Here is a 230,686-nt window from a genome sequence, read left to right on the forward strand (position 1 = left end):
TAGCCTCACGATTGGCAAGCAATGGGGTGCTTGGTATGACGTGGTATATGGCACAAATTATGGTTTTGTTTGGGACGGTAACACTGCTGGTGTATACACTTATAACAAAGATGACGGCGCAGTAAACGGTGTGGGTCGCGGTGACAAAACCGTGCAATACCGTAACAGTGTTGGCGATGTAAGCTTTGCCGTACAAGTGCAGTTAAAAAACAGCGAGTTTTATACTTGCGACTATGAAGATATTACCCAAGATGATTGTGAAGCGTTATGGGAGTCAGGTTCAGCAGAAGCACAGCAGGTTGAATATAACTACACTTACGGTGGCTCGGTGACTTACCAAGCAACTGACAAGCTTGCGTTAGCCGCAGGTGTTAACTATGGCGAGTTTGATGTTGAATTTGGTAACGGCACTAACTCTACCGCAGAAGACATCATTTATGGTGTAGGGGTGACCTGGGGTAACTTCGATCAGTATGGATTTTATGGTTCGGCAAACATCAACAAAAACGAAAACCACGACACTGACAACATTGGTCGCTTAATTGATGAAGCCGTTGGTGTTGAGTCGTTATTCTCGTACATGTTTGAAAACAACATTCGTACCTTTGTGTCTTACAACATCTTAGATGCTGGCGATGATTATGTGATTCAACCTAACTACAACGCAGATCCTGATGACGTATTTAAACGCCAGTTTGTGGTTGTAGGTTTACACTATGTGTTTAACCCTGAAACGGTTGTTTATCTAGAAGCTCGCCGTGATTACAGTGACTTCACTAGCAACGACAAAGACCAACAAGCTAGAATGGAACTGTCTGAAGACGACGGCGTAGCCATTGGTATTCGTTACACTCTTTAATGTGACGCAAACTGAATGATATGACTTAGGTTTTATCGTTTAACTGCAAATTAAAAAAGGTTCGACAGCGATGTCGAACCTTTTTTATTGGGATGAGTCTTGCGAAAGGCTCATCCCAGATAACTCAAGCAAAGCCAGTTAAGCAACCGTTGGCTCATCAACAATAGTGACTTTTTCAACCACGATTGGCTCGCGCGGCACATCTTCATGGCCAGCAATAGTGGTGGTTTTTACCCGCTCAATTTGCTGAATCACATCCATCCCGGCGGTCACTTTGGCAAATACCGCATAACCCCAACCGGCATTGGTTGTGCCTGTATGGTCTAAAAAGTCATTATTGGCCACGTTAATAAAAAACTGCCCAGTTGCTGAATGTGGCGCATCTGTACGCGCCATCGCTAAAGTGCCGATAAGATTCTTTAAGCCTTTATTCGCTTCATTGGCAATCGGGTCGCGGGTTGGCTTTTCTTTCATTTTGGCGGTTAAGCCACCGCCCTGCACCATAAAGCCTTTAATCACCCGATGAAAAATCGTGCCTTCATAAAAGCCATCCTGACAATATTTTAAAAAGTTTTTTGAGGTAACCGGTGCACGCTCCATGTCCAGTTCTACAGTAAAATCGCCAAGGTTGGTGCTAAAAATAATCATAAAATGCCCACAAGGTTAAAACAATAATAGCGACCATTATAGTCGCTATTTTATCTGCCTAGTTTTAGTTTATTGGCTAGCTTGGTTAAATAAATCCATTGCAGTACGTGTCATTGCACGTACACCCGTACGAATAGTTAAGGGGTAATCTGGCGCAAACTGGCTTGAATGCAAAGATGGCAGTGCATCACCCGAGTCAATACTGGCTTGATACTGCTTAGGATCAACGCCGCCAAGCCAAAACAATGTAATGGGGCGTTTTTCTGGGGTGAGGCCATACAAACCAAAGTCTTCACCCGCCATCACAGGTGGAGCAATAAGCACATTGTCACTGCCAAGCTCAGCCTCAATACTGGCTTTAACCTTAGCGGCTAATATTGGATCATTGTACGTTGATGGAATAGTTTCATCGTCATGCACATACACCACTGGCGCTAACTCGTCAGGCAAGCCAGCACTCATAGCAATACCGGCGGTGATGCGTTTAATCGCCTCGATTTGCTGCTCGCGCACTTCAGGGTTATATGAGCGCAAGGTAAGCTGTAGCTTTACTTCGTCTGAAATAATATTGTGTTTTGAACCACCATGAATCGACCCCACCGTGATCACATTGGGCTCTAACGGCGACACTTCGCGGCTCACTATGGTTTGTAATGCCAGTACTGTGCGCGCAGCAAGCACAACAGGGTCAACCGTGGCATGCGGATAAGCCCCATGGCCGCCTTTACCTTTAATGCTAATATCAACCGAGTCGACATTCGCTAATGCATAACCGCTTACAGTACCAACCTTGCCTGCTGAAATTGACGCACTCACATGCAACCCAATGATGCTGTCGGGCGTGGGGAACTGGCTAAACAAACCTTGTTTAAGCATGGCTTTAGCGCCACCGCCCACCTCTTCAGCCGGTTGGGCAACCATCATTAACGTGCCCTGCCAATCAGCTTTGTGCTTAACCAATTGTTCTGCGGTGCCAATAAGGTTTGTCATATGAATATCGTGACCACAGCCATGCATAATGCCCACGGTATTATTGTTAGCATCGACTGTGGTGACTTTTGAGGCATAGTCTTTTCCGGTTTGTTCAATAATGGGTAAACCGTCAATGTCGGCGCGGATCATCACCACTGGCCCCTCGCCATTTTGCAATATGCCTACCACACCATAACCGCCAAAATTAGCCGTCACCTCAAAGCCAAGTTGCTTAAGCTCTGCGGCCATACGTTCGCTGGTGGCTTTTTCTTGATACGACAGTTCAGGATGTTGGTGTAAATGCAGGTAAAGCTTTTCAAGCTTAGGTAAGGCTTGAGTTACTGACTGATCTAGCTTGGTATCAGCCACAGCATTCAATGACAGTGTCGAAGCAGTAAGCGCAAGCGCCAATAAGGGATAAGCAAGACGTAGGCGGGTCATATTATTATTCTTAAATGTCGGGAATTGAATATGTTAACCTAGCGTTTTAACGACATCATTGCCAATACATAAGAAAAATAAGGGAAACCAATGAAGGTGATTACCGAAACACCAAGATTGATTATTCGAGAATTTACCCTTGAAGATGCCCCCGCAGTATTGCACTTTAATACCCCGGAGCAAGTGAATCGATATACTGGCGATGCAGGCGTGTGTAACACGTTAACCGATGCCGAAAACATCATCCGCAATATTTGGCTGGTAGAATACAAGCAATACGGTTTTGGCCGCTGGGCAGTCGTCGTAAAAGACACCAATACTGTGATTGGTTTTTGCGGCTTTAAGAATGAAACCCGCATTAATGCGGTCGATATAGGCTATCGTTTACACCCCGATTATTGGGGGATTGGTTTGGCTACCGAAGCCAACCAAGCTTGTATTGATTATGCCAAAAAGCACATGGATTTAGACATTGTTTATGCTGATGTGGTTGACGCCAATAGTGGTTCAATTAATGTGGTAACTAAGTTGGGTATGGTTTATCACTCACAGTATCAAGAAGGCGAATTTAATGTTAATCGGTATGCTATTTCACTCAAAACTGGCGGATCAGTAGATAACCCTTAGTCGAAATACTCTGCGACGATTAAGCCATTAAAATCGTATATATTCTTTAATAAAAAATCCCTTAACAACCTGGTTATTAAGGGTTTTTAGCATTGACTATGCACTAAAGTTACATTTTGAGCTGCACATCCGAGGTAATTTTAGTTGAACAGGCCAACACAAAACCGGCGGCAATTTCGTCTTCGGTCAAGTTCATTGTACTTGTCGACTGAGTCGTCCCCGATACAACCTGACATTTACACGCACCACATACGCCAGAGCGACACGCGGCAATAATCGGTAACTTTTCAGACTCAATACCATCCAATAAGGTTTGATCGCCCGTTAATGGAATGTCTTTATCGCCAATGCTCAACATAAATTGTTCAGTTGATGGATTACTTTCCAGCGCCGCTTTCACGCCCATTGCACTGCTGTCACCAAAGCTTTCTTGATTAAACTGACTCATATCGAAATCAGCCGCTTGTAACAGTAGTTTTACGTCGGCCATATACGATTCTGGGCCACACACAAATACCGTGCGTTGTTGATAATCCGGGACTAATTTAATTAAGCTTTCTAAGTTTAAGCGCCCAATGCCAAACCCCGTACCAGCATGCTTATCAGTGAGCATTTGGCTGTTGTCATCTGACTTAAGCATATAATTAAGATTGAACTTTTGGCTGCGTGATGCCATTGACGCCATTGAATCGGCAAACATAACGTCATTAACCGTTTTTGCACTGTGTACAAAGGCAATATCACTGTTTGTGGTAGTATCGCAAAGCCAGCGCGACATAGAATGCATTGGTGTAACACCGCAACCTGCACTTAAAAACAAATACTTGTCGGCAACAATGTCGACGAGGTTAAACACCCCATCAGGTGCCGTCACCGTGACCTCATCACCCACGTTTAAGGTATCGGCTAAATAATTAGACACTACACCATTGGTGATTCTTTTAACCGTAACAACCAAAGAGAAAGGTCGCGAAGGAGAAGATGAGATAGTGTAACTGCGGTAAACTTTGTCGCCATTAATGTCGAGTTTAAAGGTAATAAACTGACCTGGTTTAAAATTAAATTTAACCGGTGTTAACCCCTGAAACCGAAAACTCACCACATTGTGGGTTTCATTCCATTTTTCAACACAGCGCAGTTGTACTTCACCACGTTGCCAGCTGTCGGCAGCTAAAAGAGCCTCTGGGCTTGTCTGAGCAACGGGTTCAACTTTTGGCGGTGCCTCACTGACAGGAGTAAGTGATTTAGCCGCTTGGGCAGAAAGTGCTTGAGAAAAAGAAAAACCAACAGAGGGAGTTGTACTCATTTTGATACCTTTATTGCAGTAAACAAGAGAGGTGGCGATAAGGGCAATGCCATATCGCCTTTAATCATTATCGTGCATATACGCTTAACGTAAATGCACGATTTTTATGGCTGATTATGCCACTTTCATCATTGCTTTTAAGTCTGACTCAACATCAGTTGTGCCGCGCAAACCAAATTGTTGCTCTAAAATGCTCATTAGGTTGTCAGATAAAAACGCAGGAGCTGTAGGCTCTGTACGAATGTTTTTCACCCCAAGAGAAAGCAAGGTTAACAACACCACAATCGCTTTTTGCTCAAACCATGACAACACTAGGCTCAACGGTAAATCGTTAAGGTCACACTCAAAAATATCTTTTAACGCTAACGCTAACTGAATCGCTGAGTAAGCATCGTTACATTGACCTACATCTAATAAACGTGGCACACCATTGATGTCGCCAAATTCCAATTTATTGAATTTGTACTTGCCACAGCCTAAGGTCAAAATAATTGAATCATCAGGCACAGACTTAGCTAAATCGGTAAAGTAGCTACGCTCAGCTTTGTCGCCGTCACAACCACCAATTAAGAAAAAATGCTTAATTGAACCGTTTTTAACGTTTTCAACTACCGTTGGTGCTGCTGCCATTAAGGCATTGCGCGCAAAACCAATGGTGATCATGTGTGGAATTTCATCATAAGCAAAGCCTTCAAGTTCAAGTGCTTTGTTAATCACTTCGCTAAAGTCTTCACCTTCAATATGAGTCACACCAGGCCAGCCCACAATGCTACGAGTGAAGATACGGTCAGAGTATTCGCCTACATTTGGATCAATAATACAGTTTGATGTCATCACCACGGCACCAGGGAAGGTACCAAATTCTTTTTGCTGGTTTTGCCAAGCGCTACCGTAGTTACCCACTAAATGCGGGTACTTTTTAAAGGCTGGATACGCCAATGCAGGTAACATTTCGCCATGGGTAAATACATTAATGCCCTTACCTGCGGTTTGCTCAAGAATAAGCTCTAAGTCTTTCATGTCATGGCCAGACACTAAAATTGCCTTACCTTTAACAGACTTGGTATTGACTTGTGTTGGTTCTGGGTGACCAAATGCAGTGGTTTCGCCTAAATCTAACATCGCCATAATGCGATAGTTTAATTGGCCAATTTGCATTGCAGTAGCAAATAACTTGTCGGCATCTACTGAGTCTTCACCTAAAAATGCCATAATTTGATGGAACTCAGCCGCAACATCAACATCAGTTTGGTCAAGTACGCGTGCATGCTCCATATAAGCTGCTGCGCCTTTTAAGCCATACAAACATAATAGGCGTAAACCTAAAATATCTTCATGCACTTCACCGCGATTAAGTAAGGCCACTGGCGCTTGAGCTAAAATTTCAGGCTTAGAAGTGGCAAGTAATAATTCGCCTTGAGCGCTCACCATTTCAGGTTCAACACCCTTGCCTTTGCATGCTGCAATGTAAGCCGCTTTTAATTGGTCACGATAAGTTTGCGCCTGATAGGCGTAATCAATTAAGCGTTCATCATCGAAGTTTACGTTAGTTAACGTGGCAAAAAAGGCTTTCGGGACAAATGCATCAATCTCGCTATCTACAATATCAAACTCACGCGCTTTAATTGCATATGCTGATACGCCTTGCAGCATATAGATTAATAAATCTTGAATATCAGACGTTGACGCCAACTTGCCACACATACCTTGCGAGTAACTACAGCCGTTGCCTGCTGGTGTTCTAATGGTTTGCTCACATTGCACACAAAACATAACTCTACTCCTCAAAATTAAATCATGTATAAATTTTACATGTTATGAGACAGTTTACTCTTTACTCCGTAAATCAAAACCGCTTTTTAATATCAATGTTGCGTTTTATGAGCTAAATCACCTTAAGAGATTGCTAATGTAAATAACCATATTAACCCATATAAAACCGTTCAAATACCCATCAATACGGCGCTTTTACCGACTAACTAAACGATTAAATTGCCCCTAAAATAGTTTCCTTTTATTGATTAAAAGCACGTAGAATTATCAAATTACAGACTTTAGATCAGGATGAATAGATGAAAACCAAACTCAACGCGATAGCATCTGCTCTATTTTTATTACTGGCTCCAGCTGCAATGGCAGCCGATGTTGCAGTGATAACCTTAGAAAATGGCGCCAATGTTCGCTTAAAAGATGACTTCACCTGGGAATACATCATCACCGAAACTGTCGCGCAGCCGGCAACAAATCAAGTTCCAGCAGTCGCAACCGAGGTTGTCGATGCATCGATGCCAAACGTTAGCGCAACCGCAACCCAACAAAGCAGTGCAGAAACGACTGCTGTGACTACTGTATTGGCCACCACGGCAGCAGACACCACAACTCGACTAACCGCAACCGCATTGGCACAACCAGGGTTATTGCGCAGCACAGCAAAAGATGGCATTAAAATCACCCTAGCTGACACCCAATGGAAAGACAATGAATTGGGGCTTATCTTTGATTTTGACAGCACCAGTGACGAGCATGTCACGGTGGTAAATGTTGAAGCCAGTTTCTTTAATGACCAAGGCAGCTTAATCAAAACCGAAACCATAGAAGCATGGGAAGCCATTTTCCGTATGCCTGAAACCTATTTGCGTAAAGGCCAGCACCGCCAATCGCCAGTATTGTGGGTAGAAGGTATTAACAAACAGCAATGGCAACAACAGCTCATCAGCTTAAAAATTGTTGAGATTGAATCACGCTAAATTTGTGTTAATCAAAAGCCCAGATGAAATAGTATTTCACCTGGGCTTTTTTAAACATCATCAAGTCATGCTAATTCAATAATTCATGATCTTTAGGTAACTGCTTACTTATCCACAATATCAATTTATGTTTACGGTTAGAGCCGTCGTCTTTGTCTTCTGCTAATGGTTGTATTAGCTTATCTTGCACTAACAAACGGTAAATACATTCCACTTTATCTTTAGGAGAAATCCCCTTACCAAAATCGGCAAAACCACGTTTTTGCGCATAGCCAACTCCAATTTCCATTGCGAGCTTGAGCAATTGGTTATCATGCTTACCAGCTTTCATCTGTTGCCCTCATCATACTTTCTATCCCTTTTAAACTACGTGAATATCTGTAAATAGCCACAATAAACCGTAAAAATTGAACAAACATCACCATTGGTAAGTTTGGTTACAAAAAATCCCTTGAGTTAATCGCATTAATCTATGACAAAACCCATAGGCTTGATAGAGTAGTATGGTGTTTACTTTTGTTTTTATTGTCACTATTTCACGGTAACTACCACATTTGAAATAGGCTTAAAAACGTTTCAAACGGGCTAACCCCAAGGATAATTCAATGCGTAAAACTCTTATTACTACTGCCGTTAGCGCGGCATTGATGCTGAGTGCATGCTCTGAGCAAGCAACAGACACAACAAAGGCAAGCCAACCCACCGCAGAGGCACCAACAACAATGACCAAAGCACCTGCAACTGCCGACAACGCGCTATTAGTCCCAAGCCCATTACAATACATGGCACCGCAATTTGACAAGTTTAAAGCCGGTGACTTTTTACCCGCCTTTGAACAAGGCATGCAAGAGCACAAAGCTGAAATCGCGGCAATTACCAATAATACTGACGCACCAACGTTCGAAAACACCGTTGTCGCCCTTGAAAAAACCGGTGCCATTTTAGATCGTACTCAACGTGTGTTCTTCAACCTTTCGGGGTTAATTTCAGACGACAACTTCATCAGTGTTGAAGAACAGGTTGTACCTAAATTAACCGCGCACATGGACAACATCTATTTAGATGAAAAGCTGTTTGCTCGTATTCAAGCCATTTACAAAAACAAAGCGGCATTAAAAGGTGAAGACTTACGCTTAATTGAAGTCTATTACGATCGTTTTGTGCGTGCAGGCGCTGAATTATCAGCAGAAGACAAAGCGCAAATGCGTGAGCTAAACGGCGAGCTTGCTAAGCTTGAAACCAGCTTTTCACAAAACGTATTAAAATCATTTAAAGATGACGTGATTGTGGTTGAAGACAAAGCCATGCTCGACGGTTTATCAGACAATGACATCGCATCATTAGCCGCAGCAGCAAAAGCGGCAGGCAAAACCGGTTACATGATTACCCTCGTTAACACCACCACCCAACCGCTTCTGTCTAGCCTTAAAAACCGCGACCTACGTCAAAAGCTATGGGAAACCTCAGCTTACCGCGCTATGGACACAAACAGCCCAATTAACATCAAAATCGCTCAACTACGTGCCGAAAAAGCCAAACTATTGGGTTACCCAACATGGGCAGCTTATTCACTTGGCGATCAAATGGCTCAAAATCCAGAAGCGGTTTATGGCATTTTGGATGACTTAGCCCCTAAAGCTCTGGAAAAAGCCAAAGTCGAAGCGGCAGATATTCAAGCTGAAATCGTCAAAGACGGCAAAGACTTTACTGTAGAGCCATGGGACTCGAGCCTACTACGCAGAAAAAGTACGCGCAGCAAAATATGACCTAGACGACAGCCAAGTTAAACCCTACTTTGAAATGAACACCGTACTCACTGACGGCCTGTTTTTTGCCATGGAAAAACTCTACGGCATTACCTTCAAGTCACGCACCGATTTACCGGTATGGCACAAAGACGTGACTGCTTATGAAATCTTTAATAAAGACGGCAGTTCACTAGGCTTGTTCTACCTTGATATGTACGCCCGTCCAGGCAAACGTGGTGGCGCATGGATGGACGAATATGTCAGCCAGTCGTTCTTACAAAATACTAAACCAGTCGTGTATAACGCGCTTAACGTACCAAAACCTGCGCAAGGTCAACCTACCCTGTTAACCTTTGACGAAGTGAGCACTCTATTCCATGAGTTTGGCCACGCCATTCACGGTTTATACTCACAAGTTAACTACCCAAGCTTAGCCGGAACAAAAACGGCACGTGATTTTGTTGAGTTTCCATCACAAGCCAACGAAGACTGGAGTATCGACCCTGCCGTGCTAGCAAACTACGCTAAGCACTACCAAACTGGCGAGCCGATTCCTGCTGAGTTACTGGCGAAAGTATTAAAAGCTCACACCTTTAACCAAGGGTTTGGCACCGTTGAATACCTCGCTGCTGCACTGCTTGATATGGAATGGCACTCAATTCCTGCTGGCACTGAAATTACCGATGTTGCCGCCTTTGAAAAACAAGCATTGGCAAAGCACGGTTTAGACTACGACTCAATCGCACCGCGTTATAAAACCACCTACTTTAGCCACAGCTTCGGCGGCGGTTATGCTGCTGGTTACTACGCCTACCTTTGGACCGAAGTGTTTGCAGCAGATGCGTTTGCACACATGATGGCGCACGGTGGATTAACTCAAGAGAACGGCCAAAAATACCGCGACACCGTATTGTCAAAAGGTAACAGTCAGGATCTTATGCAAAGCTACATCGACTTTGCCGGTAAAAAACCCTCAACTGACGCATTATTAAAACGTCGTGGTTTAGTGCACTAAGCACGATTTGTTTCGCAACCTCTGCAGCTGAATCCATTTGGCAGTAGAGGTTGCTCACAAACACAACAGAACGCAGCAAAGCAAAACAGCGATAGAAACATCACGCTAAAACGCATAGAAAGAATAAAAAGAGTAAAAATCACCCAAACGCAGCCCTTTTTGAGCGATATTGCACATTTGTTGCGCCATCGCACGCTTCAAGGCTTTACATTTTTGTGAATACCCTTATTATTCACCGCGTTCGGAGGGATGGCAGAGTGGTCGAATGCACCGGTCTTGAAAACCGGCAACGGTTTATCCCGTTCTAGGGTTCAAATCCCTATCCCTCCGCCACATTCAACAAAAAAGCCTCATCAGAAATGATGGGGCTTCTTTGTATTTGTAACATTTGAACCTAAGGGTTCCTGTTTATCAAAGATCGCTATCCCTCCACAAGATACAAGACCAAATGCAAAATCGACAAATTTAAGGCCTTTTGTCTGCCGAAATTATGGGTGTTTTGATTAATTATTAATTATGGGTGTCTTAATGAATCTCATTAGGGTTCCTGTTTATCAAAGATCGCTATCCCTCCACAAGATACAAGACCAAATGCAAAATCGACAAATTTAAGGCCTTTTGTCTGCCGAAATTATGGGTGTTTTGATTAATTATTAATTATGGGTGTCTTAATGAATCTCATTATGGGTGTCTTAATGAATCTCTTAATGAATCTCATCTTGATGAATCTCAATATTCGATTCATCATAAAAAATGCCAACAAAATAAAGCGGTTGGCATAATCGTTTCACTGAACATTTTTTACACCGAAAAGTAACCAAGTACTTGTTTTTGATTTTCCGAAAGTTGGGATAGCTCCGAAGAAGCTTGCAACGACTGATTGACAGCCGATACATTCTGTTGTACTAAATCAAATGCTTCAGTTGTACTTCGTAAAATATCATCGGTTACGCTATGCTGTTCTTGAGATGCGGTTGCGACTAAAGCATTAATTTCTGATATTGTCTCAACGGCAACAGATATATCCTCAAAAGCAGATTTTATATCGTCAGCTAAAACTACAGATTGCTCAATCAAGTCGACATTTTGCTCCATATTTGTACTGGCTTTTTCAGATTGTTTTTGCAGCCTTTCTATAATTTCTTGAATGCTTACTGTCGATTTTTGTGTCTTAGAGGCTAGATTACGCACTTCGTCTGCTACAACCGCAAAGCCTCGGCCATGCTCCCCCGCTCTCGCTGCTTCAATGGCCGCGTTTAAAGCAAGGAGATTAGTCTGTTCTGAGATAGTATTAATAACCTCCGTTACGCTACCTATTTCTACCGCAAAGTCGTGTAACTGCCGCACCAAACTAGCAGCTTCACTAACGGAAGTATTAATATTATTGGACAATAAGATATTTTTCTCTAATGTCATCATACCTTTTGCAATATTAGTTTGTGCTTCTCTTGTCATCTCTTCCGCTTGTATTGCTTGTTGACTGACCTCCATCGATGTAGATGACAATTCATTTATTGCTGTTGATATTTGCTCAACTTGATCTTTTTCGTGTTCAACATTATTTAATGTTTCTCCCATAACGGCTGTCAATTCTTGAGATGCAGACGCTACATTTTCTGCGATATTATGTGAGTTTTGAACCATTTCACATAATTGTTTTGACAATACAATTAATGATGAATAAATCCCAGTCTCTTTACCATCTAACTCAATTTTTTTAGTGAGATCACCATTAGCAATACTTTTTATTATGGCAGCTATTTCTTCTGGGGCTCCCCCAACAGGAGTTAATACTAATCGATTCAATGTTACAGTTAACACGCCACCCGCGATGATGAGACTAAAAAGTCCTATTAACAGTGAATATTTTAATTGTTTATTAGCATCAGCTTCTATTACATCATCTTTAATAAAAGTTACATAATTCCAACCAACATTCTCTAAGTTATCCCAAAATGCCGTAAAATCAACATTCGAACCATCTACTTTAGCAGTATATGATAACTCACGATTATTAGCATTGAAGTTTTTATACAGCGGGCGTTTCTCAATAATACTCTTACCTATATCATCTGAATAAGGAGAAAATATAATTGTGTTTTCTAATGAGTAAATAATAATATCTTTCCTATCTAAAATTGAATCTAACACAGATTCCATGTAAACACTTGAAAGGATAGCAATGTCACTATTGACTTTATGAATAACACCAATAACTTGTTTACCGGTTGTCTTTGAAAGATATGGTTCTGATACAAAAAAAGTCTTCCCTTGATTAAAAACTGCATCGTAATATGAACGATTAAGGTCTTTTACATTAAACCCTAATTTAGCTCCTTCTTTAAATATACTACCGTCTTTTTTTATAGCATAAACACCTGTACTTATACTATCTAACATATTAGAAAGCACTTTTAATTGGTTAGTAACATCATGAGAGAGTTCACCTCCATTAAAATCTGATGCAGTAATATCAACTGAAGAAAGTATTTTTTCATAACTATTGAATTTTTCAACAAGTCTCGCTTCAACCGTAGCATTACGTTCTCGGAGTGTATCTTTTGTTAAACTCACGCTTTCCGCGCTAAATGATATATAGCTTAATGAAGTAAGCGTTAAGATAATTAAAATAATTATGGAACTTAATACGCCTACAACTTGAAGTTTGAATTTATTCATATACAACACCAACTATAAAGGTTTGACAGAAATATTAAGAGATGAGCCATGTTACATTGAAAAGCAACATTTTATCAACAAGATAGAATTAACACCAACAACATAAAGTTATATTAATTAAAATGGGATTTCTGTGAGCTATGTTACTTATTCCAATTTTTTATATTTATAAAACTACTCGTCATACTAAAAAATACACATGCTGTTACTTAATTATTTTAAAACTGTTGTTTAAGGGTGTTTGTAAAAAGATAGTAAACATTAACTCCCAAGCCTATCTCAATATCAGTTAAATTAACAGGCAAACAATACGGCAACTTCATTAACAGCAGAGGTATAATTATCTTTAATGAATACAATTCTATTTTTATCTATTCACCTAGCACTATTCATTGATAATAACTATAGCTATCATTATTTATATTAGAAATATTTTAATTAATAATAGGGTTTACAGTTTTCAAATAATGGATGGCTAGGTTTAATTAACATGGCCATATATGGACGCTCCCGGTGAGTCAAGATAATACTCTGCTCACCCAGGGCGAGATCGCGAACGTTTTTCGAACAAATTAAGACACCCACGAGACGTAATTAAGACATCCAAGATTGTTGGCTAAATATTGAGCGTTGAGCTACGCTTTATTTACCCTTTCCAAACGGTAATCTAAGATTGCCAGACCAAGACTGGCAATCGTTAGCCTAGAAGATACGCCTGCTCCTGTAAATAGAAAGTTGTCACTGCTGTTCTCGTGTGGTGCGTAAGGCATTCTTGTGTGGAATTGATAATTCAACAGGTGAGAACTTTGAGCATCGGCGTGAGTGCGTTGATTCACGCATTCTAGAGTTAACGACCATCTTTGCCATTGATATCTGTGCTTATGCATTCTTTGTAATGAACAGGGAGTGTAACCATCTGCATGTGGTGTTAAAAGTTGATGCTGATAAAGCAAAACAATGGTCAGATAAAGAAGTGCTTATACAGTGGCACAAGTGCTTTAAGGGCACGTTGCTCAAAAATAATTAAGACATCCATAATTATTTCATCGTAACTACGACTATGATGCGGCAGGTAATATCCTTGTTAAAGGCGATTACGTCAGTCAGTATCTATACGGTAGTGTAGGAAAAGGAAAATAATTAAGACGCCTATAATTATTTCGTCGTAACTACGACTATGATGCCGCAGGTAATATCTTTGTTAAAGGCGATTATGGCAGTCAATATCTCTACCGTAGTGTAGGAAAAGGGGCTGGCGGTAATGCAGGCTCTAACGCCATTAGGCAGTTTATCCGTGGTGGTACAAAAACCTTCACCTATGACAATAACGGTAATCCCTGTGCAAGACCCAATGAAAAGGCTCATCGGAATTGATGAGCCTTTTGGTTACTATTGAGCTGTGGTTTAACTCTAATCAATAGAGTTAAACTACATTGATTAAAACTTATTGCTATAACTTAACGAAATAGTGCGTCCTCTGCCTGAAAAGTACCTATCGTCTAGGTTTTGAGTTTGTGAGTAGAGGGTCTCGTAATCTTCATTTAGAAGATTTTCTATACCTATTCCAAATAATCCAAAGTCAGCTTGATAATGTAAACTCAGGTCAACAATGGTGTAGCCTTCAAACTCTTGTCTGTTATCAGTGTAGGCCGCAATACCATGCTGAGTTCTATCAAACAGATGTGAAACCTGTAGCTTGCCTTTAATATTATTAAGCTCACCTACAGCAAAAGCATTCAACCTTGCAGGTGCTTGGCTGGCATTATTGAGATCAGTATCAACCTCTCCATCGCCATCAGAGTCGTACTCGCCGTTAATTTTTGAGTAGTTAGCGCCTAAGGTCCAATTACTATTTAAATAGTAATTAATGACCACATCGTAACCCCAAGATTCTTGCTTTTCACGAAGTACTTCATATACACCAGACTCATCTGCGGCGAGCCGAGAGCCTAGATCAGTTTGTGATTGATAGAGAGATACCTGACCGCCCCAGTTACCCATTTCAAAGTTCATACCGACTTCGGTGTTGTCTGTGATCACAGGCTCAACATCAACTAATGTATCGACATCTAATCCCGGTGAGTCGAGCGCTCGAAGTACACGTCCAACATCGGGCATGTCAAAACCTTCAGAATAAGAAGCGTAAAGCGTAATCGCATCGTTAAGCTCATATACCAGACCTACATTGACCAGTGTCTCAGTATATGATGGCTTTCCTCCTGCGACCTGGGTGTTGTTGTATGTGGGTAGAGTGACAAAGTCATCTACGTCTAGATCTGCTGATTCATATCTGGCGCCAGCTGAAATTAGCCAAGAATTAAAAAACTCATATTCAAGTTGCATAAAAGGTGAAGAGGTTATCAAGCTCATCTCTGGCACCCATACTCGGTTGGTTTGAGCCAGCGTTTGCGAAGTGTTGTCAACAGAATAGTCATAACCCAACAATGCTCTTGAGCCCTCAAAACCAGCGACGTTACTCATTTCATAGCTCAACTTAATGCCGTATTTATCTGATTCGATTTCAGACTGATCCATCACACCATCGCCACCCGGTGTTAATGCCCAACGCGAAGAAACAGAACCTTCATACAACGCAGAGTAATCTTGGTAATAGATTTGGCTGACTAATTTGCCGCCATAGAAAGCTTTGTGGCTGTAATCAAGGGAGGCGGTTGTCACCTCATTTTTAGCCGGTTCACCAACTGATTCACTTGAATCACCATCCACTGTCGTGGCGTATATACCTTGTTCTCTATCACCTGTTACCGGAATAAGACTGCCATTGTTTTCCAATTCATAGGTATTCACCATAAGCTGTAAACGCTGCTTGTCGTCAATGTTGTAGCCGGTTTTGATGAATAAATCTGTGGAACCTGAGTCTTGTAATTCTCCTTGCGCGGTACGGAAACCCACTCGATCGCCATTTGCATCATAAAAAATGCCACGCTCGTGAACCGCTACACCACCTACAAAATCGAACGTTTCAAGTTTGATGTCGCCTATATAAGTCACTTTATAGCCAAAAGAGTCACTTTCAAGCTCGTCACTTGTGGTGAATCTGGTTTTTATTTCATTATTCCAGTCGCCATTGCCCGATGCTTGTTTAGTGACTAGGTTTACCACACCACCTGTTGCACCAATGCCTTGGATAGCGTTTGCCCCTTGTACGACTTCAATATGATCTAAAAAATCGCTATCGATGGTAAAGCCATCACGAAGCCCATCACGCAGTGAGTTGTGTTGTGAAATTCCATCAATCATGTACAGAGGATTTTTGCCTCGCAGTGTTTCGGCTGAGCCAGTCATTTTCTGGGAGCTTGGAGAAAACCCCGGAACGGTTTTTTCTAAGATCCCGGCTAATGAATCGTCAATTGCGACCTGGAAACCCAGTAACTCAGAATCAATAATCGTGACCGTATTTGGGATTGAGTTAGCCGGTTTTTCCATTCGGCTGGCTGTCACTATAATGTGCTCAACCTCTTTATTTTCCTGCACTATTTCCTGCGAAATGCTCTGATTTTTTTCTTGAATTGTGCCCTGAACAGTGTCCTGAGCGTTAGCATATTGAGGTGCTATTGCACCCAATAATAAGAAGATTGTGGTGTGCCTTGTCCGTAATGCCATGTGTTTATTTCTCTACTGGAGGGGAAATGTGAAGCTAATCAGTTAACAATGGTAATGATTGCGATTATCAATTGCAACATAGAGATATCATCAGCACCAACATGTCAACACTCAACAACGTCAAAAACCAGCATAATAAACCTATTTAAAATGACAGTGTTTGATAAATATTTAATGTAAAAGTGCTTAATTTACAAATTGATATTAAACTTTACTCTTGAGTTTTATAACGATGAGCAGCGCTTAGAAAGGAGGGTCAAGGCATGATTGTAAAGATGAAACTTATTGTATAACGCATTCGCGTTACATAACCTAAGCGAGGAACAATAAACACCTTTTAACTGCCATAAATAATGGTTGGCACCGTTTTTTTCTTTGTCGATAAGCCCTTGCCATTGGTTAGAGGTTAACGTTTAATAACAGGATAAAATTTAATTGGTAAGCTTACAAAATGGGCTTTAACTAACCTCAACTTATGCCCTGCTGTTCACTCATACTGACGTAACATTAATTTCCACTTTGCCTGTCATTAAGATGATCCGCTGAAGGAATATGTAATGAGCAAATTTTTAAAAGCCCTAACGGGAATAGCTGCAGCCCTTTTTTTGATTGGCTTCGCTTTTTTCCTGTTCAACTCTTTCAGTAATGATGCATCCCAAAGCCTCACTGTCAATTCAGCAAAAGAGCATAAGCTCACTATCTTCACCAGTATCCTTCCGCAAGAGTACTTTGTTGACCGAATTGGCGGAGATCGGGTGCAAGTTCAGGCGTTAGTGACACCGGGAAGCAGCCCTGCGACTTATGAGCCTACACCACGTCAAATGGCCGCCTTATCGGAGGCTGAACTTTTCTTTCGTATTGGTGTGCCGTTCGAAAATGCATTTATTCCAAAAATCGATTCAATGACCAAACAGCTTCACATTGTTGATACGCGCAAAGGGATCACGATTAAAGGTAACGATCCACACATTTGGCTCAGTCCGCGACTTGTTAAACTGCAGGCTCGCACCATTGCTGAGGCAATCATCGAAAAAGACCCCGCGGGCAAAGCTGACTATGAGAAAAATCTAGCCGAGTTATTGAAGGATTTAGATGCACTCGATGCGCTGCTTACCAAGGCATTGGCCCCAGTAAAGGGTAAAACCTTTATGGTATTTCATCCATCTTGGGGATATTTTGCTGATGCCTATGGTCTCGAGCAACAATCTATCGAAGTGGAAGGAAAAGAACCCAGCGGCAGACAATTGATCAGAATGGTAGAACTGTCGCAAAATGAAGATGTACGCGTCATCTTTGTTCAACCGCAATTTAACATGGCTTCGGCCAACCGCATCGCTAAGGCAATCAATGGCGTAGTTGTGCCAATTGACCCTCTTGCACGAGATTACATTGGTAATTTACAACAAGTCGCCACTACCGTTCTGGAGGCGTTGCAACAGCAGGATTAACAAAGGCTTTGAAGATGGACAATGTCGTAATACAGTTCAGCGATGTTTGCTTTGCATATGATCAACAAGAAGTTTTACACAACATCGACCTGTCAATACCCAACAAGAGTTTGGTGGGCGTAGTTGGGCCCAATGGCGGCGGTAAAACCACACTGGTAAAACTCACCTTAGGGCTTCTCAAACCAAGTCGCGGGACGGTAAAGGTCTTCGGCGAAGCGCCTGAGCGCCGTAGACACAGTATAGGATATGTACCGCAGCATCTGAGTTTCGATCCGGAGTTTCCGGTGAGTGCACTTGATGTTGTGCTTATGGGGCGAGCAGATCGACATTGGTTTGAGCCTTACCGGCGGCGCGATCGCATTAAAGCCGTTGAAGCGCTTGAGCGGGTAAATCTTGCCCACTTGAGCCATCGCTCTTTAGCACATTTATCGGGAGGTGAGCGCCAACGTGCACTCATCGCACAGGCGTTAGTGTCAAACCCCGAACTGCTGATACTCGACGAACCTACCGCCAACGTTGATACCAATGTTGAACACCAAATTTATGAGTTGTTGCACGAACTGAATAAGCAAATGACCATTGTGGTGGTATCGCACAACCTTAACGTGGTAACTCGCCATGCTTCACATTTAGCCTGCGTAAACCGCTCGGCATCGCTTGTTTGCGTTGACGAAATTACTGAAGGACAACTTAGCGCATTTCATCGCGGTGATATGACCGTGATTCAGCATGCGCAAGACTGTCATGTCCATGACGCTAGCAATGTGATGTGTGAACCTCACCACGGCAAGGAGACTCATTTATGAGCTTGTTCTGGGAACACCTTGTTAATCATACGTTTCTTCAATATGCCATTGTAGGCGGTTTATTGGCGTCACTGGCCTGCGGGGTAGTCGGCAGCTTTGTGGTGGCACGCCGAGCAACTTATGTTGCAGGGGCAATTGCACACTGCGTATTAGGAGGCATGGGAGCGGCGCGTTATTTGCAACGCGTACACGACATAGAATGGATGACTCCGCTGCTGGGTGCTACGGTGGCAGCAGTCATTGCAGCACTGATTGTCGCGGCGGTCACGGCTTCTGGACGACAACGTGAAGACACTGTCCTATCTGCCATATGAGCCATAGGAATGGCTGTCGGGATCAGCTTTATTACAGCCACGCCCGGATACTACGAAGACTTGATGAGCTATCTTTTTGGCAATATTTTGATGATAGGTACAGCCGATCTGCAACATATGGCGGTGTTGGATGCGGTGATTGTCATTCTGATGCTGCTGTTTTATGACAAGTTTTTGGTAATAAGTTTTCAACCCGAACTCGCAAAACTGCGTGGGATCCGCGTACGCGCTTATCACACCTTACTGCTTGTACTCATTTCGCTAACGGTAGTCTTGCTAACCCAAGTGGTTGGCCTGGTGATGGTGATTGCCCTTCTGACTCTACCCGCAGCGACTGCACTGCATTTTTCCCAGCGACTGTGGATAGCCATGCTTATCGCAACGTCATTGTGCTTCTTGTTTACGGTAAGTGGCATCGCTTTAAGCTATGGATCAGAACTTCCTGCTGGAGCAACAGTTATTCAAGTAGCCGGAGGGACTTACCTATTCGCCATAGCCAGCAAATGGTTGTGGAAAAAGCGTAATAAAATCGATCAACGGCATTAGAGCCACACACTGACACAACCAAGACTGCGACATGCGGGCACAACACTCGAAGTCTATAACAATCCTTTGGTGGCTTTTAATCCCACTAAATTATTTATTACTATCTTCCATAGGTCATTATCATGCATATAAAAAGAAGCGGTGAATAGCGCATTGTTAAGCGCAACTTATTGTTTTACTGTAGACAACATAAGATAAATTACGCAGTTGATACCGATAACGGCAAATACATGACGCTTTACACATAAAGGGAAATAAAATGTATAAACACACTTCAATACTGGCACTTGTTATGGTGCTGCTAATGGGTTGCTCTGGCACTGTACCCACCTTAGGGGTCACCGCCGGAAAATTAACGCCATGCCCAGATTCGCCCAACTGCGTGAATAGTCAGCAAGCAACTACAGATGAAGAGCATTATATTGAGCCGATTGCGTTTAGCGGCTCAACTCAACAAGCTCAAGTCGGCCTATTGCATGTATTAAAAGCGGCAGAGCGAGCGAGTATTGTGGTGGTAGAAGATAATTATATTCGGGTTGAATTTACGTCGCAGATTATGCGCTTTGTTGACGATGTTGAGTTTTACTTTCCGTCAGCTGAGTCAGGTAACATCATGATTCAGGTAAGGTCAGCCTCACGTGTGGGTCACTCAGACTTTGGGGTTAACCGTGAACGAATTGAACAGATTAGAGCCGAGTTTAACGCGTTACCACAATAATAGACTGCAACATTAAAAAGTCGCAGTAGCAAGCCGCTTAAGCAAACTGGCTTTGTAATGCCGTAGTTCTCTGCGATTTAGGGTTAATGGCTATGCCGACGTGATAAACGTCAGCATAGCCATTTGTTTTTTATTAGCGTTAAACCACTATTCCGCTAATTTGTCGGCCAACAGCTCAAGTCTATCCTGACTCCCAAAATGGCTCGTTTTGGTAAATATAGCTAGGTACACCTAGCAAACCTTTTTCAATCGCAGCTGTAGTATTGGCTTCGTAAATCGCGTCAATTTCACTCGATGATGCCTGTGCAATAACCTTATCTGAATCAAGCTGCAATGATGTGAGGATCTGCTGTATCAATGCAACATCTGCAATGTTTTGATCTTTTGCCCAACAAGCCGCCAGCATTTGCGCGACAAACTCAGCAGGGTTTTGTCCCATTTGTTGTAGCGCAATAGTACATTTGTCGGCCAAGCTTGGGTCTGCTGGGAAAAAAGCCGGATGAAGCGTAAGGGGTAATTGGCGTTTTTTAGACCAGCGCGCTAATTCAATTAAACGATAATCTTGTCTCGCTTGCGGACGTTGCTTTACCGGTAACACGCCTCGCTCGGCAAACAGTTTGCCAAGTTTTATCGGCTTATAGTCAATGGCGGTGTGATGCTCTGCCGCAATGGCGGTAAACGTATGGTGACCTAAATAGGCATATGGAGAAAGGCTAGTAAAGTAATACTCAATGGCAGTTTTCATGTTTCGCGTTACCGATTAAAAAGTGATAAATGTAATGGTTTAATAGCGCTTTAAAAACCATAGATTAACCTTATCCTGCAACGTTTGATACTGTCTAGCAATGATTTATGAACAAATGTTCTAGTTTATTCATAAAGTCAGTATCATTCCTAGAATCCGCTCCTTGAAGCTCTTCAAATAAAGTATTGCTGCGGTTGAGTAAGCTTAGTTTTACTCAGCCAACAAAGGTGCTAAAACAGTTAACTCACCATCAATAGGCTCGTTAATGGTTAACCCTAAAATATCCGCAATGAGTGGATATAGGTGAATATTATCGGCGTGGTCAATATGTTGTTGATTAAATGCAGACTCTTGAGCATATAACACTGTGTTCATGTCGCTGATAACATTAGCATCGTAGCCATGTTTACCTGTTACTCCTGCGCGCGCATCGGTACTGGTAATGTAATGTTGGTTGCTGATGAGTACTGCATCACCAATCGATAGATTATCGCTAAAGTGTAAATTGGCAGGCACATCGTCACGGCGATAAAACTGCAAGCCTGGCACTTTATTAGCTAATAAGGCTAATGCGTCTAAATCTTGTTGCTTGTTATCGCCAATGGCAGTGACTAACGAAAAAGCGGCGTCGTTATTAAAGCTAAATTTATCTTTTAATGCTGGAGCTTCATCAAACAGTTTGTCGGTATACATTCGTGGAAATTGCGCCACATTGGTCATGCCATGATCAGAAGTAATAATCACGTTCACTGAAAATGGTAATGCCTTAATGCCTGCAAGTAGCTGCCCTATGGCCTGATCAACTTGGTTAACCGCTTGGCGCGTTTGGCTAGAATCTGGGCCGTGAATATGCCCTGCAGTGTCAACATCTGAAAAGTATAATGTCACAAATTGGGGGCGCTGATCTTGCGGTAAATTAAGCCATTGTAATATCTGTTCAACCCGCTGATTATTTGGGGTATCGTCATTATAGGGTAACCAATAATCTGGGCGCTGACCGGCAATTTCCGCTTCTGATCCTGGCCAAAAATACGTTGCACTTTTCATACCTTGTTGGCCTGCCAATGACCATAAGGGTACGCCTTGATAAAAACGTCCGTCGGTAACGGCTTGCTTTATATTCATTGCATAGGTTTGCTGCAATTGTTGATGATAAAAACGATTGGCAACAATACCGTGATGCGCAGGATAAAGACCTGTGACTAAAGTGATATGGTTAGGAAATGTCACCGTTGGAAACGATGGTTTAAATTGAGTCACCTGAGCGGCATTGCGCGCAAATTCAGTTATAAACGTTGGCTTATGCAGTTGGGTGTAATCATGACGGTATCCATCAATAGACACCAGCACAACATAAGGTTTGTCAGCTTGCATCATATTAATTGTGGGAGATGTACATCCCAAATTTAAACATAGACCGCTAAATAGCAACCCGATAATTAGCTTTACCTTCATAACAATATCTCAATGATTTTAGTGATTATAATAACAATAAAATATGACAGCTTTATTGATATCGATAAGCTCTTGATACAACAAATTTACCCTATAGTATGTCTAAATTTGAGGTAAGCGGCAGTTACCGCACTCGCATCTTCTACTTGAGGGTAATGCCCGAGTGTCGGCAGGGTGGTAACATTGGCATTGGGGATCAATTGACTGTAGCGATCGATCATATGCTGACCCGAGATCGGATCTAATGCACCCGCAATCAATTTAACGGGTACAGGGCTGTTCACTAGCGCCCCAACCCAACGTTGACGGTGTTGTTTACGTTGGGTCATATAGGTGATGATTTTGTGCATCACTGCAATACCATCATTATGGATTAACAATTGCCAAAGCGTATCGACTACCTCTGGCGTTGGCGGGGTTGCTGAGCCAAATATATGGTGTAAGTTGGCAGCAAATTTTGGCTTAGTGATCTTTTTTGCCACAAAGGCCCTATGGGCGATAACAATAACTTTTGAATCAATACCGGTTTGTGGGTTTCAGGAAATAAGCCGCCATTTAATAAACACACGCTGTTAATGTGAATGTTGCTATCACCATCAACTTGTCTTGCAAGTAGCTCTTGTGCAACAGTATCACCGTAATCATGGGCTAAAATATGATATTCATTCACGCCTAACTTAGCTAAAAATGCCTGATAAATATCGGCTTGCTGGCTGATTAAATACTCGCTATTTTTAGGTTTGTCAGACAAGCCAAAACCCAGCATATCAAGGGTTATCACATAATAATGTTCAATGAGTTGTGGCCACATGCCTTCCCAATCCCAGCTGGCGCTAGGAAAACCATGAATAAGCAATAATGCTGGTGCAGAGGGATTTCCCCCTGTACGCGTAAAAATTTGCTGGTCATTAAGTTGTTCAAACTGCCCATGTTGTTGCCATTCATCCAATGAAATCATTATGCTTATCCCTTTAATTATTGTTTTATCAGGGCTTTGGAATTTGCTCGTCTGCACAACATTCATCTTGCAAAAAACCAATGACTGACTGCAAGGTATCATATTCTGTAATACAAAATAACGTTCTCCCTTCGCGGCGCTGCTTAATTAACCCCGCCGACACTAAGCTAGACACATGGTGAGACAGTGTAGAGCCTGGGATGTCTAGTTTTTGCTGTAAACCACCGACAGCAATCCCTTGATAACCCGCGCGCACAACCGCACGGTAAATCATCAATCTTGTAGGGTGACCTAATTCTTTCAATGCTTTAGCAATAAAATCGATATCCATAACGACACCTTAAAGAAATTTATATTTCGATAATACTAGAAACAACTTGCCCTCGCTATCATTGAACTATATATTTCGATCCTTCTAGAAATACAGTTTAATTGTATGGGTCACTATCATGTTGCAAGAAACCGTAAATATGTTTGTATTTTTAACCGTAGAATTAACCACGTTATTCTTATTGATTAGCTATTTAGTTGGAGTACTACAAACTTATGTGCCACCGCATAAAATCCAAGCCATTTTGAGTGACAAACACGGAAAAGGTTATATTATTGCTGGTTTTTTAGGGGCTATAACCCCTTTTTGTTCTTGTTCAACAATCCCCTTTTTAAAAGGTTTATTAAGAGCCAAAGCCGGGTTTGGCACCATGATGGTATTTTTGTTTGCCAGCCCTTTGCTTAACCCCATCATTATTGGTCTATTTACCGTAACCTTTGGACTTAAGGTGACCTTATTTTATTTTGTCATCGCCATGGGGGTATCGGTTATTGCAGGCTTCAGCTTAGAAAAACTCGGCTTTGAAAAGCACATCAAGCCAGAAGCCTACTTAGCCCCTGCCGCAAAAGGATGTAAATCAGCATGTGAGGGTAAATCTGCCCCCGAAAATAAATGGAAAACCATTTGGCTAAGCACTTGGAGCGACTTTAAGAAAGTCTTGCCGTATTTAATTGGCGGTATTGCGATTGGTTCACTAATTTATGGTTTTATGCCAACTGAGTTAGTGGCTAAATATGCCAGTGACAACAATCCGTTTGCTATCCCGATTGCAGCCGTTATTGGTATTCCGCTATACATACGCGCAGAAGCGGTTATTCCATTAAGTGCAGCACTTGCGGCCAAAGGCATGGGGCTGGGTGCAGTAATGGCACTGATTATTGGCAGCGCGGGCGCCAGTTTAACGGAGGTCATTTTACTTAAAGCCATTTTTAAAAATGCTTTAGTGATAGTATTTCTGGCAGTTATTTTGTCTATGGCTGTATTGGCCGGCTACCTATACCAATTTTTGTTCTAATTTCTAACCCAGCACTCAAAACTAATATAAGTAACACCTGTAAAACCCTTGAGTGTAGTATTTTTTAATCTGAACATTATACTGACAATTATTCAATCATGCTTACGGTATACATGTTCATGCACGAACAAGAAGACCCACAAATATTAAATGATCAAATAAATTTACTATATCGTAGCGCGATACCAGGTATTGCCGCTACCGTAATAGCTTCTGCAGGTCTGGCTTTTGGGTTTAAAAACCAATCTATATCAGATGATAAATTACTGTGGTGGTTGTGCTTATCAGTATTAATGGTCTTGCGCTCATTCGACACTTTTTTGTGGTTGAAACGCAGCATCAAAGGCATCGTTGGTTCAAAAAATGACTTATACCGCTATAGTAGCGGGGCTATCTTAACGGCATTTTTTGGATCTTTTTTTGCCTGTTTTTTTATAATAGTTTAGGAATTAATGAATTATTTTCCGCTTTAGTTATTGTGTCAGCCATGGCTGGAGGAGCTTCAACGATACTATCTGGCCATAAACTGGTATCACAAACATACATGTTATTATTGTTAGTTCCCTTTTCAATTCAAATGATTATAGGTGGTAATCCAGCCCATCAAATGTTGGGATATTTAGGGTTAGCTTACGCTTTTGTTATGTTCTCTATCGCCAAAACTGCCGCCGACTTTACTAAGCATTCTATTATGTTACGTAATGAACACAGTTCACTTTTAAAAAATATGGAACAACAGGTCGAAAAGAGAACGCAAGAAGTCATCGAGTTAAGCCAGCATGATCCCCTCACCCACCTATTGAATCGCCGCGCATTTATCACTACAGCTAATCAACAGCTTTCACTTATGAAGCAGAAAGTTAGCTATGCTATTTTTTTCATAGATTTAGATAAATTTAAACTAGCCAATGATAATTTTGGCCATAAAGTGGGCGACGAGGTGCTCTGCGAGGTAGCCAAACGAATTAAACAAGCCTGTAAATATAATGAAATTATCTGTCGATGGGGCGGTGATGAATTTATTATATTGGCGCATCAAACATCGCACTATCGCTTTACTGAATTAGCTATCACGCTAAAGAGATATATCAACCTGCCAATTGTAACCTCGCAACACGTTATTAATATGGACTGTTCGATCGGAATAGCGACATATCCCGAACACGGCCAATCTCTTTCTGATTTAATTAGCTTGGCCGACTTGTCTATGTACAGCCGCAAAGGTGGCGAAAATAGTGATTATGTAATGTTTAGTGGTGAGTTAAAGCAAAAAATTAAATATGACATGCATTTAAGCAAAGGGATTGCCCGTGCCGTATCTGAAAAGCAATTATATCTTGTTTATCAACCCATAATAGAATCAACAACAGGTGAGATTGCGACGGTAGAAGCATTATTAAGATGGGATTTTGAAGGAGAATTGATTTCACCCGAAGTCTTTATCCCACTGGCAGAAAAAAATGGTGCGATTAAAGAAATTGGCTATTGGGTAATAGAAGAATCGATGCGGCGATTAACAGCATTACAAAAAATAAATCCAACATTGCAAATAGCCATTAATGTGTCGGTTATTCAATTTGAAGACGCCAACTTTGTTAATAAAGTGTATCATATTGTACGGTCACATAATGTTGCACCGAACAATGTACATATTGAAATCACGGAATCCGTATTTTCAAGTGATAAACTGTATCTAATTAATATGGTAAGAGATTTGCAAGCTTTAGGCTTTCAGATTTCGATTGATGATTTTGGTACTGGTTACTCTTCATTGTCGGTAATCCAAGATCTAGATATAAATTTTGTCAAAATTGATCGTTCCTTCATCACTAATTTGCATCTCAATGGCATTGATATTGTTAAAGCCGTTATGGTGATGTCTCATGGGCTTCGTTACCGTGTTATTGCTGAAGGTGTAGAAGATCTGCAACAAGCTAATGCCTTAACCGCATTGGGGATCCATTACTTACAAGGTTATTTATTTGATAAGCCATTAGAGTTTGAAATTTTAGAAATAAAGTTACAACGTCACTCAGGTGATCAACTCACTTCTGTTTATTTAACCCCTTGAGATGTAATGGAGAAAATCTGTGTTAACCGACCCAATCTTTTGGCTTGTCGCAATACCAGCCGTACTCATTACTGGCATCTCTAAATCAGGCTTTGCTGGCGGCGCAGGTGGATTAACGGTTCCATTATTAGCTCTCGCCATCAGTCCTGCTGCAGCTGCTGCGGTAATGTTACCGCTACTGGTTTACATGGACTTTTTAAGTGTCCGCTCCTGGTGGAATAAACAAAGCAATCAACAATTACACATTTTACTGCCCGCGGCCATTGTCGGTATTGTGCTGGCGTATTTATTGTTTGATCAACTTAATGAGCAGTATCTTCGCGGTATTTTAGGTGTTATTTCTTTAGGCTTTGGGATTTATGGGTTAACGTTTGGTGAGTGGTCGCAGCGTAAACCGTCTACTTTAATTGGCCGAATATGCGGCACGATTGCGGGGTTTACCAGCTTTGTTGCCCATGCCGGTGATTCACCACTCAATGCGTATTTAATCCCGCAGCGCTTACCCAAAACTCAATACCTTGGCACTGCAGTGATGTTTTTTGCCGTAGTCAATGCTGTCAAGCTCATCCCTTATGCCATGTTAGGACAAATCAACCTGAGCAATTTAATGGTGTCGGCAATACTTGCTCCCATTGCTTGGGTTGGAGTAAAACTGGGGTTGCGGATCCAAGATAAATTTAATGAAAAACACTTTAAACAAGTGATATTAAGTTTGATGATAGTTGTTGGTCTGCGCTTATTATGGAGCGCATTGTTGCCATCGTAATGCACAAGGACATGTCATGAACACGAATGAACGATTTTTTTATGAACCTCGCAAAGGCCATGGTTTACCACATAATCCATTAAATGCGATTATTGGCTCACGCCCTATTGGCTGGATTTCAACGCGTAATGCCCAGGGGCAGCGAAACTTAGCCCCTTATAGCTTTTTTAACTGCTTTAACTATGACCCACCGCTCATTGGTTTTGCCAGTACCGCCTGGAAAGACAGTGTGGCCAATATTGTTGAAACAGGCGAGTTTGTGTGGAACTTAACGACTCGCACGTTAGCCGAGCAAATGAACCTAACTTCAGCGGCTTTACCTCGTGGCACTGACGAGTTTGAATTTGCAGGGTTAACCCCAGTAGCAGGCAATATTGTCGCGGCAGATAGGGTCGCCGAAAGCCCTGTCAACTTTGAATGTAAATTAACGCAATGTATTCAACTCACTGCTGCGAATGGTGACAAAATTGATACCTGGTTAGTGCTGGGAGAAGTGGTCGCTGTACACATTGAAAAGCACTTACTCAGTGCAGAAGGCATTTACCAAACAGCATTAGCAGAGCCAGTGTTACGCGCTGGCGGCTCTCGGCTTATTACGGTATTTCAGACGAACATCGTTTCGACTTGCATCGCCCTAGCCTTTAATACCAATTCCACTAATTATCTGGTCATTCAGCGGGAATTCTGTACCTTCTAGGCAAGTAATAGGATTGTAGGCATAGTTGCTCTCGGCAACTGCTCCTGCGTTGCTCTACCTCCTGCATCCATGCAGTCGTCGGCAACTGCTCCTGCGTTGCTCTACCTCCTGCATCCATGCAGTCGTCGGCAACTGCTCCTGCGTTGCTCTACCTCCTGCATCCATGCAGTCGTACGTCAAAATACTATTAAGCAGCATAGAAGGCACAGAAACCCGCCTTGCAGGAGGCGCTCAGACTGTCCATTTCTTTGTTGCATTGCCTTAGAAGGGAATAACCATTATTTCAACAATGCGCCTCAAACTGAACAGCCTGAGCGACTCTGATTGGTCACATAATTAATGGAAATGGTATAATACCAATTCCATTATAATGGAATAATTAAGGCTACCATTGGTAGCCTTAATTTTTAAGATTTATCGAATTGATAATTAAAATTGATAATGTAAACCTAATGCAAGTTGCTCGATTTCAGCATCAATATCATCCACATAGCCATATTCATCAATATCAAGATCACCTTTGCTCATATCATAACTTACACGAAGATTGAGGTTTTCAGTTAATGCGGCGTTTAAGCCTATACCATAAGTAAAGCCAAATCCCGAAGCGGTAAAGTCATCATAGTAACTATCAACAACCACCGCCATTGATGCGATACCCACTTTAGCAAATAGCGAAAATGTGTCATTAACACGTGCAGTAAATGTTGGGGTAAAGGTGAGTGCGCCAGCTACCACATCAAAACCGTCTTCACCGACATCTGCGGCAAAAAAGTTACTTTCTAAACCAAACCAATCGTTAAACTGATAACCACCGTATATCCCAAAACCTGTCGCATCGGCTGAGCCACTGGCATCACCAGAACCGAGCTCTGTTTTATTGATTGCACCACCAATATAAAAACCGCTGTTATCTGATGTTGATGAGTGTGTATCCGTACTGGCAAAGGCTGGAGAGACTAAAACAGCGCACAAGGTTGTGGCTAAAAGAGAGATTTTGTACATCATTGTTCCTTAATGATATTGATAAAAAGCGCGAGCATCATACTACAAATAGCATAAACGTAAATAGCTAATATCATTAATTTTTCACTGTGAGATATCGCGCTAATACATCGATTTACCCACCATTTAAAATCAGTTGAACTCACAAAATACAGACAGAAAAAAGCCCAAGTGGTCGCCTAAATCAGGCTGCCACTTGGGCTGTTTTATTTAATAAAAGCTAACTTAAAGGCTAACGCCTAATGCTTTTACTGTTTCGATATTGATGTACTTATCGGTTGGTAAATCATTATCTTTTTGGAACGCGTTTACCGCTTTAATGGTATCAACACCCACTACGCCATCAATCTTGCCAGGGTTATAGCCTTTAGTGACTAATGCCTGTTGTAGATCGGTAATGGTTGAGCGTGTCATGTTGGTTTCACATAAAATTGGACGCCATTCCATGAAGCCATCTTTATCAATACGACTCAGTGACACGGTTTCAAATTCAGCTGGGATTTCTGTGCGCAGCTCTTTGGTTTCAGAAACCAGCTTAGTCACGTTCATCGTTTCATACTTAGCTGCAATGTCGACACGCTGAGTCGTCGCAGGGCTAACCACAACACGGCGGCTGACGGTTTCATATTCAGCTGGCGTGGCAGTTAAACAAATCTTATTACCAGTACGCGTCGCTTTTGGATGCTCGTCGTTATGCACTTCATGCCATACAAATTCAACGTCAGCGACTTTTTGGGTCACTTGTACATCTTTGTACTTAGCCGGTACTTGAGTGCGAACTTCTTTGGCTTCGCTCACTAACTCTTGTACACGTACTGTTTCGTATTCTTCTGGAATATCTACAGTGCGAGTGGTAGCCGGTGACACTAATACACGCTTAGTGAGCGTTTTATAAGTGGCAGGGACTTCAACTAAACACATGATTTCGCCTGTGGCTTCATCAATCTTTTGAATTGGATCTACGCCCTTTTTCCAAATGGTGTGAGCCGGTACGTCGACAACTTCTTCAGTAACCGTTTCATATTGCGCAGCAACTTGCTCCATGCGGGTGCTGGCTTCTTTAACCAAAATACGCTTTTCTACCCAGCGAAATTCAGCAGGAATAGTTTCAACAACTTCATAAGCTTCAGCAACTAATACAGACTCACCCTTTTGCTCGTAACGTGCTGGCATGTAATGTTCGTGGAAACACATACCGGCTGTAGCACTATTAAGGTTAATACCATGATCGCTAGCGGCTTTTAATAACTCTGCACTGGCTGGCGCACTGCCCTTACGTAAGTCAACTAACCACTGCTCACCTGCTGCACGAACTAATTTTTGCTCGGTAACTACGTCATACGTTGCAGGTACTGCAACCATTTTGTAGCTAGCAGGTTGCACCTCAATGGTCTCAGTAACTTGTTGATATTGTGCAGGCACAATATCAACTTTTTCACTGGCTTCTTTTACCATCACGGTTTCGGTGTAGTTTTGGTAAGTGGGCTCAACCCATACTCGTGCATAACATTCACCAGGTGTCGCATTAGGTGGTAACAACTCACCCTCAGGGCTCGTTTTAACAGTTAATGCATCTTGTGCCTGCGCTTCACGCTTTGCGACGGCTTTCTCTCTTTCTAGCAAGGCAGTGTTTCGTTGCTCTAACTCTTCTGCGTTATATACAGATACATTGGCTGGTTGAGATAAATTACTACATGCAGTCAATAATAATGCAGCAGAAAGTGTGCTCAGTTTGAAAATGGTTGTCCTTGCAGTGGCCATGATTACTCCTGGATTAATTAGGCAAGCCTGAAAATGAAATGTAACAATATGTAAACATTTGTTACATTTTGCGCACAGGATAGCGTCAAATTACTGACTATACAAGCTTGCTCACAAAAACAGCCAAGATTAACATAAACAATAACTTGCAATAGCATGAAGCTTTTAGGGTCATTTTTTTGTCATTATTTACAAACAATTGTTTATAAATTAAAACAAAACGGTGTTAACAAAATGTTTTAAAACAAACATTAGGCTGATTATTAAAACATCATGGTTTAATTTGGATTTAGATTATTTTTAAGCGTTTTTTGATTCACCAAACCCCGTACAGAAAGAATTATTAAATTTTTATAATGTGAGAGAATTAGCCTCTCGAAAGCCTCTTAGCAGTAGCGTTTATGAGTAAGGAATGATTTTGAAAATTGCAGACAAGGTTTTACAGCGCATAAGCTTGGCTATTGGTGCCAGCCATATAAGTCATATTGAACTGATACAGCCTCTTTGGGGGGATTACGGTTATTTATTTCGGGCTTATGTCTGTGGTCTGCCTTTTCCATCTGTGATTGTTAAATACATTCATTTACCGCAACCTTCATCTCACCCTCGCGGTTGGAATACCTTGCTGTCGCATCAACGTAAATTGCACTCTTACCTCGTTGAAGTAAATTGGTATCAACACTATGCCAATCAGCATACGCAGCCATTAAACCCTTTGCCCAAGTGTTTATATGTAGAACAACACAGCGACGAAACCTTATTAGTACTGCAAGATTTGCACACTGTTGGCTTTACCCAAGTCAAAACAACAGCCACCCCATCCCAAATAAAAGCCTGCTTATCTTGGTTAGCACATTTTCATGCTCAATACATGCAGGTTGCTCCTGAAGGGCTTTGGCCAGTTGGAACCTATTGGCATTTAGACACAAGACCAGACGAATTCGCGGCGTTAACTGATGATCCACTAAAATCGGCAGCCAAACTGATTGACCAAACGTTAACGCAATGCCCATTTCAAACCCTGGTACATGGGGATGCTAAGTTAGCCAATTTTTGTTTCAGTGCAGACGATCGTGTTGCAGCGGTCGATTTTCAATATGTTGGCCAGGGGTGCGGCATGAAAGATGTGATTATGTTGCTCAGCAGTACATTGAACTTTAATGAAACAGAAAACGTCATAAATAATTATCTCAAGCATTATTTTACCGAGTTAACGCAAGGGCTTACCAAATTTAACCCACACATAAGTTCGCAAGCGGTTGAGCAAGCCTGGCGTCCTTTATATTGTGTTGCTTGGGCTGATTTTCAGCGGTTTGTTAAAGGCTGGAGTGCTGAACACGTTAAAATCAATGCTTATACCGAATCACTGACGACATTAGCCTTAAAACAACTCACAATAATTTCTTAATGTAAGCTTGCGAACCGAATGCGTTTACATGTGTTGAATTATTAACCACCTAAACACCAATTCCCACTTACCATTGGCGGAGCCCAATATTGCCGTCTACAGTTTATTAACACGTCATTTTTAACATCCAACTCGTTACTTCGCTCGCGCTTGTTAGGCTATGTATTGCCTATACCAACTCAAATAAGAAGACGGCATATGGAAAGTCCATTTACCTACATTTTGATCACCTTGTTTTTTTCGAGTATTTTGCTGTCGATTATCTTTTTTATGACCTGGCAAACCATGGGAAAACAAAAGTACGCCTTGATGTTTTCGTTGTCTTTTTTGGCCTCAACCGTTCTTTGGGCCAACGCCTTATTTAAAAGTTTATTTTTGTCGCATCATTTGTATTGGATGATTGGTTGCACCCTGTCGATGCTATCTGTTTTATTGGGGACTTGGGGGCATTGCTTGCGCACTCAAACCCGAATTCGTCCTGCAACCCTATTAGTTCTTGGCATTATAGGCATGGCATTAACCTACTTTTTTACCTTTATTAGTCCACATTTGGGACTACGAATGTCATTGTATTTATACATTGATGTAGTGCTATTAATGATTACAAGTGTCGTCATTATTCGGCACCGTAAACAGCCACGCCCAGCAGAAATTGGCGCGGCGATCATGCATTTTCTTTTTGCTGGCTGTCTGTTTATTGCGGCAAGTATTGCGCTATCTCAGGGCAACGTTTTCGATGCTGAGCTGATCAAACTGTATTCTATTGTTAACTTTACAGCCCTCCCTGCTGCGTATGTGGGCATGTCAGTATTTGTTATCTATATGCTGGCGTCTGATTTAGCCGAAGAAATGAAATTGCTCGCTATGACAGATGTACTCACCAACTGCTTAAACCGCCGAGGTTTTTATCTTCAGGCAAAGCAAAAAATGCTCGAACTGCAAAATCAACACCAGCATATGTGTTTAATTTATTGGGACATTGATAAGTTTAAAACCATTAATGATCAATTTGGCCATGCCGGTGGCGATCAGGTATTAATCAGCATCAGTGAGTTAATTAAACAACATATTAAGCAAGACGATTTAATGGGTCGAATGGGAGGAGAAGAGTTTGTTATTTTAATCGGCCGCACTTGTTACGACGACGCCACACATGTGGCTGAACGATTACGCGCCATGATCCAAAACACCCCCATAAGTTTCGGTGAACATCGCATTCAGATCTCGGCGAGTTTTGGTGTGGTTGAGTTAGGCGAAAAAGACATCTCAATTGAACAGGCGATTAACCTTGCCGACAACGCCCTTTATAAAGCCAAAAGCAGTGGCAGAAATAAAGTGGTGTTTAGCTAAGCTAAGTTAACTCACCTGTATTAGAACTCACTCATTTTAGTACAAAAGGCTATTTTTCAACGTCTATCCTGACGTTATCACTTAATGATTCTAACTGCGATAATAACAACTCCATGGTGACATTTTCAGGTAATCGCAATGTCAACTTGGCGCTATAAACTGTTTTACCTAAACTGGTCACTTGCACCCGGTAGCATTCTTGATGATCAACGCTAATTTCAAGGTCATTTAAAATAGCATTCATATCGTGGGTCAACCCTGAGCGGTCGTTGCAGTCTAATGTAAGCTTACACTCTGTCGAAAAGTGAATGGCTTGCTGCTCATACTCTGCATACACAAAAGTCAGCGCGGCAAATTGTTGCTCTAAGGCTTGCTTTAATGCTTGTTCTTTATCTCGATCGATCATCACACGCATCATAGCCACAAATTGGCCATCGAGCTTAATCACTTTACTGGTTTCCCAACTGGCTCCCATTTCGCGACTCACCTGGGCTAATGATTGCAGTAAATTAGGTTTTAGGGTGCCCAAAACTGTCGTAATAAATTTATGTTGCATATAACCTCCGATGATCAAAGTCCCCGTATAACGCAGGTGTATTCCATTTTTAGCTCATTGTAAAACCAGACTAACTGTACTCGATAAAATACGTCTGTGCCCTAGAACACAAATGAATGAAATACATACAGCACAAAGCGTAAATCATGATGGAATATTTAAATAAGGCAGTAAGTTTGATGACAAAATAAAACAGCTTAAATGTATGTTGTTTACCGTAAAGCGATTAAATAACACAAAAATACACTAATGACGCATTTTGCAAGCAGCTGCAAATTTACCCTCTTAATGCCACTCGTGTCACAAATTGCCCATCATACAGCTAAGTATAGTCTCGCTAGCTGAGGATGACGTGCAGGGGTTTATGAAAAAGATCACATCAATGCATGCTAGTTGAGCTATGTCACATACTCATGATTAGTCTTTGTATCTATATGAATTTTAATAACTTATTAACATTGATATTCACCCCAAAATCAGCATCTACAAAAATAAAAATCTAAACTGTTGTTTTTAAATAAAAATATTTAGTTTTCATTTTTTATTCATATACCCACTACGGCTTATTGCTACCCGGGTGGGGTTTCTCTAAAATGCGCGCCTTACCCAACAAGGGTACCGATTAACTTTTAATTGTTGAACTTTTCCATAAGGGATCACGATGTCTACAAAATTTGCGAATCCAGCTCCGTTAGGGCTAATGGGCTTTGGTATGACCACCATACTGCTTAATATCCACAATGCTGGCTACTTTCCAATTGATTCGATGATCCTTGCAATGGGGATTTTTTACGGTGGTATTGGCCAGGTTATCGTGGGCATGATGTGCTTTATGCGCGGTGATACTTTTGGTACGACTGCATTTACCTCATATGGCTTATTTTGGTTAACCCTTGTTGGGCTAATTTTAATGCCAAACATGGGCGTAGCAGCAAGCCCGGCACATTTTATGGGCTGGTATTTAACATTATGGGGCACATTTACTGCCTTTATGTTTGTGGGTTCATTACGTTACCCACGCGCTAAGCAATTTGTATTTGCCTCACTAACCGTATTATTTTTCTTATTGGCTGTACGCGATTTTACTGGCAACGAATTAATCGGCACGATTGCCGGTTTTGAAGGCATTATTTGTGGTGCTAGTGCAATTTACTTTGCCATGGCGCAAGTGCTTAACGCTGAATATGGCCGCACTATTTTACCTGTAGGTGAATTAACTCAAGTTAAAGCCGATGTTGCGCCACTAAAGGTTGAAGCTGAGCCAGCGACACTTCGCTCAGTAAACGCATAAGCATTGGCAACATGAATCATCACTTTGTCATAAGCTAAATTTAAGTTACAAAAAGGCCGATGCATAAATTGCATCGGCCTTTTTTGTTCTATTATTGATTGACTAAACGGCAGCCACAAACTGTATTACTGGGCTGAAATAATACTACTGCATAGTCTTTGGTTTCATCACGCTCAAGCACTTGGACACTTAACGAGTGCATACCACTTTGATTAAGATTAAGCCCACTAATATAAGATAAATATTCATAGTGTGCTGGTGTACTTTGGCCATTTTCACCAGTGTATTCTTGTTTTGTAGTCACTGAAACATCAAACATTTGTCGCTCTGTATCGACTTTATTAACCTTACCCGTCATCGCTAAAGTACCCACCGAGTTGCCCTCTAGGTCATAATACCGATAATTAATTTGGGCTAAACCATCTTTAGAGACAAGATCGACCAGCAGATAGTGATCACTTTCAGAGCCGGTCGCACCATGATTAAACAATTCAGAACTGCAACTTAACATAAAGTTAGTTGGCTTAGAGGTAAGCGAGTAAATCGTACCCACACTGCCTAACAGGCATAAAAGAATCACAATATTGATGACCCATAACCCTTTTCTCGTCATGCTTAGCCTCCTTGCAACTGATTAGATGGCGCGACACGACCATTTGAGGTACTACAAATATTCAATTCAGCTAACCACTGTGAGGTCACAAATTGCTTGGGTTGACGTAAATCGCTTATTTTTAAATTACGAATAAGAGACTGACCAAAATGATCGCCCCTAAGGGTAATATTAAGCACTTGCTTGTCATGCGATAACGATAAAAAAACTCTGCTCCATATTGTGACAGGACACTGTTGCAAGCTTTTCACTAGCTGCTGCGCTTGATCTATGAGCAATTCATTATTGGTGTTTGAAAGAGAGTATAAAATCACATCCACTTGCTGTTCAGATTTAAGGGTAACCGTCTCCACACTCAATGGAAGTGCAGGGTTAACAGTATGGCGTTGTTGGTTAAACCACCATAGTACTCGCTAACAGTAATGCTACCAATACAATGACCATCAGTAATACCTGTTGCGGCCGTATAAACGGTGTCAGCCATGTACTAGCGGTTTCTTTACGGGCGCGATGAGCCCTGAGCATATAGCCCTGACTCTTAACGGTTTCAATTAGGCTTTCATATTGTGCAGCTTCAAGAAATGAGCGCAAGGTAAAAATAGCTCTTGCTACAGAAGCAGAGCTTAAATGAGAATCGTCTTCATGACCTGACTCTAGCAAGGACTTAACAACAACTTTACCTTGATACTCCACCAGCAAACTTAGCACGTGCAACTCTGCCCGAGGTAAATGCCACACAACACCTGTGTCCTGGTTAATCAAATCTCCCTTGCCGATATCGAACCTACAATGGCTACAATTGCATTTTTGACCGCCTCAATATATGACTCAAATTACGACGGTTTAAGTGTATGCAAAAAATCTGATGAATTCTGTGATCCTGTTATCTAAGCGCTTTATTCCTTAACAAAAGTAAGTGTTTAATTTTACATTGTTATAAATGCGTGAAGATGATCACACCATTTCATGATATTAAAGTTGCTGCACTCGCCAATAAATAAGCATAAATGTCATAAATAAGGTGATTTACATCACATTTTGTCACCATTTTAAGCAAGTTAGCCACCAATAAATCAATTCCATTAAGTCTAAAACAGCGATTTTTAATCGAACATTTTTATCTGCTTTGAATCACATCATTAATAACTCCATCGCTTATCGTTATTACCAACAAGTTGCCAAGCATAGTTTGCTAACAACACTTTGCTAACAACACCAAACTCCCAGATTGGGATTGATAATAAAACGATAAGTAAAAGGGTGATTATTATGAGCATAAACAGACGTCAAGCTTTGACACAAATTATTGGTATAAGCACCGCCGCTGCTGGGGCGACTTTAATGGGTACGTCGGCTTTTGCAGCGACAGACACTGACGGGAATTACCGTTTAGAGTTAGGGGAAAAACTAAAATACGCACCACTCGATGCCATGGCAACCGCCAAACTCGCTTATGAAACAGGTGGTGGCTGTATGCACCAGGTATTCCACGCCATTATTACTATGCTTGCGGCATCTGACAGTGCTGACGCGTCTAAATTTGCCACTATCCCTACTGCATTAGCAGGTTATGGTTGGGCAGGTGTTGTGGGTCAAGGTACTCTTTGCGGTAACTTAAATGCTTCTGGTATGTTGATTAATATTCTTGATGATATTAACGGTCAAAACAGTTCAATTATTGGCGCATCGTTCCGTTACTATGAAACGACGGATCTTCCATTATCTTCAGATGAATTTATTGCAGGTATTGGCTCTACTGCAGAAAAATCACTTGAAGTAGGCGCAACCTCAATTGCCAATAGTCCATTGTGTCACTCTTCTATCAGTAACTGGTCAGCCGCATCAGGCAAAGAGTTTGCGTTGAAAGGTGAACGCTGCAAACGTCTGTCAGCTAGTATGGCTTACTACATTGTTGAGTTACTTAACCGCGCATATGCTGGTGAAGATATTTCACTATTAGAAATCGCAACACCATCAACTGAAGCACAAGCTTGTCAGTCTTGCCATGGCGTAAGTTCAACTATGGGCTCTGCTGCCAGCGTTAAAACCGATATGGAATGTACCACTTGCCATACAGGACATTTCAATTAAGGAGCGCATTATGAAGATCAAATATCTTAGCGCCATTTTAGCCAGTAGTTTGCTAATTTTTGGTTGTGGTAGTGACAACGATGATGAAGATATTATTGTTGATGATACGCCGGTTGTGGTTGTGCCACCTGTGGTAGTCGATCCTGTGAGTGAAGCCATTGATGTTAATGAAGCAACTGATATCTCAATGCAACTTGACTCATTTGATGCGGCAACAGGGGCATTAACATTCACTTTAAGCAATGCTGATGGTAAAGCCATTACCAATGCTAACGAGTATGACATTGTGTATTTTGGGTTTCCTGACCCAGCGTCTCCGTCAACCAAGGCAAAAGCATGGAAACGTTGGCATGTATCTCAAAGCTTTGGCTGTGATCAAACCGATGCTGAAAATTGTGCGGGCTTATTAGAAGAAACCGATACCGAAGGTCAATATTCCTTTAATGCTATCGATTTAGACCTAGAAAGCAAAGCCGCTGCAGGCGCTGTTGAAGTGTTCAAAGTGGCAGTACAAATTCATGGTTCAAATGTCAGTAATGAAATCACCCTGATTGCTGCCGATGAATGATGACTTCCCCCATCCTAGTTAGGGTTACCGCCAGTTCCCCTTTTACTAGGTAATGGCCTCAAGCCGTAGGATCGATGCTGCGGCTTTTTTTTAAATATAATACTAATCCCAAAAAAAGGGTCTCATCATTGAGACCCTTTTCTATCGACAAACCAAGAAACTAACGTAATTGCTGCATTAAATAGGCGTATACCATTGAGATAAGCTCTGCGGCTTGGGTATTGTCAGCAGCACCGGCATGGCCTCCTTCAATGTTTTCGTAGTACAACACATCAATGCCCATGTCTTCCATTTTAGCAACCATTTTACGTGCGTGAGCAGGGTGAACACGGTCGTCACGGGTTGAAGTAGTAAAAAACACTTTAGGGTATTTAACACCTTGTTTTAAATTATGATATGGCGAGTAAGTTTTAATGTATTGCCACTCCTCAGCAATATCAGGATTACCGTATTCGCCCATCCAACTGGCACCTGCCAACAGCTTGTTATAACGCTTCATGTCGAGCAATGGCACCTGACATACCACTGCATTATATAAATCAGGACGACGCGTAAACGCAGCCCCCATTAACAAACCACCGTTACTGCCACCTTGAATACCTAAATGCTGGCTTGTGGTAATTTTGCGGGCAATTAAGTCTTCGGCAATGGCTTCAAAATCTTCAAACGCTTTATGACGATTCTCTTTTAACGCCGCCTGATGCCAAGCTGGGCCGTACTCGCCACCACCACGAATATTTGCCAACACATATACGCCGCCCTGTTCGAGCCAGTTTTTACCCACTGTAGCCGAATATGACGGTAGACGAGAGACTTCAAAACCACCATAGGCATAAAGTAGCGTAGGGTTACTGCCGTCTAACTTAATATCTTTGGCCATGACCACAAAGTAAGGCACTTTGGTGCCGTCTTTAGACTGAGCAAAAAATTGTTTGGTTGTAAACTTATCAGCGGCAAACTGTTGTGGCATACCTTTGACTTTGTCGGCTTTTAGCGTGGCACCATTAACACGATACAAGGATGATGGTTCTAAAAAGCTAGTGTAATCAACAAAAAACTCATCACTGTCGCGCTGAACATCAAACACACTTAAGGTGCCATTGGCGTCAAATGGGGCAGTGTCGCTTTGCCACTCACCTTTGTTATTTTGGGTATACCGTACGAGTTTACTTTTAACATCGTCTAACCAGGTGACAAATACCGCATTTTTACTGAAGTTAATTTGCGAAATAAAAGCCGTGGCGGTGGGCGATACAAATTCATTAAACTCAGGCTTTTGCGCGATCAGTTTGTCTACCGGGGTAAACACAACTGCACCTTGCTTAAAGGTTGCTTTATCGGTGACTAACTCGCTTTTCAGCTCAATGTATAGCTGGCCTTTAAAGTAGCCTTTAATGTCTGCATCGGCTGGTAAAGGCAACGCCACCAGCTTATCGTTTTGATACACGTAATGCTTAGCCGTATAAAAAGTTAAGCTTTCGGTAATAATATTCAGTGGCTTTTTATCATCAAAAATAACGTAACCCGCTGAGGCTACAGATGTTTTATCGCCTGTAAAGATGGTCTTCGCTTCAGATAACGGTGTGCCGCGTTTCCATAGTTTTACTAAGCTTGGGTAACCCGAATCAGTCATGCTATTACCGTCGCCAAAATCGGTGCCAATAAAGACCGTATCTTTATCAATCCAACTCACTATCGATTTAGCCTCATCGACCATAAATGGCTTTTGTGCCTTATCAACAAAGCTTTTAGTGGTGAGGTCAAACTCACGCACCTCAGCAGCATCGGCGCCGCCACGAGATAACGACACTAAGCAGCGTTCATTTTGTGGGTATTGGCAGTTCATACCTTTATACACCCAGTTAACGCCTTCGGCTTTACCCAGGGCGTCAATGTCGAGCACGGTTTCCCATTTAGGATCAGCTTTTGCGTATTCTTCTAGCGTGGTTCGACGATAAATACCGCGAGTATGAGTTTCGTCTTTCCAAAAATTGTAAAAATAGTCGCCCGTGCGTCTCGCATAAGGGATCCGCGCTTCGTTGTTAAGAATCTCAAGGCTATTGGCAACTAAGGTATCAAAGCCTTTATAGCCTTTAATGTGGGTGGCAGACACATCATTTTGCTGCTTTACCCAGGTCATCGGCTTGGCACCTTCAACCTCTTCTAACCAAATAAACTTGTCTTCTTCTGCTTGGATTTGTGTGGCCATTGTCATTGCACTCGCTACGCATAAAGGTATGATTCTTTTAAGCATTAAAATGTCCTTTTTGTTGTTTGCTTAGGTGTATTTATTATTGTGTAGTTACTTTATATCAATTAAGCAGATGTTCAATCGCTAAGCTGCTACAAACTGTTACGAGCAGCCCGTTGATTCAAGGTTACAAAGCCCTTTATCTTCCTTCTTTTAATCATTTACGGCATAGTGATGCATTGCCAATCGGAGCCACCAATGCCAATAACAACAGAAACGACCACCAGCATTGACACCACTAAACGGCCTTTTTGGTTAAATCCGCAATACGGTTTTTATTTACCTGTTACCCTGATCGCCGGTTTATTATTACTTTTCCCCACAACCACATTGGCACTATTAAGCCAATTTACTCAGTTTTTTCTCGACTATTTTGACTCACAATTTATTCAATTTTCGAGCCTATTACTGCTCTCCGCAACGGTAATATGCTTTAGCCCCATAGGACGAATTCGCTTGGGCGGCAATGAGGCACAAACAGAGTTCAGTTTTATGAGCTGGATGGCAATGCTATTTACAGCAGGCATGGGATCTGGGCTGATATTTTGGGGCGTGGCAGAACCGGTTTATCACTATGTGAATCCACCAGAGTTTTTACAACAATCTTTTTCATCTGTGCCGGGTGCGCTAGCCATTACCCATTTTCACTGGGGGCTTCATGCTTGGGCTATTTACGCCATGGCAGGGTTGGTTATGGCCTGGTTTGCCTATAATAAACAACGCAGTTTACGGGTGAGTGCCAGCTTTAGTGCAGACAAACCTAAGTGGTTAAATTTGATTGATTTATTGGCAGTTGTAGCCATTATTTTTGGTATCGCCGGCACATTTGCCAATACCATTGCCTTAATCCAAACAGGGGTAGAACAAGCACTTGGATTAGATATTGGCTCGTTGGCGTTTAGAATTGGGATGATATTGATCATTGCCGCATTGTTTACCTTATCGTCTCTTGCAGGATTAAATAATGGTATTAAACGCTTAAGCCAATTTAACAGCTTATTTATGGTCGCAATGTTAGTTCTGGTTATCGCGCTAGTTAATCCATTAAACACCTTACAGTTAACTTTTGAGTCGACCTTAAACTACATCAAGTTATTACCCAAAATGTCTTTTGGGGTTGGTCAGCCAGAACAGTGGAGCCAAGGTTGGACGGTCATTTATTTAGTATGGTGGATAGCTTGGGCACCTTTTGTGGGGCCGTTTATCGCCAGAATAAGTAAAGGCCGAAGTATTAGGCAATTTTTAAGTTGCACCATCTTATTGCCAACCATAACGTCTATTATTTGGTTTTCAGCGTTTGGTGGTAGCGTATTAACTCAGCCTTATGCCAGCGCCATTATGGATGCGGTTAACCAACAATACACATTGGGACTGTTTAGTTTTTTTGAGCAAATGCCGTTGGGCGCGTTATTGTCTGCCGCTGCACTATTGTTGTTGGTGACCTTTTTAATTACCAGTGCTGACTCATCAATTTATATCGCCAGCTTATTAACGGATAACGACACGCGCGACGCCAAAATATTGTGGAGCATAATTTTAATCGCCATAACCATTGCGCTGGTGAGTATTAACGATGTCGACCTTAACAAACAAGTCGCGATTGTGGGGGCGATTCCCTTTACCTTAGTGCTCAGCTTACAAGTGATATTTTGGGTGCGAGATGTATTAAAACGTTAGTCTTTACCTATTTTACTGACGAAACAGGTATAATACTCACTCAGTATTAAACTGACCCATTCAAACCAATATAGATAGGCAGTAACATGGCTAAAACGGCAGCGGCACTTCACATTTTAGTAAAACACCAAACTCAAGCTGAAGACATTATTAAACAGCTGAATAAAGGCGCTAAGTTTGATGTGTTAGCCAAAAAGCATTCGAGTTGCCCGTCGGCCAAAAGTGGCGGTAATTTAGGAGAGTTTAAGAAGGGTCAAATGGTGCCACAGTTCGATAAAGTGTGTTTTCACGGCGAGCTAATTACCCCGCATTTAGTGAAAACAAAATTTGGCTGGCACGTAGTAAAAGTGCTTTATCGAACATAGGTTAATATTTAAGCCCCTTAGATGACAGTGAACGGTGATACATGCCCACTGTCATAGGCATTGATTAACAGTCTTTATTGACGCAGTTTGATGTACAGCTCACCATCACGAATTTGAATATCATCGACACCATCGGCAAAGGTATTCCAAAAGCCTTTATCGCCAAACTCACTCACCAAATTAACGTTTTTCATATTGCCCAGCCACGCATTGGGAATAGGCACGCCCATTAAACTCACGCCCACGAGTGCCACAACAGGGCGACGATTAGCATCTAAACGGATATCCAGTCCTGTGTTGACCCGTAAAATTTCACCTGCCATCACCGGAAAGTCATTCGGTATCGGGATAAGCATGGTCGCACTGGCCAGGTTATTTGAGAAATCAATGGCCACGCGCTTGGCAAAATCAGGGTTGCGGCCAATCATCGCATTCACTTCTTTTTCACTAAAGGTCACTTGTCGGTCTGTGTCGTATTCACGATAAGCTTGAGGAGTGAGCTCGCCCTGGTCGTTGAGGGGCTTGTCATTAACCGAGCTGTCATTGATAGAATTGCGATTATTAGGCGCATTGCTAGTATGAGTTGCATTTCTTGACGCGCTTGAGTCAACCTGCCAACCAAGCTGGGTTAGCTTTTGATCCAGCTGTTGCTCCTCTTTGGCATTTAAGGTCACAGGTGTCATTGGAGAGGGAAAAATATAAGTGCGAATAACAAAAAATGTCAGGCCTGCAGTGACTAACATGGTTGCCAAAATGATCAGCAATAACTTAACCCCAGAGGCACCCGTTTGTTGTTTGTAAGGCGCTGTTAAATTGATATTCGAAGCTCGCATAGCCTGCTCTTTAATGATTTATTTTGTTCATGGTAATGCGCGCTAAGGCTAAACAGCAAATAAAAACCTTGCGCCTACATGATTATTGATGTCTATCCTAGTTAACATTTACTTAAAACTTGAGTTACAAATGAGCCAAATTGTAATAAAGTTATAAGTCGAAAGTACGTAAATCAACCAAATGGGTTTGAGATAAATAAAGGATTATTTTAATGCAGTTACTCTCTCGCGGTACCTTTACACCATTAATGATTGGCACCAGCCTTTTACTCGCAGCTTGTGGCGGCGGAGGTTCCTCTGGTGGCGATGATATCGATACAGGTTCAACCTCACCGCAATGGGTTGAGGGGCAATTTGCTAGCTACTCAAGCTTGGCAAATCAATGCACAGCCTCTCTGACTCAAAAATTATGGTTACGCTCATGGAGCAACGATACTTACCTTTGGTATGACGAAATCATCGATCGCGATCCTGCACCATACAGTGTTGCGGAGTATTTTGATCTACTCAAAACAGAAGAATTATCAGACACAGGCAACCTAAAAGATAACTTCCACTTTTCGATGTCGACTGAAGAATGGGACTTACTCAATGGCTCTGGCGCTTCAGTGGGTTATGGTATGACCTTGAGCTTACGCCAAGCGTCGACCGGTGTAAGCAGACAGGTCACCGTTGCTTATAATGAGCCCGATACACCCGCCAGTGACGCGGGTGTCAGCCGAGGAGCAATCATTGTCTCGGTAGATGGTGTTGATGTAGCAACCGCCAATGACAGTGACAGTATTGATACCCTTAATGCCGGTTTATTCCCTAGCGACAGCGGTAAGCAAACTGAGTTTGTCGTGCGTGATTTAAATGCCGAAACCGACCGTAGTGTCACCTTAACTGCCGGTACCGTAGTATCATCCCCTGTACAAAATACTAAAACCATTACGACCGACAGTGGCAAGGTAGGCTATTTACTGTTTAACTCGCATATCGCCACCGCTGAAAAAGGCTTGTATGATGCCATGACAACGTTGAGTAATGCACAAGTTGATGATTTAGTAGTGGATATTCGTTATAACGGTGGTGGATTATTAGCTATTGCCAGCCAATTAGCGTACATGGTAGCTGGTGACACTGCGACCAATAACCGTGTATTTGAGCGCACCAGCTTTAACGACAAATACCCAACGATTGACCCAGTAACAGGACAAACATTAACACCAATGCCGTTTTACTCTGAATCTCTTGGGTTTAACACTTCATTACTTAGAAGCGGCGTATCACTACCCACATTAAACCTTAATCGTGTATTTGTGCTAACGACACCAGACACTTGTTCGGCAAGTGAAGCGTTAATGAATGCCCTGCGTGGTATTGACATTGAGGTCATTCAACTCGGTGATACCACTTGTGGTAAACCTTACGGTTTTTACCCCACAGACAATTGCGACACGACCTACTTTACCATTCAATTTAAAGGGGTGAATGACAAAGGCTTTGGTGAGTATTCAGATGGGTTTGTCCCATCAACAAACCCAACCTTAGACAGTGAAGTACCTGGCTGTATGCTAGATGATGACCTTACTCATGCTTTAGGTGATAGCGATGAAACACTGTTAAGTGCGGCGCTGTATTACCGTGACAACAACACCTGTCCGGTAACCGCAACGGCCATAGCCCGTGCCCCCGCCAAAAACACCTTTATTGACCCAGGCTTTATGTTACAAGACACCCGCAATCAAAATGTGCTGCTTAATAACCGCATTTTAACGCCGCAGGCTTCGGAGTAATAATGCGTAAACCACTCATAGGGCTCATTGGCATGGTACTCATAACGGGTTGTGTCGCGACAGCAAGCGAGGAGCCGTCTTTGCCACAAGCTGCAACGCTAACTAATCCAAGTGTGCAGACCCACGCCGAGTTACAACAAGCAATAGCAAGCTTGTTGGGTGCCAGTAGTGTAGTGATTAGCGACAATGCCTTTACGCAATACAGCCAGGAAGTCATTGAGCGCGCACCGCACAAAGATGCCAACGGGTTATTGATAATGGGGCGCAGTACTGACATTCCTGACGCGGTTCAGTTATTAAAACAAGGTGATACCTGCCTATTGCAACATGTGCAAAGCGGTAAAACGGCAACATTGTCGCAAGTACGTTGTAAGCTTGAAGACACGCAATAGCAGTACATTGAGCGTTTGATATAAGCTAATACACAATAAGGTCAGAACATATTAACCATATGCTCTGGCCTTTTTATTATGCGTTAATTCATTTCACTGAACTGTACTTCACTAAACTGTTCACTCACGACAGTGTAATACTATTCCATCGTTCACTCGCCACCGAACACAACAATGAAACCACTTCGCCGGATTCTTTAACCAAACCGATAGAGCGCTTGCCCTCAACAGGTTAAAACGTGATAAAATCTCGCCCTACTCACTTTTAACCGAACAAGGTCATGCAATGAATCCGATTATTGCCATCTTAAAAGAACACCAGGTCACTGACGCTCAAATTAATGAGTTGTTTCAAACATTGACTGAAAATCCATTTGCTGCAATGGCAACCATTGGCCAATTAGGTATTCCACCAGAAAAGCTGCAACAGTTGATGGCTCTTGTGATGCAAAACCCAGCATTAATCAAAGAAGCCGTGGTTGAGCTGGGCTTAGATTTCTCGAAAGTTGAAGCAGCAAAAGCGCAATTGCAGCAGTAAGTGTTACGAAAGCAAATAGTTTATTTCAGTTAAAAAAACGACCTGTGTATTACGACACTGGTCGTTTTTTCGCATTTTCCCTAAACAATCTTGCCTCTCAAACCAAAAGCTTAACTAATACTTACAAGTGGGTTACAATAATTTTACATTAAAATACTGTACATGGATGTTTTAAAATGGATTTGTTTCGCACTATAACCTTATTAAGTTTAACTTTTATATTTCTCGTCCCAACAAAAGCGTCAGAGTTAGTGAATGACCCTTTGTATCCGGATCAATGGTATTTAAATGGAAGTGAAGGTCCTAATGGCGGTTCCTTTGGCATTGGATTTAATCATTATTTAGAGTCAAGAATAACTGCTACTGACGAAAATATTACCTTCATTATTGGTCAAGGAATAAAGTCTGATCACGAAGATATTAAAAGCTCTATGTGGATTAATCCTGATGAAATTATAAATAACAATATAGATGATGATTTAAATGGTTATATTGATGATATCCATGGTGTGAATATCACAAAAAAATGGTGACATTTCTGACTATTATGGCTTAGGTACAGAAATGGCTTCACTTATATCTGCAGAGTATGATAATTATACAGGAATAGCTGGAATAAGTAATGTTGCCAAAGTTGCTTCTTGTATATTTGCTGATGAAAATGGCGGTACTATAGAAAACTTTGATAAATGTGTAGATTACATCATATACCTTAAAGAGGTAAAACAACAAAAGATATCCTCTGTTGTATTAACTTTTGGGATAAACTTATTTGAACAGTACGATGCAATAGCAAAAGTAAAACCTGTATTTGAAAAATTAAATGATGCTGAAATATTAGTAATATCACCAATGAGAGGTGAGATTGATCAATATTTTTTTGCGGCAAACCTGGATCTAGGTTTGGACTTCCCGGGAGCCTATTTATTACCAAATGTAATTACCATTTCAGGAAGAGGAACAAACGGTAATTATTATGGGTACGGGGCTAACAGTATTAGTACAACTGCACCAGCTAATTATTTATTAACAGCGAGTATTAATAACAAACACGAAAAAAGTGAACAATTTGATTTTTTATTTGAACAAAATGATATACCAACATCGCAATTAAACAATGTATCTATATCTACTGAAAAATACTATACAGGAAATAGCTCTTGGGAAGTTTATTCTGGAGATATCGATTCCTTCATTGAGCTTCCACCTATAAACCTAGAACAATATCAAGGTAAAGAAATTTTATTCTCATTTTACACACTTAATTTATCAGAACGTTGGATAAATTTAGACTATTATGATGAGTCAATTTCAAGTTGGTTACCAATGGGGTCATTTTTTATGCCAAGTAAGCAGTGGCAATCAATAAGTAGTATTGTTTCAGTACATGAAGACATAGGTGAGAAACTTAAAACGCTAAAGTTAAGGTTAGGTTATCCGGCTGGAATTGTTAATGATACTTATCATGCTACTACTGCTTATATTGATGAAATAACAATTTCAGATCCAAATTTAAGCACAGAAAGTGATGGATATCGTTATGCTTCAGGAACTGCGTTAGCTGCGGCTCAAGTTGCGGGAGCAGTATCACTCTTAAACTCAATAAATGATTTAGCCCCTTGGGAAGTGAGAAATTTAATCATTTCTTCTGGTGAACTAGTCAACGAAGATCTATCTATCCCAAGTCACCAAAGAACAATATCAAATAAAATATTGCAAATTTACGGAAGTAACGAAAATGGCTTACTTAACTGTAAAGATCAGTATATACATAAACGTATATACCCTACTACAGAACGATGGATAGCTAGAGCTATTGGTGATGAACTAATAATAAAAGGTATTCATATAAATTGTAATAAAAGTAATGGACCTTTGACTATAATAGATGAGTTTAATAATAAATCATATAAATCTGTAGATAATGGAGTTTATCCGGATCTTATTAGCGATGATGGATATAACATTACTACGTTAAGCTTTGACGAGGTTGGAGTCCATAATTTAAAAATTGACACTGATAACGATATCAAAGTACTTGCTTTACAAAAGTACCAAAACCCCAAAAAGGTTCCACTTATCACTAAGGATGATAGGTACTCAACAAGAATAGATAAAACACCATTTCATATTAATATAGGAGGTGTAAAAACATCAACTTGCTTATTAAATAACATGGAAGTTGGTAACCTAATGCTATCCAGTCAGTACTATGAAGATGAATTCATTTTTGATAGCCCAAAATGTGCCCCAGAATTTGATAGCCAACTAATAAATGATATTAACAATAGACCTTCTCAAGTTTTTCAGAAGCCTAAATCACATCAAAACATGAAAACAACAGTATTTACTGAGAGTAGTGATGACATAAAAAACTCAACCAATGAGGTTGAGAGTAAAACATACTTCAATAATATATCGGATATATCTGAAGATAATATTTATATATATACTCACCAAAAGAACACAACCTATAGTGAAGAATTATTACTATTTAGCTCTGAATATAGAATACTTGGTGAAGAAGGTGAACGAACATACATTGTTAAAATAAAAAATAATGAAACCACATTAGAAGAATTTACTGCCGACATTCAATCTATATTTTTCGAAAAGAACTCTACTATAGTTCTTAGCTATTCAAATGTTTCAAAAAACCTTTATTCTTTAATAGAAAACCGCGGAATAAGAATAGGAAAAGACTATAACCAGTTCATATCAGGAGACTTTGAAAATGAAGTTTCTTACATCTTCAAAGTAAACGATGGTGTTAATAGTCCTCCTGAGCAAGTACAGTTTGACGTTGACATTGCAGATGAAAAAATAGAATTGAATAATTTATTTAATGACATTGACAATGACACTCTATTTTTTATAGACAATACTAATAATGATAATTTTAAAATTGATCGCCTTGGTACAATGTCACTAACCAACAATGCATGGTCAGAAAGCAGTTACATTATCAATGTTGAGGTGTCAGATGGTGAAGAGTCAATTAATGCTTATATAACCATCAATAACAAGTCAAAAACAAACATACCACCAAAATTAAAAACTAATACTTTTGAAATTTATACTAGCGAACAATTCAACATAAATCTATATGACTATATAGAGAACGTTGAAGATGAAGTAGTAGTCATAAATCCTATCAACCTACCCCCAAATATTACAATTTCATCTGGAGTGTTATCAGGTACATTATTTAAGGATAACAAACCATTAGATAACATTGTAACAATATCTATTACAGATGAAGTAAATATAGTTACGGAGTTATTATACTTTAACTTAATATACAAAAACCATTTACCACAAGTGAAAAGTGATATAAGCAATATAACCTTAGTAGAAAACACTTCATTAACACTATACTTATCAAGCTACTTTGATGATATAGATAATGACGAACTCCAATTTACGACTTCATCATCAGCCGCCTCTATCATAACAAGTTCTTCGGGGGAGGTAGTAATGAATATTAAATCAAATATTATCGGGAATCATAACATTGATATTAGTATAGATGATTCCAATGGAGGGGTTATACAATACAGTATTTCATTAACAATAATAGAAAATTCTACTACTCCAACGGAACCTGTAGAAGTTGATAGTGATAAAAAAAGTGGTGGTGGAAGTTTGAGCCACTACTTATTAATGTTATTACTAATTATATCTATTGTTAGAAATAAAAAAACATTCAGCTTTATTATTAAATAACATATCAATAATTAAATAAAACTAACAATATCAAGAGGTATTGTTAGTTTTAGCTAAAGTAACCTATAACGCTAGAATCACTCGCCTTCAAAAGCCGTTAGCCAAGTTTTGAGTAATTGGTTTAATGCTGGCACCTCGTTGGCGGATAAACTGGCAACGAGTTTGTGCTGCACTAATACATGTTGCTCTAGCATCGCATCAATCACTGTAAGGCCTTTGCTGGTTAACCCTACAGATACGCTACGGCGATCTTCAGTGCTATGGGTGCGTACAATTAACTGCTTAGCTTCAAGCTTATCTAAGCGATGGGTCATGGCGCCCGAGGTGAGCATCATTGACGACAGTAATATCGAAGGCGTTAAGATATATGGCTCTCCATTTCGTCTCAACGTGGCTAATACATCAAACTCGCCCATGGTTAAGCCAAATTGCTTATGGCATGCCGATATCTCTGCTTCAAGGTGCTTGTGTAAACGTAAAAAACGTCCCAGTAATGCCATAGGCACGGTATCTAAATGGGGTTTTTCCGTCGCCCATTGCACAACCACTTTATCGACATCTTCCATGCTCAGTCTCACTATCTTCACTCAAAAATCTTAATATTAAGATACTTGATACAAAGCGACTTTACAAAAACAATCTATCAGTCCACACTGCCAACTATCTTTACGTGAAGATAAATTAATACCAAGGTAATTGATGAACATTTTACTTGCCATGATCCCCGCCTTTTTTTGGGGGACAACATACGCTGTAGCCCAATATACATTGGCAGACTGGCCACCATTATTGCTCAGTGCACTGCGCGCATTGCCTGCGGGGTTAATACTATTAGCAATAAAACCCAGTCGCCCAACATCTGCAGACTGGCCAATTTTATTTAAGCTTGGTGCGATTAATATTGCGGTATTTTTCTGTTTAATTTTTGTGATGGCATTGACGCTTCCTTCGGCAATATCTGGAGTGGGTATGATATCAGTGCCCGTTTTTGCGATGTTATTTCATTGGGTTATGAGTAAAAAACGCCCCAATGCCTTACAAGCATCTTGTGGTGTAGTGTTAGTCATACTTGCATGGATGTTGTTTGACCCTAATTCAATAACCCTAAACTCGGTCGGCCTTATCGCCATGCTTGCCGCCATAAGTTGCATTATTGTTGGCAGCACCATGACCAAAGCGCTTGGCTCACGGATTCATTGGTGGACCATTTTAACCTGGCAACTGATTATTGGCGGCGTGTTACTGACTCTAGTGTCTGGCGTGCAAGCACTCATAGCACCAGACCCCTATATCAATGTAATTAACCAATTTAGCTGGAGCAACGCGTCAGGAATAATATGGATATTACTGCTCAATACTGTACTGGGTTACAGCATGTATGTGTGGTTATTGCAGCGGATGTCGGTGGTTGATTTTACCTTTGGTGGTATCGCGAATCCCATCGCTGGTATCGCCTGTGGCGCAATATTATTAAGCGAGACTTACACAACGCCGCAATACTTGTTGATGGCAGGAATGATATTGGCCTCTATCGCACCGACATTACTCAATGTATTACGGATAAAGTTACGTCATTCGGCATTGATAAAATAATCATACACACTGAAATTCAAAGGATAAGTAAAGGCTTATCCTTTGTATTGACGCACATTCGACTTAAATTAATGGCACTTTATAAGGAATTGCACCTAGATAGTCTTTTTTACCGACATCAACACCGTTGTGACGCAATATTGCGTAGGCCGTAGTGATGTGAAAATAGAAATTCGGGATCGCATGTTCAATGGCAAATTCATACCCTGTGAGGTACTTACTTCCCCAGCGCGGTTGTGACACGTGTACTTTTTCGGCATGGCCAAAGTCTGCCTCACTAAACCCCTCAAGATAGTTCAGCACAGATGTAATCCGTTGGCGAAGTTCTTCTAGTGTGGTTTCGTTATCATCATGCGTTGGCACTGAATCCATATGCCCTGTTAAACGCGCCACCCCGATTTTGGCCGTGTCACAAGCTATTTGCACCTGGCGAATAAGATTAAATTGATCGGGTGCTAGGCGGAAATTTAGCAGTACTGCCATGTCGATTTTTTTCAGTGCGGCAAAGGCTTCTGCCTTATCAAGAATATGGTTTAAATTATTCAGCATCTTGCTGAATTGCACGACAGTCAGATCGTATAGCATGACAAATCCCTCCATTGGGGCTGCAAGCTGTAACGCGTTAGCAATACCACATTAGATTGCAACCAAATCAAATACATTTTTAGCCTGTATTAACCACAATAATCCCAGTCATCATCCAACACAATAACCGATTCAAATAACTCATCAATACAGTTATTATATTACTGACAGAACAACATAATTAGGAACAGTATCGCCATGGAAAGAGGCACATTAGTTCGTTGGAACGATGAAAAAGGCTTTGGGTTTATCAAACCTGAAGCTGGCAATGATCAAGATGTATTTATTCATATCTCAGCGTTAAAGCACATGGCTAGAAAGCCCAAGGTTAGCGATGAAATTGTATTTCATCGTGAAAACCAACCCGATGGAAAAGTCAAAGCCATAAAAGCCAGCATTGAAGGCGTTGCCGTTATTGCGAGCAGTCAACACTCATCAAAAAATAACACCACAAACTCGCCGCATAGACCCAGCCAAAGATATAATAATAGCGCCAGCAGCCCAATTCTTGGCCGTTTACTCATGTTGATAATCTTGCTTGGGGTTGGGATTTTCGGCTATAAGCAATATGAAAAAATGACAACTGTCCCGATGTTAACCAATGCAGATATTGACCAAATGCAATGGCAACCCTCAGCGCCAAATCCAAGCGCTAAAAACCTGCAACCACAATTTAGATGTGAAACCGGTAAAATACACTGCAGCCAAATGCGCTCATGTGCCGAAGCGACGTTTTATATCAATAACTGCCCAGGCACAAAAATGGATGGTGATCGTGATGGCATTCCATGCGAAAGCCAATTTTGTAATTAGCGCTTAACCAAGCTTCTTTGTTTGCTTACGATACTGGCTTGGGGTCATATTTTTACAGCGTTTAAAACTGTGGCTAAAATTGGCCCCATTGCTGTAACCGAGCCTTTCGGCGATTTCATCCAGGTGCATTGGCGTTAATAATAATGCCTCTGCAATGCCGACGCGCACATCGTCTCGTACCTGGCGCCAGCTGGTTTGTTCCTGCTTGAGTTGTCGATGTAAAGTACGCGTGGTGCGGGCTAAATGGGCAGCAATATCTTCCATTGATGCAGTTAAACCTAAATGCACTAAGGTGTCTTTTACCAATTTGGCGACGGGTTTCCAGTTTTGTTTTTGCTGTAATAATTGGCTGCATTGCGCTTCGCACAGTCTGGCTGTGGCTTCATTGGCTTTGGTTAACGGCAAATCGAGCAGAGGTGCTAAATGAGCAAAGCCATTGTAATCAGCATTAAATCGAATATTAACCCCGAGTTTTTGTTCAATATCCGCTATTGGTAAGTTCGTGGGTGGAGCGGAGGTAAACTGCATAGTGATGGGTAAATCGTTTTGTTCAAATACTTCGCGCTGGATCATCGCCGCACCAACCATGTCTCTTACCAACACCAGTTCGCCTAACTCGCCCGGCACGTCACATAAAAACGTCAGCGCAATATCATCATTTAGCTGGCTTAAGGTGATTTGGGCAAACACATAGGTTAAATCTAAATAACGTAAGCCCAGTTCAATGGCTTTTCTGGCGGTACTGCTGGCTAAAAGAGCGTAACCCATGATGCCATAACTGGTTAAATGGTAACGACTGCCTAATGCCATCCCAACAGAAAAGGGAGACGATGTGTGCTGTATCAGGTTATTTAACACCTGTAACTCTTGTGTATCTTGAATCAGTTTTTCGTGATCGCTTAAGTGCGCACCCGTCAGCCCAGAGCCCTTAAGTAACAGGCCTCTTCAATACCCTGCTCAATGCCATAGGCCACAATAATTTGCACACTGGTAATGCTGCGAAATGTCATTAGTTACGATCACGATGTCTCAAAATCACAAATATACGTCCATTTAAACCGTAGATCAATTCAGTGCAATTTCCTATGCTGAATAAACAGAAACAATTTATTAACAATGTTTGCATGCACATCCAGAGATATGAGCATGAAAAGCAATAATAAAAAACGCGATAATGATAATAATTGAGGCTCTATGACTCAAACAAAACGCAACCCTTCGGTAGTGATTATTGGCGCAGGTATGACAGGCATCTTAATGACCATTAAACTGCGCCTGGCAGGCATTACCGACATTGTTGTCCTAGAGAAAAAAGAGTCTGTCGGCGGTACCTGGCGAGAAAACATCTACCCAGGCGCGGCTTGCGATGTACCCGCGCACATGTATACCTATTCGTTTGAACCTAACCCAAACTGGAGCCGTTTTTTTGCCCGCGCACCAGAGATAAAACAATACTTTGAGCATGTGGTCGATAAGTACGACGTCGCGCGTGACATACGCTTTAATGAAGCGGTAACCGACGCTCAATATGCCGATGGCAAATGCACCGTCAAAACAAACAAAGGGCAAACCTACATTGCCGATTTTGTTGTGTGTGCCACTGGCATTTTACATCATCCTCAATTTCCCAATATTGCAGGGCTAGACGATTTTAAAGGCGTTAAGTTTCATACCGCACAATGGGATCATAGCGTCGAGATATCAGCCAATACTCGTGTTGGAGTCATTGGTACAGGCTCTACCGCAGCGCAAGCGATACCTGAACTCATTAATACAGGCGCGACCGTGTCGGTATTTCAACGTACACCACAATGGTTAATGCATTTGCCCGATTTTGCGTTTTCAACCACCATGCGAAAACTCATGACGCGTTATCCCATTATCACCAAAATGCATCGCAATACCGGCAAATTCTTTTTAGAACATTTTTTTACCAAAGCCGTGACAGGCCAGTTTATCCAAAAACATCTGTTGAGCTTTTTATGTAAAGCAAACTTACGATTAAGTATTAAAGACAAAACCTTACGAGAAAAGCTCCGCCCTCATTATCAAGTCGGCTGTAAGCGTGTCATTATCAACAGCACATTCTATAAAGGCATTCAAAAGCCCAACGCACATTTGATCACCGAAGGCATTGAGCGCATTACCGAAACCGGCATTATCACCAAAGATGGCAACCACCACGAACTGGACGTGTTAGTGTTATCGACCGGATTTAATGCGTTTAACTTTATGCGCCCAATGAACTTAGTCGGCCGCAATAATGTACATATCGATAAAGCCTGGGCACATAAAATCAAAGCGTACCGCTCAATGCTACTTAGCGACTATCCAAACTTCTTTTTAATGCTTGGCACTTAATACTCCCATTGGTAACTTTTCGGTTATCGCCATGAGCGAAGTGCAAACGGATTACGTGATCAAATTAATTGATAAATGGCGTGCACATGAATTTGATGAGTTTGAAGCCAAACCACAAGCCATTGACGACTTTACGGCTTATGTCAAAGAGGGCTTAAAAGGTACCAGCTGGGTGGGTGGCTGCCAAAGTTGGTATTTAGACGTCGATGGCGACCCTATTTTATGGCCATACACCTGGCAGCGTTGGGTTGATGAAATGAAAGAGCCGCAAATGGAGCACATTAATACATGCTCATTTAAACCAATGGTTAATTGAGCAATGAAATGGATTTTAGAATGAATAACAACACCATATTTATTAGTGGCGCGGCTTCAGGTATTGGCCTAGCCACCGCTCAACACTTCTATAAAAAGGGCTATTGGGTCGCCATGGCTGACATCAATATGCTGCAACTAACACAAGCCACCGAAATATGGGATAGAACGCGTATACGCCTGTTTCAACTTGATGTCTGTGATATTTCACAAGTACAACACGCTATGGCTAAATTTTGCGCTGAGCATAATGATTGCTTGGCGATCTTACTCAATAACGCTGGCATCCTAGAGATTGGCTCGTTTGAAGCCGTTTCGATTGAGCAACATCAACGCACTCTTAATATTAATGTTAACGGGGTGATGAATTTATGCCATGCGGCCTGGCTCTATTTAAAAAACCATGGCAACAGCACTGTGATTAATATGTCCTCAGCCAGTAGTGATTACGGCGTGCCAGAACTGGCAAGTTATTCCGCCAGTAAGTTTGCAGTAAAAGCACTGACTGAAGCGCTCGAGCTAGAGTGGAAAAAGTACGGTATTAGCGTATGCGACGTCATGCCGCCCTTTGTGGCAACCAATATGCTTTCATCACAACAAAAAAGCGCTAAAGTGCTAACTCGCCTTGGGGTGAATATCACCGCACAAGATGTGGTCGCAGTTATAGACAAACAAGTTAGGCGCCCAAAAACTCACAGAACCGTCAGCGTATTTTATGGTGTATTACACAGGTTAAGTAACATATCACCTGCGTTTATTAATCGGTTAGTGATGAAATGGTTAAGCCGATAACCCCTTTTAAGCGGATACAATGCATATCAAAAAGGCGATAAAAATGGACAACAATAATAAGCCTCAACCGTCACCTGACAACACAAAACCACATGCAACTAAACTCGAATCATCGCAGTTAAGCGCCGCAAAAATGTTGTCATTACTGCCTTTATATAAATTACCCGTTGCCCTGTTTAGGGTTATCTATGCCGCAATGGATAAGCTGGTTGGGCTCAATAAAATTGTCATGGATAAAGTGATAGATTTATCGATTCCAATCAGCACAGATCTTGGCGGCACAAATACTATTAAACTGCGGCTCTATCACCCCTGCCGTAGTATTCCTAAAAAGACCTTAGTGTATTTTCATGGTGGCGGTTGCGTGATTGGCAGCATTAACACTCATGACCGTTTTTGCCGGTTTTTGGCTAAGCACGGCAACATGAATATCATCTCGGTAGGTTATCGTTTAGCTCCTGAGCATAAATTCCCTAGCGCCATTTGTGATGCTATCGAAGCCTGGAATTACATTAACGACAATCATCAGCAGCTCAATATTAATCCAGATTATATTGGTGTTGGCGGCGACAGTGCGGGGGCATATTTGGCCTGCATTATTGGCTTGCCGTCATTACAAACAACGCTACCTGTGCAAGTCAAAGCACAGCCGGCATTTCAATTTCTCATTTATCCCATGGTCGATTTGCAAGGGCTCACCGAGTCTTACCGTTGTTTCAATAAGCAGTTATTGCTGACACGCGATTTAATGGATTTTTTTAGAGGCCATTATGTCAATTCACTCGACGAAATCACCCTCTCCTTAGTCAGCCCACTTCAAGCCGCTGATATAAGCCAATCGCCTAGCACTTACTTATTAACACTTGGGTTTGACCCTTTAAGAGATGATGGTATTGCCTATGCTAATCGATTAAAACATGCCGGCGTTAACATCCACCACGAGCACTATGAAGATTGCATGCACGGATTTATCTCCATCACCACACTCAGCAAGCGCGCCAAACAGGCTTGTCACAGTATTGCCGCAGCATTGAAGCGCTTTAATGATTAAAATTAAATAGTGTGCTCGTTTATTCCTGTATTCTAATGAGTGAGTAGAGCAACTTATGCTAAAATACGCCCTCAGCTTGATGAATGTGCAACTCATTTATTTGACTGAAAGATTACCCCAAACAGTCATAAAAATGAGGATACAACATGAGTAAGCTCAATGCCGAAGAGCGCAAAGCGCGCGATAACGATCGTTTTTCAAAACGTGTCGATGAACGCAGAGTAAAAGGCGAAGATGTCGTTGCGTATGCACTTGCCAACGAAAAAGCGTTTAAATTTTTGACCAAGACTGAAAAGCACAGTTTTAAAGAACGACAAGCCACGCTTGCAGAAGAAGCCAAACTGAAAAAGCAGCAACACTTTGAGCTTAAAACACAGCAAGAATTAGAAAAGGCTGAAGCCGAATTTACTGATACTGAGCAGTAAACGAAGTGTAAATACCAGCCATTTCAAGCTAAATGGCTGGCTTGATTTAAATAAAAAAACAGCCCAAACGACCACTCAAGCTTTACCTTTACACTTCGCGTTTTGTACACACAAACAAGGCATTGCCTGAGGCTAAATCCCACGGGATAATCCTGTCGTAATCATGTTCAAATATTTGCACGTCAAAATACGGGCTTAACAATGTTTGCAGCTCAGTAAAGCTTGTGGCGACCATAGTATGAGAGTCTTGCCATAGCTGTGTGGCGTCAAATTGGGTTTTGGCAATGCTCAAATTAAGTGTCTGCATGTCGCCTGCACCGCTGTAGTGCCAACCAGACTCAAAAATAAATCGGCTGTCTTCAAAATCAGCACTATGACGCACCAACGCCTTATTATTAATCTTGTGCTTGTCGACAGAATTAAAACAAAATAAACCGCCAGAATTTAACGCCTTATGTACGCTTGCAATACAGGCCTTAAGTGCTTCGGTACCTTGTGAGTAATGGATGGAATACAAAAAACAGGTAATTAAATCGAGCTTCTCTTCAACATAAAACTCAGTCATATTTTGCAAACTAAACTGCGCTTCAGGGCAACGACGCATCGCAATATCAAGCATCGGTTGATTAATATCCAAGCCGCTACTATCAAAACCCAAATCAATAAAATGCCTAACATGCGTCCCAGTGCCACAAGCTAGATCTAAATGTTGTTTACCTTGATTGCCCAAAATCTGATGCAAGCGGGCTACGCTATTGCTTTGTTGTTGGTAGTTAATATCGCAGCACATTAAATCGTAATAACCGGACAAGTCGGTATAAAGGGCATTGGTAGACATAAAATGAAATTGAAGACAGACTAAATTTAGGGTGGCGCATCATATATCAAATAGCCTGATTGAGAAATCATTAATATCAGCCAAAGCATCAACAATATTTACCCGACAAAAAAGGCTTAATAATGGTTTGATATCAAATAAAATGGTGAAGACGGCAAGCCCTTAATTATACACAAATAACGACACTCACCCTCAACTGAACAATGCACTCACGCCCAGTAAACGTTACCCACCAAAAAGTTTATTTGTAATACAATAACACTGTAGTATTCTAGGTAACCTCAGCTCTGGATAACAAACGCCTTTCAAGCAGTCCTTTGCCTTCCTCACTGCGTTGAATTAACTTGTAATAGGTTAGGTAGTTATTTCATCATGATTTTTAGGGGGTATTCAATGAAACACATTCACTTGAGTTTGTTATTCGCCAGTATAGTTTCGAGCAGCGCCGTTGCTTCGGTAGCGCTTGATACCGCTAAACGGTTTAACCTTGACCCAAACAAAGCCCCGTCACAAAATTTTGACTTGTCTAATTGGAAACTCACCTTACCGGAGCTTGGTAGCGAACAATCAGCCAAGGCGTTAGAAATTACCAAGCAACAACTCAGCGACACTCAACAGTTTTTTGTGCATCCGCAATGGTTTTATAGCGATAAAAACACTGGCGCATTAGTGTTTGTTGCGCCCAATGAAGCACCAACCACGCCAAATAGCAAAAATACCCGCAGCGAATTACGCGCCATGCTGGCCGATAAATACGATGAGCCTAAAAACAATTTCGTCGTGGCATCGCACCCCAATGCTAGTGAATATGGCGCTATTGGCGGGCAATTAAAAGCGACCTTGTCTGTGCATCAAGTCAGCAGTAGCGGTAATGACAAAAGGAATGGCGCATTTGCTGTGGTCATAGGCCAAATTCATGGCTCTGACAACGAACCGCTTAAAATTGTTTATCGTAAACTGCCGGAGCATGAATATGGCTCTTTATCTTGGAGCTACGAGCTGAGCCCTGAGCCCAAACTACAAGATGCTGTCGACAGTAATGGCAAAAAACTTCGTCAAGATATTCGTCACAATGTGTTTGGCAAATACAACCTTCACCATGGCGATATTGATCCAAAAGATGGCATTAAATTAGGCGAAATCTTTGCTTATGTAGTGAATGTTGAAGGCGATACTATGAAGCTGACATTTACCAAAAACCCAGGCAGCGACAAACCAATAGTCAAGACCTTCGACGTTAACCTAGCACAAGGGAATTACCAAGGTCACAAGGTTGATCTAGGCTATCAAAATGATTGGATGTACTACAAAGCAGGCGTTTATAACCAATGCAACACCAATAAAAGCAGCTCAGATTGCCAATGGCGTGGCATGGAAGCTGGCGACTACGCCCAAGCCAGTTTTTATCAACTTGAGTTAAAGCAATAATTACTAGGTTGTTGCTACTGAGTGATTTTTTAGACGATTTTTAAAGCCGAGATACACTTTTTGAACTCAAAGCAGTAAATAGACCTTAAAATCTAGCCTCACATACAATTCAACTGTTCAGATAACAAACCAGCTCCAATCCAATAAGGATTGGAGCGTTTAAAAGTGCTGAAACAATGAAAAATCACTACATTACTTAGATAAAGAGTTTACTCTTCCAGCTGTTCTGGTTAAGTTATATACATGATTTACATTAGGGAAAAATGGACTCTCCTTAATTGAATCAAATATACCTTCAATATGGCACATTGCTAATTGGATACAATGAGTCCATATTATTTTTTATAAGCATATGAACATAAAGTACTTAATAGCTCTATTGTTGTTACTTTCCGCTTGCGCCTCAAATACTTCCAACCACAAAGAGTTAGGTATTTGCTCTAATCTAAAAGGTAGCGAAAATGACTGCTCAAAAACACTAAGTAAACTATCCGCAGCTAATCAAGATGGCGCTATATTGATCGGTTTCATTTTACGAAAAATGAATAATAAAGATAAACTCACTAAATATCTGGATCGTATTATATCGATTAATTTGAAAAATATCGAAAGTGGCAGAAGTTATGTTATTAATTTCAATGGTAAAAACTTTGGATTAAAATCTGTAGAACCTGGAGTTTATTGTTTAGATAAAGTAACAACTTATGTGAACTTATCAATTAACCTTTGTGATATGAATGCCACGATTCCAGTCAATCCTGGAGAGATTAAAAATGCAGGTTATTGGCTTGCTGGCATAAATTATGATACGGGTGAAGTCAAATTAAAAGTATTTGATAGAAACACAAAACATATAAATTTGTATGAAAATGCTATGCCATATTATGCTGATTTTGCTGAAAAATTAGTAACAAGTCCGTATTCTTCAACTATAGATTCAATTGAAGGATATTGGTATACCGCAGAAGAAACCATAATCACATATTTATTTGATGAAAATGGAAGTTATTACAAAGCTAATGACTTGTATAATCAAAGCAATTTAAACTTGGAAGGAAATTGGTCTTGGGAAGATGGACTTGGTAACGCTAGGTTAAAAAATAAGTATGGCTCTTTTAAAATGATGACGAAAAAGGATCAGCTAGTTGCAGTTTATGAGAACATAAATGGACTTGGAACTCGTTGGGTCGCTTATAGGAACCCAATTAGATTATGGGATCTGGAAAATAATGATGAATCATCGGTTATTGAGTATGACCGAAGTGTTTTAGACAGAATTGCAGCACAAACAAAGAAAAGTATCTTTATCGAAATAGAGTACAACTCATCGGAGCCGACACATATACCTAGAGTTGGCAAAATAGTCTTTATGAGACCTCATGAGCAGCAAGTCGTAAAATCAAATATAACTTTAGAACAAGAAAATGAAATATTGAAGACGTTCTACAAATGGCGCTTTACAACTGAAGCCAAAAATCAAAAATTAACGATATGTATGATAACAGATGGATACCCAGCAGAATGTTCGTCGCCTGATAACCAATCTATTATTTTTCAGTTAGGAAAAAAATACCCAATACATGGAATGGGATTTAAATAAATTCCCTAAACAAGAGAACAAGATGCTTTACCACGATGTTTAATTCTCTTAAACGAGTGGTAAAGCTACAGAGTTATCGCCAGTGCAGACTATTATGTCAACTCAGCATTGGTCGTAATAACCTCCAAACACCTACCGCACCAAACGCATCAGTTCATTAGCATCTAACACCGCGGGCTTTCTTGTAATGAGTACACCTTTAGAGTCAAACAGAAAGACTTCAGTCGATCCGGCATTATGCTTAGCAATAAACGCCTCGCCCTCTGGCGTTGCCGTTCTGGCAAGTAAAAAGAACACATTATCGCCAAGATGATCACGGGCTTCATTCATTTGCTCGGTTTGGGTGATACTCGACACAAGGTTAGGATCGTAAACAAACACAATTGCAGGTTTACCCGAACCTATTTGCTCGAGATCGGATGTAAATCCCTTAGGCATTTGCGTAACGAGTAGGCTAAACAGCAACACGATTAAGGCAATGATACCAATTGCAATCCAGGGCATTTTTCGCTTCGTGTTTGAATTCGCTTTATCCATAATGGTCGATCCCTCTTTTTAACTAATGAATATATTAAATATAAAAGCCATAGTCTAAGCGGCTAACCTGAGAACTAGATTAAAATAGATTAAATAAACATCTTAACAGGTTATCGTTTAGCCTGCCCTAGTAAATCTTTTTATCCTATTGACTTGCAAAGGTATTAACAAGTCTTTAGCGCTATTTGCATGAATAATTTCACCCACTAACACTACGCAGTAGTTAATATTTTACAGCCGATAACTGGTTTATTGACTGCGACTAAATCTTATACCAAGCTTGCCATAATATGTCGGCACAGTTACAGTTCACTATCACATTGTTTTGCCGTAAATGGCTCGATTGATTTTTAGCGTATTTATTTGAAGGGTTAGTATTTTTATGGAACAAATATTTGAAAAGTTGATGTATGCATCGCGCTGGATCATGGCACCGATTTATTTGGGATTAAGCTTAGTCTTACTCGCATTGGGCATAAAATTCTTTCAAGAGATCTTTCATATCATTCCGATTATTTTCACCATTGCAGAAGTCGACTTAGTGCTCATTACCCTGTCACTCATCGACATCACCCTGGTTGGTGGCCTGCTGATTATGGTGATGTTTTCAGGTTATGAAAACTTCGTGTCACAACTTGATGTGGGCGAAAACAGTGAAAAACTCAGCTGGCTAGGCAAGATGGATTCAGGCTCACTAAAAAACAAAGTGGCCGCATCGATTGTGGCCATTTCATCAATTCATTTACTCAAAGTCTTTATGAATGCCGAAAACATCGAAAACGACAAAATCATGTGGTATCTGCTCATCCACATCACCTTCGTGTTATCGGCCTTCGCCATGGGGTATTTGGATAAGATTACGCGAAAGTAACCATCCATCTCCAAATAAAAAGCCCTGATACATAACAGCATCAGGGCTTTTTATTTACTATCGATTAGTACCACACTTTAGGATCAGCGTTATGATTCTGCGCGACATCAATACTAATTCCCAAACCATTAAGAATTTTGAACACTGTCGAAATATAAACATCATTGCCTTTCTCAACACGAATTAACGTCTTTTTGGTCACACCACACAACATCGCTGCCACATCTTGAGTCAGTGCCGCGCTGTTTCTGGTTTCTTTAATGAGTAAGCCTAAAGATTGTTGATTAAGTGCTTGATTGAGTGAAAGTGCCATAACGTTAGTCCAAAGTGTACATTGCTACACTATACGATTGTTGAGACATTGGGCGGTTAAATGTAACCACTACAAACAGTGACATTGCCCCCCAGTAGATTCATGAGCATCAATACCGAAAATATCGAAAACGACAAAATCATGTGGTATTTACTCATCCACATCACATCTGTGTTATCTGCCTTTATAATGGGGATATCTGGATATTTAGGCAGAAAGTTTGATCTGACCCCACTTGTTATTGATGTGAATATCAAAATAAATGGGGCAGAATGTTAATTCTGCCCCATTTATTTTGGCTGTTATTCAGCATAACAAAGCCGTTGATGGTTAGCACATTACCCTTTGGTAAAAGGTACTGGTCGCGGTGTGTTGTTATTGGATGGTGGCAGCGCTGGCAATACAATTTGTGGTTGATCGCCCGTTAATGTTTTCAAGAACTCAACCATTTGGCTTATCTCTTCTGGATTCATTTTTTGACCTAGCTGTATGTCTGCCATAGTATTTACGGCTTCTTCTAAGCCCCATACGCTACCATCATGAAAGTAGGGATAAGTCAGTTCGATATTACGTAATGTTGGTACTTTAAATACAAATTTATCCGCTTCTTTACCGGTGACGCCTTTACGACCTTCTGCGGGATTATTGGTATGGAATGGCTTCACTAACCCCATTTTCATATACATAGTACCGCCCACGGCAGAACCATTATGACAACTGACACAACCTTTATTTTTAAATAATTGATAACCCGCCAGTGCGTCGGCACTAATCGCTTTTTGATCACCTTCCAAGTACTTATCAAATGGACTATTGGGTGTGACTAAGGTTTTTTCAAACACGGCTATCGCATCAGTAATTCTATCGATATTAATCTCGTTAGAACCATAAACCCCATTAAAACGAGCAATATAGGCAGGCATTGATCGAATAGTATCGACAGCAAGTTCGTGGGTATAACCCATCTCTTTAGGATTATTAATTGGGCCACCAGCCTGCTCTTTTAAGTCTGCAGCTCTGCCATCCCAAAATTGCGCCAGCATGTAATCGGCGTTTAATACCGTAGGCGAGTTAATTGGACCTTCTTGCCAGTTATGCCCAACAGAGGTTGGTAGTGCATCGACACCACCTAGCGATAAGTTATGGCAAGAGTTACACGAAATATAACCCGACATTGATAGCCTAGGCTCAAAAAATAACATTTTACCTAATTCAACTTTTTCGGGATTAGTTATGACAGCAGGTTTGATCACCTCTATCGGTTCACTGGCATATGAGGTTGAAATTGAAAACATAGATGCAATTATTAACGCAATTGAAGTTAACTTCGTCATAGCTAATAGCCTTATAAAATGAGTGGTTGAATTTCCGCCATCATATATGTGCTTTTTGCTAAGTAATAATAATTAAAACCGATTGGGTCTATCTTATAACTAGATGCAATAATTGAGATTTAAGTCACTGTTTATTTTAATAAATGAGCAATCATAGATTAATGTGAACTCGATTCACTTTTAGGTTGAATTTTGCATTGTTAAGTTGATATAGATCACGATTCAATCTTGCAGCAAATAACGAAAAACCTGCTTTTTTAAGCAAAATTGAGACTGATTCGCCTAAACATGAGCATACCAATATTGTGATGCCATCTACCCATAACTCAAAGCGTAACAGTCAAGTATTTTGGAGGTAGAAAGTTTGATCAGAGCTCATTTACGTCAATAAAATAGATAAATGGAGCAGAACAAACTTACTTTTAAAATTATCGCTGGCTTTTTTATCAGCAAAATAGATATTATGAGATTGATTATTATCAAGTTATGAATGGATGCTGTTGGTAAATGATTCTTAAAACTAAAACACTGCAAATGACCAAAACACCGCAAACGATTGCCGGTCAAAAACAAGAACAAGATGTGGCTTTCTTTTTACGCCGCGCATTTAAAGATCATCCTGAAGTGCTGGTTATCAACGACTTCAAATTCAGCTTTAATGATGAAACCGCACAAATTGATCACTTGATTGTATACACCTATGGCTTCGTGCTCATTGAATCAAAAAGCATAAAAGGTCACGTAAAGGTTAACAGCCAAGGCGAGTGGACACGCAGCTATAACAGCCATTGGGCTGGGATGCCCTCGCCCATCAAGCAAGTCGAACTGCAACAAGCCTTATTAAAGGAAATGTTGAAACACCATAAGAGTGAAATATTAAGTAAGTTGCTTGGCATAAAGCAGCAAGGCTTCAATGGACGCTGTTGGCACTATTTATGTGCGGTATCCAGTAGTGCTGTGATCGACCGAAAAACCATGCCCAAAGAGATTTCCGACAAGTTTTTCAAAACTGAATTTTTGGTCGATGAACTCAAAAGCATCATGAACCTTAAACACAAGATCATCCGCTTGATGAACGTCGCTGATACTCGTCCAGATTTCAACCAACAAGAACTCGATTCAATTGGCCAATTTCTTATTAGCCAACATATCGATTCAAATATTCAGCAAGCTGCTCATGATCCAGTGCTACTAAAGCAAATCCAACCGATATCAAATACGCCAGAACTAAAACCAGAGCTTGAGCCAGAGCTTCAACCAGCATCGGCGGCCACTCATCATCTAGCTCAATCTAATGCCGCAATGCTTGCACCAGTAGCCGCATTAGCACCAGAGCAACACCCGATATTAAGCTGTAAACATTGTGGCGAATTAACACAATACACACCCATGTATGGCAAATTCGGTTACTACATAAACTGTAACCAATGCAGCAAAAACACACCTATGAAACAAACCTGCCCACAATGCATGAGTAAAAATACCAAAGTCACCAAACGCAAAGAAACCTACACATTGAATTGTGTAGATTGTGGATTTGAAAAGCGGATTGTTTAGATGGTAAATAACTTACTTTGATTTCACTTGTATATAGTTAAATCATCTCAATAAATACAGAATTAATTAAGGAAGATAAAAAATGTTTGGAAGTGAGAAAAGTAACGCTACAGAAATAGGACAATTATGGCAACGTTTAGTTCCTCTAGAAAAATCTAATGAGGTTCTAAGTTCAATAATTAGTGCACAAAAAGAAGAAATTGAATTATTAAAAGAAAAAACTATACAGCCTTCAGAAAGTCAAAAGAATGCTCTACATGCCGCAAGATCAGCAGCACAACATAACGGTAAAATTCAGAGAACAAAGGAAGATGTAGAAAATCTACATCAAGAAATTCAGAGAACGAACATTGAGTTAGATTTACTATTAGAAAAGACGAAAAATACAGTTGCCAGTTTAGATGAAAAGATTGGTTTTTATGACGAAAATTTCAATAAGGGTGAAGACTTACTCAACGAAATTATTAGAATGCATAATGCATTAGAAGAAAGAATTAATGCAACAATAGAGCTACTTGATCAGAACAACGATCTTGAAGAACGTATTGATTCGGCAGATAAACAACTAGAAGCATTAAACGAAATAGATTCAAGAGCTCAAGGAATATTGAAAAACATAACAACAAACCATGCCAAAATAAAAGAATTAAGGGATGAAATTATAGGCTATGACACCGAAAATGAGGATGGAGAATCTCAAAGAATAGATGGGATGAAAGATCAATTAGAATCAACTTATACAGAGTTAGAAAATCAGATTTCTGAACTCAATGATCATTTACAAACGATACACACTGACTCTGAAGTTAATTATCAATCCCTACTAAAAAATGCTGAAAATAAAGCTGAAGAAAGTATTAAAAAACACGAAAACCAATATTCTGAAGTTTACAAAAAAATCATTACTTTATTACCAGCAGCTTTAACAACCGGACTAAGTGCAGCATATAATGAAAAGATAAACTCTGAAAGTTCAGAGCTGATCAGCCATAATAAAACCTTTTCAAATGCAATAAAATCGCTTGTGTGCATTTCTTTAATTCCATTTTTTGCAGATTTATACCTATTAGTAGGTTTAGAAAAAGATTTAGTCTCAGTAATTTCAGAAACACCTAAATTAGCCTTATCGATATTACCACTATATCTTCCTATTCTTTGGATGGCTTACTCTTCAAATAAAAAAATTAAATTATCAAAAAGACTAATTGAAGAATATACCCACAAGGCTGTTCTAAGTAAAACATTCGAAGGTTTAGCCACTCAAATTGAAGAACTAGGAGATAGTGAAACATCGAACGAACTAAGAGTTAAACTACTCTTCAATCTACTTCACGTTAATTCTGAAAACCCAGGAAAGTTAATTTCGGACTATCAAACAACTGATCATCCGCTAATGGATGCGCTAGAAAAGAGTGTGAAACTGGGTGATGCTATCCCCCTGTGTCAGGATAGTTGTCGCCTCAATTAATTTACAAATAAACAGGGAGCGGTAAGTTACAGCAAGTGAATTATCAAAGGCATTCAGGTCAATTTAAAGAAGCTATATTAAACAAGTTTAGTCAAAGTGGTTTGTCGGTTCGTAAGTTTGCAGAGCAAGAAGGCATTAATCTCTCAACCCTGTATAGTTGGCAAAAGCAATTTAATACCTCAGGGTTAAACGTGTCAAAAGTCAGTTCATCGGATAAGTGGTCAAGTGAAGAAAAGTTTTCAGTGGTATTGGAAACAGCCTCTCTGTCGGCAGTTGAGTTAAGTGAATATTGCCGAGCTAAGGGGTTATATCCTGAGCAAGTCAACGGATGGAAGCAAGCTTGCATTGCCGGTAATACAAGCACAACACTGACAAGTAAAGCCAAGACAACACCTGGACAAAAGACTGACAAAAAACGCATTAACGAGCTAGAACGTGAGTTACGTAGAAAGGATAAAGCGTTAGCGGAAGCGGCTGCTTTACTCGTACTCGGAAAAAAGTTCGATGCCTATTGGAAGGAAAAAGAGGAAGACTGATTTCGCTGACCGATAGGCAGAAGCACGCGCAGTGGGTCAGTACAGCAGTAGCATCAGGCGCGAGACAAGATAAGGCCTGTGACGTGATTGGATTATCAAGTAGAACCTTACAGCGTTGGCGAATAGGCGGTGAGATTAGCGCAGATAAAAGGCCAACCGCAATGAGGCCAGAGCCTGGAAATAAACTGAGTCATGCTGAAAGACAAGCCGTGATTGATGTGTGTAATAGTGAAGAGTTTGCCTCATTACCACCAAGCCAAATTGTCCCGATACTCGCCGATAGAGGTGAGTATATTGCTTCGGAGTCGAGTTTTTACCGTGTATTACATACTAAAAACATGCTGCACCACCGAGGCAAAGCTAAGCCGAGAAATGTTCATAAAAAGCCAACCAGTTATACGGCTAAAAAAGCGAACGAAGTGTGGAGTTGGGATATCAGTTACCTGCCTACAACGGTGATAGGAATACACTATTATCTGTACATGATTGAAGATATTTACAGTCGAAAAATCGTCGGTTGGGAAGTTCACTACAGCGAAACAGGTGAGCAAGCAGCAGCACTGCTAGAGCGTAGCGTTTGGGCAGAGAAATGCTTGAAGAAAGATGTCGTGTTGCACTCTGATAATGGCGCGCCCATGAAGAGCCTAACGATGCGAGCTAAGATGTACGATTTAGGCGTTGTGACCTCACGAAGTCGCCCAAGGGTGAGTAATGATAATCCGTACTCAGAATCACTGTTTAGAACGGTAAAGTATCATCCACGTTGGCCTAGCGAAGGTTTTAAGTCGTTAGATGAAGCGCGTAAATGGGTAAAAGAATTTGTTTATTGGTACAACAATGAGCATCGACATAGCAGGATTAAGTTTGTGACACCAAACCAGAGACATGATGGTCTTGATGTAGAGATACTGGCGAAGCGAAAAGTGTTGTATCAGACAAAAAGAAATGAACATCCAGAACGATGGTCAAAAGAAGAGCGAAACTGGCAGCCCATAGGGGCTGTGGAGTTAAATCCAGAGCAACACAAAGAAGCTGCTTAACAATTTAGGCGACAACTGTCTTGAAAAACGCCGCTATCGAAAAATTGAAAAATATACCCGGATTTACAAAACTTACAGCTAAGTTAGAAAGAGAATCACAAGAAATCCTAAACGATGCAAATAATAAAGTATCTAAGGCCATTGCTGCTGTAACGGATCATTCCGACAAAGAGCGCGACGAAAAAACGGCATAATCACAACATGTAAGCAATCTAAATTGTATCCTTTACTCTCAAGAACAAAAAGCCTCAATACCGTTAGGTATCGAGGCTTTTTCTTTTCTTTTACAAGAAATTCAGCTCTAAGCTTCTAGGCTTAAAACGACAAGCAATATAGCGCAGGATAAATCGGGTTAGAACAAGGCGCTTTACCACGACGTTTAGCTTTCTTAAGCGAGTGGTGAAGCAACGCAGTTATCACCGATTTAGACAAGCTAGATTACATCATGCCGCCCATACCGCCCATACCACCCATGCCGCCCATATCTGGAGCAGAAGCTTCTTGTGGAATTTCAGAAACCATTGCTTCTGTGGTGATCATTAGGCCTGCAATTGACGCTGCAAACTGTAATGCGCTACGGGTCACTTTAGTTGGGTCTAGGATACCCATTTCTAACATGTCGCCGTAAGTGTCATTACCCGCGTTGTAACCGTAGTTACCGTCACCGTTTTTCACAGTGTTAGCAACTACTGATGCTTCTTGACCTGCGTTAGTTGCGATTTGACGTAAAGGCGCTTCCATCGCACGTAGGGCAATTACCACACCGTGTTTTTGGTCTTCGTTGATTACTTCAACGTCTTTAATTTTGCTTGCTACGCGAACAAGGGCTACACCACCACCGGCTACCACACCTTCTTCTACTGCAGCGCGAGTTGCGTGTAATGCATCTTCTACGCGAGCTTTTTTCTCTTTCATTTCAACTTCAGTTGCTGCGCCAACTTTGATTACTGCAACACCGCCAGCAAGTTTTGCCATACGCTCTTGTAGCTTTTCTTTGTCGTAGTCAGACGTTGATTCTTCAACTTGTTGCTTGATTTGAGAAACACGAGCTGAAATCTGCTCTTGGTCACCATTACCATCGATGATAGTAGTGTTATCTTTAGTGATGATAACGCGCTTAGCTGTACCTAAATCTTCTAGGGTAGCTTTTTCAAGTTCTAGGCCGATTTCTTCAGCGATAACCGTACCGCCAGTTAGAATTGCCACATCTTGAAGCATTGCTTTACGACGGTCGCCAAAACCAGGGGCTTTAACTGCTGCCACTTTAACGATGCCACGCATGTTGTTTACAACTAATGTGGCTAGTGCTTCACCTTCAACGTCTTCTGCAACGATAAGCAATGGCTTACCGGTTTTTGCTAGACCTTCAAGGATTGGCAATAATTCACGGATGTTAGACACTTTTTTGTCTACTAACAAAATGAATGGGCTGTCTAGTTCAACACTGCCAGTTTCTGGCTTGTTGATGAAATATGGTGATAGGTAACCACGGTCAAACTGCATACCTTCAACGACGTCTAATTCGTTTTCAAGCGCTTGGCCTTCTTCAACGGTGATAACGCCTTCTTTACCAACTTTTTCCATTGCGGTAGCAATGATGTCGCCAATTGACTCGTCAGAGTTAGCAGAAATAGTACCCACTTGAGCAATAGCTTTAGTGTCGGCACAATCTTGAGAAAGTAGTTTTAACTCAGCGACTGCTGCGATAACGGCTTTGTCGATACCGCGCTTAAGATCCATTGGGTTCATACCCGCAGCAACGGCTTTTAGGCCTTCAACAACAATAGACTGTGCTAATACGGTTGCAGTAGTGGTACCGTCACCGGCTGCATCATTGGCTTTAGAAGCAACTTCTTTCACCATTTGTGCGCCCATGTTTTCGAACTTATCTTCTAGTTCGATTTCTTTGGCAACTGACACACCATCTTTAGTGATTAGCGGAGCACCGAAGCTCTTGTCTAATACTACGTTACGACCTTTAGAGCCTAAAGTTACTTTCACTGCGTTGGCTAGAATGTTAACGCCTGCAAGCATTTTTACACGTGCGTCGTTACCAAATAAGACTTCTTTTGCTGCCATTTTTTGATGTTCCTTTAAATTTAATGATTAATTGGAAAGTCGAGTTGATGGACGAGGCTTAGCCTACAACTGCCATCAGGTCAGCTTCTGACAGGATTAATACTTCTTCACCGTCAATTTTTTCTTTTTTCACGCCATAACCTTCATTGAAGATCACAACGTCGCCCACTTTAACGTCAAGTGGAGTAACTGTGCCGTTTTCTGAAATACGACCATTGCCTACAGCAAGAATTTTACCGCGAGTTGATTTCTCTGCAGCGCTGCCTGTAAGCACGATACCGCCTGCAGATTTAGATTCAACTTCTAAACGTTTAACGATAACGCGGTCATGTAATGGACGAATATTCATCTATGAACTCTCCTAATGATGTGATGCCCAAAAAACGAGGCTATTGACTAACAAAAAAGGGATTTTCCCTTCGATGCATGTGATATGGGGGTAGTTGATCACAGATCCAAGGGGAATTTAAAAAAAAACTACACTTTTTTTAAGTCTGTTTTATTAAAACTTTACTAATACTGATAGAATTCGCCTCCTTTAAACGTATTAAAACACCTGAGAATAGATGAAAGACAGACACGGGTTACTCAGCAGGCCAATTGGTCGTGTGCTGCTTAATATGACCTTGCCTAACCTGATTGGAATTATGACCATTCTGGGCGGCAGTCTAGTAGACGTGTTTTTTATCAGTAAGTTGGGTACCGAACCTTTAGCCGCTGTGAGTTTTACCTTTCCGGTGACCTTAGTTATTTCGAGTATTGGCATTGGTTTAGGCGTTGGCGTTTCGACTAATCTCGGGCGCTTAATTGGTAGCGGCCATGCCCCCGAATCTAAAGTATTTTTGTTTGATGCGTTGTGCATGACATTGTTGATTATTTGGGGCTTATCGATTCTTGGCTGTGTGTTTATTGAGCCGATTTTTAGTTTACTTGGCGCGAACGAAGCCAGCCTGCCATTAATTAACGACTATATGTGGTACTGGTACCTAGGCGCACCGGCTCTAGTATTATTAATGGTGAGCAATCAGGGATTACGTGCAACAGGTGACACTCGAACACCGGCTAAAATTATGATGATTGCAGCAGTGGTCAATTTAGTACTCGACCCGTTGCTTATTTTTGGTATTGGGCCATTTCCACGTTTAGAAATTCAAGGCGCAGCCATTGCCACCACACTGTCTTGGGTTGTGGCGATGTCGTTAGCCGGATATTTAATCATCATTAAGCGCAAGTTAGTTGTATTTACCAGCTTTGACATTGGCCGGCTAATTTTACACTGGAAAGCCCTGGCACATATTGCACGCCCAGCAGCATTAATGAATGTGATTAACCCAATTGCTAATGGGGTGATTATGGCCATGTTGGCGCGTATTGATCAGTCCGGGGTAGCTGCATTTGGCGCGGGCACGCGTTTAGAGTCGGTGTTACTCATCGTGGTGATTGCTTTATCGTCGAGTTTAATGCCGTTTATTGCGCAAAACTTAGGGGCAAACCAACCTGAGCGCGCTAAAAAAGCCTTATTGATGTCGCTGCAGTTTGTATTTGTGTTTCAAACTCTGTTATTTATTCCGCTGTATTTTAATGCAACAGCCATTGCGCAACTGTTTACCAGTGATCCGTTAGTGATTGATTGGCTGAGTTTTTATGTCATGGTGTTGCCAGCAGCTTATGGCCTTTAGGCATTGTGATTATTTTTGCCACCAGCTTAAATGCCTATCACCGCCCAATGAGTTCGTTAGTCATCAACCTTTGTCGATTAATGTTTTTAATGCTGCCATTTGCAGCCCTAGGTGCTTATATCGGTGGTATTAAAGGGGTTTTACTGGCTCATGCCGATAACTAATACGTTAATGGGTATTGCCTGCTATTACTTGGCCACAAAGATTAGCGAACCAAGCGACATAAAGCACACGATTCCCTACAGTGAAAAACACCATGACTCGTCAAATTATGATGACCATAATGAGCAACATAACCATCTTTCTCGCACTGCTGCCGCAAAACCCTCTGTAAATAACATCATTGATTAATGGTCAGCCTATAAAGCTTTAGCGATTTCACAAAGCAGATTAATTTTCGATTAATCTTATGCCAAACATTACCTTTCGGTGCGGTCGATGAGTTAATATCATTTACCTTTTCAAGCCAAAAGCATCAGTAGTCCACAATGAAAAAATCCATTTATGCCGCGTTAATGTCTGCGATTATTTGCCCTGGAAGTGGCCAACTCTGGTTGGGTAAAAAGTGGCTTGGTTGGGGATTTATTAGCGTAAGTGTAGTGTGCATAGCATTGTTAATGAACCATATCATTAATCGCGCCCAAGTGATTGCCGAGCAGATTTTGGCGGGCAATATTGCTAACGATTTAAGTTCTATTTACGCCGAGGTCTCTAAAGCCGCACTAGACACGCAATCGACAGAGTTATCGCAACTCACATGGTTTTTTATTGCCAATTGGGTGTTAAGTATCGTCAGCGCATTTTGGCTTGAAGTCAAACAAGATAAGCTGTTACAAACAAAAACAGCCGACTAAATCATGTTTATCCGGCTGTTTTTATTGTGATGAGGGGTTATTTTTTGTCGTCTTTTGGGTCTAGCGGCTCAACGTCAATAATGTCATCGTCGTTTTTGTTTTGCTCAATGTGGTGGCTACGCGGTTGTTCGTCTTTACGTTCAAAATCACCATCAAAAGTATTGCCGTTTTGATCAAACGGATTTTGGTTACTAAATGCACTGATTGACCAAACGGGTTTTGCCCTGAGCCGAAACCACCTTTAAAGCCCCCGTTGGCTACCACACGCAGTTGCATGCGCTTATACAAAAATTTTGCAATGGGTGCGCGGGTAAATGGGGTTAATAAAATTAAGCCAATAAAGTCGGTTACAAACCCAGGGATAAGTAACAACACGCCTGCAGCAGCTAACATCATACCTTCAACAATCTCATGCCCTGGCGCTTCGCCGCGAGCCAGCTTTTGTTGTACTGTCATTAACGTGCTTAAGCCCTGGCTGCGTACTAACGACACCCCAACAACGGCAGTAAATAACACTAAGCCGACCGTGGTCCATGAGCCAATAGAGCTGGCCACTTCAATCAGTACGTTGAGCTCTATAACCGGGACAAGTACAAATATTAACAATAGTATAAAAAACATATTGGCCTCTAATCATCGCTTTTTGTTACAGTTTGCGACGTGTAATAAATAACGTAGCGACGTATAAGTAATAAAGTGGCGACCTTAAAAATTCTGTCGATGAAACTTAAATGGGGGTTATCGGGTCTGTTTTCAAGACAGCTCACGAATATCATCTCAGTTTAGTGAAAATTCAGCTAAATAAGCGTAATGTGATGACGCTTTTAGTATAACGCCTTTAACTTAAGTAAACTTTAAGATTATATATGTATAAACCCAAACAACTCGTGATGTTAACCACGTGCCCAGATGCAGACACGGCAAAAATAATTGCCGATGCGCTCGTTGAGAACCAACTGGCAGCCTGTGTACAAATAGGCCAAACAGTTGAGTCGGTTTACCGTTTGGAAAATACGGTTTGTCAGTCACAAGAAGTCCCTTTGCAAATAAAATGCATGGCCGCTCAGTTTGATGCCATTGAACAACTTGTGCTCAAATTGCATCCTTATGAAGTACCTGAATTCATTGCCATTCCGATTATCGGTGGTTTTGGCTCTTATCTACAATGGATAGAAGACAACTCACAATCATGAAAAAAATAGTCGCTTTATGCCTGACATCATTGTTATTGATGTCATCAATTTTACTGGTACCTTCCGCGCACAGTGCGAACTCTTCTAGTAACACGTTTAGTTTTTTAAGCAGTGAGCCCAAGCTCATGCCAGTTAACGAGGCGTTTGCGTTTGATTATGAGCAACAAGGTAATCAACTCAAAATCAGCTTTGTGATTGCAGACGGTTATTATTTGTATCGCGATAAGCTGCAGTTTTCTGCCGACGGCGCCGTGATTGGCGATATCGCCTTGCCTCGTGGTAAAAACCATCACGATGAGTACTTTGGCGACCAGGAAGTTTATTACACCTTTGTAGAGATCCCTGTAGGGCTAAAACAAGCTGACGCGGATGCACTATTTCAAGTCACGTTTATGGGCTGCGCTGAAGGCACATTATGTTATCCGCCTACCAAAAATGAGGTCAAATTAGCTGCTGTTGAAGCTAACGACGGTAAGGTGGTTACGGCTAAAAAAGTGATTGGCGCCCCAGAAGTAACGCCATCAATAACGACTACAGATACAGCAAAAGCGCCGATAACCCAACAAGATAACTTAAGCCAAATGCTGCAAAACGACAGCCTGATATGAATCTTAGTGATTTTCTTTGGTTTAGGGATAGGTTTAGCGTTAACCCCTTGTGTGTTCCCTATGTACCCTATTTTGTCGGGCATTATTGTTGGCCAAGGGCAAAAGCTGTCTACCGCTAAAGCATTCACTTTATCAATGGCGTACGTACAAGGTATGGCCATTACCTATTCGTTATTAGGTTTAGTTGTTGCCTCTGCCGGGCTTAAGTTTCAAGCGGCGCTGCAACACCCTGCTATTTTGATTTTCTTAGCGGTGATGTTTGTGCTGCTGAGCTTATCTATGTTTGGCATGTACGAGTTGAAGCTGCCATCAAAATGGCAAGAAAAAATGAACGACATGTCGAACAACCAAAAAGGTGGCAACCTGATTGGCGTGTTCTTAATGGGTGTTATCTCTGGGTTAGTCGCATCACCTTGTACTACAGCACCGTTATCTGGCGCATTAATTTATGTGGCGCAGTCTGGCGACTTAATTCAAGGCTTTTTAGCGCTTTATGTATTAAGCATGGGAATGGGTGTGCCGTTACTGATCATAGGTACTTCTGGCGGTAAAATTCTACCTCGTGCTGGTGCCTGGATGGATGTGATTAAAACGGTATTTGGTTTCTTACTCATTTCGGTATCAATTGTAATGGTCGGCCGTATTTGGCCAGGTCTGGTGTCTGATTTAATGTGGTCGGTTTGGGGCATTGCGTTAACAGGTTACTTAATGCACCAAAATAAGCTCAGCGAATTTAACTGGAAACAAACCACTCGTGGCGTGTTGTTGTTACTGACATTATTAGCCAGCTTCTCATACGGTTTTCAGGCGCTGATGACAGCTTTTGGTCACGACGCGCCAAACGTGAGCCAAACAAACGTTGAAGGCAAAACCACCAACGAAGCTAATCATTTTGTGCGCATTAAATCACTTGCCGACTTAGACGTTGAACTGGATAAAGCCAGCATTAGCGGCAAAACCGTGATGCTCGACTTATACGCCGACTGGTGCGTGGCCTGTAAAGAGTTTGAAGCGATTACCTTTAAAGATAAAGAAGTTGCTAAGCGTTTGGATCAGATGGTTTTACTGCAAGCCGACGTTACCGCTAGCGACGATATCGATATTGAGCTGCTTGAACATTATGGGGTGCTGGGATTACCAACACTTTTGATGTTTAACCAAGACGGTGAGCAGCGTGAAGACTTACGTGTAACCGGGTTTATGGGCCAAAAGACTTTGCGGCTCATTTAGACCTGTTATTAAAATAACGTTAAATATTTTCTATTTAAATCAGCACCTTTAGTTACTAAAGGTGCTTTTTTTACATTAGTAGTTATTAAAGTCATCGAAAGTTAAACTTTTTCTTATACAATATGGTTTTATACCCCTCTTTCAAGGAGTTTTATGGAACCCGCTATTCTTATCATCACCTTATTGTGCGGCATGTTGGTGAGCCGAGTCGGCTTACCGCCACTCATTGGTTACCTTATCGCGGGATTCGTACTATTCACTTTCGGCATTGAAGACTCTAGCTTACCCATTTTGCAACAGTTGGCTGATTTAGGTGTCACACTACTGCTGTTTTCTATTGGCCTTAAACTCGATATTAAAAGTTTATTTAAAGCCGAAGTCTGGGCTGGATCGAGCTTACATTTAATGGGTTCACTTATCTTTTTTGTCCCAGTACTCAAATTATTGGGCTTTTTGGGCATAGAACAACTTGACGGTTTTAGCATTAATCAGCTGATGTTAGTGTCATTTGCCCTGAGCTTTTCGAGCACGGTATTTGCGGTAAAAGTGCTTGAAGACAGCGGTGATATGCAGTCGCTTTATGGCCGTGTCGCGATTGGTATCTTGATTATGCAAGATATCTTTGCGGTGATATTTTTAACCATTTCAAAAGGTAATATCCCATCTATTTGGGCTCTTGGGTTATTACTGCTACCGTTGGCTCGCCCGCTAATTTATAAACTATTTGACCGAGTCGGCCACGGTGAAATGCTGGTGCTCTTTGGCTTAGTGATGGCATTAGTTGTGGGGGCATGGTTATTTGAGGCTGTCGGCTTAAAACCCGATTTAGGCGCGTTGATTATCGGTATTTTACTGGCAGGACACGCTAAATCATCAGAGTTAGCCAAGTCGATTTACTTCTTTAAAGAATTATTTTTAGTCGCGTTTTTCTTAACTATTGGCCTCAATGGGCTACCTACCCTCGCTGATATTGGTTTAGCGGCCATTTTAGTGGCATTAGTGCCCGTTAAAATAGTGATGTTTGTATACCTGTTAACTCGCTTTAAACTGCGCTCGCGAACCTCATTATTGGCCTCGTTTAACCTAGGTAACTACAGTGAGTTTGGCCTCATTGTGGCAGCTGTTGCGGCGCATAAAGGTTGGTTACCACCTGAGTGGTTAATCATTATTGCTGTGGCATTGAGTATTAGCTTTTTATTTGCTGCGCCACTGAACAACAGTGTCAGTAAAATTTATCAACGCTACCAATCGAAGCTCACCAAGCTTGAACGCCACCCACTTCATCCTGAAGACAGACAGATTAGAATTGGTAATCCTCGCTTTTTAATTTTGGGGATGAGTCGCATTGGTTCTGGTGCGTACGATGAGTTACGCGCTAAATATACCGGTGAAATTTTAGGGATTGAGCACAAACAAGAACTGGTGGATTTTCATCGCTCTAATGACAGAAATGTTGTCCAAGGTGATGCTAGCGATACCGATTTTTGGGAAAAACTAGAACGCGCACCAAACCTTGAATTAGTGCTATTAGCGATGCCAAATCACGTGGGTAATTTGTTTGCGGTACAGCAACTTCACAAACTCAATTATGAAGGCAAAATTAGTGCGATTGTACAATTTGCTGAAGATGCTGAGTCATTAAGAGACTCTGGCGTGCACACCGTTTACAACTTGTATGAAGCGGCTGGAGCTGGTTTTGTTGACCATGTAATCCATGAGTTGCTTGAGTCACCACCTGAATTGGTACCGGAGCTTACTACAGTTAGTACCGCTGAAACTGATGAAGGTGATACTGAAACGCAACACGTTAAGCAGCCATCATAAAACTAACCAATCCGCTCGCTATAAACAAAACGCCTACCTATAAATGTAGGCATTTTGTTTACGACACAGTATTTTCAATTTTGCTTCCGATAAAAAATCTCAGTTACAGACAAGGCAAAGTCATGCTATAACTCAACAACGTAAATTTGTGTTTTCTTGTCACCCTTTAGTTGGATTTTTTGAAGTATGCCTAACCCTGCTCAGCGCGCGACTAAATTATTTGTTCAAACATTCGGCACCAAGCCTGATGAGTTATATCAAGCGCCCGGCCGAGTGAATATTATGGGTGAGCATACTGATTATAACGAAGGTTTAGCGCTCCCTGCGGCAATTAATTTCCATACCGTTATTGCAGTAAAACACCGCGAAGATAATCTCTTTCGTGCCGTTACGACTGCCTTTCCTGGGCAAATTAAGCAATGGCATTTTGGTGAAGAAGGCTCTGTGGCAGCAGGCGATGACTGGAGCCACTATTTAAAATGCGTTACTGCGGCCATGAATCAGTCTGGCTTACAAGCAAAAGGACTCGATTTAGCCATTGTCGGCGACGTACCATTAGGTGCTGGCTTGTCGTCATCGGCAGCGTTAGAAATCGCCTTTGGTACCGCCATTAGCTACGCCAGCCAATTACATTTATCACCGTTAGCCATTGCACAACTTGCTCAACGCGGTGAAAGCCAATTTATGTGTTTAGATTGCGGCATGATGGACCAAATGATCAGTGCCATGGCTGAACCCGAACACGCCTTATTAATTGACTGCTTAGAGCTCGAAAGCGAACCAGTATTGCTGCCCGAAGACCTAAGCATGATTATTATTGATACCAAACAAGACAGGCATGCGTTTACTCAACAATTTGAGCAACGTAAAAAACAAGCTAATCACATTACCCAGCTGCTAGGACTTGATTCATTACGTGACCTGTCTTTAAGTCAGCTGAACCAAAATAAATCGCTATTAGATGATGAACAGTTCCGCCGAGCGCGTCACATCATTAGTGAAAACCAACGCACCAGTAATGCCGCTCGCGCATTGCAACAAAACAATATTGCCCGCTTTAGTCAGTTAATGGCACAGTCGCAAGCGTCTATGCGTGATGACTTTGACATTATTAGCCCAGAAATAGACATCCTAGTCACCATGATTTCAACCTTGATAGGTGAGCAAGGTGGCGTACGCATGAGTGACGGTTGTGTCCTTGCATTAGTGAGCCATGACTTAAGCGATGATGTGATTAATTTAGTCGAAAATCAGTTCTTTGCTAAAACAGGCATAGAAGCAACAATTCATTTATGTTCAGCCAGTGGCGGTGCTGGACGCATCCGCTAGAAATAACAATGTAGAGAGGCGTAAATGGTACGTTTTAGTGTGCTGGAACCTTGGCAAGATCCTCGTGGTGGCGAGATTGAGCGGGTTAGGATAGATAATGGCATCATCGCACTTGAAGTATTAAGTCTAGGCGGCATCATTCGATCATTATGGACACCAGATCGCAATGGTGAGCGTAAAAATATTGTTTTAGGGTGTGATAGCGCAGAAGATTACTTAACTCAACAAGCGCATTTAGGCGCTGTGGCTGGGCGTTACAGTAATCGCATTGCTAATGGCACAATGCAATACCAAGACCAGCGCTATTCACTTAGCGTAAATCAAGCGACCAACTGTTTACATGGTGGTACTGAAGGCTTTAACCGCAAAATATGGCAATTAGGCACCCTAAGTGATGGTGTGCGGTTAACCCTAAAAAGCCCTGACGGCGACATGGGGTTTCCGGGTAATTGCACTGTACAGTTAGACTACCGTTTAGCCGCTAACAATTTGTACATTGAAATACTCGCCAGTACCGACAAAGCCTGTCCAATAAGCTTAACTCAACACAGCTACTTTAATTTAGACGGTAACCGCAGCAACACCAATGTCGAACATACTCTGCAAGTGGATGCGACCCGCTACCTCACCATGAATGATGTTGGCGTCCCCACAGGAATAGCATCAACGGCTGACAGTGACCTTGATATGGCGACAGCCACACTCATGTCGGTACAAACACAACGCGCCGCATTAGCAGCCACTAACGGATTTGATCACTGCTATGTGCTTGATAACCCAGGAGCGGATTTACAACGCTTTGGCTGTTTAGCCAGCCCAAATAGCGGCCGCAATATGACGGTTTACACCAATCAACCTGGCGTGCAGGTTTACGGAGCGAACTTTTTACAAGGCACTATCGCCAAAAAGCAGCGAGCACTCGTAAACCATCAAGCCGTGTGTATTGAACCGCAAATGCTACCAGACTCGCCAAATCAACCAGCTCTGCCTGGTGCAAGCGAGGTATGGATAACACCAGACAAGGTGTACCACCATATGACGCGTTATCAGTTCGATGTTGAATAATTTGCCCCCCAAACCCACATTTAACGCCGAAGACATCGGACAAATCGCTGTCGGGGCTTTTGCCCTGTCGGTGCCGATTGCGTTTTCTGAAGAAGCCTGGCGCTTGTCGGCCAGTTTACCGACGTTAAACTTAGTGCTTGTCGTGTTTTTGTCGCTGGCGTTTATCACACTATTTGCTTATCAGAGTGTGTTTCAAGGCAATATTATAAAACGCAGAAGGGCATTTTTTTTACGGGTAGTTGCCGCGTATTTTTTGACATTAATAGTGGTAGGGATCGTGTTATTGGCATTAAATAAGCTGCCGTTGCTAACCGACCCTATTTTAGCCCTAAAGCGCATTATTTTAATTGCGATGCCTGCGTCGATGGGTGCAATTATTGTGGACAGTTTCGATAAAGAATAATCAAACTAACGGCATTTAATACAAAAACGAGCATAAAAACAAACGGCATAAAGAATCGTCATTCTTTATGCCGTTTTGATAACCCGACAAACCACGACAAAACCAGTTATTGATATCAATAACTGGTTTACGCAATTAATCGTCTAGGTTATCACCCATTTCGTCGTAATTATCGTCATCGTCGTCATCAGAATCATCAAAATCTGGTATATCATCATCTGAATCTGCAACTTCATCTGGCTCGGCCGCTGGTTTGGCTTTGCGAGGTGGTGCCGTATCTGGCACTTTTGACAAATCGATCCGTGATTGGTGCTTTGACATAAACTCAGCGCGAGCAGCTTTCCAAGCATCCCCAAACTCAGCCATTGCGGCTGCTGTTTGTTCGTCATCTAAGTCATGTAAATTAGCTTTAACGATGTCTTCTACAAATTCAACAATGGTGTTTCGCACAGTGTGGAACATGTAGACGCGCCCTGGAGACGCTTGTGGTAATTGGCCGTCATAAAAGACAATAGTATTGCCTTTCGATGTTCTTAACTCGCCAACCCAAAGTTTTTTTGCTGTGTTATACATATATGCTAACGCCCTTAAATCAACACATATTCTAAAAATGATGCAGTGTGCTGGGCAATAAAACACCCAATCTGCACCACGATTATCTGTTCTGTATTTACGTGGGTATTTAAACAGAATATTTCTGAGAATCAATGCCTAAAACGATGAATTTTTCGCGTAATCGCATAAAAACAGCAGTCTTAGAAAAATTTCTTCACATCAAGACCAGTACCCTTATCAAAAGTATGGCTATTGACCAACTAAATAGATCGAGTTAATCACTTTGATAAATGATCCTTGATATGTGGACAATAGCCTAAATAGAACAGCCTTCAAGTTTTTTATCTAAAAAATATTATCGGTATCACTGTGTTGTTGGAGCATCTTAACTAAGCGTCTAAATCCAACACAATTTTGCCTTTATGTTTGCCGGACTCCATTAACTGGTGTGCTTGTACTACCTGTGCAAAAGGAAACACACTGTCGATTGGAATGCTCATAGCACCACTGTTTAATAATGGCCATACATGCTCTGCTAGGCCTTGAGCTATTTGTGCTTTATTGGCGACACTTTGTGGCCGCAGTGTTGAACCAGTCCACACCACGCGTTTTGCCATAATACGGAAAATATCAATAGTCGCTTGTGCAGCTACGCTGCATCGCTACTGACACCATGCGTCCGTCGATAGCGATGGCTTTGAGATTTTCATTAATAAAATCGCCACCAGCGATATCCATAATCACATTAACGCCAACGCCCTGGGTAGCCGCTAAAATAGGTTCAACAAATTGTTCCTCATTATAGTTAATCGCCACACTGGCACCTTGTTCTAAACAGTATTGGCATTTTTCAGCACTGCCCGATGTCGCAAAAACTTTAGCTCCAAGACGGCTGGCCATTTGAATCGCGGTGGTACCGATACCACCAGAGCCACCATGAATTAATACGCTCTCTCCCGCTTTAAGCCCTGCGCGAATAAACAAGTTACCCCACACAGTAAAAAAGGTTTCAGGTAGCCCTGCTGCTTGCACATAACTGTAACCTGTTGGGATTGGTAAACAGTGGGCGGCGTAAGTGTTAACTAACTCGGCATAGCCGCCACCAGGTACTAACGCACACACCTTGTCACCGGCTTGCCACTGTGTCACGTCGTCGGCTACAGCAACAATTTCACCGGCAACTTCTAAGCCAATAATTTGGCTTGCCCCTGCTGGCGGCGGATAAGCGCCGACACGCTGCTTAATGTCTGGGCCATTAACCCCCGCTGCATGCACTTTAATGGTCACCTGGCCTGCCGACGGTAAATCGAGGGTTGACTGTGTCATGGTCATGACGCTGGATTTGCCGGGTTGTTCAACAGTCACATGGGTAAATTGTCTGTTATGTGTTGCCATAAAATATTGTCTCGATTGAATGTTATTAGAATGTAAGCAGATATAGATAGGCTGTTATTTGACCCATTTTTTATTCGAAAAATCAGTACAGTTTTCAACAAAACGAACAATAAACGTCTTTAAACGCCCAAATCACTTGCCTATATTAGCTAAACCTTTACTATACCCGACCGCTTATACCATGGAGCAAAATACGTGAAAAAATACCTATCACTTATGCTGTTGTTAGCCAGTATTCACGCCCATGCAACGCCGATCCGGATTGCATCAGATATTTGGTGCCCCTATATTTGCGAAAATCATCAAGGCTATATTGTAGAATTAACACAACGCGCTTTTGAAATCCAAAACCAAAAAGTTGAGTTTATAACTATTCCATATAAACGTGCTTTAGTTGAGCTACAAAGAAACAATATTGACGCCGTATTAGCGTTAACCCCAAGCGCGATTGCCGCCAACAAATTTGTGAGTGCGGATGTCGTTTTTGGCTATAACAGTAATGACTTTTACACCTTAGTCGACAGCCAAGAGTCGTTTAACCATATATCAGATCTTAATTTCACCCAGCAGGCTGCTGTTGTATCAGGTTACGATTATGGTATAGAGCTTGATGCTTGGCTAAATGCACACCCAAACAGTTATTTTGCCTCAGGAAGTGACCCTTTAGCGATGAATATCATTCGTCTTGTAAAAGGCCGTCACTCGGTGATCATCGACAATAAAAGTGTCATTGAGTACACCGCGAGTCAATTAAACTTAAGTCAACAATTACGTTATGCAGGTACGATAGGCAAACCAGTCCCCTTATATGTAGGGTTTAGTCAGCAAAATCAGGCAAATGCCGTTATGTTAGCTAACGGCATTAAACTGCTTAAAGACAATGGCGAATATCAAAGTATTATGAACAAATACAAATTATTACCTGAAGTTGGTTATGACAAGGCACACTATAAACGTCTTCACAAGTTCCTTCCTGCGCTTAATTGATGTCATTTCTCCTGTATTCATCTCCAAATATCCATTGATAATATGCAAGATTTGGTAACATTATTTCACTTTATATTCATTCCATCTTGTTTAAACTCACACCCACAAAAACAATAAATTATCATTTGGGATGAATAACATCTGCTCACAGGTGTTTGAGGAATATTTATGCGCGTATGTTGCCAACTGCTATTATTGGCCTTTACCAGCTCTGTCATTTTTACGAGTTCAGCTTCAGAGATTGTTCAAAGCAAAGGTCATTTTGAAGATAAATTTCGCCAACTTGAAGAAAGTCTCCCTACACCAAATGATTACCGCAATGCAGCAGGCGAGCCAGGAAAAGACTATTGGCAGCAGCAGGTTGACTATAAAATCAATGTCACACTAGATGAAAATAAGCGTCGCATTCAAGGTGAGCAAGTCATTACTTACCATAACAATTCTCCGTATAAGCTTAAATATTTGTGGTTACAGCTAGAGCAAAACCGTTTTAAATCCGACTCCATTGCAGAGCGCAGCAGCACCTTTAATGGTGTTGATGGCAGTGTCAGTGCGGCGAACACTTATGGCGACAGTGCATTTGCAAAAATCAGCCTGCAAGATCTACGTCGCCAACAGTTTTTAACCGACAACAGCCTCGGCTACCAGATAGCAGCAGTAACCGATGCAAATAAAAAACCTTTAAAATACACCATTGTCGGTGCTCAAATGCGTATCGATTTACCTACGCCGTTACCTCATAATCAATCCACTACGCTTAATATAAATTACCGCTACAACATTTTAGAAGAAGATGCCGTTGGGGCTCGCTCGGGTTATGAACACTTTCCTGACGATGAGCGTGAAGGGGGAATGACATCTTTTTATTAGCCCAGTGGTTTCCACGAGTCGCTAGCTATTCTGACTACGAAGCGTGGCACAACAAAGAGTTTTTAGGCAGCGGTGAGTTTACCCTAGAGTTTGGTAATTACGATGTCAGCATGACAGTACCGAGCGACCATATCGTCACAGCCACAGGCGTATTACAAAACAGCAAAAACGTACTTTCAGCTACACAACGTGAACGCTTAGAAAAAGCTAAATCGGCTAAAAAACCGGTGTTTATTGTGTCGGCAGATGAAGCCCTCGCCAATGAGTCAAGTACGGTAAGTGGCACTAAAACATGGCACTTTAAAGCTGACAATGTTCGCGATTTTGCATGGGCATCATCGCGTAAATTTATTTGGGATGCTCAAGGTTATCAACAAAAAGACAGCCAGAATCCACAAGTGATGGCTATGTCATTCTACCCTAAAGAGGGTGGCGAGCTGTGGCAGCGTTATTCAACCGCATCAATAATCCACACGTTAAAAGTCTATTCACGCTTTACCTTTGATTATCCTTACCCAACCGCCAATAGCGTCAATAGCCCAGTAGGCGGCATGGAATACCCAATGATCAGCTTTAATGACCGCGCACCATTTGGCACGACGATGAAAGCCGCACCTATACCTTGTCTGAAAAACAATTTTTAATCGGCGTGGTTATCCACGAAGTCGGCCATAACTACTTCCCGATGATTGTAAACTCAGACGAACGCCAATGGACCTGGATGGACGAAGGCTTAAACAGCTTTTTAGACGGTATTGCCACCCGTGAATGGGACTCCTGATTTACCCTGGGGACGTGAGCCAAGTGATGTAATTGAATACATGAAGTCAAACGTGCAAGTGCCTATTATGACTCAGTCAGACAGTGTGTTGCAGCTTGATCCAAATGCTTATATTAAACCAGCGGTGGCATTAAATATTTTACGTGAAGTGGTATTAGGCCGTGAGTTATTTGACTTTGCCTTTCAAGAATACAGTCACCGTTGGATGAACAAACGCCCAACACCAAGCGACTTTTTCCGTACCATGGAAGAAGCCTCTGGGGTTGATTTAGATTGGTTTTTCCGTGGCTGGTTTTACACCACTGACCATGTGGATATCTCACTCGATCGCATTTATAAACTGCGCCTAGACACCAACAATCCAGACATTGATTTCGAGCGCCGTCGTCAAGACTATCAAGCCAAACCCATGCCTTATTCGGTGGAGCGCAATCAACAAAGTGGCCAAAAAACGTGGGTTGAACTGAACTCCGACAACCTTGATTATCACGACCAACATGATCAATTTAGCGTCACCAATAAAGAGCGAAATAAGTACAATAAAAAACACGCTGAACTCGATCCGTGGGAACAACAAGTACTGGCACGAGCGCTAAAAGAAGATAAAAACTACTACGTGTTTAACTTTGCTAATCTTGGCGGCCTAGTGATGCCTATCCTGCTCGACTTGACCTTTGAGAATGGTAACACTGAATCGTTAGTGTTACCGGCTGAAATTTGGCGTCGTTCACCATCACATGTCAGTAAGCTCATTGTGACCGATAAAGATAATATCTTGGTGTCTGCCGTGGTAGATCGCCGTGGTGAAACGGCCGACGTTGATATTGAAAACAACTATTATCCGCGGCAAATTATTCCATCACGCATTGAAGCCTTTAAAGAAGAAGAGCGTAAGGGCAATAAGTATCGCGACATTATGCATGACAACAAAGAAGCGTTAAAAGAACCTGAAATTAAAGTGAAAAAGAAATGATGCGCCCATTAATCACCTTAGTATTAATCAGCATGGTGAGTTTAAGTTTATTTGCAGGCAAGGCCTTTGGCCACCAACAAAAAGAAGCCTACACCAGTATTGTGTTTAATCAGCGCAGCGGCATGCTAGAAATTCAACATCGTTTTTACTTACACGATGCTGAACATGCCGCCCAGCAAGTGATCGATAAAAGCACGGATTTGATCAGCGATCCTGTTGGACGCGAAGCTTTTGCGTATTACGCCATTTCAACCTTTGCTATGCAAGACCAACAACAGCAACCGCTCACTTTGACTTATGTTGGTACCGAGTTAGAAGGTAAATATTTATGGGTGTATCAAGAAACCCCGATAACTGCAGATATGGATGGGTTTTACCTTAAAATGAGCGCCCTACAAGAGTTGTGGTCAGATCAAACCAACCACATCAATGTAGAGCGTAATAAGCGCGTCACCTCGGCAAGGCTGCACATTGCTGACTCGTGGCACTTCATTGAAGTCGCTAAACCTGCGCACTAGATAGCACTTCTGCACTGTGGAACTTTATCACGGACGGTATAATCGTCCGTTAAGTTTTCACAATATCATCTAGCGCATCGGCTAAGGTTGAATACGTCACACAATGCACGCCATCAGGCTTAAAACCGGCTTTTGCCAGGGTTTTCAGTGGCTGAAATTGAAAATCTGCCAACAATACTCGGGTGTTATCGTGCTTACACTTGGCAATGTATTTGTATAACGCCGCAACACCGCCAGAATCTAAAATAGACACCCCATCGAAATACAATACCACGCCATCTTGTTCAGCACTTAAATGAACCAACTCACCAAAGACGCCATCTGCTGCAGCAAAAAATAATGGCCGTTAATTTTAAACACTTTCCAACGTGGTGGCAGTTCAACATGGATGTGTTTTTTCTGCTCGCTAATGTCTTGCACTTTGGTCATGTCGGCGACTTGTTTCATAAACAGTAGCGAGGCCAAAATAATCCCGGCGCTAATCGCTATCACCATGTCGAAAAATATGGTCAGTAATAAACACACCATCAACACCAGTACTTCACTGGCAGGGGCTTTTTTGACTAAGTGAATAATCTTGGGCGCTTCGCTCATGTTCCACGCTACCATGATAAGCAGTGCTGACATGCCCGCCATTGGGATGTACGCCAAAATGGTACTCAAGGATAATAAAGACACCAATACCACCAGCGCGTGTATCATGGCTGCGACTGGGCTTACCGCACCCGATTTATAATTGGCAGCAGAACGGGCAATTGCCGCAGTCGCGGTAATACCGCCAAAAAATGGCGTAATAATATTGCCGATCCCCTGGCCCAGTAGTTCACTATTGGCACTGTGCTTTTTGCCTGACATACCGTCTAGCACTACCGCGCACAGTAACGATTCAATCGCGCCCAACATGGCAATGGCAAATGCCGCAGACAATAAATCGCTAACTAATTGCCAAGTAAACGCCAATGGCACTTCACCTGATTGCGCGCGCAGCCACGGCCACTCAAAATCGGGCAGCATTGACGGTATACCTGCACCGATAGAACCGTCGGCTAAGGTAAAACTGAAGGTTGAGCCTATCGTCGCCACATGAAACCCTAACAGATTTAACATCAAAGCCACGATGCTACCCACCACCACTGCGGGTAAATGCGCAGGCACCGCTATCTTAAGCTTTGGCCACAAAATAAACACCACTAAGGTGCTTAAACCTACCAGCAACGTCGACCAGAAAACCCTGGTATTTCCTGGGTTAAGGTGGCTACCTTACCCACAAAGCTTTCAGGCATTTCTGTAATGTTCAATCCAAAAAAGTCTTTTACTTGCAGCACAGCAATAACAACGGCAATCCCGCCGGTAAAACCTAACGTCACTGACTCAGGAATGTATTGAATAAAACGACCCAAGCGAAACAACGCCATGATAATCAGCATCACGCCAGATAAAATGCTCGCAAGTAACAGCCCAGATAGGCCATATTGCTGCACGATAGGATAAAGAATGACAACAAACGCAGCCGTTGGCCCAGATACGCTATAACGCGAACCCCCGGTTAGCGGAATGATTAATCCGGCAATAATGGCAGTGTATAAACCGTATTGCGGCGCCACGCCAATAGCAATAGCCAATGCCATTGCAAGAGGAATGGCAATAATACCAACGGTTAACCCTGCTAATAAATCTTTAGAAAACACGGCAATGCTGTAGGGATTGTCTTTTAAGGACTCTCGGAGCGCATGCCCGATACGAAGAGAAAATAAATGTGTGCGGTATTTCATTGAGGCGATCCCATTACCTAGGCGGTATAAAAGATACCCCTCATTATAGGCCGATTGTCCGCTAGTACAATCAAATTAAGTTACCACCTGATGATAATTTTATTATCATCACATTATAATAAATAAAATCGTATCAATAAAAAAGCCACGCTAGGTGGCTGTAGTGATACCATTTCCATTAATTATGTGACCAATCAGAGTCGCTCAGACTGTTCAGTTTGAGGCGCATTGTTGAAATAATGGTTATTCCCTTCTAAGGCAATGCAACAAAGAAATGGACTGTCTGAGCGTCTCCTGCAAGGCGGGTTTCTGTACCTTCTATGCTGCTTAATAGTATTTTGACGTACGACTGCATGGATGCAGGAGGTAGAGCAACGCAGGAGCAGTTGCCGACGACTGCATGGATGCAGGAGGTAGAGCAACGCAGGAGCAGTTGCCGACGACTGCATGGACGCAGGAGGTAGAGCAGCGCAGGAGCAGTTGCCGACGACTGCATGGATGCAGGAGGTAGAGCAACGCAGGAGCAGTTTTGCCGAGAGCAACTATGCCTGCAATCTTATTACTTGCCTAGAAGGTACAGAATTCCCGCTGAATGACCAGATAATTAGTGGAATTGGTATGATTAGTTCAGTCATATCAAAATGCGATTAACCTGCCGAAAAATCGATAGACACCTTACGGCCGCGATTGGTTTCAATATTTTGATACTGCCAATCATATTGTTTAATCAGCCTTGTCGTGAGCTCTAGCCCTAAGCCAAAACCCAAATCTTCGCTGCTGTTCGCATAAGATTCGCACTGATTAACAATACTGACAGTGTAGCCCTGCTGCACAATGCTCACACTGCCCTTCATGGTATGTTGCAGCGCATTGCGGATAAGGTTGGTCATAATTATCCGACATAATGTACCCGGTAGCTGTTGAACAGACTCATCGGTTTCAATACTAATATCGATATCTTTACCTTTAGCTAAATAGGCCAACTCACTTACTAACTGGCGGATAAGCTGGTCTAAACTCACCTCAATGATGGGTAAACTTTTACCTTCACGCCGATTCAACCACAATAACGTTTCGGTTAAATCAGTCATGGTCAGCCCTGCACGCTCAATCCGTTCGACAACTTGTGCTTGTTTTTCAGTGTTCGCCCCTTTGGCGATTAGCTTTTGCAGTAGCTCTGTATTGGTGCGGATCACTGCAATAGGGGTGCGCAGTTCGTGACTGGCATAACTCAAAAACTGTTGCTCGCGCGATAAACTGTCTTGCACCTTGCTTAAACTGGTTTTGATGATGCTGGCGAGAGTATTGAGTTCACTGTAGTGAAAATCAGGTGTTGCTTGTTCTAGTTGCTGAGTATTGAGCCCTTTTGCCCAGTTTTTTAACCGATCGACTGGCAACGTAACACGGCGCATCACCCAAATGATCACTACAGAAAAAGCAACAATTCCCAGCACCGCGGTAACAAATATCATTAAAAAATACGGTGGATCACTGCGTTTAAATGCGCCTACTTTATTACGCTCAAATACCATTGATACAAAACGTGTTTCGGTACCATATGCCACTTTCATGGTAAAATAACCCGCATCGGGCGGGGTGATGAGATTACCGCCAATAATGGTTTTATTCAGCACATTGAATTCTGTTGGTGGTTCAAGCATAACTTGACGTACGTTTTCAGGCAGATCTTGCCAGCGACTTGCCACCGTAAACGACTCAAACCGATATGGCTTTCCGTCTGACACATTTTGCTGTTGGCTACTGTGCATACATAGAAACACGCAAAGAGGAGTCCATACCGGCAATAAAGTAATGCAGGCTTAATGCTGACAAAATCAATATTGTGCCAATGCCAGTGACCAACATCGCAAGCAACACATACAGCCGAATACTGGGGATAATCTTCATGATGACTGGCTTTCCTTTATTGCAAAACCGTAACCGCTAATCGTGTGCAATAATTTATGCTCATGCTCAGCATCGATGTGTTTACGCAAATTAAAAATGTGTACTTTTAAGCTATTACTATCGGGTTGATCGTCTCCCCATACCGTTTGCATTAATTTTTCACGCGACACCGGGTTTGGGCTAGCCCGCATCAGTACGGTTAAAATCTTTAATGCGGTCGGCGACAGTTTTAATTCGCTTTGTGCTCGAAATGCCTGCTTTTTTTGCACATCGACAATCAAATTAGCGACCGCTAAACGCTGCACCTGACCACTGCGACGACGAGCCAACACTTTAATCCTGACAATGAGTTCTTCCATAGCAAATGGCTTAACCAAATAGTCATCTGTGCCATTAGCAAAACCGGTGAGCTTGTCGTCTAGGGTGTCACGCGCCGTGAGCATTAACACTGGTACATCAATGCCTTCTGCACGAATAGATTCACACACTTGCAGCCCATTCATTTTGGGTAAATTTAAATCCAAAATAATTGCGTCATAGTGGTTTTGCTGGATTAAATGAAGCCCAGACAAACCATTAGCGCTGTGATCACACAAGATGTCTTCGAGTTCTAAATACTCGATTACCGCAGTGGCAAGATCGAGATCATCTTCAACCAGTAATAACTGTAACTTATCGGTTGTCATCGAACTGGCTCCTTGGTTTTATACTGGCGCTGTTGCGTCATGATTAGGGCGTAACTTATTCATGATATTGGCGATAAACTCTTTTGCTTCACATTGAATCAACAACAATGACGGTGTCAAAATCAAGGTGATCACTGTGGCAAACAAAATACCATACCCCAGTGCTGCCGCTGCAGGAATTAAAAACTGCGCTTGTAATGAAGTTTCACCTAATAACGGTGCTAAGCCTGCAAACGTGGTTACCGATGTGAGCAGTACCGCCCGTAAGCGTCCGGTGCATGACTCAACAATGGCGTCGTGTACCGACAAGCCTTCTTCTTTAAGCAATTCATTAAATCGTGACACCAGTAATAGGCTGTCGTTTACCACCACACCACTGAGCGCCAAAATACCATTTAACGATAAAATACTGATGGTTAAGTCGTTCCACCAATGACCTAAAATCGCCCCAACCACACCAAACGGAATCGCGGTCATGATGATCACTGGCTGCACATATGACTTAAGCGGAATGGCTAATAAGGCATAAATGGCAATCAACGCCAACACAAACATCGACTCAATTGAGCTTGTGGTTTCAGCCTGTTGTTCAGCTTCGCCGGCGAAATTAAAGCTGACACCTGGGTATTGCACTTCAAGTTGCGGTACTAACGACTGTTGTAATTGGCTCACTAACTCATTAGAGGCAATCTTGTCTTTATCTAACACCGCACTAATATACACCGCGCGTTGGCTGTCGATACGGGTGATACTTGATGGCTGATAGTCATTAAAAATATCAGCCACATGGCTTAATGGCACTATGGTTCCGTCGCTAGTGCGCACGTTAGCAAGTTTGACATCACCAATGGTTTGGCGGTCTTCATCAGGGTAACGCACACGCACTTTTACTTCGTCTTTACCCCGTTGAAAACGCTGTACCACGCCACCGCCAAATGACTGCAACACTTGCCCAGATAAGGTTTCAGTATCAAACCCGAGTGCGCGGCCTTGAGCAGTTAACTCAAAGCGGTATTGTGGCTCACCTAAGTCTAGGTTGTTATCGATACCACTGACGCCGTCCATGGTTTCGATAGCCGCTTTTAACGCCTTGCCTGCAGCAAACACAGACTCGGTATCGCTGGCTTTAATCTCTACCTTAAAGTTATCAAGCATCTCTTTTTTAGCTAACACTTTTAGCTTTTTAACCCCTTCCATTTGGCCAACCGCTTCGGTCCATTTTACGGTAAACTCTTTTAGACCATAAGGCGCATCTGACGCTAATTCGACGATGACTTGGCCTGAGTCACTGCTGCTGGCAAGTACATGCAAACTCTCAAGGTTAGTGGCAGAGTCCTCATCGCTATATTGGGCAGAAAGCTGAGCATCTACGCGTTTAGCTGCCGCCTCTAAGGTCGTTAAGTTTTTATAGGTTTGACCAAAGCTAGCATCATTTTGCATCGAAAAATCAGCCACGGCGGTGTCGCCAGTAATATCAGGGAAAAATGCCACCCTGACACTGCCTGTGATTGGCATGCCGGCCACCAAAATAAACACCGCAATAAACACCATCACCACGGCGTAACGAAAACGCAAAGCAAACTCAATTAATGGCTGGTAAATCACTCGGCTAGACCATTTTAAACCGCTGTCGGCAGCATGTTGAATATGGTTAAACCATGATTTTTTAGCAGGCTTTTTAGTATCAATATGGGCAAGATGCGACGGTAAAATAAACTTAGATTCTACCAGCGACAACATTAAACAAATTGCCACAACCGTTCCAAACTGGGCATAGATTTGCCCTAAACGCCCTTCTACATTGGCTAACGCGACAAACGCGACCACTGTGGTTAACACACCAAAAATAGTTGGCGTGGCCACTTTTAAGGTGCCTTTAATGGTGTTGTCGATATTGTCACCATATTTTTGTCTGGTGCTGTACACGCTCTCACCGACCACAACTGCGTCATCAACCACAATACCCAGTGCCATAATAAAGCCAAAAGTGGTCATCTCATTGAGGGTTAAGCCGGCAAAATTGTTGGTCATGAAAAACAAGGTGCCAAAGAACACAAACGGCAAACCTGCTGCCACCCAAAACGCCACTCGAAGGTTTAAAAATAACGCCAAAATGATAAACACTAACGCAATACCGCTTAAGGCGTTCTTAACTAATAGGCTTAAACGTTCGGTAATAAGGGTACTTTTGTCATACCAAGAGGCAATACTGACATTTTCAGGTAATGCACTCGAGTTACGCCATTTTTCAACCACTTGCTTGGCTTGCTCGACAATATCAACGATGTCGCCGTTTTCATCCATCACAATTTCAATCGCGCTCGAGCTGACATTGTTATAGCGCGACAATACAAAGGTGTCGTCGGCAAATTCATCTTTTACGGTGGCGATATCGCCTAAGGTAATTAGCGACCCTTGGCTGTTAGTAATGATGGGCAGTGCCATAAAGTCTTGCTGTTGATATGCCTGATCTGACACTTTTAAGCGCACGGTCTTATCGTCGTTGTACAAGCTGGTCGAAATTGACGTCGCAGATTCAGCGTTTACCGCATTTGAAACAGACTCTAACGTTAACCCATAGGCTTGCAGCTTAGCTTCATCGACTTCAATCGAAATCATTGGTTCGGCTTTGGCTTTAATCTCGAGGTCGTGAATGGCACTCTGGCTTAATAGATCTGACTTTAATTGCTCGGCTAATGCCTGCAATGTGGTGCGGTCTGTATCACCATAAATCTCAATCCATAGCGCATGATCTTGCATGCGCATTTTATCGATGACCGGATTTTCTGCTTCGCTAGGAAAGTTATAAATGGCGTCGACATTGGTTTTAATGTCGGTTAGCAAAGTATCTAAATCATACGAGCTGGTTTTCTCAATAATCACACTACTGCCATTGGCATTAGAGGTTGAGGTAATGCGTTTAATCCCTGGTACGGTTTCTAAGGCATCTTCAATTTTGATTGCAATGCCTTCTTCGGCAAGCACAGGGTCGCCACTGTCGTAAGTGACAGACACAGTAACGCGATCGGGCTCTAAGCTCGGAAAAGCCTCTTTGCGTAAGCTATTAAGCGAGAACAGACCTACAACAATAATACCAATTAACAGTAAGTTAGATGCTACTGAGTTTCTGGCAAACCAGGCTATTGCCCCTGTGTGAGTCGATTGAGGATTAGACATCACTATACCTCTTCCTTAGCAAGCACTTTGGTGCCGACTTTAAAGTTACTCAATGGGCGTTTTACTATTTGCATTTTGGCAGGCATGTCTTGCTTATTCGTCATCGGCGTCACATAAACAAAGCCGCCTTTTTCGAATGCAATATTGGCTGCTGACTTAGCTAATAGGCCATTATCGTCCACAAACCAAATGTCACCTTGTTGCGATATAGCCGACGAAGGTAATTGCCATAAGTTTGTTAGCGATTTGCCTTGAATCTTGGTTTTAACAAAGGTTCCTGGATACAAATCGGTTTGCTGAGCAAGTGGGTCATCAACCACCACAACTAATGAACGTTGACGGCTGGTTTCGGTTAAATGTTGCTCTACGCGCTCAATGTAGCCTTGCCATTGATATTGGCCATCGGTGCTTTGTAACGTGACATTCCAAGGCGTTTTGGCTAATTCAGCGTTATCAAAGGCAGGTAAATTTTTCCATTGCATTTCAGACAAAGGTACATTGATTTCAACTTCGGCCACACTGTACAAGGTGCCAAGTTCAGTGCCGGTTTGCACGTAGCTTCCTGGTTGTACATCACGGCTAATAATTAGCGCATCAAATGGCGCAGTGATTTGGGTGTAGGCCAAATCTTGTTGGGCTTTTTTAAGCGCAAGCTTGGCGTTGTCTAATGCGGCTTTAGCTTGGGCTAATTGAGGCGTGCGCAATACTAGCGGAGATGCTGGCTCACCAGACAAACCTGAACGTAACCACTCCGCTTTTGCTTGTTCGCCTTCGCGTTGTTCTTCTAATAAATCAAGTTCAGCTTGGGCGACATCAGATTGTGCTTGAGTGACAGCTTGCTGGTAACTGGTGTCATTGATTTGACCTAATACCGTACCTTTTTTGATCACTTGGCCTGATTCAAATTGACGATTTAGTTCAATCACCTTTCCGCTGACTTCAGCACTTAAGGTGAGCTCAAAGCGCGGTTTTGCTTCACCAAAACCAATGACTTCAGCTTGGTATTCTTGACCATTAACGGCTACAACACCCACTTGAGGTAATAACGCTGCAGGCGCACTTTTTTCAAGTGGCTTGGCCGGAGCTTCAGCCGCGGCGGCGTTTTGATTAGGCGCAGGCGGCAACTTAGAGGCGGTATAACCTAATGCTGCAAATATGCTGCCCACAGACAATACAGTGACGATGACGTTCATACGGTTAAATTTCATGCGGATACCCCTAGACCTAATGCCAGGCCTAAATCAATACGGTTAACAAGACGGTTGTAAATGGTGGTGGCAAGCTGCGCTTCAATATCATAGGTTTGCTGCTGCACTGTGAGTAGGTCAAAAATATCAACCAACCCTTGGCGATACTTTTCTTCATAACTCACAAAACTACGCTCAGCACTCATTTGTGCCTCGGTTAAATATTGTTGTTGTTTAGCCAGTGAATACTCTTGGCCAACGCTGTTTTCAACTTCGTTGACTGCGGTTAATAGGGTGTCCTGATAAATCCAGTAACTTTGCTCAGTAGTTAAGCGTGCCAATTCGGCTTGCGACTTTAACAAACCACCTTGAAATAATGGTGCTGATAACTGCCCAAGCACACTCCAGAGTGACTCAGTAAGCAGCACGTCACTTGGCGACTCAGCCATGTCGGTCAAGCTGGCCGATAAACTGATAGACGGTAACATCGCTTTATAAGCGGCATCGGTACGTAATGATTCTGCTTCGATATTATAAAATGCTGTTTTAATGTCTGGACGGCGGCCAAGGTTTTGCTCACCAAGTACACTAATTGGGTTTATCACTGCAGGAAATTTCTGCGGCGATATCGGCGGCTAACTCTTCACCGATCCATTGCCCGGTTAATAAGGTTAAGTCACGTTTACTTTGGGCAAGCTGCTCTTGGTAACTCGCTAATGTTGCGCGAGTGCTTGCCGCGCTGGTGTTGGCGTTATCAAGGTCTTCTAAACTGCCTAAACCTACACGATAACGCGCCATAATCAGTGCCCGGTTGTTTTCAAGTACCGCTAAGCGCTGGGTTTCAATCGCCACTAGTTGCTGCTGCAAGCTAATGTCTAACCAACTGCGCATCACATTAGCAGCCACTAAATCTTTGGCACTTTGTAAACTGGCTTGTGAGCTTGCAATGTCTTTTAGGGCAGCATGACTGCTGTCGGCAATTTTTTGCCATAAATCTAATTCCCAGCTTACGGTAATGTCGGTGGTGTAGCTGTCGTCACTGTCTTCTGTTGCTGAACCACTAAAGCCCGCATCAACCGAGGGTAAGCGACTTGCGGAGGTGATCCCGTGCTGAGCGTAGGCCATATTTAACGCCACAACGCTTTGCTGCAAACTTGGATTGTTTGCTAGTGCGGTAGTTATAAATTGTTGTAATTCTGGCACGTTAACGAGGTCGGTCAATGTCGCAACTGCAGCGTGTGAAGATGTAGCGGCATCACTTTTTTGTGATTCTGCCAATAGCTGCGCCAATAAACGCTGGCTAAGCTCGGCCTCAGTTTGACTCGCTTGGTCACTATAATTGGCATAATCGACGCTGCTGCAGCCCAAAAGGGTCGACACCATCAGTGCGAGCATTGTGTTACGTAAAGCCGGTTTTACCATCATGATTTGCGCCTCAAAACCTGTGTATTACACCATAATGGCACTAGCATAACGAAAGGCAGGTTAAGGAGGGGTTAAGGTGGGAGTTGGTAAATGAAATAGTATGATGTATAGATCGTTAATATACGTTGATTGCCGTAAATGACGGCTATATGGCGCTATTGAACATATAGCCGTCATTTGTATTAAGTTGAGTGCAACTGCTTATCGATTATCGATTATCGGCAATAAAGTTAACGATAACCTCGGCTAGTACCTCACCTTGATCTTCTTGTAAGTAATGACCAGCTCTAGCGATAGTGGTGTGTTTTTGCCCTTTAGCACCAGGAATTATTTTTTGCATCATTTTATCCCCACCTGCTGTGATCGGGTCTGAGTCACTAAAGGCAGTTAAAAATGGCTTATGCCATTGAGACAACATTTTCCAAGCTTCTCGGTTTTTATGAGTAGCTGGATCATTAGGCGTAATAGGGACTAGTAAGGGAAATTCACGTGCGCCGGCTTTATATGTTTCATCAGGAAATGGAGCATCATAAGCAGCAATAATGTCTTCTGATAAATCAGACACTGTTGCACCATTAATCATGTGTCCAGTAGGGAAGTCTTCAACTTCTTGCGAGTAATTAAACCATTGCATAAATGCGGGATTGGTTTCTTCATCACCTGTCGGTAACATGGTATTTGCCGCAACAATACGACTATAACGTGAAGCATCTTCAGCAGCCAAACGCAGCCCGATTAATCCTCCCCAATCTTGACAAACAAGAGTCACGTTATTTAATTCGAGCTGTGAAACAAATGATTTCATCCAATCAACATGACGTTGATAAGTATAATCAGAACGTTTACTGGGTTTATCTGAACGTCCAAATCCAACGAGATCAGGCACGATAACTCGATGGCCAGCAGCCACAAGGATCGGGAGCATTTTACGATATAAGAAACTCCATGAAGGTTCTCCATGAAGTAACAATAGCGGCTGAGCATCTTTGTTCCCTTCATCAAGGTAGTGCACACGTAACTGACTACCTTCACAGTCGTCAACGAAGAGATAATTAGGTGTAAATTGATAATCGGGTAAATTAATAAAGTATCTATCGTCCGTTCGTAAAAATTCCATCGTTCTCTACCTTTCTGTTATTAAAAAAAACATCGACTTTATGAGTAGAACAACTCTACTACTATTACAACATCAAAACTTTTACGATTAGGGTTGTAAAAAATTAAAACACAGTTAATTCATTAGAATTTATTAATTTAATATAATTAAGTTACCTCATGCTTTTAAGCATATTTTTACTTTCTATATCTATAGTGCAAACTTGGTTATATATCTTTTGAATAAGACTTTTTAACTCATGATGATGTTGGCCATCATATTTTTTATTAGCCCAAACGTTTGATAAAGTTAGGATTAACCTTTCTGGTTGATTTAAACTAACTCTCTGTGATGCTTTAACAAACAACAATTGACAACTGATGACTAAACACTTAAATACCAATTCATTCTTTAATGGTTTTTCAAAATTTCGTTCTTCATTTTTTAACCATGCAGGTACACCATCACTGTAAACTAGCGCAGCAATTAAATTAGTTACGGTGTTAATATCTGTGGCACCATTAAAGTGTTGCATAATGTCTTCTGAGCAACGTAAACTTAATAATAAACTGTAACCTAAATCAGCTTTGTGCCATTGTTGGACTAACGATTGTAAAAATGCCATAAATATTTACCTATCGATAAATTGCCATTTGTTTTGTTTTCAGTTCAAACACTTCTTCGAGATGGAAGAAATATTCACGAGTTAGAATCGCAAATCCTTTAAAATAATCCGTTTCGGCATGAGCATACGCTAACGCTAAGCAACGATACGCCCAAGGCAGTAAATGTTGTTCCAGCAGCTGGTTAATAGTGGATTGATAGTATGAACTTTGTGGTTTTTCAATTAATTTGTTCAATAGATAAGCTAACACCGCCAATATTAACCCGATATGATCGACAGGCTCATTCGATTTCATGTCAATATTGATATTGTGTGAAACGTAAAACTGCTTTAGCTCCATAGTGCTTGCGTCATTGAGTAACTGAGACGAGCTTGTGTAAGCCGATCCCCAAGGTGCTGCTCTAGGCGTACCGGCCGTAAAACAACATACCATAATCGAGTTTTAAATTGATTAAAGCTTCATCATCATCGCTCCATTGATCTAAAAATCGCTGTAAAAGCTCCAAAGCATGAGGGTCTGTGTCGCTGACCATCGAGACTGGCCAATTTTCAGCGATGCCCTGGTTTTTAAAGGTATTAATTAAATCTGGTTCTGGATACACACTAAGCACTGCATGCAATACATTGGCAATGGCTTGTAAATCTTGAAGCTTTTCAATGTTCATATCGTTCACATTTGCTTGTTAAATATCAAAAAAGATAGGGTGTAATAACCTTTATTACACCCTCCACTTTTATACTTCTCTAACGTTGAGGATTTTGCCAACGCTTGAGCCAACCGGTTGCGCTTTTTTTGATGCTTTAACAATTAAATTAGGCGATGTAATCGATTCCGATGGTAATGGTGCAAAATGACCATCTCCATCACCATATTTAGCGCGAAGGTTCTCCATTGTGTCAAAATCTAATGCTCTTAAAGGACATGATTCAACACAAATTGGTTTTTTCCCTTCAGCGAGCCTATCGTAGCAACCATCACACTTTGTCATGACCTTGCGTTCTATGTCGATTTGAGGCGCATCATATGGACAAGCTCTTGAACAGCTTTCACACCCAATACATAACGACTCTTCAACTAAGACTAATCCATCTTCTGAGCGTTTATGCATCGCACCTGTAGGACAAGCTTTAACACATACAGGTTCGTTACAATGGTTACAGCCTACAGAAGCATAATAAGCAAAAATGTCTTGTTCATAGCTCTCGTCTGCATTTTGGTCCCATGAACCACCGCCATATTCATACACTCGGCGCCATAACATACCAGGCATAGCTGATACACCTTGTGTGGTCACATCATCTTTGCTGCGTGTTTTGCCAACCATGCGATCTTTACAAGCGACATGACATGTTTTGCAGCCAGTACATTTACTGCTATCGAAATAAAAACCTAATTGAGTTTCTTGTGTCATTTTAATTTACCCCTCTCAAGCCTTAACTACTTGAACACGATTAGTGTGTTGTGGATTTCCCTTTGATACCGGGGAAGGATGATATTTTGTGAGCGTGTTAATACAGCCACCCACATCAACAACATGGCCAGATGGCACCCACTTTTCCACTCGCATCAGGTTTATACCAAGCACCTTGCCCTAAAGAACACACGCCAGGAGTCACTCTTGGTGTCAGTTTTACAGGCAGTTCGATTGTTCCTCTACCGTTGTACACATGAACCATATCTCCATCAGATAGACCTCTGCTTGTAGCATCTTTTGGGTTCATCCAAACGGCATCTTCTACCGCTTCTCTTAACCATGCGACATTGTGATAGCTAGAGTGAGTCCTGCCTTTCGTGTGGTAACCGCACAACTGCAAAGGGTAGCCTGCATCAATCGTGTCTTGGTCCTGATAACCATCCCAAGTGACTACGTATTGAGGTAGTGGAGTGATTTTATCTCCTGCAGGTAAAGTCCAAGTTGCAGCCTTACGTGCAAGTGATAATGAGAAAATTTCGAATTTCCCAGAAATTGTCGGTCTAGGATTAGCTACCGGATCTTGAATAAAGGATTCAAATGCAACGACAGATGAAGACATATATTTACGGAAAACCCCCACTTGCTGTGCTTCCTCGTAAGTGTCTGGCATATCAACATCGGCATTCATTGCCTTAGTTTGTTGATACAGTTTTTCACACCATTGTTGCCCTGTTAGCCCTTCAGTATATTCAGCACCATTGCCCATCGCATTGGCAATACCCGCACAAATCTCATACATGGATTGCGCTTCACCTAACGGTTTGAGTGAGGTGCTCATGAATGTTGCATAAGCCATTTGTCCAGATGCATAAGAATCGTTGGCATAATCCACCGACTCTAACCAAGTGCTATCTGGCAACAAGTAATCAGCAAATTTAGCTGAAGGAGTCATCCAGCAGTCACTGACGATAATCAGTTCACACAAACTGTCATCTTCTAAAATTTGTGCAGTACCATTGCTGTCAGAATGTTGGTTAACAAGAGCATTACCCGCACAGTTGATAATCGCTTTAATGTTAGTACCCAAAGTAGCAGGGTTGTTATCAACTCGTTCTTGGCTGCCACTGGCTGTAAAGCGAACACCGTCAGTGGTTCCTGTAAACTGCTCACCACGTACTACAGCATCTGACCACGTGTAAACGGGAATAGTGACATCGACTGGGTTACTACCTGTTGGCATTCCTGAAACACCAAAACTATAGCTTGATGGCATAGCACCGCTATTGACCCCTTCGCGACCAATTTTACCCGTCATAATCGCAAGGGTATAAACGGCACGGGTGGCTTGATCACCATTAGCATGGCGACTAATTCCCGCGCCTGCTGAGATATACGGCGCATCGGCTGCCATGATGGCATCAGCTAACTGTTCAATTTTATAGACAGGAATACCGCACACACCTGCAGCCCAAGTAGGTGTTTTAGCACCATCGGACTCAAATGCACCCACACCCATAATGTAATCATGGTAGTTCTGAGTTGGGTCAATATATTGAGCATGCGAAGCAATAAACGGGTCAGCGTTTAACGTAACAGATGCTTTGGTATTAATCAGTGATGCTTCATCGTAACCAACAGCATATTTATCTAAAAATGATTTGGCATTTAGGTCAACCCAGCCACTGTTTATCATTTGGTAAATAACCGCCTCAATCAATGCCGCATCAGTACCAGGACGAATCGCAAGCCACTCATCTTCATTACCGCGCATTGAGTCGGTGTAACGAGGCTCAATCATCCAAACTTTAATATTTTTTGTATTATTTTCTAATGATTTGATAAAGTCATAGCCTTCACCGCTACCACTCATACGAATTTCATTTGGATTAAAGCCAAAACCGATAAATAGGTCAGAATTAACAATTTCGCTTAATGAACTGCCACCGATACTATCCCACTGGTCACCATAAGTAGCCATACATGCTGGATACACACCCGCCCATGAGTAATCCCAATGATGGTCTAAAAAACCACCATTTAAATTTAATAATCGGCCCCATGTTGCCGTATTAGATGAAAATCCATAATAAGCACCAGTACCGTAATGCATATAAATAGATTCTGGACCATAATTATCTTTAATCGCGGATAATTTTGAACCGATTTCTGAATAAGCTTGCTCCCAAGTAATCGGGACAAATTTTGCTTCACCACGCTTACCTACACGCTTCATTGGTGAGCGAAGTCTATCTGTGGCGTAGGTTCTTTGACGTAGTGAACGACCACGAGGACATGCTCTTGCCTGGTGATTGACACCATATTCATCCGTGGTTTCATGATCAGTTTCGATACGGCTAATCACCCCGTCTTTACTGAACACTTTAATTGGGCAGTTAGAACCACAGTTAACTAAACATGCAGACCAGTTAAGCTGTTCAAGCGAGCTTTCTGGTACTTCTGGCTCTACCACCTTGATTTCTTTTGCACTATCTTCACATCCTGTGACAGTTGCTGCTGCACCCATAGCAGCACTCATTTTTAAGAAACTTCTGCGTTCCATTGTGATGTCCTCTTACTAATGTAAATTTGGTTTTGGGTAACGTTTACAACAGGTAGCTGAAATTCAGCATGACCTGATGGGCGCTATAGTTATGATTTAACTCACCTAAAGTGATAAAGCTTGTCGTTTCATCAAGCGACATTTGTGCGTCATCAGTGTCGTAATAACGCTCATAGCGGTAAGTCAGTTTGAGTGCCATTTCGTTACTCAGGTTGTAGTTTGCGTACATGTTGACGCTGTGGTTGTAGGAGTAATAATCACCATAGGGCGTCGTACCTGTGCTGGTGATATAAGTGTCGCTGTTTGAGTTGCTAAACAAGTAGTCAGCACCAAGAGTCAGCTTGTTTTGGAGTAATCCACCGTAGTGAATACCGGTGCCGATATTGATAAATTCATCTTCAACGTCGGTATACCAGTCAGCTGTGCTATAACTTTGGCTACTCGCTTGCGCTGAATTAATCCATTGCTGACTGGCAAAGCCATATAAGCTGACATGTTTAGAAACAGTGGCATTAAGGTTAAGGTTGACGCCGTAGTCTTCTGACTCGGTTAAGCCTATAACGGTGTCGTCGTAATCATCTTTGGCGTAGTGTGCACTGATGTCGACGCCTAACCAGTTGAGCGGGGTGTGGTTAATACTTAACTCAACATTATTACGGGTTCTGTTGGCCAGGTAGTATTTGCGCATTAAGGCGTTTTCTTCTGACGAGGTTAGCTCATCAGTTTGGTACGTTGAGCCATCACGGTTGCTGTGCTCTGCTTTAATATCAATAATAACGTTGTCTATAGCGCGAATAGACAATTTGCCCCATAGCGTATCGTCATGGGTTTCTTCACGGACACTGTAGCTTCTGTCTATTTCTTCACGGTCGTAACCCGCTTGTAGGCGATAACCCTGGCTTATGCGGTATTTGGCGTTGAGCTTATACGTTGCACGCTCAATGTCAGTAGCAATGTTTTCTTTAAAGGTGTCGTTTAAGTCATTAAAGGTGTATTGCTGAAATTCAAATACTGAGCTGTTGTTTTCGCGGTTGCTGTAGTCGTAGCTACCACCCACACGTAAACGATTACTCAACATTGATGACACTTTTAAGGTGGCATCTGTGGTATCAACTTCGCCATCCCAATTTTGTATGGGGTTGCCGTTCATTGAGATTAAGTCGTCATCTTGTATCATCCGGCCGACTATAAAACGGCCAGACATCACGGTGCTGTCTAATTGGTATTGACCCGAGAGTGAGACTTGATGCGCTTCATTGTCTGGTGCTGCGGCATAGACATCGTCTAAATAAGTGAAGCTTAAATCCTGGCTGTTATTGTCGTACTGGCTTACAAAATAACTGAGTTCGGTAAGCCAATTAGCCCCATTTACTATCGCGCCTGCGGTAAATGAATCGGTGGTTGAGTCAACCACTAAGCCAATGTTAACAGGGCTTGGGTTCATCACGCTGCTACTGGTGTAACCTGACTTATCTTCGGTGTCAAACTGCACATAACCTTGATACATGTCGTGTTGCACTTCAGCTTGCAAGGCCATTTTTTCACGTTGCTGAGAAAGCTCAAACGCGTATGGCAAGGTGCTGCCAACAAGCGTGCCCTGGTCATAATATAAATTGCTTTGCGCATCACCCGATTGATATGTGGTGATTAACTGATAGCCGGCGTCGATGTTAAATAATCCCGGTTTACCGGCGCTCATCAAAGCAAAGCTGTTTTCGTAGCCTAATTGGTGAGTTTGAAACTTAGCTTGGTAGCCATCAGCATTTTGGTATTGCACGTCAGCATTGGCCGTGGCAACAAAGCCATCCTGGTCAGTACCGAATGCATTGGCCGCATGCACATCATCACTTTCAATGTAGCCTGCTGCCACACTCACGTTACCGCGATAGCCTGAGTTCACTTCACAGCGCTTACATTGATAGTTTTGCTGGTCAACCTGAGTGATATTGGCCTGACTTACGGCAAAATTCGCTGACAGTACTGGCGCAGACGCGAGCAATAATGAGGCGGTAATAATATTGAGTTTAAAATTCATTGTGTGACTCCTCATTAACGCTGCAATGTGCTGCCAGCAGGGTGGTTAGAACCATGAATTTGGCTGTGGCAATTTAAACAACTTTTACCGCCACCAAAGGCGTCCACGCCTGGTTGCTGCACTACACGACTGGCATGGCCGTCATCGGCATGACATTGCTGACACAGTTGAGGTGCACGATGGGTGAGCATGCTTTCGTTTACGCTACCGTGCGGGTTATGGCAGGTAACGCAGTTTTCGGTGACTGGCGCATGTTCCCACAGAACGGGACCACGTTTTTCGGCATGGCAGCTGTAACATGTGTCATTAATAGAAGGTTTGTTTAACGCGCTTTCGGTCATTGACCCATGTGGTGAATGACAATCGATACAGGTCATTTTGATCCCATTTCATTGGGTGACTAGAGCGTTTGTTCATGTCTGCTTTTTCACGTGTATGACAGTTGGTGCAGGTGTCGTTGACGGTGAGTTTTTCAAGTGCAGGGTCGGTTGCGGCATGGACAACATGACAATCGGCGCAGGCAATGTCTTCAAGGTTGTGAGTGCTGTTATGCCACGCCATTTGCTTGGCATCATTGTGACACCCCTGGCAGACTGTATTTTGAGTTTGCGTAGACAGTTTGCTGTTTTGGCCAAACTGGATCATTGGCTCTTTACCACCGCGGTTGTGATTACCTAATGATTCATGACATGCTTCGCATTGTAGGCCTGCCATAGGAGATGCTGAGTTGGTGACATTGCCATGAACACCTTTAAAAATGTCCATTACTTTGTCATTTTTTTTATGACACATTAAGCAGCTATCAGCACCTTTAGGTGAATAGTTACCCTCTGCAAATTTTTCAATGAGTGTTGTTTCTAGTTGCTCTGCAGTTAAATCGTCCCATGGTAATGCATGAGCACTTTGCATTACGAATAACACACATCCAAATAATATGAATAATTGATACAGAGATCTCATTTTAAATATCTCCTTAAAACGATGTAATTAGCGTTCATGTCATTACCTGTAAGGAATAGCTTAATTAATATTAATGCATGCATTATTGATAAAAACTAATCGAAATTTTATACATATGAATATTAGATTTAATTAATGAGGGTGTTAATTACGCATACCTAATTACCCTTCCCTCAATCTAGAAATAATTAAAACAAAACTTCTTTACAAAAACTTACATACGCATATAAACAATGACAAATAACATGTGATTAACTTAACAAATATATAAACTAAGAGAATCACAACAAAGGTTAGTGACAAAAATCACAGATACAATAAAAGCGTGATCGTCACCACACATAAACAAAGCGTAATGCAATGAGACTTGTTAAAGTTAAATAAGGTTTCTAAAGTGAATGACTGTTCAGTTATTTACAAAAAGCTATCAAGGCGAATTCATATGGCATTAGTTATGTCTTTAAACTCTGACATGAAGAGTAAATCAACAATATTTCTTCCCGATATAGTGAAACCTGAGATTATGAGCTTTATTAAAGATCACGGTCACAGTATCTCCTTAAAAAAGGGGGAGTTAATCCCCAAAAGTATCTTACTTAACAATTTCATATATTTAAAATCAGGACTTTTGTTCTATATAAAGAGAACAAACAATTACACCAAACCTAAATTCGTTAATGTGATAACGCCTAATAGATTGACTGATTATCATTTGTTATTAGAAAATAACTGTACATGTTGTAAGAGTATAAAAGTGGCAAGAGATAGCGAACTCATAATTGTAGATAAATCATTGATAAAAAACCTTATAAAAGATGATATCGAACTATTTACTCAATTTATGTTTGATGCCAATTATTTTACAGAAAGGCAAACGGCACTGGCTATTTTTTTGCTGACATCATCTCCAGAAGATAAGTTGATAAAGTTTTTATTTGATATGCTTGTCGTTTATAACACTGAATTTTCATCACTTTGGCTGACAATTAACATCAAGCTTACTCGAGAAGAAATAGCGGATATTCTTCACATTAGTGTCATCAAATTAGATTTAATGATGGGAAGCTTAAAAAAACAAGGCTTGGTCACAAAAGAAAATGGACTCCTCTGCGTAAACACAGCTCTATTTAACGAATTATCCCCATGCCCTTTAGGCAGAGAGGATGCTCAAGGCTGCAAATCTAACAACATGTTGAAATTTAAGGTAAAAAACATGATTGAAATTAACAATTGACAGTTTAATCTAAAGAGATAATAAATAAAAATTATAACTCTTTACTGAAAACTGACTACCTTTCATAAGTTTTTTCTTTATAAGAATATTTGCAATATAAATATTTATACAAATTCCCTTAGTGGGAAATACATCAATAAAAATTCTATAATTGCAATTTACTCACATTGTATAAATACACAATATTAATATCTATATAATTCTGATGAGTTAATTATTTTTAAATAATTAATGTTAAAACATATCTAAACTTAATGCCCTTTTAAACGTCGGCTCAGGGCGCTTTGGCTGATCCCCAATATTTGCGCTGCCGCGGTTTGGTTGTTTGCGGTGCGACTCATGGCCTCATCGACTAATGCCTGGTTCATTTGGGCAATTGTCGGCAGTTGCTTGGGGAAAATTATCGTATTAAGTGGAGTATCATTCATTGATTTATGTTCATTAATCGCTTCCATAAAAGGGCTGGTATTGAGGGCAATACCATCACTTCTGCTTACTGCATCAAACACCATGCCTTTGAGTTCGTGTAGATTGCCAGGAAAGTCATAATTGGCCAACTGCGTGGCTAAATCTGCAGGTTGAATGGGGGCGGGTAAATTCATTTCTGTTGCAGCTAAGGCAATGAAATGATTAATCAACATTGAGATATCTAAGCGCCGTTCAACTAATGGCGGTAATTTAATTTTATGGACGCGCAGACGATATAAGAGATCACTTCTAAACTTACCCGCTTGGTGAAGTTTAAGTAAATCATCCTGAGTGGATACCACAAATTTACATTTTACTGGGTAAGCGGTATCGCTGCCTAAAGGATAGTATTGTTTGGTTTCTAATAAGGTAAGCAGCTTAATCTGAGCATCGAGCGGTAACGCACCAATTTCATTAAGATAAAGCACGCCACTGCCGACTTGATGCAGTAACCCTGCAACAGCTTCTAGCTCGCCATTATTATGATGATAAAGCTTGCCACACATTTTTTGTTCAAAGTATTCACTGCTAATCCCAGCAAGATTAATACTCAATAGCGGTTCATTTGGGCTATAGAGTGCATGACATGATTTGGCAAACTCACTTTTACCTGTTCCGCTAGCACCATAAATTAACAGTGGTTCAGGGCTGGCAGACACGGCTTCAAGGTAGCGAAATTGATCTAATAATATCGGCTCACAGGTCAAAATATTATTAAATGCTTGCGGGTTTTCTAGGGTGCGGCTTAAAAACTTCTCTTTAATATATAAATAGTTACGCTCAAGCCCAACGACCTCAAGTGCACGGCGAACTGTACGCGCAAGGTCGTCAACATCATCGGTTTTAATAAAGTAGTCGTAGGCGCCATTTTTAATGCAACGTACCGCGGTGTCGACTTCATTCACGCCGGTGACAATAATGACCCGAGTATTGGGAAAATCACTGCGAACCATGGCTAAAATGTCTTCGCCGGAATGAAATGGCATCGTTAAATCAACCAACACGAGGGCGTAGTCGCCCACTTGTAATCGATTTTGCACTTGGCGGCTATCAATACAAGTGTCAATTTCAGCCTCTGGCACCAACCTGTTAAGGGTTATTGCTAAAGTGCGTAACCAGGCAGCTTCATCGTCGACTAACAAAATATTTCGGGCTAGTTTCATTGCTTACTCTTTTGCTAAGGCAAACGTTAAGCGAATGCGGGTACCTTTACCCACACTCGACATCATTTGCATTTCACCTTGATGTTCTTTAATAATTTTACTGCAAACAGACAACCCTAACCCACTGCCACCTTCATGACGTCTTGTGGTAAAAAAGGGCTCTGTAATCCTTTTTAAGGTCGCACTATTCATGCCGCAGCCATTATCTGTAATGCTGAGTATGGCAGTTGTGTCTTGAATACGGGTTTCAATTTCAATAACACCTTGCTGTTCAGTGCAGGCATTACACGCATTTTGAATAAGGTTAATTAGCACTTGCTGTAACTGCTGAGCATCGCCATTAATACAGGGCTGTTGCTCTGTCAGCTGAGTAATAACCTGATGAAATTTGGTTTGATTTGCCGTCAAACGCAACGTTACTTGCACCACATCATTAAGACACACTTGCGTATATGCATCGGCAATATGTGGCATAGCATAGCGCTTTAAATCATTAACAATTCGGCTGATACGTTTAGCCGCGTCTTCAATAGAGCCACAACTGTGCTGCAGTTCTTTGATGGCAATGTCGGGCTGTAATCCTGCAACAAGCCAAAAAGGATTTTGCTTTTGGTAATATGTCGCCGCGGGTGATATGTCTTTCATCGCCGCACTAAATAACGACACGGCATGGACGATAAGCCCAGTCGGGTTATTAATTTCATGGGCAATCCCCGCAGATAATTCACCCAGTGAAGCAAGGCGACTGGCCTCTTCGTTTGCTTGACGTAACCTGTGTTGCTCGGTTGTCTCTTCAAGCAAAATAACCACTTGTTCTTGAGCGATGGGGTAAATTTGTAACTGCCAAAATTGTTGCTGGTAACGCATGTCTGCAATAAATGACTTTTGACTGGATAACACATTTAGCACGGCCGTTTTAAGTACAAATATATCGTTGTCTATGTAGTAAAATGCGTCTGAATCTAACAAATATATATTGTTATCGTTACTCCATAAGTGTTGCAAGTCTTTACTGACGATGGTCACGCCATTAGGGATGCCATCGAGCACAGATTGAAACTGCTGTGACAGTTCAGAGATTTCCGCTTCAATCCGCTTACGTTGGATCAATTCGGCATCTAGTGTGTGGGTTTTACGACGTAAACTCGCGCTAATAAACCCAGTGTAAATAAGGCCGGCACCTGAAATGATTGCCACGATAATCGCCAGCGCAAACATTCGCTTTTCGCTAAATGTTAAATCCACTTTTTCGCGTCCGGTACCAAACCATTTATTAACTAATTGGTCGTATTCGCCCGATAACTTAAGTTGTCTCAGCGCCTCATTAATTTGGTACATTTGCTCGGATTTACTACTATTGGCAACAAAATTAAATGCACCATAAATTAATGCATCACTTGAGCTACGTACCGACGGGTACATTGGCAATAAGCGCCGCGCAACAAAGCTTTCTGCAATCACGACATCAACTTGGTTTGTTATCAGTAATTGAAAACCTGTTTCATACAGATCAACATCAACCCGATCAAATTTTTGCAGTTTGTCAGATAAATACACATCAACAAACGCGCCATTTTTAATGGCGACACGCTTATCCACTAAGTCAGCCCAATTATTAATAAGCGCCTTTCCTTGCAAGGTATAAGCTTTGGCATGGGTAGCATAAATAGGGTCAGATTGCGCTAACTGACGATCCATATTGACCGGACTCACCACGGCAATCACATCAATGTCGCTGTTTGGGTTATGAACATCATTTAACAGTTGCTGAAAACTCTTGCGCCGAACAATAATTCGCGTATTGGTTAGCTGGCCGATTCTGTTCAATAGCTCAACATTAAAGCCCTGATCAACCCCGTTATTGCGCCACTCTAAAGTGGCCGTATTTGAGTGCACACCAAATACAATGCTGTCTTGCGCCAGCACTGGCAAGGTAAAGAATATAATGAAAAACAATATCAATCTCATGCGCTAATGTTACCGATTTAATCTATTCGAAACTGTGCAGCATTCCGCATATGAGTAAATCATTATGTAATCAAAGTGAGATTAATTAAAGTAGGTAAATCAACAAGAAGCTGACCTGAACTCAGTAACATTACATTCAATGTGACCCTGATCGCTATCCGCTATGCAAAAATGCATATACCCCTTTATAGCTATGCGTGTTTGCATAGTTCATTTAAACGCTTGTGATTGAACAGGCATTTCTAGGCTCAATCTTAGCGATTTTATTGTGAGTATTGGCAGTGTGAGTAAGCTTAGTGTTAGCAATATAAATCGCAGGTCACTTAAACCATAAATGAACTGCATTTTTAAAGTGGCGTGATCAATTGTGCCATAGAAAACAAAAATAAAACTTCTATAGTTAATAGGCTTAACGCCATTTAAAAATAGAGAGGGGATACAAATGAAAAAGATGAAACTTGCAGTCTGCCTTGCCACGCTAATGGGTAGCGCAGGCCTAATGGGTAATGCCGTAGCCGCCGACAACTTAGCCGACTTCCATACGCAAAACCAAGAATGTGATAGTTGCCACACTCCAGACGGTGAGCTTTCAAATGACAGTTTAACCTTTGAAAATGCGCAATGCGTATCGTGCCACGGCACCTTAGAAGAAGTAGCAGAAACCACTAAGCACGAACATTACAATGCTCATGCATCTCACTTCCCAGGTGAAGTGGCTTGTACTTCATGTCACAGCGCTCATGAAAAATCGATGGTTTACTGCGACTCATGCCACAGCTTTGATTTTGATATGCCATATGCTAAAAAATGGCAACGTGACGAGCCAACGATTGCTGAGTTAGCTAAAGACAAATCAGAGCGCCAAGCAGCACTAGCAAGTGCCCCACGCGACACCGTTGATGTGGTGATTGTCGGCTCTGGCGGAGCGGGTTTCTCTGCGGCAGTATCAGCCCATGACAATGGCGCTAAAGTCATTTTAATTGAAAAAGAACCCGTTATTGGTGGTAATGCTAAGTTAGCAGCAGGCGGTATGAATGCAGCTTGGATCGATCAACAAAAAGCCAAAGACATTAAAGATAGTCCAGAGTTAATGTACAAAGACACCATGAAAGGTGGCCGTGACTTAAACGACCCTGCATTGGTTGAAATTTTAACATCTCACTCAAAAGGCTCAGTTGATTGGATGACCCAAATGGGCGCAGATTTAAATGACGTTGGCCGTATGGGCGGCGCATCAGTTAACCGTTCACATCGTCCAACGGGTGGTGCAGGTGTTGGTGCTCACGTTGTGCAAGTGCTTTATGATAATGCCGTTAAACGCAATATCGACTTACGCATGAACACTCGTGGTATCGAAGTGCTTAAAACTGATGACGGTAAAGTCAAAGGTATCTTGGTTAAAGGTATGTACAAAGGTTATTACTGGGTGAAAGCCGATGCTGTTGTATTAGCAACGGGTGGTTTCGCTAAAAATAATGACCGCGTGGCTTCGCTTGATCCTAAACTAAAAGGCTTTATCTCTACTAACCAACCAGGTGCAGTAGGTGACGGCTTAGATGTAGCGGAAAATGCCGGCGGCGCGTTGAAAGACATGCAATATATTCAAGCACACCCAACGTTATCTGTTAAAGGTGGTGTAATGGTCACTGAAGCGGTACGCGGTAATGGTGCCATTTTGGTTAACCGTGAAGGTAAGCGTTTTGTAAACGAAATCACCACTCGTGATAAAGCCTCTGCGGCCATCTTAGGACAAACCGGTAAATCAGCATTCTTAATCTTCGATGATTCAGTCCGTAAATCACTGTCTAAAATCGATAAGTATATTGGTTTAGGTGTTGCACCATCAGCTGACAGCTTAGTGAAACTAGGTGAAATGGAAGGTATTGACGGTAAAGCATTAACTGAAACCGTTGCCCGTTACAACAGCTTAGTCACTAGCGGTAAAGACTCTGATTTTGAGCGTCCTAACCTACCTCGCGCACTAAACGAAGGTAACTACTACGCAATCGAAGTGACTCCTGGTGTTCACCACACTATGGGTGGCGTGATGATCGACACTAAAGCCGAAGTAGTGAATGCTAAGAAACAGGTTATCCCTGGTTTATATGGCGCTGGTGAAGTTACTGGTGGTGTTCATGGTGCTAACCGCTTAGGTGGTAATGCGATTTCAGACATCATCACCTTTGGTCGTTTAGCAGGTGAAGAAGCTGCAAAATATTCTAAAAAGAACTAAGTGATTCGATTTTAAAACTGATTTGCTAGTATCAGTTGAGCCACAGCCCAGTGCTGTGGCTTTTTTTATTCAATAATACTCAGTAGAGTTAAACACTCAACTCCATTTTTTGTTGCTGACGCCAATGAGACTCCATCACCGGGATGGTAAACCCGTAGCACAACACCACAATTAATGGTTGGATTTGAAAGCTAAGTTCAGGCCATAGTTGAAAGGCAATAACACAGGCAATGGTGCGGACAATAGCATGTACAATGGCAATTTTTTGCGCGGCGATCACGCCATGCACTAGCCACATTAACCCTGTTTGAATCGCTAACACAAAAGGAAGCGCAAGATAATTTTCCATAAAAAATGGAATGCTAATGCCAAAGGTTAAAAAACTCATCCCAACTGCAGCTAGAAACACATTGTCGAACCAATTACGATTAGCCGCTTTCTTAAAACCAAAGCCTTCCCCCGTTAGCTTAGAGACCCCCATGGCCAAATACACAATTGAGCCCGTACCAATAAATATAGCCATGACCATTTGTGAGTCGGATAGAGTAAAGCTTAAAGCAAATAAAATACTCCAAACAATCATGCCAGATAATGGCATCGCCAATGCACGTTGTTGACGGTATTCAATTAACTGCTGATCCAATGATTTATATTGCATGATAAAGCCTCCTTGTTGGTATGAATTGATTATCAGCAAAACACTCATTATGCAGTAGTGCACTTTGTCAGCAATCAAAGATGACAAATGTCACCTTAAGTGTTTCATATCAAGTAGGGTGACTCACCGATCTCACAGAACCTAATGTACGAGCCTCGTGTACAGAGTTTACACACTAAAAAACTAGTTGACATAATCAACCTTGATGGATATGGTTGACTTTATCAACAGATATCGTCTCCATTTTAATCATTTGAGAAACAAAATGCATTCACAACAGGTTCTGCCATTAGCCAACATTGACCCAAAGAAAACCCCTGTCATCCATAAAATTCTGGTGGTACTTGCGATGATGACCATTATGGGTGGTTCACTCATTGGCTTAATGACATACATCAACTTAGGTTATAGCGACACCTTCTTTAATGACTGGCTAATGTCATTTCTGCTTGCCGCGGTCACGGTTATGCCTGCTGGGTTTATCTTCATGGCTTTATTCACTTATGTTGCTCAAAGATGCCTACCTAATACCAGCGAGAAAAAGCGTAACATCGTCGTTGGCGTGTTGATGGCTATCACCATGGAATCGGCAATGGCATTGTCTACAGCCATTAATAATATTGGTTTTAGCAGCCATGCTGCATTGTTTAACCACTGGCTAGAGGCACTGCTTGCCGCACTGCCATTAGGCTTAACGTTAATGATCATTACCTCATTAACAATCAAACCTAAAATTGAACGATTTTTAAAAAGTTAATCTGAGGCATTTCCCCATGAGCAAAGACAATCAATATCGTATTACTGTTGAACATCTTGATGATAATCAACAAAGTATTCTGCAGTTACAGTTTGAATTTCAAGACCGAGAAGATTTATTTAAACTCGTTGAAAACCTTAAAATAGGCAGTGGACTGCCAGCCGCAGAAGCCACTAAATTAAGTGTTGGTTTACGTTTATTAGGCCCATTGATGATGCATAACCGTAAACACCCGCTGTTTATCGATTTTATGCCGCACTTTAAAACCTTTATGCAAAACTTAAAAACCACAGTTAAAAACGCGGTAACTAATAAGTAGATAGCAACACCGACATATCATTAATAAGGCCAATATCATGAACATTGCCATCACCGCAGCCAGCGGAAAACTAGGTAGCGCCATTGTTAAAGCACTACTTGCTCACTCGCCAGAGCATCATATTATTGCTCTGGCGCGCACTCCAGAAAAAGCCCAGCATTTAGGCGTTGAGGTCAGGCTCGGTGACTATAACGACCCAGCCCAACTGCTGCAGTCGTTACACTCTGTTGATGTGCTGTTACTGGTGTCAGGCATGGACTCACCAGACAAACGCATTCAACAACATCGCAATGTCATCGAAGCGGCTAAACAAGCTGGAGTACAAAAAATTGTGTACACCAGTGTTCAAGGCGCTGAAGCAGGCACCGCATTTTCTCCTGTGATCCAAAGTAATCGACAAACAGAAAAAGATGTGCGCGAAAGCACATTAGAGTGGGTCATTGGTCGAAACGGTATTTACATTGAGCCCGATGTTGAATACATCGACACCTATCAACAAGTAGGCGGCATTTTTAACTGTGCCGCAGAAGGTAAGTGTGGCTATACCACTCGAGATGAGCTGGGTTTTGCCTATGCCAAAATGCTGACCGAAAACCACCATAACGACAAAACGTATAACTTAAGCAGTGAGCCAATCACTCAATATCAATTGGCAGATTATTTAAATCTTGCTTTTGATACTCAGCTTACTTATCAACCAATCACATTTGAGCAATTTAAACAGCGCAGCATTACCGATCTCGGCGAGTTTATAGGCACTGTAGTCGCAGGAATATACCAAGGTATATCACAAGGTAAAGCCGATAACCCAAGTCACTTCACTCAAGCAGCAGGTCGGGAACATATCAGTTGGAATGATTACTTTAGTCAATTAAAGTCAAAGCATTAATCGTGGTGGCTCAAAATCCGCCTCCCAATAGTTAATTGACTAATACACCGCCGTTTGGATCGATATCCAGGCGGCGCATGGTGCGAATAAGGTTACTTCGGTCAAGTTTTAGCGTTCGTACGACAGCGGCCAAATTGCCGCGTTTTTTCGCTAAAACTGCACAAATAACATGACGTTGATATTGATCGGTAGAGTCGCGTAAGCCATAGCGACAAACTTGTGCTAGCTCAATCTCTGCCGGGCTATCAACTTGAGTTACAGGAGCCAACTCTGCAGCCACTTCTGGCTGATTAACAGCAAACTCAATCCCAAGATGAACACAGCCAATACTAATAATACTGGCAAGACGGCCTTGTTCGCTTATTGCCCGTAACGCAGCGCGACTCAATAAGTGTTCTAATTCGCGCACATTGCCCGGCCAGTCATATTGCATAAGTTGTTCAATCGCCGTTTGCTGTAACCTCAGTTTGGCGACGCCCAATTGATGCTGACTTTTTTCGAAAAAATATCCTGCCAGTAAAATAACGTCTTTACCGCGCTCGCGTAATGGCGGCACAGGTAAAGGATAAACACTCAAGCGGTGATACAAATCCGCCCTAAAACGCCCTTCTTTCACTTCTTGCTGTAAATGGCGATTTGTCGCGGCAATAATTCTCACATCAACCACAATAATCTTATCGCTACCAACGCGTTGAATTTCACCATTTTGCAGTGCACGCAATAGTTTAGCTTGTTCCGCTAATGGCAACTCGCCCACTTCATCTAAAAATAACGTGCCGCCATCGGCTAATTCAAAACGGCCACGGCGATCACTCACCGCACCAGAAAATGCCCCTTTAACATGACCAAACAGCTCGCTCTCTACAATACTTTCAGGTAATGCTGCGCAATTGATTTGTACCAGGGGTTGTAGATTACGCCGTGATTGTTGATGAATACTCTTTGCCTACGCCGGTTTCACCGGTAATCAACACCGACAAATCACTATTAGCAACCGTATCAATTTCGGCCTGTAATGGTTAATAGCTGCACTTTTACCAATAATGCTTGAGAGATCCATAAGGTCGCTTGAGCTACCTGGTGGCTTTGTTCAATTTTGGCCTCTAGTGCTTCAATGTGCTCACGGGTTTTAATCGCTGCAGCTACCCCTGCAATATATGCTCGGGTTTCGGTAGGATTGAGGGCATCAAAGCTGCCTGCTTGCATCGCATCTAGGGTGAGCCCCACCACCGCAACAGGCATCAAATAATCGTGTTTGAGCTTTAATAACACCACTGCGTCACAAGGAATTGCACGTTGAATCGCTTGAATAAGTCGTAAATAACGCTCCGATTTAGCCAGATCGCGATTTAAGTCTTCTACAATATCAATGAAAGGTGAAATATTCATGGCAAGTCAAATTAACCCAGTTTGGGTCAATTTAGCCTTTACCAGTATTATTTGTTATAAATCAACCAGATAAATATTGGCATGTAATGTGTAATACAAACAGTATCGCAGATAAACAATTGAAGTTTATCGCAATTTTATACCTAAAAGGACTCATTAATGTTAGACACTGCAACTGTTCAAATGATTAAAGCCACCGTACCGGCATTACAAATTCATGCTAATGACATTACTAGTCATTTTTACCCTTTATTGTTTGCCCAGCACCCTGAAGTGTTACCTTATTTTAATCAAACTAACCAAGGTAAAGGCACTCAACCTAAAGCGTTGGCGAACGCAGTGATTGCCTATGGCGCCAATATTGATGAGCTAGGTAATTTAAGTGACGCCGTAAGTAAAATTGTTCAAAAACACACTGCATTAGGCATTTTTCCTGAGCAATACGACGCGGTCGGTAGCTGTTTATTGCAGGCCATTAAAGCCGTATTAGGCGACGCTGCAACAGATGAAGTGATTGATGCCTGAGTCAAAGCTTATGGTCAATTGGCTAATATTTTAATTGCCGCAGAAGAGTCGGTTTACACAGCAAATGAGCAAAAAGAGGGTGGCTGGCGCGGCGAGCGTGAATTCATTCTAGTTAAGCGTGAAGATGAAAGCTCGGTTATCACCTCATTTTACTTTCAGCCTTTTGATAACCAAGGCTTACCCGATTTTGACGCGGGACAATTTTTAACCATCGTGTTTGACGATATCGATGGCGTAGCAGTGCGTCGTAACTACAGCTTGTCAGATGCCGCAGGCAAAGATTACCTAAGAATCAGTGTTAAACGAGAGCCAAATGGTGTGGTATCAAACCATTTATACAATAATATTCAGCTCGGTGACAAAGTTAAGCTTCGTGCTCCTAGTGGTGATTTTACCCTACGTAGCAATACTAAACCGCTAGTTTTATTAACCGCAGGTGTAGGCATTACTCCAGCCATCAGCATGCTCAATACCGCTGCAGGGTCTGGCCGTGACATTCGCTTTATTCATGCCGCAATTAACAGCGACGTACATGCCTTTAAACAGCATGTAGATACTCTTGCCGCAGGCAACAACAATATCAAACCACTATACATTTACAGCCAGCCACAAACGCATTGCCAACCTCATGCAACAGGCTTTATTGATGCTTCATTCATCGAAGCGCAATTGCCAGCAGATCGCGATGTAGAGTTATATGTCCTCAGTCCTATTGGCTTTATGAAATCCGCATTAACTATCGCCACCAGCCTAGGCATCCCAAACAACCAGATCCATTATGAGTTCTTCGGCCCAGCAGAATCATTAATGCCAATCAGGATAAATAAGTGATCAGAGATTGCGTAGGGAAAATCGCTTAGAATAAGGCAGAAATTGCAGCAAGCGAGTTATTTTACCTTCAAAATTTCTAACAAAATTATAAGCGATTTTAACCAGTAAGAATGATCACATTCTTGTGCTGATTGGTATAACCGCTTAACAATAAAAGATTTTGAATTTTTTGAACTTGAATATTGTTAGATCAAAAAAAGCCCTGACAATAATGCCAGGGCTTTTTGTTAATTCGTTGCGTTAAGCTGTAAATTAGAACGGAATATCATCATCCCAACCTTCATCCAAATCTGGAGTGAAGTTTTGTGCAGGCTGTGGCGCTGGGCGTTGAGCCGGTGCATTTTGCGGTTGGAAGTTACCTTGTGGAGCCGCGGCAGGCTTAGGCGCATAAGCAGGAGCTTGCTGTGCTGGTGCTGATGCAGGTTGTTGATAACCACCTTGTTGGCTCGCATTAGGCTGGCATCATGGTAAGTATTGGTATTGCCAGCAGGTGCTGCCTGGTTATTGTACTGAGGCGCACGTTGCTGAGGCGCTGCAGCTGGTGCTTGGCGAGCTGGCTGACCTTGGTTTGAGTTATAAGCGTTTTGGTTATATTGACCACCCGCGTTATCACCCGAGTTGCGACTGTCTAGCATTTGCATTTCCATCGCATTAATTTCGGTTTTGTAACGGTCTTGACCTGTAGTTTGGTCCTGCCACTTGCTGGTTTGCAATTTACCTTCAAGGTAAACTTTAGAGCCTTTCTTTAAGTACTCACCTGCAATTTCAGCAAGACGACGGTACATTACAATGTTGTGCCATTCTGTGCGCTCTTGCACTTGACCTTGCTGGTCTTTCCACGACTCACTTGTCGCTATTGTAAAGTTGGCTACGGCATTGCCATTTGGCATGTAACGAACCTCAGGATCTTTACCTAAGTTACCGACCAAAATCACTTTATTCACACCACGACTCGCCATCGAAATCTCCTGAGATTTTTATCTGTTTACTTTATCTGAATTCTAAACGAAATGATCTACACGATCTATTGTACAGAGCCTAACACAGCTCGGGCTTCGCTTAAATTGAATTTATCATCGGCCTTTAAATAAGCGGCTTTCTCTTCAAGCACCACAATGGCTTCAACCACTCCGGCCAATTGCGACAACTCAGTCGCCATTACCTGGGCATCATTTTTATCTTTTATATTGGCTTCAAGGGTATAGCTTTTTAACAGCACAGGTTTTTGCATGCCAAAGGTCAGTAATAACCACACAAACATCAATGCAAGTGCGACAAAAAATACTCCTGAGGCACCCACTAATTGATAAGCGCCACCGCCGAGCATGCCGCCACAAAATGCTCCTAAAAATTGGCTGGTTGAATACACCCCCATCGCAGAGCCTTTGTCGCCCACTGGGCAAAATTTAGCAATTAAGCTTGGTAGCGATGCTTCGAGGTAATTAAAGCCGGTAAAGAACAACACAACAGCAGCACTTAACATCCAAATATTGTCAGCAAAAATGCCCATGGTTGCTAATGACAACATCATAATCACCAGCGACAATTGGAACATGGTTTTGGTGTTATTACGCTTAACCCCGATAATGATGAGTGGCACCATTAAAAAGAATGCGCCTACAAACGCAGGGAAGTACAACATCCAGTGCTTTTCTTTGACTAAACCGGCATCCACCAAATCTAGCGGTAAAGCCACAAACACCGCTGTTAACACTAAATGCAGAATGAAAATACCTGCATCTAAACGAAATAGCTGCGGGTCTAACAACATGCGCTTTAATTTAGTTGGGGTAGCAACGGTGTCACCTTTTGGCGCTTGGCTAATTGGGTTCGGTACAAAAAACTGCACTATTAACATGCCCAATACCGCCAGTACTGCAGTCAATAAAAACAGCCCAGTTAACCCCAGGTATTGCGCCACAACCGGCACAACAAGAAGCGACAGCGCAAACGAAAAGCCAATACACATGCCTATTACGGCCATCACTTTAGTGCGTTGTTCATCGCGAGTTAAGTCGGCAGCTAATGCTAATACAGCAGCGGCAATGGCGCCCATACCTTGTACGGCACGGCTACCAATACCACGCCATAAATATGATCAGATGAAGCAGCAATTAAACTGCCTATAGCAAATAATACTAAGCCCGCCAAAATAATCGGCTTGCGACCATACTTGTCTGACAAAATCCCCATTGGAATTTGCAGTACTGCTTGAGTCAGTCCGTAAGCACCAATAGCAATACCCACCCATAACGGTGAAAAGCCTTCAAGGTGCTGACCATACAACGCGAAGACAGGCATGATCATAAACAGCCCCATCATTCGTAAACCAAACACACTGGCTAACGAAAAAGCGACTTTTTTTTCTATACCTGACAGTCCATTACCGGCCATGCAATTGCCCTTTGAAAATGATTCGTAAAACGATTAGCTGCGCATATTATCACAGCGTAATAAATTAGCTCAAAAGGAAATCGTAGTTTGCGACCTATGCTTCATTTAAATTACCTTTTACTAAACTTATTGGTTATGACGGGCGTATACAAAACATTATTGATAACAAAATTGATCTGAAGTACTTCGATATCTATGCGATACTGATCATCGTTTTGTTTACACCAGTCATAGAGCGAGATAGATGGATAAAATTGAAATACGCGGTGCCCGCACCCACAATCTGAAAAATATCAATCTAACAATTCCACGTGACAAACTTATTGTTATTACAGGATTATCTGGTTCCGGAAAATCATCTTTAGCCTTCGATACCTTGTATGCAGAAGGTCAGCGTCGTTATGTCGAATCCTTGTCGGCTTATGCGCGCCAATTTTTAAGTATGATGGAAAAACCCGATGTCGATCATATCGAAGGCTTAAGCCCAGCCATTTCAATTGAGCAAAAATCGACTTCGCATAATCCACGTTCAACCGTGGGTACCATTACCGAAATCTACGATTATTTACGCCTGTTATTTGCCCGTGTGGGTGAGCCACGCTGTCCAACCCATAACTTACCTTTGTCGGCACAAACGGTCAGCCAGATGGTCGATAAAGTGCTGGCGATGCCACAAGACAGCCGGCAAATGCTACTCGCGCCAGTGGTAAACGACCGTAAAGGTGAGCACGTTAAACTGCTTGAAAGTTTGTCGGCTCAGGGTTACATCCGCGCCCGCATTGACGGCGAAGTGTGCGACTTAACCGACCCACCGACGTTAGATTTACACATAAAACATACTATTGAAGTGGTTGTTGACCGCTTTAAAGTACGTGAAGACATAAAACAACGTTTAGCTGAATCATTTGAAACGGCATTAGAGTTGTCAGGGGGTATCGCAAAAATTGCGAGCATGGACGACTCAACAACCGAAGAATTAGTGTTTTCGGCTAACTTTGCTTGTCCGCATTGTGGTTATTCAATGGCCGAACTTGAACCGCGCATTTTCTCGTTTAACAATCCGGCGGGGGCTTGCCAAACCTGTGATGGTTTAGGTGTACAACAGTTTTTTGACCCAGACCGCGTGATCACCAACGACGAATTATCATTAGCCGGTGGCGCGGTAAGAGGCTGGGACAGACGTAACTTTTACTATTTCCAAATGCTCAGCTCATTGGCAGAACATTACAAATTTGATGTTGAAAAGCCGTTTTCCGAGCTCAGTGATAAAGTGAAAAAGATTGTCCTGTATGGTTCAGGCAAACAAAACATTGCCTTTAAGTACATTAACGACCGTGGTGACGTGGTGGTACGCAACCATCCGTTTGAAGGTATTTTAAATAACATGAATCGCCGCTACCGCGAAACCGAAAGTAATTCGGTACGCGATGAGTTGTCTAAATTTATTAATATGCAGCCATGTAATAGCTGTGGTGGCTCACGCCTACGTGAAGAAGCCCGCAACGTGTTTATTGGCGAGCTTAACTTGCCGCAATTAACCACCTGGTCCATTGGCGAAGCCAAAGCGTACTTTGATACAGTCGCCTTTGAAGGCCAACGGGCACAAATTGCTGAAAAAATCTTAAAAGAAATCGGCGAACGCTTAGGCTTTTTGGTCAACGTTGGCTTGAATTATTTAAGCTTATCGCGCTCGGCCGAAACCTTATCGGGCGGCGAAGCACAGCGTATCCGTTTAGCCAGCCAAATTGGCGCAGGTCTGGTAGGCGTAATGTACGTATTAGATGAACCTTCAATTGGTTTGCATCAACGCGACAACGAACGTTTATTACAAACCCTTATTCACCTACGTGATTTAGGCAATACCGTGATTGTGGTTGAGCACGACGAAGACGCCATTCGCCTTGCCGATCATGTTATCGACATTGGCCTTGGTGCCGGTGTACATGGCGGCGAAGTGATTTGCGACGGCACATTAGACGATATCCTTAACTGTGAAGAGTCGGTCACTGGCCAGTATATTTCCGGCAAAAAGCAAATTCACATCAGTGATGAGCGTACACCTATTGACCCTAAAAAGGTCATTGAGCTATTTGGCGCCTCAGGTAACAACTTGCAAGATGTCGACCTAACCATTCCGATTGGGCTGTTCACTTGTATTACTGGTGTATCAGGCTCAGGTAAATCGACCCTCATTAACGACACCTTCTTTAAAATTGCCCATCGCATGCTTAATGGCGCTACGGTCGACGAACCTGCACCTTATAAAAGCATTAAAGGCATGGAGCAATGCGACAAAGTTGTCGATATCGACCAAAGCCCTATTGGCCGTACACCGCGTTCAAACCCAGCAACTTACACGGGTATTTTTACCCCAATACGTGAGTTGTTTGCCGGCACGCAAGAGTCACGTACTCGTGGCTATCTAGTGAGCCGCTTCTCATTTAACGTCAAAGGCGGACGCTGCGAAGCCTGCCAGGGCGATGGCTTAATTAAAGTTGAGATGCACTTTTTACCCGATGTATATGTGCCTTGTGACTCATGTAAAGGTAAGCGCTATAACCGCGAAACCTTAGAAGTGAAATACAAAGGTAAAAACATTCACGAAGTACTGCAAATGACCGTTGAAGATGCCCGCAGCTATTTTGATGCTATTCCATCGATTGCGCGCAAACTGCAAACGTTAATCGATGTAGGTTTGTCGTATATTCGCCTAGGTCAAAGTGCAACCACCTTGTCTGGTGGTGAAGCGCAGCGGGTTAAGCTGGCAAAAGAGCTCTCTAAACGCGACACAGGTAAAACCTTGTACATTTTAGATGAACCAACTACAGGCCTGCACTTTGCTGACATTCAACTATTGTTAGATGTATTGCATCGCTTAAAGTCGCATGGCAATACTGTTGTGGTGATTGAGCACAATTTAGATGTGATTAAAACCGCAGACTGGATTGTAGACTTAGGCCAGAAGGCGGCGCTGGCGGCGGCATGATCTTAGCCACTGGTAGTCCTGAAGATGTCGCCGAGCACCCTGAATCACATACCGCGCGTTTTTTAAAGCCGATGCTGGCGATTCATAAACAGCGGGCTAAAACCAAAGCGAAAGCTAAAAAGTAGGCTTATGTTCCCATCCACCCATAACGAAGAGGAGTGCTAATATGTTTATGCCTCAAACTCGTTATCGGGTGGTTGGGTTGTTTTTATTACTCAGTCTAACCAGCGGTTGCAGCTCCAACTTACCCGAATGCTACTCCGCATATACCACCACTTGGCCTGACGCAACAGAGCAAATACATCACGATATCAGCCAACTGGCTTCTGCTGAATTTCAAGGGCGTAAAACCGCTACATCTGGCTCTCACGCCGCACAAACGTTTTTGATTGCACGATTTAAGCAACTCGGGCTGACACCCTGGCACGACAGTTTTGCTATTCCCTTTACATTTGAACACCAATTTTCAACCATTACAGGCACTAACTTAGTTGCCACAATACCGGCAAAAGTCCCTTCACGACGTTGGCGGATCATCACTGCCCATTACGATCATTTGGGCCAAAAAGGCAGCAAGTTATACCCAGGCGCAGATGACAATGCCTCAGGGGTTGCGGGTATGCTGGCGATTGCTCAGCGTTGGCAACAACAGACTGACATCGATAACGTTAACTTGATGTTAGTGGCAACCGATGCCGAAGAGCCAGGATTGTTTGGCAGTTATGCCCTAGTGAAGTTGTTACAACAAGACCCAACAATTGACGTTGAATTAAGTGTTAATCTTGACATGATTGGTCACCCCAATCGCCGCCGAGCAATTTATATGGAAGGCGAAAAGAATCTTGCACAGTTTAAAACCATTAGAGCGCAACTGATTCAAAAAACGCAATTATGCATTCGCACTCATCGCAGCAGTTTACTCAGCGGGCGCTTACAAAAAGCTGATTGGTTAAGGGCATCTGATCATTACCCGTTTCACAAGGCAGGGTATAAATGGGTGTATTTTGGCGTACCGCCACATCCGCAATACCACACTGAATATGACACCCCAGACACCCTCGATATTCACTTTATCGTGGCCGTGGCCGAAACCGTGTACCAACTGCTGCAGATTGATAAACTGACCGAGTCACCATAAAAGTGTTGTTTAATTGCAACAAGTGTTCATTTTTCAACCAATTAGTTAGTTTTATAAATCAAGAATCAGGCCAATCTTAACGATTATTGGCCAAATTGATGTTTATTTTCAGTTTTTACGTGGTCAAATCGCATACTTGCTGCTATAATATGCCCCCTTATCGGCGCGGGAAATCGACACGGGGTTGATTTTCTGTCTGTGAAACTTTAGCACGAGCTTCCGAACTTCGTGCGCATCCACAAGGCTACAACCCAATGTCATCCAATGAAAGAACTTTCCGCGAGCTCGGCCTGTCTGAGTTTTTGTTGCGCTCACTTGACGAGTTAGGTTACGAAAAACCAACTCCAATCCAGTCTGCTAGTATCGACCCGCTTATGGCTGGTAAAGATATTATTGGTCAAGCGCAAACCGGTACCGGTAAAACAGGTGCGTTTGCCCTGCCTTTACTAAACAAAATCGACATGAAAATCAATGCTCCACAGATTTTAGTGTTGGCTCCAACTCGTGAACTAGCCGTTCAGGTTGCAGAAGCTTTTGGTAGCTATGCAAAACACATGAAAGGTTTCCACGTACTGCCTATTTACGGCGGTCAAAGCATGCAACAGCAGTTAAACGCCCTTAAGCGTAGCTTGCACAAGTGATTGTTGGTACACCGGGTCGTGTAATGGATCACATGCGTCGTGGCACACTAAAATTAGACACATTAAAAGCATTAGTGCTTGATGAAGCTGATGAAATGTTAAAAATGGGCTTCATCGATGATATCGAATGGGTTCTAGAACATAAGCCAGCTAACAGCCAACTTGCGTTGTTCTCTGCCACTATGCCTGAGCAAATCAAGCGCGTAGCTAACAAGCATTTGAACAGCCCAGTTAACATTAGCATTGCTGCTAGCCACACAACTGTTGAGTCAATTGACCAACGTTTTGTGCAAGTATCACAACACAACAAACTTGAAGCCTTAGTACGCGTATTAGAAGTTGAAAATACTGAAGGTATTATCATTTTCGTACGTACACGTAACAGTTGTGTTGAATTAGCCGAAAAATTAGAAGCTCGCGGTTACGCATCATCACCACTACACGGTGACATGAACCAACAAGCACGTGAGCGCGCTGTTGAGCAACTAAAACGCGGCAAGTTAGACATTTTGATTGCAACTGACGTTGCAGCACGTGGTTTAGATGTTGAGCGTATTGGTCACGTTGTAAACTACGATATCCCTTACGATTCAGAAGCTTATGTACACCGCATCGGTCGTACAGGTCGTGCTGGCCGTAAAGGTATGGCCATTTTGTTTGTGACCAACCGTGAAATGCGTATGTTACGCACTATCGAACGTGCAACCAACAGCCGCATTTCGCCAATGAAAGTGCCTAGCCCTGAGACGGTTGCAGAGCGTCGTTTATCTCGTTTAGGCGAGCAAATCCAAGAAACCTTAAACGGCGACTTAGATTTCATGAAAAACGCCGTTGCTGAATTATGCCAACAGCTTGAAGTTGATACCGACTTATTAGCCGCTGCATTATTACAACAAGTACAGCAAGAGCGTCCGTTACAGTTACCAACGATTACTGAGCGTCAACGTGATACACGTGATGATCGCAGTGACCGTGGTGATCGCGGTGGTGATCGTCCACGTCGTGAGCGCGGTAACCGTCCGGCGCCAACTAGCTTTGGTAGTGCAGACACCCTAAAAGATAACCCAGACGTGAAAATGAACCGTTATGTTATCGATGTGGGTCGTGAAAATGGTGTTGGTGTAGGTAACATTGTTGGTGCTATCGCTAACGAAGCTAACATCGACAGCCGTTTCATTGGTCAAATTCAATTATTCGACCAAGTGACTACCGTTGACTTACCAGATGGCATGCCAAAAGACATTATGTCTCATCTTAAAAAAGTACGCGTATGTGGCCGTCCACTTAACATTCGCGAAGCGGGTGATGAAGTGTTTGTTGACTCTGGCCGTGGTGCGCCACGCAAGCCCCGTGGTGACCGCCCTCGTGGTGATCGTCCACGCGGTGACCGTCCTGCTGGTGCAGAACGTCGTCCACGTAAGCCACGTGATAATGGCTAATCACTTTTGAGTGACACCAAAAATGAATGGAGCCTAACGGCTCCATTTTTGTTTTCTGCTTTAATAGTAAAGACTCTAGAGCGCTACGCTGCTAGGTTCTAGAGTTATAGTGCGCTTGTTATCATTTCTAGCAAGACGCAGTCCGCTCTAGCATCAAAGCTACCCCTAGTAATAATCCTTTTGTACCCAAATGGTTACAGTAACGTCCTAAACGCTTTTTCCTGCTTGCGCTTTTGATACATAGGAACGATTTGCACCGTAAATACTGCGCATACAATCAACACAATGCCCATCAATGATAATAAATCGATATTGGCACTGCTAAAGACTCCGCTCCACCAGCCTAAACTCACGACAATCTCAGTAGCCGTAAAACTCAATACTGGCGTTAACGATAACATTGCACTCACTTGTGCCGTTGGCCAATAATGCATTGCCTGAGCAAAGCAGCCATAGGCAATTAACGTATTCGCACCGCAAAATAATACTACCCACCATTGGGGTAATGTCATGGCGTCAAACTGACTAAAATCGCTAAACGGCGCCATAGCAACAATACCTAATACATAGATAAATAACAGCACATTACTGGGCGACAACTGTTGGCTCATCGATTTTTGTAATAGCGCATAACTGATCCACGACATCACTGAAAATTGTACAATCATAATGCCGATAAGCACTTGCTGATCACGAGCTTGATCCATATCGAGCTGCGGATGGAAAAACATCAACATGCCAAGTGCAAGCGTGGTAAAACAACTAAGCTGAAAAGCATTAAAACGTTCTTTAAAAAATAATACGCCACCAAATGCCAAGAAAAATGGCGCTGTTTGAAAATTAAGTTGTGCTGTACCTGGCGCTAAGTATCCCAGTGAATACACAAAAGACACGTAATTACACATCAACAACACACCAGCCAACGTCAGTTTCAACCAAGTAAATCTTGGTAATCCTACAAATTGCCGTAGTGCACCCAATTTCCATTGAATCAACAATGTCACAACTAGCGCCATTAAAAAGCGAAACCAAGTTAATGTCACAGGTGTAATAAAACCGCCAGACAACTTTAATGCTATAGGTAAAATGCCCCAAAAAAACACCGCTATAGAAACAAAAATTAATCCTAAACGAGTATTCGCGCTTTCTTGATTGCTGTTCACGTTGGTTTATCCATAACATCATTAAGGCGTGAATTTTGCCTGATTAACCTAATAAAGTCTTTATCTAGAAAGGCTAACCTTATGGTTGATTGTTCGCATAACAAAAAAGCCTATTTCAACACACCCTTTTCGCGTGGCAAATCCAGCTAATACAGGTAAAATGGCCGCCATAAAAAACCTTTGTGACCCTACTACCTAAGGAACACTCGCATGAGTCTTGCCGATTCCGTTCTTGCCGTGAACAATGATTTACCTATCCGTACCGACAAGCCTGTCCACAGTGGCAAAGTTCGCAGCGTATACTGGTTAACAGACGCCGATAGCCGTCGCCTTATTCAGGACAAAGGTTACGATGTCCCTGAAGATACCCCGCTTGCCATTATGGTGATCAGCGACCGCATTTCAGCCTTTGACTGTATTTTTCATGGTGAAGGTAACTTGCAAGGCATTCCTGGCAAGGGCGCTGCATTAAATGCGATTTCAAATCATTGGTTTGGTTTATTTGCTGAAAACGGTTTAGCTGATAGCCACATTTTAGATATTCCACACCCATTTGTGTGGATAGTACAAAAAGCCCGTCCAATTAAAGTGGAAGCCATTTGTCGTCAATACATTACCGGCTCAATGTGGCGCGCCTACTCAAAAGGCGAGCGGGTATTTTGTGGCATCACCCTGCCAGAAGGCTTAAGCAAAGATCAAAAATTACCTGAACTGCTGATCACCCCATCAACCAAAGGCATTTTAACCGGTATTCCTGGCGTGCCTGCACAAGATGACGTTAACATCAGTCGCAGCGACATTGAAGCCAACTACCAGGCATTCGGCTTTGAAAAGCCACAAGATATCGACCTATATGAAACCCTGCTAAAGCAAGGGTTTAAGGTGATTTCAGACGCGCTAGCCAAGCTTGACCAGGTGTTTGTCGACACTAAATTTGAGTTTGGCTACGTCAATGACAAAAACGGTCAGTCAAAACTGATTTATATGGATGAAGTCGGCACCCCTGACTCATCACGCATATGGGATGGCCCCAGCTTACCGCGACGGTAAGATTGTTGAAAACTCAAAAGAAGGCTTCCGTCAGTTCTTATTAAATCATTTTGACGATGCCGACATTCTATTAAACAAAGACAGAATGCCTGAGCGTGAAGCCCTTACCCGTGACAATGACTTACCACTTGAAGCCATGATGAACGTGTCGCGTACCTACACTGGTGTGGCAGAAAAAGTCACAGGTCGCAGCATTGCACTGCCTGCTAATCCAAAAGCTGACATCATTAAGGTATTACGCGAGCAATATGATTTAATCGATTAATCAATCGCGCTCAATCAACATGCATCTTCTTGTTGATATAAGTATATAAAGGCGCCTTCTGGCGCCTTTTCTGTCACTTTACTGCACTGCCCCGCGCTAACAAAGCCACTTCAACGACCTTAAAATTTACAAAACCCACAAAGTGTAAATGATAATGATTTGCATTAACTCAAAGTGTATTATCACGACTAAAACATAATTACTTATAACAGAACAGGGACTCGTTCATAGCCGTTGAAGATGATAACACCATGAAATTAAATAAAATTAGCCTAGCTGTTCTATGCGCTATTAGCTTATCGCAACACGTCATTGCTGCCGACGCTCCTCTCGACGCCAACAATGACACTCAACACACCGATAACATTGAAAAAATTGAAGTGACTGGCAGTTATATTGCTGGTTACAACGCCCACTCAGTGAGTGGCGCATCACGTTTAGACCTCGCCATTATTGATATTCCTCAGTCTGTTTCGGTTATCACTGAAGCGCAAATGCAAGACTTTCAATTACACGATATTAATGCCGCGCTAGACTCCGCTACCGGGGTTAACGTTGAGCGAATTGAAACCGACCGCACTTACTATACTGCTCGCGGTTTTGATATTACTAACTTCCAAATTGACGGTATTGGTTTGCCACTTACCTCAGGTAATAACCATGCCGATGAAGACACCGCTATTTACGATCGCATCGAGGTTATCCGCGGCGCTAATGGTTTAATGACAGGTGTGGGGAATCCATCGGCCACCATCAACTTTATTCGTAAACGTCCTACTGCAGACAACCAACTTACCGTTAGTGGTACTTATGGCAGCTTTAATAACACCCGGATCGAAGCGGATGGTTCAGTCAGACTTAATGACACCTTTGCTGCCAGAGCCGTTGCGGTAACCCAAAGTAAAGATTCGTATTTAGACCGCTATGAAACCGATAAAAATGTCTTTTATGTGTTTTTAGAAGCCAACCTAACTGACGACACCAGCTTGTCGCTGAGCCACAGTTACATTAATAATGATGCCACAGGCAATAACTGGGGCGCCCTGCCGTTGTTTTACACTGACGGTAGCGCCACCAATTACGACAGCTCAACTAACACCTCAGCAGACTGGTCTAACTGGCAGGTCGTTAAAAACAATACCGTGTTTGAGCTAAGCCACCATTTTAATGATGATTGGCGTTTACGTGCGACCTATTCACATAAAACAACCGACGAAGACACAGAGCTATTTTATGTTTACGGTACACCAGACAAAGAAACCGAATTAGGGTTAACTGGTTATGGCAGTGAATATGACTTAGACGACCAAAGCGATTTAGTCGATATTTATGTAGACGGTAACTTCAGCCTATTTGGCCGCGAACATCAGCTTGTTGCAGGGGTTAACTATTCTAAAATGAGCTACACCGACAGCTCACTTTACGATTACACCACAGGTAATGGCTTCCCAGTGATGCCAGATCTCAACACTTGGGACGGCGATACACCCATGCCCACATTTGCTGATGGTCTACGAGGCAGTGATGTGACCCGTAAACAACAAGCTGCTTACTTTACCGGTCGCTTTAGTGTTGTGGATGATTTACACGTGATTGTCGGTGGACGTTACAACGATTGGCAAGCAGAAGGCGAGTCATACGAAGTTAACCAAGATGCTGATTATGACAAATTTATCCCATATTTAGGTGCTGTTTATAGCTTTACTCCTGAACTAGTCGCTTATGCCAGCTACACCGAAAATTTTGTTGCACAAACTGAAGTCGACAGCGTGGGAGTGTTTCTTGACCCTATCACCGGAGAAAGCCGCGAAGTGGGCATTAAAAGCGAACTATTTAACGGCCGTTTAATTGCCAGCCTAGCCTACTTTGACGTAGAGCAAACCAATATTGCAGTACTTGATCCTGAAACTGCAGAGTTACCCATCGACATGCAAACTTACTATGGTGCAGACGGGATTAGTAGCACAGGTTTTGAGTTTGAAGTGGCCGGTGAAATATACCCAGGTTTGAATGCCAGCATAGGGTATACCGACTTTGACATTGAAGGTGACGATACCGTTGCAGCTTACACCCCCAGCAAGCTATTAAAATTTGCCGCAACCTATGACTTTGAAACCATAGAAGGGCTCTCTATCGGGATGAACATGCGCTGGCAAGATGATATCTCGCGCAATCAAGGAGTCGTAGCGGAGGGTTTTGACAACGCAGGCGCTGAGATTATTACCAAGCAAGACGCCTATGCGGTGATTGATTTAATGGCTAAATATCAAATAACTGAGAATCTAGGATTAGCGGTTAATGCCAATAATGTTGGTGATGAAAAGTACATCAATAGCTTATATTGGGCTCAAGGCTATTACGGTGCTCCTGCTAATTACAGTGCCACGTTAAGCTGGAAAAATGTAACTGACAACCCGTTAGAGCATATTGCCACGCTATAGCTTGATAAAGGATAAAAGGATGGCCAAATGGCCATCCTTTTTTATATGCGCCGAGAACACACAAAAACAAAGTAACAAATTAAATACCCAAAATACAATAACTTAAGATAAAGCAGTGTTTTAGAATATGGTAAGCCTTAAGAAAATTGTTGTAACATTTTGGGTTTATCGTTTTACCCACTGACAATGCCTGCGGCCTTGCAAGAACTTGTTATTAAAAGCGTTTTTAACCAGACTCATTAAGTGAAGTCGCAACAACCATGCAACCACAATCCCTTTGTAAAATCGTCAGCAAAATGTATTTTACAATGATAAAAATTAACCCATAAAAACATGTTTGCAATTGAAGGTGGGTGAGTTTTCAGTAAACTATGATTTTAGCGACATCACATTAAAACAAGCGATACCGTAGAGGCTTTACAGTGTTAACTTAACGACATTAAAAATCAACAAACCCCTTAAGCTATTCGATTTTATGTCGATATATATCCAATAAACCTGTCAGATGCATAACATTGAGCATCATCAGGAATATTGTGTAAAAAGTTAGCTGGTTTGTTATTTTGGTCATAATAACTGTAGTTTGCACAGTATTTTAGTATCAAAATACTGCTAGCTAATCTACTATTTGCATTTATTGTATTTACCGGTTTAGGTACCCTCGCTATGAAACAAGTTGATTTCAGAAATATCGATAAACTCTTTATCAAAATGTCAATTAACGACAAATTTTGGAGCATCTTTGCGCTATTCTTAATCGTATTATCCAGCGTATCCATCGGCAGTTATGTCAACAAAATTGATCAAATAGAGCAACAATCGATACAGGTTTTAGAGCAAAAAGTTGCAGCCATGGTGCAGGCACTTGATTCAACAGACCAACTTGAAAAAGCTGCAAACCTTGGGTTGCAGGTTTCTAGTCGCGCTCAAAACAGCACTCGTTCACAAGATACAGTCACAGCCGTATACGCCTCAGCAGGCCAATATTATACCCTTAGCGAATCAGTCTATAGCCATGAGTCAGATGCGAAACAAGCGGCTATGAACTCAATGTTACTGTCGTTTTTATGGATAATACCTTTTGCCATTGTACTTTATTGCAACGCCACCTTTATTGGTGGAGCGTTATGGGTGTTATGGGATACCACAGAAAAAATTGCTAAAGGCGACTTAACCTCACGCTTAGGATTCCATCCTGGCCGCGACGAGTTTGGCACCATTGGTTGTGCATTAGACAAAGCCATGGACACCTTAAGTGAGCTGGTTATTGCTGTTAAAACCAATACCGATACCTTGCATGCAACCTCAGACTCTTTTGCTCGCGATGCAGAGCAAAGCGCTGAACAAATTGACTTACAGTATGCCTCTTTAGATTCTGTCGCGACAGCTATGGAAGAAATGACCGCATCTGCTGCTGAAGTCTCTAACATTGCTCGTAACTCTACCGAACGTGTTGAGCAAGACTCAGAATACACTCGCCAAAGTTACGACAGAGCAAAACGTGCTATTAACGAAATTGAACAACTGTCAAAGTATATTGAGCAAACGTCAAACTCGGTGAACACCTTAAAGGTCAATGCCACCAACATTAATGATGTCATTACCACCATTAATGCGATTTCAGACCAGACTAACTTACTGGCGCTTAATGCGGCCATTGAAGCAGCACGTGCCGGTGAAATGGGTCGTGGATTTGCCGTGGTTGCAGACGAAGTAAGAACCCTTGCGGCCGTACTCAAGCTGCAACAGTAGAAATTCATAACATGATTGAGTTACTGCAAAGCGAAACGCTTAACATCGACAGCATTACCCAAGACACCGTTAAACAAGCGCAAACCAGTAGCGACTTAATCAGTAACATTGGTACTGACATTGATGCGATTGCAGAGTCATCTCGTTCAATTATGGACATGAGCTTCCAGATTTCGACGTCATCTGAAGAGCAAAGTGCTGTTGCTAATGATATTGCTAAAGAACTAACTGACATTCGCCAAAAATCGAATGTCATCCGCGGTTTGTCGCAACAATCTTCACATGGCGTGAAAGATCTAACCGAAGCCTCTGCTAACTTAGGTAAGATTTTAAGCCGTTACCGCACTAACTAAAGTGAGCAGTTAATCAAAATATTAGCCGGGTTAATTAACCCAGCTAACTCAAAATAAAACGACGTGATATCACCCCATATCACGTCGTTTTTTATTAGTCTTATGCCGATTTTTTGCAGTATACTTTTCAACCACATTGGATCTATACCTTTTACCGCTTTCAGGTATAATCCGCGCACTTTTTATCATCAACATTAATCGCAACCTCTATGTGTGAGATTTTATGACAATTGAAACCTTTACACCCAAGCAAACAACCACGCTCGATATCCCAGTAAAAACTCTTGCAGCCAACAGCACAAGCACCCCTAGCAATGGTAATCGAATTGGCTTTGTGTCATTGGGCTGTCCAAAAAACTTAGTCGACTCAGAGCGGATCCTCACTCAATTGCGCACCGAAGGCTATGATGTCACCAACAGCTATGACGATGCCGATTTGGTTATTGTGAACACCTGTGGCTTTATTGATAGCGCGGTACAAGAGTCGTTAGAAACGATTGGCGAAGCATTGGCGGCCAACGGTAAAGTGTTAGTCACTGGTTGTTTAGGCGTTAAGAAAGATGAAATTGTTGAACTTCACCCCAACGTGCTAGGCGTTACCTACGCACATGCCTATGATGAAGTGCTTAAACAAGTGCACCTGCATGTTGAAAAGCCTAAACACAATCCACTGATGGACTTAGTGCCAGATCACGGTGTAAAACTCACGCCGAAGCATTACGCTTATTTAAAAATATCTGAAGGTTGTAATCACCGTTGTACCTTCTGCATTATTCCATCAATGCGCGGTGATTTAGACTCTCGCCCTATTGGCGATGTATTAGGTGAAGCGCAACGTTTAGTCAACGCCGGCGTAAAAGAGCTATTAATTATTTCGCAAGACACCTCAGCTTATGGTGTGGATGTAAAACACAAAACGGCATTTTGGGATGGCATGCCCGTTAAAACACATATGCAGCAGCTTTGTGAAGAATTGGCCAAGCAAGGCGTATGGGTGCGTTTGCATTATGTTTACCCATACCCGCACGTGGATGACATTATTCCATTAATGACCGAAGGTAAAATTCTGCCCTATTTAGACATTCCGTTTCAGCATGCCAACAAACGTATATTGAAGTTAATGAAACGCCCTGGTAGCTCAGACAAAGTATTAGAGCGTATCGCCAAATGGCGTGAGATTTGTCCAGAATTAGTGATTCGTTCTACCTTTATTGTTGGCTTCCCGGGTGAAACCGAAGAAGAATTTGAAGAGCTATTAGATTTTTTAGAAGAAGCACAATTAGACCGCGTAGGCTGTTTTAAATACTCGCCGGTAGAAGGCGCTAAAGCAAACGATTTACCAAACCATGTGCCAGAAGATGTTATGGAAGACCGATTACAACGCTTTATGGCGCTACAAGCACAAATCAGTGCCGACAAGCTGCAAGCACGCATTGGTCAGGAGTATTTAATCTTAATTGATGAAGTGAATACCGAAGGTGCTGTAGGTCGCTCGTACATGGACGCGCCAGAAATTGACGGTAAAGTGTATTTAACCGACGAGTTTGACGTACAGCCAGGTGATCAGGTTTGGGTACAAATTATTCATGCCGACGAGCACGATGTATGGGGCGTAAAAGTGGAAGATGAAGACGAATAAACTTCATAAGCCAGTGCTATAACGCGTTAACACATAAAAAAGCCGATATCATTGATATCGGCTTTTTAGGCTTTAAAACTGGCTTAATTACTGTTTTGATACCGTATTAGAGACCAGCTTTAGGCTCAATTATTCTAATGACGTTAATCTATGACCTAGTGTACTTGTACTGTCTGGTGTCAGTACAAAAGTAAAGTTGCTGTCGCCACTAATATCTAAAGTCTCAGACTGATAAATCAGTGTTTGAGTGCCATTATCAGCTTCATACACGATATTAATTTCGTAAAAGTCTTCTGGTAATGTAGTGCTTTGCTCTTCAACGAAATCTAAATCGGTCAAAGTATATTCGGCAGTTTCAATGGTTTCTGAATCACGTACAAAATATACGCTCAGATCATCGTAGTCATAAGACAAGTTAACGATATCGACTTTATATTCATAGGCACGTGGACGAAGGTCTTGAGTAATTTCCATCCCTTCCACTGAACCGTCTTCGTTTTGATATACAAGCACTGATTTCACATCATCTTGTTCAAACGTCACAAGCAAGTTATTAAATAGCTGTGTTTTGGTTGTCGCATCATTTACAGTAATACCATAATCATTAAATGACGTTGATTGATAGTCAGATACTGAAAATGCTGCAACATCATACAGATATTGAGTTTCTTGCTGGCTCGATATCGTCACATCAATATTTTGAGTTTCAAGGCCATTGAATATTCGATAGTCTGCTGTTGATTCTAACGCAGCATAATTATCAACTGTTGTTGTTGAATCAACACTGTCGATATTGATTTTAAGGTCACCGGCACCAAAGCTATTGCGGATAACCAATTTGTAAACAGTTTCAGTGGTGAAATCCATACTACCTGTAGTGTAAACTACATCTGTAGAGCCTGCTTCGGTCAAATAAACAATGTAATCTTCGGTGTCTAGGACCATTGAGTCACTGTAAGTACCGTAACCCACAGAGCCTAACATTACCGCTTCATCAAAGTCTTGAGTATCAAGAGAGATATACGCATCAAATGTGCCTTCATCAGTAGCTACGTTGGCAATAAGCACCTGCATTTTACTGTATTCATAATCATCATCCGCGTTAAGATCGTCCATATCTTCACGGTTGTAATTAATGTCTAGTAATTGTGGATCGGTATAATCACCATGGAGCACAAATAAGTGGTTATCATCATCATCCATGTCTACTGTGTCAGTGTAAATGGTAACGGTTTCACCATCTTCATCCTGGCCTTCAATCTCTAAATCTACGCTGCCAGTACTGTAGCCATAACGCGGCATAGCATCAGCAAAGTCAATTGCGGTATACGAATAATCATCAAGCACTAACGACGTCGAAGTACTGTTTGGTGAGGCATTGTAATACTGTACATAAGCAACATCGCTGCTACTGCTATCTGAACTGTCAGAACCACAACCGAACATCACAGTTCCAACCGCTGATATTAATATCAACCGGCCTAATTTCTTGTTAAACATAATTGCTCCATTAACCACTTAGCTACATTTGCAGTATTATGACTCTTTGTATGCGTAAACGACTGTAAAGAAGTGTAAAGTTGGTATATAAAACGTCAACCTAATCTCAATTGGTTATAAAAAAACCTATTATCGACCGATAAGAGATTTCAAATCGTACAATCGAGCAAAAAATCGACTAAGCGCGTTAAGCTGACTCCACATGCACCATGCAAATTTGTCATAAACTAGGGTCTGTTGATCTTTCAAGGTTGTTTTTGCAGCGAATTGTTGGTCATTACTCACATTTACAAGTGCGCGGCAGTGACTTCGAGGTGTCGTTATTCTACATAAAAAGTCGATAACGCAGTAAAAATGGCCAACAAACGCTGCCCAAAGGGTTCGGCTAAAAACGTTTTACTCTTTGTTGAATGACTCTTTGCGAATAAAGAGTTGCTTAGATGACTAGGCATCAATCCATTCGCTTCGATTAAAACGTTTTTAACTCGAACAAAATTTAACCAGAAAAGTTCAACAGGCCCTAGTTACCGGCGATCTTCATTTCACTCAGTAAAATGCCGCCGGTACGAACCGATGAACGTAAATCACGATCCTTACCTATACCTTGAATCCCTTTGAACATCTCTTTTAAGTTACCTGCTATGGTAATTTCTTCAACGGGGTAAAGTACTTCACCGTTTTCAACATAGAAACCTGCAGCACCTCGTGAGTAATCACCAGTAACACCATTAACCCCTTGACCCATTACTTCAGTCACAATCAACCCCGTGTTCATTGCTTTAACTAAGTCGTCAAAGGTTTGATTAGTATGGCTTAAGGTCCAGTTGTAAATGCCACCAGCATGGCCAGTATTAGTCATGCCGAGTTTACGGGCTGAGTAACTGGTTAGAAGGTAAGTCGCAAGTTGACCGTTGTCGATAATGCGGCGCGACTGCGTTGCAACACCTTCGCTGTCGTAATTTGCGCTGGCTAAGGCCCCGACTAAATGTGGCTGTTCTTCAATATTAAACCACTCAGGAAACACTTGGGTACCTATCGCATCAAGTAAAAAGCTCGACTTGCGATAAATACTGCTGCCGCTAATAGCACCAATTAAATGCCCCATAAGCCCTGTGGCTATTTCTGGTGCAAACAAGACTGGCATTTTAGCAGTGGCAATTTTACGCGCATCTAAACGACTTAAGGTTTTATTGGCCGCCTGTTGACCAACAGACTCTGGCGACAATAAATCCTGATATTTGCGGGCGACGGTATAATCGTAATCGCGCTGCATATTGCCGTCCGACTCTTCGCCAATCACCACACAACTTAAACTGTAGCGCGAGCTACAATAACCGTTTAAAAAGCCATGGCTATTACCATAGACTTTAGCGGCAGTGTGCGCATTGGCTGAAGCGCCATCTGAATTACGAATACGGCTATCAACTGACAAACTGGCCGTCTCTGCACGAATGGCCAATTGCGCTAACTCATCAGCATCAATATCTTGTGGGTGATATAGCTGTAAATCACGAATATCTTGCGCCATTAACTCTGCATCGGCTAAGCCACTAAAGGGATCTTCTGAGGTGTATTTAGCAATACCGTCTGCCGCTCTTACCGCTTCACGGATTGCCTCTGGGCTGAGGTCTGAAGTAGAAGAGTTGCCTTTGCGACCGTCGCGGTAAATGGTAATACCTAATGCACCGTCTTTATTAAACTCGACAGTTTCGACTTCTTTTTCACGCGTCGACACCGATAAACCTTGCTGCTTACTAATGGCAACTTCGGCGGCTGTTGTTCCTAGTTGCTTCGCGTACTCTAATGCAACAGCAACAGCATCTTTTAGTGTCGATAATTCAGAATCAATTCTTGGTGTTGTTTCACTGGCGCTAGGCGCTGAAGAGGGATGAGAAGCCACAAATTTACTCTTTAATTAGTCTAATTGTCGCTAGCATATCAAATAAAAAAGCCGATTGATAACCAAGCGCTTCTCTTGAATAAAATCTGCATATTCAATGCCAAATAAATGCTATCATTAGCCTATATTGACTCGAGGTTTAAGACTATGAAGATTGTTGGCGATTCTGAACACTTTCAGCAGCCCTATGATAACGATGACGATTACGTCAGCAGAACAGAATTTAAAAAAGAAAGCGAAGATGCTCAAGCACTTGGCATGCGCTTAGTTGCGCTAAGTAAAACTCAACTAGATAAAATGGATTTAGATGAGTTTCTTTACGACGCTATCTTAAAATCAAAACTCATTAAGCAAAAAACCGAAGCGTATCGCCGCCATTTGCAATACATCGGTAAGCTAATGCGTGGCTTTGATCACGAACCTATTCAAACAGCACTAGATAAAGTCTTGAATAAGAACAATAATGAAGCTGCTCAGTTACAAATCTTTGAAAAGATGCGCGAGCGCTTATTGGCTAACGGTGACGATGAAGTCCAAAGTTTATTAGATCAACACCCACAGCTAGAGCGTCAAAAATTGCGTCAATTGATCCGCCAAGCTAATAAAGAATTAGCCAAAGTGCCAGAATCAAAGTCGTCTAAAGAATTGTTTAAATACTTACGTGCTGAGATAAAAGAGTAAGCCCTATACTCAAAATAGTCTGATTAATCGAAAGAAGGATGTGGCTAATGCAGCTTGGAACAACGATACGTGCACTTTTTTTATCTCTTGCTTCAATATTGTTATTTACAGGTTGTAACGGAGCCTCAGATGACTCCGACTCAGATACATCAGATGACAGTTATAGCCTGTCGGTTAGCTACCAGGATGTAGTTAATGGCCAATGTGATGCCAGTACCGACAGTTTAGTCTTTGATCTCAACGACAGTGTTTGTGCCGTAGCCACACTGACATTAGGTAATGCTAGCGTCAGTGGTGCACTTATCGAGTTTAGTACCAGCAATGCCACATTAAGCAATGCATCCGTATTAACCGATACAAGCGGCATAGCAACGACTTTTATTACCTCTACCAGCACAGAAGCTGGCACGTTAACGGCAACCTACACCTCTGATGACGATGACAGTGTTAGCGACACTCGTAACTACCAATTTAAAGAGTACAGCACCACAGCCCCCGCTGAAGCGCTAAACTTTACCGTGTCAATCAGTGACAGTAGCGGAGTGATTACCCGTTTTAATGTGGATGACACAGTACAACTTAATGCAACGCTAACCGACAGCGAAAACCAGGGCATAGCCAATCAAATTGTGACCTTTAACGCTGGCAGCGCCACCTTATCTCCAACTACCGCACTCACTACAGACTCTGGCGTTGCAACGTTAAGCTTTACGCCTACCGATTCAGAATTAGGGGCTAGCCTTCTTACCGCTACCGCAGAATATGAAGACACTACATTAACCGCGACCAGTGCCTATGAAGTGCTTGCATCGACCGATGTTACGACTGACGGCACTGTAATGATGGGCTCTTACAATGACAACGATGAATTTGTTGAAAACCTATTAGCGACAACCTTAACAGCTGATACAGAGGGTAATTACACCATTAGCGCGGGCGGCTCATTTGGCGTAACTGCCACCCTAGTGACAGAAGCAGACGATGGTACGATTACTCGCTTACAAAGCCCTATCAGTATCAGCTTTAGTTCAGACTGTACAACCAACGACAATGCAACCTTAGACACACCGGTGACCACAGTATCAGGCTCAGCCAGCTCGACGTTTTCAGACACCAGTTGTAGTGGCAACAGTGAAAGCACTGACACCATTGTCGCCAGTGCAACCGTGAATGACACAAGCTTAAGCGCGAGCTTACCTTTTACATTAGCACGCCAAACATTATCAAATATTAGTTTTGTGTCGGCAGACCCAACTCAAATCCGCATCAAAGGTTCTGGTGGCACAGATACCACTGAGTCTTCTTTGGTGACGTTCTTGGTAAGCAGCGCAAATGGCCAACCTGCAGCTCAGCAAGAGGTTGACTTTAGCCTCGACACCACGGTTGGTGGCTTACAATTTTCTAATGGTGAAATTACTGATAGCAGCATCACTAATTCTGAAGGCGTCGTAAGTGTGAGAGTTCAAGCTGGTACTATACCGACCCCTGTACGCGTGATGGCATCGACTACCGATGCCGACACAGGTGACACCATTACCAGCCAATCAGAACAACTCACAGTCAATACCGGACTGCCGCAGCAATTGGGCTTTAGTATCTCGGCGTCAAGCTCAAACCCTGAAGCGGGCGACTACAATGGCGAAGATGTCACGATAACAGTCTATGCATCAGACAGCTTTGGTAACCCAGCACCTGATGACACCACGGTTAACTTTACAACAGAAGGTGGCCAAATTGAGCCATCATGTAGCATCGTAAGCGGTACCTGTAGCGTCACCTGGACATCGACATCACCACGGGTAACCGATCACCGTATCACCATTTTAGCTTATGCACTTGGTCACGAAACCTTTTTCGATACCAATGGCAATAACGTGTTTGATGATGAAGATGGCAGCGCCGTTAACGGCTGTATAAGCGGTACAACGTCTGTTGAGTGTAGCGGTAACGGCATGGATGTTGAAACCTATCAAGACAGTGGTTTTGTTGATTTACCTGACGCCTTTAGAGATGACGATGAGTCGGGCGATCGCCAATCTGCTGAGGTGTATTTCAATACTCAATCAAGTAGCACCTATCAAGGAGCCGACGGTGTATTTAACGCTACCACAATGCCAAGGTGACTTATGTGACAGTTCGGCCATGACAACGTATATCCGTAAGGCATTAGTATTAACCATGTCTGGGTCAACGGCTAACTTTACAGTAAGTCAAAATGGTTCAGTGATTAATGATTTTGATACTGACATTCAGGATATCGCCAATGGCGACTCGGCGACTTTTAGTGTGGTACTCAGCGACAGTGCCGACCAAATATTACCGTCTGGCACAACCTTATCTGTGAGCAGCAGTGAGGGTGAATTAACATTCTCTGGATACACAGTACCCGACCGTAACTCAGCTGGCGGCACCTCCACATCATTTACGATAACCAATGATGACAACACGGGCACTAGCTTCGTGACCTTAACCGCCACCACACCAAAAGGCGTAGTGACTGAACTGAGCTTCTTTGTCACCTTGCTGTAACTCATCATCATTACCATCAACAAAAGCCTGCTGAATACGCAGGCTTTTTTGTGATTGGAATTTGTTGATAAGTTGTTACAATAGCAAGCGAGAATACCGTAAACCTTTTACTGAGTATTTCAATCTATCATCTGCGTAACCCAACGATAAACAGGGCTAGTTTATTTATACGAGAAACAGGTAAACGTTTCTCGACGCATACTAAGGAACAATAATGCGCAAACTTTATGTACTTTCTACTTTAACCGCAGGCGTGCTACTAAGCGCTTGTGCTGCAAAGCCACCTATCGTGGCACAAAATAAGACTGTGGTAGTCAATGACCAAACTATTGTATTTGGTGGTATATACGACAAAGAAAAAAACAAATTGCAACTCATCGCCAATGGCGACGCAATCATGCAAGGTCGATTCCCTCCTATGACCCCAACCCAACACCTTAACGCTAAGTTAAATGGTATGGCTGTTAAAGGCGATTGCTATTTTGGTTCTGTTTTAGGTGATCAAGGTGGAGCTTTTGGTGTTGTGGCCAGTATTGTTCAATCAACAAAAAACAGCACTGCTGACAAGTGTGACATCTTTATTGATGGCGAGCAGAAAGAAACACTTTATTTCTAATTGATAAACCCATTAAGCGCTAGCCCTGCTTACTTTGCTTTGGACAATTGCACACCTATGGTGCATATGGTTTTCAATAAAGCACTAATACGATTCAATTCGCTCATAACTTACATTGCAAGATTATGTTTTTATATGATTTTATAGTGTGGTCTAATCTTTGCTGCAGTTATGTTTTAAAGCTATTTTTGTATATGCCCAATCGACCTGGTTACGAGTAACCCAAACCATAGGTAAACGCTCATGCACACTTGGTATTCGTGTATAATCCGTAATACTGATGTAATGATGTTAATTGTGCCGTTATGCCAATCGAAAAAAGATACAAATCGCTTTGTTGTTGAGAATTAAATGATCCCTTTACATACCTCTATGCGCGGCCTACGTTGTTTTTGCGTTGCTGCTGAATGCTTAAGCTTTAAAGAAACAGCTAAAAAGCTGTACCTTACGCCGTCTGCGGTAAGCCACCAAATTAAGCAACTAGAGGAAACTCTCAATCAGCAATTGTTTATTCGTCAAACTCGTTCAATAGCCCTAACAGAAGTAGGATCGCGTTTTTACCAGGCTATCGAACCGGTAATGCAACAATTGGTCAATACTGTCAGCGAGTTCAACCAATCAGACCGCATGCTCGAGGTCAGTATTTCGATGCCAGAATTTTTTGCCAGCGAACTGTTTATGCCTAAATTGATTGGCTGGTCATCTAAATACCCTAATATCAACCTCAAGCTTGAAACTATAAAGTCGCGCACCGATGCCATTAAGCACACCGACGTCTCTATTATGTTGTCAGGGAAACAACAAACTACTGACGATATTTATGATTTATTCCCCATCACCTATATACCAGCATGCAATCCACAACTTCACAGTGATTTAGCCTCACAGGGGTTTAACGCGTTAACTAAAGTACCGTTAATATTGCATAAAGCCAGACCATACGCCTGGCATCAATGGGCAGAAAGCGTCGGGTTTGATGGTTTTCAACCTAAGCAAATCATCCAATTAGACAGCATGTTTAGCGTTGCCCGTGCCGCAGAGCAAGGGTTGGGCGTAGCATTAATCCCGTTGCCCATCAGCCAAGCATGGTTTGACAATAAAACCTTAATTCCACTATTTAGCCACCCGCTGTTTAGCCACGACCGTTATTACCTTGTGCGTCACACCAACGAACAGCAGCGCCCAGAAGTACAACTGCTTATCGATTGGATCCTTAAAAGCTTTCACGATGAGAATCATTAACTCTCGTAGATATTGAGCTAACCAGTAATGCTAATACCAATTCCACTAATTATCTGGTCATTCAGCGGTAATTCTGTGCCTTCTAGGCAAGTAATAGGATTGTAGGCATAGTTGCTCTCGGCAACTGCTCCTGCGTTGCTCTACCTCCTGCATCCATGCAGTCGTCGGCAACTGCTCCTGCGTTGCTCTACCTCCTGCATCCATGCAGTCGTACGTCAAAATACTATTAAGCAGCATAGAAGGCACAGAAACCCGCCTTGCAGGAGGCGCTCAGACTGTCCATTTCTTTGTTGCATTGCCTTAGAAGGGAGTAACCATTATTTCAACAATGCGCCTCAAACTGAACAGTCTGAGCGACTCTGATTGGTCACATAATTAATGGAAATGGTATAACACGCTTTTTGCGCCACACTCGAGGGGTTAGCGACGGCCTTCTGGCTTTTCCATTCTCCAGGCTATATACGGGAATTGAAGCCAAAATGAAAAGTAGAAAAAGCTTAAATACCAGTATGAAAAAACAAAATTGATGCCTAAGTCTTTATATACCCCGAGAAGCAAATAATCGTAAATAAACAAAGGTAGGGTTAAGTAAAACGCAAGCCAGCATGAGTTAATAACATGCTTCCCATCACTCCAGTATTTTTTCAACGTAATCTTAGTAATAGGAATGTATAGCAAGGTTACAAGTGGCAATAAGGGTAATTTTATCCAAAACGGCCATTGTTGATAATAATCAGGCAGACCAATCAGATAAAAGCTCAGCCAAGTCACAAAACTATAGCCAAGCAGTTTACCGTGTTGAAGTGTATTCATTGTTATCCTTAATCAATCTGCGCTTAATGAGTTTGTGTCATCTCCACTTTGCGTCTTTGTTTTATGCTATCTCACTTTACTTTTATAGGGTAGCTTTCTGAAAAAAATCACCTAACAGATTGTTATAAAACGCTTTTAGAAAGAAAAAGCCTGTCATATTTTCAACATTTTTTGACTTGCCTCCATAAATCACGCTTTATACGGTATTACACAGTGCACGCCCACATCGGTTACCCCTTCGCTCAGCACCTCTTTATCTATAGATGAATAATTTTAACCTATTAATGCGTTTTTTATCGTTTGTCGCCTGTATGCCTTTTCACTAAAGTTCAACTGTAGCGCGGCGCTACGACATTTTAGAGGAGCAACATCATGAACAAGAACATCATTACAGGCCTAATCAGTGCCACATTATTACTGACCGCATCAGCAAGCGTTATGGCCGACAACCAAGGTCAACAAATCAGTAGCAATGCATACAAAATGGTACTTGTTGAAGATGTGCCAGGCGTAGACGCATTGCAAACCGGCCATGTAGAAGAAGGCTTAAACGCAACTTTAGCCGCAAGTAAATATACCGTGGATGACTATTCACGCAATGTGAATTTATGCGCCGGTTACGTACAAATGTCTGACATGGAAAAAGCACAAAAAGCCTGCAGTGCCGCAGTAAAAAGCGCACGTTCTTTAGTGGCTGTTCCATCTATGTCTGTTCGTGCTTACGCTTACAACAACCGTGGCGTAATGAAATTAATGAACCACGATAACTTAGGCGCACTCGCTGACTTTAAACGCGCAGCTAAAGTCGATAACAGCAGTATCTACAAGCATAACCTAAAGCGTTTAGAAGCCGCATTAAACACGGCACAAACTGGCACCTTATAATTAGCGTGACCTAGGGTCTGTTGATCTTTGCTGGTTGAATTTTGTTCGAGTTAAAAATGTTTTAATCGAGGCGAATGGATTGATGCCTAGCAATCTAAGCAAAATCCATTTAACAAAGAGTAAAACGTTTTTAGCCGAACCCTTCGGGCAGCGTTTGTTGGCCATTTTTACTGCGTTATCGACTTTTTATGTAGAATAACTACACCTCAAAGTCTCTGCCTTGTACAAATGTCCAACAATTCGCTGCAAAAACAACCTTGAAAGATCAACAAACCCTAGGGTCTGCTTAGTTCAGTTAGTGAGAAATAGTCACATCTAAGTGAGTAAGATGCGATAGACAGGCCAATCATTGCGATGCCTGTCTTTTTATTTCGACAACAATTAACCATGTTGAATGTAATCGCAAGTTTAACTTAACATCACTTTAGCCTGTTTTTGTCTCGCGGCTACCCTCATGATTGCAATACACGCAAACACCGCAAATAATCCCCAAAGCTGTAGCCATTTAGGCATAACCGCTAACCAACCCGCACCAAGTTGATTGAGCTCTAGCATTCCCATAATGGCGGGCACTGCAGGAATGAGCTGCGATATCATCACCAACGGTTCAGGGATTAAGGCAATAGGCCATACAAATCCCGACACAAATAACACTGGCATCGACATCAATAAGTACACCTGAGTTGATAAGTCACGCCGAGTAAATAAACTACTAAACACAATTCCCAACGCAGCTGTGGCTAATATAAATGGCAGCATAAATAAGCTCACTTCACTAATGGTTGCCACAACACTGACCTGATACCAATAAAAGCAGTACCCCAAGTAAAAGCTACTGAACACACTATAAATCAGTAAAAATACACTTAAACGGGCAAACACCAAAACGCCGGGGCTCACGTGTTGCCAATACCCAGGCCGACGCCATTGGCCTGCACCTAAAATCCCAGTGCCAATTAATAACGTTTGATGCAATATCAGTAAAAAGAGACCGGGGATCACATAAGGTGTATAACCCAAACTCGGATTAAATGCTGGCACTGAGTTGATATTAATTGAGTTAACACTTTGCTGAGCCAATTGCGGGTTTTGCCCTCGAGCCAGCAAGCCGATAAGTTGCACTTGTTTACTGGCATCTAAACCCGCAGCCACGAGCCCTTCTGCTACTGCAGAATAAATTAAAAAATAACTGGCATCGCCGCCATAGCTTAACGTTGCGCCCTTACCTAGCAATAAATCTCGCCTAAAATTGGTTGGGATCACCAATAAACCATGAGCCTTGCCCTCGCTTATCCAGGTTTCAGCTTCATCAATACTGCCAAGATTGGCTAAAATATGAATTTTGGCACTGGCATCGGCATGGCGAGTCACTAAACGGCTTAGTGATGAGTTGTCATGATCAACCACAACCACTTGTTGCTCGGTAGGTACTTGGTTTAAATACGGTAATGGATACAATACCGAATAAAACAACACCCCACCAAATAGGGTCACTATAATCGCTTTGTCAGCTAAAATAGCCTTAAACTCAGCAAGCATTAACTGCCAGAGGTTCATTAACTTACCTCCTGATTAACGTCACTTGAGGTTAAATCAGTCTTTGGGACATCTTTGGCTTTATTGGCGAAAAACACAATGAAAGGCAACAACAATAAAAAGCCCCAATAATTACTGATTTGCCCCAACACATGAGGTAACTCGACCCCATAACTGATCACGCTCACGTGAGAGTCTATGTAATGACTCGAGGGCATCACTAAGCGCCACCACTGGGCGAGCAAAGGCATATCATTCACCGGGAAGGTAATCCCCATAAATGCAAACGCTGGGGCAAATAATGCCGTGCAAAAGCTCACACTACGAGCACTATCACGCATCCCTGTAAATATCACTAATACCATTAACCACAGCGCCATTAACATTGCTAACTGCGCTAGCATTAAGTCAACCAAAGCGCCAGCGGCAGGTAACCCTAAGTAATGATATAACCACAATAAAATGAACCCGCCATGCAGTAACATAATAGGGCTATAAAACAGAATCTTAGTGGCGATTAACGCCCAGATTTGTTTAGGGAAATAATAGCGATTTTGGTATAAGATTAGCTCTTGATTGAGACTATTAACAAACACCAACATCGATAATAATTGCCATAATGCAATCAAAATGGGCGGCACTAAAAAACCGACATAATTGTTATTACGATTAAATAATGCGGTGGTTTGATTGGTGATGGGGCTCAAACTAACATCGACGGTGGCTTTGTTAGCGCCATTAAGTAGCAAGCGCTGCTGACCTATTTGAGTCAGCCCCTCAGCTAAGCTCAGCTGTAACTGGCTTGACAGCAATTTACCCACCAGCAAAAACTGGCTGTTGTAGCGGATATCAATGGTGGGCTGCTTAGCCGTCAGCAGATCTTTTTTCAGCTGATACGGCAACACCACCATGGCATACACCTGGGTTTGGCGCATTGCCTCTATTGCTTGAGCTTCATTGGCATAGGATTGTGGCGCAATAACAGCGTTAGCAGCCAGTTGGCGAGTTAACATGCGGCTAATTTGACTGTTATCAACATCAACAACCGCAACAGGCAGTTGCCGTGGTAACCCTGCGCTGAACAGCCACCATAATGCCAGTACGCCAATGAGTGGAATATAGCTTATCAAGGCCAACTGCCATGGCGAATGCCACAGGGCGTTGAATTCTCGCTTAAATAACTCTGTCATCATTAAGCCTTGTACTCTGGCTTATTGTGTAAGCGTGTCGACACGAAACAATACCGACATCCCCACGCGTAAGTCGGCGATGGGTTGTTTAGGCGTTAACTCAACTTCAAAGGTGCGCATGTCAAAGTCGTGACCGCTTTCGGTAGATCGCCATGTGGCAAAGTTACCCATCACACTGAGGTGCGACACTTCAAACTCGACCTGTTGTTGCAATGCCGGAATCTCTAAGGTTATGCTTTGCCCTTGTTTAAATTGGCTCAATTGATCTTCGCGCACCTGCATTACAGCCCAGGCATCGGCCATATCGATAATACTCACCACTGGAAAACCGCTAGGAGCAAGTTCGCCCGCCTGCAGCAAGACGTCACTGACTTCTGCGTGTTTGGGTGAGCGCATTTGGCTGTCGGCTAAAATAGCATTGACTTCTTTTACTGCCCCTTCGGCCATGCGAGTTTGCCCTGCAGCTGCAGCTTTGGTTTCACTACGAGCGCCTTCTTGTGCCATTTGGTACATCGCATAAGCGGCTTGTTCGGTATATTTAGCAGCTTGCCATTGAGTGTAGGCTTCATCGCGCTGCTGCCTTGCAACAACACCTTCTTCAAACAAGTTTTCAACTCGCTGATAAGTTTTAATCCGTAACTCAGTGGCTGCTTTTGCTTTACGCCATTGCTCTTGCGCTGCGGTTACTTCTTGTTGCCTTGCGCCATTATTAGCTTGCTGTTGTTGAGCGGTGGCGGCATCTAACCCACCCTGGGCTTGCATTAATTTGGCATCTAACTCAGGGCTACTAATGGAAAATAAAATATCGCCTTGTGCTACGCGGTCACCTTTACGCACTAACACTTGCTCAACACGCCCAGGGACTTTAGAGGAGATATTATATTCTCGCGCTTCAATTTGCCCCTGCAACACAGTTGGCTTAGGCGTAAACGCCAACATGACGCCATAGCCCAGTAATAACAATAACAGCAGCAATGCGAATACTGCGATAACTCTGTTAGTTCGCATGTGAAGCTCCCTGATTTTGAATTCGATTAATATATTCGTCGACCTGACCACTCACCGCCATCACTTTGGCATACGCTTGCATATAACGATATTTAGCCCCTAATTGTTTGGTTTTAACGGCGGTTAAATTCAGTTCAGCATCGACGCGATCAATGGAGGTGGATAAGCCTTGGTTAAAGGCTAATTCGCGTAAACGTAGGTTTTCAGATGCCAGTTCAAGTGAAGCATTAAGCGCTTCAACTTCTTCTTGAGCTTGCAGCATTTGACGATAACTTTGATCAATTAGTAAGCTTAAATCTTGTTTCGTTTGCGCCTTGGTGTATCGCGCTTGCAATAAGGCACTTTTGGCCGCTAACACTTTACCACTGCGACCGTCACGGCTTATTAGCGGAATACTCACGCCTACGCCCACCATCCAATCGGGTTCCATTTGGGCAAATAAACTGTCGTCTTCATACAGGGTGTAATTACCATATAAGTACACTGTTGGAAAATAGCCGCCTTTTTCCAAATCAACCAAACCATTGGCTTGGGTTTCTTTTGCCTCAAGCAGTTTTAGTGCAGGGTGTTGGGCTAAAGTTAACTGACTTAAGCGCGATAAAGACGGTTGTTGCTTGAGCACAAATAATGGGGTGTTTGGGCTGACGGTTGGCACATGCAGCATCCGCGCAAGGGCGATTTCGGCCATTTCATACTGGCGCTTAGCTTTGCCTAAATCAACTTTGGCATTTTCAAGAGCCACCTGCGCATTTAAACGTTCAACTTTGGCAATTTGCCCTTGTTGCTCGAGCTTTTCAGCATGTGACACATGTAAGCTTAACGAGTCCACTAGCTGTTGTTGAGTGTCAGCTAAGGTCTGCGTCACAGACACCGCATAATAACGATCAACTAATTGTAAAAATAGCTCACGGCGAGCTAATGCAAACTCCTGTTCTGACTCTGAGACTTTTGCGGCATGAATACCTTGTGCAGCCGTGATCCGTCCACCTGTGTAAATTGGCCACATGGCTTGCAAGCTGGCTCGGAACACATCTTGTTCAGTAAATGGTGTGACATACATTGAGCTAGGGATGGTGGCTAATACTTCGGTTATCGCACTGGGTAATGAGCTGGCATCAAGCGAGGCCAGTGGGTTTAAATCTTGTAAATCCAGTTCGAGTGGTTTTTCGAGACGAGTATAGCTGCCAGCAATGTTGAGTGACGGGTAGTTTAATGCATCGCCTGCATGCTCTTCGGCTTTAGAACGGTTAACGTGTTGATTTTTAGCTTGTAGATGATCGCTCACTTGCTGTAGTTGTTGCCACGCCTGTGTAAACGAAAAAGGTTCTGCGTAAGCAAAACCCATAACAAATATTGCACTAAGTCCTAGCGTAACACCTGCAACAATACGTGCAGAGCATGTAAAACATTGACCAATAAGACTGATTAAAATCACTATCACCTCTAGAACTGTTGCTCTATTTCCTGGATAGATTATACCCTGCATCTATATTGTTTATACGCTAATCGTTGCGATCTATTGCACAGGTTGGTAAGAGGTTGCACCAATCACGTTAATATACACGTTTTAATGAGCTTAACTTACTGTAACACTCAACATTAAGCTCATTCATTGTCCTCAGTTAAGCAGTGCCGCCTACGGTCAAACGGTCAATTTTTAATGTGGGTTGACCCACACCAACCGGCACGCTTTGGCCATCTTTACCACACACGCCAACGCCTTTATCTAGGGATAAATCATTACCGACCATTGAGATTAATCCCATGGCTTCTGGACCGTTACCAATTAAGGTGGCACCTTTAATGGCTTGAGTGACTTCGCCGTTTTCAATTAAGTACGCTTCAGAGGCTGAGAACACAAACTTACCTGAAGTGATATCCACTTGTCCGCCGCCAAAATTAGGTGCATAAATGCCTTTTTTGACTGACTTAATAATGTCGGCAGGGTCAGATTCGCCTGAGTTCATATAGGTGTTGGTCATACGCGGCATAGGCAAATGAGCATATGATTCGCGGCGACCGTTACCGGTAGGGCCTGACCCATAAGGCGCGCATTGAGCTTGTCTTGCATGTAGCCTTTTAAAATACCATCTTCAATTAGGGTGGTCTTTTGGCTCACAACACCTTCATCATCAATACTTAACGAGCCACGACGATTCTCCATTGTGCCATCGTCTACCACGGTAACTAATGTTGATGCCACTTGCTGGCCAATTTTGCCGCTAAATGCACTACTGCCTTTACGGTTAAAATCACCTTCTAAACCATGCCCTACAGCTTCATGCAATAACACGCCAGGCCAGCCACTGCCTAGTACCACGGGCATTTCACCCGCTGGGGCATCAATAGCATTGACGTTAACTTGAGCTTGGCGCACCGCTTCACGGGCAAATTCAAAACTGAGTGGTAAGCCAACGTCATCAGTGGCTAAAAAGACACTGTAGTCATGACGACCACCGCCACCAGCACTGCCGCGCTCACGCTTGCCATTGTCTTCTAAAATGACGCTACAGTTAAAGCGCACGAGTGGACGAATGTCTGCAGCTAATGTTCCGTCGCTTGCGGCAATTAATATCTCTTCATGCACGCCTGATAAGCTCACCACAACCTGGATGATACGGCTATCTAAGCTACGGATATAGGCATCAGCTTGTTTAAGTAAATCGATTTTTTTGACTTCATCCATTGCCGCTATCGGGTCAGCACTGTCATACAGTTTATGAGCCGTTTGACGCTTAAACGCTTGGACCTTGTGTTGTTCGCCCGCACTGGCAATACCACGCGCGGCTCTGGCAGCTGCATCTAATGCTGTGGGGGTAATTTCATCGGCATAAGCAAAACCCGTTTTTTCGCCGTTAATGGCACGTACACCGACACCGCGTTCAATATGAAAACTACCTTCTTTTACAATGCCATCTTCTAATACCCACGACTCATGGCGGCTACCTTGAAAGTACAAATCTGAAAAATCAATATTGTGTTGATGAATAGTCGTTAAGTAACCTTGTAGCCCATCTAAGGTTAATCCATCTTGTAATAAGCTTTGCTCTACTTGGGTTAAAAATGGCATTCAAATTCTCTTTTATTAATAGCTAACGCGTAGTGCGAATAAGGTCTTAAGCGCCCACCTAAACAGGGGTTAATTGCGGCGCAATGAAACGGTTATGGCCGATTATCGGCATTTGCTGGCGTATACGTTGTAGCTCACTAAGCTCAACCTTAGCTTGCGCCCAACCACACTCGGTGGCGCGCTCGGCAATGACTCTGCCCCATGGGTCGACAATCATGCTGTGACTTCCAGGTTTCTCGGCTACCTTGATTATGTTGACCCCATTGGCCGGCACCCAATAAATAACATTGAGTTTCAATGGCTCTGGCCTGTAATAACACTTGCCAATGCGCTTCTCCGGTCACTTTGGTAAAAGCCGACGGCAGTGCGATGTAATCTGCTCCCGCAAGGCGCAACGCCCGAAATAAATCACCAAAGCGAATGTCATAACAAATGGCAAGCCCCACTTTACCAAATGGCGTATCAACCACACATAAGTGATCGCCAGGATGAAAGGTATCACTTTCACGGTAGGTTTTGGTGCCATCGGCAACATCGACATCGAATAAATGCAGTTTATCGTAATGACCTAGGGTGACGCCATGATCATCAAAAAAATAACAGCGGCTGAATACTCTACCGTCATCGGCGCGCATCGGTATAGTGCCTGCGATTAAGTACACATGATATTGTTTTGCTAAATTGGCTAACGCAGTTTTAAGGTCACTTTGATGTTCGCTACCGGCATATTGCAATTGTTGACTTTCATGGCCACCAAATAACAAGCAACATTCAGGCAGTACCACGAGTTGTGACTCATCAATGTCGCGCGGTAACTGTTTAAGCTGCGAGTCGATAAAGGCTATATTGGCTTGAACGTCGCGGCTGCTCTGGCATTGTAATAAGCTGATTTGCATATTGTGCTCCTTGTAGCGTCACGACATTGGTTATAGATGCAGGTGTGTCAACAGTTGACACTTCGGCTGTAGGTTGTGCTTCCGGTGCTGGACTTTGTTGGTCCGCATCCTTCATTTTAGCTGGTATATCTTCAGTCCCATCGATACCGCTTTCATCTGGCTGCGGTAAAATCGCTTTGGGTATTTCGATTTCTTTACTCTTACGCTCTAGCTCTTCAAGTTGCGGATTATCCATGGTACCAGTGACCCGAAAACGAATTTCTGAAATCACTTCAATGACAGGCTCCAATACTTTGGTTAACGCAAACGCCCCCAAACCTAAAGTCCATGCACTGGTACTCAGCAAGACCACAGTAGGCACACTTGAAGCCAACTGCGGCACAAAACGAATGTCGTAATTAAGGCTTTGAGTGGTTAAGTCGGTATAGCCTCTTACTTTCATATTACCGGCTATGGCATCCATTTCTGTGTCGGTGGTTTTTACCACCCCATTATCTATGTTTAAATTACCAGTAAAGGTGTTGAAATACAGCCCTTGGCCAAACACGTCTGAGAAATCCAATGACAATTTACGCAGTAACGAATCTAAACTAAATAACGAAAATACCCTGGCACCTTTGTCACTGATTTCCGACAAATGGCCTTTACCCAAACCAAACTGAATTTGGCCATTTAAGGTATCGAGCGAAAATAAGTATGGCGCAGCATGCCATGATAATTGGCCACTCAGATCTAACGGTGCATTTTTTATGCCCGGGTTAATCCCTAATGTGGCAGATAAGTCTTCAAAATTGTCGGCCTTCACTGTCACATCAAACTCAGTATTATCGACACCATTTTTTACTGACCACAATCCATTTGCCTGCATAGACAAGGTTGGCTTGGTCAGTGATAAAGTTTTAAATTGATACCCTTGCTCAGAGGGGATGCCTTGTAAAATAAGGTGCCCTAACGACAAGTCGTAAATGCTAAATTCGTCGACATCAATGGCCAATGTTGGCAATTGCGAGAGTAAGTTTGTATGACTTTGTGTCGATGACGGTTCACCGTGCAATACGGTTTGTGGCGGCGGAGAAATACGCAGCTTTTTGGCCACCACATTAATCCCTTGGTCTCGCCAATTTGAGTAAAAATCAATTAGGCCATCAAATTGATCCGACCGCGCATTAAAGCGCCATGCATATTCAGTCGGCTCAGCATCAAACTGTAACTGATCAAACGACTGCCCCAATGCGGTTAATTTGGCAACATTAGCATGAATACCCATCAATCGTGGAAATGAAGCCGATGATGATGTCGGGTTAACCGTTGCGGTCTGTTGAGTGGCCATCGTCGGCACTTCACTGTCGGTTAATATGCGGTCACGCACCGACGAGGCGATAACGTCTGGCGCAGCAGTTGAGCTAAAACGTTTAATGATGGGCAGCCATTGCTCAAGCTCGACTTTAGGGAGATCTAAATGCAAGTGGCCGTTTTGTTTTTTGAGTTTATCGCCTAATTTAAAATGACGCCCAATCATCACATCGTAAAATGCCAGGTGGCCACCATTTTCGGGATTAAAGCCCCCCAAAACTCAACATCTTGACCCAACTTGATGCTTAACGATGATTGCTTATTGTCGCCAATTAAGTCTGCACGGAGCTTTTTAGGTTCAACGGCTGATTTTCTATAAGGGCTAGGTAAATCAAGAGCCACGCCGAGCAAATCTGAAGAGGCTGACATTTGTAAACTGTAACCACTGGGGTCAAATATCATGGTTAATGCCCCGTCCCAATCTAGCTTGCCACTGTATGTGCTACTCATTGGGTTGTGGAGTTTGCTTGGCAGGGTGTCAAAATCCCAGCGGCCGCCCATATTGATATTCAAGGCAAAATTTTGGTTTTGCTTACCGGTTTTAACATTAAAAGTTAACGGTTGTTCAAACAGCTTAGCGTTAATATCTTTTGCTTCAATTAACTGATTAACAAAACTCACCTGCCCAGTGACGTTGTTTAGTTGTAACCCTGGGGATGCAATATAAATCGGGTTATTATCTAACTTCACCTGGCCTTTAATCAACTGCTTACCGCCCTTGTAAAGCGGGATGGCTAAATCTAAATCGACTCCAATAGGCTGCTTTATTTGCACAACCTTTAAGGTGGCGCCTACCGAGCCTTTTAATGATGAGTTGTTAATCACTTCGGTGGCGGCTTGGGCGTCTGCCGTTATTTCGGCCTCAACTTTTAATAATGATTCTTTACCCAATTGAGGGATAGAGACTCGGGCACCATCAACCACAACATCACCTAACATGCCGTGGTCAATATGCAGATCCATTAAGGCATTTTCAAACAGTGCAGATAAGGTTAACTCACTCACCGCAGGCCAGTTAGGTTGAAACTTAAAATTACCTTGTTGCAAGGTAAATTCAGCTTGAAATACACCACTGCTGTCATGATATGGAAAATCACTTAGCGCACCGTGCCAAACCACCTGGGCTTGATCAATTTTACCCGCCTGTAATCCACTGTCGAGGTATGCCACTAACTTAGGGCTCAAGGCCATTAAAGACAAATAACGTTCAACACGCGACACATCATGCACGCTCACATCTGCCGCTAATGCAAGGTGTTTTGAAGGGCTAAAGTCTAGGTTTATGCCTGCCTGTAGCGCAATATCTGCATTGGTTAGATTGATATTAGCCATGGTGAGTCGCTTGTGTTCAACATCTAAACGCCCATTAATTGCCTCGCCTTGCAAAGCTAACGGCTGATTGGCACTATCACCAAAATCAAACTGATAAGCTTGTCGTGGCAAGCTAAAATCAAGTTGATTATTGGCTCAGGTTAAGTGTAAATCAATGGGGTTTAACCCTGGAATGGCCGCATAAGTTTGCCATTGCAGCTGCTGAATATCAGCGGTGGCAATTAATGGTTGTTGCGCTTGTTTGTATAACCTTATTGAGCCTATGGTGCCCTGAGGGTTAAGCTGTTGCCAGGTGTCAACTTGCTCAAGACCTAAATCAGGGATCAGCGGTAACATAGGTTTAAGTAATGATGGCGTAATTTGATTGATATAACCAAACAAATCACCATTACGAGTGCCAAATGCCAGCTTCAATTGCGGCCAGGCTTGCTCGTTAGTTGATAAGCTTAAATCGTGGCTTTCTATTTTCCAGCCACCTTGTTCAGGTGTCCATTGCAACACGCCAGAGTCAATCGCTATTTTTTGCTTATTTTCCGTATCGCGCCACTCTAGCCAGCTCGGTTTAAACACTAATAAACCGTCTCGTATTTTACGGTTGGCAAAGGTCATCCACGCATCAAGGTTTATGACGCCTTGTAGCGCAATGTTGTTGGCATTATTAGGGCTAATATGTTGTCGAGAAGCCCATTCACCGAGATCTAATGACTCAGCTGACACATACAATTGTCCGGTTACGGTATCGGGCTGATAGCCATCGCCACTAAGATCGATTTGCAACCTTAATTGTTCATGTTGAGACTCAAGCTGATCAACATGGAACATGCCTTGTGCCTGATGACGATTAGGTGTGTTTAGCCACTCAAGCGTATCCACAAAAATAGGCCGATAGTCATTTTGGCTGCTGATTAATTGCAATGATGCATCAGTAATCGAAAAGTGTTCCAATTGCTCTAATAGCAAACCATAAAGCCAATCTAAATTGGCTTTGGTTTGGCTATTGTCACCGTTGTTATTGTCGGCAATTTGATCCAGATTTAACGCAACACTGATTCCGTCAAATACCACGGTTTCGACTTGTGGGTTGAGAGTAAACAGCGATTGCCAAAAGTCGAGTTTAATATGAACGTTTTTACTGATAACCGTTATCGGCAATGACTCTTGTGGCGGTAACGTTAAATTTTTAATGCTCAGTGCTGGGTCAAACGCTTGCCATTCAGCGCTTAAGGATTCTACTGAGACTTGCAATTTATATTCATTGTAAAGATAGTTAACTAGCTCTGTGCGTACTTCTGGTACATGAGGCAATAACCCACGAATAAGGCTAACTGCCAGTGCAAAAAGCACTAGCGTAATCGCCAATATTTGCCAACAGATCCTGTTGATAGTCGCTGCCCGAGTTGTTGACACTACATCATCACCACATCATATTTGCTTTGAATGTATAAAGGTTCGTTTTGTAGTCGAATACGCTTACCAATATACACTTCTAGCTCGGCTAATAAATGTGATTCTTCACCACTAAGACTCATGTAAACCGCGGGTGAGCAGTACAATAAAAACTCATCAGCTTTATAGGCACGGTTTAAGCGAATAATCTCACGAAAGATTTCATATGACACGGTTTCAATGGTTTTCATGGTACCAGTGCCTTGGCATGACGGGCACTCGCCACACACCACATGCTCAAGACTCTCGCGGGTACGTTTGCGGGTCATTTCGACTAAACCTAGTCCCGAAAATCCACTCACACTAGTTTTAACCCGGTCAAGTGCCAATGCGGCTGTTAAGCTTTCGAGGACTCGGGCTTTATGCTCACTGTTGAGCATATCGATAAAGTCAATAATGATAATGCCGCCGAGATTACGTAAACGCAGTTGGCGAGCGATAGCTTGAGTCGCTTCGAGATTGGTATTAAAAATGGTTTCTTCTAAGTTACGGTGGCCGACAAAGGCACCGGTATTGATGTCGACGGTTGTCATGGCTTCCGTTTGATCAATAATTAAATAGCCACCCGATTTAAGCTCCACTTTGCGCCCTAGCGCGCGCTGCACTTCGTTTTCGACATCGTACAATTCAAAAATGGGGGCAGAGCCTGCGTAGTGTTCAATTTTGTCGGCAATTTCAGGCATAAACTCTTGAGCAAACTGTTGTAGCTCGGCATAAGTGCGGCGAGAATCCACTTGAATATGGTCAAGTTCAGTGCCAACAAAATCACGAATAATCCGCACAGGTAAGGCAAGATCTTGATACAGTAACGTGGCGCCTTTACGTTTACGACGCTCGCTAACTTTGGCTACACTCGGCGTAAAAATGCTGCATCTTGTGCCAGTTCGTCTTCGCCAATATTTTCTGCGGCGGTGCGGATAATAAACCCGCCATCATCATCAACATACGGTAAAGTGATGTTTTTAAGGCGTTGACGCTCTTCTTCAAGCTCAATACGTTGCGACACACCCACATGGCTTGAGCCCGGCATAAACACTAAATAACGCGAGGGTAAGGTAATGTCGGTGGTGAGACGTGCGCCCTTGGTGCCAAGCGGGTCTTTTACCACTTGCACCATAATATCCTGGCTCTGGCGTACCAGTTCGGCAATGTCGCGCACCACGAAATTGCCTTTTTCAACATCGGCAACACATTCGGTATGGGGCACAATATCGGAGGCATGTAAAAAAGCGGCTTTGTCTAAACCTATATCCACAAAGGCGGCTTGCATACCTGGCAGTACACGGCTGATTTTACCTTTATAAATATTACCCACTAAACCACGCTTCATGCGGCGTTCAATGTGAACTTCTTGCAAAACACCATGCTCTACTAATGCGACACGCGCTTCAGTTGGTGTGACATTAATCAGTAACTCAGTGCCTTTTTTACGCTGTGCTTTTATATTCATACCGTTCTAGGCCGCCTGTATTCAGGTCATGCTCCAATCGTAATGTTGACAGCACTTGTGCCACCGTATGAAATCGATTAAAGCAAAAGGTTAATTTTGCTGCATCATGCAGGCTAATAATTCTCGTGTTTCAACTAACGGTAAGCCCACAACAGCAGAATAACTGCCGCTAATAGACTTAACAAAACAGCCGCCCAAAGCTTGAATACCATAAGCACCGGCTTTGTCCATGGGTTCACCTGAAGCAATATAAGCATCAATGTCGGCGGCTGATAACGCACAAAAACTGACTTGCGTGCTGCAAAGGCGGATCAATGTTTGCAGACCATCAGTAAGCGCAACGGCAGTCATCACTTCGTGGGTTTGCCCAGATAATAATGACAGCATGCGCTTGGCATCATCGCTATCTACGGGTTTTCCCAATATCACGCCATTGAGTACAACTATGGTGTCTGAACCTAACACTTTTGCATGGCTAAACTCTTGGCTTAACAGCAAACCCGCTTGGGCTTTTTCGACGGCCAAGCGACACACATAATCAGCTGCTTGCTCACCGGCTTGTGGGGTTTCATCAATGTCAGGTGCGACAAGTTCAAAGTTAAACCCGGTGTAACTAAAGCCGGCTTGTGCCAGTAATTCTTTTCTTCTTGGCGAGGTTGAAGCCAGTACCCAAGTCATGTTTATTCACTCTATTTAAGGTTATTAAATCGGGAAGTTAACCTAATTAACGTACTTTATATCGACGGCGCATATTGCGTAAAATCCAAAATACCCACCACCAAATAAATAAGCTCGAAATAGCAGGTAAAAACATGGAAAAATCAAATGGAGCAGCACCGACCACCACAAATTGAACCCAAAATATCAATGCATGGTAGATACAAATTAATCCCGCTATCACTAATGACTGCTGCCAGCGCGGATAGTTGCGTAAGCGTTGACATAATAATACGACAATATAAATGACCAGCGACAATGCCAATGAGCGAATACCGAGGGTAGCCCCCAGTAACACATCAAGCAGTACACCTAATATCCACGCGGTTAAAATGCTGTAGCGATGGGGTAAGGCCATAGCCCAATATACCAAAACCATTAATAACCAATCAGGGCGCCATGCCTCAACCATCGTCGGTAATGGCATGATTTGGAACATCATTCCAATAAAAAGCGTCAGCCATACCACTAAGCGGCCATTGGCGATGTGAGCACTCATTGGTTCTCCTCATTGCTATTTGACTGAGTCGCCGGCGTAGTCACATTTTGTGTTGCTGGGTTAACAGCCCCAGTGGTCGCAGGAGTGGTATTACTTTGTGTCGCTTGCGACTGCACCGCTTGAGCTTGTGGCACGCCATTAACCGACTTATCAACCGATACGCCGATTAAATCTGCAGGTAACGTGAAGGGTTTTGTTTCATCAGGCCAAATCAATAACACATAACGAATACGGTCCAACGCGGCTAATGGCTGAGCGTTAATCACCGCATAGCTTTGACCGTCGTCGCGCGAAACGCTTATTACGCGAGTCACAGGGTAGCCCTCAGGAAAGCGATTCCCTAGGCCTGAGGTCACGAGTAAATCGCCAGCAATAATGTCAGTACTTTTTGCCACATGGCGCAACTCTATTTGATCAATATCACCTGTACCATTTGCAATCGCCCGGACATCGTTACGCGTCACGCGCACCGGAATACCATGGGTGCTGTCTGACACCATCAACACGCGGCTTGTAAACTCACTCACCTCAATCACCTGGCCGACAACGCCTTGAGCATCAACCACCGGCTGACCAACATAAACACCGGTTTGTGAGCCATGGTTTAGCACCACAAATTGACGAAATGGGTCGCTAGCAACTTCCATCACTTCTGCGACCACTTTGCGAGAGTCCATATGCACAGGAGAGCCGAGTAAGGCACGCAGACGCTCATTTTCTTGGCGCACATGCTCAAAGCGCTGTAAACGTTCCGACATGACTAATTGTTGACGAAGTAGCTCTTTGTTTTGCACTTCGAGCATATTGCGTGTGGCAAATGCTTCTGCAGACCAGTCCAATATCACACCAGGGACATTGGCTAAATATTGTAGAGGGCTTAATACAGAAGAGAGTGATTGGCGGATAGGGTCAAGGCGTTCATTAGCGACGAGCAAAGCCACCGACAATAAAATTGCCAGTGTCAGTCTAAATTGATTAGAGACGCCACGAACGAAAATTGGTTTCATAAATTGTACGCGGCTTTATTGGCGCATTTGCTGGGTAATAAAGCCGCATTGCAGTTAATCATTAGTTCTCTTCAGAGAACAAATCACCACCGTGCATGTCAATCATTTCAAGCGCTTTACCACCGCCACGAGCCACACAGGTCAGTGGGTCGTCAGCAACCATTACCGGAATACCGGTTTCTTGCATCAGTAAACGGTCTAAGTCGCGCAATAATGCACCACCGCCCGTTAATACCATGCCACGCTCAGAAATATCTGATGCTAATTCTGGTGGAGATTGCTCTAATGCCACCATCACAGCGCTAACAATACCCGATAAAGGCTCTTGCAATGCTTCTAAAATTTCGTTGCTGTTTAGCGTGAAGCTTCTTGGCACACCTTCAGCAAGGTTACGACCACGGACTTCAATTTCGAGTACTTCTTCACCTGGATAAGCGGTGCCGATAGTGTGTTTAATACGTTCTGCAGTTGCTTCACCAATTAAGCTGCCGTAATTACGACGAACATAGTTGATAATAGCATCGTCAAACTTGTCGCCACCAATACGTACTGAAGATGAATACACGACACCGTTTAACGAGATGATTGCCACTTCGGTAGTACCACCACCAATGTCAACCACCATAGAACCTGTCGCTTCAGACACTGGTAAGCCCGCACCAATTGCCGCCGCCATTGGCTCTTCAATGAGGTAAACTTCACGGGCACCAGCACCCATGGCCGATTCGCGAATAGCACGACGTTCAACTTGTGTTGCACCTACTGGCACACACACAAGCACACGAGGGCTTGGGCGGAAGAAGCTGTTGTTGTGCACTTGTTTAATAAAGTGCTGAAGCATTTTTTCTGTCACATAAAAATCGGCAATAACACCGTCTTTCATTGGACGAATAGCTTGAATATTACCTGGCGTTCGGCCCAGCATTTGTTTTGCATCTGTACCGACTGCAGCAACGGACTTTGGCCATTACTATTGCGTTCGCCGCGAATGGCAACCACTGAGGGTTCGTTCAACACGATGCCTTCATCGCGAACATAAATAAGTGTATTTGCCGTACCTAAATCGATCGATAGGTCGTTAGAAAAAATGCCGCGCAGCTTTTTGAACATGTATCAGGCCTGTATTCTGTGGAGTCAGAAGAAAGAAAAATCAGCTAACTTTATCAATGACACCCCTATTCTACAAGACCGAACAGGTTAACAATTGCTAATCTGGCGTTTTTTTTATAAAAGCCTGTAAAAAAACGCTAAACGAGCAAATTTAATCCTAAAAAGCGCAAAACTGATGCTTTATTATGCCGATTATTGCCCGACCTCACGCCAATAAATGATTCGATCATGGCCTCGGTAGCGTCCAAAAAAAGCACTCGCTCTTGGGTCATATAATACGCTTGAACTTGTGTCGTCCCAATTCCAATACCACTTGAGCCAATCGTCAACTTGTAATGGGGCTGCCACTTGACCACGATATGCATCAGAACCTGTGTTTTGCCATAATAAAGTGAGTTGACCAGCGCTCACCGTACTGTCGCCATCACTGCGAATAACCGTTTGATTTGACGCCAATACCGGATCGTAAACCTCAGTGCCATCAAGTGAATCGGTAACTTGGCTACAATTGTCGCTGGTATTGATTATCCATCCTGCACCATTCCAATATTGGGCATAGGTTGGCATGCGTAATATTTCGGTTTCTGGGCCAAAGGTATTGTCCATAACGATTCGCCCGTGACGAAAATCTTGTGTCGATATCTGTTTTGCATTGCAAGTACCATTGTCGGCACAAATATCACTGCTATCAGCGCGCATATCCGGCACGTTAACAAATGAAATGTCTGTGTCGTTATCAGCAACCTGCACACCAATATCTAATTGACTAAAAGTAGCCATCAACACCTGGCGCAAGGGTACGGCTCAGCTCCGCTTGATACGTTATGCCCACATTCGCCTCACCTAAACTCCACGAACTCGCATCAATAGGTAAAGCGCTTAAGCGGCTGCTTAAATCAACGCCATCATTAAGATTCTCTCCAACTAAACTGGCTGTGGCTTTAGCAAAAGCGCCCTGATAGTTTTGGGTAATATTGTCAGCAGTATTGTAAGCAGTTAAGGTCAGCGTTAAATCAAAGGGTTGATCCATATAGGTAAAACTACCGCAACTTGGCAACACACTTGAGCTGCTAACCGCAAAGCTGTCTGGCACAAAGCGGCCGATATTGGCTGATTCAGCAAGCGGGATATCATAAAAGCTTGACCCTAAATAAGGGCTTGGAGGATTGGCGGTAAATGTAAATACGCCGACCTCGGTTACCGACTGAGTCACGGTATTGCTGTTGGTCGTTTGTGCAACATGATTGTATTTTGTGGTACCAACATCGCCTAATATACCGCCTGATGGCGCCACCAATTGATGTCCTAAAACAATGTCATCCTGGGCATAATTGGGCGTATTGATGTTATCGCAATAATCAGTATCGGAGTCAGACTCCCAAGCTTTACCTTGAATAATTAAATCAAACGATTCGCCCGCTTTTTTGTATACATCACAACTGCTGTTACCCGCTGAACATTCTGCAACGCTGTCTTTAGGTGTGATGCATAACCCAACAGGAAAGCTCACAAATGAATCAGAACCTAACATCACCAACCCGGCTTCATCGTCAGTACCGGTGTACTGAGCATCGAGTTGCATATTGCCTGCATCAGGGTAGTTAACATCAATATTTGCCGTGCCTGTGGCATCAAAATCTAACGCTATTGATGTGGCCGCTGAGCTTTGTGTACCCACTGTCGTGTCGTTTACGGTAACGGATTGGGCATTGACCGGCGATGTAGGCGCCAGATAAGTACTCCAAAAGCTGACGCTTTTAGTTGTGTCTGCAAATGTTGGTACACATTCTAAGGTTTCACCGGAGGTTTTAACCGCACTGATTGAAATATTACCCGTAGGTTTGTTTGCTAGCTTGTCTGGCACATCAAAAATAAAGCCACTGTCGGCAAAGACTAAATCACAGTTTGCAGCCGTTGCTGAGCCGCCATTAATACGACAAAGCGTTTCACTAAACGCTTTGGTACTTGGGGTTGAACCAGAAACCCCCAACGTTACCGTGCCAGCGGTGTTCTGCCTTAATTGTAAATCTGCTTTTTCCCCACCAGAGAAGGTCACAACGTTACCACCCACCCAGCCACCATTAGTCACGCTTGCAGGCGTTAGTGTAGCGGTAACACTGTCATTAACCGTCTCTGTACAATCTGCATTAGCACAAGCTTTAATGGATAAGGTTTTAGGAGTACAGGTTAGCCCTGTACCTGAATACGAATACTCAAAATGATCAATTTGCACACCGATGGGACTAGATTTTAATGCACATATTTCAACATTATCAATTTCATGAATATTCGTTGCTCCGCCTGTAGACCCAGTTAAAGACAATAAAAAACTCTCAGGTAAAGCAGCTTGGCTTGTAAAAGACGCAGCATCAAATTCTGAAATAAGTTCAACAAATCCACTGCCGCTATCGCGTTCAACTTTAACTAATGATTGACTGGCAATTTGTGAGTCAACAGTAATGCGATAACGGTGGGCGGGTGAGACATTATTGTCGTCAACAGTTGGCGATAAGCACTCACCACTCGTATTGGTGGTACCATTTGAGCAAGTACCACGTAAATAAGGGTAACCCGATGTGCCAGAGCCAGAGCCCCTAATGGCAACCGATTGTTGACGACGCCCTGGCCACCCGAGCCACCTTCTCTTGAAAAGTTACCATATTCATCAATACCAAAACCTAACCAACCACCTGCAAAACCATCTTGATTTGAGCGAGCGCCATAACCTAACGGCCTCCATAAGCGCCTGCTTGAGGGGTAATCGAGCTATCTGACAACACAAAAGCAATACCATCAGCACCGGTGCCATTATAAGCATAATGATCAAATTCGATGGTGACGTAATTGTCTGTTGCAGGAAAAAGGCGTTGATAAGTTGACGAAGTGGCTTGACTTGTCGCCGCTTGAGTCACTTGTAAACGATTACTCACAATGGATGGCGTAAAGCTGCCTCGACTAGTGGAGACAACCCAGTCATCCCCAAGATCTGTACGATCAAAATTATCCGTAAAACATTGGAATACCGGCTCAACGTTTTCAAAAGCAACAAAGCTGTAATTTTCCCAACGATGTTTACGGTCATTATCTTTATAAGTATCTTCATCAACGACCATACTTACCGTGTCGTTAGTGAGCTTACAACGACGAAGCCAGCCGCCATCACCACCTAAGCGACTATTCTTGCCTGCGACCAATGTAGGGGTATCAGTAAAGCCTTCTAACGTTGTGGTGATTCCACATTGATATTCAATATCTTTGGTACCACTAGCAGTAAACGTTTGCGCTTGGCCAAAATGATAATTTGTGTCAACACCATTCAATATCATGGTACCGCTAGCCGCGTTCAACGATAAATAGCTAATGGTTTCATTTGCAATTTGGCTGTTATTTAAACCTCCCGGCAGGCATTGTTCATTATTTCTATCGTAAACTTCAGACGTATCTAATCCAAGTTGAATCCCTGTACTCGTAGTCTCTGATGTACTGGTAAACCAACAATTATTATTTTGAGTTTGTATTTGGTTTAACACCACATTTTGAGTTGAGGGCAACGTCACTGGCGTATAAGGTTCGCTAGAACCAAATATAGCCTGATCATAATCAACCGAACCAGCAATTAATGTGATGTCGTCAGTTAAGTCATAGGTACCCGCTGTGACCGCAATCCAATGCACTTCAGGCATTTCAGTCGATTTAACATAGCGGTTACTAGGTGATTCAGCCTCTTGCTGTGACCAAGTAAAACCTTGATTAGAAATACTATCAAGGAATACCGAAGCAGTAGCTATCACTGTTATCATCTTCGATGGTCGGCATTAAGAAAACTAACGGAGTGACATCATCAGGAAAAGCACTGTCAAACGTGATGCTTTTGCTGGATGCTTTACCATATTGAATGTGAAATTCCGGCTGGGGGGTGACAATTGTGCAATCTGGGACAGTGGTAATACTAGACACTTTATCATCAAAGGTGACAGTACTATTGCCCTCTAGCGTTACTGTACTTGCTGTTAATGCCCCATTCAAACTTGCGCTACCATTAATGGTCGCATTACCCTCTGCAAATACATAGGCATTAAGTTCTGCACTTCCATTGAGTACAAAGTCGCCATAGCTGTAAATAACAAAGCGTTCGGCGTCATTGATTAGCGTTAGATCTTGATGTTGATAATCATTTTTAATAAAAAAAATAACAGTTCCTGTGGTTGGAAACTCTAATTCCACACCATGGTTTATGGTTAAGGTTTCAATCCAATATTGTCCAGACGATAACACTAATTTACCTGATGATGCCGTCAAAGACTTCATTTTATAAATACCATCCTCTGTATCAAAAGTCAGCGTTCTGTCGCTACCACCGTCTAACTCAATATCGCCATACTCGCCTTGTGCAACAGTAAGGCTAGGTTCAGACCATGTAGGAGGTCCCTATTTCTTGAACGCTAGCTGAAGTACATTGACTGAAGTCCGGTTGATCAGTGGGTATAGCCGCTATGGGGGATGATGCCTTACAATTTTTCGCATTATTATTATCTGGAACACAAGATTTCTCTTGTTCGTTAACTGTAGAAGCTGGCAACTGGCCATTGGTTGGGGCATTATATAATCGCGCTCCACTCGCTATATCGATAGAGGCAATACTACCATGAGCATTAAGCCCCTCGATAAAACTGCTTTCCCAACTAGCCATCAATGGGAGGCTCGTTAAACAAACACTAAAACTGAGCAATAACTTTAACAACAAGCCCGCAGTTTTACTTTTAAACATCTGTAAATTAATTCCCACGTGCTTCTACCTCCACTTGGCGACTCACTCGTAAACAGGTCGAGCTACTCGAGTCTCCAGCACAATCACCGGTTTCGCATACCGCTACACTATTAATTCTATATTGAGTCACACCACTGACACTGGCAGCATTACAACTAATGCTAACGGTACAACTGTGAAATCCCACCGCGTTGCTCGGTGGTGTCCAAGTTGAAGCCACATCGGTACATGTTGCTGCACTGCCATCAAGCGGGAACAACTGTGCTAAAGCGGCATCTGCACCACTGTTAGCACTAAATAATGCTCGAGTGCCCCATACTTCCATATTAACCGACTCATCGGCATCGCCGACGATGCGAATTAAACTGGCGGCAATAACAAACATCACCGTAATCACAAAAATACCGATGATTAATGCGCTGCCGCGTTGAGAATGTTGAGCTAACTGATACTTAGGGAACATTCATCACCTGCACTTGATGTTGATATTGAAACGTCTCACCATTAACCGCAAACAGTGGCTGTATATGCACAATGGCGTTAGTCACTAATGTCGCCGGTGTTAAAATAATTGCAGGATTGGTACTTAAGTTATTCGCTACATTTTGGCCATTAGCACCCCTGCGCCCATTGTTGTTGGCGTGGGTTGAGTGGCCAGATAACCATAGTTTTGATAGAGCCGCAATTCAACCGTACTCGCAGAGGTAACAAAGCAATAACTTAACGGGCTATCGGCGACATATAAACGCATAAGCGGCGAAGCTTCAGTAAAGCGAACTGATTGGGTTAAAGTTATGGTCAGTTGATCACCCGCTTCAGCCACACTTTGCACAGTAAATCGTTTTGCCGTTGTCCCTTGAGGGTTGTATACCTCAGCATTGGTTAACGGGTAAATCAGCGTAGACTGCCCTGCACTAATCGGCCTAATGCTTTTAATTGCGGTAAGGCTATTGCGCGCAGTCTCTGGTACAAAAGGTGCGTCAAGGTAAGAAGTACTGGCTGAAATGGGTAGTAATTCAATACATTGATAACTGCCATCTGTGGCTGTGAGCACTCTGATACTGTTAGGCACTGCACGACGAATGTCTCTGGTCATTCGTTCTATTCCAAAGCGGCTCTGGCTCAATACTTGATCGACCGCACTGGATTCAACAAAAATACGGGTGCCAAAAATCACAAAACTGCTGACGCCAACAATCACAATGCCCAAAATCAAAATCACAGTCACCATTTCGATTAAGGTAAATCCGGCTGTTTTTGCTTGTGAATATCGCGCCATTAGTAGTTACTCCTTACCGTTTGGTAAGTAATCACTTCACTGCTGGGTGTAGTGACATCGACAGTAATCAGTTTTTCCGCTTGCGTGGTATCAAGGTAGCTCACCGTAACGGCTAATTTAAAGCCGGGGTAAGCTTGCGCATAGGTTTGGCTTGAGTCGAGCATATTGCTGGTTTCATTCAGCCCGTGGTAATCATCAACATCATTAAATGCATCCCGGCTTTCACCGTCATTACCCATTGATGTCGAACAGGTTAACCCTGCACTTGCATTACAGGATGGGACACCGCCATTAGCATTGGTGTTTTGATCATAACGTTTGCCCCAAATCTCATTCATTACCGAATGAGCAAGCTCAGCCGATCTCACTCGTTGTAACGTAGCCGATGCTTTATCTGCTTGGGGGAACAACATGCTGGTCAACATGACGATTGCAACAGCAATGACCATCATGCCAATAACCAATTCGATTAAGGTAAAGCCCTTAATGCGCCGAGTAGGCTGACACTGAAGCTTATTGCGCATAAATGTACCCCTCTGACTCCACCGCGATTGCGAGGCTTTCATCTGCCACTGCATTAAAGCAATGACCAGAACATGCAGGAGAAATCATTCGCCCAAGGCTGTCAAAGGTAATTGAAAACACCTGACTGGCATCACTGGCTAGGGTGATATAAGCATTGGCACTAAAGCTTTGCGTTTGTTCCTCGCGAAGCAAATCGCTACAACTGTTACCAATGCGGTCATTAAAATAACGCAAGGTATAACCGCTGGCGCTGACATCGAGTTGATAGCATTGATCGGTATTTTGTATGGCTTTTAACTGTACGTGTCTTAACTCGCTAATAAACTCATTACGTAAAGTGAAAGCACTGTAGGATGAAACAGAAAAGAGACGCGGTAACACCGCCACGGCAATAATACCAATCAAGATAATGGTGGTGACTAATTCAACTAGGGTAAAGCCAAGTTGAACCTTGCGCTGCTGACTCACGTAGATGATACCCTCTATTTCGCCACTAAACATTTTGACACTAGCCAAACTAAACCATAAGAGTGTCAGAGGCTTATACTAGTCGATCCAGTATGGCAAAAACAGCCAATATTGTCTGCTTATTTGTGTATTCACGCTGTTAGCCATTGGAGTAAAGGCTGATTATTTATTGCTAAAAACTCAAAAAAAAACCTGCCGAAGCAGGTTTTAGTAATTTACTAATATATTAGCATTTGTCAGGATCTGTTTCTGCAACATAAGTTGGTAACGTATTTGCGTCTGCAGCATCTTTATAAACCAAAGTGCAAGTATCTGGAGCGCCACGTTGGTAAATTGTAACTTCACCATCTGTTGTGTCATCAATAATCCAATCATTGGTACCGGAATCAACAGCAGCAAGAGCATCAAATGTAACATCTAATGCCTCCTCTAAATCACTTTGTTTTGCTTTCATGTAGCCATAAACAATGTTCAAATCTTCAGTACCAGAACCAATATCTAAAGTTTCTGTTTCATCACCTTCTTTGCCAGCCAAAGCAGCCTTAGAATAAACCAAAGTATTAGCACCTTGAATCGACGCTTTTAAGCCACTTAACGCAGAAACTCGTGCATCGCCCTGCAAGTTTATAAATTTAGGCGCTGCTGTTACCGCTAAAATACCGAGAATAATGATCACAACCACTAATTCGATTAACGTAAAACCTTGTTGCTTTTGCATATAAAAATACCTCTATTAAAATAAATCTCTATCCATTTATGAATGGATCAATCGATTGGGTGGTTAACAAATTAGTTGTTGCTAAAAGCAACCACTTGTCCAGTACCTGGGTTGTATGTCACGCCTTTGGCACCAGAAGTGGTTAAATCTGGTGTTGGTGTAGCTACACCACTTGTGTCATCTAAAGTTAATGACGCGACTTGATGGTATACACACACATCAAGGTTGTTTACGGTTACGCCATCAATACTGGTTGATGAGCCACCCGAACCACCTTGCACACTCACGGTATAACGTACATCGCTTGCATCTTGATTAACTAATACGTTTCTTGGCGCATTTTGTAATACCGAGTCAAACACTTCTTGGCATCGAGTGGTATTCATCGCTGTTGCACTGGTATTGGTTGTGCCCGTTGGGAAACCAAAACGCGAGTCTAATGATATGGTTGTTCCATCGAGAACCACGCTCGTGTTACGACGACCATCAACTTCCCACTGTGCACGCACAAAACTCACTGCGGTTGCTAAACCACCCGCAACACCATCTACGCTCGCATCTTCTGCATCGTCGGTTACATTTAAAAAGCGAGGAATAGCGGTTGCCGCTAACAGTCCCAAAATCACAATCACAATAACCAACTCGATTAATGAAAAACCTTGTTGTTTAACTTTCATAATACCTCACTCATTTAAATGTATTTGCAACAAAAATAACACTCTTGCTGCTACTCTTGCTACTAATCTTGCTACCCAAAAGTGCTACCATAACTCGTCAGATATTAGCAGCTTATTAGAATTTTAACACTTAAGGTAGACTTTTTTACTACTCAGCCGTTAAATAAATAATTCTGCCAGTTTGTAACTGATAGCTTAAACTGGTTTGATTGGCAGAAGTAAAACGACAGACTTTGTCTTCTGCTTGATAAACCACCTTTAACTCTAACTCATTTACGTCTATTGCCAGCAATTGCAGCCATAGACGCTTACAACCATCCTCATCATAGGTTTCAACCAAAGGCCAACCGCTTGATGACAATTGAATCCAATTGTTAGTACCCATTAATTCAGCTTCGGTATTATCTATTTGCGCTGAAGTTTCCAATCGTCCATTTTTTGACGATTTGTCATTAGTATCTTGTTTATCTAGCACATTGGGTGCCACATTGTACCAAGACAACAACATTTTGTTCGGCCTTCCTGAGGCTAACCATTGGCTGCGTACCATAGCTAAGACATTTAAAAGTCGGTTATGTTCAAAAGCTAAGCCTTGGCTGGTTAAATTGGGCGCAGTATTGATGAAGCGGCCACCTAAAATGCCCACCAAAATAATTAACACCACAATTGCAATCACCTTGCCATAGACTTTAAGTAAGTCATCATCGGCTTTTTGCTGACTTAACATACTGTTACCTAATAAGCCAAAGGCGCTGTAATTTAACCACCTTTAACCACTTTTAGCATGTCCCACATCGGTAAATAGATACCTAGCGCAAGAATTAATACGATAACCGCGACAAATCCGATTAAAATAGGCTCTAATTTGGCGGTCAAGTTTTTTAAGTCGTAGTCGACTTCGCCCTCATAAAAGTCAGCGGCATCATTTAATAACTGATCAATTTGGCCGGTTTCTTCACCCACAGCGACCATTTGCAACACTAAAGGCGTAAACAAATGGCTACTATTTGAAACCCTTAGCATCGATTCACCTGACTCAATACCACGGCGCATCCCCACAATTTTGTCGTGCATATAAGCGTTATCAACCGCATCAGCAACCAAACTTAATGCTTGAGTCATGGGCACGCCGGCACTGAGCATCATTGAAAAGCTTCGGCAATAACGCGACAAAGTAGAGCGCTCAATTATCGACCCCACCACAGGAATATGTAACTTCCATAAGTCCCATTGTTGTTGCCCTTTATCGGTATGGTGCCAATAACGGATCCCGACAATGACCCCAATTAACACCACCAGCATATGTGGCCAATAATTCACAAATAGATTAGAGGTGTTGATGAGGATTTTAGTGACCTAAGGTAAATCCGCCCCAAAGCGCGAAAACATATCGGCAAACTTTGGGATCACCATAATATTGAGGATCACCATCGCGATGGTAATCGCAATAAGGACAAAGATAGGGTAACGCATTGCCGCTTTAATACGGCGACGAGTTTCTTGCTCTCGCTCAATATAATGCGACAGCTGAATAAATGCATCTTCCAATTTACCGGTGTTTTCACCCACGTGGATCATCGACACAAACAACGAATCAAACACATCGGGATGCTGGTTCATCGCAGAAGATAAAGGTCTGCCCGAGGTTAATTGTTCAGATATATCATCTAATGCCTGCTTCATTCGATGTGAATGTGTGGTCTCAGACAAACCTGCAATGGCGCGTAAAATAGGAATACCTGAACGCGTTAATGAGTACATTTGGCGAGTAAATATTTGTAACTCTTCTAATGATACTCGGCTCTGAAACAATGCCATTGAAAACGATTGTTTAACCTTAATTTCATTTAGCTCTAACGGAATAATACCGCGTGACAATAATAAATCTGCCGCAGCACTTTCATCGGCAGACTCCACTTGAGCTGTCACCGCTTTCCCCTGAGCGTTTCGTCCTCGATATTGATACGTTGGCATCGTTATGCCCCAAGACCTGATTGACTAGTAATATCAACTGATAGCGCAACAGTTGACTCGCTGACATCTTCAACTAATTTGGCGACTTCTTCTAACGTGGTGGTGCCTTGAAATAAATACTCCATGGCCGACTGCGCTAACGGAATAAAGTTTGGACTGCGCAATGCCGCGCGAGCAAAGTCTTGCGGGTTACCGGTGCGCATAGCGTCGATCATGTTTTCGTCGAGCTCTAATATTTCAAAAATACCAATTCGCCCACGATAACCAGAACCATTACAGGTTTGACATCCACTGCCCACTTTAAAGGTCGCTGTCGCCATGTCTTTTTTAGTGACACTCTCAAGCCAGATGCGCTCTGATGCATTAGGCTGGTACTCCACGGCGCAGTTTTGACAAACACGGCGCACCAATCGCTGTGCAATAATCACTCTAAGTGCGCTGGCAACCAAATAGCTGGCAGCCCCCATATCGAGTAATCTCAAGGCGCTGGTTACCGCGTCATTAGTATGCAGTGTTGATAACACAAAGTGACCGGTTAATGCACCTCGCAAACCGATTTCAACCGTTTCTTGGTCACGCATCTCACCCACCATGATGATATCGGGATCTTGACGCAAAGTAGTACGCAACACATTGGAAAAGTTTAAACCAATTTTATGATTAACCTGCACCTGGTTAATACGTGGCAATTGATATTCCACAGGGTCTTCAACGGTAATAATTTTTCTGTCAGGCGTGTTTAGCTCGCTAAGAATACCGTACAGCGTTGTGGTTTTACCGCTCCCCGTTGGCTCGGTCACCAATAACATTCCGTGAGGGCGTTTAATTTGTTTACGGATCCGCGCCACAATATTTGGCGGCATACCGGTTTCATCCAAAGTGCGCAGCCCGGTGGTTTGGTCTAACAAACGCATTACCACCGATTCACCATGGTAAATGGGCATCGTCGACATACGCACATCGATTTTATGACCTTTGATTTCCATATGAAAACGGCCATCTTGCGGCATACGTTTTTCAGAAATATCTAAACCAGCCATTAACTTAAGTCGCAATACCAAGGCGGCGGCAATATTGACTTCACCAAGGGTATTTTCATGCAGCTGGCCATCAATCCTCTGGCGAATACGCAATACTTTTTCACCCGGCTCGATATGAATATCCGACGCACGCATTTGCACCGCATCTTCAAAAATAGACTGTAATAACTTAACTACCGTGGTTTCATTATCACTGTCGCCTTCTGTTAAGCCATTAAGGTCGAACATGTCATCAGCGGCATATTCTTCTTCAAGCTTGCCAGCAATTTCAGCAATTTGTCCTGTGCGACGATATAAGTTATCAAACGCATCTAACAATTGTTGCTCGGGCGCTACCGCAAGCATTAATTGCTTAGGAGCGACTAAGATTTCTAAATTATCAATGGCTTGTAAATCAGCAGGGTCGCTCATGGCAATCAGCACATGGTCAGGACCGCTTTCAACCACTAAGGCACGATAACGACGAGCTTGCACCTCAGGTAAAATATTCACCACTTCGGCAGGGATTGGACGACGACTAATATCCAAATAAGGTAAATTTAGCTGCTGAGACAGAAACTTAAGCAGTTGAACTTCGGTAATGTATTTTAAGTCAATTAACGTACGACCCAGTTTTTTACCGCTATTACGCTGTTCGGTCAGTGCTTGTTGTAATTGCGTTTCGCTAATAATCAACTCTTGTACTAGAAGGTCACCTAAGCGCATCTTCAATTTAGGTTTCATCGTGTTTCTCCTAGCTGAGCTAATCTGTTTTCAATAAAGTCCATCGCTGAGGTTGATAATCCTTCATAACTTAATGCAGAGCGATATGCCTGAGCCGCTGGAATATATTTTTGTTGGGAATCTAACGCATAACCCATGGCTCCATCCACCAGCGCGCTTGCGTCGATTCGGCTTGTAATAATTGACGATACGCTTGTTCAGCCAACACAAAATCTTGTGCACTTTGGGCTAATTCAGTTTGCGCAACCCACTTGTCACGCGCCCAACTAGAATTATCGGGGATCATCGACAAAGTTACCCGGGCACTGTCAAAAGCATTCGTTTCTGTTTGAAGACGTGACAAAATTACATAAAACTCCCACTCTTTCGGAAACATACTAATACCACTTTCTAGCAAGCGCATGGCTGTTGTGGTGTTGTTTTGTCCGTAATAAATCGCCACCAATTGCTTACGAGCTTTGTGTAAGCTTGGCTGCAAAATAATGGCTTCTAAATAATAACTGGCGGCCTCTTCTAACCGTTGTGCATTTTCTGCATCGGTTGCCTTGCGGTATTGTATCTGCGCCATTTCGGCTTTACTGATCACCACTTCTTTTACAGTCATATCATTTGAAGAGGATGAGGCTTGCGCTATTTTAGGGCTGCTTTCAGGTGCATTAACTGGCGTAATTGTGGGCGAAGCTGATGGAATAACTTTCGCCACAATAGGTGTTTCAACCATCTTGGTAACCTGAACAACATCTTCTGTAGCGGGTTGGCTTGTTGCCGCTAATACTAACTCGACCTCATCGGTACGGGTTGTTTGCTCAATGGGTTCTTGAGCCTGAATAGTGGCTGTCTCTGGCGCTGACTCTGCTGTTGAAGGTGCATCAACAGGAGTCATACCCTCGGGGCGTGTTGAAACCTTATCGGGCGAGGCATTATCACTCACGATAGACTGTTGGTTGGCAAGTAACGTATTGTCGTTGCTGGGTTCACCAGTCATGCTTTGTGGCTCAACGTTACTCGCGATTTGCGTTGCAGTGTCGGCGGTTATTGTTAATGCTTCATCGGCATTGTTAGCTGTCAACTGGGATTTCGCCGAGGGTTCTGTGTGTTGATACATTGACACCCCATACCAAACGGCTGGGATGAATAAAAGCACGCACACCACTGAAGTAATCACAGGCAAACGAGATTTTTTGGGTGGATAATATTGAACTTGTGGACGAACAAACTCGCCCTTCTGCTGAGAAGGCGCATTATCAGACTGTGTAGTATCAAGCTCTGACTTGCCGAGCTCTGGTTGGTCAGCCCCTGATTGTTGACGCTGCTCTAAATCGCGCAGCATTTTTATTATCACACTCATTAATGCTCACTTATCTGTGTTAACCAATCACTGCTGACATCCGTAAATCCTATCGTTAACATGAGTGCTAACAACAGGACAATAACGAGCATGCTTGAACGTGAAAAACCTGACCGCTCAGTTAAATTTATATCTTCAGTATCCCTAATGGCGGCACGGCAATGCTTTGTTTGAACTTTTTGAGCACCCTCGCCATAACACAACAATAAGCTTTTGTGAGCCAAAATGTTCACCAGTCGAGGGATCCCCCTAGCCGCTTTAGCCAGTAACTTAATATCACTCACGTTAAATAACTGGAGGCCTTGATAACCCGCAGTGGTCAATCGATATTGGATATAGGCTTGGATTTCATCCCAGCTTAATGGTCGCAAGTGGTAACTAAAAGTTATTCTTTGTCGTAATTGCCTAAATTTAGCTTGAGCCAATCGCTCATCTAACTCTTGCTGACCAAATAACACCACTTGCAACAGCTTACGGCTTTCGGTTTCTAAGTTGGTAAAGAGTCGTAATGCTTCAATACTGTCGTCGGGTATTGCTTGCGCTTCATCAAGCACTAACAAGACATGAAACCCTTGATGATTTAGCTCCAGTAACCGTTCATGGATCAGTCGCGTTAATTGCTGTTGATCGATTTTATTAGGTAAATTTAAGCCTAACTCACCTGCCACGGCAAAACGTAATTCTTTTGGAGACAAATAGGGGTTAGGCAAATAGGCACAATGATATTGAGTAGGTAGATCATTAAGTAGTTTGCGACAGATTAATGTTTTACCTGTGCCTACCTCGCCAGTCACCTTAATAAAACCTTCGCCCGTTTCTAACGCGGTTTGCAGCACTTGCAAGGCCTCTACATGGGGAGCTAACCCAAAAAAGAAGCTTGTATTAGGGGTGAGCGTAAAGGGTAACTGCCCCATACCAAAGTGCTGCAAATACATAATGAATTAAGTTCCGTTATTGGCCATCATTAATTAGATGGATACCAACGTTCAATGAGTTCTTGTGAACGCTTTAACTCATCTCGCCACGTATTTGCGCCAACCACAGTTGGTTTAAGTAAAATGATTAATTCTGTTTTTTGTTTCGACTTAGTGCGGCTGGTGAATGCTTGTCCTAAAAATGGAATGTCACCCAAGAAAGGCACTTTCGATTCAGTTTCAATGTTTTCACTCTTCATTAAGCCACCAATAACAACGACATCACCCGATGCAGCTCGAATAATGGTGTCAGACTCACGAATTTCACTTTGTGCGAGAGGCAGCTCTAATGTTGAATCACTAATTTCAATGGTTTTGGTTTGCTCTTCAACATCGATCACCGATGGATGAACATGTAAAAGCACATTGCCGTTTTCATCAATTTGTGGAGTTACATCAAGTGCGATACCTGAGAAAAACGGAGTTAGTTCAACATCTGGAGTCGTTACGGTTGTGGTCGAAGACACTGTCGTTGTCGACACATCAGTCACAAAATACTCGTCAGTACCGACTTTAATGACGGCTTTTTGGTTATTTGATGCAGTGACACGTGGACTTGACAATACATCGACATCGCCTTGCGTGTCGAGCAAGCTAATCATGGTACTAAAATCTGTACCTTGAACATTGATTGACGTTACTCCGCCGATAATCGATGAAATCGTATTAGTTAACCCTTGTCCAGCGGAGGTACTAAAATCAATATCAGTGTTACCTACATGACCTAAGACGCTATCCCACTGAATACCTTGTTGATAATCATCAGATAAAGTAACTTCTAAAATTTTGGCCTCTAGGATCACTTGGCGCTGTAAATGACTTTCTGCCGTTTGCAAGAAGCTGCGAACTTGACGTAATTCGTTAGGGTAGGCTCGAATAGTCACTAACCCTGCCTGAGGGGTAACCACCACCTGGCGCCCGCCTCCTGTCTCACCAATGATTGACACTAATGTTGATTGCAGCTCACCCCAGAAATCAGTTTTGGTGGTTGAACTAATAAAAGTACCATTGGTGTTTTCATTACTACTTGAATTGTTATTACTGTTACTTGAGCTACTGCTAGAGCTACTACTGTTATTACTACTGCTATTTGAGTTGTCGTTATCATCCGAAATACGGCCAGAGCTGACTGACGTTAACGACAAGCCTTCGCGTTGCATATACAGGTAGTTTAATGGGATGGTTTCTGTGCGCATTCCAGACGGGAACACTCTTAAAATTCGCCCTTGGCGGCTAACTTCATAGCCGTAAATGTCTTCAACAACCTGTAAGGCCTCTGACAAGGTTACCGCTTTTAACGATAATGAAATCGTGCCGGTTACATCGGGATGTACGGCAACACTAAGCGGTGAATCTTTTACAAGGCTCGGGAAAAAGACTCTGGCCTCAACATCATTAGCTGATACATCAAAACGGCGCTCTGCTGGTAACACTCTTGCTGAGCCTAATACATTATTACCATTTAATTCACGCTGAACTTCCGCAGGCATCGTTGCTGGCGGTGGTGTCTTATTGGCATTAGTTTGCGATTGTTGAATTGATTCCGACAATGTGGATTTAACGTTTTGTGGTTCAGGTCTATCTGTCGTTTGACAAGCTATCAAGCACAGTGACATCAGAGGGGTAACATATTTAATTACTTTCATTTTTATTCTAATCCTATCGCTCTGTTATCGACTGAAAAAGCTGAAGCTTTCTGCCATCTGACAAAGTTACATTATCCTGACTGATTGAAGATACGGTTAATCCATTGTTGACAGTATCACCTACAGCCACAATTTTATTGTTGATTACGGCATAAGCATGTTGACCGTTAACAATGCTGTTGAGTATCAAGCTTTGTTGAGTAATGTTTTTCGGCGTAGTAACAACGGCATACCCTTGACCCGGTAAGGTTGGATCTCGCAAGCTTTGTGCATCGACGCTTGCCACTAGCATTAGACTCGTTGCAATAAAAGCCAATGCCATAGAGTTAATTCTGTTTAGCAACACTAATAAAGTCCTTATTCACACTAAGTGTGTAAAGTTCTAATTCAACTAACGCTTTTGGGTGAGTCTCGACACGATAATCCATGCGCTTCCAATAGAGTTTGTCGGGCATATTTTCAACGGCAGAAACAAAATCTAAAATAGCAAAATAATCACCTTGTAAAACCAGCTTAATACCATGGCTATATAAGTTAACCTGGCTATTGTCGCCCATGTTTAATAACGGGGTCGGCTCAATTGAAGCAAAAGATTTTAGGGTCACACCTTTCACATTACCCAGTAAGTTAGCGAGCACCGTCGGCATATAATCCGCTGGCACCATATCAACCATTTGCGCGTCTAATTCAGCATCAACAGCTGACATTTGCTCGCTGACTAACTGCAAACGTTGTTGGTAATCTTTATCAGGGTCTAACTGCAAACGTTGTTGGTATAAGTCAATTTGTTGCCGTGATATGTCGTTTTCTTGTTGTAATCCATTCAATTGTTTTTGTGTCGATTGCTGTTGCTTCCATATTGACTCTAATGGTAAATACAGCAGCATTCCAATCACCACGATACTGGCAAGAGAGATTAATAACCGTTCGCGCTGACTGAGTTGGTTAAATTTTTCTGACCAGATTGCCCATTGTTGCTTCATTGTGAGGGCTCCATCTCTGAAGGTTTGCTCGTAAGTTTGAACATTAAGGGCTGAGTATCACCGCGATTCATGGTCATTGCCGAAAAAGCATATCCTTTTAAGGTGACCGTATTTTTTAGCTTATCAATCCATAATGGGATACTTTGCGGTGTGCGACCAAATCCCTCAAATTGAATGCGTTGAGGAGCATTATCTTGTTGTTCAATACTAATATGACTCAACCACACGTTGGCATCTGCCACCGCTGCTAAGTCTGTTAATAAAGGTGAATAACCTTGGCTAATTAGGTTTTTGCGCTGACTCAGCTCATCTTTTAAACGCCGTTTAAGTGCTAAACGTTGTTCTTCTAATTCGACTTGGTCGGCTAAGGCGGTATTGGGTTTTCGTGCAGCAATTTGATCTTCTAATTGCTTTTTTTCAGCGCTTAATTGGGCTTTTTTATTGTTAGCTTGCTGCTGTAACGTTTGTAACTCGCTTTGTTGCCATAAACCAAAAGCATAAAAACAAATGCTCACCATCACCAACAACACTAACACCTGTATCAAGCGTGATAACGTCAATCGCTGCTTTTGTGGTAATAAGTCGACGCTGTATAAATTGATACTGGTTTTTATCACACTTCACCTCGCGCTATTTCTTGCAACGCTAGTTGAGCTAATAAACCGCTAACCCCATCATGATTGACTGCGTTTACTGTTTGATTAAAATTAGCGGCCACTAACTTGGCTAGCGACGGGCTATCACCATCAGAGGCAATGGTAATTGAAGCCACAGGCGCCTGACGTAGCTGACTTTCAAAATAATCCATTGAGCGTTGGATCTCTAAGCTTAAATTATCTGCAATACTGTTTTGTAACTCTTGGAATGTTGCCTTGTTCAGTTGGTTAAAGCCACGCACACGGCGCTGCATTAACACCTCTCCCGCTTTAACCGCCATGAGTAGCAACTCTTCTTGTGGGGCATGTGCAACGAGCATATGTGCCATGCTGTCATTAGGTAATATATGACGCAGAACTAATTCTTCGACTGTAATCCCTGCAATGCTGAAACCACTCGCTTCACATGCCGCAACCAATTGCATCAGTAAATCTCGGCTGGTAACGACTACACTGACTTTGGCGCTAGGGACAATACTTGATTCAAAATAGTCTAAGTGAATATTGGCGACCGGCTCTGACACCATGTCTTTCACTGCCCAAATTAATGCTTGGGCAATTTCAGACGATTCAACACTGGGTTTGTCGGCTTGTAGCATTTGGTAATGCGAAAAAGACAGCACTAGTTGCAAGTTAGCTTTGCCACACAACGCTTTAAGCTCCTCAAATGCTTGCTTCCAATCATGCTTGATTATGGGTATTTGTTTAACGACTTGAGTAGACTCGGCAGTTTCGTCATAACAAACCCACAAAGCATTGTCGGTAATAAATACACCAACATCGCCTGCTGTTTGGGATGATTGCCAAAAGGCCAATTTACTCAAAAAACCATTGCTCATTACGCGTCCCATGCACACTAAAAGTGATCACTAATTTAGGTTGTTGGCTTGATATATGATGAAGAAACAAATAAGTCTGTTTAACCTCAATAAACCATTAATAAAGATACTTGTTAGTATTGCCCCGTTTAATTTTATGACTTTTTAGCCTGATCGTTGCCAAGATTAAACGCCTGATGCAACACACGGCTAATGTTTTAATTTTGTTAGCAATTACAATATACCATACCTCATTAAAATAGAATGCAATTGCAGCGCAAACAAGGGTTATTCACCCCAAACAACGTAAATAGGTTATTTTTCAAGCTTCCGTCTCAGTTATTTGGGCTAAATACTCACCTTGAGCTGCACTTACCCCTAAAATCTTTAAGGTTTGCCATTCTTCAAAACTCTCTACTCCTTCAGCAATGACCTTCACTTCAGCCCGATAGAGCCCGCCAATTAAACTGCGGATAAATAATTGATTCTCTGAACGTTGATGCACTTGGCGAACAATTGAGCGATGCAACTTAACTAAATCGAAATGAAACTCCTGAATATAATGTGTGCCAACCACATGTTGACCGACATGATCCACAGCGAGCTTTGCCCCCATTTTGCGTAACATATCGAGTGATTTCACTAAAGCCGTGTTTTTTTGATGTTTCACGATAATGTCTTCGGACACTTCAAAAATAAGTCGTGCAGCTAGCGGTCGGTGCTCTAACAGAGTTGACTGTATCCAGCGCACAAAAGCGCGGCTCACTAAGGTATCTAAACTGAGATTAATACAATAGGTGGCATCATTTCGTGGCATTAGGGTAAATAACACTTGTTCGAGTATTTGCCGTTCTATTTGTGGCATTAAGCCACACTTGTTTGCCATTGGGATAAATAAAGTGGCGCGTACATCCTTGCCTTGATGGTCACGAGCACGGCTGAAAACTTCATAATGTAAAATGCTGTTATCACTGTCTACCACCGCCTGCTGTAAGGTAAAAAAACGTTTACTGACAAGTGCGTTTTCTAAAAAGCTGCGCCAACGAACAGAGCCTTTTGCAATTTCTTCATCGACAGCGCCCTTATCATACATAAACCAGTTGTTGACCTGCTGTAACTGCGCTGCACGAAGCGCCATTTCTGCCTCATCAATCAATTGCACTTGCAAATCACCGGCTTTAAAAAATGCACTCCCTAGGTGTAAAAAATTTTCTGGATTGCCTATGCCATAAAAAGGTAAAGCTAAACAGGCTTTCAACACTCGCTGTGCCAACTGATCAGCCTCTGCTAACGAGAGCTGGGGCACCACTATCACTAGTTGCTGGTAACTTCGTCGGGCAAAAATACTGTCTTCGTATTGTGCGAGTACCGCGGTGATGGCTTCTGTTGTTAGGGTTAGCATCGCGGTTAAATCGCTCTCACCCAATTTATCTTCAACTAAGTCTACATCGTCAAACTCGATCAACATAAGTACCCCGTGGGCAATCATTGTTTGATCATGGCTTAATGCATCTAGGCGATTTTGAAAAAAGATACCGTTGCCAATTTGAGTTTGTTTATCTAAAAATGTGTCTTTACGAATAAATTGGTCTAAGCGACCGCGTTCTTTATGGGCATCATCTAAATCGGTAAGGAGTTTAGTCAACGCCCGGTTAATCAAACGAGGTTTACCATTAGTTGGCATCTGCGCAGCTTGAGTTAGATTACCGTCTAAAATTAACTTGCTGCGCTGAGCAAGCTGTTCAATGCCATCGAGCTCACGGGAATACCAACGATGGCCGAAACGCACAAAAAGACCAATGGCAATAAAGCCGATGAGTAAAATAATGACTTCTGACCAACCTAAATGATATAGAACAAATGGCGCAGGCAAGGTTAACGACAAACTTAAACCATGATCTAACTGACGTTGATATAGGGTTAAACTGCTCTTGGGCAAGATAGGTTTGTCTTTATGGAGTTGATATATAACTTGTTGGTCGTGGGTCAATGTAAAATCGACGGCATTATATGCTGACAATAAAGGCGGCAACCAGGTGGCAAGCTGACTATTACCATGTTGCTTATGATGCGCGACCAACATGGTTTCTAATTCGGTCACTTTTTGCTGCTGGAAGCTGTAAGTGAGCTGGATAAAGCTCATCACTGCGCTCAGAAGAAACACAAACGCGACGGCAGCTAACGACAGTAACCAAAAGCTTGTGAGTTTTTTTGTAAGGATCTTAGTGAGTTGCATTTATCCGCTATCCTGCTGGATTTATTCTTATGGTCTAGCTCAATTAAATCCGTATCAGTATAACGATTGTGCTCTATAACTTCACTAATCGTTTATCTACAAACCCAATCACATTATTTACTATTACCCCAACCATGCTGGTATCGCCAATCGTTAGATAATATAAAGGGGCGTAAGCCCCTTTATATTACATCGTCAATATGTCAGAAAACTTTACACGTTATATTCTGTCGGTAACGTGGTGATTTGAGCTACACCTGAGTCAATTGCGGCTTGCGATACCGCGCGAGCAACATTAGGCAATAACCTCGGGTCCATTGGTTTAGGCAACACATACTCTGCACCGAAGCTCAAAGAGCTCACTTTAGGGTACGCCGCTAATACCTCTTCAGGTACTGGCTCTTTAGCTAAATTGGCAATGGCATATACCGCTGCTAATTTCATTTCATCGTTAATCACTTGAGCACGCACATCTAATGCGCCTCTAAAAATAAACGGGAAGCACAATACGTTATTCACCTGATTTGGGTAATCGCTTCGGCCTGTTCCCATAATCAGATCATGACGAATGGCATGAGCTAATTCTGGTTTAATTTCAGGATCGGGGTTTGAGCAAGCAAAAATAACCGGATTAGGTGCCATTAATGCAATATCATCCGCAGTTAATAAGTCTGCCCCCGACAAGCCTAAAAACACATCAGCGTCTTTAATCACATCTTGCAAAGTGCGTTTGTCAGTATTGTTAGCAAATAGTGCTTTGTATTCATTTAAATCTTCACGGCGAGTATGAATAACGCCTTGTCTGTCGAGCATATAAACATTTTCGCGCAGCGCACCACACTTAACAAACATGCTCATACATGCAATCGCTGCCGCCCCAGCACCTAAACAAACAAATACTGCATCATCAATTTTTTTGCCTTGGATTTCTAATGCATTGATCATACCTGCAGCGGTCACAATGGCAGTACCATGCTGATCATCATGAAACACAGGGATGTTACAGCGTTTAATCAATTCACGCTCAATTTCAAAACACTCCGGCGCTTTAATGTCTTCTAAATTGATGCCGCCAAATGTGTCGGCGATGGCTTCCACTGTATTGATGAAATCTTCAGTTGTACGGTGCTTAACTTCAATATCAATTGAATCAATATTGGCAAATCGCTTAAATAAAAGTGACTTACCTTCCATAACGGGTTTTGATGCCAAAGTAGCCTAAATTCCCTAAGCCTAAAATGGCTGTGCCATTAGAAATAACAGCAACGGTGTTGCCTTTATTGGTGTAGCGATACGCATTTTCAGGATTAGAAGCAATCTCTCTCACCGGCTCTGCAACACCAGGGCTATAGGCGAGTGCAAGGTCATGGCTAGATTGGGCAGGTTTGGTCAGGCACACGGCCGTTTTACCTGGTACTGGGAATTCATGATAATCGAGTGCTTGTTGACGAATATCCGACATTTTATATTTCCTGAAATGCGCTATGTAGTAAAATTGTGACTCGCGCCTCAAATATCTTGATTATGCTAAGTCATCGAAAGTTTTGTAACGATACGCTATTACAGAGTCGATAGAAATCAAAAACTCTGTCATAGGATGTGTTGGACACTGTAAATGGGGCTAAGTTTTATTAATCAAAATAAGCGAACATGAATATATATAAATCAAAGAGTTAAAAATGTAGGAAAATAACAAGATTTACCGATCATAAAGCGTTTTTACCGCATTATTTGTTAGTTATTTTGCTTAAATAACAATAAAGAACCATCGAGGCTTTTTTAATTGTTTACAGTGAAAAAATAAGTTTTCACTATTAAAAAATCAATTGAAGAGTTGTGCAGACACCGACAAGAGCTGTGCTCGCGGTGGTTAAAAACAAAAAAGGCGCCAAAGGCGCCTTTTTGAAGTTAATTGCAGTGCAATTACTTCTTGCCAAGCATACCGAAACGCTTGTTGAACTTGTCGATACGACCGCCAGTGTCAACAACTTTCTGAGTACCAGTGTAGAATGGGTGACATGCACCACATACGTCCAAGTGTAAGTCTTTACCTACAGTTGAATTTACTTTGATAACGTTACCACAAGTACAAGTTGCAGTGATTTCTGCGTAATTTGGGTGAATACCAGGTTTCATTTGGAGTACCTTAAATTGAAGGCCATGTCGCTATCACAACCCGAAGTTGGACACCACATGCAGTTAATAACAATATGTTTTAGGCGCGAGATAATACAGTGTCTGTTCTGTTCAGACAAGTAGAATTTATAAGCATTGTTATAATTAAGCTTTGGTTGAGATTTAGGGTTGCCTTTGCTGTTGTTCAAATGCTTCATAAGCTAACCGATCTTTTGTCGCATCTTGATACTGCTGCAAGATTGCCTCTGACGGGCAAATCAGCACACTATCAGCCATTAACAAATAAATCTTATTATTCACGAATGCTTGCGGATTGGCATCAAAAATCGCCAACATAGTGCCATAAACATTAGTGTGTAATTGTTTTTGATTACGCACTGCAACGCGCCATAAATTATCTTCTGGGCGTTTATCAATCACACATGGCGATAAGTCGCTTAGCGCCATCTCACCGGTTGTATCTGCCATTTCATCAGAGTCTACACTCACGTTTGTATCGATACTGGTATCAACAATGTTATCTGAAATGCTATCAGCAATGACTATTTGGGTGTTGTTCTCAACTGGCGCAATATCGTGAGTATTGGCTAACAATGTAGGCTCTGTGGCTGGTGCCAATGCATTGCCTGTGGTGTCTGTGATTGCTGTAGGTAAGCTCGGCGCCTTGGATACAACCGTGTCTGTTTGACCTTGTTGACTGGCCACTAAGTTATCGAAGGTAATTCTGTCGGCCTTAACATTTTGATACTTAACTAATATATCTGCAGGTGGACAACGTAATGAGCTGTCTAATTGCAACATATTAATGTTGCCTTGATAAAAAGCTTGAGGATTAGACTCGTACAATGCCAACATTGCTCCGTAAATATTAGAGTTCCATTGTTTACGGTACCTAACCGCAATTTTCCATAAAGAATCATCAGATTGCTTAAGAATATTACACCCTTCTAGCAACTCTTGGGTTTGGGCTAATACTGGAGTAGAGTCGACAACTCGACTGACTGTAGCTGTAGAGGCTGGAATCGAAGACGAAGGTAACTTCATTTTTTTGATTGCGACAGGATGATGGTTACTAACTTGTAAGACCGGACTAAATAGCGGAACGGGTGAATATTGTTGCCACTTGGCATTGCGATACTCAGAAACGATTAGCGCGGCGTCTGGGTCGCGAAGTTGTTCTTTACCATTGAGTAAAAATACGTCGTTACCTTGGCGTTCTACGTCTAATTTTTCTAATACGATATTATCTTGATAAATTTGACGCAAATAAAAAGTTAACCTAGATAAATCATGGTGTTCGGTTACTACATTGACCGTTAGCGTAGGTAATTTCCCACGCTCAAAAGCTGCAGTATCTATACTTATATGGCTGACTTCAGCAACGACAGCTGAAACCTGTCCTACCGCCATTAATGCCAATATGACTAGCAACTTTACGCCTTTCATCCAATCATCCTTCACTTAGCAAAGCTTTAAGACAGCGTCTTTAACGCTGAAAATCCATTTATTATATTCTTTATTATTGTTTGTAATTATCTAGTTAATATTGCAGCACTATTTTGCACTTGCTCTATTTTTTATGGGCAACCAGTATTAACGCAAACAACTATATAAATTAACATTCATTGCTGCAACCAATTACTGACATACCAGAGTAATTACTCAAACTTTATTTATCTTTGTCACACTTAAAACCCGAATACCTCTATATTAGCGGCATGTTTAGTTTGGATAACTTCAAACACTTTTTTATCTACTGTCGGATTATCGTATTGCGCCAATATTTGCGGCGACGAACAGTGCAACGGGGCATCTTTAAGCAGTAAATGAATTTTTTGTTTTGAGAAAGCCAACATATTCGCCTCAAAAATCGCTAACATCGCACCATAAACACTGGTATTCCATTGCCCTTTATAACACTCCGCAATACGCCATAATGTATCTGAATTATCTTTTATTATTTGGCAATACTTTGGTATTTGAGATTGTAAATGGGATTCGGTGGCGACATCAGCTTGCTCAACAGTATTACTCGTTACGCCCACACGAACAGGTGTAGATTTATTGGCTGTCATTGCTGACCCTGAGGGCATTGGCACTTTTGTTAACTGAGTACTGTTAAATGACAACGGCGCATCAAATAACGCCAGTACGGCTAATAAAATAACACCATCAAGACCATTCATTGTGACCACTAACTGAGCTTTGGGATCGGTTATAACTTGTTGACCACTGAGCTGCTCTAAAAATCGATTAATTGGTTGAACCATTAACTTTTGTTGCTGCATTTCGCCATCGATTTGTTGACGAGTAAAAAATTGAGTGGTGTCCCATCATCATTTTGCACAACTATATTCATTTTTAACAAAGGTTGCTGACTCACATCAAATTGACGACTATTAATGCTCACATGACTGACTTGAGCAAAACATGCATCACACTCACACACATTCCGCTTACAACAAACAAGAGCATAATAAGTCTTTTATACATAACACTTGCCCTATCACTTTGATGACACTTAGAGGTAAACTGATCCACAATCTTAGATAGCATTAAATAATGATGAAGTCCTATGCCCGTGTTTGTTGAAGTCGCCTTACCTGTCCCACTACGCCAAAACTTTAGTTACCGCGTAAAAGACGAGCAACAAACTACCTTGCAAATTGGACTGCGTGTAAAAGTCCCTTTTGGGCGCCAACAACTGGTTGGCCTAATTACCGCCATTACTAACACTTGCAACTTAGCACCACAGCAAATTAAGTCGGTTACCGAGGTATTAGATGATGCCCCATTACTACCCGATTCGCTATATAAATTAACGCTTTGGGCGGCACGATATTATTTTACCTCCCAAGGACAAATGCTCAGCCAAGCATTACCTGTGGCGCTACGAAAAGGCCTTGATGCGTCACCTCAATCGATTATTGAATACCATCTCACAGAACCTGGCCGCCAGTTAGACCCAAGTGTGCTAAAACGTGCGCCAGCACAAAAAAAATTATTTGAGTTATTGCTAGAAAATCCCTTAACTCAAGATGACTTTACTACACAAGCATTGAGTAAATCTGCGCTTAAGGCATTACAAGATAAGCAATGGATTGAACAAAGAAGTGCGGTCATTGCTCATGACTTAAGCTGGCGTCACAAGTTGCGAATGAATGAGTCACCACACAAGCTTAATAAACAACAAGCCGTCGCGGTATCTGTGTTAACTCAACAGCAAGGATTTCACTGCACGTTATTAGAAGGCATTACCGGATCGGGTAAAACCGAAGTCTATTTAACCTTGCTTGAAACCATTTTAAAACAAGGCAAACAGGCACTGATTTTAGTGCCAGAAATAGGCTTAACCCCGCAAACCATTAACCGATTTAAACGCAGGTTTGAGGTAAACGTAGCGGTTATTCACTCTGGACTCACCGACAACCAGCGCCTTGAAGCCTGGCGACAGGCGCGCGTAGGCGAAGCGGCGATTATTATTGGCACTCGCTCTGCGCTATTCACCCCAATGGCGTTTCCTGGCCTTATCATTTTAGATGAAGAACACGATAGTAGCTTTAAACAGCAAGAAGGAGTGCGCTACCACGCTCGCGACCTTGCAGTCATGCGCGGCCATTTAGAAGATATTCAAGTGGTACTAGGCTCAGCAACGCCTTCACTTGAAACCTTACAAAATGCCATATCTGGCCGTTATCATCACCTTGAGTTAAGTGAACGTGCGGGTGTGGCGCAAAAAGTAAAGCAAGGCATCATCGATATTACCTCACAGCCATTAAAAGCCGGTATGTCTGCCTCGTTAATTAACGAAATGCGCATGCACCTCGATGCCGGCAACCAAGTATTATTGTTTTTAAATCGCCGCGGTTTTGCCCCTGCTTTACTGTGCCACGAATGTGGCCATTTGCATGAGTGCGATCGCTGCGATGCCTTTTTTACGGTACATCAAGGCTTAAACGAAATTTGCTGTCATCATTGCGGTAATCAATATGCCATCCCTAAACAATGCCATCAATGTGGAAGCACCATGTTAATGGGACACGGTTTAGGCACCGAACAGCTTGAACAAGAGCTCGTTAAGCTGTTCCCGCAATATCCGGTTGTGCGCATTGATCGCGACACTACTCGCCGAAAAGGCTCCCTTGAGCAACAGTTACAAGGGATTTACATGGGTAAATATAAAATTCTAGTGGGCACTCAAATGCTAGCAAAAGGACATCATTTTCCCGATGTGACGTTAGTGGGCTTATTAGACGTTGACGGTGCATTATTCAGTGCCGACTTTCGTGCGCCTGAGCGATTTGGTCAGCTCTACACCCAAGTATCTGGCCGAGCAGGTCGCGCTGACAAACCCGGTAAAGTGCTACTGCAAACCCACCAAAGTGATAACCCCATTTTGCGAGACTTATTGCAACGGGGTTACGGTGAATTTGCCCGCAGTCAGTTAACTGAGCGCCAACAAGCATTGTTACCGCCAGCATGGCACATGGTGTTAATTAGAGCAGAGGCACACTTGGCTCAAGATGCTGACGCCTTTTTAGCTCAAATAAGTCAGCTTATCCCGCAAAGTAACGAACTCGAAGTGATTGGCCCAATCCCCGCGCCATTAGACCGCAAAGCCGGAAAATATCGACGCCAGTTAATGCTGCAGGCCAAAAACCGTCAGCAACTACAAACGGTATTTGAGCAGGTACTGAGCCAAATTGAACAACTCCCTGAAAGTAAACGCTGTCGCTGGACAATTGATCGCGACCCGCAAGATTTAATGTAATACCACAGTGTCATCATTATTGATAACCTCTGTAATACCGTTCACTTCGATTGTTATTCAGGTTTATGATAAAAAAACCAATATTTCCGCCAAAGCAGATAGCAATTACACCCCATAAACGGCTAAAATACGCGGTTCCGTCATGTCATTCATTTAACGAATTAGTGCAAGCAAACGCCCATGAAATCACATATTGAATCTTTACTAGAACAAACCCTCGAATCTTTTAAACAGCAAGGTATTGTGCCTGCTGATTTTCAAGCGCGCATTCAGGTCGATCGCACTAAAGATAAAAGTCATGGTGACTTAGCGACTAACCTTGCAATGATGCTGACGAAAATAGCGAAAAAGAATCCACGCGAATTAGCCCAATTGATTATCGACAACTTACCGGCGTCATCTCACGTTGCTAAAGTTGAAATTGCCGGCCTCAGGTTTTATTAACTTCTTTATCGATGACAACGCATTAGCTAATCAGCTACAACAAGCATTAAACGATGACCACTTAGGCGTGACCTTACCGGCTAAGCAAACTATCGTTGTCGATTATTCATCACCAAACCTAGCCAAAGAAATGCACGTAGGTCACTTACGTTCAACCATTATTGGTGACAGCGTTGTCCGTGCGCTTGAGTTTTTAGGTCATAACGTAATCCGTCAAAACCACGTTGGCGACTGGGGCACACAATTTGGTATGTTACTGGCGTACATGGAAGAGTTACGTGCCGCCAATGGCGAACAAGCCAAAATGGAATTGTCTGATCTAGAAAGCTTTTACCGTGCAGCAAAAGTCCGCTTTGACGAATCAACCGATTTTGCAACTCGTGCACGCCAGCTAGTGGTTGCCTTACAATCGGGCGACGAATACTGCAATAAACTATGGCGAGAGTTTAACGACATCTCACTAAGCCATTGTCATGATGTATACAAACGTTTAGGTGTGAGCCTAACGCGCGCTGATGTTCACGGCGAAAGTGCTTACAACGCAGACCTTGCTCAGGTAGTTAACGATTTAGACGCCCAAGGGTTATTAAGCGAAAGTAATGGCGCTAAAGTGGTATTCCAAGAAGAGTTCCGCACTAAAGAAGGCGAGCCATTACCGGTTATTATTCAAAAAGCAGATGGCGGGTATTTATATGCCACCTCTGATTTAGCCGCAATGCGATATCGCTCAAATGTATTGAAAGCCGACCGCGCACTGTACTTTGTTGATTTACGCCAAGCGCTTCATTTCCAGCAAGTGTTTAGCCTTGCCAAGTTAGCTAAATTCGTTCGCCCTGAAATGTCTTTAGAGCACACAGGATTTGGCACCATGAACGGTGAAGATGGTCGCCCCTTTAAAACCCGTTCAGGCGGCGTAGTTAAATTAGTCGACTTATTAGATGAAGCTAACGTGCGCGCACTTGAACTGGTGCGCAGCAAAAATCCAGATATGGACGAAGCAACATTGACTGAAATTGCCCGCGTTGTGGGGATCAGTGCCGTGAAATACGCTGATTTATCTAAAAACCGCACGAGCGATTACATTTTCAGCTTTGAGCAAATGCTAAGTTTCGAGGGTAATACTGCACCATACTTACTGTATGCATATACTCGCGTAGCTGGTATTTTCAAACGTGCTGAAGACATCGATTTAAGCCAGGCTAAAATTGTCCTTGAACACGAAAAAGAAAAAGATCTCGGCACCAAGTTAGCCCAGTTTGGTGAAGTACTAGCTCGCATGACAGACAAAGGCTTACCACATGTATTGTGTGGCTACTTGTTTGAGTTAGCGAGTGAGTTCTCAAGCTTTTACGAAGCCTGCCCAGTTTTAGCGGCTGACACTGAAGCAAAAAAACAAAGCCGTTTATTATTATCACAACTTACTGCCAACACCCTTAAAACCGGTTTATCTCTGCTTGGCATTGAAACTTTAGAGCGGATGTAATCATGAGTCGCGACTACGCAAACCGCAAACCTAAGGGAAGCAAACCCACTAAAAGCCGCGCAACCAAGCGTAAAAAAGCGCCGGCGCGCAGCTTTTCGTATTTGTCTGTATTTGTTGTTGTCGCGCTTGTTATCGGCTTTGGTTACTTTTTATGGTCGATAAACGGCAGCTCAGACATCCAGGTGACAGAGCCCGCCCAGCAACCTAAAAAGAAAACCGTACAAGCTGAAACTGAAACTGCGCCGACACCTGCGGCCAAAAAAGTGGTTAAGCCAGACCCCAATGCATTACCACCTAAACCGCAAGAGCAATGGACCTATCTTGAAGAGTTAGAAAACAAAGAAGTTGAAATTGACTTGCCTGCAACAGGCGTGGTTTCAAGCGGTATTTATCAAATGCAATGCGGCTCGTTTAGGCAAGAGTCACAAGCAAATGAAATGAAAGCCCGCATAGCATTTCAAGGCATGGAAGCGCAAGTGCGACGCAGCGAAGGCACAAATGGGATTTGGTACCGCGTAGTATTAGGGCCTTTCCCCAACAAACGCGAAGCTGAAACTAACCGCCATAAAATGCAAAAGTCAGGCATTAACACCTGTCAAATTTGGTTATGGCAATAGCGCTTTTCAATCGACTAACGCGATAAACTTTCATCAGCCCTGTTCACTTGAACGGGGCTTTTTTAATGCTGTCCTTGATATCTATCATTTTGGCTCCATATCCATTTTAATCATGAATCAACAATTGCATTCGTTGATGCATTAAAAGAGGATTTACCGTGACTACAATCGTATCCGTACGCCGCAATAATCAAGTTGTCATCGCAGGCGATGGCCAAGTATCTTTAGGCAATACCGTCATGAAAGGCAACGCGCGTAAAGTGCGTCGCTTGTATCATAATAAGGTATTAGCTGGTTTTGCAGGCGGTACTGCCGATGCATTTACTCTTTTTGAGCGCTTTGAAGCCAAGCTCGAAATGCATCAAGGTCATTTATTAAAGTCAGCTGTTGAGCTCGCCAAAGATTGGCGTACCGACAGAATGCTGCGCAAACTCGAAGCCATGTTAGTGGTGGCTGATGGTGAAGCCTCATTAATTATTACCGGTAACGGCGATGTCGTGCAGCCAGAATACGACTTAGTGGCCATTGGCTCTGGTGGTAACTATGCCCAAGCCTCAGCACTCGCCCTATTGCAAAATACCGAACTCAGCGCTGAAGAAATTGCTGAAAAATCGCTGACCATTGCCGGCGACATTTGCGTATTTACAAACCAATTCAAAACTATCGAAAAGTTAGACTACTAATTCGAGCGTTAATAAAGGAACAGTTATGTCTGAAATGACTCCACGCGAGATTGTTCACGAACTAGACTCGCATATTATCGGCCAAAAAAATGCCAAACGCTCAGTCGCCGTCGCCCTGCGTAATCGCTGGCGCCGTATGCAGCTTGAGCCGTCATTACGTCACGAAGTCACCCCTAAAAATATTTTAATGATTGGCCCAACTGGTGTCGGTAAAACCGAAATCGCCCGTCGTTTAGCCAAACTAGCTAACGCGCCATTTATTAAAGTCGAAGCGACAAAATTTACCGAAGTGGGCTATGTTGGTAAAGAAGTAGAACAAATCATTCGTGATTTAACTGACTCAGCGGTGAAAATGACCCGCGAGCAGCAAATGAAAAAATGTCGTCATCGGGCTGAAGAAATGGCCGAAGAACGTATTTTAGACGCGCTATTGCCTAAAGCAAAAGATGATTGGGACACTGAACCAAAAGACGACTCAAACACCCGTCAAGTATTCCGCAAAAAACTGCGTGAAGGCCAATTAGACGACAAAGAAATTGAAATCGATGTAGCTGCGCCACAAATTGGCGTTGAAATCATGTCACCACCAGGCATGGAAGAAATGACCAACCAGCTACAAGGGTTATTCCAAAACCTTGGTCAAAGCACCTCAAAACGCAAAAAACTTAAGATTAAAGATGCTTATAAGCAGCTAGTTGAAGATGAAGCAGCCAAGCTGGTTAATCAAGAAGATCTTAAAGAGCAAGCCATCGAACTTGTTGAGCAAAATGGTATTGTGTTTTTAGACGAAATCGACAAAATCTGTAAGCGCGGCGAAAGCTCAGGCTCAGATGTGTCGCGTGAAGGTGTGCAACGTGATTTACTGCCATTAGTTGAAGGTTGCACTGTGACAACGAAACACGGCATGGTGAAAACCGACCATATTTTATTTATTGCCTCGGGCGCGTTCCAGATGTCAAAACCATCGGACTTAATCCCAGAGCTTCAAGGTCGTTTGCCTATTCGTGTTGAGTTAGACGCCCTTACCGCCAGTGATTTTAAGCGAATTCTTACTGAGCCACATGCATCGTTAACTGAACAGTACATCGCATTAATGGCGACAGAAGGCGTCACGATAGAATTTGCAGAGTCAGGCATTGAACGCATTGCAGAAGCCGCATGGCAAGTCAATGAGCGCACTGAAAATATTGGTGCTCGCCGTTTGCATACTGTGATGGAAAAACTGATGGAAGAAATCTCTTACGATGCGTCTGAAAAATCAGGTTCAACGTTTATCATCGATGCGCAATATGTTAACGATCACCTTGATACCTTGGTACAAGATGAAGATTTAAGCCGCTTTATTCTATAAGACTTAAGCTTAAATCTGGCTGCGTGTAGATGCACTATGTATCGACACAAACTGATGGGCATTAAACATCACAAATAGGCTTAACAACAATAGGATTAACAGCAAAGTCGCGTATGATGATAATCTGCGATTTAGCGTTAATCCTTTTTTTTATAGGTATTCCCATGACTCAATCAACGCCAACAGTTAGTGGTATTAAGCTTAAGCGCCAATCTAAGTTATTAGAAGTCACATTTGATAACGGCCAAACCTACAACATCAGCTGTGAAATGCTCCGCGTATACTCTCCATCGGCAGAAGTACAGCGTCATGGCAACCCAATATTGGTCACTCACAAGAAAGCGGTAAATATCAAAGCGCTCGAACCTGTGGGTCATTATGCGGTAAAAATCACCTTTGATGATGGTCACGATACCGGCTTGTATTCGTGGCAGGTACTATACAACTTATGCAGTAATCAAGCAGAGTTGTGGCAGCAATATTTAGCCAGGTTACGGGCAGAGAAAGGTTCACGCGAACCATTAATTGATATGAATATTAAGTATTCGTAGCAGTAGTCGCGTTAACCCTTTGCTTAACTTTACTCATCATGATCAGCGGTTGACACTCAAACGATTAATCTAGGTATTATGGTTCAATCGTAATGAGGTTTTTATGAAACAGTTAATCCCCACACCAGCATCAAAAGTTAAAGTATTGCTAGTAATAATGACCTTGGTTAGCTTAAGTGGTTGCGCTCCATTTTTTCACCGAGGACACTTAGTGCCCCCTGTAAATAAAGTTGCCACCCCAAAAATAACCGTCGTCAAACCAATAGCATATAACATCGCCAACGTTGATAACGTGCATAAAAAGGATGTCGTTATCATTCGAAAACGTTAAAAAACCCAAATAAAATGCCAGCTATTTTGCTGGCATTTGTAGTTCAACAATTAACTCGTTCAGGCTTAAACAGCTGCTTGAAAAATCACACTGTCAGCTTTCTTAGTGTAAGAGTCGATTTGATCGAAGTTCAAGTAACGGTAAGTATCAGCTGCAGTTGCATCTAATTCTTTCGCGTATTCTTGATACTCTTGTGGAGAAGGTAGACGACCTAACAAGGCTGCTACAGCCGCTAACTCAGCGGATGCTAAGTAAACGTTTGCCCCCGTACCTAAACGGTTAGGGAAGTTACGCGTTGAAGTAGAAACAACCGTTGAACCTTCAGCAACACGTGCTTGGTTACCCATACACAGAGAACAACCTGGGATCTCGATGCGAGCACCGACACGACCGAAGATTGAGTAGTAACCTTCTTCCGTTAACTGGTCGCGATCCATCTTAGTTGGAGGCGCAATCCATAAACGTGTTGGCAATGTTTTAGCAAACTTGTCTAACATCTTACCGGTTGCACGGAAGTGACCGATGTTTGTCATACAAGACCCCACGAACACTTCGTCAATCTTAGTGTCTGCAACGCTTGATAATAATACTGCATCATCAGGATCGTTTGGTGCACAAAGGATTGGCTCTTTAATGTCGTTTAAGTCGATTTCGATAATTTCAGCATATTCTGCATCTTTATCCGCTTCCATCAACTCAGGGTTAGCAATCCACTCTTGCATTGCGAGAATACGACGTTCGATGGTACGGCGATCGCCATAACCTTCACTGATCATCCACTTTAACATCACGATGTTAGAGTTTAGATACTCAATGATTGGCTCTTTGTCTAACTTAATAGTACAACCAGCAGCACTCCGCTCTGCAGATGCATCAGACAGTTCGAATGCTTGCTCAACTTTCAGTTTTTCAAGACCTTCGATTTCTAATACGCGGCCAGAGAAAGCATTAATTTTGCCTTTTTTCTCAACCGTTAACAGACCCATTTCAATCGCCTTTAACGGGATAGCATGTACTAGGTCACGTAGTGTGATACCTGGTTGCATGGTACCTTTAAAGCGAACCAAAACTGATTCTGGCATATCAAGAGGCATCACACCTGTTGCTGCAGCAAATGCTACTAGACCAGAACCGGCTGGGAATGAAATACCAATTGGGAAACGAGTATGTGAATCACCACCAGTACCTACGGTATCAGGTAGTAGCATACGGTTTAACCAAGAGTGAATAACACCATCACCTGGACGCAGTGCAACACCGCCACGGTTCATGATGAAATCAGGCAGTTTGTGGTGTGTTTCAACGTCAACTGGCTTTGGATAAGCCGCTGTGTGACAGAATGACTGCATGGTTAAATCAGCACTAAAACCTAAACAGGCTAAGTCTTTTAACTCATCGCGTGTCATTGGGCCTGTAGTATCTTGCGAGCCTACTGAGGTCATTTTAGGTTCGCAATATTGGCCAGGACGAATACCTTTCACGCCACATGCTTTACCGACCATTTTTTGTGCGAGGGTAAAGCCCTTGTCTGATGCAACAACATCTTCAGGACGAACAAATACGTCAGATGCTGGTAAACCTAAAGTTTCACGTGCGCGATCTGTTAAGCCGCGTCCAATGATCAATGGAATACGACCACCAGCACGAACTTCGTCTAACAATACGTCAGTTTTAAGCTCGAACGTAGAGATAACTTCGTCAGTACCGCCACGCTTAACTACGCCTTCATATGGATAAATGTCGATAACATCGCCCATTTCCATATTATCAACGTTTAGCTCAATCGGTAATGCGCCTGCATCTTCCATAGTGTTGAAGAAAATAGGTGCAATTTTGTTACCTAAACAGAAACCACCAGCACGCTTGTTAGGTACGTAAGGGATATCATCACCCATGAACCACAATACTGAGTTAGTTGCTGATTTACGTGAAGAACCGGTACCTACAACGTCACCAACATAAACAAGTGGATGACCTTTTTCTTTTAAGGCTTCGATCTCTTTGATTGGTTCACTTCGCCAGACACATCAGGTACGATACCGTCACGGGCGTTTTTCAACATGGCTAATGCATGTAATGGGATATCTGGACGAGACCATGCATCAGGTGCTGGAGACAGGTCATCAGTGTTGGTTTCACCCGCCACTTTAAATACAGTCAAGGTCACTTTGTCAGCAAGCTTTGGACGGTTTAGGAACCAATCCGCATTTGCCCAAGCTTCAACCACTTGTTTAGCTGACTCATTGCCAGCTTGCATTTTTTCTACCACGTCGTGGTATGCATCAAACATCAATAATGTGTTTGATAATGCTTTAACAGCCAGTGGTGCTAATGCTGGAGTTTCTAATTGAGCAATTAACGGCTCAATGTTGTAACCGCCTTGCATAGTGCCTAATAACTCAACTGCACGTTCAGCTGATAAAATAGGTGATTTTACAGTGCCTTTTGCCACTGCGTCTAAGAATGCCGCTTTCACATAGGCAGCTTCATCAACACCTGGTGGGATACGGTTTTCTAATAAGTCGAGGACAACCGCCTCTTCCCCAGCAGGAGGAGTCTCAACTAATTTTACTAATTCAGCCACTTGTTGTGCATCTAATGGCTTAGGGACAACACCCTCTGCAGCACGTTCTGCGACGTGTTTACGATATGCTTCTAGCACGGCAACATTCCTCTTTGTTTGACGCCTAACGGCGAAACTCAGCGCACATATTGTTACGCTGATAATTCCACAGGTTCGGGCTTGAAATCCGATGTTTAGTATACTACAGCTTTATAAAAGTATGAATCAGATCACACTGTTAGAAGCTTTAAATCAACTCGATTTATCCAGCTAAAAATCAATTTAACGCCTCTGGTGATAAATTAAAATTAGACAATAGTTTGAAACAGGCTAAAAAACATTTAAATACATAAACTTAAATCTAGCCTGTTGATTGAACTTTTACGTGAATAAATATCGACTTTTGAGATGAAATATTTTTTAAAAACTTGTGCATGAGTTGTATCTAAACCACAAGATCGCGATAATTAATGCCTAAATGAGGTGATTTAAGGAGCTTGTGCGGTGTCGACCCAAATTAAAGCGGTAATTTTTGATATGGATGGAATTTTGATCGATTCAGAGCCCGCCTGGCAACTTGCTGAACAAACTGTATTGAACAGCCTTGGGCTTAATTTGACTCTTGAACAAGTTGAGCAAACCACCGGACTGCGAATTGACCAAGTGGTGAGTTATTGGTATCAGCGCTTTCCTTGGCCTCATTATGACAACATGGACACCGCCAATAAGATAGTGAATGAAGTCATTGCGCAAATTAGCGCAACAGGTGAGCCAATGTTAGGCGTGATTGACTCACTAGAAGCATGCAAACGACTTGGGCTTAAAATCGGCCTAGCCACATCATCGTCATCACGAATAATTAACGCTGTGCTCGATAAGCTCGCCATTGGCCATTATTTTGAAGCACTAGAGTCAGCAGAGAACTTAGCTTATGGTAAACCACACCCTGAAGTGTATTTAAACTGCGCTAACGCGTTGGATATTGCCCCGAGTCAATGTCTCGCCATTGAAGACTCGTTTAATGGCCTTATTGCTGCCCGTGCAGCCACGATGCAAACCGTGGCTATTCCTGCGCCTCATACCGTTAACCAAGCAAAATGGGTAATAGCCCATCATCAACTCGCAGATGCAAGCCAGCTGCCTGATTTATTGCAAACAGTTAGCGCTTAAATTCAATAACCTTTGATAAAGCACAAACGGCAGCCAAGGCTGCCGTTTTCATTTGAGGCAAGTGGGTTAGAAATTTTTACCTAAAAACAGATAGAATGCAGTATCACCTTGGTTTGTAACCCCTAAACCAAGCGCCGCAGGGCCCCAATCAGTATCGGTACCTAAATATAAACTACTGGCATAAATTAAGTCATCTAAGTCCATTTCGCTGCGCTCAAACCACACATTACCGCCCTCTAGGCTGGCCCCTAAATATAAAGGTAAGTCGGTAATTAACACATCACGACCTAAGTCATATTGGTAAATAATCGCACTGAATATTTTATGCGCACCCACAAGGGTATCTTTACGGTAACCTGATAAATTTAAAAAGCCGCCTAACTCTGCTACGTGTAGGGTAAAGTTACCGTCATTTTCAGTGGTAGCAAATTCCATTTTACCCACAATAGCGTGATTACCCAGCTTTAACGCCCCTTTCCAGTCGGCTTCAAATTGCCAAGCGAGATCGTCACTAAAAGTATTATCTGAACTACTGCTACCACTATAGGACTCATCCCTTAAATAACTGACAAAAGTAAATCGATTACCGTCTGTAGGGAAGCTAATACTGTTTAAGGTGTCATAGCTAATTTTAAAGTAAGCACCCGTTGAGTGATAACTAATTGAGTCTTGTGAATTCACCTCGCTTTTGACGTGACCATTTTCACCAATAAAACCGAGCTCCATGATGCCATCAGAGTCATAGTTGTAACCTAAACCTAGCTCAAGCTGCGCAACGTTATTTTCGAGTAATAAATAACTACTGTCTTGATCAAGTACATCCCAATTTAGCATTTGGTACTGTAAACGTGCCAGGCTATAAAAAGTTTGGTCTCGATCTAACGGTTGATAAAATTCAGTCGCTACAAGCTTGCGATAACCTAATTCTATTTCATTACGCCACTCGCCACCTTTTGGGGTGAGATCAGTCATGGTAAAGGCCAAACCCAATGTAATTGCTGAGTCTAAACTAAAGTCATCTTCCCAGTTAAAACCAGCTTGGAAATAATTAGATCCCCACGACTTCGCTTTGGTAGTAATGGTTAAAATACGCCCTTGATCTACGTCTTCAAATTCAGCATCAACTCGTTCAAATTTATTTAATGCATAAACACGGTTAATGGCATCGGCTAAATCTTCTTTGGTGAGCACGTCGCCTTTTTCAATATCGAGACGCTCACGCAATAATTTTTCACTGACTTTTGATTGATTATCAAAGGCAATTTTGTAAATGGGCTTTTTAAGTGGGTCATTCCACTGCAGGCTTTGTTGTGTTTTTTCCGCTTGATAAGCCAAATAATCAGACTCTTTTATCGATAACGATTTGAGTTTTTCTAATTGAATTTTTGCGGCATCTTCGCCTAATTTGAGTGCCAGCGGCATAATCGAAAAGTCAGTGGTACTGAGCACATCAATGGCAGGACGAATAAGAATATCGCGTTCTGTTAGTAGTGTTTTTTGGCGAGCCGTGCTGGCTTGAGTCAAAATGGTTGATAGCTGCTCAAGTACAGCGACTGTACTGTCGAGCCGGTCTTGGCCGACTAAAGGTGAACCAATATCAACGGCAATAATAATGTCAGCGCCCATCGCTTTAACTACATCAACGGGCATGTTGTTGGCTATACCGCCATCAACTAACAAACGGCCATCAATAATAGCCGGTTGTAATGCACCTGGCACAGTTGCCGATGCTTGCATGGCTTGTACCACGCTACCGCTTGATAGCACAACGGCCTCACTGGTTGCTAAGTCAGTGGCAACGGCACGATAGGGAATGGCCAGATCATCAAAATCACCAAATTGCTCAACCAAATCAGTGGAATGTCTAAGTAATAACGACATACTTTGTCCGCGTAACAACCCACTTGGTGAGGTTAAACTGTTGTCGTTATAACCAACGGTCAGTGGGATATTAAACTGGTCACGTTGTTGTTTATCACGGTAACTTAAACTCTCACGCGGAATAGTATCAGAGTAGCCGTCACTCCATTCGCCGCTAAGCATGATTTTTTCAATTTGTTCTGCGTTATAACCGAGTGCATACATGCCTGCTACGTATGCACCAATACTGGTTCCGGCAACATAGTCGACAGGGATCCGGTGCTTTTCGAGTACTTTTAATACTCCAATATGCGCGGTACCTTTTGCGCCCCCACCACTGAGTACAAGCCCAATAGTCGGTCTTTCTTTCGCTATTTTAGAAGCCGCCATTGCAGGTGGTAACACCGCACTAAAGCAAAGGCAGCTTAGCAAAAACCAACTTAGTTGATTAAAGCGCAAAATTATTTGCATAAATCATTCCGCAATTAGGTAAAAACAGCGCATTCTAACAAAATTTAACCAATACCCAAACTAATTGACTCAAGCTCATTTAAGGATATTAAGTTTAACGATAGGGTTATAGATACTGTTTCATATGTTGCTCAAGTTCGGCTTTGGGCATAGGTTTAGCAAAGTAATATCCTTGAATAATATGGCAACCTCGTTTAACAACCTGGGCCAGTTGCTCGGGAGTTTCAATCCCTTCGGCTATCACCTCTAAAGATAAGTTTCGAGCCAGCTCGATGATACTGCTAACAATAGCCTGGTCTGCTTGATTTTGGTCAATATGAATCAAGAAGGAACGATCAATTTTAAGCGTATTGACTTTAAACGTGCGCAAATACGCTAGTGACGAATAGCCCGTACCAAAGTCATCAATAGCGACATCAACGCCCAGCTGTTTTAATGCTAACAAGTGTTGCGTGGCAATATCGATTTCTCGCATCAATACGCCTTCTGTGATTTCAATAGACAAGCACTTAGCTGGCATCCCTGTTCTATGTAAGGTGGCATTAATAAAATCGATAAAATCAGGTTGCCTAAAGTGCATGGTAGAGACATTGACCGACACCAAGAAATCTTGCTGATATTCTTTATACCAACGCGCACCATCAATACAGGCTTGAGTTAATACCCAGCGATCAATGTCGACGATTAATCCGCACGACTCGGCAATACCAATAAACACATCAGGACGGACCAAACCATCTGATGGGTGATGCCAACGAATTAATGCTTCTACGCCTGCTAAGCGATTATTATCAACATTGACTTGTGGCTGGTAATAAATTTCAAATTCATTGGCGGCAATAGCTTTGTGTAAGTCGGCTTCCAAACGTAAATGATATAAGGCTTCGGCATTACGCTCAGCTGAATAATATTGAAAATTACCTCGACCTTCTTCTTTAGCGTGATACATGGCCAAGTCGGCATTTTTTATCAGGGTTTCGGGAGTTTGGTCATCACCAGACCAAATACTAATGCCAATACTGGTTGAAATAAAAAACTCTCGGCCATACAACTTAAACGGCATTTCTATTTGGTTAAGTAATTGCTTTGCAATGTGATTGATAGTGTCGATATCTTTTGCATCGCGCAGCAAGATAACAAACTCATCACCACCAAAACGGCATAATAGGTGCTCATCAGACAAACAACCCTGTAACCTGCTAGCTGCTTCTACCAACAACGCATCACCCATACCATGGCCATATGAATCATTTACATGCTTAAAACGGTCTAAATCTAAAAACAGCAACGCGAGAGTTTCATCATGTTGTTTTGCCGCTTCAATAACTTGTCCTAAGCGGCGCGAAAACATCGACCGATTAGCCAGTCCCGTTAAGGTATCATTGTTGGCTAAGCGTTTAAGGTGTTGTTCACTGTGTTTACGCTCGGTAATGTCAGAAAATACCACCACATAATACAGTGACTCGGCACTGTCGTTGATCATGGTAGACACGTTCATCCAAACCGGACAACGACTGCCATCAATACAATAAAATTCGCACTCGCCAGTCCAAAAGCGTTCTTTATCAAATACATCGTCCATGTCGAAGGGTTCAGTCGACTCGGCAACTAACTCAATAAAAGGCTTACCCGCTAAATCTGCTTTGTGCGAAGCTAAAATCAAGTTTGCAGCAGCATTGCTAATTTTAATGTCTTTATTAACATTTAAAATCAACATACCCTCAGAGGTGTTTTCAAAAGCTTGAGCAAGCAAGTTGACTTCACTTTCAAGTGCGCGCTTTTTGGTAATATCGGTATACATTCCAGCTGCGTGAATAACTTTACCTGCTTGTGAATCGACTTCGACTGCACGACCGTTGATCCGTAACCAATGCCATGTACGATCTTGTGGGTGCAAATAGCGATACTCAATATCCAATACATCCGTTTGGCAACCGTAAAACTCAAGCCAAGTTTTATTAAATCGATCCATATCGGCAGGATGCAAAGGTAACTCAGCAATAGCTAAAGTAAAGGTAGGCTCTGCTCCCAATACTCCCCCTCTATTATCTAGCGATATCAGTTGGTTGCTGTCATGCCACTCCCATAAATCTGAATCACTGCCTTTAAGTGCCTGATGTAGCCTTTCATCACTTTTTTGTAGTTTCGAGTTGATGTGTTTAAAGCGATTAATTTGTTGTTGCCGATACAGTAATAGAATCGCACCAATCAACAATAAAGATATACTCAATGCGCCTTTGAACTCTTGCGACTTCCACCAATATTGTTTTACGCTAAATGGGTATTGAAACGGTTCGCTGGACTAAAACGCCGTTGCGTTTGTACAAGAGTTCTAAAACATAATCTCCTGCACTCAAACCGGTAATGTTGATTTGAGACTGACCCTGAAGCAACAGATAATTCCCAGCATTAGCACCCACTTTTGCCAGTCGATATTGCAACGTCATTGGGGTGTCGTCTAAATAATCTAGTAGGGCAATATGAAAACTAATTAGGCTGGCGCCGGGATCAACTTGGGTTAATTGGCTGGGAATTAAATACACCGCGGTAGTGTCATCATAATAAACCGATACCGATTCAAGTATGACTTTATCACTGACCGTACGAGGGGCTAATTTATCTAAATCAATCAGCATGGCGCCATCAGGGGTGCCAATAAAAAAGCCTTTTCCCGGATCATAAAATTCAGCCGCTTCATTAAATTCATCCGAAATAAAACCATCTTTGTGGCTAAATGAACTTACCTTGCCGCTGAGTTTGTTAACCTTAATCAGTGAATTAGCACAACCAATAATATGGTCTGTGGCGCTATCATGTAAAAAGTACACCACTTTACAGTCAATTTTCCACTGTTGATCAAGTGATTTAATCGCATTGGTTTGTGTATTAAGTTCAATAATGCCTTGTTGCGTGGTGCCTAACCAGAGTATATCTGGCGCAACTTGCAATAGAGAATTGACCATGGGTGTAATGGCATAATCGTTAAAGAGATTTAATTTAGAGTGATACTCACCGGTTGAGTCAACATAGCCAAAAATCTTGGCTCCAGTGACCCACAATCTATCTTCATTTTCGCGTAAAAAATCACGATACGAAGTATTTGTTAATGTTTGCTGGCCGTCATATAACTCCTCAAGCACCAGATCATCATTACCCTCTTGCCAATAATAGGCGCCTTTATTCGTGCCAAACCAGACACGTTTAGGATTTAATTTATCTCGATAAATATTAAATATGATTTTATTACTTAAGGACTCTTTACCGCCGCTCCAAGCCGCAAAATTACTGCTTTCGTTAGTGGTTTTATTGACAACGTAAAGCCCAGAAGTTGTCCCTAAAACAATATGATTGTCATTTAACGATCCAAGTGAATAAATACTGTCACTGATCTTGAATCCTGGGGGAATAATGGTGACCGATGCTTCATCAGTTGTACGGTCAATGGCGGATAAGCTGCCGTCAGTACCAAGCCATATTTTTTCGTCTTCAACATAGATAGACCATGTCATTTCATTTTTGAGTTGGTAAGATGACTTTTTAGAATAGCTTTCAAGCAAAAATGACGGTGTGCCAGCAATAACAGCTAAGCCATCACCCGAACCGCCAACCCACAACAGCCCATCGGTGTCGACTGCAATGTCATGTATATAGTCAATATTAGCCCGCTGCTTTAATTCATCGGGGTACAATGTAAATGTGTTACTTTTTTGCTCCCAAAAGATTAAACCGCTGCGACTCGATATCCATAAATCGCCATTAAGATCTTCGGCCATTTGATCGACGTAATAAGGTATCTCGGGCACAACTTGAACAGTCAACGACTCAGGGTTAGCTTGGTATAATCCTTTCGATGTAAGTAACCAAATTCGCTGCTGCTTATCTTGAAATATTTTTCTAATTGAACCATTTTTATGTGCCCAAGGAAAATGGCCAATAAACGTGCCGTCAGTTTGGTGAATTTGCAGTTCATCTCGGGTAGAGAAAAGGTACCGGCCATCTTGTAACTGCAGTACATTTTTCCAGTTTAAATCGGGGTTTAATTGATGCTTTATTGAGAGTCTTAATGACTTGGTGTCATCGTCAAAGTAATAAACCTTGCCTGAATCACCTAATAGCAGTAATTGATTATCTAATTGACGTTGGTAGGCAACCACCCGAATGCTTTTATTGATATTAGTAATATCATCGCCTTTGGGCTTGAGCAGTAAGCTAAATTGATTGTCGAGAATGCTGTATAAATACAGTGAAGATTGGGTGCCAATTAATAAATGGTCAGGCTCTGAGTTAATTACCGAGGTAGTCAGTTCATCATCTAATACTGAGTCAAAGCCTACCTTATCAATACGTCTTACTTTGCTGTTGCTAACCCGGTAAAGGCCTTCTTGAGTTGCTAGCCACACATAACCATAACGATCAAAACTGATATCTTGAATTCGTGCATTAGCTAAACCATCTTTAGCATTAAAAACCCGCTGAACAATATCTGCTCCGTGGACAGGGACGACAGTAAGGAGAAAACATATCCAACAACTTAGGCATAACAACACCGCTCTGATCATAAACTCAGTCAATTCCTCTAATAACACTCATAGGTAAATACCCTAAATAACACCCAACCAGCTCAAAAAATATTGAGATAAACACCATGGGTGCCAACAATTAAGTTACATCATATTTTTATATATATCTTATTGTTTTAACATTATTACCTTAGCAAAGTCACATGTTTATTTAAGGTATTCAACTCAAACTATGCCTTTGACAATACACCAAAAGCACTCGTTTTATATCGTCAGGCGTACGATATTTAAGTAAATCATAATATTCATTGAGTTACACCTCGATAGATAGCACTATTTGTTATGTATTAACGTTAAATTAAAATCAGAACATTTTTTATTAGCATCTATTTCACTTTCCTACCTATCCTACTTTGGCCGCGACCCAAACAGGTAATGAGATTAAGCCTAGACTAGATCCCCAAAAAAAGCCAAAAAAAAGCACCCCTTTATGGAGTGCTTTAATCATTAATCATAACGCGATATTACTTCTTTTTCTTAACCGCTTTAGGGTTAGGTAAGTCAGTAATTGAACCTTCGTACATTTCAGCAGCTAAACCTACTGACTCATGTAAGGTTGGGTGAGCATGAATGGTTAATGCTAAATCTTCGGCATCACAACCCATTTCAATCGCTAGGCCGATTTCGCCTAATAGCTCACCACCGTTAACGCCAACAATAGCACCACCAATAACGCGGTGAGTGTCTTTGTCGAAAATTAACTTAGTCATACCTTCACTACAATCTGAAGCGATTGCACGGCCACTTGCAGCCCATGGGAAAGTCGCAGTTTCGTAAGCAACACCTTGTTCTTTTGCTTCTTTCTCAGTTAAACCAACCCATGCGACTTCTGGGTCAGTATAAGCAATTGAAGGGATCACTTTAGGGTCGAAGTAATGCTTCATACCCGCAATCACTTCTGCTGCTACGTGGCCTTCATGCACACCTTTGTGTGCCAACATTGGTTGACCAACGATGTCACCGATAGCATAGATGTGTGGCACGTTAGTGCGTAATTGCTTGTCGACATGGATAAAGCCACGCTCATCAACATTAACACCTGCTTTTTCAGCCGCAATGAGCTTGCCATTGGGTGTACGACCAATGGCCACTAATACTGCATCGTAACGGACTGGCTCAGCTGGTGCGCTTTTGCCTTCCATCGACACGTAGATGCCATCTTCTTTGGCTTCAACTGCAGTCACTTTAGTTTCAAGAATTAGGTTAAACTTCTTCTTGATTTGCTTAGTGAATACACGAACGATATCTTTGTCAGCTGCTGGAATAACTTGGTCAAACATTTCAACCACGTCAATTTCACTGCCTAGTGACGAGTACACAGTACCCATTTCTAAGCCAATGATACCACCGCCCATCACCAATAATTTACCAGGCACTTCTTTCAATTCTAGTGCGTCAGTCGAATCCCAAATACGTGGGTCTTCATGTGGAATAAAGGGTAATTCAATTGGACGTGAACCCGCAGCAATAATAGCTTGCTCAAACTGAACCACAGTCACAGTACCATCAGCAGCAGTCACTTCAAGCGTGTTAGAGCCAGTAAACTTACCAAAGCCATTAACCACGTTAACTTTACGCATTTTAGACATTCCGCCTAATCCGCCTGTTAACTGGCCAACCACTTTTTCTTTAAATCCACGTAATTTTTCTAAATCGATTGTTGGCTCACCAAATACGACACCGTGACTTGCAGCTGCTTTAGCTTCTTCAATCACTTTAGCAATGTGTAGTAATGCTTTAGATGGGATACAACCTACGTTCAAACATACACCACCAAGGGTGCTAAAACGTTCAACGATAATGGTATCTAAACCTAAATCAGCGGCACGGAATGCTGCTGAATAGCCTGCATAGCCAGATCCTAATACAACTACCTGAGTGTTAATTTCGTTACTCATGTTTTCCTCTATTCTTTTGCATATGTTGGCGGACAAAACCGATTCAACAATCCATGTAGCCAGATTGTGATAGCTGTCAGCATTTTACCCTTTGTTTGATGACAATCACAATCAAACATTGGTGATAATCATCAACATAAAAAAGGCCACTCGATATGAGCGACTCTATTTGTTTACAAAATCATGGTACGGATGTCAGATAAGATAGCTGACAAGGTCACACTGAAGCGTGCGGCCATCGCACCATCAATCACACGATGGTCGTATGAAAGCGACAGTGGTAGCATTAATTTAGGTTCAAATTCTTTACCATTCCACTTAGGCTTAATTTCAGATTTTGACACACCTAAAATGGCCACGTCAGGGTAGTTAACAATCGGCGTAAATGCCGTACCGCCAATACCACCTAAACTTGAAATAGTAAAACAGCTGCCTTGCATGTCGGCAGACTTAAGCTTGCCATCACGAGCACGGATAGAAATATCGGTTAACTCACGAGACAACTCAACAATGCCTTTCTTATCAACATCACGTACAACCGGAACCATTAGGCCGTTTGGTGTATCAACTGCAACACCAATATGGAAGTATTTCTTCTGGATAAGTGATTCGCCATCAGCACTTAAGCTTGAGTTAAACACTGGGAAATCTGCCAATGTTTTCGCAACGGCTTTCATCATAAACACAAGTGGAGTGATTTTATAATCTGCTTTTTTCTTCGCAGCAATATCATTCTGTTGCTTACGGAATGCTTCCAACTCAGTGATATCAGCTTCATCAAACTGAGTCACGTGTGGAATGGTCACCCAGTTGCGGTGCAAGTTAGGATCAGATATTTTCTGGATACGGCTTAATGGTACTTCTTCCACTTCACCAAACTTACTGAAATCAACTTTAGGCGCAGCAATTACATTTAAGCCACCCGCACCACCAGCAACGCTGGTTGCTGCAGAAGCTTTAGGGCGTGACAACTCGTACTTAACAAACGCTTGCACGTCTTCTTTTAAAATACGACCTTTACGACCACTACCTGTAACCTTAGTTAAATCGACACCAAACTCACGTGCTAAACGACGTACTGCCGGTGATGCATGCACAGCACCTGTAGACGTTGGCGCTGCAGCACTTGGGTGATGCGGCACAGGCGGACGGCTTGTAGCCATTGGTGCTGGCGCTGCAGGAGCAGTTGGCGCAGGCGCTTGTGCAGGTGCAGGTGCAGGTGCAGCTTGTGCCACAGGTGCTGAGCTTGTGGTTTCAATGGTGGCAATTAAGCTACCTTGAGACACTTTATCGCCCACTTTAACAGTCAGCGACACAAGTTTCCCAGCAAACGGCGCAGGTACTTCCATGGTTGCTTTGTCAGTTTCAAGGGTAATTAAACCTTGATCTAAAGTGATTTCATCACCCACTGACACTAATACTTCAATGATATCCACATCGGCGGCATCACCAATATCGGGTACGTGAACTTCTTGTACCTGAGTAGTGCTTGCTGCAGGAGCGGCTTGCTCAGCTGGAGCGACTTGAGTTTGCGGTGCAGCAGGTGCTGACCCAGCCACTTCTAATAAAATCACCAATGAACCTTCAGAAACTTTGTCGCCCAAGGCCACTTTAACTTCTTTAACCACACCGGCTTTAGGTGATGGTACGTCCATGGTTGCTTTGTCTGTTTCAAGGGTAATTAACCCAGTATCCACATCAATGCTATCGCCAACTGCCACTAATACTTCAATGATAGAAACATCAGTATCACCGCCAATATCAGGCACTTTCACTTCGATAACTTCAGAGCCACCAGCAGGCGCAGCAACTGGGGCTACTGATGCAGGTGCAGCAGCTTGTGCCACTGGTGCTTCAGCTTTAGGTGCTGGAGCCGCTTTTGCTGGTGCTGGTGCAGCATCAGCTGCACTCATCATTGCAATTAACGTTCCTTCAGACACTGTATCGCCTACTGCGATTTTCAGTTCTGCTAACGTACCAGCAAAAGGCGCTGGAATGTCCATGGTCGCTTTATCGCTTTCAACGGTAATGATTGATGCTTCTTTTTCAAGAAAATCACCCACTGCGGCACAAATTTCAATAACTTGTACAGCGTCAGTGTCGATATTAGGAACCAAAACTTCCTTTAAATCAGCCATTTTGTATCCCCTTACGCGAACTGTGGGTTGATCTTGTCAGCGTCAATGCCGTATTCAGCGATGGTTTTAATTAACACATCAACAGGCATTTCATTACGCTCAACAAGTGACTTCAGTGCTGCAACAACAATAAACTTGGCGTCAACTTCAAAGTGATGACGTAAGTTTGCACGGCTGTCACTACGACCAAAACCATCAGTACCCAGTACTTTATAATCTGTTGGTACGTAAGCACGTAATTGCTCGCCGTATATCTTCATGTAGTCAGTGGCGACAATGGCTGGAGCATCAGCAGATAATACTTGGCTAATATAGGCTTGCTTAGGCTGTTCACTTGGGTGCAGCATGTTCCAACGCTCCGCAGCTTGGCCGTCACGAGTTAACTCGTTAAAGCTGGTTACGCTGAATACATCTGAACTCACACCAAAGTCTTTCGCTAATGCTTGAGCCGCTTTACGCACTTCTTCTAAAATGGTGCCACAACCCATTAGCTGTACTTTACCTTTACCACTACCGGCAACAGATTCCAGCTTGTAAATACCTTTTACGATACCTTCTTCGGCACCGGCTGGCATTTCTGGCTGAACGTAGTTTTCGTTCATGGTCGTTAAGTAGTAGAAAACATCTTCCTGGTTTTCGCCATACATGCGACGAACACCATCCTGTACTACTACGGCAATTTCATAACCGTATGTTGGGTCGTAAGAGATACAGTTAGGGATAGTGTTAGCCAAAATGTGGCTGTGACCGTCTTGATGCTGTAAACCTTCGCCGTTCAATGTTGTACGACCTGAAGTACCACCCACTAAGAAACCACGTGCGCGCATGTCGCCTGCAGCCCATGCCATGTCACCAATACGTTGGAAACCGAACATTGAGTAGTAGATGTAAAATGGAATCGTTGGCATGTCGTTTACTGAGTAGCTGGTTGCAGCTGATACCCAAGATGACATTGCGCCTAATTCGTTAATACCTTCTTGTAAAACCTGACCGGTTTTATCTTCACGGTAGTACGCCACTTGATCTGAATCTTGTGGAACATATTTTTGGCCTTCGTGAGCGTAAATACCCACTTGACGGAATAAGCCTTCCATACCAAAAGTACGTGCTTCGTCAGGAATAATTGGCACTACGCGCTTGCCAATGCCTTTGTCTTTTAACAACGCAGTTAATACGCGAACAAATGCCATAGTTGACGAGATTTCACGACCGTTAGAGCCTTTTAAAATCGAATCAAAAATCTTTAATGAAGGCACTTCAAGTTCTTCGGTAAACTTCTCACGACGTTGTGGCAAGTAACCTAATAACGCTTCACGACGACTCTTTAAGTATTTCACTTCTTCAGAGTCTGGTACTGGATGGTAGAAAGGCAAATCTTCTAACTTGTCATCAGGGATCGGAATATTAAAACGGTCACGGAAGTGACGAATAGCATCAACGCCCATTTTCTTCACGTTATGCGCGATGTTTTTACCTTCGCCCGCATCACCTAAACCATAACCTTTAACCGTTTTAGCTAAAATAACCGTAGGACGGCCTTTGGTTTTTTGTGCATGCTCAAGTGCGGCATAAACTTTAACAGGGTCATGACCACCACGGTTTAAACGCCAAATGTCATCGTCTGACATGTTAGCAACCATTTCTGCGGTTTCTGGGTACTTACCAAAGAAGTGCTCACGAGTCCAAGCGCCACCTTTGGCTTTACAGTTTTGGTATTCACCGTCTACGGTTTCTTCCATTAACTGCAACAATTTACCGCTGGTGTCACGAGCCAATAATGGATCCCAGTAACGACCCCAAATCACTTTAACCACTTCCCAGCCAGCGCCGCGGAATTCGCCTTCAAGTTCTTGGATAATTTTGCCGTTACCACGTACAGTAGCCATCAAGACGCTGCAAGTTACAGTTAACGATAAACACTAAGTTATCTAACTCTTCGCGGGCAGCTAAACCAATTGCACCTAATGCTTCTGGCTCATCACACTCACCGTCACCTAAGAAACAGTAAACCGTTTGCTTAGAGCAATCTTTTAAACCACGGTCAGTTAAATATTTTAAATAACGTGCTTGGTAAATCGCTTGAATAGGACCTAGACCCATCGATACCGTCGGGAACTGCCAGTAGCTAGGCATTAACTTAGGGTGTGGGTACGAAGATAAGCCTTTGCCGTCTACTTCTTGACGGAAGTTAGCCATTTGCTCTTCAGTAATACGGCCTTCAAGGAATGAACGCGCATAAATACCAGGTGCAATATGACCTTGGAAATACACTAGGTCGCCACCGTCTTGTTCATTCGGTGCACGGAAAAAGTGGTTAAAGCACACATCATAAATCGTCGCACTAGACGCAAAACTTGAAATATGACCACCAAGCTCTAAATCTTTCTTAGAACCACGTAACACCATTGCTAATGCATTCCAACGAATAATGGCGCGTATACGACGCTCCATTTCTTGGTTGCCTGGCATGTTTGGCTCTTGGCCAGCAGGAATAGTATTTAAATACGCAGTAGTCGCGTTGTACGGTAAGTGAGTACCGTTACGACGTGCTTTGTCGATAAGTTTTTCGAGTAAATAGTGTGCACGTTCAGGCACCTCTTGCTCTAATACAGCTTGCAGAGCATCAACCCACTCTTGGGTTTCTGATGGGTCTAAATCTTGAAGCATATCTTCAGACATCTCGCAGTCCTTCTTTATATACGGAGTTATATTTCGGCATTCGTTGTTGCTTGTTGACACAACAACTCAGTTACACGCCGCTCTTTAAACGGCGCAAACTACGTTGCAACCGACTGTCTTCTTCTCTCACTGACAACATGACTTCTTCGATGTAGCTTAAATGCTCGTTCGAAGCAGCACGTGCAGCCTCTGGGTCCCGGCGCACAATCGCAGCAAGCAATGCTCTTCTGTGATTATTTGCCTTTGCGGAAGTTTCTTCGCGTCTGCTCAAAAGTTCCAAATTTTTTGCTACATTTTTATGCAGCACTGGGGTTAAACTTAATACTAGATGAAGCATGGCAACATTGTGTGACGCTTCTGCAATCGCACGATAAAAACGCACTATCGCATCGGCTTTAGTGTCAATATTGTTTGCCGACTCTACTTCAGCAATACGTTTGTTGATGTTTTTCATATCCGCATCGGTGCCGCGCAGCGCAGCAAAATACGCCATCATGCCTTCTGTGGCGTGACGAAACTCCAGTAAGTCGTACTGACTTTCAGAGTCGTTATGCATTAATTCAACAATGGGATCGGCAAGACTTTGCCAGAGTTGTTCTTTTACGTAGGTGCCACCGCCTTGACGACGCATGAGCAACCCTTTTGCTTCTAATTTTTGAATAGCTTCGCGCAATGAAGGACGAGACACTTCAAATTGCACGGCAAGTTCACGCTCGGGAGGCAGTTTCTGACCCGGCTGTAAACTACCTTCTAGGATCATGCGCTCTAACTGCTCCATGATCACATCGGATATTTTTGGCTGGTTAATCTTACTATAAGCCATCTGGCGCCCTGCTCCCTAAACAAGCAATTGTCAATTGGTCTTACCAATTAATATGAGAGAGCGCACTTTATCAAATCATACAGGCCATGTCTAGTTATCAGCTTATTGACATTGTCACAAAAGTTTGTTTAAAACGCTCAATCCCCGAGCATAACTGATATTTGTATAAAAGGGGTCAGACCATTTAATGTCATTGTTAATTAGTCTAACCAATTTTAACGTGTATATTCTCCGTTTGTCTGCCCAAAATCGTTATCAGTTAACAGACCCTAGATTAGCTGACAAATCCAAAAATGGTTAATAGTGACACTAACGTTAATAGCAAAATAAAGTTACGTTTACTTAATGCCAGCAACGCTAAAGTCGACTGTAAACTAATCGGTGCATTACCTGCTTCAGGCAACGACTCTGCAGCAACAGCAGTTTCGGTCACAATGGTTTTAGCATCACACCTTAACCGTAAGGCATATTGGCGCCACGCACCTAATCCGCTGCTAAATTGGCCACTTAACACATACCCAAAACTAAATAATCGGCTAGGTAACCAATCAAGTAACATTTGTAAATAACTCACTAGCGGCATGTCTTTGTTGTGCTTAATATTAAAGTCACTGTAAAAGCGCATGCTACAATATAGTACTGCGCCTACTGGCCTAAAAAAATCAAAAATAACGCAACCGCACCATAATAACGGTAATTAATCCACGCCACTGTTTGACCGACTTTATGGCCTAAATCTTGTTCATCTATAACATCAAGGCATTCTGTACAATCAAGCTGCCCTGCATATCGATAGCAAGCCTGCACGTCACCACGACAAGCAGCCTGAATATATTGTTTAAACAGTACTCGCAAGCGTTGATGACTAAAGCACACTATCGATATCAATAACCAAAACAGCAAACTGAGTAAATCAAAGAAAATACCGTGCAATAAATGGCTAATCAAAAACACCACCAATGCTGGCAAAATTAACGCCATTGCAACGCCAAACTCAGTTTCTAACGATTCATCGTCCCAAAATTGCTTGTGGTAAGCTTGCATCAAATGATCAAACTGCCAGCTACTGGGCAGTAATTTTAAGCGCTCAACTAAAATTGCGACCAATAATGAAAATAACGCCATAAATATCCCTTTTACCTGTGCTATATCTTAAAAGTGTTCAACAGTCGGTGATAACGGTATCAAGCGGTTGCAGCAACAATAGCTTGTTTATAGCGCGTCCAATCAAAGCTGTCACCAGGATCGGTTTTGCGTCCAGGAGCAATATCACAATGCCCCACAATATTGGGTAACTTAATCATAGGATAGTGCGCCATTAACGCCAAAGTTAACAGTGTTAATTGTTGATATTGCGCATCGGTATAACCACTGGTGTCGGAGCCTTCCATTTCAATGCCAATGGCAAAATCGTTACACCCAGTACGTGAGTTAAAACTTGATACGCCGGCATGCCAAGCCCTATCATCACAACTGACATACTGCACCACTTCGCCATCGCGGCGAATTAAAAAATGTGCCGATACCTGCAACCCCGCAAGCTCGGCAAAACTGTCATCAGCTTCAATATCTAAGCAGCCTTGAAACAACTCATCGATGTGCGGTAAACCAAAGCAACCTGCAGGCAAACTAATATTGTGGATAACCAACAAACTGACCTCGCCATCAGGCCGTTGATTAAAATGTGGCGATATACACTGACGCGCGCCACTCAACCAACCATTTACCAATAATCCAATAGCCATAACAACCTTTACTCAATATCAATACAGTAAATTTAACAGTTATAAACCTGAATACCAATGTTAAAAATTGCTCATTAGTGAGTGTCAGTCCCTCGTTTAAATATGGTAATCTTGTACAAATGCTTTTTGGTAAACGACCACGCTATTTATCGCGAGTCGTTTTACCCTATCACGCTCTTTAGCAAGGACTTTGCTTATGTTAGAAAATGACATCCGCCACGCCGTAAAAACAGCACTCAACGAAGACTTAGGCTACAGTACTCATAACAGCATCGAAGATATGCTCACGGCAGACATTACTGCACAACTCATTCCTGCTGACAAACACGTTTCAGGCAGCTTAATCACCCGCGAAGATGGCGTATTTTGTGGTAAAGCTTGAAGCCGAGCAAGTGTTTAACCAACTCGGTGGTGACGTAGTACTGCATTGGCATGTAGACGACGGCGACTTAGTGGTGCCTAATCAAGTATTGTGTGAGTTATCTGGCTCTGCTCGCGCCATTTTAACTGGCGAACGTACTGCCATGAACTTCATTCAAACCTTGTCTGGCGTGGCTAGCCTCACCAAACACTATGTCGACAAACTCTCTGGCACTCATACCCGCTTACTCGACACCCGCAAAACCATTCCGGGTTTACGTACCGCACAAAAATATGCGGTAACTTGTGGCGGCGGTAAAAACCATCGTATTGGGTTATTTGATGCCTTTCTTATTAAAGAAAACCACATCATGGCTTGCGGCGGCATTTCACAAGCCATTAGCGCTGCCCGTGCATTAGATAATACTAAGCCTGTTGAAGTAGAGGTCGAATCATTAGACGAGCTCACTCAAGCGCTCGACGGTGGTGCTGACATTATCATGCTCGATAATTTCGACGTCACCATGATGGTCGATGCGGTGAGTCTCAATAACCGTTATAAAGATCAAGGTAAAGGCGCCAAACTCGAAGTGTCAGGTAACGTGACCCTTGACACCCTAGCCACATTTGCCCAAACCGGCGTTGACTATATTTCTGTCGGCGCACTCACCAAACATGTTAAAGCGCTCGACTTGTCACTTCGCTTAAAAGCCTAACCATTAAAACCACTGGGGGCGAGGTCGTCATAAGCGTACTCGCCCCTTGTCACTTGTCACTTGTCACTTGTCACTTGTCACTTGTCACTTGTCACTTGTCACTTGTCACTTGTCACTTGTCACTTGTCACTTGTCACTTGTCACTTGTCACTTGTCACGCACCACAATATCTTACATAACATTCCATTCAGACATAAAAAAACGCCATTAAAAACCGCCAACAAACCGACATTGTTATCATTTTGTCAAAAAAAGTATTACCGCTACCTCGCATGTCAAAAAAAATTACCGTATAATGTCCTGAAAATGTGAAATCGGAGCATTTTTAGACATTTATTTTATATTTGTACAATAAGGCTATTCCATTTTGTAACAAATTATACTAACGTTTATCGTAGGCGAGTTGGCCTTTCGGCCATGTACAGTCAGCGCTATAGTGTAAATAAGTGCAAAGCTGTTAACATTCAGTCTACATTTGTGATGGTCTATAATAGACTAATTAATCAAATGTGCATTGTCTGCATGATAACGTTAGTGTATTTACTCTAGGTTTACTGCTCAGCCGAAATGTCAGTCAGAAAATATCTGCTAACATCATCTGCGCTAACATGGTTATGATATACCCGCTATGTATGGGTCGTTCATTAACAAGTGAACGCGATAATGTACGCAAAAACTAAAAACGTGGTGCAGCGGAGCTCACATCCAGTACCACACAATTGTGCTTTAAGGTTTTCGGCAAATGGAATGCCAGCTACTCAACTTATGCCTAGCGTTAACACTAGCTTAAGCAGCAGCCATCGAGGATTGATACTACCCCCAGCCTAATTTTACGGAGAGAAATATGAAAGGTATCAACCAAATCAAAAACGCTAAGGGTTTTACTCTTATTGAACTATTAATCGTAGTGGCAATTATCGGTATTCTTGCTGCTATTGCGATCCCACAGTACCAAACTTATGTCGGTAAGTCAGACATCGGTTCTGCTATTGGCACAATGAACAGTTTAAAAGCCCCAGTTGAAGCCTACATTTTAACTGAAGGCGAGTGGCCTACAACTTTAGCTCAAGTCCAAGGCAACAATCCAGCTAACGGCACGATTGCATTTGATGGTGCTATGACTTTAACCTTCACTGAAGGTTCGCCAGACATTAAAAATAAAGATCTTGTTTACAATAGAACAGATGATGGCGTTTGGAGTTGTGATGCTGGTGATATTGACGATAAGTACCTGCCTCCTTTATGTCAAGCAGTTACCCCGTAATATTTAGACTAAAAAATAACAACAATAAAGGCAGCTTTGCTGCCTTTATTGTTTAAGTATAAGATGGATATACTTATAAGATTAAGAGTTAAATAATGTCTACTAATGCGCTTCATCTTGGTTTATCAACCTTATTTATCCGTAAAAACATTCTTAATGAAGAGCAAGTCTCAGCTGCTATAGCCAGCTCTCGTAAAAACAAGCAAACGTTTGTAACTACATTAATTATGGATAAGATTATTTCTGCTCGTGAAGTTGCTGAGTTATGTTATGAAGAGTACGGCACTCCTCTTCTCGACTTAAATGAATTTGATACAACAAGCATTCCTGACGACCTTTTAAATAAGAAATTAATAAGTAAACATAAATGTTTGCCTATCTTCAAAAGAAGTAATCGCTTATACATTGCCACTTCAGACCCTACCAATATAGCAGCACTAGAAGATTTTCAATTTAGTTTAGGTTTACATGCCGAAGCGATTCTAGTTGAAGATGACAAACTGCTTAAGGTGCTTGAAAAAATACTCGAGGAAGATATTAGTGGGCTTGGTTTAGAAGGGATTGATGAAGAAGCATTAGCAGGCATAGAAGTCACAGATACAAGCCGCGAAGATGAACCAACCGGTGACAGTAGTGATGATGCACCGATTGTCATTTACATCAATAAAATCCTTACCGACGCCATTCGTAAAGGTGCTTCAGATTTACATTTTGAGCCTTATGAAAAACGCTACCGCATTCGTTTTCGTATTGATGGCATTTTGCATGAAGTATCTGAGCCACCAGTCAATCTATCAGGCCGTATTTCTGCTCGTTTAAAAGTCATGTCAAAACTGGATATTGCCGAGCGCCGCGTCCCGCAAGACGGCCGCATTAAGATGAAGCTGTCGCGCACCAAATCAATTGATTTTCGTGTCAGTACTCTGCCCACCATTTGGGGCGAAAAAATTGTAATGCGTATTCTGGACTCATCTTCTGCGCAGCTTGGTATTGAAAAGCTCGGTTATGAAGATGACCAGCGATTACTCTATGAAGAAATGCTCGCCAAACCTCAGGGGATGATTTTAGTGACCTACCCAACAGGTTCAGGTAAAACCGTGTCCTTGTATACCGGGCTTAATATCCTCAATACTGAAGAGCGTAATATTTCTACCGCTGAAGATCCGGTAGAGATTAACCTAGAAGGCGTTAACCAGGTTCACATTAATTTAAAAGCTGGCCTAACCTTCGCCTCGGCCTTACGCTCATTTTTACGCCAAGACCCCGATGTAGTCATGGTCGGTGAAATCCGCGACCTAGAAACCGCTGAAATTGCCATTAAAGCGGCGCAAACCGGTCACCTAGTGTTATCGACGCTACACACCAACTCAGCAGCCGAAACCTTAACCCGTTTAATTAATATGGGCGTACCGGGTTATAACATTGCCAGCTCAGTCAATTTAATTATTGCTCAGCGTCTGGCTAGACGCTTATGCCCTGCCTGTAAACAAGCAGAAGATATCCCGCAAACAGAATTACAACGTTTAGGCTTTCAGCAAAGTGACATTGACAATGGTTTCACCGTATTCAAGCCTGTCGGTTGTGATCAATGTTCTGGCGGCTATAAAGGCCGTGTTGGTATTTATGAGGTAATGAAAATGAGCGATGAAATTGCCCGCACCATTATGGAAGGTGGTAATTCACTGCAAATAGCTAAACAAGCAAAACAACAGGGCATGCGCGATTTACGCCAATCTGGTTTATTAAAAGTCATCCATGGTGTCACCAGCATTGCTGAAATAAACCGTGTCACCAGCTTTTAAATAGTCTAAAGTAATATTTTTAACTATCTCAATTTGTTCTGGTTTACTGAAGCACTTTAAGCGATAACAATGGATAAGTAGACCTTAAGAAAAGGACTGGCTCTATGGCCACTGCAACAGCAAAAAGAAAAACAAAATCAAAAAAAGCAACAAAACACCAACCCAAAGTATTTATATTTGAATGGAAAGGTGTAAATCGTGCAGGCCAGCGTACATCTGGTGAACTAAAAGGTGTCTCAGTTGCTGAAATTCGTAGCGTACTAAAAGCACAAGGCGTCACACCCAAAGGGGTGCGTAAAAAAGCCACGCCACTCTTTAAACTGGGAGACCCTAACATCAAAGCAATGGATATTGCCATGATGACACGGCAGATTGCGACCATGCTATCTTCGGGCGTTCCGCTAGTTACAGCTTTACAGTTAATTGCTCGAGGCCACGAAAAAGTAAAAATGCGAGAGCTACTCAATATTATTCTATCGGATGTCGAGTCTGGCATCCCATTATCTGAAGCATTAAAACCACATAGACGATATTTTGATGATTTATATGTCGATTTAGTCGCGGCAGGCGAACATTCTGGAGCATTAGAGGTTGTTTTTGACCGCATCGCTATTTACAAAGAAAAAGCAGAGCAATTAAAGTCTAAAGTCAAAAAAGCTATGTTTTATCCCGCAGCAGTTACCACTGTCGCAATCGGTGTGACTGTATTATTACTTTTATTTGTAGTGCCCCAATTTGAATCGATTTTCAAAGGATTCGGTGCTGAACTTCCCGCTTTTACACAGATAATTGTAAATGCATCAAGGTGGTTACAAAGCTCATGGTACTTGTTTGTAATTGGTATAATAATATTTGTATATTTATTTAAGAACGCCCACAGAAAATCACAAAAATTTAGAGACCAAGTTGATACCTACATACTTAGAATTCCAATACTAGGAGATATCCTACATAAAGCCGCTATGTCAAGGTTTGCTCGTACACTCGCTACTACATTTGCAGCAGGTGTACCTCTTATTGATGGTTTGGAGTCTGCTGCTGGAGCATCTGGTAATGCAGTTTATAGAATCGCACTCTTAAAAATTCGTCAAGAGGTGATGTCTGGTATGCAACTAAACGTTGCAATGAGAACAGCAAATTTATTTCCTGACATGTTGATTCAAATGATTCAAATCGGTGAAGAAGCTGGCTCTCTTGATGATATGCTAAATAAAGTTGCCAATATATTTGAAATGCAAGTTGATGATGCAGTTGATGGTTTATCAAGCTTAATTGAGCCAATAATGATGGTAGTGATCGGTACATTAGTTGGCGGATTAATTATTGGTATGTATTTGCCAATCTTCCAACTTGGTGACGTTTTATAATTAGAAAAATATAATGACTGAATTTATCTCAACTTTTATAACAACAATGCACCTGTATCCTTGGGTATTTGTGGTTATTAGTTTTATTTTTGCTGCCACCATTGGCAGCTTTCTCAATGTTGTGATTCATCGCTTACCTGTGATGATGAAGCGTGAATGGCAAAGTGAATGTAACTTTTACCTAAATGAATATCACCCAGATATTGTTAAGCAAGTGGGTAATGAACGCTTAAATAAACCCATCGATGAGTTCCCAACAAAGTACAACTTAGTTGTACCGGGTTCGGCCTGCCCAAAGTGTAAAAGCAATATCAAACCTTGGCATAACTTACCTATTCTGGGCTGGTTATCATTAAAAGGAAAATGCGCTAATTGTAAAACCGCCATATCTGCTCGCTATCCAATTATTGAATTATTAACAGGGATATTGATTGCCACTCTTGCGTGGCATTTTGGCTCGACATGGCAATTTGTCTATGCCAGCATATTAACGTTCGTGCTCGTAGCACTCACCGGTATCGATTTAGATGAAATGCTGTTACCTGATCAACTCACCTTACCGATATTATGGCTAGGTTTAGTGATAAACCTTAAGGGTATTTATACCAGCCCACAAGATGCCATTATTGGTGCAGCTGCTGGTTACTTAAGTTTATGATCCGTATTTTGGTTATTCAAACTCGTCACGGGTAAAGAAGGGATGGGCTATGGCGACTTTAAGTTATTAGCCGTATTTGGTGCCTGGCTCGGTTGGCAAATGTTGCCACTAATAATATTACTATCATCACTTGTAGGCGCAGTGGTCGGTATCCTAATGATCATCACTAAAAAACTCAATAAGGGCAATCCAATCCCGTTTGGCTCTTACATAGCCGCGGCAGGTTGGATAGCGCTCGTCTGGGGACAAGATATTCTTAATTGGTACCTTAGCACCTTATGACACTCGCAAAGTTTGTAGTCGGTCTTACCGGCGGAATTGCCAGTGGCAAAACCACTGTGGCGAATCTGTTTGCAGAGTTCGGTATTGAGCTGGTTGATGCTGATGTGATTGCCAGAGAAGTCGTTGCAATAGGCTCAGCAGGGCTTACTGCCATTGTTGAACACTTTGGTGATAAAATATTACTTGCCGATGGTCAACTAGATAGAGCAGCTCTACGTAACCAAGTGTTTAATAACGAAACACAGCGGTTATGGCTCAATAACTTACTACACCCAATGATCCGCCAAAAGATGTTGGACCAAGTACAAGCATCAGCATCTCAATATGTGATTATGGTTGTGCCCTTGCTATTTGAGAATCATTTAGATAGTTTAGTAACTACAACTTTGGTGGTAGATATTTCACCAGAATTGCAAATATCAAGGACGATGCAACGTGATGGCGTTAGCAGACAGCAAGTTGAACATATACTTGCGAGCCAAATGAGCAGACAGCAACGCTTAGATAAAGCCGAACACATCATCGATAATCAAGGAGACATTAACCTGTTGCGCAGTCAAGTTACTCGTCTGCATCAACTATTTTTACAACAAGCTGCTGAGTTGACGATTAAACCCAATGACTGATTTAATTTACGAACAACCCTTAAATGAAAAAGTCCGCAGCTATTTACGCTTAGAAAATTTAGCCCAACAGCTACAAAATAATGTCACTCAAGATCAACAACATCAATGCTTTTTCCCGTTATTTTCACTTCTAGAACTGACCGAACGTTGTGATTACCGCACCGAACTATTGAAAGATATAGACCGACAGGTGCAACAACTTCGAAGCATATGTTATTTACAAGAAGCCGATAGCGAACAAGTTAATCAACTAATCCAGCAACTCAACTCATTAAAAGTGCCATTACAAAAGCCTGAAAGAATTGGCTACAAGCTCAAACAAGACAAATTTATTTCGGCTTTACGACAGCGTTTTAACATGACAGGTGCCTACTGTAATTTTGACTTACCGCAACTGCATTTTTGGTTAGGAAAAGACTGGCCGCAAAGAAAGCTAGATATTCAGCAGTGGCAAGAACAATTTAAGCCGATTCTAGCGCCTATCACACTCTTGTTGAACATATATCGTAATACTGCTGAGTTTACTCGCATAAGCGCTCAAGCAGGTTTTTATCAAGGTGATTCACCACACCCTTTATCATTAATCCGCGTTAAAATTAATCCCATTTATAATTGCTATCCAACGATAAGTGGCCACAAAAATAGATACGCCATCCACTTTGTTGATTTCAGTTTACATCGCCATACCCAAGAAACTATTGAGTTCTCACTAGCAACCTGTGGTTAAACGCTTTACCATTAAACCATGATCAATTATTAACACTGTTAATCATCACTGATTAATCAGTATCGTTGCGGATATCAATATGCCTTTAACCGTTAAATGTCCTATTTGCAGTACATCAGTTGAATGGAACACCACATCTTTATTTAAGCCATTTTGCAGTGAACGCTGCAAACTTATCGATCTTGGCGATTGGGCAAGTGAAAAACACAGCATTCCAGTGAAAGACAATATCGACCCAGATATGATGGATGATATTGGCTACGATGAAGAAGACTTCTTTAAACAATAATAAGAGCTTTTATGTCAAACAGAATACATGTCGCCGTTGGCATCGTGATAAATACCCAAAAACAAACCCTACTTGCCAAACGTCACGCACACCTTCATCAAGGCGGTAAATGGGAGTTCCCCGGTGGTAAAGTAGAAGCCAATGAATCTGTCAGCGATGCATTAATTCGTGAGCTTAAAGAAGAAGTTAACTTAGATGTAAGCAGTACAACTGAGTTTATGGATATCAGCCACGACTATCCAGACAAGCACGTCAGACTCGATATTCACCTCGTTACAGATTTCAGTGGCAATGCATTAGGCATGGAAGGCCAACAAGTTAAATGGGTAGAAGTACAATCACTAAGCGAATATGAGTTTCCTGAAGCGAATAAACCCATTGTAGAAAAGTTATTCGATTTAGATTTATAACTTTACAAGCCATCGATTTAGGTGGCTTTTGAGTAAACAATGTTAGCCCCTAGAACACCGAATGGATAAAAACTAAGCAGCTAAATTCATCGATATATGTAGATTCGTGATCATCGCTGTCCTGTTTAAATCGAATTCATTCAGTCGTACGCCAGTATACCGTGCTTTATGCCCTTTACGATTACAGATTGACGCCAGAGAGTGCTCTACTTTGACTCGCTCTCTGGCATCCGCCCGCCCATGTGGTGTTTCCACGTAATAACGTAAATGCTGCATCATTTTTTCATTGCTGTTCAGTGTTAACGAACGACCTCTTACATCGAGAGTTTGAAGGACATGCATGCACTCACATGGGCATATCGACCACACTGCTATCTTGCTCATTTGACACACAAATCTTAGACGTAAAAAAGCCCGATGCATTAGCAACGGGCTTTCGTACTTATTAGGCGTCTGGAAATGACCTACTCTCACATGGGGAGACCCCACACTACCATCGGCGATACTGTGTTTCACTTCTGAGTTCGGAATGGGATCAGGTGGAATCACAGCTCTATGGTTTCCAGACAAATTTGTTTATTTAACGCCTTGGCATTAAATAATAATTCGGAAAGCTAATTTTATTGAGTATTCTCACACTATTTAAGCGCTCTATTCTAATACTAAGTATCAGTAAAACCCATCTGGGTTGTATGGTTAAGCCTCACGGGTCATTAGTACAAGTTAGCTCAACGCCTCACAACGCTTACACACCTTGCCTATCAACGTAGTAGTCTCCTACGGCTCTTTAGAGAGCTTAAAGCTCTAGGGATGACTCATCTTAGGGCTCGCTTCCCGCTTAGATGCTTTCAGCGGTTATCGATCCCGAACGTAGCTACCGGGCAATGCTATTGGCATAACAACCCGAACACCAGCGGTTCGTCCACTCCGATCCTCTCGTACTAGGAGCAGCCCCCTTCAATCATCCAACGCCCACGGCAGATAGGGACCGAACTGTCTCACGACGTTCTGAACCCAGCTCGCGTACCACTTTAAATGGCGAACAGCCATACCCTTGGGACCGACTTCAGCCCCAGGATGTGATGAGCCGACATCGAGGTGCCAAACACCGCCGTCGATATGAACTCTTGGGCGGTATCAGCCTGTTATCCCCGGAGTACCTTTTATCCGTTGAGCGATGGCCCTTCCATTCAGAACCACCGGATCACTATGACCTACTTTTCGTACCTGCTCGACGTGTATGTCTCGCAGTTAAGCTGGCTTATGCCATTGCACTAACCGTACGATGTCCGACCGTACTTAGCCAACCTTCGTGCTCCTCCGTTACTCTTTGGGAGGAGACCGCCCCAGTCAAACTACCCACCAGGCACTGTCCCGAACCCCGATAAGGGGCCGCGGTTAGAACATCAAAACTACAAGGGTGGTATTTCAAGATTGACTCCACACAAACTAGCGTTCATGCTTCAAAGTCTCCCACCTATCCTACACATGTAGGTTCAATGTTCAGTGCCAAGCTATAGTAAAGGTTCACGGGGTCTTTCCGTCTAGCCGCGGGTATACGGCATCTTCACCGCAATTTCAACTTCACTGAGTCTCGGCTGGAGACAGCGTGGCCATCATTACGCCATTCGTGCAGGTCGGAACTTACCCGACAAGGAATTTCGCTACCTTAGGACCGTTATAGTTACGGCCGCCGTTTACCGGGGCTTCGATCATGAGCTTCTCCTTACGGATAACCCAATCAATTAACCTTCCGGCACCGGGCAGGCGTCATACCGTATACGTCATCTTGCGATTTTGCACAGTACTGTGTTTTTGATAAACAGTTGCAGCCACCTGGTATCTGCGACTCCCAACAGCTTAGAGAGCAAGTCTCATCACCGTCAGGAGCGTACCTTCTCCCGAAGTTACGGTACCATTTTGCCTAGTTCCTTCAGCCGAGTTCTCTCAAGCGCCTTGGTATTCTCTACCCGACCACCTGTGTCGGTTTGGGGTACGATTTCTACTAACCTGAAGCTTAGAAGATTTTCCTGGAAGCATGGCATCAACTACTTCATCACCTTAGTGACTCGTCATCAGCTCTCGGCCTTAAGATTTCCCGGATTTGCCTAAGAAATCAGCCTACCACCTTAAACGCGGACTACCAACGCCGCGCTAGCCTAGCCTTCTCCGTCTCTCCATCGCAGTTAGCAAAAGTACAGAAATATTAATCTGTTTCCCATCGATTACGCCTTTCGGCCTCACCTTAGGGGTCGACTCACCCTGCCCCGATTAACGTTGGACAGGAACCCTTGGTCTTTCGGCGAGGGAGTTTTTCACTCCCTTTATCGTTACTCATGTCAGCATTCGCACTTCTGATACGTCCAGTGTGGGTTACCCCTTCACCTTCAACCGCTTACAGAACGCTCCTCTACCGCGCATCTCTAATGAAATGCACCCGTAGCTTCGGTGGTATGTTTAGCCCCGTTACATCTTCCGCGCAGGCCGACTCGACTAGTGAGCTATTACGCTTTCTTTAAATGATGGCTGCTTCTAAGCCAACATCCTAGCTGTCTAAGCCTTCCCACATCGTTTCCCACTTAACATACACTTTGGGACCTTAGCTGACGGTCTGGGTTGTTTCCCTTTTGACGACGGACGTTAGCACCCGCCGTCTGTCTCCCGTATAGCACTCATTGGTATTCGGAGTTTGCAAAGGGTTGGTAAGTCGGGATGACCCCCTAGCCTTAACAGTGCTCTACCCCCAATGGTGTTCGTACGAGGCGCTACCTAAATAGCTTTCGAGGAGAACCAGATATCTCCCGGTTTGATTGGCCTTTCACCCCCAGCCACAAGTCATCCGCTCATTTTTCAACATAAGTCGGTTCGGTCCTCCAGTTGATGTTACTCAACCTTCAACCTGCCCATGGCTAGATCACCGGGTTTCGGGTCTACACCTTGCAACTAAACGCGCAGTTAACACTCGGTTTCCCTACGGCTCCGCTATTCGCTTAACCTCGCTACAAAATGTAAGTCGCTGACCCATTATACAAAAGGTACGCAGTCACGGTCTCAAGAACCGCTCCCACTGCTTGTACGTATACGGTTTCAGGTTCTATTTCACTCCCCTCACAGGGGTTCTTTTCGCCTTTCCCTCACGGTACTGGTTCACTATCGGTCAGTCAGGAGTATTTAGCCTTGGAGGATGATTCCCCCATATTCAAACAGGATGTCACGTGTCCCGCCTTACTCGTTTTCATCAATGGTTAGTTTTCGTGTACGGGGCTATCACCCTGTGCCGCTGTGCTTTCCAACACATTCCACTAACACCCCACTGACTTAAGGGCTAATCCCCGTTCGCTCGCCGCTACTAGGGGAATCTCGGTTGATTTCTTTTCCTCCGGGTACTTAGATGTTTCAGTTCCCCGGGTTTGCCTCTACACACTATGTATTCATGTGCAGATACTCACTTATGTGAGTGGGTTTCCCCATTCGGACATCGTTAGCTCAAATGCTTGTTACTAGCTCGCCAACGCTTTTCGCAAGTTACTACGTCCTTCATCGCCTCTGACTGCCAAGGCATCCACCGTATACGCTTGGTCACTTAACCATACAACCCAAATGGGTCTTTCTTACGCTTGTTACTCATCTTATTATCCGGCGTTTTCAGTTTCACGATTCAATCATGTAGCGCTGCTACACTCATTCGTCGTTCAACTTCAAGCCTTGCCTAATAAGCGATTAACTGCGCTCATCCTTTGTCTAAACAAAAGATAAGAAAAACGTGGGTCATATCATGACCAGCTGGTTTTTACTTTGATAATTCATGCACTTTCGCACACGAAATCGCCTTAGTTTTTAGAATATTCAAGACACTTAAACAGTGTTTTGAGAACTCAAGTGTTAATGCTTTCGCATTAACGTTTTTCGCACTAACCTAATAACACAAACAACAACGAATCGTCATTTATGCGCCTTTTAGTTAGTACTATCAGCTTTCCAAATTGTTAAAGAACAATGCTTACCGGCTCGCGGCGCATTTTCGCTCTACTTCCAAAGAAGTTAACAAGCAATCTGTGTGAACACTCAAGCACATGGATGTGCTGTGTGCAATAAACGCACGGATGCAGTTTATTGTCACCAAGTATCGAGCTAGTCGTATAGGTAAGGAGGTGATCCAGCCCCAGGTTCCCCTAGGGCTACCTTGTTACGACTTCACCCCAGTCATGAACCACAAAGTGGTGAGCGTTCTCCCTAAGGTTAAACTACCCACTTCTTTTGCAGCCCACTCCCATGGTGTGACGGGCGGTGTGTACAAGGCTACGGGAACGTATTCACCGTAGCATTCTGATCTACGATTACTAGCGATTCCGACTTCATGGAGTCGAGTTGCAGACTCCAATCCGGACTACGACGTACTTTGTGAGATTAGCTCCACCTCGCGGCTTTGCAACCCTCTGTATACGCCATTGTAGCACGTGTGTAGCCCTACTCGTAAGAGCCATGATGACTTGACGTCGTCCCCACCTTCCTCCGGTTTATCACCGGCAGTCTCCCTAGAGTTCCCACCATTACGTGCTGGCAAATAAGGATAGGGGTTGCGCTCGTTGCGGGACTTAACCCAACATTTCACAACACGAGCTGACGACAGCCATGCAGCACCTGTCTTAGAGTTCCCGAAGGCACACCAGAATCTCTTCCGGCTTCTCTAGATGTCAAGAGTAGGTAAGGTTCTTCGCGTTGCATCGAATTAAACCACATGCTCCACCGCTTGTGCGGGCCCCCGTCAATTCATTTGAGTTTTAACCTTGCGGCCGTACTCCCCAGGCGGTCTACTTAATGCGTTAGCTTGAGAGCCCAGTGCTCAAGGCACCAAACTCCGAGTAGACATCGTTTACGGCGTGGACTACCAGGGTATCTAATCCTGTTTGCTCCCCACGCTTTCGTGCATGAGCGTCAGTCTTTGTCCAGGGGCCGCCTTCGCCACCGGTATTCCTCCAGATCTCTACGCATTTCACCGCTACACCTGGAATTCTACCCCCTCTACAAGACTCTAGTTCGCCAGTTCCAAATGCAATTCCCAGGTTGAGCCCGGGGATTTCACATCTGGCTTAACAAACCGCCTGCGCACGCTTTACGCCCAGTAATTCCGATTAACGCTCGGACCCTCCGTATTACCGCGGCTGCTGGCACGGAGTTAGCCGGTCCTTCTTCTGTAA

164 protein-coding genes, 1 tRNA gene, 3 rRNA genes and 34 pseudogenes (2 of these 202 cut by a window edge) are annotated in these 230,686 nt (G+C 42.6%); 90 read left to right on the top strand and 112 right to left on the bottom strand.

Annotated elements, in window-relative coordinates:
- Positions 1-859, top strand: the 3' portion of a protein-coding gene (locus N4T56_RS17130; protein ID WP_261734070.1) for a porin. It extends 350 nt beyond the left edge of the window; 859 of the gene's 1,209 nt are visible here — the last part of the coding sequence; its start codon lies off the left edge, out of view; the stop codon is at positions 857-859.
- Positions 860-997: 138 nt separating this feature from the next.
- Here N4T56_RS17130 and N4T56_RS17135 read toward each other — a convergent pair whose 3' ends face one another.
- Positions 998-1,507, bottom strand: a complete 510-nt coding sequence (locus N4T56_RS17135; RefSeq protein WP_261734071.1) for a peptidylprolyl isomerase — start codon at positions 1,505-1,507, stop codon at positions 998-1,000.
- 69 nt (positions 1,508-1,576) lie between these two features.
- A complete protein-coding gene (locus tag N4T56_RS17140) occupies positions 1,577-2,920 on the bottom strand; it encodes a M20 metallopeptidase family protein (RefSeq protein WP_261734072.1) in 1,344 nt (447 codons plus the stop codon).
- A 90-nt stretch (positions 2,921-3,010) separates the two neighbouring features.
- Here N4T56_RS17140 and N4T56_RS17145 point away from each other — a divergent pair, with 90 nt between their 5' ends.
- On the top strand, positions 3,011-3,547 hold the full coding sequence (locus tag N4T56_RS17145; RefSeq protein ID WP_261734073.1) for a GNAT family N-acetyltransferase: 537 nt from the start codon (positions 3,011-3,013) through the stop codon (positions 3,545-3,547).
- Between the two features lie 109 nt (positions 3,548-3,656).
- Here N4T56_RS17145 and N4T56_RS17150 read toward each other — a convergent pair whose 3' ends face one another.
- Positions 3,657-4,853: a hybrid-cluster NAD(P)-dependent oxidoreductase gene (locus tag N4T56_RS17150; RefSeq protein ID WP_261734074.1), complete on the bottom strand. Its 1,197-nt coding sequence runs from the start codon at positions 4,851-4,853 to the stop codon at positions 3,657-3,659.
- A 114-nt stretch (positions 4,854-4,967) separates the two neighbouring features.
- Entirely contained in the window at positions 4,968-6,626 is a 1,659-nt protein-coding gene (hcp, locus tag N4T56_RS17155; protein ID WP_261734075.1) for a hydroxylamine reductase, read from the bottom strand.
- Positions 6,627-6,925: 299 nt separating this feature from the next.
- Here hcp and N4T56_RS17160 point away from each other — a divergent pair, with 299 nt between their 5' ends.
- Complete coding sequence (locus N4T56_RS17160; protein ID WP_261734076.1) at positions 6,926-7,600, top strand: DUF3157 family protein; 675 nt, start codon at positions 6,926-6,928, stop codon at positions 7,598-7,600.
- Positions 7,601-7,670: 70 nt separating this feature from the next.
- On the opposite strand, the gene N4T56_RS17165 is transcribed toward N4T56_RS17160, so the two are convergent.
- Positions 7,671-7,931 carry a DUF5062 family protein gene (locus tag N4T56_RS17165; protein ID WP_261734077.1) on the bottom strand — a complete coding sequence of 87 codons (261 nt, stop codon included), beginning with the start codon at positions 7,929-7,931 and terminating at the stop codon, positions 7,671-7,673.
- A gap of 274 nt (positions 7,932-8,205) precedes the next feature.
- Between N4T56_RS17165 and N4T56_RS17170 the strand changes: the two are divergent.
- Both N4T56_RS17170 and N4T56_RS17175 read left to right on the top strand, forming a co-directional pair.
- A pseudogene (locus N4T56_RS17170) lies at positions 8,206-10,363 on the top strand (M3 family metallopeptidase).
- A gap of 243 nt (positions 10,364-10,606) precedes the next feature.
- Positions 10,607-10,696 (top strand) — tRNA-Ser (locus N4T56_RS17175).
- A 468-nt stretch (positions 10,697-11,164) separates the two neighbouring features.
- Here N4T56_RS17175 and N4T56_RS17180 read toward each other — a convergent pair.
- On the bottom strand, positions 11,165-13,042 hold the full coding sequence (locus N4T56_RS17180) for a methyl-accepting chemotaxis protein (RefSeq protein WP_261734078.1): 1,878 nt from the start codon (positions 13,040-13,042) through the stop codon (positions 11,165-11,167).
- Positions 13,043-13,714: 672 nt separating this feature from the next.
- On the opposite strand from N4T56_RS17180, the pseudogene N4T56_RS17185 reads away from it, so the two are divergent.
- Both N4T56_RS17185 and N4T56_RS17190 read left to right on the top strand, forming a co-directional pair.
- A pseudogene (locus tag N4T56_RS17185) lies at positions 13,715-14,057 on the top strand (transposase); the annotation flags it as partial.
- A 246-nt stretch (positions 14,058-14,303) separates the two neighbouring features.
- Positions 14,304-14,438, top strand: coding sequence for a hypothetical protein (locus tag N4T56_RS17190; RefSeq protein ID WP_261734079.1), 135 nt, complete (start codon positions 14,304-14,306; stop codon positions 14,436-14,438).
- 41 nt (positions 14,439-14,479) lie between these two features.
- On the opposite strand, the gene N4T56_RS17195 is transcribed toward N4T56_RS17190, so the two are convergent.
- The gene (locus tag N4T56_RS17195; RefSeq protein WP_261734080.1) at positions 14,480-16,666 is read right to left on the bottom strand and encodes a TonB-dependent receptor; all 2,187 of its coding nucleotides are present in this window, start codon (positions 16,664-16,666) and stop codon (positions 14,480-14,482) included.
- A gap of 557 nt (positions 16,667-17,223) precedes the next feature.
- Here N4T56_RS17195 and N4T56_RS17200 point away from each other — a divergent pair.
- From N4T56_RS17200 to N4T56_RS17215, 4 genes and pseudogenes are all read left to right on the top strand, one after another.
- On the top strand, positions 17,224-18,114 hold the full coding sequence (locus N4T56_RS17200) for a metal ABC transporter solute-binding protein, Zn/Mn family (protein ID WP_261734081.1): 891 nt from the start codon (positions 17,224-17,226) through the stop codon (positions 18,112-18,114).
- A gap of 14 nt (positions 18,115-18,128) precedes the next feature.
- Positions 18,129-18,920 (top strand): metal ABC transporter ATP-binding protein, encoded by a 792-nt coding sequence (locus N4T56_RS17205; RefSeq protein WP_261734082.1) that lies wholly within the window; start codon positions 18,129-18,131, stop codon positions 18,918-18,920.
- Positions 18,917-19,780, top strand: a pseudogene (locus N4T56_RS17210) (metal ABC transporter permease). The gene N4T56_RS17205 and the pseudogene N4T56_RS17210 overlap by 4 nt, the downstream one beginning before the upstream one ends.
- Before the next feature lie 259 nt (positions 19,781-20,039).
- The gene (locus N4T56_RS17215) at positions 20,040-20,498 is read left to right on the top strand and encodes a DUF1499 domain-containing protein (RefSeq protein WP_261734083.1); all 459 of its coding nucleotides are present in this window, start codon (positions 20,040-20,042) and stop codon (positions 20,496-20,498) included.
- Positions 20,499-20,679: 181 nt separating this feature from the next.
- Here the strand turns inward: N4T56_RS17215 and N4T56_RS17220 are convergent, their stop codons facing one another.
- The 5 genes from N4T56_RS17220 to N4T56_RS17235 form a co-directional block, all read right to left on the bottom strand.
- Entirely contained in the window at positions 20,680-21,243 is a 564-nt protein-coding gene (locus N4T56_RS17220; protein ID WP_261734084.1) for a 2-hydroxychromene-2-carboxylate isomerase, read from the bottom strand.
- A gap of 210 nt (positions 21,244-21,453) precedes the next feature.
- Entirely contained in the window at positions 21,454-22,620 is a 1,167-nt protein-coding gene (locus N4T56_RS17225) for an alkaline phosphatase family protein (protein WP_261734085.1), read from the bottom strand.
- A 164-nt stretch (positions 22,621-22,784) separates the two neighbouring features.
- Positions 22,785-23,180 (bottom strand): alpha/beta hydrolase, encoded by a 396-nt coding sequence (locus tag N4T56_RS22565; RefSeq protein WP_315903097.1) that lies wholly within the window; start codon positions 23,178-23,180, stop codon positions 22,785-22,787.
- Positions 23,096-23,656 carry an alpha/beta fold hydrolase gene (locus N4T56_RS22570; RefSeq protein WP_315903067.1) on the bottom strand — a complete coding sequence of 187 codons (561 nt, stop codon included), beginning with the start codon at positions 23,654-23,656 and terminating at the stop codon, positions 23,096-23,098. Before N4T56_RS22570 ends, N4T56_RS22565 begins: the two co-directional genes overlap by 85 nt.
- A 28-nt stretch (positions 23,657-23,684) precedes the next feature.
- Positions 23,685-23,987 carry an ArsR/SmtB family transcription factor gene (locus tag N4T56_RS17235; RefSeq protein WP_261734086.1) on the bottom strand — a complete coding sequence of 101 codons (303 nt, stop codon included), beginning with the start codon at positions 23,985-23,987 and terminating at the stop codon, positions 23,685-23,687.
- A 118-nt stretch (positions 23,988-24,105) separates the two neighbouring features.
- Between N4T56_RS17235 and N4T56_RS17240 the strand changes: the two genes are divergently transcribed.
- The 5 genes and pseudogenes from N4T56_RS17240 (at position 24,106) to N4T56_RS17260 (ending at position 28,484) form a co-directional block, all read left to right on the top strand.
- Positions 24,106-25,002, top strand: coding sequence for a permease (locus tag N4T56_RS17240; protein ID WP_261734087.1), 897 nt, complete (start codon positions 24,106-24,108; stop codon positions 25,000-25,002).
- Positions 25,003-25,121: 119 nt separating this feature from the next.
- The gene (locus N4T56_RS17245; RefSeq protein WP_261734088.1) at positions 25,122-25,448 is read left to right on the top strand and encodes a hypothetical protein; all 327 of its coding nucleotides are present in this window, start codon (positions 25,122-25,124) and stop codon (positions 25,446-25,448) included.
- Positions 25,449-25,489: 41 nt separating this feature from the next.
- Positions 25,490-27,073 (top strand): putative bifunctional diguanylate cyclase/phosphodiesterase, encoded by a 1,584-nt coding sequence (locus tag N4T56_RS17250; RefSeq protein ID WP_261734089.1) that lies wholly within the window; start codon positions 25,490-25,492, stop codon positions 27,071-27,073.
- A gap of 19 nt (positions 27,074-27,092) precedes the next feature.
- The gene (locus N4T56_RS17255) at positions 27,093-27,839 is read left to right on the top strand and encodes a sulfite exporter TauE/SafE family protein (protein ID WP_261734090.1); all 747 of its coding nucleotides are present in this window, start codon (positions 27,093-27,095) and stop codon (positions 27,837-27,839) included.
- Between the two features lie 16 nt (positions 27,840-27,855).
- Positions 27,856-28,484: pseudogene (locus tag N4T56_RS17260) on the top strand (flavin reductase family protein).
- A gap of 481 nt (positions 28,485-28,965) precedes the next feature.
- On the opposite strand, the gene N4T56_RS17265 reads toward N4T56_RS17260, so the two are convergent.
- Together N4T56_RS17265 and N4T56_RS17270 are read right to left on the bottom strand one after the other, a co-directional pair.
- The gene (locus tag N4T56_RS17265; RefSeq protein ID WP_390904081.1) at positions 28,966-29,544 is read right to left on the bottom strand and encodes a porin family protein; all 579 of its coding nucleotides are present in this window, start codon (positions 29,542-29,544) and stop codon (positions 28,966-28,968) included.
- A gap of 222 nt (positions 29,545-29,766) precedes the next feature.
- Positions 29,767-31,302, bottom strand: a complete 1,536-nt coding sequence (locus N4T56_RS17270; RefSeq protein ID WP_261734091.1) for a peptidoglycan-binding domain-containing protein — start codon at positions 31,300-31,302, stop codon at positions 29,767-29,769.
- Positions 31,303-31,720: 418 nt separating this feature from the next.
- Here N4T56_RS17270 and N4T56_RS17275 point away from each other — a divergent pair, with 418 nt between their 5' ends.
- Both N4T56_RS17275 and N4T56_RS17280 read left to right on the top strand, forming a co-directional pair.
- Positions 31,721-32,710: an aminoglycoside phosphotransferase family protein gene (locus N4T56_RS17275; RefSeq protein ID WP_261734092.1), complete on the top strand. Its 990-nt coding sequence runs from the start codon at positions 31,721-31,723 to the stop codon at positions 32,708-32,710.
- Positions 32,711-32,908: 198 nt separating this feature from the next.
- Positions 32,909-34,060, top strand: coding sequence for a GGDEF domain-containing protein (locus N4T56_RS17280; RefSeq protein ID WP_261734093.1), 1,152 nt, complete (start codon positions 32,909-32,911; stop codon positions 34,058-34,060).
- Between the two features lie 49 nt (positions 34,061-34,109).
- Here N4T56_RS17280 and N4T56_RS17285 read toward each other — a convergent pair whose 3' ends face one another.
- Positions 34,110-34,616, bottom strand: coding sequence for an ACT domain-containing protein (locus N4T56_RS17285; RefSeq protein ID WP_188922252.1), 507 nt, complete (start codon positions 34,614-34,616; stop codon positions 34,110-34,112).
- 661 nt (positions 34,617-35,277) lie between these two features.
- Between N4T56_RS17285 and N4T56_RS17290 the strand changes: the two genes are divergently transcribed.
- Positions 35,278-35,907: an acetate uptake transporter gene (locus N4T56_RS17290; RefSeq protein ID WP_261734094.1), complete on the top strand. Its 630-nt coding sequence runs from the start codon at positions 35,278-35,280 to the stop codon at positions 35,905-35,907.
- A gap of 91 nt (positions 35,908-35,998) precedes the next feature.
- Here N4T56_RS17290 and N4T56_RS17295 read toward each other — a convergent pair whose 3' ends face one another.
- The 3 genes from N4T56_RS17295 to N4T56_RS17305 are packed head-to-tail and all read right to left on the bottom strand — an operon-like array spanning position 35,999 to position 37,282.
- On the bottom strand, positions 35,999-36,520 hold the full coding sequence (locus N4T56_RS17295) for a hypothetical protein (RefSeq protein ID WP_261734095.1): 522 nt from the start codon (positions 36,518-36,520) through the stop codon (positions 35,999-36,001).
- A 2-nt stretch (positions 36,521-36,522) separates the two neighbouring features.
- Complete coding sequence (locus tag N4T56_RS17300) at positions 36,523-36,879, bottom strand: hypothetical protein (protein ID WP_261734096.1); 357 nt, start codon at positions 36,877-36,879, stop codon at positions 36,523-36,525.
- Positions 36,880-36,913: 34 nt separating this feature from the next.
- The gene (locus N4T56_RS17305; RefSeq protein WP_261734097.1) at positions 36,914-37,282 is read right to left on the bottom strand and encodes a helix-turn-helix domain-containing protein; all 369 of its coding nucleotides are present in this window, start codon (positions 37,280-37,282) and stop codon (positions 36,914-36,916) included.
- A gap of 507 nt (positions 37,283-37,789) precedes the next feature.
- On the opposite strand from N4T56_RS17305, the gene N4T56_RS17310 reads away from it, so the two are divergent.
- Entirely contained in the window at positions 37,790-38,611 is an 822-nt protein-coding gene (locus tag N4T56_RS17310; RefSeq protein WP_261734098.1) for a cytochrome c3 family protein, read from the top strand.
- Positions 38,612-38,621: 10 nt separating this feature from the next.
- The gene (locus tag N4T56_RS17315) at positions 38,622-39,179 is read left to right on the top strand and encodes a hypothetical protein (protein ID WP_261734099.1); all 558 of its coding nucleotides are present in this window, start codon (positions 38,622-38,624) and stop codon (positions 39,177-39,179) included.
- Positions 39,180-39,339: 160 nt separating this feature from the next.
- Here N4T56_RS17315 and N4T56_RS17320 read toward each other — a convergent pair whose 3' ends face one another.
- Positions 39,340-41,433, bottom strand: coding sequence for a prolyl oligopeptidase family serine peptidase (locus N4T56_RS17320; RefSeq protein ID WP_261734100.1), 2,094 nt, complete (start codon positions 41,431-41,433; stop codon positions 39,340-39,342).
- Positions 41,434-41,628: 195 nt separating this feature from the next.
- Between N4T56_RS17320 and N4T56_RS17325 the strand changes: the two genes are divergently transcribed.
- Both N4T56_RS17325 and N4T56_RS17330 read left to right on the top strand, forming a co-directional pair.
- A complete protein-coding gene (locus N4T56_RS17325; RefSeq protein WP_261734101.1) occupies positions 41,629-43,107 on the top strand; it encodes a BCCT family transporter in 1,479 nt (492 codons plus the stop codon).
- Between the two features lie 86 nt (positions 43,108-43,193).
- Positions 43,194-43,472, top strand: coding sequence for a peptidylprolyl isomerase (locus tag N4T56_RS17330; RefSeq protein WP_261734102.1), 279 nt, complete (start codon positions 43,194-43,196; stop codon positions 43,470-43,472).
- Positions 43,473-43,546: 74 nt separating this feature from the next.
- On the opposite strand, the gene N4T56_RS17335 is transcribed toward N4T56_RS17330, so the two are convergent.
- Positions 43,547-44,305 carry an arginine N-succinyltransferase gene (locus tag N4T56_RS17335; protein WP_261734103.1) on the bottom strand — a complete coding sequence of 253 codons (759 nt, stop codon included), beginning with the start codon at positions 44,303-44,305 and terminating at the stop codon, positions 43,547-43,549.
- Positions 44,306-44,517: 212 nt separating this feature from the next.
- Here N4T56_RS17335 and N4T56_RS17340 point away from each other — a divergent pair, with 212 nt between their 5' ends.
- From N4T56_RS17340 to N4T56_RS17360, 5 genes are all read left to right on the top strand, one after another.
- On the top strand, positions 44,518-46,083 hold the full coding sequence (locus tag N4T56_RS17340; RefSeq protein ID WP_261734104.1) for a S41 family peptidase: 1,566 nt from the start codon (positions 44,518-44,520) through the stop codon (positions 46,081-46,083).
- A gap of 2 nt (positions 46,084-46,085) precedes the next feature.
- Positions 46,086-46,475 carry a hypothetical protein gene (locus N4T56_RS17345; RefSeq protein WP_261734105.1) on the top strand — a complete coding sequence of 130 codons (390 nt, stop codon included), beginning with the start codon at positions 46,086-46,088 and terminating at the stop codon, positions 46,473-46,475.
- A gap of 286 nt (positions 46,476-46,761) precedes the next feature.
- Positions 46,762-47,013, top strand: a complete 252-nt coding sequence (locus tag N4T56_RS17350; protein ID WP_261734106.1) for a DUF2999 domain-containing protein — start codon at positions 46,762-46,764, stop codon at positions 47,011-47,013.
- A 176-nt stretch (positions 47,014-47,189) separates the two neighbouring features.
- Positions 47,190-47,546: a hypothetical protein gene (locus N4T56_RS17355; RefSeq protein ID WP_261734107.1), complete on the top strand. Its 357-nt coding sequence runs from the start codon at positions 47,190-47,192 to the stop codon at positions 47,544-47,546.
- Positions 47,547-47,577: 31 nt separating this feature from the next.
- The gene (locus N4T56_RS17360) at positions 47,578-50,739 is read left to right on the top strand and encodes a hypothetical protein (protein WP_261734108.1); all 3,162 of its coding nucleotides are present in this window, start codon (positions 47,578-47,580) and stop codon (positions 50,737-50,739) included.
- A 77-nt stretch (positions 50,740-50,816) separates the two neighbouring features.
- Here the strand turns inward: N4T56_RS17360 and N4T56_RS17365 are convergent, their stop codons facing one another.
- Positions 50,817-51,305, bottom strand: coding sequence for a MarR family winged helix-turn-helix transcriptional regulator (locus N4T56_RS17365; RefSeq protein WP_261734109.1), 489 nt, complete (start codon positions 51,303-51,305; stop codon positions 50,817-50,819).
- A 133-nt stretch (positions 51,306-51,438) separates the two neighbouring features.
- On the opposite strand from N4T56_RS17365, the gene N4T56_RS17370 reads away from it, so the two are divergent.
- Positions 51,439-52,332: a DMT family transporter gene (locus tag N4T56_RS17370; RefSeq protein WP_261734110.1), complete on the top strand. Its 894-nt coding sequence runs from the start codon at positions 51,439-51,441 to the stop codon at positions 52,330-52,332.
- Between the two features lie 63 nt (positions 52,333-52,395).
- Here the strand turns inward: N4T56_RS17370 and N4T56_RS17375 are convergent, their stop codons facing one another.
- A complete protein-coding gene (locus N4T56_RS17375) occupies positions 52,396-52,917 on the bottom strand; it encodes a DUF1993 domain-containing protein (RefSeq protein WP_261734111.1) in 522 nt (173 codons plus the stop codon).
- Positions 52,918-53,115: 198 nt separating this feature from the next.
- Between N4T56_RS17375 and N4T56_RS17380 the strand changes: the two genes are divergently transcribed.
- Complete coding sequence (locus tag N4T56_RS17380) at positions 53,116-53,730, top strand: excalibur calcium-binding domain-containing protein (protein ID WP_261734112.1); 615 nt, start codon at positions 53,116-53,118, stop codon at positions 53,728-53,730.
- 3 nt (positions 53,731-53,733) lie between these two features.
- On the opposite strand, the gene N4T56_RS17385 is transcribed toward N4T56_RS17380, so the two are convergent.
- Positions 53,734-54,669 carry an AraC family transcriptional regulator gene (locus N4T56_RS17385; protein WP_315903092.1) on the bottom strand — a complete coding sequence of 312 codons (936 nt, stop codon included), beginning with the start codon at positions 54,667-54,669 and terminating at the stop codon, positions 53,734-53,736.
- A gap of 255 nt (positions 54,670-54,924) precedes the next feature.
- On the opposite strand from N4T56_RS17385, the gene N4T56_RS17390 reads away from it, so the two are divergent.
- The 5 genes from N4T56_RS17390 to N4T56_RS17410 all read left to right on the top strand — a co-directional run bounded on the left by N4T56_RS17390 (position 54,925) and on the right by N4T56_RS17410 (position 58,674).
- A complete protein-coding gene (locus N4T56_RS17390) occupies positions 54,925-56,091 on the top strand; it encodes a flavin-containing monooxygenase (RefSeq protein ID WP_261734113.1) in 1,167 nt (388 codons plus the stop codon).
- A 31-nt stretch (positions 56,092-56,122) separates the two neighbouring features.
- A complete protein-coding gene (locus tag N4T56_RS17395) occupies positions 56,123-56,407 on the top strand; it encodes a hypothetical protein (protein ID WP_261734114.1) in 285 nt (94 codons plus the stop codon).
- A 20-nt stretch (positions 56,408-56,427) separates the two neighbouring features.
- Positions 56,428-57,198 (top strand): SDR family oxidoreductase, encoded by a 771-nt coding sequence (locus N4T56_RS17400; RefSeq protein WP_261734115.1) that lies wholly within the window; start codon positions 56,428-56,430, stop codon positions 57,196-57,198.
- A 43-nt stretch (positions 57,199-57,241) separates the two neighbouring features.
- A complete protein-coding gene (locus tag N4T56_RS17405) occupies positions 57,242-58,249 on the top strand; it encodes an alpha/beta hydrolase (protein ID WP_261734116.1) in 1,008 nt (335 codons plus the stop codon).
- A 146-nt stretch (positions 58,250-58,395) separates the two neighbouring features.
- The gene (locus N4T56_RS17410) at positions 58,396-58,674 is read left to right on the top strand and encodes a DNA polymerase III subunit epsilon (protein WP_188956328.1); all 279 of its coding nucleotides are present in this window, start codon (positions 58,396-58,398) and stop codon (positions 58,672-58,674) included.
- An 88-nt stretch (positions 58,675-58,762) separates the two neighbouring features.
- Here the strand turns inward: N4T56_RS17410 and N4T56_RS17415 are convergent, their stop codons facing one another.
- Positions 58,763-59,512, bottom strand: a complete 750-nt coding sequence (locus tag N4T56_RS17415; RefSeq protein WP_261734117.1) for a class I SAM-dependent DNA methyltransferase — start codon at positions 59,510-59,512, stop codon at positions 58,763-58,765.
- 393 nt (positions 59,513-59,905) lie between these two features.
- Between N4T56_RS17415 and N4T56_RS17420 the strand changes: the two genes are divergently transcribed.
- Together N4T56_RS17420 and N4T56_RS17425 are read left to right on the top strand one after the other, a co-directional pair.
- Positions 59,906-60,940, top strand: a complete 1,035-nt coding sequence (locus N4T56_RS17420; protein ID WP_261734118.1) for a polysaccharide lyase family 7 protein — start codon at positions 59,906-59,908, stop codon at positions 60,938-60,940.
- Between the two features lie 382 nt (positions 60,941-61,322).
- On the top strand, positions 61,323-62,540 hold the full coding sequence (locus N4T56_RS17425; protein ID WP_261734119.1) for a hypothetical protein: 1,218 nt from the start codon (positions 61,323-61,325) through the stop codon (positions 62,538-62,540).
- A gap of 132 nt (positions 62,541-62,672) precedes the next feature.
- On the opposite strand, the gene N4T56_RS17430 is transcribed toward N4T56_RS17425, so the two are convergent.
- Positions 62,673-63,077 (bottom strand): hypothetical protein, encoded by a 405-nt coding sequence (locus N4T56_RS17430; protein WP_261734120.1) that lies wholly within the window; start codon positions 63,075-63,077, stop codon positions 62,673-62,675.
- A gap of 382 nt (positions 63,078-63,459) precedes the next feature.
- On the opposite strand from N4T56_RS17430, the gene N4T56_RS17435 reads away from it, so the two are divergent.
- A complete protein-coding gene (locus N4T56_RS17435; protein WP_261734121.1) occupies positions 63,460-63,948 on the top strand; it encodes a TIGR00645 family protein in 489 nt (162 codons plus the stop codon).
- Between the two features lie 64 nt (positions 63,949-64,012).
- Here the strand turns inward: N4T56_RS17435 and N4T56_RS17440 are convergent, their stop codons facing one another.
- Positions 64,013-64,261: a helix-turn-helix domain-containing protein gene (locus N4T56_RS17440; protein ID WP_188740676.1), complete on the bottom strand. Its 249-nt coding sequence runs from the start codon at positions 64,259-64,261 to the stop codon at positions 64,013-64,015.
- Positions 64,262-64,599: 338 nt separating this feature from the next.
- The gene (locus tag N4T56_RS17445) at positions 64,600-65,595 is read right to left on the bottom strand and encodes a cytochrome-c peroxidase (protein ID WP_261734122.1); all 996 of its coding nucleotides are present in this window, start codon (positions 65,593-65,595) and stop codon (positions 64,600-64,602) included.
- A 507-nt stretch (positions 65,596-66,102) separates the two neighbouring features.
- Between N4T56_RS17445 and N4T56_RS17450 the strand changes: the two genes are divergently transcribed.
- The 4 genes from N4T56_RS17450 to N4T56_RS17465 all read left to right on the top strand — a co-directional run bounded on the left by N4T56_RS17450 (position 66,103) and on the right by N4T56_RS17465 (position 70,390).
- Positions 66,103-67,152, top strand: a complete 1,050-nt coding sequence (locus N4T56_RS17450) for a nuclease-related domain-containing protein (RefSeq protein ID WP_261734123.1) — start codon at positions 66,103-66,105, stop codon at positions 67,150-67,152.
- 82 nt (positions 67,153-67,234) lie between these two features.
- Complete coding sequence (locus tag N4T56_RS17455; protein ID WP_261734124.1) at positions 67,235-68,620, top strand: hypothetical protein; 1,386 nt, start codon at positions 67,235-67,237, stop codon at positions 68,618-68,620.
- 35 nt (positions 68,621-68,655) lie between these two features.
- Positions 68,656-70,196 (top strand): IS3 family transposase gene (locus N4T56_RS17460; RefSeq protein WP_261732418.1). Its coding sequence is split into 2 segments (ribosomal slippage): positions 68,656-69,121 and positions 69,121-70,196, totalling 1,542 coding nucleotides; the frame shifts between segments, so codons are not numbered across the junction.
- 20 nt (positions 70,197-70,216) lie between these two features.
- The gene (locus N4T56_RS17465; protein WP_261734125.1) at positions 70,217-70,390 is read left to right on the top strand and encodes a hypothetical protein; all 174 of its coding nucleotides are present in this window, start codon (positions 70,217-70,219) and stop codon (positions 70,388-70,390) included.
- Between the two features lie 244 nt (positions 70,391-70,634).
- On the opposite strand, the gene groL is transcribed toward N4T56_RS17465, so the two are convergent.
- Positions 70,635-72,275, bottom strand: coding sequence for a chaperonin GroEL (groL, locus tag N4T56_RS17470; RefSeq protein ID WP_261734126.1), 1,641 nt, complete (start codon positions 72,273-72,275; stop codon positions 70,635-70,637).
- A 58-nt stretch (positions 72,276-72,333) separates the two neighbouring features.
- The gene (locus N4T56_RS17475; RefSeq protein ID WP_011639076.1) at positions 72,334-72,624 is read right to left on the bottom strand and encodes a co-chaperone GroES; all 291 of its coding nucleotides are present in this window, start codon (positions 72,622-72,624) and stop codon (positions 72,334-72,336) included.
- Between the two features lie 217 nt (positions 72,625-72,841).
- Here N4T56_RS17475 and N4T56_RS17480 point away from each other — a divergent pair.
- Positions 72,842-74,305, top strand: a pseudogene (locus tag N4T56_RS17480) (MATE family efflux transporter).
- Positions 74,306-74,442: 137 nt separating this feature from the next.
- Complete coding sequence (locus N4T56_RS17485) at positions 74,443-74,808, top strand: hypothetical protein (protein WP_261734127.1); 366 nt, start codon at positions 74,443-74,445, stop codon at positions 74,806-74,808.
- A gap of 37 nt (positions 74,809-74,845) precedes the next feature.
- On the opposite strand, the pseudogene N4T56_RS17490 reads toward N4T56_RS17485, so the two are convergent.
- A pseudogene (locus N4T56_RS17490) lies at positions 74,846-75,429 on the bottom strand (FxsA family protein).
- 245 nt (positions 75,430-75,674) lie between these two features.
- On the opposite strand from N4T56_RS17490, the gene cutA reads away from it, so the two are divergent.
- From cutA to N4T56_RS17520, 6 genes and pseudogenes are all read left to right on the top strand, one after another.
- Positions 75,675-76,001, top strand: coding sequence for a divalent-cation tolerance protein CutA (gene cutA / locus N4T56_RS17495; protein WP_261734128.1), 327 nt, complete (start codon positions 75,675-75,677; stop codon positions 75,999-76,001).
- Positions 75,998-77,856, top strand: a pseudogene (locus N4T56_RS17500) (protein-disulfide reductase DsbD). The gene cutA and the pseudogene N4T56_RS17500 overlap by 4 nt, the downstream one beginning before the upstream one ends.
- 136 nt (positions 77,857-77,992) lie before the next feature.
- Positions 77,993-79,663 carry a cation:proton antiporter family protein gene (locus N4T56_RS17505; protein ID WP_261734129.1) on the top strand — a complete coding sequence of 557 codons (1,671 nt, stop codon included), beginning with the start codon at positions 77,993-77,995 and terminating at the stop codon, positions 79,661-79,663.
- A gap of 186 nt (positions 79,664-79,849) precedes the next feature.
- Positions 79,850-80,992: a galactokinase gene (gene galK / locus N4T56_RS17510; RefSeq protein WP_261734130.1), complete on the top strand. Its 1,143-nt coding sequence runs from the start codon at positions 79,850-79,852 to the stop codon at positions 80,990-80,992.
- Between the two features lie 24 nt (positions 80,993-81,016).
- Positions 81,017-82,057 carry an aldose epimerase family protein gene (locus N4T56_RS17515; protein WP_261734131.1) on the top strand — a complete coding sequence of 347 codons (1,041 nt, stop codon included), beginning with the start codon at positions 81,017-81,019 and terminating at the stop codon, positions 82,055-82,057.
- A complete protein-coding gene (locus N4T56_RS17520) occupies positions 82,047-82,460 on the top strand; it encodes a DUF2391 family protein (protein ID WP_261734132.1) in 414 nt (137 codons plus the stop codon). The genes N4T56_RS17515 and N4T56_RS17520 overlap by 11 nt, the downstream gene beginning before the upstream one ends.
- 135 nt (positions 82,461-82,595) lie before the next feature.
- Here N4T56_RS17520 and N4T56_RS17525 read toward each other — a convergent pair whose 3' ends face one another.
- Both N4T56_RS17525 and N4T56_RS17530 read right to left on the bottom strand, forming a co-directional pair.
- A complete protein-coding gene (locus N4T56_RS17525) occupies positions 82,596-83,033 on the bottom strand; it encodes a hypothetical protein (RefSeq protein ID WP_261734133.1) in 438 nt (145 codons plus the stop codon).
- A gap of 371 nt (positions 83,034-83,404) precedes the next feature.
- A pseudogene (locus N4T56_RS17530) lies at positions 83,405-84,410 on the bottom strand (NAD(P)H-quinone oxidoreductase).
- A 195-nt stretch (positions 84,411-84,605) separates the two neighbouring features.
- Between N4T56_RS17530 and N4T56_RS17535 the strand changes: the two are divergent.
- From N4T56_RS17535 to N4T56_RS17545, 3 genes and pseudogenes are all read left to right on the top strand, one after another.
- Complete coding sequence (locus N4T56_RS17535) at positions 84,606-85,397, top strand: substrate-binding periplasmic protein (RefSeq protein ID WP_261734134.1); 792 nt, start codon at positions 84,606-84,608, stop codon at positions 85,395-85,397.
- Between the two features lie 168 nt (positions 85,398-85,565).
- Positions 85,566-88,021 (top strand): annotated as a pseudogene (locus tag N4T56_RS17540) (M1 family metallopeptidase).
- Positions 88,018-88,539, top strand: coding sequence for a DUF6702 family protein (locus N4T56_RS17545; RefSeq protein ID WP_261734135.1), 522 nt, complete (start codon positions 88,018-88,020; stop codon positions 88,537-88,539). The pseudogene N4T56_RS17540 and the gene N4T56_RS17545 overlap by 4 nt, the downstream one beginning before the upstream one ends.
- A 49-nt stretch (positions 88,540-88,588) precedes the next feature.
- Here N4T56_RS17545 and dauA read toward each other — a convergent pair.
- From dauA to N4T56_RS17625, 16 genes and pseudogenes are all read right to left on the bottom strand, one after another.
- A pseudogene (gene dauA, locus N4T56_RS17550) lies at positions 88,589-90,311 on the bottom strand (C4-dicarboxylic acid transporter DauA).
- A gap of 647 nt (positions 90,312-90,958) precedes the next feature.
- Positions 90,959-92,080 carry a sensor histidine kinase gene (locus tag N4T56_RS17555; protein WP_261734136.1) on the bottom strand — a complete coding sequence of 374 codons (1,122 nt, stop codon included), beginning with the start codon at positions 92,078-92,080 and terminating at the stop codon, positions 90,959-90,961.
- Positions 92,070-92,219 (bottom strand): hypothetical protein, encoded by a 150-nt coding sequence (locus N4T56_RS17560; protein WP_261734137.1) that lies wholly within the window; start codon positions 92,217-92,219, stop codon positions 92,070-92,072. The genes N4T56_RS17555 and N4T56_RS17560 overlap by 11 nt, the downstream gene beginning before the upstream one ends.
- A complete protein-coding gene (locus tag N4T56_RS17565; RefSeq protein ID WP_261734138.1) occupies positions 92,216-92,905 on the bottom strand; it encodes a response regulator transcription factor in 690 nt (229 codons plus the stop codon). The genes N4T56_RS17560 and N4T56_RS17565 overlap by 4 nt, the downstream gene beginning before the upstream one ends.
- 18 nt (positions 92,906-92,923) lie before the next feature.
- Positions 92,924-96,082, bottom strand: coding sequence for an efflux RND transporter permease subunit (locus tag N4T56_RS17570; RefSeq protein ID WP_261734139.1), 3,159 nt, complete (start codon positions 96,080-96,082; stop codon positions 92,924-92,926).
- A 2-nt stretch (positions 96,083-96,084) separates the two neighbouring features.
- Positions 96,085-97,290 carry an efflux RND transporter periplasmic adaptor subunit gene (locus N4T56_RS17575; RefSeq protein ID WP_261734140.1) on the bottom strand — a complete coding sequence of 402 codons (1,206 nt, stop codon included), beginning with the start codon at positions 97,288-97,290 and terminating at the stop codon, positions 96,085-96,087.
- A complete protein-coding gene (locus N4T56_RS17580) occupies positions 97,287-97,874 on the bottom strand; it encodes a TolC family protein (protein WP_261734141.1) in 588 nt (195 codons plus the stop codon). The genes N4T56_RS17575 and N4T56_RS17580 overlap by 4 nt, the downstream gene beginning before the upstream one ends.
- Positions 97,858-98,694, bottom strand: a complete 837-nt coding sequence (locus tag N4T56_RS17585) for a TolC family protein (protein WP_261734142.1) — start codon at positions 98,692-98,694, stop codon at positions 97,858-97,860. Before N4T56_RS17585 ends, N4T56_RS17580 begins: the two co-directional genes overlap by 17 nt.
- 208 nt (positions 98,695-98,902) lie before the next feature.
- Positions 98,903-99,811, bottom strand: coding sequence for a haloalkane dehalogenase (locus N4T56_RS17590; RefSeq protein WP_261734143.1), 909 nt, complete (start codon positions 99,809-99,811; stop codon positions 98,903-98,905).
- Positions 99,812-99,962: 151 nt separating this feature from the next.
- Positions 99,963-100,415 carry a hypothetical protein gene (locus tag N4T56_RS17595; protein ID WP_261734144.1) on the bottom strand — a complete coding sequence of 151 codons (453 nt, stop codon included), beginning with the start codon at positions 100,413-100,415 and terminating at the stop codon, positions 99,963-99,965.
- A gap of 10 nt (positions 100,416-100,425) precedes the next feature.
- Complete coding sequence (locus N4T56_RS17600; RefSeq protein ID WP_261734145.1) at positions 100,426-100,848, bottom strand: TorD/DmsD family molecular chaperone; 423 nt, start codon at positions 100,846-100,848, stop codon at positions 100,426-100,428.
- Positions 100,817-101,080 (bottom strand): hypothetical protein, encoded by a 264-nt coding sequence (locus N4T56_RS17605; RefSeq protein ID WP_261734146.1) that lies wholly within the window; start codon positions 101,078-101,080, stop codon positions 100,817-100,819. Before N4T56_RS17605 ends, N4T56_RS17600 begins: the two co-directional genes overlap by 32 nt.
- 69 nt (positions 101,081-101,149) lie before the next feature.
- Complete coding sequence (locus N4T56_RS17610; RefSeq protein ID WP_261734147.1) at positions 101,150-101,827, bottom strand: DMSO/selenate family reductase complex B subunit; 678 nt, start codon at positions 101,825-101,827, stop codon at positions 101,150-101,152.
- Positions 101,828-101,842: 15 nt separating this feature from the next.
- A pseudogene (locus tag N4T56_RS17615) lies at positions 101,843-104,390 on the bottom strand (DMSO/selenate family reductase complex A subunit).
- 43 nt (positions 104,391-104,433) lie between these two features.
- Entirely contained in the window at positions 104,434-106,425 is a 1,992-nt protein-coding gene (locus N4T56_RS17620; protein WP_261734148.1) for an MtrB/PioB family decaheme-associated outer membrane protein, read from the bottom strand.
- A 14-nt stretch (positions 106,426-106,439) separates the two neighbouring features.
- Positions 106,440-107,334: pseudogene (locus N4T56_RS17625) on the bottom strand (DmsE family decaheme c-type cytochrome).
- A gap of 493 nt (positions 107,335-107,827) precedes the next feature.
- Here N4T56_RS17625 and N4T56_RS17630 point away from each other — a divergent pair.
- Positions 107,828-108,619: a Crp/Fnr family transcriptional regulator gene (locus N4T56_RS17630; protein WP_261734149.1), complete on the top strand. Its 792-nt coding sequence runs from the start codon at positions 107,828-107,830 to the stop codon at positions 108,617-108,619.
- Positions 108,620-108,870: 251 nt separating this feature from the next.
- On the opposite strand, the gene N4T56_RS17635 is transcribed toward N4T56_RS17630, so the two are convergent.
- The gene (locus N4T56_RS17635; RefSeq protein ID WP_261734150.1) at positions 108,871-110,250 is read right to left on the bottom strand and encodes a sigma-54-dependent transcriptional regulator; all 1,380 of its coding nucleotides are present in this window, start codon (positions 110,248-110,250) and stop codon (positions 108,871-108,873) included.
- Positions 110,251-110,253: 3 nt separating this feature from the next.
- Positions 110,254-112,206 carry an ATP-binding protein gene (locus tag N4T56_RS17640; RefSeq protein ID WP_390904082.1) on the bottom strand — a complete coding sequence of 651 codons (1,953 nt, stop codon included), beginning with the start codon at positions 112,204-112,206 and terminating at the stop codon, positions 110,254-110,256.
- A 454-nt stretch (positions 112,207-112,660) separates the two neighbouring features.
- Here N4T56_RS17640 and N4T56_RS17645 point away from each other — a divergent pair, with 454 nt between their 5' ends.
- On the top strand, positions 112,661-114,451 hold the full coding sequence (locus N4T56_RS17645; protein ID WP_261734152.1) for a flavocytochrome c: 1,791 nt from the start codon (positions 112,661-112,663) through the stop codon (positions 114,449-114,451).
- 88 nt (positions 114,452-114,539) lie between these two features.
- Here the strand turns inward: N4T56_RS17645 and N4T56_RS17650 are convergent, their stop codons facing one another.
- Positions 114,540-115,109: a DUF7010 family protein gene (locus N4T56_RS17650; protein WP_261734153.1), complete on the bottom strand. Its 570-nt coding sequence runs from the start codon at positions 115,107-115,109 to the stop codon at positions 114,540-114,542.
- A gap of 265 nt (positions 115,110-115,374) precedes the next feature.
- Here N4T56_RS17650 and N4T56_RS17655 point away from each other — a divergent pair, with 265 nt between their 5' ends.
- Genes N4T56_RS17655 through N4T56_RS17665 form a run of 3 tightly spaced genes read left to right on the top strand, consistent with a single transcriptional unit; the run spans position 115,375 to position 117,074 of the window.
- Positions 115,375-115,866, top strand: a complete 492-nt coding sequence (locus N4T56_RS17655) for a DUF2798 domain-containing protein (RefSeq protein ID WP_261734154.1) — start codon at positions 115,375-115,377, stop codon at positions 115,864-115,866.
- A gap of 16 nt (positions 115,867-115,882) precedes the next feature.
- On the top strand, positions 115,883-116,185 hold the full coding sequence (locus N4T56_RS17660; protein ID WP_261734155.1) for a DUF3861 domain-containing protein: 303 nt from the start codon (positions 115,883-115,885) through the stop codon (positions 116,183-116,185).
- A gap of 37 nt (positions 116,186-116,222) precedes the next feature.
- The gene (locus N4T56_RS17665; protein ID WP_261734156.1) at positions 116,223-117,074 is read left to right on the top strand and encodes an SDR family oxidoreductase; all 852 of its coding nucleotides are present in this window, start codon (positions 116,223-116,225) and stop codon (positions 117,072-117,074) included.
- A 31-nt stretch (positions 117,075-117,105) separates the two neighbouring features.
- Here the strand turns inward: N4T56_RS17665 and N4T56_RS22950 are convergent, their stop codons facing one another.
- The 3 genes and pseudogenes from N4T56_RS22950 to N4T56_RS17675 all read right to left on the bottom strand — a co-directional run bounded on the left by N4T56_RS22950 (position 117,106) and on the right by N4T56_RS17675 (position 118,463).
- Positions 117,106-117,690 carry a hypothetical protein gene (locus N4T56_RS22950; RefSeq protein WP_449329057.1) on the bottom strand — a complete coding sequence of 195 codons (585 nt, stop codon included), beginning with the start codon at positions 117,688-117,690 and terminating at the stop codon, positions 117,106-117,108.
- Positions 117,679-118,048: pseudogene (locus tag N4T56_RS22955) on the bottom strand (sigma 54-interacting transcriptional regulator); the annotation flags it as partial. The pseudogene N4T56_RS22955 and the gene N4T56_RS22950, both read right to left, overlap by 12 nt.
- 25 nt (positions 118,049-118,073) lie before the next feature.
- Positions 118,074-118,463 (bottom strand): hypothetical protein, encoded by a 390-nt coding sequence (locus tag N4T56_RS17675; protein ID WP_261734157.1) that lies wholly within the window; start codon positions 118,461-118,463, stop codon positions 118,074-118,076.
- Between the two features lie 159 nt (positions 118,464-118,622).
- Between N4T56_RS17675 and N4T56_RS17680 the strand changes: the two genes are divergently transcribed.
- Positions 118,623-118,988 (top strand): globin domain-containing protein, encoded by a 366-nt coding sequence (locus tag N4T56_RS17680; protein WP_261734158.1) that lies wholly within the window; start codon positions 118,623-118,625, stop codon positions 118,986-118,988.
- 18 nt (positions 118,989-119,006) lie between these two features.
- Positions 119,007-119,819, top strand: coding sequence for an FAD-binding oxidoreductase (locus tag N4T56_RS17685; RefSeq protein ID WP_261734159.1), 813 nt, complete (start codon positions 119,007-119,009; stop codon positions 119,817-119,819).
- A gap of 252 nt (positions 119,820-120,071) precedes the next feature.
- Here the strand turns inward: N4T56_RS17685 and N4T56_RS17690 are convergent.
- Positions 120,072-120,778: pseudogene (locus tag N4T56_RS17690) on the bottom strand (single-stranded DNA-binding protein).
- A gap of 65 nt (positions 120,779-120,843) precedes the next feature.
- Positions 120,844-122,213, bottom strand: a pseudogene (locus N4T56_RS17695) (MFS transporter).
- Positions 122,214-122,457: 244 nt separating this feature from the next.
- On the opposite strand from N4T56_RS17695, the pseudogene uvrA reads away from it, so the two are divergent.
- From uvrA to N4T56_RS17710, 3 genes and pseudogenes are all read left to right on the top strand, one after another.
- A pseudogene (gene uvrA, locus N4T56_RS17700) lies at positions 122,458-125,324 on the top strand (excinuclease ABC subunit UvrA).
- 41 nt (positions 125,325-125,365) lie between these two features.
- Positions 125,366-126,337: a M20/M25/M40 family metallo-hydrolase gene (locus tag N4T56_RS17705; protein ID WP_261734161.1), complete on the top strand. Its 972-nt coding sequence runs from the start codon at positions 125,366-125,368 to the stop codon at positions 126,335-126,337.
- Positions 126,338-126,591: 254 nt separating this feature from the next.
- Positions 126,592-128,417 (top strand): annotated as a pseudogene (locus N4T56_RS17710) (DEAD/DEAH box helicase).
- 194 nt (positions 128,418-128,611) lie between these two features.
- Here the strand turns inward: N4T56_RS17710 and N4T56_RS17715 are convergent.
- The gene (locus N4T56_RS17715) at positions 128,612-129,580 is read right to left on the bottom strand and encodes a DMT family transporter (RefSeq protein WP_261734162.1); all 969 of its coding nucleotides are present in this window, start codon (positions 129,578-129,580) and stop codon (positions 128,612-128,614) included.
- 210 nt (positions 129,581-129,790) lie between these two features.
- Here N4T56_RS17715 and N4T56_RS17720 point away from each other — a divergent pair.
- The 5 genes and pseudogenes from N4T56_RS17720 (at position 129,791) to rimO (ending at position 137,080) form a co-directional block, all read left to right on the top strand.
- Positions 129,791-130,895, top strand: a pseudogene (locus tag N4T56_RS17720) (phosphoribosylaminoimidazolesuccinocarboxamide synthase).
- A gap of 251 nt (positions 130,896-131,146) precedes the next feature.
- Positions 131,147-133,336: a TonB-dependent siderophore receptor gene (locus tag N4T56_RS17725; protein ID WP_261734163.1), complete on the top strand. Its 2,190-nt coding sequence runs from the start codon at positions 131,147-131,149 to the stop codon at positions 133,334-133,336.
- A 666-nt stretch (positions 133,337-134,002) separates the two neighbouring features.
- On the top strand, positions 134,003-135,088 hold the full coding sequence (locus N4T56_RS17730) for a methyl-accepting chemotaxis protein (protein ID WP_261734164.1): 1,086 nt from the start codon (positions 134,003-134,005) through the stop codon (positions 135,086-135,088).
- Positions 135,089-135,099: 11 nt separating this feature from the next.
- Entirely contained in the window at positions 135,100-135,441 is a 342-nt protein-coding gene (locus N4T56_RS17735; protein WP_261734165.1) for a hypothetical protein, read from the top strand.
- 223 nt (positions 135,442-135,664) lie between these two features.
- Positions 135,665-137,080: a 30S ribosomal protein S12 methylthiotransferase RimO gene (gene rimO, locus N4T56_RS17740; protein ID WP_261734166.1), complete on the top strand. Its 1,416-nt coding sequence runs from the start codon at positions 135,665-135,667 to the stop codon at positions 137,078-137,080.
- Positions 137,081-137,209: 129 nt separating this feature from the next.
- Here the strand turns inward: rimO and N4T56_RS17745 are convergent, their stop codons facing one another.
- On the bottom strand, positions 137,210-138,580 hold the full coding sequence (locus N4T56_RS17745) for a hypothetical protein (protein WP_261734167.1): 1,371 nt from the start codon (positions 138,578-138,580) through the stop codon (positions 137,210-137,212).
- A gap of 520 nt (positions 138,581-139,100) precedes the next feature.
- The gene (gene pmbA, locus N4T56_RS17750) at positions 139,101-140,480 is read right to left on the bottom strand and encodes a metalloprotease PmbA (protein WP_261734168.1); all 1,380 of its coding nucleotides are present in this window, start codon (positions 140,478-140,480) and stop codon (positions 139,101-139,103) included.
- 147 nt (positions 140,481-140,627) lie between these two features.
- On the opposite strand from pmbA, the gene yjgA reads away from it, so the two are divergent.
- The 4 genes and pseudogenes from yjgA to N4T56_RS17770 all read left to right on the top strand — a co-directional run bounded on the left by yjgA (position 140,628) and on the right by N4T56_RS17770 (position 145,548).
- Complete coding sequence (yjgA, locus tag N4T56_RS17755) at positions 140,628-141,161, top strand: ribosome biogenesis factor YjgA (protein ID WP_261734169.1); 534 nt, start codon at positions 140,628-140,630, stop codon at positions 141,159-141,161.
- 47 nt (positions 141,162-141,208) lie between these two features.
- Positions 141,209-143,690 (top strand): annotated as a pseudogene (locus tag N4T56_RS17760) (hypothetical protein).
- 214 nt (positions 143,691-143,904) lie between these two features.
- Positions 143,905-144,306, top strand: a complete 402-nt coding sequence (locus N4T56_RS17765; protein ID WP_188917068.1) for a hypothetical protein — start codon at positions 143,905-143,907, stop codon at positions 144,304-144,306.
- Between the two features lie 351 nt (positions 144,307-144,657).
- A complete protein-coding gene (locus N4T56_RS17770) occupies positions 144,658-145,548 on the top strand; it encodes a LysR family transcriptional regulator (RefSeq protein ID WP_261734170.1) in 891 nt (296 codons plus the stop codon).
- Positions 145,549-145,968: 420 nt separating this feature from the next.
- Here N4T56_RS17770 and N4T56_RS17775 read toward each other — a convergent pair whose 3' ends face one another.
- The gene (locus N4T56_RS17775) at positions 145,969-146,361 is read right to left on the bottom strand and encodes a hypothetical protein (RefSeq protein WP_261734171.1); all 393 of its coding nucleotides are present in this window, start codon (positions 146,359-146,361) and stop codon (positions 145,969-145,971) included.
- Between the two features lie 372 nt (positions 146,362-146,733).
- Here N4T56_RS17775 and N4T56_RS17780 point away from each other — a divergent pair, with 372 nt between their 5' ends.
- Together N4T56_RS17780 and N4T56_RS22870 are read left to right on the top strand one after the other, a co-directional pair.
- Positions 146,734-147,246, top strand: coding sequence for a hypothetical protein (locus N4T56_RS17780; RefSeq protein WP_261734172.1), 513 nt, complete (start codon positions 146,734-146,736; stop codon positions 147,244-147,246).
- Between the two features lie 82 nt (positions 147,247-147,328).
- Positions 147,329-147,565: pseudogene (locus N4T56_RS22870) on the top strand (hypothetical protein).
- A gap of 89 nt (positions 147,566-147,654) precedes the next feature.
- Here N4T56_RS22870 and N4T56_RS17790 read toward each other — a convergent pair.
- The 39 genes and pseudogenes from N4T56_RS17790 to N4T56_RS17975 all read right to left on the bottom strand — a co-directional run bounded on the left by N4T56_RS17790 (position 147,655) and on the right by N4T56_RS17975 (position 189,117).
- Positions 147,655-148,803 carry an ABC transporter permease gene (locus N4T56_RS17790; protein WP_261734173.1) on the bottom strand — a complete coding sequence of 383 codons (1,149 nt, stop codon included), beginning with the start codon at positions 148,801-148,803 and terminating at the stop codon, positions 147,655-147,657.
- On the bottom strand, positions 148,803-149,972 hold the full coding sequence (locus N4T56_RS17795; protein WP_261734866.1) for an ABC transporter permease: 1,170 nt from the start codon (positions 149,970-149,972) through the stop codon (positions 148,803-148,805). Before N4T56_RS17795 ends, N4T56_RS17790 begins: the two co-directional genes overlap by 1 nt.
- 21 nt (positions 149,973-149,993) lie before the next feature.
- Positions 149,994-150,980: an HlyD family secretion protein gene (locus tag N4T56_RS17800; protein WP_261734174.1), complete on the bottom strand. Its 987-nt coding sequence runs from the start codon at positions 150,978-150,980 to the stop codon at positions 149,994-149,996.
- Complete coding sequence (locus tag N4T56_RS17805) at positions 150,970-152,325, bottom strand: TolC family protein (RefSeq protein ID WP_261734867.1); 1,356 nt, start codon at positions 152,323-152,325, stop codon at positions 150,970-150,972. Before N4T56_RS17805 ends, N4T56_RS17800 begins: the two co-directional genes overlap by 11 nt.
- A 277-nt stretch (positions 152,326-152,602) precedes the next feature.
- A pseudogene (gene tldD, locus N4T56_RS17810) lies at positions 152,603-154,050 on the bottom strand (metalloprotease TldD).
- 175 nt (positions 154,051-154,225) lie between these two features.
- Positions 154,226-154,946 (bottom strand): annotated as a pseudogene (locus tag N4T56_RS17815) (carbon-nitrogen hydrolase family protein); the annotation flags it as partial.
- Positions 154,870-156,516 carry a YhdP family protein gene (locus N4T56_RS22580; RefSeq protein ID WP_315903071.1) on the bottom strand — a complete coding sequence of 549 codons (1,647 nt, stop codon included), beginning with the start codon at positions 156,514-156,516 and terminating at the stop codon, positions 154,870-154,872. The pseudogene N4T56_RS17815 and the gene N4T56_RS22580, both read right to left, overlap by 77 nt.
- Positions 156,465-159,038, bottom strand: a pseudogene (locus N4T56_RS22960) (YhdP family protein). Before N4T56_RS22960 ends, N4T56_RS22580 begins: the two are co-directional and overlap by 52 nt.
- Positions 159,038-160,527, bottom strand: a pseudogene (gene rng, locus N4T56_RS17825) (ribonuclease G). Before rng ends, N4T56_RS22960 begins: the two co-directional pseudogenes overlap by 1 nt.
- A 90-nt stretch (positions 160,528-160,617) precedes the next feature.
- Positions 160,618-161,205: a Maf family protein gene (locus tag N4T56_RS17830; protein WP_261734175.1), complete on the bottom strand. Its 588-nt coding sequence runs from the start codon at positions 161,203-161,205 to the stop codon at positions 160,618-160,620.
- Between the two features lie 46 nt (positions 161,206-161,251).
- The gene (gene mreD, locus N4T56_RS17835; RefSeq protein ID WP_188926012.1) at positions 161,252-161,743 is read right to left on the bottom strand and encodes a rod shape-determining protein MreD; all 492 of its coding nucleotides are present in this window, start codon (positions 161,741-161,743) and stop codon (positions 161,252-161,254) included.
- The gene (gene mreC, locus N4T56_RS17840; protein WP_261734176.1) at positions 161,740-162,750 is read right to left on the bottom strand and encodes a rod shape-determining protein MreC; all 1,011 of its coding nucleotides are present in this window, start codon (positions 162,748-162,750) and stop codon (positions 161,740-161,742) included. Before mreC ends, mreD begins: the two co-directional genes overlap by 4 nt.
- Before the next feature lie 61 nt (positions 162,751-162,811).
- A pseudogene (locus tag N4T56_RS17845) lies at positions 162,812-163,860 on the bottom strand (rod shape-determining protein).
- A gap of 192 nt (positions 163,861-164,052) precedes the next feature.
- Entirely contained in the window at positions 164,053-164,640 is a 588-nt protein-coding gene (locus N4T56_RS17850; protein WP_261734177.1) for a DUF6701 domain-containing protein, read from the bottom strand.
- A complete protein-coding gene (locus N4T56_RS17855; protein WP_261734178.1) occupies positions 164,627-166,183 on the bottom strand; it encodes a DUF6701 domain-containing protein in 1,557 nt (518 codons plus the stop codon). The genes N4T56_RS17850 and N4T56_RS17855 overlap by 14 nt, the downstream gene beginning before the upstream one ends.
- Positions 166,184-166,586: 403 nt before the next feature.
- A complete protein-coding gene (locus tag N4T56_RS17860) occupies positions 166,587-167,651 on the bottom strand; it encodes a hypothetical protein (protein ID WP_261734179.1) in 1,065 nt (354 codons plus the stop codon).
- Complete coding sequence (locus tag N4T56_RS17865; RefSeq protein WP_261734180.1) at positions 167,623-168,168, bottom strand: hypothetical protein; 546 nt, start codon at positions 168,166-168,168, stop codon at positions 167,623-167,625. The genes N4T56_RS17860 and N4T56_RS17865 overlap by 29 nt, the downstream gene beginning before the upstream one ends.
- Positions 168,169-168,635: 467 nt before the next feature.
- Positions 168,636-169,091, bottom strand: coding sequence for an MSHA biogenesis protein MshP (locus N4T56_RS17870; RefSeq protein ID WP_261734181.1), 456 nt, complete (start codon positions 169,089-169,091; stop codon positions 168,636-168,638).
- Positions 169,081-169,907, bottom strand: a pseudogene (locus N4T56_RS17875) (PilW family protein). Before N4T56_RS17875 ends, N4T56_RS17870 begins: the two are co-directional and overlap by 11 nt.
- Positions 169,907-170,431, bottom strand: a complete 525-nt coding sequence (locus tag N4T56_RS17880) for a type IV pilus modification PilV family protein (protein ID WP_261734182.1) — start codon at positions 170,429-170,431, stop codon at positions 169,907-169,909. Before N4T56_RS17880 ends, N4T56_RS17875 begins: the two are co-directional and overlap by 1 nt.
- Positions 170,421-170,933: a pilus assembly FimT family protein gene (locus N4T56_RS17885; protein ID WP_261734868.1), complete on the bottom strand. Its 513-nt coding sequence runs from the start codon at positions 170,931-170,933 to the stop codon at positions 170,421-170,423. The genes N4T56_RS17880 and N4T56_RS17885 overlap by 11 nt, the downstream gene beginning before the upstream one ends.
- A gap of 193 nt (positions 170,934-171,126) precedes the next feature.
- The gene (locus N4T56_RS17890; RefSeq protein ID WP_261734183.1) at positions 171,127-171,618 is read right to left on the bottom strand and encodes a type II secretion system protein; all 492 of its coding nucleotides are present in this window, start codon (positions 171,616-171,618) and stop codon (positions 171,127-171,129) included.
- Between the two features lie 71 nt (positions 171,619-171,689).
- On the bottom strand, positions 171,690-172,295 hold the full coding sequence (locus N4T56_RS17895) for a pilin (RefSeq protein WP_261734184.1): 606 nt from the start codon (positions 172,293-172,295) through the stop codon (positions 171,690-171,692).
- A 148-nt stretch (positions 172,296-172,443) separates the two neighbouring features.
- Positions 172,444-173,022 carry a hypothetical protein gene (locus N4T56_RS17900; RefSeq protein WP_261734185.1) on the bottom strand — a complete coding sequence of 193 codons (579 nt, stop codon included), beginning with the start codon at positions 173,020-173,022 and terminating at the stop codon, positions 172,444-172,446.
- Positions 173,023-173,054: 32 nt separating this feature from the next.
- Positions 173,055-174,269, bottom strand: a pseudogene (locus N4T56_RS17905) (type II secretion system F family protein).
- Positions 174,270-174,271: 2 nt separating this feature from the next.
- On the bottom strand, positions 174,272-176,032 hold the full coding sequence (locus N4T56_RS17910) for a GspE/PulE family protein (RefSeq protein ID WP_261734186.1): 1,761 nt from the start codon (positions 176,030-176,032) through the stop codon (positions 174,272-174,274).
- Complete coding sequence (locus N4T56_RS17915; protein WP_261734187.1) at positions 176,029-176,169, bottom strand: hypothetical protein; 141 nt, start codon at positions 176,167-176,169, stop codon at positions 176,029-176,031. The genes N4T56_RS17910 and N4T56_RS17915 overlap by 4 nt, the downstream gene beginning before the upstream one ends.
- Positions 176,154-177,380: a tetratricopeptide repeat protein gene (locus N4T56_RS17920; protein WP_261734188.1), complete on the bottom strand. Its 1,227-nt coding sequence runs from the start codon at positions 177,378-177,380 to the stop codon at positions 176,154-176,156. Before N4T56_RS17920 ends, N4T56_RS17915 begins: the two co-directional genes overlap by 16 nt.
- Positions 177,380-178,315, bottom strand: a complete 936-nt coding sequence (locus N4T56_RS17925; RefSeq protein ID WP_261734189.1) for an ExeA family protein — start codon at positions 178,313-178,315, stop codon at positions 177,380-177,382. Before N4T56_RS17925 ends, N4T56_RS17920 begins: the two co-directional genes overlap by 1 nt.
- Positions 178,316-178,344: 29 nt before the next feature.
- Positions 178,345-180,000: a pilus (MSHA type) biogenesis protein MshL gene (gene mshL, locus N4T56_RS17930; protein WP_261734190.1), complete on the bottom strand. Its 1,656-nt coding sequence runs from the start codon at positions 179,998-180,000 to the stop codon at positions 178,345-178,347.
- A gap of 13 nt (positions 180,001-180,013) precedes the next feature.
- Entirely contained in the window at positions 180,014-180,322 is a 309-nt protein-coding gene (locus N4T56_RS17935; protein ID WP_261734869.1) for a SctD/MshK family protein, read from the bottom strand.
- Between the two features lie 4 nt (positions 180,323-180,326).
- Positions 180,327-180,983 carry an MSHA biogenesis protein MshJ gene (locus tag N4T56_RS17940; RefSeq protein WP_261734191.1) on the bottom strand — a complete coding sequence of 219 codons (657 nt, stop codon included), beginning with the start codon at positions 180,981-180,983 and terminating at the stop codon, positions 180,327-180,329.
- Positions 180,980-181,600: a PilN domain-containing protein gene (locus N4T56_RS17945; protein ID WP_261734192.1), complete on the bottom strand. Its 621-nt coding sequence runs from the start codon at positions 181,598-181,600 to the stop codon at positions 180,980-180,982. The genes N4T56_RS17940 and N4T56_RS17945 overlap by 4 nt, the downstream gene beginning before the upstream one ends.
- On the bottom strand, positions 181,597-182,478 hold the full coding sequence (locus tag N4T56_RS17950) for a biogenesis protein MshI (protein ID WP_261734193.1): 882 nt from the start codon (positions 182,476-182,478) through the stop codon (positions 181,597-181,599). The genes N4T56_RS17945 and N4T56_RS17950 overlap by 4 nt, the downstream gene beginning before the upstream one ends.
- A gap of 301 nt (positions 182,479-182,779) precedes the next feature.
- Positions 182,780-184,693: an RNase E specificity factor CsrD gene (csrD, locus tag N4T56_RS17955; RefSeq protein ID WP_261734194.1), complete on the bottom strand. Its 1,914-nt coding sequence runs from the start codon at positions 184,691-184,693 to the stop codon at positions 182,780-182,782.
- A 213-nt stretch (positions 184,694-184,906) separates the two neighbouring features.
- Positions 184,907-186,155, bottom strand: a pseudogene (locus N4T56_RS17960) (malic enzyme-like NAD(P)-binding protein).
- A gap of 461 nt (positions 186,156-186,616) precedes the next feature.
- A complete protein-coding gene (gene rpmE / locus N4T56_RS17965) occupies positions 186,617-186,829 on the bottom strand; it encodes a 50S ribosomal protein L31 (RefSeq protein ID WP_188917011.1) in 213 nt (70 codons plus the stop codon).
- 162 nt (positions 186,830-186,991) lie between these two features.
- Positions 186,992-188,275 (bottom strand): FimV/HubP family polar landmark protein, encoded by a 1,284-nt coding sequence (locus N4T56_RS17970; protein WP_261734195.1) that lies wholly within the window; start codon positions 188,273-188,275, stop codon positions 186,992-186,994.
- 242 nt (positions 188,276-188,517) lie between these two features.
- Positions 188,518-189,117, bottom strand: a complete 600-nt coding sequence (locus N4T56_RS17975) for a hypothetical protein (protein ID WP_261734196.1) — start codon at positions 189,115-189,117, stop codon at positions 188,518-188,520.
- A gap of 287 nt (positions 189,118-189,404) precedes the next feature.
- On the opposite strand from N4T56_RS17975, the gene priA reads away from it, so the two are divergent.
- The 6 genes and pseudogenes from priA to N4T56_RS18005 all read left to right on the top strand — a co-directional run bounded on the left by priA (position 189,405) and on the right by N4T56_RS18005 (position 196,729).
- Positions 189,405-191,600, top strand: a complete 2,196-nt coding sequence (priA, locus tag N4T56_RS17980) for a primosomal protein N' (protein ID WP_261734197.1) — start codon at positions 189,405-189,407, stop codon at positions 191,598-191,600.
- A gap of 180 nt (positions 191,601-191,780) precedes the next feature.
- Positions 191,781-193,527: pseudogene (argS, locus tag N4T56_RS17985) on the top strand (arginine--tRNA ligase).
- A 2-nt stretch (positions 193,528-193,529) separates the two neighbouring features.
- The gene (locus N4T56_RS17990) at positions 193,530-194,144 is read left to right on the top strand and encodes an SPOR domain-containing protein (RefSeq protein WP_390904084.1); all 615 of its coding nucleotides are present in this window, start codon (positions 193,530-193,532) and stop codon (positions 194,142-194,144) included.
- Positions 194,145-194,302: 158 nt separating this feature from the next.
- Positions 194,303-194,827, top strand: coding sequence for an ATP-dependent protease subunit HslV (gene hslV, locus N4T56_RS17995; protein ID WP_261734198.1), 525 nt, complete (start codon positions 194,303-194,305; stop codon positions 194,825-194,827).
- A 25-nt stretch (positions 194,828-194,852) separates the two neighbouring features.
- On the top strand, positions 194,853-196,178 hold the full coding sequence (gene hslU / locus N4T56_RS18000; protein ID WP_261734199.1) for an HslU--HslV peptidase ATPase subunit: 1,326 nt from the start codon (positions 194,853-194,855) through the stop codon (positions 196,176-196,178).
- Positions 196,179-196,342: 164 nt separating this feature from the next.
- Positions 196,343-196,729 (top strand): DUF971 domain-containing protein, encoded by a 387-nt coding sequence (locus tag N4T56_RS18005; RefSeq protein ID WP_261734200.1) that lies wholly within the window; start codon positions 196,343-196,345, stop codon positions 196,727-196,729.
- Positions 196,730-197,125: 396 nt separating this feature from the next.
- Here N4T56_RS18005 and acnB read toward each other — a convergent pair.
- Positions 197,126-199,722, bottom strand: a pseudogene (acnB, locus tag N4T56_RS18010) (bifunctional aconitate hydratase 2/2-methylisocitrate dehydratase).
- Between the two features lie 405 nt (positions 199,723-200,127).
- Here acnB and hxpB point away from each other — a divergent pair.
- Positions 200,128-200,793: a hexitol phosphatase HxpB gene (hxpB, locus tag N4T56_RS18015; protein WP_261734201.1), complete on the top strand. Its 666-nt coding sequence runs from the start codon at positions 200,128-200,130 to the stop codon at positions 200,791-200,793.
- 66 nt (positions 200,794-200,859) lie between these two features.
- Here hxpB and N4T56_RS18020 read toward each other — a convergent pair whose 3' ends face one another.
- From N4T56_RS18020 to ampD, 9 genes and pseudogenes are all read right to left on the bottom strand, one after another.
- On the bottom strand, positions 200,860-203,124 hold the full coding sequence (locus N4T56_RS18020; RefSeq protein ID WP_261734202.1) for a patatin-like phospholipase family protein: 2,265 nt from the start codon (positions 203,122-203,124) through the stop codon (positions 200,860-200,862).
- A 106-nt stretch (positions 203,125-203,230) separates the two neighbouring features.
- A complete protein-coding gene (locus N4T56_RS18025) occupies positions 203,231-205,354 on the bottom strand; it encodes a putative bifunctional diguanylate cyclase/phosphodiesterase (RefSeq protein WP_261734203.1) in 2,124 nt (707 codons plus the stop codon).
- A gap of 43 nt (positions 205,355-205,397) precedes the next feature.
- Positions 205,398-207,710, bottom strand: a complete 2,313-nt coding sequence (locus N4T56_RS18030) for a ligand-binding sensor domain-containing protein (protein ID WP_261734204.1) — start codon at positions 207,708-207,710, stop codon at positions 205,398-205,400.
- A 458-nt stretch (positions 207,711-208,168) separates the two neighbouring features.
- Entirely contained in the window at positions 208,169-209,602 is a 1,434-nt protein-coding gene (gene lpdA, locus N4T56_RS18035; protein WP_261734205.1) for a dihydrolipoyl dehydrogenase, read from the bottom strand.
- 173 nt (positions 209,603-209,775) lie between these two features.
- A complete protein-coding gene (gene aceF, locus N4T56_RS18040) occupies positions 209,776-211,740 on the bottom strand; it encodes a dihydrolipoyllysine-residue acetyltransferase (protein ID WP_261734206.1) in 1,965 nt (654 codons plus the stop codon).
- 11 nt (positions 211,741-211,751) lie between these two features.
- A pseudogene (aceE, locus tag N4T56_RS18045) lies at positions 211,752-214,419 on the bottom strand (pyruvate dehydrogenase (acetyl-transferring), homodimeric type).
- Between the two features lie 70 nt (positions 214,420-214,489).
- Positions 214,490-215,242 (bottom strand): pyruvate dehydrogenase complex transcriptional repressor PdhR, encoded by a 753-nt coding sequence (pdhR, locus tag N4T56_RS18050; RefSeq protein WP_261734207.1) that lies wholly within the window; start codon positions 215,240-215,242, stop codon positions 214,490-214,492.
- Between the two features lie 274 nt (positions 215,243-215,516).
- Positions 215,517-216,367 (bottom strand): annotated as a pseudogene (ampE, locus tag N4T56_RS18055) (beta-lactamase regulator AmpE).
- Positions 216,368-216,426: 59 nt separating this feature from the next.
- Positions 216,427-216,987, bottom strand: a complete 561-nt coding sequence (gene ampD / locus N4T56_RS18060) for a 1,6-anhydro-N-acetylmuramyl-L-alanine amidase AmpD (RefSeq protein WP_261734208.1) — start codon at positions 216,985-216,987, stop codon at positions 216,427-216,429.
- Between the two features lie 196 nt (positions 216,988-217,183).
- Between ampD and nadC the strand changes: the two are divergent.
- From nadC to mutT, 9 genes and pseudogenes are all read left to right on the top strand, one after another.
- Positions 217,184-218,063 (top strand): annotated as a pseudogene (nadC, locus tag N4T56_RS18065) (carboxylating nicotinate-nucleotide diphosphorylase).
- 844 nt (positions 218,064-218,907) lie between these two features.
- Positions 218,908-219,327 carry a pilin gene (locus N4T56_RS18075; protein ID WP_315903074.1) on the top strand — a complete coding sequence of 140 codons (420 nt, stop codon included), beginning with the start codon at positions 218,908-218,910 and terminating at the stop codon, positions 219,325-219,327.
- Between the two features lie 95 nt (positions 219,328-219,422).
- Positions 219,423-221,129, top strand: coding sequence for a type IV-A pilus assembly ATPase PilB (gene pilB / locus N4T56_RS18080; protein ID WP_261734209.1), 1,707 nt, complete (start codon positions 219,423-219,425; stop codon positions 221,127-221,129).
- Between the two features lie 104 nt (positions 221,130-221,233).
- Positions 221,234-222,496, top strand: coding sequence for a type II secretion system F family protein (locus N4T56_RS18085; RefSeq protein ID WP_261734210.1), 1,263 nt, complete (start codon positions 221,234-221,236; stop codon positions 222,494-222,496).
- Between the two features lie 13 nt (positions 222,497-222,509).
- Positions 222,510-223,436 (top strand): annotated as a pseudogene (locus N4T56_RS18090) (prepilin peptidase).
- Positions 223,433-224,062, top strand: coding sequence for a dephospho-CoA kinase (gene coaE / locus N4T56_RS18095; protein WP_261734211.1), 630 nt, complete (start codon positions 223,433-223,435; stop codon positions 224,060-224,062). The pseudogene N4T56_RS18090 and the gene coaE overlap by 4 nt, the downstream one beginning before the upstream one ends.
- Positions 224,055-224,789 (top strand): cell division protein ZapD, encoded by a 735-nt coding sequence (gene zapD / locus N4T56_RS18100; protein ID WP_261734212.1) that lies wholly within the window; start codon positions 224,055-224,057, stop codon positions 224,787-224,789. The genes coaE and zapD overlap by 8 nt, the downstream gene beginning before the upstream one ends.
- 79 nt (positions 224,790-224,868) lie before the next feature.
- On the top strand, positions 224,869-225,078 hold the full coding sequence (yacG, locus tag N4T56_RS18105; RefSeq protein ID WP_188926607.1) for a DNA gyrase inhibitor YacG: 210 nt from the start codon (positions 224,869-224,871) through the stop codon (positions 225,076-225,078).
- An 11-nt stretch (positions 225,079-225,089) separates the two neighbouring features.
- Entirely contained in the window at positions 225,090-225,488 is a 399-nt protein-coding gene (gene mutT / locus N4T56_RS18110) for an 8-oxo-dGTP diphosphatase MutT (protein WP_261734213.1), read from the top strand.
- A 451-nt stretch (positions 225,489-225,939) separates the two neighbouring features.
- Here mutT and rrf read toward each other — a convergent pair.
- The 3 genes from rrf to N4T56_RS18125 form a co-directional block, all read right to left on the bottom strand.
- A 5S ribosomal RNA gene (gene rrf / locus N4T56_RS18115) occupies positions 225,940-226,055 on the bottom strand.
- Positions 226,056-226,180: 125 nt separating this feature from the next.
- Positions 226,181-229,077, bottom strand: a 23S ribosomal RNA gene (locus N4T56_RS18120).
- Between the two features lie 555 nt (positions 229,078-229,632).
- Positions 229,633-230,686 (bottom strand): 16S ribosomal RNA (locus N4T56_RS18125); it runs 489 nt beyond the window's last position.
- Together the 16S, 23S and 5S rRNA genes form the textbook arrangement of a ribosomal RNA operon.

Source organism: Shewanella phaeophyticola (assembly GCF_025398315.1).
GTDB lineage: Bacteria > Pseudomonadota > Gammaproteobacteria > Enterobacterales > Shewanellaceae > Shewanella > Shewanella phaeophyticola.

Excerpts from the sequence above, each read along its gene's own strand:
- N4T56_RS17135 (WP_261734071.1), bottom strand. The coding sequence starts at position 1,507 with ATGATTATTTTTAGCACCAACCTTGGCGATTTTACTGTAGAACTGGAC.
- N4T56_RS17140 (WP_261734072.1), bottom strand. The coding sequence starts at position 2,920 with ATGACCCGCCTACGTCTTGCTTATCCCTTATTGGCGCTTGCGCTTACT.
- N4T56_RS17145 (WP_261734073.1), top strand. The coding sequence starts at position 3,011 with ATGAAGGTGATTACCGAAACACCAAGATTGATTATTCGAGAATTTACC.
- N4T56_RS17150 (WP_261734074.1), bottom strand. The coding sequence starts at position 4,853 with ATGAGTACAACTCCCTCTGTTGGTTTTTCTTTTTCTCAAGCACTTTCT.
- hcp (WP_261734075.1), bottom strand. The coding sequence starts at position 6,626 with ATGTTTTGTGTGCAATGTGAGCAAACCATTAGAACACCAGCAGGCAAC.
- N4T56_RS17160 (WP_261734076.1), top strand. The coding sequence starts at position 6,926 with ATGAAAACCAAACTCAACGCGATAGCATCTGCTCTATTTTTATTACTG.
- N4T56_RS17165 (WP_261734077.1), bottom strand. The coding sequence starts at position 7,931 with ATGAAAGCTGGTAAGCATGATAACCAATTGCTCAAGCTCGCAATGGAA.
- N4T56_RS17180 (WP_261734078.1), bottom strand. The coding sequence starts at position 13,042 with ATGAATAAATTCAAACTTCAAGTTGTAGGCGTATTAAGTTCCATAATT.
- N4T56_RS17190 (WP_261734079.1), top strand. The coding sequence starts at position 14,304 with ATGCAGGCTCTAACGCCATTAGGCAGTTTATCCGTGGTGGTACAAAAA.
- N4T56_RS17195 (WP_261734080.1), bottom strand. The coding sequence starts at position 16,666 with ATGGCATTACGGACAAGGCACACCACAATCTTCTTATTATTGGGTGCA.
- N4T56_RS17200 (WP_261734081.1), top strand. The coding sequence starts at position 17,224 with ATGAGCAAATTTTTAAAAGCCCTAACGGGAATAGCTGCAGCCCTTTTT.
- N4T56_RS17205 (WP_261734082.1), top strand. The coding sequence starts at position 18,129 with ATGGACAATGTCGTAATACAGTTCAGCGATGTTTGCTTTGCATATGAT.
- N4T56_RS17215 (WP_261734083.1), top strand. The coding sequence starts at position 20,040 with ATGTATAAACACACTTCAATACTGGCACTTGTTATGGTGCTGCTAATG.
- N4T56_RS17220 (WP_261734084.1), bottom strand. The coding sequence starts at position 21,243 with ATGAAAACTGCCATTGAGTATTACTTTACTAGCCTTTCTCCATATGCC.
- N4T56_RS17225 (WP_261734085.1), bottom strand. The coding sequence starts at position 22,620 with ATGATGCAAGCTGACAAACCTTATGTTGTGCTGGTGTCTATTGATGGA.
- N4T56_RS22570 (WP_315903067.1), bottom strand. The coding sequence starts at position 23,656 with ATGATTTCATTGGATGAATGGCAACAACATGGGCAGTTTGAACAACTT.
- N4T56_RS17235 (WP_261734086.1), bottom strand. The coding sequence starts at position 23,987 with ATGGATATCGATTTTATTGCTAAAGCATTGAAAGAATTAGGTCACCCT.
- N4T56_RS17240 (WP_261734087.1), top strand. The coding sequence starts at position 24,106 with ATGTTGCAAGAAACCGTAAATATGTTTGTATTTTTAACCGTAGAATTA.
- N4T56_RS17245 (WP_261734088.1), top strand. The coding sequence starts at position 25,122 with ATGCACGAACAAGAAGACCCACAAATATTAAATGATCAAATAAATTTA.
- N4T56_RS17250 (WP_261734089.1), top strand. The coding sequence starts at position 25,490 with ATGGCTGGAGGAGCTTCAACGATACTATCTGGCCATAAACTGGTATCA.
- N4T56_RS17265 (WP_390904081.1), bottom strand. The coding sequence starts at position 29,544 with ATGATGTACAAAATCTCTCTTTTAGCCACAACCTTGTGCGCTGTTTTA.
- N4T56_RS17270 (WP_261734091.1), bottom strand. The coding sequence starts at position 31,302 with ATGGCCACTGCAAGGACAACCATTTTCAAACTGAGCACACTTTCTGCT.
- N4T56_RS17280 (WP_261734093.1), top strand. The coding sequence starts at position 32,909 with ATGGAAAGTCCATTTACCTACATTTTGATCACCTTGTTTTTTTCGAGT.
- N4T56_RS17285 (WP_188922252.1), bottom strand. The coding sequence starts at position 34,616 with ATGCAACATAAATTTATTACGACAGTTTTGGGCACCCTAAAACCTAAT.
- N4T56_RS17290 (WP_261734094.1), top strand. The coding sequence starts at position 35,278 with ATGTCTACAAAATTTGCGAATCCAGCTCCGTTAGGGCTAATGGGCTTT.
- N4T56_RS17295 (WP_261734095.1), bottom strand. The coding sequence starts at position 36,520 with ATGACGAGAAAAGGGTTATGGGTCATCAATATTGTGATTCTTTTATGC.
- N4T56_RS17310 (WP_261734098.1), top strand. The coding sequence starts at position 37,790 with ATGAGCATAAACAGACGTCAAGCTTTGACACAAATTATTGGTATAAGC.
- N4T56_RS17315 (WP_261734099.1), top strand. The coding sequence starts at position 38,622 with ATGAAGATCAAATATCTTAGCGCCATTTTAGCCAGTAGTTTGCTAATT.
- N4T56_RS17320 (WP_261734100.1), bottom strand. The coding sequence starts at position 41,433 with ATGCTTAAAAGAATCATACCTTTATGCGTAGCGAGTGCAATGACAATG.
- N4T56_RS17325 (WP_261734101.1), top strand. The coding sequence starts at position 41,629 with ATGCCAATAACAACAGAAACGACCACCAGCATTGACACCACTAAACGG.
- N4T56_RS17330 (WP_261734102.1), top strand. The coding sequence starts at position 43,194 with ATGGCTAAAACGGCAGCGGCACTTCACATTTTAGTAAAACACCAAACT.
- N4T56_RS17335 (WP_261734103.1), bottom strand. The coding sequence starts at position 44,305 with ATGCGAGCTTCGAATATCAATTTAACAGCGCCTTACAAACAACAAACG.
- N4T56_RS17340 (WP_261734104.1), top strand. The coding sequence starts at position 44,518 with ATGCAGTTACTCTCTCGCGGTACCTTTACACCATTAATGATTGGCACC.
- N4T56_RS17345 (WP_261734105.1), top strand. The coding sequence starts at position 46,086 with ATGCGTAAACCACTCATAGGGCTCATTGGCATGGTACTCATAACGGGT.
- N4T56_RS17350 (WP_261734106.1), top strand. The coding sequence starts at position 46,762 with ATGAATCCGATTATTGCCATCTTAAAAGAACACCAGGTCACTGACGCT.
- N4T56_RS17355 (WP_261734107.1), top strand. The coding sequence starts at position 47,190 with ATGGATTTGTTTCGCACTATAACCTTATTAAGTTTAACTTTTATATTT.
- N4T56_RS17360 (WP_261734108.1), top strand. The coding sequence starts at position 47,578 with ATGGCTTCACTTATATCTGCAGAGTATGATAATTATACAGGAATAGCT.
- N4T56_RS17365 (WP_261734109.1), bottom strand. The coding sequence starts at position 51,305 with ATGGAAGATGTCGATAAAGTGGTTGTGCAATGGGCGACGGAAAAACCC.
- N4T56_RS17370 (WP_261734110.1), top strand. The coding sequence starts at position 51,439 with ATGAACATTTTACTTGCCATGATCCCCGCCTTTTTTTGGGGGACAACA.
- N4T56_RS17375 (WP_261734111.1), bottom strand. The coding sequence starts at position 52,917 with ATGCTATACGATCTGACTGTCGTGCAATTCAGCAAGATGCTGAATAAT.
- N4T56_RS17380 (WP_261734112.1), top strand. The coding sequence starts at position 53,116 with ATGGAAAGAGGCACATTAGTTCGTTGGAACGATGAAAAAGGCTTTGGG.
- N4T56_RS17390 (WP_261734113.1), top strand. The coding sequence starts at position 54,925 with ATGACTCAAACAAAACGCAACCCTTCGGTAGTGATTATTGGCGCAGGT.
- N4T56_RS17395 (WP_261734114.1), top strand. The coding sequence starts at position 56,123 with ATGAGCGAAGTGCAAACGGATTACGTGATCAAATTAATTGATAAATGG.
- N4T56_RS17400 (WP_261734115.1), top strand. The coding sequence starts at position 56,428 with ATGAATAACAACACCATATTTATTAGTGGCGCGGCTTCAGGTATTGGC.
- N4T56_RS17405 (WP_261734116.1), top strand. The coding sequence starts at position 57,242 with ATGGACAACAATAATAAGCCTCAACCGTCACCTGACAACACAAAACCA.
- N4T56_RS17410 (WP_188956328.1), top strand. The coding sequence starts at position 58,396 with ATGAGTAAGCTCAATGCCGAAGAGCGCAAAGCGCGCGATAACGATCGT.
- N4T56_RS17415 (WP_261734117.1), bottom strand. The coding sequence starts at position 59,512 with ATGTCTACCAATGCCCTTTATACCGACTTGTCCGGTTATTACGATTTA.
- N4T56_RS17420 (WP_261734118.1), top strand. The coding sequence starts at position 59,906 with ATGAAACACATTCACTTGAGTTTGTTATTCGCCAGTATAGTTTCGAGC.
- N4T56_RS17430 (WP_261734120.1), bottom strand. The coding sequence starts at position 63,077 with ATGGATAAAGCGAATTCAAACACGAAGCGAAAAATGCCCTGGATTGCA.
- N4T56_RS17435 (WP_261734121.1), top strand. The coding sequence starts at position 63,460 with ATGGAACAAATATTTGAAAAGTTGATGTATGCATCGCGCTGGATCATG.
- N4T56_RS17440 (WP_188740676.1), bottom strand. The coding sequence starts at position 64,261 with ATGGCACTTTCACTCAATCAAGCACTTAATCAACAATCTTTAGGCTTA.
- N4T56_RS17445 (WP_261734122.1), bottom strand. The coding sequence starts at position 65,595 with ATGACGAAGTTAACTTCAATTGCGTTAATAATTGCATCTATGTTTTCA.
- N4T56_RS17450 (WP_261734123.1), top strand. The coding sequence starts at position 66,103 with ATGATTCTTAAAACTAAAACACTGCAAATGACCAAAACACCGCAAACG.
- N4T56_RS17455 (WP_261734124.1), top strand. The coding sequence starts at position 67,235 with ATGTTTGGAAGTGAGAAAAGTAACGCTACAGAAATAGGACAATTATGG.
- groL (WP_261734126.1), bottom strand. The coding sequence starts at position 72,275 with ATGGCAGCAAAAGAAGTCTTATTTGGTAACGACGCACGTGTAAAAATG.
- N4T56_RS17475 (WP_011639076.1), bottom strand. The coding sequence starts at position 72,624 with ATGAATATTCGTCCATTACATGACCGCGTTATCGTTAAACGTTTAGAA.
- N4T56_RS17485 (WP_261734127.1), top strand. The coding sequence starts at position 74,443 with ATGAAAAAATCCATTTATGCCGCGTTAATGTCTGCGATTATTTGCCCT.
- cutA (WP_261734128.1), top strand. The coding sequence starts at position 75,675 with ATGTATAAACCCAAACAACTCGTGATGTTAACCACGTGCCCAGATGCA.
- N4T56_RS17505 (WP_261734129.1), top strand. The coding sequence starts at position 77,993 with ATGGAACCCGCTATTCTTATCATCACCTTATTGTGCGGCATGTTGGTG.
- galK (WP_261734130.1), top strand. The coding sequence starts at position 79,850 with ATGCCTAACCCTGCTCAGCGCGCGACTAAATTATTTGTTCAAACATTC.
- N4T56_RS17515 (WP_261734131.1), top strand. The coding sequence starts at position 81,017 with ATGGTACGTTTTAGTGTGCTGGAACCTTGGCAAGATCCTCGTGGTGGC.
- N4T56_RS17520 (WP_261734132.1), top strand. The coding sequence starts at position 82,047 with ATGTTGAATAATTTGCCCCCCAAACCCACATTTAACGCCGAAGACATC.
- N4T56_RS17525 (WP_261734133.1), bottom strand. The coding sequence starts at position 83,033 with ATGTATAACACAGCAAAAAAACTTTGGGTTGGCGAGTTAAGAACATCG.
- N4T56_RS17545 (WP_261734135.1), top strand. The coding sequence starts at position 88,018 with ATGATGCGCCCATTAATCACCTTAGTATTAATCAGCATGGTGAGTTTA.
- N4T56_RS17555 (WP_261734136.1), bottom strand. The coding sequence starts at position 92,080 with ATGCACAGTAGCCAACAGCAAAATGTGTCAGACGGAAAGCCATATCGG.
- N4T56_RS17560 (WP_261734137.1), bottom strand. The coding sequence starts at position 92,219 with ATGAAGATTATCCCCAGTATTCGGCTGTATGTGTTGCTTGCGATGTTG.
- N4T56_RS17565 (WP_261734138.1), bottom strand. The coding sequence starts at position 92,905 with ATGACAACCGATAAGTTACAGTTATTACTGGTTGAAGATGATCTCGAT.
- N4T56_RS17570 (WP_261734139.1), bottom strand. The coding sequence starts at position 96,082 with ATGTCTAATCCTCAATCGACTCACACAGGGGCAATAGCCTGGTTTGCC.
- N4T56_RS17575 (WP_261734140.1), bottom strand. The coding sequence starts at position 97,290 with ATGAAATTTAACCGTATGAACGTCATCGTCACTGTATTGTCTGTGGGC.
- N4T56_RS17585 (WP_261734142.1), bottom strand. The coding sequence starts at position 98,694 with ATGATGGTAAAACCGGCTTTACGTAACACAATGCTCGCACTGATGGTG.
- N4T56_RS17590 (WP_261734143.1), bottom strand. The coding sequence starts at position 99,811 with ATGGAATTTTTACGAACGGACGATAGATACTTTATTAATTTACCCGAT.
- N4T56_RS17595 (WP_261734144.1), bottom strand. The coding sequence starts at position 100,415 with ATGGCATTTTTACAATCGTTAGTCCAACAATGGCACAAAGCTGATTTA.
- N4T56_RS17600 (WP_261734145.1), bottom strand. The coding sequence starts at position 100,848 with ATGGTATGTTGTTTTACGGCCGGTACGCCTAGAGCAGCACCTTGGGGA.
- N4T56_RS17605 (WP_261734146.1), bottom strand. The coding sequence starts at position 101,080 with ATGAACATTGAAAAGCTTCAAGATTTACAAGCCATTGCCAATGTATTG.
- N4T56_RS17610 (WP_261734147.1), bottom strand. The coding sequence starts at position 101,827 with ATGACACAAGAAACTCAATTAGGTTTTTATTTCGATAGCAGTAAATGT.
- N4T56_RS17620 (WP_261734148.1), bottom strand. The coding sequence starts at position 106,425 with ATGAATTTTAAACTCAATATTATTACCGCCTCATTATTGCTCGCGTCT.
- N4T56_RS17630 (WP_261734149.1), top strand. The coding sequence starts at position 107,828 with ATGGCATTAGTTATGTCTTTAAACTCTGACATGAAGAGTAAATCAACA.
- N4T56_RS17635 (WP_261734150.1), bottom strand. The coding sequence starts at position 110,250 with ATGAAACTAGCCCGAAATATTTTGTTAGTCGACGATGAAGCTGCCTGG.
- N4T56_RS17645 (WP_261734152.1), top strand. The coding sequence starts at position 112,661 with ATGAAAAAGATGAAACTTGCAGTCTGCCTTGCCACGCTAATGGGTAGC.
- N4T56_RS17650 (WP_261734153.1), bottom strand. The coding sequence starts at position 115,109 with ATGCAATATAAATCATTGGATCAGCAGTTAATTGAATACCGTCAACAA.
- N4T56_RS17655 (WP_261734154.1), top strand. The coding sequence starts at position 115,375 with ATGCATTCACAACAGGTTCTGCCATTAGCCAACATTGACCCAAAGAAA.
- N4T56_RS17660 (WP_261734155.1), top strand. The coding sequence starts at position 115,883 with ATGAGCAAAGACAATCAATATCGTATTACTGTTGAACATCTTGATGAT.
- N4T56_RS17665 (WP_261734156.1), top strand. The coding sequence starts at position 116,223 with ATGAACATTGCCATCACCGCAGCCAGCGGAAAACTAGGTAGCGCCATT.
- N4T56_RS17675 (WP_261734157.1), bottom strand. The coding sequence starts at position 118,463 with ATGAATATTTCACCTTTCATTGATATTGTAGAAGACTTAAATCGCGAT.
- N4T56_RS17680 (WP_261734158.1), top strand. The coding sequence starts at position 118,623 with ATGTTAGACACTGCAACTGTTCAAATGATTAAAGCCACCGTACCGGCA.
- N4T56_RS17705 (WP_261734161.1), top strand. The coding sequence starts at position 125,366 with ATGTTTATGCCTCAAACTCGTTATCGGGTGGTTGGGTTGTTTTTATTA.
- N4T56_RS17725 (WP_261734163.1), top strand. The coding sequence starts at position 131,147 with ATGAAATTAAATAAAATTAGCCTAGCTGTTCTATGCGCTATTAGCTTA.
- N4T56_RS17730 (WP_261734164.1), top strand. The coding sequence starts at position 134,003 with ATGAAACAAGTTGATTTCAGAAATATCGATAAACTCTTTATCAAAATG.
- N4T56_RS17735 (WP_261734165.1), top strand. The coding sequence starts at position 135,100 with ATGATTGAGTTACTGCAAAGCGAAACGCTTAACATCGACAGCATTACC.
- rimO (WP_261734166.1), top strand. The coding sequence starts at position 135,665 with ATGACAATTGAAACCTTTACACCCAAGCAAACAACCACGCTCGATATC.
- N4T56_RS17745 (WP_261734167.1), bottom strand. The coding sequence starts at position 138,580 with ATGTTTAACAAGAAATTAGGCCGGTTGATATTAATATCAGCGGTTGGA.
- yjgA (WP_261734169.1), top strand. The coding sequence starts at position 140,628 with ATGAAGATTGTTGGCGATTCTGAACACTTTCAGCAGCCCTATGATAAC.
- N4T56_RS17765 (WP_188917068.1), top strand. The coding sequence starts at position 143,905 with ATGCGCAAACTTTATGTACTTTCTACTTTAACCGCAGGCGTGCTACTA.
- N4T56_RS17770 (WP_261734170.1), top strand. The coding sequence starts at position 144,658 with ATGATCCCTTTACATACCTCTATGCGCGGCCTACGTTGTTTTTGCGTT.
- N4T56_RS17775 (WP_261734171.1), bottom strand. The coding sequence starts at position 146,361 with ATGAATACACTTCAACACGGTAAACTGCTTGGCTATAGTTTTGTGACT.
- N4T56_RS17780 (WP_261734172.1), top strand. The coding sequence starts at position 146,734 with ATGAACAAGAACATCATTACAGGCCTAATCAGTGCCACATTATTACTG.
- N4T56_RS17790 (WP_261734173.1), bottom strand. The coding sequence starts at position 148,803 with ATGAACCTCTGGCAGTTAATGCTTGCTGAGTTTAAGGCTATTTTAGCT.
- N4T56_RS17795 (WP_261734866.1), bottom strand. The coding sequence starts at position 149,972 with ATGACAGAGTTATTTAAGCGAGAATTCAACGCCCTGTGGCATTCGCCA.
- N4T56_RS17800 (WP_261734174.1), bottom strand. The coding sequence starts at position 150,980 with ATGCGAACTAACAGAGTTATCGCAGTATTCGCATTGCTGCTGTTATTG.
- N4T56_RS17805 (WP_261734867.1), bottom strand. The coding sequence starts at position 152,325 with ATGGGTTTTGCTTACGCAGAACCTTTTTCGTTTACACAGGCGTGGCAA.
- N4T56_RS17830 (WP_261734175.1), bottom strand. The coding sequence starts at position 161,205 with ATGACTTGGGTACTGGCTTCAACCTCGCCAAGAAGAAAAGAATTACTG.
- mreD (WP_188926012.1), bottom strand. The coding sequence starts at position 161,743 with ATGAGTGCTCACATCGCCAATGGCCGCTTAGTGGTATGGCTGACGCTT.
- mreC (WP_261734176.1), bottom strand. The coding sequence starts at position 162,750 with ATGAAACCAATTTTCGTTCGTGGCGTCTCTAATCAATTTAGACTGACA.
- N4T56_RS17850 (WP_261734177.1), bottom strand. The coding sequence starts at position 164,640 with ATGGCTACTTTTAGTCAATTAGATATTGGTGTGCAGGTTGCTGATAAC.
- N4T56_RS17865 (WP_261734180.1), bottom strand. The coding sequence starts at position 168,168 with ATGAAGTCTTTGACGGCATCATCAGGTAAATTAGTGTTATCGTCTGGA.
- N4T56_RS17870 (WP_261734181.1), bottom strand. The coding sequence starts at position 169,091 with ATGTTCCCTAAGTATCAGTTAGCTCAACATTCTCAACGCGGCAGCGCA.
- N4T56_RS17880 (WP_261734182.1), bottom strand. The coding sequence starts at position 170,431 with ATGCGCAATAAGCTTCAGTGTCAGCCTACTCGGCGCATTAAGGGCTTT.
- N4T56_RS17885 (WP_261734868.1), bottom strand. The coding sequence starts at position 170,933 with ATGTTTAGTGGCGAAATAGAGGGTATCATCTACGTGAGTCAGCAGCGC.
- N4T56_RS17890 (WP_261734183.1), bottom strand. The coding sequence starts at position 171,618 with ATGCAAAAGCAACAAGGTTTTACGTTAATCGAATTAGTGGTTGTGATC.
- N4T56_RS17895 (WP_261734184.1), bottom strand. The coding sequence starts at position 172,295 with ATGAAAGTTAAACAACAAGGTTTTTCATTAATCGAGTTGGTTATTGTG.
- N4T56_RS17900 (WP_261734185.1), bottom strand. The coding sequence starts at position 173,022 with ATGTTAAGTCAGCAAAAAGCCGATGATGACTTACTTAAAGTCTATGGC.
- N4T56_RS17910 (WP_261734186.1), bottom strand. The coding sequence starts at position 176,032 with ATGAAACCTAAATTGAAGATGCGCTTAGGTGACCTTCTAGTACAAGAG.
- N4T56_RS17915 (WP_261734187.1), bottom strand. The coding sequence starts at position 176,169 with ATGGGTTATGCGTTAGATTCCCAACAAAAATATATTCCAGCGGCTCAG.
- N4T56_RS17920 (WP_261734188.1), bottom strand. The coding sequence starts at position 177,380 with ATGAGTGTGATAATAAAAATGCTGCGCGATTTAGAGCAGCGTCAACAA.
- N4T56_RS17925 (WP_261734189.1), bottom strand. The coding sequence starts at position 178,315 with ATGTATTTGCAGCACTTTGGTATGGGGCAGTTACCCTTTACGCTCACC.
- mshL (WP_261734190.1), bottom strand. The coding sequence starts at position 180,000 with ATGAAAGTAATTAAATATGTTACCCCTCTGATGTCACTGTGCTTGATA.
- N4T56_RS17935 (WP_261734869.1), bottom strand. The coding sequence starts at position 180,322 with ATGGCATTGGCTTTTATTGCAACGAGTCTAATGCTAGTGGCAAGCGTC.
- N4T56_RS17940 (WP_261734191.1), bottom strand. The coding sequence starts at position 180,983 with ATGAAGCAACAATGGGCAATCTGGTCAGAAAAATTTAACCAACTCAGT.
- N4T56_RS17950 (WP_261734193.1), bottom strand. The coding sequence starts at position 182,478 with ATGAGCAATGGTTTTTTGAGTAAATTGGCCTTTTGGCAATCATCCCAA.
- csrD (WP_261734194.1), bottom strand. The coding sequence starts at position 184,693 with ATGCAACTCACTAAGATCCTTACAAAAAAACTCACAAGCTTTTGGTTA.
- rpmE (WP_188917011.1), bottom strand. The coding sequence starts at position 186,829 with ATGAAACCTGGTATTCACCCAAATTACGCAGAAATCACTGCAACTTGT.
- N4T56_RS17970 (WP_261734195.1), bottom strand. The coding sequence starts at position 188,275 with ATGAAAGGCGTAAAGTTGCTAGTCATATTGGCATTAATGGCGGTAGGA.
- N4T56_RS17975 (WP_261734196.1), bottom strand. The coding sequence starts at position 189,117 with ATGCAGCAACAAAAGTTAATGGTTCAACCAATTAATCGATTTTTAGAG.
- priA (WP_261734197.1), top strand. The coding sequence starts at position 189,405 with ATGCCCGTGTTTGTTGAAGTCGCCTTACCTGTCCCACTACGCCAAAAC.
- N4T56_RS17990 (WP_390904084.1), top strand. The coding sequence starts at position 193,530 with ATGAGTCGCGACTACGCAAACCGCAAACCTAAGGGAAGCAAACCCACT.
- hslU (WP_261734199.1), top strand. The coding sequence starts at position 194,853 with ATGTCTGAAATGACTCCACGCGAGATTGTTCACGAACTAGACTCGCAT.
- N4T56_RS18005 (WP_261734200.1), top strand. The coding sequence starts at position 196,343 with ATGACTCAATCAACGCCAACAGTTAGTGGTATTAAGCTTAAGCGCCAA.
- N4T56_RS18020 (WP_261734202.1), bottom strand. The coding sequence starts at position 203,124 with ATGCAAATAATTTTGCGCTTTAATCAACTAAGTTGGTTTTTGCTAAGC.
- lpdA (WP_261734205.1), bottom strand. The coding sequence starts at position 209,602 with ATGAGTAACGAAATTAACACTCAGGTAGTTGTATTAGGATCTGGCTAT.
- aceF (WP_261734206.1), bottom strand. The coding sequence starts at position 211,740 with ATGGCTGATTTAAAGGAAGTTTTGGTTCCTAATATCGACACTGACGCT.
- pdhR (WP_261734207.1), bottom strand. The coding sequence starts at position 215,242 with ATGGCTTATAGTAAGATTAACCAGCCAAAAATATCCGATGTGATCATG.
- ampD (WP_261734208.1), bottom strand. The coding sequence starts at position 216,987 with ATGGCTATTGGATTATTGGTAAATGGTTGGTTGAGTGGCGCGCGTCAG.
- N4T56_RS18075 (WP_315903074.1), top strand. The coding sequence starts at position 218,908 with ATGAAAGGTATCAACCAAATCAAAAACGCTAAGGGTTTTACTCTTATT.
- pilB (WP_261734209.1), top strand. The coding sequence starts at position 219,423 with ATGTCTACTAATGCGCTTCATCTTGGTTTATCAACCTTATTTATCCGT.
- N4T56_RS18085 (WP_261734210.1), top strand. The coding sequence starts at position 221,234 with ATGGCCACTGCAACAGCAAAAAGAAAAACAAAATCAAAAAAAGCAACA.
- coaE (WP_261734211.1), top strand. The coding sequence starts at position 223,433 with ATGACACTCGCAAAGTTTGTAGTCGGTCTTACCGGCGGAATTGCCAGT.
- zapD (WP_261734212.1), top strand. The coding sequence starts at position 224,055 with ATGACTGATTTAATTTACGAACAACCCTTAAATGAAAAAGTCCGCAGC.
- yacG (WP_188926607.1), top strand. The coding sequence starts at position 224,869 with ATGCCTTTAACCGTTAAATGTCCTATTTGCAGTACATCAGTTGAATGG.
- mutT (WP_261734213.1), top strand. The coding sequence starts at position 225,090 with ATGTCAAACAGAATACATGTCGCCGTTGGCATCGTGATAAATACCCAA.